Annotated in this window: 218 protein-coding genes, 1 tRNA gene and 2 pseudogenes (2 of these 221 running past the window's edge); 79 read left to right on the top strand and 142 right to left on the bottom strand. The window is 63.4% G+C overall.

What is annotated here, in order from left to right:
- On the top strand, positions 1-1,347 hold the 3' portion of the coding sequence (gene xdhB / locus NGR_RS23100; protein WP_012708904.1) for a xanthine dehydrogenase molybdopterin binding subunit. Its footprint begins 990 nt before the window's first position; 1,347 of the gene's 2,337 nt are visible here — the last part of the coding sequence; its start codon lies off the left edge, out of view; its stop codon occupies positions 1,345-1,347.
- Between the two features lie 288 nt (positions 1,348-1,635).
- Here the strand turns inward: xdhB and NGR_RS23105 are convergent, their stop codons facing one another.
- Positions 1,636-1,905, bottom strand: coding sequence for a hypothetical protein (locus NGR_RS23105; RefSeq protein ID WP_012708906.1), 270 nt, complete (start codon positions 1,903-1,905; stop codon positions 1,636-1,638).
- Positions 1,906-1,942: 37 nt separating this feature from the next.
- Here NGR_RS23105 and NGR_RS23110 point away from each other — a divergent pair, with 37 nt between their 5' ends.
- The 4 genes from NGR_RS23110 to NGR_RS23125 all read left to right on the top strand — a co-directional run bounded on the left by NGR_RS23110 (position 1,943) and on the right by NGR_RS23125 (position 6,906).
- The gene (locus NGR_RS23110; RefSeq protein WP_164924432.1) at positions 1,943-2,845 is read left to right on the top strand and encodes a LysR substrate-binding domain-containing protein; all 903 of its coding nucleotides are present in this window, start codon (positions 1,943-1,945) and stop codon (positions 2,843-2,845) included.
- Between the two features lie 163 nt (positions 2,846-3,008).
- Positions 3,009-4,241, top strand: a complete 1,233-nt coding sequence (locus NGR_RS23115) for a urate hydroxylase PuuD (protein WP_012708908.1) — start codon at positions 3,009-3,011, stop codon at positions 4,239-4,241.
- The gene (gene guaD / locus NGR_RS23120) at positions 4,238-5,554 is read left to right on the top strand and encodes a guanine deaminase (protein ID WP_012708909.1); all 1,317 of its coding nucleotides are present in this window, start codon (positions 4,238-4,240) and stop codon (positions 5,552-5,554) included. Before NGR_RS23115 ends, guaD begins: the two co-directional genes overlap by 4 nt.
- A 206-nt stretch (positions 5,555-5,760) precedes the next feature.
- Positions 5,761-6,906 (top strand): alpha-hydroxy acid oxidase, encoded by a 1,146-nt coding sequence (locus tag NGR_RS23125; protein ID WP_012708910.1) that lies wholly within the window; start codon positions 5,761-5,763, stop codon positions 6,904-6,906.
- A 45-nt stretch (positions 6,907-6,951) separates the two neighbouring features.
- On the opposite strand, the gene uraH is transcribed toward NGR_RS23125, so the two are convergent.
- The 6 genes from uraH to NGR_RS23155 form a co-directional block, all read right to left on the bottom strand.
- A complete protein-coding gene (gene uraH, locus NGR_RS23130; RefSeq protein WP_012708911.1) occupies positions 6,952-7,314 on the bottom strand; it encodes a hydroxyisourate hydrolase in 363 nt (120 codons plus the stop codon).
- Entirely contained in the window at positions 7,311-7,826 is a 516-nt protein-coding gene (locus tag NGR_RS23135) for an ureidoglycolate lyase (RefSeq protein WP_012708912.1), read from the bottom strand. Before NGR_RS23135 ends, uraH begins: the two co-directional genes overlap by 4 nt.
- Positions 7,827-7,892: 66 nt before the next feature.
- Entirely contained in the window at positions 7,893-8,393 is a 501-nt protein-coding gene (gene uraD / locus NGR_RS23140) for a 2-oxo-4-hydroxy-4-carboxy-5-ureidoimidazoline decarboxylase (protein WP_012708913.1), read from the bottom strand.
- Positions 8,393-9,322 carry an allantoinase PuuE gene (gene puuE, locus NGR_RS23145; protein ID WP_012708914.1) on the bottom strand — a complete coding sequence of 310 codons (930 nt, stop codon included), beginning with the start codon at positions 9,320-9,322 and terminating at the stop codon, positions 8,393-8,395. Before puuE ends, uraD begins: the two co-directional genes overlap by 1 nt.
- A 78-nt stretch (positions 9,323-9,400) precedes the next feature.
- A complete protein-coding gene (locus NGR_RS23150; protein WP_164924433.1) occupies positions 9,401-10,201 on the bottom strand; it encodes a DUF1045 domain-containing protein in 801 nt (266 codons plus the stop codon).
- A gap of 76 nt (positions 10,202-10,277) precedes the next feature.
- Positions 10,278-11,408: an NAD(P)/FAD-dependent oxidoreductase gene (locus NGR_RS23155; RefSeq protein WP_012708916.1), complete on the bottom strand. Its 1,131-nt coding sequence runs from the start codon at positions 11,406-11,408 to the stop codon at positions 10,278-10,280.
- 89 nt (positions 11,409-11,497) lie between these two features.
- On the opposite strand from NGR_RS23155, the gene mnmD reads away from it, so the two are divergent.
- A complete protein-coding gene (gene mnmD, locus NGR_RS23160) occupies positions 11,498-12,214 on the top strand; it encodes a tRNA (5-methylaminomethyl-2-thiouridine)(34)-methyltransferase MnmD (protein ID WP_164924434.1) in 717 nt (238 codons plus the stop codon).
- Positions 12,215-12,218: 4 nt separating this feature from the next.
- On the opposite strand, the gene NGR_RS23165 is transcribed toward mnmD, so the two are convergent.
- Positions 12,219-12,671 (bottom strand): host attachment protein, encoded by a 453-nt coding sequence (locus NGR_RS23165; RefSeq protein WP_012708918.1) that lies wholly within the window; start codon positions 12,669-12,671, stop codon positions 12,219-12,221.
- A 674-nt stretch (positions 12,672-13,345) separates the two neighbouring features.
- On the opposite strand from NGR_RS23165, the gene NGR_RS23170 reads away from it, so the two are divergent.
- Positions 13,346-14,878 (top strand): DEAD/DEAH box helicase, encoded by a 1,533-nt coding sequence (locus NGR_RS23170; protein ID WP_164924435.1) that lies wholly within the window; start codon positions 13,346-13,348, stop codon positions 14,876-14,878.
- Positions 14,879-15,020: 142 nt separating this feature from the next.
- Here the strand turns inward: NGR_RS23170 and NGR_RS23175 are convergent, their stop codons facing one another.
- Both NGR_RS23175 and NGR_RS23180 read right to left on the bottom strand, forming a co-directional pair.
- Positions 15,021-15,578 (bottom strand): cysteine hydrolase family protein, encoded by a 558-nt coding sequence (locus NGR_RS23175; protein ID WP_012708920.1) that lies wholly within the window; start codon positions 15,576-15,578, stop codon positions 15,021-15,023.
- 15 nt (positions 15,579-15,593) lie between these two features.
- On the bottom strand, positions 15,594-16,514 hold the full coding sequence (locus tag NGR_RS23180) for a DMT family transporter (protein WP_164924660.1): 921 nt from the start codon (positions 16,512-16,514) through the stop codon (positions 15,594-15,596).
- Between the two features lie 544 nt (positions 16,515-17,058).
- Between NGR_RS23180 and NGR_RS23185 the strand changes: the two genes are divergently transcribed.
- The 3 genes from NGR_RS23185 to NGR_RS23195 are packed head-to-tail and all read left to right on the top strand — an operon-like array spanning position 17,059 to position 20,270.
- On the top strand, positions 17,059-18,453 hold the full coding sequence (locus NGR_RS23185) for a circularly permuted type 2 ATP-grasp protein (protein WP_164924661.1): 1,395 nt from the start codon (positions 17,059-17,061) through the stop codon (positions 18,451-18,453).
- A 4-nt stretch (positions 18,454-18,457) separates the two neighbouring features.
- Entirely contained in the window at positions 18,458-19,399 is a 942-nt protein-coding gene (locus NGR_RS23190) for an alpha-E domain-containing protein (RefSeq protein WP_012708924.1), read from the top strand.
- A gap of 16 nt (positions 19,400-19,415) precedes the next feature.
- On the top strand, positions 19,416-20,270 hold the full coding sequence (locus tag NGR_RS23195) for a transglutaminase family protein (RefSeq protein ID WP_012708925.1): 855 nt from the start codon (positions 19,416-19,418) through the stop codon (positions 20,268-20,270).
- Between the two features lie 231 nt (positions 20,271-20,501).
- On the opposite strand, the gene araD is transcribed toward NGR_RS23195, so the two are convergent.
- The 6 genes from araD to chvE form a co-directional block, all read right to left on the bottom strand.
- Positions 20,502-22,247 (bottom strand): L-arabinonate dehydratase, encoded by a 1,746-nt coding sequence (araD, locus tag NGR_RS23200; protein WP_164924436.1) that lies wholly within the window; start codon positions 22,245-22,247, stop codon positions 20,502-20,504.
- A 95-nt stretch (positions 22,248-22,342) separates the two neighbouring features.
- Positions 22,343-23,776: an aldehyde dehydrogenase family protein gene (locus NGR_RS23205; RefSeq protein WP_012708927.1), complete on the bottom strand. Its 1,434-nt coding sequence runs from the start codon at positions 23,774-23,776 to the stop codon at positions 22,343-22,345.
- A gap of 74 nt (positions 23,777-23,850) precedes the next feature.
- Positions 23,851-24,846: an AraD1 family protein gene (gene araD1 / locus NGR_RS23210; protein WP_164924437.1), complete on the bottom strand. Its 996-nt coding sequence runs from the start codon at positions 24,844-24,846 to the stop codon at positions 23,851-23,853.
- 154 nt (positions 24,847-25,000) lie between these two features.
- On the bottom strand, positions 25,001-26,215 hold the full coding sequence (gene mmsB / locus NGR_RS23215) for a multiple monosaccharide ABC transporter permease (RefSeq protein WP_012708929.1): 1,215 nt from the start codon (positions 26,213-26,215) through the stop codon (positions 25,001-25,003).
- Positions 26,215-27,750, bottom strand: a complete 1,536-nt coding sequence (gene mmsA / locus NGR_RS23220; protein ID WP_012708930.1) for a multiple monosaccharide ABC transporter ATP-binding protein — start codon at positions 27,748-27,750, stop codon at positions 26,215-26,217. The genes mmsB and mmsA overlap by 1 nt, the downstream gene beginning before the upstream one ends.
- Positions 27,751-27,937: 187 nt before the next feature.
- Complete coding sequence (chvE, locus tag NGR_RS23225) at positions 27,938-29,005, bottom strand: multiple monosaccharide ABC transporter substrate-binding protein (protein ID WP_012708931.1); 1,068 nt, start codon at positions 29,003-29,005, stop codon at positions 27,938-27,940.
- A 275-nt stretch (positions 29,006-29,280) separates the two neighbouring features.
- Here chvE and NGR_RS23230 point away from each other — a divergent pair, with 275 nt between their 5' ends.
- Both NGR_RS23230 and NGR_RS23235 read left to right on the top strand, forming a co-directional pair.
- Entirely contained in the window at positions 29,281-30,264 is a 984-nt protein-coding gene (locus NGR_RS23230) for a LysR family transcriptional regulator (RefSeq protein ID WP_012708932.1), read from the top strand.
- Between the two features lie 99 nt (positions 30,265-30,363).
- Positions 30,364-30,822: a hypothetical protein gene (locus NGR_RS23235; protein WP_012708933.1), complete on the top strand. Its 459-nt coding sequence runs from the start codon at positions 30,364-30,366 to the stop codon at positions 30,820-30,822.
- Here the strand turns inward: NGR_RS23235 and NGR_RS23240 are convergent.
- On the bottom strand, positions 30,819-31,055 hold the full coding sequence (locus NGR_RS23240) for a hypothetical protein (RefSeq protein WP_012708934.1): 237 nt from the start codon (positions 31,053-31,055) through the stop codon (positions 30,819-30,821). The two genes, NGR_RS23235 and NGR_RS23240, sit on opposite strands and share 4 nt — an antisense overlap.
- A 427-nt stretch (positions 31,056-31,482) precedes the next feature.
- On the opposite strand from NGR_RS23240, the gene iolG reads away from it, so the two are divergent.
- Complete coding sequence (gene iolG, locus NGR_RS23245; RefSeq protein ID WP_012708935.1) at positions 31,483-32,475, top strand: inositol 2-dehydrogenase; 993 nt, start codon at positions 31,483-31,485, stop codon at positions 32,473-32,475.
- Between the two features lie 64 nt (positions 32,476-32,539).
- Here the strand turns inward: iolG and NGR_RS23250 are convergent, their stop codons facing one another.
- Entirely contained in the window at positions 32,540-34,894 is a 2,355-nt protein-coding gene (locus NGR_RS23250) for a bifunctional diguanylate cyclase/phosphodiesterase (protein WP_012708936.1), read from the bottom strand.
- A gap of 116 nt (positions 34,895-35,010) precedes the next feature.
- Positions 35,011-36,222, bottom strand: coding sequence for an ROK family transcriptional regulator (locus NGR_RS23255; protein WP_164924438.1), 1,212 nt, complete (start codon positions 36,220-36,222; stop codon positions 35,011-35,013).
- A 241-nt stretch (positions 36,223-36,463) separates the two neighbouring features.
- On the opposite strand from NGR_RS23255, the gene xylF reads away from it, so the two are divergent.
- The 4 genes from xylF to NGR_RS23275 all read left to right on the top strand — a co-directional run bounded on the left by xylF (position 36,464) and on the right by NGR_RS23275 (position 40,237).
- Positions 36,464-37,504: a D-xylose ABC transporter substrate-binding protein gene (xylF, locus tag NGR_RS23260; RefSeq protein ID WP_012708938.1), complete on the top strand. Its 1,041-nt coding sequence runs from the start codon at positions 36,464-36,466 to the stop codon at positions 37,502-37,504.
- 253 nt (positions 37,505-37,757) lie between these two features.
- Positions 37,758-39,074 (top strand): sugar ABC transporter permease, encoded by a 1,317-nt coding sequence (locus NGR_RS23265; RefSeq protein WP_012708939.1) that lies wholly within the window; start codon positions 37,758-37,760, stop codon positions 39,072-39,074.
- A gap of 15 nt (positions 39,075-39,089) precedes the next feature.
- Positions 39,090-39,875, top strand: a complete 786-nt coding sequence (locus tag NGR_RS23270; protein ID WP_012708940.1) for an ATP-binding cassette domain-containing protein — start codon at positions 39,090-39,092, stop codon at positions 39,873-39,875.
- 285 nt (positions 39,876-40,160) lie between these two features.
- Positions 40,161-40,237, top strand: a tRNA-Arg gene (locus tag NGR_RS23275).
- 161 nt (positions 40,238-40,398) lie between these two features.
- On the opposite strand, the gene NGR_RS23280 is transcribed toward NGR_RS23275, so the two are convergent.
- Together NGR_RS23280 and NGR_RS23285 are read right to left on the bottom strand one after the other, a co-directional pair.
- The gene (locus NGR_RS23280; RefSeq protein ID WP_240545212.1) at positions 40,399-41,118 is read right to left on the bottom strand and encodes a hypothetical protein; all 720 of its coding nucleotides are present in this window, start codon (positions 41,116-41,118) and stop codon (positions 40,399-40,401) included.
- 1 nt (position 41,119) lies between these two features.
- Entirely contained in the window at positions 41,120-41,608 is a 489-nt protein-coding gene (locus tag NGR_RS23285) for a hypothetical protein (RefSeq protein ID WP_012708942.1), read from the bottom strand.
- Positions 41,609-41,898: 290 nt separating this feature from the next.
- Here NGR_RS23285 and NGR_RS23290 point away from each other — a divergent pair, with 290 nt between their 5' ends.
- Positions 41,899-42,195 (top strand): antibiotic biosynthesis monooxygenase family protein, encoded by a 297-nt coding sequence (locus NGR_RS23290; RefSeq protein WP_012708943.1) that lies wholly within the window; start codon positions 41,899-41,901, stop codon positions 42,193-42,195.
- A 67-nt stretch (positions 42,196-42,262) separates the two neighbouring features.
- Here the strand turns inward: NGR_RS23290 and NGR_RS23295 are convergent, their stop codons facing one another.
- From NGR_RS23295 to NGR_RS23315, 5 genes are all read right to left on the bottom strand, one after another.
- Positions 42,263-43,006, bottom strand: coding sequence for an adenylate/guanylate cyclase domain-containing protein (locus NGR_RS23295; RefSeq protein WP_012708944.1), 744 nt, complete (start codon positions 43,004-43,006; stop codon positions 42,263-42,265).
- A gap of 179 nt (positions 43,007-43,185) precedes the next feature.
- The gene (locus tag NGR_RS23300; protein WP_012708945.1) at positions 43,186-43,545 is read right to left on the bottom strand and encodes a DUF488 domain-containing protein; all 360 of its coding nucleotides are present in this window, start codon (positions 43,543-43,545) and stop codon (positions 43,186-43,188) included.
- A 68-nt stretch (positions 43,546-43,613) separates the two neighbouring features.
- Positions 43,614-44,027 (bottom strand): EF-hand domain-containing protein, encoded by a 414-nt coding sequence (locus NGR_RS23305; RefSeq protein ID WP_012708946.1) that lies wholly within the window; start codon positions 44,025-44,027, stop codon positions 43,614-43,616.
- A 29-nt stretch (positions 44,028-44,056) separates the two neighbouring features.
- Entirely contained in the window at positions 44,057-45,505 is a 1,449-nt protein-coding gene (locus NGR_RS23310; RefSeq protein ID WP_012708947.1) for a pyridoxal phosphate-dependent decarboxylase family protein, read from the bottom strand.
- 54 nt (positions 45,506-45,559) lie between these two features.
- Positions 45,560-46,999, bottom strand: coding sequence for an FAD-binding oxidoreductase (locus tag NGR_RS23315; RefSeq protein ID WP_012708948.1), 1,440 nt, complete (start codon positions 46,997-46,999; stop codon positions 45,560-45,562).
- 232 nt (positions 47,000-47,231) lie between these two features.
- Between NGR_RS23315 and rfbF the strand changes: the two genes are divergently transcribed.
- From rfbF to NGR_RS23330, 3 genes are read left to right on the top strand one after another with little or no spacing between them, the layout of a single operon-like run.
- Complete coding sequence (gene rfbF, locus NGR_RS23320) at positions 47,232-47,999, top strand: glucose-1-phosphate cytidylyltransferase (RefSeq protein ID WP_012708949.1); 768 nt, start codon at positions 47,232-47,234, stop codon at positions 47,997-47,999.
- Positions 47,996-49,066, top strand: coding sequence for a CDP-glucose 4,6-dehydratase (gene rfbG, locus NGR_RS23325; protein WP_012708950.1), 1,071 nt, complete (start codon positions 47,996-47,998; stop codon positions 49,064-49,066). The genes rfbF and rfbG overlap by 4 nt, the downstream gene beginning before the upstream one ends.
- Complete coding sequence (locus NGR_RS23330) at positions 49,066-50,298, top strand: class I SAM-dependent methyltransferase (RefSeq protein ID WP_012708951.1); 1,233 nt, start codon at positions 49,066-49,068, stop codon at positions 50,296-50,298. The genes rfbG and NGR_RS23330 overlap by 1 nt, the downstream gene beginning before the upstream one ends.
- A 344-nt stretch (positions 50,299-50,642) precedes the next feature.
- On the opposite strand, the gene NGR_RS23335 is transcribed toward NGR_RS23330, so the two are convergent.
- From NGR_RS23335 to NGR_RS23345, 3 genes are read right to left on the bottom strand one after another with little or no spacing between them, the layout of a single operon-like run.
- Positions 50,643-51,419 carry a cephalosporin hydroxylase family protein gene (locus NGR_RS23335; protein WP_012708952.1) on the bottom strand — a complete coding sequence of 259 codons (777 nt, stop codon included), beginning with the start codon at positions 51,417-51,419 and terminating at the stop codon, positions 50,643-50,645.
- Between the two features lie 14 nt (positions 51,420-51,433).
- Complete coding sequence (locus tag NGR_RS23340; protein WP_012708953.1) at positions 51,434-52,264, bottom strand: NAD-dependent epimerase/dehydratase family protein; 831 nt, start codon at positions 52,262-52,264, stop codon at positions 51,434-51,436.
- The gene (locus tag NGR_RS23345) at positions 52,264-52,752 is read right to left on the bottom strand and encodes an acyltransferase (protein ID WP_012708954.1); all 489 of its coding nucleotides are present in this window, start codon (positions 52,750-52,752) and stop codon (positions 52,264-52,266) included. The genes NGR_RS23340 and NGR_RS23345 overlap by 1 nt, the downstream gene beginning before the upstream one ends.
- A 102-nt stretch (positions 52,753-52,854) precedes the next feature.
- On the opposite strand from NGR_RS23345, the gene rfbC reads away from it, so the two are divergent.
- Positions 52,855-53,388, top strand: coding sequence for a dTDP-4-dehydrorhamnose 3,5-epimerase (gene rfbC, locus NGR_RS23350; RefSeq protein ID WP_012708955.1), 534 nt, complete (start codon positions 52,855-52,857; stop codon positions 53,386-53,388).
- Between the two features lie 251 nt (positions 53,389-53,639).
- Here rfbC and NGR_RS23355 read toward each other — a convergent pair whose 3' ends face one another.
- The 6 genes from NGR_RS23355 to NGR_RS23380 are packed head-to-tail and all read right to left on the bottom strand — an operon-like array spanning position 53,640 to position 59,978.
- Complete coding sequence (locus NGR_RS23355) at positions 53,640-54,395, bottom strand: ABC transporter ATP-binding protein (RefSeq protein ID WP_012708956.1); 756 nt, start codon at positions 54,393-54,395, stop codon at positions 53,640-53,642.
- Positions 54,392-55,225: an ABC transporter ATP-binding protein gene (locus NGR_RS23360; RefSeq protein WP_012708957.1), complete on the bottom strand. Its 834-nt coding sequence runs from the start codon at positions 55,223-55,225 to the stop codon at positions 54,392-54,394. Before NGR_RS23360 ends, NGR_RS23355 begins: the two co-directional genes overlap by 4 nt.
- On the bottom strand, positions 55,222-56,154 hold the full coding sequence (locus NGR_RS23365; RefSeq protein WP_012708958.1) for an ABC transporter permease: 933 nt from the start codon (positions 56,152-56,154) through the stop codon (positions 55,222-55,224). Before NGR_RS23365 ends, NGR_RS23360 begins: the two co-directional genes overlap by 4 nt.
- The gene (locus NGR_RS23370) at positions 56,151-57,194 is read right to left on the bottom strand and encodes an ABC transporter permease (RefSeq protein ID WP_164924439.1); all 1,044 of its coding nucleotides are present in this window, start codon (positions 57,192-57,194) and stop codon (positions 56,151-56,153) included. Before NGR_RS23370 ends, NGR_RS23365 begins: the two co-directional genes overlap by 4 nt.
- 41 nt (positions 57,195-57,235) lie before the next feature.
- A complete protein-coding gene (locus NGR_RS23375; RefSeq protein ID WP_012708960.1) occupies positions 57,236-58,876 on the bottom strand; it encodes an ABC transporter substrate-binding protein in 1,641 nt (546 codons plus the stop codon).
- A gap of 46 nt (positions 58,877-58,922) precedes the next feature.
- Positions 58,923-59,978, bottom strand: a complete 1,056-nt coding sequence (locus NGR_RS23380; protein WP_012708961.1) for a dipeptidase — start codon at positions 59,976-59,978, stop codon at positions 58,923-58,925.
- A gap of 358 nt (positions 59,979-60,336) precedes the next feature.
- On the opposite strand from NGR_RS23380, the gene NGR_RS23385 reads away from it, so the two are divergent.
- The gene (locus tag NGR_RS23385) at positions 60,337-61,560 is read left to right on the top strand and encodes an alpha/beta hydrolase (RefSeq protein ID WP_164924662.1); all 1,224 of its coding nucleotides are present in this window, start codon (positions 60,337-60,339) and stop codon (positions 61,558-61,560) included.
- A gap of 27 nt (positions 61,561-61,587) precedes the next feature.
- Here NGR_RS23385 and NGR_RS23390 read toward each other — a convergent pair whose 3' ends face one another.
- Together NGR_RS23390 and NGR_RS23395 are read right to left on the bottom strand one after the other, a co-directional pair.
- Positions 61,588-61,917 (bottom strand): DMT family transporter, encoded by a 330-nt coding sequence (locus NGR_RS23390; protein WP_012708963.1) that lies wholly within the window; start codon positions 61,915-61,917, stop codon positions 61,588-61,590.
- 61 nt (positions 61,918-61,978) lie between these two features.
- A complete protein-coding gene (locus tag NGR_RS23395; protein ID WP_012708964.1) occupies positions 61,979-62,539 on the bottom strand; it encodes a TetR/AcrR family transcriptional regulator in 561 nt (186 codons plus the stop codon).
- 141 nt (positions 62,540-62,680) lie between these two features.
- Here NGR_RS23395 and NGR_RS23400 point away from each other — a divergent pair, with 141 nt between their 5' ends.
- On the top strand, positions 62,681-63,073 hold the full coding sequence (locus NGR_RS23400; protein ID WP_012708965.1) for a globin: 393 nt from the start codon (positions 62,681-62,683) through the stop codon (positions 63,071-63,073).
- Between the two features lie 7 nt (positions 63,074-63,080).
- Entirely contained in the window at positions 63,081-63,473 is a 393-nt protein-coding gene (locus NGR_RS23405) for a DUF423 domain-containing protein (RefSeq protein ID WP_012708966.1), read from the top strand.
- Here the strand turns inward: NGR_RS23405 and NGR_RS23410 are convergent.
- The 5 genes from NGR_RS23410 to NGR_RS23430 form a co-directional block, all read right to left on the bottom strand.
- Positions 63,449-63,763 carry an antibiotic biosynthesis monooxygenase family protein gene (locus tag NGR_RS23410; RefSeq protein WP_012708967.1) on the bottom strand — a complete coding sequence of 105 codons (315 nt, stop codon included), beginning with the start codon at positions 63,761-63,763 and terminating at the stop codon, positions 63,449-63,451. The two genes, NGR_RS23405 and NGR_RS23410, sit on opposite strands and share 25 nt — an antisense overlap.
- Positions 63,764-63,767: 4 nt before the next feature.
- A complete protein-coding gene (locus tag NGR_RS23415) occupies positions 63,768-64,040 on the bottom strand; it encodes a hypothetical protein (protein ID WP_012708968.1) in 273 nt (90 codons plus the stop codon).
- 162 nt (positions 64,041-64,202) lie between these two features.
- The gene (locus NGR_RS23420) at positions 64,203-64,613 is read right to left on the bottom strand and encodes a DUF2325 domain-containing protein (protein WP_012708969.1); all 411 of its coding nucleotides are present in this window, start codon (positions 64,611-64,613) and stop codon (positions 64,203-64,205) included.
- Positions 64,614-64,803: 190 nt separating this feature from the next.
- Complete coding sequence (locus NGR_RS23425; protein ID WP_012708970.1) at positions 64,804-65,724, bottom strand: energy transducer TonB family protein; 921 nt, start codon at positions 65,722-65,724, stop codon at positions 64,804-64,806.
- A gap of 41 nt (positions 65,725-65,765) precedes the next feature.
- Positions 65,766-66,203: a hypothetical protein gene (locus NGR_RS23430; RefSeq protein ID WP_164924663.1), complete on the bottom strand. Its 438-nt coding sequence runs from the start codon at positions 66,201-66,203 to the stop codon at positions 65,766-65,768.
- 162 nt (positions 66,204-66,365) lie between these two features.
- Here NGR_RS23430 and NGR_RS23435 point away from each other — a divergent pair, with 162 nt between their 5' ends.
- The 7 genes from NGR_RS23435 to NGR_RS23465 all read left to right on the top strand — a co-directional run bounded on the left by NGR_RS23435 (position 66,366) and on the right by NGR_RS23465 (position 71,842).
- The gene (locus NGR_RS23435; RefSeq protein ID WP_240545169.1) at positions 66,366-66,581 is read left to right on the top strand and encodes a hemin uptake protein HemP; all 216 of its coding nucleotides are present in this window, start codon (positions 66,366-66,368) and stop codon (positions 66,579-66,581) included.
- Between the two features lie 11 nt (positions 66,582-66,592).
- On the top strand, positions 66,593-67,651 hold the full coding sequence (locus NGR_RS23440; RefSeq protein WP_164924440.1) for a hemin-degrading factor: 1,059 nt from the start codon (positions 66,593-66,595) through the stop codon (positions 67,649-67,651).
- Positions 67,652-67,662: 11 nt separating this feature from the next.
- Entirely contained in the window at positions 67,663-68,610 is a 948-nt protein-coding gene (locus NGR_RS23445) for a heme/hemin ABC transporter substrate-binding protein (protein ID WP_012708973.1), read from the top strand.
- Positions 68,597-69,718, top strand: a complete 1,122-nt coding sequence (locus NGR_RS23450) for a FecCD family ABC transporter permease (protein WP_012708974.1) — start codon at positions 68,597-68,599, stop codon at positions 69,716-69,718. The genes NGR_RS23445 and NGR_RS23450 overlap by 14 nt, the downstream gene beginning before the upstream one ends.
- A gap of 273 nt (positions 69,719-69,991) precedes the next feature.
- Complete coding sequence (locus NGR_RS23455; protein WP_012708975.1) at positions 69,992-70,780, top strand: heme ABC transporter ATP-binding protein; 789 nt, start codon at positions 69,992-69,994, stop codon at positions 70,778-70,780.
- 151 nt (positions 70,781-70,931) lie between these two features.
- Entirely contained in the window at positions 70,932-71,294 is a 363-nt protein-coding gene (locus NGR_RS23460; RefSeq protein ID WP_012708976.1) for a DUF883 family protein, read from the top strand.
- 116 nt (positions 71,295-71,410) lie between these two features.
- On the top strand, positions 71,411-71,842 hold the full coding sequence (locus NGR_RS23465; RefSeq protein ID WP_012708977.1) for a hypothetical protein: 432 nt from the start codon (positions 71,411-71,413) through the stop codon (positions 71,840-71,842).
- Positions 71,843-71,983: 141 nt separating this feature from the next.
- Here NGR_RS23465 and NGR_RS23470 read toward each other — a convergent pair whose 3' ends face one another.
- From NGR_RS23470 to NGR_RS23480, 3 genes are all read right to left on the bottom strand, one after another.
- On the bottom strand, positions 71,984-73,483 hold the full coding sequence (locus NGR_RS23470; protein ID WP_012708978.1) for a sensor histidine kinase: 1,500 nt from the start codon (positions 73,481-73,483) through the stop codon (positions 71,984-71,986).
- Between the two features lie 212 nt (positions 73,484-73,695).
- A complete protein-coding gene (locus NGR_RS23475) occupies positions 73,696-74,247 on the bottom strand; it encodes an RNA polymerase sigma factor (RefSeq protein ID WP_012708979.1) in 552 nt (183 codons plus the stop codon).
- An 8-nt stretch (positions 74,248-74,255) separates the two neighbouring features.
- Positions 74,256-74,450 carry a NepR family anti-sigma factor gene (locus tag NGR_RS23480; RefSeq protein WP_012708980.1) on the bottom strand — a complete coding sequence of 65 codons (195 nt, stop codon included), beginning with the start codon at positions 74,448-74,450 and terminating at the stop codon, positions 74,256-74,258.
- A 138-nt stretch (positions 74,451-74,588) separates the two neighbouring features.
- Here NGR_RS23480 and NGR_RS23485 point away from each other — a divergent pair, with 138 nt between their 5' ends.
- Positions 74,589-75,383 carry a response regulator gene (locus NGR_RS23485; RefSeq protein ID WP_012708981.1) on the top strand — a complete coding sequence of 265 codons (795 nt, stop codon included), beginning with the start codon at positions 74,589-74,591 and terminating at the stop codon, positions 75,381-75,383.
- 269 nt (positions 75,384-75,652) lie between these two features.
- Here NGR_RS23485 and NGR_RS23490 read toward each other — a convergent pair whose 3' ends face one another.
- From NGR_RS23490 to NGR_RS23530, 9 genes are all read right to left on the bottom strand, one after another.
- Positions 75,653-77,236 (bottom strand): FGGY-family carbohydrate kinase, encoded by a 1,584-nt coding sequence (locus NGR_RS23490; protein WP_012708982.1) that lies wholly within the window; start codon positions 77,234-77,236, stop codon positions 75,653-75,655.
- An 87-nt stretch (positions 77,237-77,323) separates the two neighbouring features.
- Positions 77,324-77,992, bottom strand: coding sequence for an HAD family hydrolase (locus NGR_RS23495; RefSeq protein WP_012708983.1), 669 nt, complete (start codon positions 77,990-77,992; stop codon positions 77,324-77,326).
- A 4-nt stretch (positions 77,993-77,996) separates the two neighbouring features.
- On the bottom strand, positions 77,997-79,481 hold the full coding sequence (locus NGR_RS23500; protein WP_012708984.1) for a mannitol dehydrogenase family protein: 1,485 nt from the start codon (positions 79,479-79,481) through the stop codon (positions 77,997-77,999).
- A 37-nt stretch (positions 79,482-79,518) separates the two neighbouring features.
- Complete coding sequence (locus NGR_RS23505) at positions 79,519-80,292, bottom strand: L-iditol 2-dehydrogenase (RefSeq protein WP_012708985.1); 774 nt, start codon at positions 80,290-80,292, stop codon at positions 79,519-79,521.
- A complete protein-coding gene (locus NGR_RS23510) occupies positions 80,289-81,290 on the bottom strand; it encodes an ABC transporter ATP-binding protein (RefSeq protein WP_012708986.1) in 1,002 nt (333 codons plus the stop codon). The genes NGR_RS23505 and NGR_RS23510 overlap by 4 nt, the downstream gene beginning before the upstream one ends.
- Before the next feature lie 11 nt (positions 81,291-81,301).
- Complete coding sequence (locus NGR_RS23515; protein WP_012708987.1) at positions 81,302-82,132, bottom strand: carbohydrate ABC transporter permease; 831 nt, start codon at positions 82,130-82,132, stop codon at positions 81,302-81,304.
- A gap of 3 nt (positions 82,133-82,135) precedes the next feature.
- Positions 82,136-83,008, bottom strand: a complete 873-nt coding sequence (locus NGR_RS23520) for a carbohydrate ABC transporter permease (protein WP_012708988.1) — start codon at positions 83,006-83,008, stop codon at positions 82,136-82,138.
- A gap of 170 nt (positions 83,009-83,178) precedes the next feature.
- On the bottom strand, positions 83,179-84,489 hold the full coding sequence (locus tag NGR_RS23525) for an ABC transporter substrate-binding protein (RefSeq protein ID WP_012708989.1): 1,311 nt from the start codon (positions 84,487-84,489) through the stop codon (positions 83,179-83,181).
- Positions 84,490-84,689: 200 nt separating this feature from the next.
- A complete protein-coding gene (locus tag NGR_RS23530) occupies positions 84,690-85,643 on the bottom strand; it encodes a sugar-binding transcriptional regulator (protein ID WP_012708990.1) in 954 nt (317 codons plus the stop codon).
- 194 nt (positions 85,644-85,837) lie between these two features.
- Between NGR_RS23530 and NGR_RS23535 the strand changes: the two genes are divergently transcribed.
- Positions 85,838-87,199, top strand: coding sequence for an NAD(P)-dependent oxidoreductase (locus NGR_RS23535; RefSeq protein ID WP_012708991.1), 1,362 nt, complete (start codon positions 85,838-85,840; stop codon positions 87,197-87,199).
- 31 nt (positions 87,200-87,230) lie between these two features.
- The gene (gene preA, locus NGR_RS23540; RefSeq protein ID WP_012708992.1) at positions 87,231-88,544 is read left to right on the top strand and encodes an NAD-dependent dihydropyrimidine dehydrogenase subunit PreA; all 1,314 of its coding nucleotides are present in this window, start codon (positions 87,231-87,233) and stop codon (positions 88,542-88,544) included.
- Positions 88,545-88,610: 66 nt separating this feature from the next.
- Here preA and NGR_RS23545 read toward each other — a convergent pair whose 3' ends face one another.
- Complete coding sequence (locus NGR_RS23545) at positions 88,611-89,633, bottom strand: zinc-dependent alcohol dehydrogenase family protein (protein ID WP_164924441.1); 1,023 nt, start codon at positions 89,631-89,633, stop codon at positions 88,611-88,613.
- Between the two features lie 105 nt (positions 89,634-89,738).
- Between NGR_RS23545 and NGR_RS23550 the strand changes: the two genes are divergently transcribed.
- Positions 89,739-90,638 carry a LysR substrate-binding domain-containing protein gene (locus NGR_RS23550; protein ID WP_012708994.1) on the top strand — a complete coding sequence of 300 codons (900 nt, stop codon included), beginning with the start codon at positions 89,739-89,741 and terminating at the stop codon, positions 90,636-90,638.
- 184 nt (positions 90,639-90,822) lie between these two features.
- The gene (locus NGR_RS23555; RefSeq protein WP_012708995.1) at positions 90,823-92,499 is read left to right on the top strand and encodes an adenylate/guanylate cyclase domain-containing protein; all 1,677 of its coding nucleotides are present in this window, start codon (positions 90,823-90,825) and stop codon (positions 92,497-92,499) included.
- Positions 92,500-92,576: 77 nt separating this feature from the next.
- Here the strand turns inward: NGR_RS23555 and NGR_RS23560 are convergent, their stop codons facing one another.
- Positions 92,577-93,869 carry an IS4 family transposase gene (locus NGR_RS23560; RefSeq protein WP_012708996.1) on the bottom strand — a complete coding sequence of 431 codons (1,293 nt, stop codon included), beginning with the start codon at positions 93,867-93,869 and terminating at the stop codon, positions 92,577-92,579.
- 363 nt (positions 93,870-94,232) lie between these two features.
- Entirely contained in the window at positions 94,233-94,874 is a 642-nt protein-coding gene (rutR, locus tag NGR_RS23565; protein ID WP_012708997.1) for an HTH-type transcriptional regulator RutR, read from the bottom strand.
- Between the two features lie 280 nt (positions 94,875-95,154).
- On the opposite strand from rutR, the gene NGR_RS23570 reads away from it, so the two are divergent.
- The gene (locus NGR_RS23570) at positions 95,155-96,405 is read left to right on the top strand and encodes a Zn-dependent hydrolase (protein ID WP_012708998.1); all 1,251 of its coding nucleotides are present in this window, start codon (positions 95,155-95,157) and stop codon (positions 96,403-96,405) included.
- 85 nt (positions 96,406-96,490) lie between these two features.
- Complete coding sequence (hydA, locus tag NGR_RS23575; protein ID WP_012708999.1) at positions 96,491-97,945, top strand: dihydropyrimidinase; 1,455 nt, start codon at positions 96,491-96,493, stop codon at positions 97,943-97,945.
- Between the two features lie 22 nt (positions 97,946-97,967).
- On the opposite strand, the gene NGR_RS23580 is transcribed toward hydA, so the two are convergent.
- Positions 97,968-98,402 carry a cupin domain-containing protein gene (locus NGR_RS23580; protein WP_164924442.1) on the bottom strand — a complete coding sequence of 145 codons (435 nt, stop codon included), beginning with the start codon at positions 98,400-98,402 and terminating at the stop codon, positions 97,968-97,970.
- A 121-nt stretch (positions 98,403-98,523) separates the two neighbouring features.
- On the opposite strand from NGR_RS23580, the gene NGR_RS23585 reads away from it, so the two are divergent.
- From NGR_RS23585 to NGR_RS23615, 7 genes are all read left to right on the top strand, one after another.
- Entirely contained in the window at positions 98,524-99,315 is a 792-nt protein-coding gene (locus NGR_RS23585; protein ID WP_164924443.1) for an ABC transporter ATP-binding protein, read from the top strand.
- Between the two features lie 209 nt (positions 99,316-99,524).
- Entirely contained in the window at positions 99,525-100,409 is an 885-nt protein-coding gene (locus tag NGR_RS23590) for an ABC transporter permease (RefSeq protein WP_012709002.1), read from the top strand.
- Complete coding sequence (locus NGR_RS23595) at positions 100,406-101,275, top strand: ABC transporter permease (protein WP_012709003.1); 870 nt, start codon at positions 100,406-100,408, stop codon at positions 101,273-101,275. Before NGR_RS23590 ends, NGR_RS23595 begins: the two co-directional genes overlap by 4 nt.
- A 30-nt stretch (positions 101,276-101,305) precedes the next feature.
- A complete protein-coding gene (locus NGR_RS23600) occupies positions 101,306-102,298 on the top strand; it encodes an ABC transporter substrate-binding protein (protein ID WP_012709004.1) in 993 nt (330 codons plus the stop codon).
- A gap of 431 nt (positions 102,299-102,729) precedes the next feature.
- Positions 102,730-103,917, top strand: a complete 1,188-nt coding sequence (locus tag NGR_RS23605; protein WP_012709005.1) for an efflux RND transporter periplasmic adaptor subunit — start codon at positions 102,730-102,732, stop codon at positions 103,915-103,917.
- 15 nt (positions 103,918-103,932) lie between these two features.
- Positions 103,933-107,250, top strand: coding sequence for an efflux RND transporter permease subunit (locus NGR_RS23610; RefSeq protein WP_012709006.1), 3,318 nt, complete (start codon positions 103,933-103,935; stop codon positions 107,248-107,250).
- A gap of 143 nt (positions 107,251-107,393) precedes the next feature.
- Entirely contained in the window at positions 107,394-108,074 is a 681-nt protein-coding gene (locus tag NGR_RS23615; RefSeq protein WP_012709007.1) for a Crp/Fnr family transcriptional regulator, read from the top strand.
- A gap of 6 nt (positions 108,075-108,080) precedes the next feature.
- Here the strand turns inward: NGR_RS23615 and ureG are convergent, their stop codons facing one another.
- From ureG to NGR_RS23640, 5 genes are all read right to left on the bottom strand, one after another.
- Positions 108,081-108,692 carry an urease accessory protein UreG gene (ureG, locus tag NGR_RS23620; RefSeq protein WP_012709008.1) on the bottom strand — a complete coding sequence of 204 codons (612 nt, stop codon included), beginning with the start codon at positions 108,690-108,692 and terminating at the stop codon, positions 108,081-108,083.
- A gap of 50 nt (positions 108,693-108,742) precedes the next feature.
- Entirely contained in the window at positions 108,743-109,414 is a 672-nt protein-coding gene (locus tag NGR_RS23625; RefSeq protein WP_164924444.1) for an urease accessory protein UreF, read from the bottom strand.
- Positions 109,407-109,886, bottom strand: a complete 480-nt coding sequence (gene ureE, locus NGR_RS23630) for an urease accessory protein UreE (RefSeq protein WP_012709010.1) — start codon at positions 109,884-109,886, stop codon at positions 109,407-109,409. Before ureE ends, NGR_RS23625 begins: the two co-directional genes overlap by 8 nt.
- 1 nt (position 109,887) lies before the next feature.
- Positions 109,888-110,184, bottom strand: coding sequence for a putative quinol monooxygenase (locus tag NGR_RS23635; RefSeq protein ID WP_012709011.1), 297 nt, complete (start codon positions 110,182-110,184; stop codon positions 109,888-109,890).
- A 232-nt stretch (positions 110,185-110,416) separates the two neighbouring features.
- Positions 110,417-110,956 (bottom strand): peroxiredoxin, encoded by a 540-nt coding sequence (locus NGR_RS23640; protein ID WP_012709012.1) that lies wholly within the window; start codon positions 110,954-110,956, stop codon positions 110,417-110,419.
- Between the two features lie 406 nt (positions 110,957-111,362).
- Between NGR_RS23640 and NGR_RS23645 the strand changes: the two genes are divergently transcribed.
- Positions 111,363-112,442, top strand: coding sequence for an IS630 family transposase (locus NGR_RS23645; protein WP_012709013.1), 1,080 nt, complete (start codon positions 111,363-111,365; stop codon positions 112,440-112,442).
- Positions 112,443-112,946: 504 nt separating this feature from the next.
- On the opposite strand, the gene ureC is transcribed toward NGR_RS23645, so the two are convergent.
- From ureC to NGR_RS23685, 8 genes are all read right to left on the bottom strand, one after another.
- Complete coding sequence (gene ureC / locus NGR_RS23650; RefSeq protein WP_012709015.1) at positions 112,947-114,659, bottom strand: urease subunit alpha; 1,713 nt, start codon at positions 114,657-114,659, stop codon at positions 112,947-112,949.
- A 3-nt stretch (positions 114,660-114,662) separates the two neighbouring features.
- Entirely contained in the window at positions 114,663-115,313 is a 651-nt protein-coding gene (locus NGR_RS23655; protein ID WP_012709016.1) for an urease accessory protein, read from the bottom strand.
- Between the two features lie 3 nt (positions 115,314-115,316).
- Positions 115,317-115,736 (bottom strand): lysozyme inhibitor LprI family protein, encoded by a 420-nt coding sequence (locus tag NGR_RS23660; protein WP_012709017.1) that lies wholly within the window; start codon positions 115,734-115,736, stop codon positions 115,317-115,319.
- Positions 115,733-116,038, bottom strand: coding sequence for an urease subunit beta (locus NGR_RS23665; RefSeq protein ID WP_012709018.1), 306 nt, complete (start codon positions 116,036-116,038; stop codon positions 115,733-115,735). The genes NGR_RS23660 and NGR_RS23665 overlap by 4 nt, the downstream gene beginning before the upstream one ends.
- Positions 116,039-116,050: 12 nt before the next feature.
- Positions 116,051-116,305: a DUF1272 domain-containing protein gene (locus tag NGR_RS23670; RefSeq protein WP_012709019.1), complete on the bottom strand. Its 255-nt coding sequence runs from the start codon at positions 116,303-116,305 to the stop codon at positions 116,051-116,053.
- Positions 116,306-116,314: 9 nt separating this feature from the next.
- Entirely contained in the window at positions 116,315-116,617 is a 303-nt protein-coding gene (locus NGR_RS23675) for an urease subunit gamma (RefSeq protein ID WP_012066611.1), read from the bottom strand.
- Between the two features lie 28 nt (positions 116,618-116,645).
- The gene (locus NGR_RS23680; RefSeq protein WP_164924445.1) at positions 116,646-117,479 is read right to left on the bottom strand and encodes an urease accessory protein UreD; all 834 of its coding nucleotides are present in this window, start codon (positions 117,477-117,479) and stop codon (positions 116,646-116,648) included.
- Positions 117,480-117,698: 219 nt separating this feature from the next.
- Positions 117,699-118,688, bottom strand: a complete 990-nt coding sequence (locus NGR_RS23685; protein WP_164924446.1) for an alpha/beta fold hydrolase — start codon at positions 118,686-118,688, stop codon at positions 117,699-117,701.
- Between the two features lie 202 nt (positions 118,689-118,890).
- On the opposite strand from NGR_RS23685, the gene NGR_RS23690 reads away from it, so the two are divergent.
- A complete protein-coding gene (locus NGR_RS23690) occupies positions 118,891-119,343 on the top strand; it encodes a MarR family winged helix-turn-helix transcriptional regulator (RefSeq protein ID WP_164924665.1) in 453 nt (150 codons plus the stop codon).
- A 109-nt stretch (positions 119,344-119,452) separates the two neighbouring features.
- Here the strand turns inward: NGR_RS23690 and NGR_RS23695 are convergent, their stop codons facing one another.
- From NGR_RS23695 to NGR_RS23745, 11 genes are all read right to left on the bottom strand, one after another.
- Positions 119,453-120,442: a beta-ketoacyl-ACP synthase III gene (locus NGR_RS23695; RefSeq protein WP_012709024.1), complete on the bottom strand. Its 990-nt coding sequence runs from the start codon at positions 120,440-120,442 to the stop codon at positions 119,453-119,455.
- A complete protein-coding gene (locus NGR_RS23700; RefSeq protein WP_012709025.1) occupies positions 120,439-121,707 on the bottom strand; it encodes an adenosylmethionine--8-amino-7-oxononanoate transaminase in 1,269 nt (422 codons plus the stop codon). The genes NGR_RS23695 and NGR_RS23700 overlap by 4 nt, the downstream gene beginning before the upstream one ends.
- Complete coding sequence (gene bioD / locus NGR_RS23705) at positions 121,704-122,342, bottom strand: dethiobiotin synthase (protein WP_164924666.1); 639 nt, start codon at positions 122,340-122,342, stop codon at positions 121,704-121,706. Before bioD ends, NGR_RS23700 begins: the two co-directional genes overlap by 4 nt.
- Complete coding sequence (locus NGR_RS23710; RefSeq protein ID WP_012709027.1) at positions 122,342-123,484, bottom strand: 8-amino-7-oxononanoate synthase; 1,143 nt, start codon at positions 123,482-123,484, stop codon at positions 122,342-122,344. Before NGR_RS23710 ends, bioD begins: the two co-directional genes overlap by 1 nt.
- Positions 123,481-124,500, bottom strand: coding sequence for a biotin synthase BioB (bioB, locus tag NGR_RS23715; protein ID WP_012709028.1), 1,020 nt, complete (start codon positions 124,498-124,500; stop codon positions 123,481-123,483). Before bioB ends, NGR_RS23710 begins: the two co-directional genes overlap by 4 nt.
- A gap of 253 nt (positions 124,501-124,753) precedes the next feature.
- Complete coding sequence (locus tag NGR_RS23720) at positions 124,754-125,872, bottom strand: branched-chain amino acid ABC transporter substrate-binding protein (RefSeq protein WP_012709029.1); 1,119 nt, start codon at positions 125,870-125,872, stop codon at positions 124,754-124,756.
- A 115-nt stretch (positions 125,873-125,987) separates the two neighbouring features.
- On the bottom strand, positions 125,988-126,332 hold the full coding sequence (locus NGR_RS23725) for a DUF6867 family protein (protein ID WP_012709030.1): 345 nt from the start codon (positions 126,330-126,332) through the stop codon (positions 125,988-125,990).
- A gap of 21 nt (positions 126,333-126,353) precedes the next feature.
- A complete protein-coding gene (locus NGR_RS23730; RefSeq protein ID WP_012709031.1) occupies positions 126,354-127,079 on the bottom strand; it encodes an ABC transporter ATP-binding protein in 726 nt (241 codons plus the stop codon).
- On the bottom strand, positions 127,076-127,963 hold the full coding sequence (locus tag NGR_RS23735) for an ABC transporter ATP-binding protein (protein ID WP_012709032.1): 888 nt from the start codon (positions 127,961-127,963) through the stop codon (positions 127,076-127,078). The genes NGR_RS23730 and NGR_RS23735 overlap by 4 nt, the downstream gene beginning before the upstream one ends.
- Positions 127,963-129,348, bottom strand: coding sequence for a high-affinity branched-chain amino acid ABC transporter permease LivM (livM, locus tag NGR_RS23740; protein ID WP_012709033.1), 1,386 nt, complete (start codon positions 129,346-129,348; stop codon positions 127,963-127,965). The genes NGR_RS23735 and livM overlap by 1 nt, the downstream gene beginning before the upstream one ends.
- A 4-nt stretch (positions 129,349-129,352) precedes the next feature.
- Complete coding sequence (locus NGR_RS23745) at positions 129,353-130,255, bottom strand: branched-chain amino acid ABC transporter permease (protein ID WP_012709034.1); 903 nt, start codon at positions 130,253-130,255, stop codon at positions 129,353-129,355.
- Between the two features lie 384 nt (positions 130,256-130,639).
- Here NGR_RS23745 and cysQ point away from each other — a divergent pair, with 384 nt between their 5' ends.
- The gene (cysQ, locus tag NGR_RS23750) at positions 130,640-131,413 is read left to right on the top strand and encodes a 3'(2'),5'-bisphosphate nucleotidase CysQ (RefSeq protein WP_164924447.1); all 774 of its coding nucleotides are present in this window, start codon (positions 130,640-130,642) and stop codon (positions 131,411-131,413) included.
- A 2-nt stretch (positions 131,414-131,415) separates the two neighbouring features.
- On the opposite strand, the gene NGR_RS23755 is transcribed toward cysQ, so the two are convergent.
- Positions 131,416-131,811: a response regulator gene (locus NGR_RS23755; protein ID WP_012709036.1), complete on the bottom strand. Its 396-nt coding sequence runs from the start codon at positions 131,809-131,811 to the stop codon at positions 131,416-131,418.
- A gap of 116 nt (positions 131,812-131,927) precedes the next feature.
- Complete coding sequence (locus NGR_RS23760) at positions 131,928-132,680, bottom strand: Crp/Fnr family transcriptional regulator (protein WP_164924448.1); 753 nt, start codon at positions 132,678-132,680, stop codon at positions 131,928-131,930.
- 149 nt (positions 132,681-132,829) lie between these two features.
- Here NGR_RS23760 and NGR_RS23765 point away from each other — a divergent pair, with 149 nt between their 5' ends.
- Together NGR_RS23765 and NGR_RS23770 are read left to right on the top strand one after the other, a co-directional pair.
- Positions 132,830-133,690: an SDR family NAD(P)-dependent oxidoreductase gene (locus NGR_RS23765; protein ID WP_012709038.1), complete on the top strand. Its 861-nt coding sequence runs from the start codon at positions 132,830-132,832 to the stop codon at positions 133,688-133,690.
- Positions 133,691-133,758: 68 nt separating this feature from the next.
- Positions 133,759-135,315: a VOC family protein gene (locus NGR_RS23770; protein ID WP_012709039.1), complete on the top strand. Its 1,557-nt coding sequence runs from the start codon at positions 133,759-133,761 to the stop codon at positions 135,313-135,315.
- 114 nt (positions 135,316-135,429) lie between these two features.
- Here the strand turns inward: NGR_RS23770 and NGR_RS23775 are convergent, their stop codons facing one another.
- The 12 genes from NGR_RS23775 to speB form a co-directional block, all read right to left on the bottom strand.
- The gene (locus NGR_RS23775; RefSeq protein WP_012709040.1) at positions 135,430-139,200 is read right to left on the bottom strand and encodes a VCBS domain-containing protein; all 3,771 of its coding nucleotides are present in this window, start codon (positions 139,198-139,200) and stop codon (positions 135,430-135,432) included.
- Between the two features lie 221 nt (positions 139,201-139,421).
- Positions 139,422-139,985 (bottom strand): NADPH-dependent FMN reductase, encoded by a 564-nt coding sequence (locus NGR_RS23780; protein ID WP_012709041.1) that lies wholly within the window; start codon positions 139,983-139,985, stop codon positions 139,422-139,424.
- 129 nt (positions 139,986-140,114) lie between these two features.
- Positions 140,115-141,068 carry a ring-cleaving dioxygenase gene (locus tag NGR_RS23785; RefSeq protein WP_012709042.1) on the bottom strand — a complete coding sequence of 318 codons (954 nt, stop codon included), beginning with the start codon at positions 141,066-141,068 and terminating at the stop codon, positions 140,115-140,117.
- A 105-nt stretch (positions 141,069-141,173) separates the two neighbouring features.
- Entirely contained in the window at positions 141,174-141,953 is a 780-nt protein-coding gene (locus tag NGR_RS23790; RefSeq protein WP_012709043.1) for a carbon-nitrogen hydrolase family protein, read from the bottom strand.
- Positions 141,950-142,750, bottom strand: a complete 801-nt coding sequence (locus tag NGR_RS23795) for an ABC transporter permease (protein ID WP_012709044.1) — start codon at positions 142,748-142,750, stop codon at positions 141,950-141,952. The genes NGR_RS23790 and NGR_RS23795 overlap by 4 nt, the downstream gene beginning before the upstream one ends.
- Positions 142,747-143,601, bottom strand: coding sequence for an ABC transporter permease (locus tag NGR_RS23800; RefSeq protein WP_012709045.1), 855 nt, complete (start codon positions 143,599-143,601; stop codon positions 142,747-142,749). Before NGR_RS23800 ends, NGR_RS23795 begins: the two co-directional genes overlap by 4 nt.
- Complete coding sequence (locus tag NGR_RS23805; RefSeq protein WP_012709046.1) at positions 143,598-144,635, bottom strand: ABC transporter ATP-binding protein; 1,038 nt, start codon at positions 144,633-144,635, stop codon at positions 143,598-143,600. Before NGR_RS23805 ends, NGR_RS23800 begins: the two co-directional genes overlap by 4 nt.
- Positions 144,636-144,870: 235 nt before the next feature.
- Positions 144,871-145,950, bottom strand: coding sequence for an ABC transporter substrate-binding protein (locus NGR_RS23810; RefSeq protein WP_012709047.1), 1,080 nt, complete (start codon positions 145,948-145,950; stop codon positions 144,871-144,873).
- 70 nt (positions 145,951-146,020) lie between these two features.
- Complete coding sequence (locus NGR_RS23815; protein WP_012709048.1) at positions 146,021-146,668, bottom strand: amino acid ABC transporter permease; 648 nt, start codon at positions 146,666-146,668, stop codon at positions 146,021-146,023.
- A complete protein-coding gene (locus NGR_RS23820; RefSeq protein ID WP_012709049.1) occupies positions 146,665-147,333 on the bottom strand; it encodes an amino acid ABC transporter permease in 669 nt (222 codons plus the stop codon). Before NGR_RS23820 ends, NGR_RS23815 begins: the two co-directional genes overlap by 4 nt.
- A 70-nt stretch (positions 147,334-147,403) precedes the next feature.
- Positions 147,404-148,198: a transporter substrate-binding domain-containing protein gene (locus NGR_RS23825; RefSeq protein WP_012709050.1), complete on the bottom strand. Its 795-nt coding sequence runs from the start codon at positions 148,196-148,198 to the stop codon at positions 147,404-147,406.
- Positions 148,199-148,282: 84 nt separating this feature from the next.
- Positions 148,283-149,338: an agmatinase gene (gene speB, locus NGR_RS23830; protein ID WP_012709051.1), complete on the bottom strand. Its 1,056-nt coding sequence runs from the start codon at positions 149,336-149,338 to the stop codon at positions 148,283-148,285.
- Between the two features lie 217 nt (positions 149,339-149,555).
- Between speB and NGR_RS23835 the strand changes: the two genes are divergently transcribed.
- Together NGR_RS23835 and NGR_RS23840 are read left to right on the top strand one after the other, a co-directional pair.
- Complete coding sequence (locus NGR_RS23835) at positions 149,556-150,599, top strand: LysR substrate-binding domain-containing protein (protein ID WP_164924449.1); 1,044 nt, start codon at positions 149,556-149,558, stop codon at positions 150,597-150,599.
- 43 nt (positions 150,600-150,642) lie between these two features.
- Positions 150,643-151,821, top strand: coding sequence for an aminotransferase (locus tag NGR_RS23840; protein ID WP_012709053.1), 1,179 nt, complete (start codon positions 150,643-150,645; stop codon positions 151,819-151,821).
- Positions 151,822-151,903: 82 nt separating this feature from the next.
- Here the strand turns inward: NGR_RS23840 and NGR_RS23845 are convergent, their stop codons facing one another.
- The 5 genes from NGR_RS23845 to NGR_RS23860 all read right to left on the bottom strand — a co-directional run bounded on the left by NGR_RS23845 (position 151,904) and on the right by NGR_RS23860 (position 157,472).
- Complete coding sequence (locus NGR_RS23845) at positions 151,904-152,794, bottom strand: DMT family transporter (protein WP_165447159.1); 891 nt, start codon at positions 152,792-152,794, stop codon at positions 151,904-151,906.
- 148 nt (positions 152,795-152,942) lie between these two features.
- Positions 152,943-154,376: an aldehyde dehydrogenase family protein gene (locus tag NGR_RS23850; protein WP_012709055.1), complete on the bottom strand. Its 1,434-nt coding sequence runs from the start codon at positions 154,374-154,376 to the stop codon at positions 152,943-152,945.
- A 301-nt stretch (positions 154,377-154,677) separates the two neighbouring features.
- Positions 154,678-154,827, bottom strand: a complete 150-nt coding sequence (locus NGR_RS32430; protein ID WP_012709056.1) for a hypothetical protein — start codon at positions 154,825-154,827, stop codon at positions 154,678-154,680.
- A 121-nt stretch (positions 154,828-154,948) separates the two neighbouring features.
- Positions 154,949-155,863, bottom strand: coding sequence for a transglutaminase-like domain-containing protein (locus tag NGR_RS23855; RefSeq protein ID WP_012709057.1), 915 nt, complete (start codon positions 155,861-155,863; stop codon positions 154,949-154,951).
- Positions 155,864-156,158: 295 nt separating this feature from the next.
- Complete coding sequence (locus tag NGR_RS23860; protein WP_164924450.1) at positions 156,159-157,472, bottom strand: NAD(P)/FAD-dependent oxidoreductase; 1,314 nt, start codon at positions 157,470-157,472, stop codon at positions 156,159-156,161.
- A 151-nt stretch (positions 157,473-157,623) separates the two neighbouring features.
- Here NGR_RS23860 and NGR_RS23865 point away from each other — a divergent pair, with 151 nt between their 5' ends.
- From NGR_RS23865 to NGR_RS23925, 13 genes are all read left to right on the top strand, one after another.
- Positions 157,624-158,340 (top strand): FadR/GntR family transcriptional regulator, encoded by a 717-nt coding sequence (locus NGR_RS23865; protein WP_012709059.1) that lies wholly within the window; start codon positions 157,624-157,626, stop codon positions 158,338-158,340.
- The gene (locus NGR_RS23870) at positions 158,337-159,509 is read left to right on the top strand and encodes a PLP-dependent transferase (RefSeq protein ID WP_012709060.1); all 1,173 of its coding nucleotides are present in this window, start codon (positions 158,337-158,339) and stop codon (positions 159,507-159,509) included. Before NGR_RS23865 ends, NGR_RS23870 begins: the two co-directional genes overlap by 4 nt.
- 91 nt (positions 159,510-159,600) lie before the next feature.
- Complete coding sequence (locus NGR_RS23875) at positions 159,601-160,863, top strand: ABC transporter substrate-binding protein (RefSeq protein ID WP_012709061.1); 1,263 nt, start codon at positions 159,601-159,603, stop codon at positions 160,861-160,863.
- Between the two features lie 101 nt (positions 160,864-160,964).
- Positions 160,965-161,900 carry a carbohydrate ABC transporter permease gene (locus NGR_RS23880; RefSeq protein WP_012709062.1) on the top strand — a complete coding sequence of 312 codons (936 nt, stop codon included), beginning with the start codon at positions 160,965-160,967 and terminating at the stop codon, positions 161,898-161,900.
- A 4-nt stretch (positions 161,901-161,904) separates the two neighbouring features.
- Positions 161,905-162,738, top strand: a complete 834-nt coding sequence (locus tag NGR_RS23885; protein WP_012709063.1) for a carbohydrate ABC transporter permease — start codon at positions 161,905-161,907, stop codon at positions 162,736-162,738.
- 4 nt (positions 162,739-162,742) lie between these two features.
- Positions 162,743-163,810: an ABC transporter ATP-binding protein gene (locus tag NGR_RS23890; protein WP_012709064.1), complete on the top strand. Its 1,068-nt coding sequence runs from the start codon at positions 162,743-162,745 to the stop codon at positions 163,808-163,810.
- Between the two features lie 289 nt (positions 163,811-164,099).
- Positions 164,100-164,486: a c-type cytochrome gene (locus NGR_RS23895; RefSeq protein WP_012709065.1), complete on the top strand. Its 387-nt coding sequence runs from the start codon at positions 164,100-164,102 to the stop codon at positions 164,484-164,486.
- A 137-nt stretch (positions 164,487-164,623) separates the two neighbouring features.
- Entirely contained in the window at positions 164,624-165,466 is an 843-nt protein-coding gene (locus tag NGR_RS23900; protein ID WP_012709066.1) for a cytochrome c oxidase subunit II, read from the top strand.
- 33 nt (positions 165,467-165,499) lie between these two features.
- Complete coding sequence (gene ctaD / locus NGR_RS23905) at positions 165,500-167,281, top strand: cytochrome c oxidase subunit I (RefSeq protein WP_012709067.1); 1,782 nt, start codon at positions 165,500-165,502, stop codon at positions 167,279-167,281.
- Complete coding sequence (locus tag NGR_RS23910) at positions 167,278-167,976, top strand: cytochrome c oxidase subunit 3 (RefSeq protein WP_012709068.1); 699 nt, start codon at positions 167,278-167,280, stop codon at positions 167,974-167,976. The genes ctaD and NGR_RS23910 overlap by 4 nt, the downstream gene beginning before the upstream one ends.
- An 11-nt stretch (positions 167,977-167,987) precedes the next feature.
- Positions 167,988-168,710 (top strand): heme-copper oxidase subunit III family protein, encoded by a 723-nt coding sequence (locus tag NGR_RS23915; RefSeq protein ID WP_012709069.1) that lies wholly within the window; start codon positions 167,988-167,990, stop codon positions 168,708-168,710.
- Positions 168,711-168,720: 10 nt separating this feature from the next.
- On the top strand, positions 168,721-169,077 hold the full coding sequence (locus NGR_RS23920) for a cytochrome C oxidase subunit IV family protein (protein ID WP_012709070.1): 357 nt from the start codon (positions 168,721-168,723) through the stop codon (positions 169,075-169,077).
- Positions 169,078-169,325: 248 nt separating this feature from the next.
- Positions 169,326-169,781 (top strand): RrF2 family transcriptional regulator, encoded by a 456-nt coding sequence (locus NGR_RS23925; RefSeq protein ID WP_012709071.1) that lies wholly within the window; start codon positions 169,326-169,328, stop codon positions 169,779-169,781.
- A gap of 6 nt (positions 169,782-169,787) precedes the next feature.
- Here NGR_RS23925 and NGR_RS23930 read toward each other — a convergent pair whose 3' ends face one another.
- The 3 genes from NGR_RS23930 to NGR_RS23940 form a co-directional block, all read right to left on the bottom strand.
- Positions 169,788-170,771 (bottom strand): acyl-CoA dehydrogenase family protein, encoded by a 984-nt coding sequence (locus tag NGR_RS23930; RefSeq protein WP_012709072.1) that lies wholly within the window; start codon positions 170,769-170,771, stop codon positions 169,788-169,790.
- A gap of 132 nt (positions 170,772-170,903) precedes the next feature.
- Positions 170,904-171,086: a hypothetical protein gene (locus tag NGR_RS23935; protein ID WP_012709073.1), complete on the bottom strand. Its 183-nt coding sequence runs from the start codon at positions 171,084-171,086 to the stop codon at positions 170,904-170,906.
- A gap of 177 nt (positions 171,087-171,263) precedes the next feature.
- A complete protein-coding gene (locus tag NGR_RS23940; RefSeq protein WP_240545213.1) occupies positions 171,264-171,755 on the bottom strand; it encodes a flavin reductase family protein in 492 nt (163 codons plus the stop codon).
- 220 nt (positions 171,756-171,975) lie between these two features.
- Between NGR_RS23940 and NGR_RS23945 the strand changes: the two genes are divergently transcribed.
- Positions 171,976-173,436, top strand: coding sequence for an FAD/NAD(P)-binding protein (locus NGR_RS23945; RefSeq protein ID WP_012709075.1), 1,461 nt, complete (start codon positions 171,976-171,978; stop codon positions 173,434-173,436).
- On the opposite strand, the gene NGR_RS23950 is transcribed toward NGR_RS23945, so the two are convergent.
- From NGR_RS23950 to NGR_RS23965, 4 genes are read right to left on the bottom strand one after another with little or no spacing between them, the layout of a single operon-like run.
- Complete coding sequence (locus NGR_RS23950; RefSeq protein ID WP_012709076.1) at positions 173,417-174,280, bottom strand: ATP-binding cassette domain-containing protein; 864 nt, start codon at positions 174,278-174,280, stop codon at positions 173,417-173,419. The two genes, NGR_RS23945 and NGR_RS23950, sit on opposite strands and share 20 nt — an antisense overlap.
- A 9-nt stretch (positions 174,281-174,289) precedes the next feature.
- Positions 174,290-175,126, bottom strand: a complete 837-nt coding sequence (locus NGR_RS23955) for an ABC transporter permease subunit (protein ID WP_012709077.1) — start codon at positions 175,124-175,126, stop codon at positions 174,290-174,292.
- Between the two features lie 60 nt (positions 175,127-175,186).
- A complete protein-coding gene (ssuD, locus tag NGR_RS23960) occupies positions 175,187-176,356 on the bottom strand; it encodes an FMNH2-dependent alkanesulfonate monooxygenase (protein ID WP_012709078.1) in 1,170 nt (389 codons plus the stop codon).
- Between the two features lie 27 nt (positions 176,357-176,383).
- Positions 176,384-177,346 carry an aliphatic sulfonate ABC transporter substrate-binding protein gene (locus NGR_RS23965; protein ID WP_012709079.1) on the bottom strand — a complete coding sequence of 321 codons (963 nt, stop codon included), beginning with the start codon at positions 177,344-177,346 and terminating at the stop codon, positions 176,384-176,386.
- Between the two features lie 333 nt (positions 177,347-177,679).
- Between NGR_RS23965 and NGR_RS23970 the strand changes: the two genes are divergently transcribed.
- A complete protein-coding gene (locus NGR_RS23970; RefSeq protein ID WP_012709080.1) occupies positions 177,680-180,241 on the top strand; it encodes a GcvT family protein in 2,562 nt (853 codons plus the stop codon).
- Positions 180,242-180,321: 80 nt separating this feature from the next.
- On the opposite strand, the gene NGR_RS23975 is transcribed toward NGR_RS23970, so the two are convergent.
- The 3 genes from NGR_RS23975 to NGR_RS23985 all read right to left on the bottom strand — a co-directional run bounded on the left by NGR_RS23975 (position 180,322) and on the right by NGR_RS23985 (position 183,680).
- Complete coding sequence (locus NGR_RS23975; RefSeq protein ID WP_240545170.1) at positions 180,322-181,866, bottom strand: bifunctional 3-(3-hydroxy-phenyl)propionate/3-hydroxycinnamic acid hydroxylase; 1,545 nt, start codon at positions 181,864-181,866, stop codon at positions 180,322-180,324.
- A gap of 89 nt (positions 181,867-181,955) precedes the next feature.
- On the bottom strand, positions 181,956-182,495 hold the full coding sequence (locus NGR_RS23980; RefSeq protein ID WP_012709082.1) for a cupin domain-containing protein: 540 nt from the start codon (positions 182,493-182,495) through the stop codon (positions 181,956-181,958).
- Positions 182,496-182,564: 69 nt separating this feature from the next.
- Positions 182,565-183,680, bottom strand: coding sequence for an alcohol dehydrogenase catalytic domain-containing protein (locus NGR_RS23985; protein ID WP_012709083.1), 1,116 nt, complete (start codon positions 183,678-183,680; stop codon positions 182,565-182,567).
- 145 nt (positions 183,681-183,825) lie between these two features.
- Between NGR_RS23985 and NGR_RS33260 the strand changes: the two are divergent.
- The 4 genes and pseudogenes from NGR_RS33260 to NGR_RS24000 form a co-directional block, all read left to right on the top strand.
- Positions 183,826-183,967 (top strand): annotated as a pseudogene (locus NGR_RS33260) (fumarylacetoacetate hydrolase family protein); the annotation flags it as partial.
- 125 nt (positions 183,968-184,092) lie between these two features.
- Positions 184,093-184,998 carry a VOC family protein gene (locus NGR_RS23990; protein WP_012709084.1) on the top strand — a complete coding sequence of 302 codons (906 nt, stop codon included), beginning with the start codon at positions 184,093-184,095 and terminating at the stop codon, positions 184,996-184,998.
- Between the two features lie 21 nt (positions 184,999-185,019).
- Positions 185,020-185,907 carry an alpha/beta hydrolase gene (locus NGR_RS23995; RefSeq protein WP_012709085.1) on the top strand — a complete coding sequence of 296 codons (888 nt, stop codon included), beginning with the start codon at positions 185,020-185,022 and terminating at the stop codon, positions 185,905-185,907.
- On the top strand, positions 185,904-186,959 hold the full coding sequence (locus NGR_RS24000) for an Ldh family oxidoreductase (protein WP_012709086.1): 1,056 nt from the start codon (positions 185,904-185,906) through the stop codon (positions 186,957-186,959). The genes NGR_RS23995 and NGR_RS24000 overlap by 4 nt, the downstream gene beginning before the upstream one ends.
- A 49-nt stretch (positions 186,960-187,008) precedes the next feature.
- Here NGR_RS24000 and NGR_RS24005 read toward each other — a convergent pair whose 3' ends face one another.
- From NGR_RS24005 to ccoN, 9 genes are read right to left on the bottom strand one after another with little or no spacing between them, the layout of a single operon-like run.
- On the bottom strand, positions 187,009-187,341 hold the full coding sequence (locus tag NGR_RS24005; protein ID WP_012709087.1) for a hypothetical protein: 333 nt from the start codon (positions 187,339-187,341) through the stop codon (positions 187,009-187,011).
- A gap of 21 nt (positions 187,342-187,362) precedes the next feature.
- Entirely contained in the window at positions 187,363-187,593 is a 231-nt protein-coding gene (ccoS, locus tag NGR_RS24010; protein WP_012709088.1) for a cbb3-type cytochrome oxidase assembly protein CcoS, read from the bottom strand.
- A complete protein-coding gene (locus tag NGR_RS24015; RefSeq protein ID WP_164924451.1) occupies positions 187,590-189,860 on the bottom strand; it encodes a heavy metal translocating P-type ATPase in 2,271 nt (756 codons plus the stop codon). Before NGR_RS24015 ends, ccoS begins: the two co-directional genes overlap by 4 nt.
- 2 nt (positions 189,861-189,862) lie before the next feature.
- Positions 189,863-190,669: a DUF2189 domain-containing protein gene (locus tag NGR_RS24020; protein ID WP_012709090.1), complete on the bottom strand. Its 807-nt coding sequence runs from the start codon at positions 190,667-190,669 to the stop codon at positions 189,863-189,865.
- A 27-nt stretch (positions 190,670-190,696) separates the two neighbouring features.
- Positions 190,697-190,888, bottom strand: a complete 192-nt coding sequence (locus NGR_RS24025) for a hypothetical protein (RefSeq protein WP_164924452.1) — start codon at positions 190,886-190,888, stop codon at positions 190,697-190,699.
- Positions 190,885-191,766 (bottom strand): cytochrome-c oxidase, cbb3-type subunit III, encoded by an 882-nt coding sequence (gene ccoP, locus NGR_RS24030; RefSeq protein WP_012709092.1) that lies wholly within the window; start codon positions 191,764-191,766, stop codon positions 190,885-190,887. The genes NGR_RS24025 and ccoP overlap by 4 nt, the downstream gene beginning before the upstream one ends.
- Positions 191,757-191,927, bottom strand: coding sequence for a CcoQ/FixQ family Cbb3-type cytochrome c oxidase assembly chaperone (locus tag NGR_RS24035; protein WP_012709093.1), 171 nt, complete (start codon positions 191,925-191,927; stop codon positions 191,757-191,759). Before NGR_RS24035 ends, ccoP begins: the two co-directional genes overlap by 10 nt.
- A gap of 19 nt (positions 191,928-191,946) precedes the next feature.
- Positions 191,947-192,699 carry a cytochrome-c oxidase, cbb3-type subunit II gene (gene ccoO, locus NGR_RS24040; protein WP_164924453.1) on the bottom strand — a complete coding sequence of 251 codons (753 nt, stop codon included), beginning with the start codon at positions 192,697-192,699 and terminating at the stop codon, positions 191,947-191,949.
- Positions 192,700-192,703: 4 nt separating this feature from the next.
- Positions 192,704-194,353, bottom strand: a complete 1,650-nt coding sequence (ccoN, locus tag NGR_RS24045) for a cytochrome-c oxidase, cbb3-type subunit I (protein WP_164924454.1) — start codon at positions 194,351-194,353, stop codon at positions 192,704-192,706.
- 283 nt (positions 194,354-194,636) lie between these two features.
- Between ccoN and NGR_RS24050 the strand changes: the two genes are divergently transcribed.
- Complete coding sequence (locus NGR_RS24050) at positions 194,637-195,437, top strand: DUF1194 domain-containing protein (protein WP_012709096.1); 801 nt, start codon at positions 194,637-194,639, stop codon at positions 195,435-195,437.
- Between the two features lie 27 nt (positions 195,438-195,464).
- On the opposite strand, the gene NGR_RS24055 is transcribed toward NGR_RS24050, so the two are convergent.
- From NGR_RS24055 to NGR_RS24100, 10 genes and pseudogenes are all read right to left on the bottom strand, one after another.
- Entirely contained in the window at positions 195,465-195,764 is a 300-nt protein-coding gene (locus NGR_RS24055) for an antibiotic biosynthesis monooxygenase family protein (RefSeq protein WP_012709097.1), read from the bottom strand.
- Positions 195,761-196,192 carry a cupin domain-containing protein gene (locus tag NGR_RS24060; RefSeq protein ID WP_012709098.1) on the bottom strand — a complete coding sequence of 144 codons (432 nt, stop codon included), beginning with the start codon at positions 196,190-196,192 and terminating at the stop codon, positions 195,761-195,763. Before NGR_RS24060 ends, NGR_RS24055 begins: the two co-directional genes overlap by 4 nt.
- 36 nt (positions 196,193-196,228) lie before the next feature.
- The gene (locus NGR_RS24065; protein ID WP_012709099.1) at positions 196,229-197,170 is read right to left on the bottom strand and encodes an amidohydrolase family protein; all 942 of its coding nucleotides are present in this window, start codon (positions 197,168-197,170) and stop codon (positions 196,229-196,231) included.
- 116 nt (positions 197,171-197,286) lie between these two features.
- Positions 197,287-198,687 carry an NAD-dependent succinate-semialdehyde dehydrogenase gene (locus NGR_RS24070; protein WP_012709100.1) on the bottom strand — a complete coding sequence of 467 codons (1,401 nt, stop codon included), beginning with the start codon at positions 198,685-198,687 and terminating at the stop codon, positions 197,287-197,289.
- Complete coding sequence (locus tag NGR_RS24075) at positions 198,684-199,514, bottom strand: hydroxypyruvate isomerase family protein (RefSeq protein WP_012709101.1); 831 nt, start codon at positions 199,512-199,514, stop codon at positions 198,684-198,686. The genes NGR_RS24070 and NGR_RS24075 overlap by 4 nt, the downstream gene beginning before the upstream one ends.
- Positions 199,514-200,590 carry an Ldh family oxidoreductase gene (locus NGR_RS24080; RefSeq protein WP_012709102.1) on the bottom strand — a complete coding sequence of 359 codons (1,077 nt, stop codon included), beginning with the start codon at positions 200,588-200,590 and terminating at the stop codon, positions 199,514-199,516. Before NGR_RS24080 ends, NGR_RS24075 begins: the two co-directional genes overlap by 1 nt.
- Before the next feature lie 39 nt (positions 200,591-200,629).
- Positions 200,630-202,141: a tripartite tricarboxylate transporter permease gene (locus NGR_RS24085; protein ID WP_012709103.1), complete on the bottom strand. Its 1,512-nt coding sequence runs from the start codon at positions 202,139-202,141 to the stop codon at positions 200,630-200,632.
- Between the two features lie 70 nt (positions 202,142-202,211).
- Positions 202,212-202,709 carry a tripartite tricarboxylate transporter TctB family protein gene (locus tag NGR_RS24090; RefSeq protein WP_012709104.1) on the bottom strand — a complete coding sequence of 166 codons (498 nt, stop codon included), beginning with the start codon at positions 202,707-202,709 and terminating at the stop codon, positions 202,212-202,214.
- Positions 202,710-202,741: 32 nt separating this feature from the next.
- A complete protein-coding gene (locus NGR_RS24095) occupies positions 202,742-203,725 on the bottom strand; it encodes a Bug family tripartite tricarboxylate transporter substrate binding protein (RefSeq protein WP_012709105.1) in 984 nt (327 codons plus the stop codon).
- Positions 203,726-203,845: 120 nt separating this feature from the next.
- Positions 203,846-204,993 (bottom strand): annotated as a pseudogene (locus tag NGR_RS24100) (isocitrate/isopropylmalate dehydrogenase family protein).
- Between the two features lie 183 nt (positions 204,994-205,176).
- Here NGR_RS24100 and NGR_RS24105 point away from each other — a divergent pair.
- Together NGR_RS24105 and NGR_RS24110 are read left to right on the top strand one after the other, a co-directional pair.
- Entirely contained in the window at positions 205,177-206,061 is an 885-nt protein-coding gene (locus NGR_RS24105) for a GntR family transcriptional regulator (protein WP_240545214.1), read from the top strand.
- A 136-nt stretch (positions 206,062-206,197) separates the two neighbouring features.
- Positions 206,198-206,776 carry a cysteine hydrolase family protein gene (locus NGR_RS24110; protein WP_012709109.1) on the top strand — a complete coding sequence of 193 codons (579 nt, stop codon included), beginning with the start codon at positions 206,198-206,200 and terminating at the stop codon, positions 206,774-206,776.
- Here the strand turns inward: NGR_RS24110 and NGR_RS24115 are convergent.
- The 11 genes from NGR_RS24115 to NGR_RS24165 all read right to left on the bottom strand — a co-directional run bounded on the left by NGR_RS24115 (position 206,762) and on the right by NGR_RS24165 (position 219,886).
- The gene (locus NGR_RS24115) at positions 206,762-207,586 is read right to left on the bottom strand and encodes a TIM barrel protein (RefSeq protein ID WP_164924455.1); all 825 of its coding nucleotides are present in this window, start codon (positions 207,584-207,586) and stop codon (positions 206,762-206,764) included. The two genes, NGR_RS24110 and NGR_RS24115, sit on opposite strands and share 15 nt — an antisense overlap.
- Positions 207,587-207,692: 106 nt before the next feature.
- On the bottom strand, positions 207,693-209,534 hold the full coding sequence (iolD, locus tag NGR_RS24120; RefSeq protein WP_012709111.1) for a 3D-(3,5/4)-trihydroxycyclohexane-1,2-dione acylhydrolase (decyclizing): 1,842 nt from the start codon (positions 209,532-209,534) through the stop codon (positions 207,693-207,695).
- Positions 209,531-211,444: a bifunctional 5-dehydro-2-deoxygluconokinase/5-dehydro-2-deoxyphosphogluconate aldolase gene (locus NGR_RS24125; protein ID WP_012709112.1), complete on the bottom strand. Its 1,914-nt coding sequence runs from the start codon at positions 211,442-211,444 to the stop codon at positions 209,531-209,533. Before NGR_RS24125 ends, iolD begins: the two co-directional genes overlap by 4 nt.
- Positions 211,445-211,622: 178 nt before the next feature.
- Positions 211,623-212,564, bottom strand: a complete 942-nt coding sequence (locus NGR_RS24130) for a sugar phosphate isomerase/epimerase family protein (RefSeq protein ID WP_012709113.1) — start codon at positions 212,562-212,564, stop codon at positions 211,623-211,625.
- Between the two features lie 79 nt (positions 212,565-212,643).
- The gene (locus NGR_RS24135; protein WP_012709114.1) at positions 212,644-213,816 is read right to left on the bottom strand and encodes a Gfo/Idh/MocA family protein; all 1,173 of its coding nucleotides are present in this window, start codon (positions 213,814-213,816) and stop codon (positions 212,644-212,646) included.
- Positions 213,817-213,873: 57 nt separating this feature from the next.
- Complete coding sequence (locus tag NGR_RS24140; protein ID WP_012709115.1) at positions 213,874-214,896, bottom strand: Gfo/Idh/MocA family oxidoreductase; 1,023 nt, start codon at positions 214,894-214,896, stop codon at positions 213,874-213,876.
- Positions 214,893-215,798: a sugar phosphate isomerase/epimerase family protein gene (locus NGR_RS24145; RefSeq protein WP_012709116.1), complete on the bottom strand. Its 906-nt coding sequence runs from the start codon at positions 215,796-215,798 to the stop codon at positions 214,893-214,895. Before NGR_RS24145 ends, NGR_RS24140 begins: the two co-directional genes overlap by 4 nt.
- 107 nt (positions 215,799-215,905) lie before the next feature.
- Positions 215,906-216,733 (bottom strand): ATP-binding cassette domain-containing protein, encoded by an 828-nt coding sequence (locus tag NGR_RS24150; RefSeq protein WP_012709117.1) that lies wholly within the window; start codon positions 216,731-216,733, stop codon positions 215,906-215,908.
- Between the two features lie 9 nt (positions 216,734-216,742).
- Positions 216,743-217,741, bottom strand: coding sequence for an ABC transporter permease (locus NGR_RS24155; protein WP_012709118.1), 999 nt, complete (start codon positions 217,739-217,741; stop codon positions 216,743-216,745).
- A 10-nt stretch (positions 217,742-217,751) separates the two neighbouring features.
- On the bottom strand, positions 217,752-218,798 hold the full coding sequence (locus tag NGR_RS24160; protein ID WP_012709119.1) for an ABC transporter permease: 1,047 nt from the start codon (positions 218,796-218,798) through the stop codon (positions 217,752-217,754).
- Positions 218,799-218,905: 107 nt separating this feature from the next.
- Entirely contained in the window at positions 218,906-219,886 is a 981-nt protein-coding gene (locus NGR_RS24165; protein ID WP_164924456.1) for a sugar ABC transporter substrate-binding protein, read from the bottom strand.
- Positions 219,887-220,051: 165 nt separating this feature from the next.
- Here NGR_RS24165 and NGR_RS24170 point away from each other — a divergent pair, with 165 nt between their 5' ends.
- On the top strand, positions 220,052-221,089 hold the full coding sequence (locus tag NGR_RS24170) for a LacI family DNA-binding transcriptional regulator (RefSeq protein WP_012709121.1): 1,038 nt from the start codon (positions 220,052-220,054) through the stop codon (positions 221,087-221,089).
- A gap of 62 nt (positions 221,090-221,151) precedes the next feature.
- Here NGR_RS24170 and NGR_RS24175 read toward each other — a convergent pair whose 3' ends face one another.
- The gene (locus tag NGR_RS24175) at positions 221,152-223,212 is read right to left on the bottom strand and encodes a 3-hydroxyacyl-CoA dehydrogenase NAD-binding domain-containing protein (protein ID WP_164924457.1); all 2,061 of its coding nucleotides are present in this window, start codon (positions 223,210-223,212) and stop codon (positions 221,152-221,154) included.
- A gap of 171 nt (positions 223,213-223,383) precedes the next feature.
- Here NGR_RS24175 and paaG point away from each other — a divergent pair, with 171 nt between their 5' ends.
- The 3 genes in view from paaG to paaK are tightly spaced (at most 24 nt apart) and all read left to right on the top strand, a layout consistent with a single transcriptional unit that may run on beyond the window.
- On the top strand, positions 223,384-224,175 hold the full coding sequence (paaG, locus tag NGR_RS24180; protein ID WP_012709123.1) for a 2-(1,2-epoxy-1,2-dihydrophenyl)acetyl-CoA isomerase PaaG: 792 nt from the start codon (positions 223,384-223,386) through the stop codon (positions 224,173-224,175).
- The gene (gene paaI / locus NGR_RS24185; protein ID WP_164924458.1) at positions 224,172-224,645 is read left to right on the top strand and encodes a hydroxyphenylacetyl-CoA thioesterase PaaI; all 474 of its coding nucleotides are present in this window, start codon (positions 224,172-224,174) and stop codon (positions 224,643-224,645) included. Before paaG ends, paaI begins: the two co-directional genes overlap by 4 nt.
- A 24-nt stretch (positions 224,646-224,669) precedes the next feature.
- On the top strand, positions 224,670-225,752 hold the 5' portion of the coding sequence (gene paaK, locus NGR_RS24190; RefSeq protein ID WP_012709125.1) for a phenylacetate--CoA ligase PaaK. 228 nt of this gene lie beyond the right edge of the window; 1,083 of the gene's 1,311 nt are visible here — the first part of the coding sequence; the start codon lies at positions 224,670-224,672; its stop codon lies off the right edge, out of view.

A 225,752-nucleotide genomic window follows, 5' to 3' on the forward strand; every position in this document is an offset into this window, starting at 1 on the left:
GATAACGCCTACTACTATCCGCATGTGAAGCTGACATCGCAACCGCTGAAGACCAATACGGTTTCCAACACCGCCTTTCGCGGCTTCGGCGGGCCGCAAGGCATGGTCGGCGGCGAGCGGATCATCGAGGAGGTCGCCTTTGCGCTCGGCAAGGACCCGCTCGAAATCCGCAAGCAAAACTTCTACGGCGACAAGGATTCGGATCGCAACGTCACGCCATACCACCAGAAGATCGAAGACAACATCATCCGGCAGATCGTCGAGGAACTGGAGACGAGTGCCGAGTACCAGGCGCGGCGGGCCGCGATCATCGACTTCAATAGATCGAGCCGCGTGATCCGCAAGGGCATCGCGCTGACGCCGGTGAAGTTCGGCATCTCCTTCACGCTCACCCATCTCAATCAGGCGGGCGCCCTCGTCCATGTCTATAATGACGGTTCGGTCCACCTCAACCATGGTGGCACCGAGATGGGCCAGGGCCTCTACACCAAGGTGGCGCAGGTTCTGGCCGACAGCTTCCAGATCGACATCGACCGCGTGAAGATCACCGCGACGACGACCGGCAAGGTGCCGAACACCTCGGCAACTGCCGCCTCATCGGGCTCCGACCTTAACGGCATGGCCGCTTTCGACGCAGCCCGCCAGATCAAGGAACGCCTCGTCGCCTTCGCCGCCGAACGCTGGCAGACGACGCCCGACAATATCAGCTTCGTGCCGAACCATGTGAAGATCGGCGAGGAGCTCGTGCCCTTCGCGGAACTCATCGGCCAAGCCTATGTCGCGCGTGTGCAGCTTTCGGCCGCCGGCTTCTACAAGACGCCGAAAATCCATTGGGACCGCGCCGCCGGGCGCGGCACGCCCTTCTACTATTTCGCCTATGGCGCGGCAGTCTCCGAAGTATCGATCGACACGCTGACCGGCGAATATCTGGTCGACCGCGTCGATGTGCTGCACGACGTCGGCCGCTCGCTCAATCCGGCGATCGACCTCGGCCAGGTCGAGGGCGGCTTCGTGCAAGGCATGGGCTGGCTGACGACGGAGGAACTCTGGTGGGACGAGAAGGGGCGGCTGAGGACGCACGCTCCCTCCACCTACAAGATTCCCCTCGCCTCGGATCGGCCGAAGATCTTCGACGTGCGCCTCGCCGAATGGTCGGAAAACGCCGAAAAGACGGTCGGCCGCTCGAAGGCGGTGGGAGAGCCGCCCCTGATGCTGCCGATCTCGGTGCTCGAGGCGCTGTCGATGGCGGTCGCCAGCGTCGCCGACTATCGCGAATGTCCCCGCCTCGATACGCCGGCAACGCCGGAGCGGGTGTTGATGGCGGTGGAGCGGCTCAGGGGCCTCTAACAGCTGCTTCGTCGAAGATGGCCCCTCACCCTAGCCCTCTTCCCGTTCTGACGGTGGGGAGTCCTGTACCTTTTTCCGGCGGTTCTTGGGTTGCACGCCGTCGTCGCGGGTCATGCTTCATTCCGCTACGCTTCACTTCGCACGACACGCGACGACGGCGTGCAACCCAAGAACCGCCGGAAAAAGGTACAGGGGACTGGAGGGCGCGGCATGCCCCTTCGCCCGCCTGCGGGGAGAAGGTGCCGGCAGGCGGATGCGGGGCAGAACCGAAACGCAACCATGCAACTGCTACCGCAGCATTTCATCGTCGCGCCGGGGCATGCGCCCGTCGAGTAACCCCAAATCCTTTTTCATGTATTCGGATGTGGATTCAAGGTCGAGCTTCAGGCTCCGACCGCCCATGCGACGAAGCGCCGACGCCGCGAACCGCCTTGCGCCGCCGAACGAAAGAAGCGGCTTTCTTTCAGCATATTCCAATACATCGCAAGTCATCCAAACATCCATTCGAAGACATTGAAGTTGACTTGCAGCATGCCGCCGAAGATGCTCGATTTCCAATCGAACATCCGTCTGTATGCATCAAGAGAGCTTATCCATGAAGATGTCGAAGCAGTTTCCGCTGAATGCCCTGAGGGTCTTCGAGGCGGCCGCCCGGCTCGGCAGCTTCACCAGGGCGGGCGAGGAACTCGGCATGACCCAGACGGCGGTCAGCTACCAGATCAAGCTGATCGAGGAGAGCGTCGGCGAGCCGCTGTTTCTGAGGCGTCCCCGGCAGGTGACGCTGACGGAAGTCGGTCAAAGGCTGGCGCCAAAGGTGACCGAAGCCTTCGAACTGCTGCTGGAGGCGGTAACCTCGGCGCGCACCGATGCCGATACGGCCCTCTTCATCCACTCGACGCCGACTTTTGCCTCGCAATGGCTGGCGCGCAATATCGGCACCTTTCAGATCGCCCATCCGCATATCTCGGTACGGCTGGCAACGGCCGACAAGGTCATCGATTTCGGGAAAGAAGCTGCAGACATCGCCATCCGCTACGGTGACGGCAACTGGCCGGGGCTCACCTGCCATCCGTTGATGCGGGTGGAGTTCACGCCGATGCTGAGCCCGGCCCTTGCCGAGACCATCGGCGGCGTGCATGAGCCGCGCGACCTTCTGAAGCTCAGGATCATCGATCCGAACGACCCCTGGTGGGAGCAATGGTTCCGCGCCGCCGGCGTCGAAAATCCGGAGCTTGCCGGCCGCCCCGCCAGCCGATTGGGCGCCCAGGCATTCGAGGCACGCGCCGCCGTCGCCGGCCAGGGCGTCGCCATCCTGACGCCGGACTTCTATAGCGACGACGTCGCGCTCGGCCGGCTCTACCAACCCTTCGACCTCCGCTGCAACGACAGTCACGACTATTGGCTGGTCTATCCGCATGCCCGCCGCAACGCCCCCAAGATTCGTGCCTTTCGCGACTGGATCCTCGGCGAGCTCAATCCATCTTTAAGCCAGTTCTGAAGAGTTTGAATCACATTCCGAAGGACATCCCTCTAACCTTTTGGAAAGGATGGATTTCGCGCTCGTCGACGTAGCGGGTGAAATCGTTCCGACGATCAAATCGGCCCTTCCCCGTTCCCGCTTTTTCTCGCAATCTGCAACGAAGGAGAGAAAGGGGACCTGAATGTACGAATTCGCCATCGGCTGGGAATGGCTGGCCTTTGCCGTTCGCTGGCTGCATGCTGTGACGGCCATCGCCTGGATCGGCTCGTCCTTCTATTTCATCGCGCTCGACCTTGGCCTGGTGAAGCGCGACCACCTGCCGCCGGGCGCCTATGGCGAGGAGTGGCAGGTGCATGGCGGCGGTTTCTACCACATCCAGAAATATCTGGTGGCGCCGACGACAATGCCGGAGCACCTTACCTGGTTCAAATGGGAGTCCTATTCGACGTGGCTTACCGGCTTCGCGATGCTCTGCATCGTCTATTATGGCGGCGCCGATCTCTTCCTGGTCGACCGACACGTGCTCGATATCTCGGCGACGACGGCGGTCCTGATCTCGCTCGCCTCGCTCGGCGTCGGCTGGGTCCTCTACGACCTTCTCTGCAAGTCGCCGATCGGCAAGAATACCTGGGGGCTGATGGCCCTCCTCTACGTCGTGCTCGTCGCCATGGCCTGGGGTTATACGCAGGTCTTCACCGGCCGCGCCGCCTTCCTGCATCTCGGCGCCTTCACGGCGACGATCATGTCGGCCAATGTGTTCTTCATCATCATCCCCAACCAGAAGATCGTCGTTGCCGACCTGATCGCCGGGCGCACGCCCGATCCGCGGCTCGGGGCGCAGGCCAAGCAGCGATCGCTGCACAACAACTACCTGACCCTACCGGTCATCTTCTTCATGCTGTCGAACCACTACCCGCTCGCCTTCGCGACGGCCTTCAACTGGATCATTGCAGCGCTCGTTTTCCTGATGGGCGTGACGATCCGCCACTGGTTCAACACCACGCATGCGCGCAAGGGCAAGCCAACCTGGACCTGGCTCGCGACGGTCATCCTTTTCATCCTGATCATATGGCTCTCGACAGTGCCGAAGGTGCTGACCGGAGAAGAGCGGGCCGAGGCCGCCCCCACCTTCAGGCGCTTTGCCGAAAATGCACATTTCCCCGCCGTCAAGGACACGATCGCGACCCGCTGCAGCATGTGCCATGCCGCCGAGCCCGTTTACGAGGGCATTGCCCGCGCACCGAAGGGCGTCGTATTCGAGAGCGACGCCGAGATTGCCGCCCTGGCGCGCGAAATCTATATCCAGGCCGGACGCAGTCACGCCATGCCGCCCGGCAACATAACCGATATGACGGCTGACGAACGCAGTCTGCTGACGGCCTGGTTCGAGAGCGCCGTCGGGGAGGCACAATGACATCGACCCTCATCCGCGGCCGCACGCTGAGTTTCCGCCGCGCGCCGGAGAGCATCGACGACAGCGGCGCCTATACCTATGAAAGCGACGGCGCGCTCCTCGTCGAAGCTGGCGTGATCACGGCCGCCGGCACTTACGCGACGGTCAGGGCCGCAGCGCCGGAAGAGGTGATGGAGATCGACCATCGGCCGCACCTCATCGTCCCGGGCTTCATCGACACGCATCTGCACTTTCCGCAAATGCAGGTCATGGCCTCCTATGCCGCCAACCTGCTCGAATGGCTGAACACCTATACCTTCCCGGAGGAATGCCGCTTCGTCGAGACGGCACATGCGGAGCGGATCGCCACCCGCTTCTTCGACGAGATGGTGCGCCACGGCACGACGACGGCGACGGCCTATTGCTCGGTGCACAAGGCGTCCGCCGACGCCTTCTTCGCCGAGAGCCTAAGGCGCGGCATGTGCATGGTCGCCGGCAAGGTGATGATGGATCGCAACGCCCCGCAGGGCCTGCTCGATACACCTCAGATGAGCTATGACGAGACGCGGGCGGTGATTGCCGACTGGCACGGCAAGGGCCGCAACCACGTCGCTATCACGCCGCGTTTCGCCATTACCTCGACGCCGGAGCAGATGGCGGTGGCGAAATCGCTCTTGTGCGAATTTCCGGACCTGCATGTGCAGACGCATCTCTCCGAAAACCGCGACGAAATCGCCTATACCTCAGAGCTCTACCCGGAGGCGAAGGACTATACGGACGTCTACGCCCGCTACGGGCTGCTTGGACCTAAAAGCCTCTTCGGCCATTGCATCCATCTGTCGGAGCGCGAAGCCGATGCGATGAGCGAGACCGGCTCGGTCGCCGTCTTCTGCCCGACATCCAATCTCTTCCTCGGCTCCGGCCTGTTCCCGCTCCGCGCGCTGACGCGGCGCGAGAAACCGGTGCGCGTCTCGATCGCCTCCGATATCGGCGGCGGCACCAGCTATTCGATGCTGAAGACGCTCGACGAGGCCTACAAGATTTTGCAATTGCAGGGCGAGCGCCTGAACCCCTTCGACAGCTTCTACATGATGACTCGCGGCAATGCCGAAGCGCTGTCGCTTGCAGATCGCATCGGCACGCTGGAGCCCGGCACCGATGCCGACCTCGCGGTCCTCGACATGGCAGCGACACCGGCCATGGCGCTCAGGGCCGAAGTGGTCAATTCGCTCGCCGACGAGCTCTTCCTGTTGCAGACGATGGGCGACGACCGGTCGATCTTCGAGACCTATGTGGCGGGCAAGCCGGCCAAATCGACGCTCGGGACGACGTGAGCACAAGAGGTCAATTTTTTTGACCTCTTGTGCGTTGCGACTATTACGCCACTTTTGAAAAGATGCTATGGCGTCCTAAAGCGCGCCGCGTTCAAACGTACTCACGCGGCGCGCTTTAGGTCTTTGTTTCTGTGCATGTCGTCACCCCAAAACCGCTGCACACTCTTGGGCGACATGCACTAATCTCCATTCGATGAGGGCGATCCATGACGCAAATCCTCGACATCAGCGATCTCAAGGCCCTCGCCAAGCGGCGGGTTCCAAAGCTTTTCTTCGACTACGCCGACAGCGGCGCCTGGACGGAGGGGACCTATCGGGCGAACGAGGAGGATTTCGCGAAGATCAAGCTGCGCCAGCGGGTGCTGGTCGACATGACAAACCGGTCGCTCGAAACGTCGATGATCGGCCAGAAAGTGTCGATGCCGGTGGCGCTTGCCCCCACCGGCCTGACCGGCATGCAGCATGCCGACGGGGAAATGCTCGCGGCCCAGGCAGCCGAGGCCCATGGCGTTCCCTTCACGCTCTCGACGATGAGCATCTGCTCGATCGAGGACGTCGCGTCGGTCACGACGAAACCCTTCTGGTTTCAGCTCTATGTCATGCGCGAGCGCGAATTCGTGCTCAACCTCATCGACCGCGCCAAGGCGGCCAAATGCTCGGCCCTCGTCCTGACACTCGACCTGCAGATTCTCGGCCAGCGCCACAAGGATCTTCGCAACGGGCTTTCGGCGCCGCCGCGCATGACGCCCAAACATCTCTGGATGATGGCGACACGGCCGCGCTGGTGCATGAAGATGCTCGGCACCAACCGCCGCACCTTCCGCAACATCGTCGGCCACGCCAAGAGCGTCACCGACCTCTCCTCGCTGCATGCCTGGACGGCGGAGCAGTTCGACCCGCAGCTTTCCTGGAAGGACGTCGAGTGGATCAAGGAGCGCTGGGGCGGCCCGCTCATCCTGAAGGGCATCCTCGATCCGGAAGACGCGAAAATGGCAGCGAAGACCGGCGCCGACGCAATCATCGTCTCGAATCACGGCGGGCGCCAGCTCGATGGAGCGCCGTCTTCGATCAGCATGTTGCCGAAGATCATCGACGCCGTCGGCGATCAGATCGAGGTCCATGTCGACGGCGGCATCCGCTCCGGCCAGGACGTGCTGAAGGCCGTCGCCCTCGGAGCCAAGGGCACCTTCATCGGCCGGCCCTTCCTCTACGGCCTCGGCGCTATGGGCAAGGATGGCGTGACCCTCGCCCTCGACATCATCCGCAAGGAGATGGACATCACCATGGCGCTCTGCGGCAAGCGCAGCATCACCGATGTGGGCCGCGACGTCATCGCCGAATACGCGATGTAACGTGGCAAGCGGCGGGCGTTGCCCGCCCGCTTCCCGTCGTCCGGCTCAACTGCCGCGATAGGTGGAATAGCCGTAGGGCGAGAGCAGCAGCGGCACGTGATAGTGGCTGGCAACGTCGGCGATGCCGAACCGCAGCGGGATAAGGTCTAGGAAGGCCGGATCCGGGAGCGCCATCCCGGCCGCGCGCAGATAGTCGCCGGCGTGAAAGACCAGCTCGTACTGGCCCGCCTTGAAACTTTCGCCCTCCGCAAGCGGCGCGTCGACCCGGCCGTCGTTGTTGGTGCGGACCGTGCGGATCAACTGCCGCTCCTCACCGTCCAGCCGAAAGAGATCGATCCTGAGCCCCTCGGCCGGCTTGCCGAGTGCGGTGTCGAGGACGTGGGTCGTCAGGCGGCCGCTCTTGCTCATCGGACTGTTTCCTTTGACGGCAGATCTGGGATGACGAAAGGCTCTTCGTAGAAGAATTCCTCGAGATTGTTGCCCGGCCCGTCGCGATCGACGACGAGGAAATCGCTGGCGGTGTCGATCGTCATCAACGGATGGTGCCAGACATTGCGGCCATAATTGACCCCCTGCCGGCCGCTTGCCAAAAAGGCCCGCGGCCTGCCCGGGCGTCCGCCCTCGTCCTCGGCGACAACCGCGAGCCAGGGCCGATCGTGAAGCGGCGAGAAACTCTGGGTGCCGAGCGGGTGGCGCTCCATCATGGTGAGCCTGTAGGGGAACGTCCGCGGCTGACCGCGAAAGATGTTGATGATCACCCGCGCGCCCTCCCCGGCGACGTCGACTTCGCCACGGGCATGAAACCGCTCGGTATTGCCACCATTGATGAACCGCGCCGAAGCCGGGTCGGCCTCGATGACGCTGCCGAACGGGGCGAAAGCCTCCTTGGTCAGAGGCTCGATCGAAATGAAATGTGACATCAGGTCCGGGTCCCAGCGACGCCGGGGTGCCAAGCGGCGCCGGCGGGCAGTTCGGGGACGGTCTTGTCAGGCATTGTCTTCTCCCGGAAGCATGGAACCAAGCCGCAGCCGGGCGATCCGCTCCACCTGCGCGCAGGCGGCTTCAAATTCTTCTGCGGAATTGTCAATCCGTTGCTCGAAGGCGGCGAGGATCTCCTCCTTCGTCAGTCCCTTTACGGCGATGATGAAAGGAAAGTCGAACTTCTTCGTGTAGGCCGCGTTGAGCTCCGTGAAACGGGCATGCTCTTCCGACGAAAGCCGGTCAAGGCCCGCCGATGCCTGTTCGGACTTCGAGTCGACCGTGAGCTGGCCGGCGACGGCCAGCTTGCCGGCAAGATCGGGATGGGCGCGCAAGACGGCGAGTCGTTCTGCGGGCGATGCCGCGCGAAAGGCGTTGCAGAGCGCCGAATGGACGTTGCCAGCGGTCAAACCCGACGAGGCGGCATGATCGAACGCACGCTCCGCCACCCAGGGCGAATGCTCGAAGATGTCGCCGAAGCGGCGAACAAAATGCTCGCGTTCCGACATCAGCGCAGTCCTTCCGGGCTATGGTGCTCGTGCCAGTGGCGGGCAATGTCGATGCGCTGCGGCACCCATACCTTGTCGTGCGACAGGACGTAGTCGATGAAGCGGGCGAGCGCCGCAGCCCGTCCCGGCCGGCCGACGAGACGGCAATGCAGGCCGACATTCATCATCTTCGGGCTGCCGTCCCTGCCCTCCTCATAGAGCACGTCGAAAGTGTCCTTGAGATAGGTGAAGAACTGGTCGCCGGAATTGAACCCCTGGTTGGTGGCAAAACGCATGTCGTTGGCGTCGAGCGTATAGGGAATGATGAGATGCGGTTTGTCGGGTGTCAGCCCCGGCACCCAATAGGGAAGCTCGTCCGCATAGGAATCGCAGGAATAGAGGAAGCCGCCCTCCTCCAGGACGAGCTTCAGCGTGTTTGCCGAAGGCTTGCCCTGGTAGATGCCGAGCGGCCGCTCGCCCGTCAGCTCCGTGTGCAGTCGCACGACCTCGCGAATGTGCTCGCGCTCGACCTCCTCCGGAAAGTCCCTGTATTCGAGCCAGCGCAGCCCGTGGCTGGCGATCTCCCACCCGGCCTCCTTCATAGCGGCGACCGCCTCCGGGTTGCGCGCCATGGCCAGCGTCACGCCGTAGACCGTCAGCGTCACGCCGCGGCTCGTGAAGATGCGCCACAGCCGCCAGAAGCCGGCTCGTGCCCCATATTCGTAGATCGATTCCATATTGAGGTTGCGCTGTCCCGGCCAGGGCTGTGCACCGACGATTTCCGACAGCAGGCATTCGGATGCCGGATCGCCATCCAGAATGCAGCTTTCGCCGCCCTCCTCATAGTTCAGGACGAATTGCACCGCGATGCGCGCATCGCCCGGCCATCGGGGATGGGGCGGCGTTCGCCCGTAGCCAACCAGGTCGCGCGGATAGGAAGTCTCTGCCATGAGGTCACCTTCGATTTTTCCGAAACGGTAACACCGCACACCGGATTGTCGAGATGAAAATGACGGCCGGAGAGGAGCTTAGCGTATCGCTGAAAGAGTATTGGCAAAGAGCGACAAGGGGCCTCCGGCGTCACCAGGTGCCTGGGGCTGCGCCTCGGGCCGAACCGCCCTTTCGCCCCTTGGGCGGACGGAGATTTTGCCGAGCGGATGCTGGGAATGGACGCGCATCGGCGCCCCCGTCTCCGGTTCGACGAACAAGGCGAGGCTGTCGATCGCGAGCGGCTTCGTCAGATGCGGTTCGAAGACCTCTCGCAACGGCGCCTCCAGTCGTCGCCCGCCATCGGCACCCAGTGGACCGGTGAGTTTCATATGGAATCGGTATTCTTCCATCACGAAGGGATCGCCCCACCGATAGAGGTTGGTGAATTGCGGCGCGGTCAGCCGATCGGGATCGGAGCGTTCGATCTCTTCCTCGCTGAGCGGCGCCCGGTAGCGGTCGAACGCCTGCAGAACCCGCGCGGCGAGCATATGCATTGCATGGCTCGGCACCTGCGGCAGCAAGCCCAGGCACTGGCTGAGGCGCGCCACCTCCAGCCGCTCGATCGCGAACGGCGTCTCGGCGCTGGTGAAGTGCATCAACGTTCTCAGCAATTGCGCTTCATCTACGCCTTCGGCAAGGCGGAAGGGAGCCATGATCATCGCATGAAAGCCGAATCGGCGCGGAACGGCCGTGTGGAAAGCGATCTCCGAAACGCGGAGGCCGGCGATCGGCGGCGGCTCCACGGGCTCGCCGGAATAAACGCTGCGGGCGAGCCAGCTCGCCGCCGCCGCCGACAACGGGTCTCCCATCGGCGGCGTAAAACAAATGGCGTACCGCATTGCGACGCTCCGAAATTCTGTTCGATAGCCGCCTCTTAGGTGATTTGCGTGACAGATTGACGAAGTGGAATGGGGGCTATCGCAGGCCCGCGATATGGGTTTCGCATCGGAAGGATGGCGGCAGTTCGACGCTCGTCCGCCCGGCAAGTTCGTCGATGACGAAGCTGGCCAGAACATGCGCCATCCCGAAACTGACCTTGAAGCCGCCGGTCAGCACCGACAGCCTTTGATGATCCGGATGTCGGCCGACCATCGGCTCGCGGCCCGTGGCCTTTGGGCGCAGTCCGGCCCAGCGCTCGATCACCGGTGCGTCGCGCAGGACCGGAGCGACAGCTGCGGCGCGATCGATCAGCCCGTCCAGTTGTGCATCCGTCGAAAACGGCTCGGCGAATTGGTTCTCGCTGGTGCTGCCGATGGCCACGTAGCCGTTTTCATGCGGAACGATATAGAGGCCGTCGGTGAAAATGATCGGCGCAGCCGGATCGATGTCGGCGCGAAGCAGCGCCGCCTGCCCCTTGACCGCGCCGCCGCTCGGCACCTGCTGCCCCTGCGCCAATCGGTCGATCAAGGGGAAACTCCCGACCCCTGCGGATAGGATACACTGCCCGAACGTCAGCTCGCGCCCGTCGGCGAGCGCCAGCCGGCCGCGTCGCGGTTCGATCGAGGCGACCTCGGCCCCCTCTTCGAACCGGACATGGGGAAACTGAACAAGTGCCGCCCGCAGCGTCGCCAGCAGGTTTCGCGGCGCCACGCATGCCGCCAGCGTCTCGTGGACGATCCCGAAGGGTGCCGAATCCGCTGCTGGCCACCCGTCAGATCCGGCATCACCGAGGTGCCAGTGGAAACGCCGGCCGCCCGCAATCCAGTGTCGCTCGGCGTCCTGCTCGTGACCGAGCGCAATTTCACGGAGGTGCCGCCTGCCGAGCGGCATGATCCGGCCCGAGCGGCGATAGCCGGCCGAAAGTCCGGTCTCCGCTTCAAGCCGGGCAATCTCATTCTCGAGGGAAACCAGGGCATCGAATTGGAACTGCTTCTTGGCGTTCCAGCGGTCCGGCATATGCGGCATCAACGCGCCGAGCAGACCGCCGCTCGCGCCTGCGCCGATGCTCTTTCGCTCGAGGAGGCGCGTCTCGATGCCGGCACGGCCGGCCAGGAGCGCTGCCCAGAGCCCCATGATACCGCCGCCAACGATCAAAACTTCGCTCATCGATTGACCTTCTCCTGCATAATTCCGTAGATCGAACTCGATTCAAGGAACACGCGGCGATGCACAGCCGCAAGACCAACGACATTGCGATGACAGAACCTGATATCCGCCAAGGCCCGCCGCCGGCACAGCAGGGCCTTGAATGGCACGCCGGCGATATGCCCTATTCGGTGGAATTTGGCGATCACTTTTACTGCCGCACCGATGGCCGGCTGGAATGCGGCCATGTTTTCCTCAGCGGCAACCGGCTGCCGGCGCGGTGGAGCACAGGCGGCGCCTTTACGATCGGCGAGCTCGGCTTCGGCACCGGCCTGAATTTCTGTGAGACCTGGCGGCAATGGAAACAGGCACGGGTCTCCGACGGTCGGTTACACTTCGTCTCCTTCGAGCGCTTTCCGATGCGCGCCGGCGATATCGACCGGGCACTGTCTCATTGGCCGGAGATCGACGCAGAGCGACGGGCGCTGGTCGCCCATTGGCCGCATGCTCCCGCCGGCCGCATCGGCATCGACTTCAACGAGGTGCGGCTCACGGTGGTCTGCGGCACGGCGCTCGATCGTCTTCCGGCGTCGCCGGAAGTCTTCGACGCCTGGTATCTCGACGGTTTCGCGCCGTCCCGCAACCCCGACATGTGGTCGCAGGACCTCATGCAGGCGGTGTTCGACAAGACTGTCGAAGGCGGTACCTTCGCCACTTATGCGGCCGCGGGATTCGTCCGCCGCAATCTCGCCGCCGCCGGCTTCGCCGTCGAGCGTCTTCCGGGCTTTGCCGGCAAGCGCGAGATGCTGCGGGGCGATAAGGCTTGAACGTCTACCCGGGAAAAACCACCGACTTGACCGTTGCAATCAACTGATCGGTCGGCACGGCCACGCAGTTGCGGTCGATCTCGGCGACTGTCTTTTCCTTGACGTGAGCGGAAAGCAGCTTCCTGAGATCGCCCAAGGTCTTCGGCGCGGCGCAGATCACCAGGTTCTCGAAAGCGTTTTCCAGAGCATAGTGGTCGAGCTTCCCGGCGATCTCGACTGCGAAGCGGTGCTGCTCCTCGCGGACCGGATCACTGCTGTATTCCATCGCCGAGCGGCCATGTCCCACCGACGAATGGCTGCGGCCCGGTTTATCGGCCATGATGTCTTGAGCGCGTCTCCCCTCGATCTCGTAGGATTCCACTTCCGGCTGCTGACGACCATCCTTCAGCAGGTTGACGTCCTTGACGATGCGCGCCGCATTGCCATCGGCTGCCAGTATCCAAATCCGGTTCCGCACTGGTTCCTCTCCTGTGTCTCGATTGGAAGATAGGTCGGCGAAGACTACAGGGACGGAACGGTTGAATCCGCGTCAGGTTCCCGATCGCCAAAAGTCCATTTCTGTCCGGCGTCCCGCGGCTTGACTGCAAGCGCGCAAGATAGGCATCAAATCTGGGTTTCGGCGCCGGCCCGTATCGCTCCCGCTCCTGCCGACCTGGACCACGCAATTCCTGGCACTGTTCGCACCTGGCCTTCAGCTGCAACGTGCCGAAAATGCCGAGGCCGAGCCGCAGAATTGTACGCTCCGGCGTTTGTTCTGCAAGGCTTTCATGCAGGGTGCCTGGCCACGCGCTTCTTCCGATTCTCTCCGGCGACGCAGCTTCGGACGAAGCGGCTGCAGGACCCTAATTCTTGCACGCGCGAAAGATGCAGCTTGACTTTTCGGCCCAAAACAACGACATGGACAGCGCGTCACCTTCCGGCCGCCGCGTGAGCGCGCCCTCGGCAGACACTTCAAGCCGGGAAGAAGGAATAGCGCGAGACACGCCGCAACTCAGCGGCAGCACAGGCGCTTGACGATTTTCTCTTAACCCACAAGTTCCCAATTCACGCGGGGTTCTTGACGCCAGACGACACCGGAATTGCAAGAGGCGATTCCGGCGAATGTGTTTGGCGCCCCGAAAGGTATATGCATTGTCCACTTTCAAAGAGCTCGGTCTCTCGCAGCAGATCCTGGCGACCCTCTCCGCCAATGGCTTCGAGAAGCCGACGCCCATCCAGGCCCAGGCCATTCCGCTTGTCCTCAAAGGTCATGACCTCATCGGTCTCGCCCAGACGGGCACCGGCAAGACGGCGGCGTTCGGCCTGCCCATGATCGAGAAACTTGTCGCCGACGGCAAGCGCCCCGACCCGCGCAACATCCGCGCGCTCGTGCTTGCACCGACCCGCGAACTCGTCAACCAGATCGCCACCAACCTCAAGCTCTTCGTGAAGAAGAGCCCGTTGAAGGTCGGTGTCGTGGTCGGCGGCGTCTCGATCAACAAGCAGACCGAACAGCTCGCCCGCGGCGTCGACATTCTCGTCGCAACGCCCGGCCGCCTGCTCGATCTCGTCGCCCGCAAGGCCGTGACGCTGACGCAGGGCCGCTATCTCGTTCTCGACGAGGCCGACCAGATGCTCGACCTCGGCTTCATCCATGATCTGCGCAAGATTTCGAAACTCGTGCCGAAGAACCGCCAGACGCTGCTCTTCTCGGCAACCATGCCGAAGCAGATCGCCGAGCTTGCCGGCGAGTACCTGACCGATCCGGTCAAGGTCGAAGTCACGCCGCCGGGCAAGGCAGCCGACAAGGTCGAGCAATATGTTCATTTCGTGCCGGGCAAGGACCTGAAGACCACGATCCTCAAGCAGTCGCTGACCAACAACCCGGATGGCCTGTCGCTGGTTTTCAGCCGCACCAAGCACGGCGCCGAGAAGCTGATGAAGCACCTCGACCATGTCGGCTTCAAGGCCGCTTCGATCCATGGCAACAAGAGCCAGGGCCAGCGCGAAAGGGCCCTGAAAGGTTTCCGTGATGGCGAAATCCGCGTGCTCGTCGCCACCGACGTCGCCGCCCGCGGCATCGACATCCCGGGAGTCACTCACGTCTACAACTATGATCTGCCGGAAGTGCCGGATGCCTATGTGCACCGCATCGGCCGCACGGCCCGCAACGGCCGTGACGGCATAGCGATCGCTTTCTGCGCGCCGGATGAGATCCGCCTTCTTCGCGACATCGAAAAGCTGATGGGCATCCAGATCGCCGTCGCCAGCGGCGAGGCGCCGTCCGACCAGGCCCGCCCCACCAAGGGTCGCGGCGGCCGCGGCAACGGCCAGCATCGCGGCAATGGCGGTGGTCAGCATCGCGGCAATGGCGGTGGCCAGCGTCGTGACGGAGGACGCCCGCCCCGGCGGTCGGCGCAGGAGACGCCGACGAGTGGGTTTGCCGGCGACGATCTGCTGCGCGACGACCGCCCGCAAAAACACGAGCGCCGTGATCACCGCGCCGCAGGCACCGGCCATCACGACGGCCGGACCGAAGGCAACCGCAATCACGAAAACCGCAAGCACCATGGCCGCCCAGGCCCGAAGCAAGACGGCCGGCGCCACGGCGACGGCCAGCCCGGCAATCGGGGTGGGCGCGGTCAAGGCATGCGCCGCGCCGACAACGGCGGCCGCCAGGGCTGAATACTGCGATGACATTGCGGCCGGTCGTCGAAGGCCGGCCTCGATAGGATGCTGATACGAACTCGACCGTGGACCCTTTCTCCGCGGTCGAGTTTTGCAATGAAGATCACCGCCAAGCTAGTGGGCGCTCAATCCTATTTCCCTAGAAGATTATTTCGGCAGCGGGCCGGAGCCTGACGCTCGCTTTGCCTGCATCGAACCCATCAAGCGTTTCGTTGTGATGCGCAACGATCTCGGGAAACAAGAGAGAGCCCGAGTCCGCGGTCGTGTGGCCGTCGGCCACCAGCGTCACGTCATATCCGAGCGAAACTGCCCGCCTCACGGTGGTGTCGACGCAGAACTCGGACATGCATCCGCCAACCACCAGATGCGTTATCGAACGCTCCCTGAGAAGATCGGCCAGGTCGGTTTCGAAAAAGGAGTCGCAACTCGTCTTGTGAACGACGACGTCGCCTGCGGCCGGCGCGATTTCGGCGCGAATGGCCCAGCCCTCTGTCCCGACAGCTAGCCGATGCTCCACATGGCCGTCGTGCTGGACCAGCACCACGGGAACGCCGGCAGTTCTGGCTCTTTGCTTGAGGTCGCGGAGCCGCGCGACCGTATCGTTCAACGCCTGATCGATATGCGGCTGTCGCTCTACGGCGCCCTTTCCCGCAAGGATGGCGTTTTGCACGTCGATTATCACCAATGCCTTGCTCATCGAAGCGCCCCTATTTCACCGAGCCGCCGCATTGCTCGGACGCTCGCCTGCCGCGGCCTCGCTCTCGGTCTTGCGATTGGTGAGGTAAACCCCGGTCACGGCGATCACGGTGCCGACGATCATTGGCCAGGTCAGGGTCTCGCCGAAGAACAGCGCCGCCTGAAGCGCCGCGAGAGGCGGCACCAGATAGATAAGCGATGCGGCGCGCGAAACCTGGCCGCGGCGGATAAGATAAAGCAGGAGCGCGATCGCGCCCATCGACAGTCCCAACACGGACCAGGCAAGGGCAGCGACGAGCTGGAGGTTCCAAGTGACGCGCAGATCTTCGAGCATCAAGGCAAGCGGCACGGTGACGATCAGGGCGCCGACATATTGCAGGGCGGCGATCGACCGGATGTCGCCGTTTTGCAGATAGCGCTTCTGGTAGAGCGTGCCACAGGTCACCGCCGCCATGCCGAGGACGTTGACGGCCACCGGCAAAAAATGGATGGGCGTCGAAGCGGCGTCGATCGCCAGCGTCTTCGGCAAGACGGCGAGCGCGATGCCGCAAAAGCCGAGCATCAGCCCGAGCCGCTGCTGCCGGCTGAGAGTCTCGCCGATCAGCAATGGCGCGATCGCCGCGGTCATCAAAGGCTGCAATCCGGCGATGATGCCGGAGATGGCCGCCGGCACCCCCTGCCCGATCGCCCACCAAACGGCGCCGAGATAGAGACCGTGAAGAAAGACCCCGGAGACGACCGCGTGGCCGACGACGCTCCAGGAGCGCGGCCAGCGCGCACCGGTCGCAGCGCAGAAACCGATGAACAGCAGGATCGCCATGCTGTATCGCAGCACCAGGAAGGTCAGCGGGTCGGCAAAGAAGGCGGCGTATTTCGCAACCACCCAGCCCGTCGACCAGAGCAGCACGAAAATGGCCGGGGCCAGGCGGGCTAGCATCATCGCAGTTTCCCAAGCGGCGGATCCATAAGATCCGAACAAGTCCGTTGCCGCGGCGCTGCTGCATGTTTCCTCAAATCAGAGCCGATTTAAGGATAAAACATGCAGCCATTCAAAGTGCTACAGCGACCTTTGTGCGCCTGAAAGACGCACGGCGCTGTAGACCGCGTGCCGCGCTCGGTCAAAGCAATTTTTCTGATGTTGCGATCAGCCAATCGGAACCAGCAGACGGAGAGAGGAAGCAGACGGGGAAGCGAGGCCGGGCTCGTATTCCTCGCGACAGTGGAGATGCGTCTGATCGACGGCATATCGACGACAACCCTGTGGAGCGCCGAATATTCAGGCATCTGCCCATTTCCGGGCCACGGGAAGAAATCCGTTGGGACCGAATGAGTGTGTTCCGAGAGCGAAAGCGGTTTTCAAATTGCGGACCGGGGCGAGTCCAAAATTCTTCGTCGGCGAACGTGCACGCTTCTTGCATTGCGGCAAACGTTGTACTCAAATGGGCAAAAATAAGGGGACTACGCCTTTGGCATTTGACGAAATGATCAATGCGGACAGCAGCCCGCGCCAGCCATATTCAACCTATCATCAATGGTACGCCAGCCAGGACAGAAACCGGCTCATAGCGAAATCGAAAGAAGCCGAAACCATCTTCCGCAAGACGGGCATCACTTTCGCAGTCTACGGACACGCCGATTCCTCCGAAAAGCTCATCCCCTTCGATCTCATTCCCCGCATCATATCCGGCCGCGAATGGCGCCGCCTCGCCCAGGGCATCGAACAGCGGGTCATTGCTCTCAACGCCTTCCTCGACGACATTTATCACAAGCAGGAAATCATCCGGGCTGGGCGCATCCCGCGTGAGTTGATCGAGAAGAACGACGCCTTCCTGCCGCAGATGATCGGCTTCCGGCCGCCTGGCGGCGTCTATACCCACATCGTCGGCACCGATATCGTGCGCACCGGCGAAGACCAGTTCTACGTGCTCGAAGACAATGCCCGCACGCCCTCCGGTGTCAGCTACATGCTGGAAAATCGGGAAACGATGATGCAGATGTTCCCGGAACTCTTCCATGAGAACCGGGTCCGGCCGGTGGAGAACTACCCCTATCTGCTCCGCCAGAGCCTGTCGTCGCTGGCGCCTCCCGGCTGCGCCGGCAAACCGCGCGTCGCCGTGCTGACACCGGGCATCTACAATTCCGCCTTCTACGAGCACGCCTTCCTCGCCGACATGATGGGCGTCGAACTGGTGGAGGGATCGGATCTCAGGGTCATCGACGGCAAGGTGAAGATGCGCACGACGCGCGGCTACGAGGCGATCGACGTGCTTTACCGCCGCGTCGACGACGACTTCCTCGACCCCTTGACCTTCCGGCCGGATTCGGCGCTCGGCATTCCCGGCATCATGGACGTCTATCGCGCCGGCAACATCACCATCGCCAATGCGCCCGGCACCGGTATATCCGACGACAAGGCCATCTATTCCTACATGCCGGAGATCGTCGAGTTCTACACCGGCCGCAAGCCGCTGCTCGAAAACGTTCCAACCTGGCGCTGCTCCGAGCCGCAGAGCCTGAAATACGTGCTCGAGCATCTCGAGGAACTCGTCGTCAAGGAAGTGCATGGCTCCGGCGGCTACGGCATGCTGGTCGGCCCGACGGCGACCAAGAGGGAGCGTGCTGCCTTCGCCGAGAAACTCAAAGAGCGCCCAAACAACTATATCGCCCAGCCGACATTGTCGCTGTCGACCGTACCGATCCTCGTCAACAAGGGGATCGCGCCTCGGCACGTCGACTTGCGTCCCTACGTCCTCGTCTCCGACAAGGTCCAGATCATTCCCGGCGGCCTGACGCGCGTCGCGCTGAAGGAGGGCTCGCTGGTGGTGAATTCCAGCCAGGGTGGCGGCACCAAAGATACCTGGGTACTGGAGGACTGAGGCCATGTTGGGAAGAACTGCAAACGGCCTCTACTGGATGTTCCGCTATATCGAGCGCGCCGAGAACGGCGCCCGGCTGATCGACGCCGGCCTGCGCATGTCGCTGACCCGCAGCGAGTCGAGCGAGGGTGACTGGGACGGCGTGCTGCAGAGCGCCGGCGTCCGCGAACTCTATGACGAAGTGCACGACACGCTGACGAGCGGCGACGCCATCGATTTCCTGCTGCGCGACCGCGCCAATCCGTCGAGCGTCATGTCCTGCATCGAGGCGGGCCGCCACAACGCCCGCATGGTCCGCACGGCGCTGACCCGGGAGACCTGGGAAGCCACCAACGAATGCTGGATCGAGATGAAGGCGTTGCTTGCAAAGAAGGCGCGCCCGGCCGACATGCCGGAGATCATCGACGCCATCAAGCGGCGGGCCGGTCTCATCCGCGGCGCCTTCCACGGCACGATGCTCCGCAACGAAATCTTCAACTTCTCGCGCATCGGCACCTTCATCGAGCGGGCCGACAATACCTCCCGCATCCTCGACGTGAAATATTACGTGCTGCTGCCGGCCGTCTCCGCCGTCGGATCGTCGATGGACAATGTGCAGTGGGAATCGATCCTGCGATCCGTCTCGGCGCACCGCGCCTATGGCTGGGTCTACGATGCGGAGCTCAGGCCAGCCAATATCGCCGACTTCCTGATCTCGAACGGCCGCATGCCGCGTTCGCTCGCCTATTGTTACGAAAAGATCGTCAGCAATCTCGGCTATCTGGCGCGCGAATACGGCGACAGGCATGCTGCCCACGAGACGGCAGAAGAGACGCTCGCTTCGCTCCGCAGCCAGTCGATCAGCGACATCATGGACCGCGGCCTGCACGAATATCTGGAAGAATTCATCAGCCACAACAACCGTCTCGGCCAGGAAATCACCGACGGCTACCGGTTCTACCAATGAGGTCCGGGAGAGTGGAATGCACCTGAAGATCAGCCACACGACCGAGTACCATTACGACGAGCCGGTGCCCTATGCGCTGCAGCGGCTGCGACTGACGCCAACGACGCAGCCCGGCCAGACGGTCCTGAACTGGCGGACGCTTGTCGAAGGCGCCGCGGTCGAAGTCAGCTACGACGACCACTTCGGCAACCGCACGCAGCTCGTCAGCGTCGACGCGGATCGGACGACCTTCCGCATCGAGGCGAGCGGCGAAGTGGAGACAGAGGACCGGGCCGGCGTCTTCGGCGCCCACCAGTCCTACGTGCCGCTCTGGCTGTATGCCCGCGAAACCCCGCTCAGCAAGGCGGGCAAGCTGATCCGCGAGCTTGCGAAATCCGCCGAGGGCGCAACGGATCTCGAGCGCATGCACGCGCTGATGGGGGTCATTCACGAAACCGTCGTCTATGAGCCGGGTGAGACCCATGCCGGCACCGCCGCCGAAGAGGCGCTCGAACGCGGCAAGGGCGTCTGCCAGGACCACGCCCACATCCTCATCTCGGCGGCACGCACCCTCGGCCTGCCGGCCCGTTACGTCTCAGGCTATCTGATGGTCGAGGGCAAGCCTGAAGAGACCGCAAGCCATGCCTGGACCGAAGTGCACATCGCAGGCCTCGGCTGGGTCGGCTTCGATCCTGCCAACAAGATCTGCCCCGACGACCGCTACGTCCGCGTCGCCACCGGCCTCTGCTACCGCGATGCCGCGCCGGTCTCCGGCTTGATCCACGGCGTCGCCAGCGAGACTCTGAAGGTGGCTGTGACGGTGGAGCGCCAGGGGCAGCAGCAGTCACAAAGCCAGAGCCAAGGCGAACAGAGCCAGACGCAGAGCCAGTAGCCTCGGCGCGGGGCGAACCGAAGCAAGCGTTTGCCCCTCATCTGGCCTGCCGGCCACCTTCTCCCCGCAGGCGGGGCGAAGGAGAACCGCGGCACTCGCACCTCTCCTCAGCCGCGGAAGAAAGGGCGAGCGACAAACTCCAAATCCCCTCTCCCCGCAAGCGGGGAGAGGGTTAGGGTGAGGGGCAAATCGTCGGCTGAGAACGCGGTGGCCGCCGCCCCCTTCAGCCTGTCAATGGCTGTCGCGGTCCATCGGGATGCGGTCGCCGCGAGGCCCGATCAGGAAGTCGAGGTCGGCGCCGGTATCGGCCTGCATGACCGTCTTGATATAGAGGCCGCCATAACCGCCGGTGAGCGGCTTCACCGGCGATACCCAGGCGGCACGGCGACGGGCAAGCTCCTCGTCGGAGACATGCAGATGCAGCGTGCGGTTCGGGATGTCGACTTCGATCAGGTCGCCGTTCTCGACGACCGCCAGCGGCCCGCCTTCGGCGGCTTCCGGTGCCGTGTGGAGGATGACGGTGCCGTAGGCGGTGCCCGACATGCGCGCATCCGAAAGGCGGATCATGTCGGTGATGCCCTTCTTCAAGACCTTTGGCGGCAGGCCCATATTGCCGACCTCGGCCATGCCCGGATACCCCTTCGGGCCGCAATATTTCAGCACCATGACGCAGGTCTCGTCGATGTCGAGATCCTCGCGGTTGATGCGGGCGTGATAGTCCTCGATGCTCTCGAAGACGACGGCGCGGCCCTTGTGCTGCATCAGATGCGGCGAGGCGGAGGAAGGCTTCAGGACGGCACCCCGCGGCGCCAGATTGCCACGCAGCACCGCGATGCCGCCGGACTTCGTCAGCGCCTTTTCCTTGGGCAGGATCACGTCCTCGTTGTAGTTGGTAACGCCCCTGACGTCGTTCCAGATCGTATCGCCGCTAACGGTGATGGCGTCGTTGTGGAGGAGTCCCATCTCGGCGACGGCCTTGATGACGACCGGCAGGCCGCCGGCGTAGTAGAACTCCTCCATCAGATACTTGCCCGACGGCTGCAGGTTGACGATGGTCGGCACGTCGCGGCCGAGCCTGTCCCAATCGTCGAGCGAAAGGTCGACGCCGATGCGACCGGCAAGTGCGAGCAGATGCAGCACGGCATTGGTCGAGCCGCCGACAGCGCCGTTGACGCGAATGGCGTTTTCGAAGGCCTGCTTGGTCAGGATGTCCGAGGGCCTCAGGTCTTCCTTGACCATCTCGACGATGCGGCGGCCGGTAAGCTGCGACATCACCCGGCGGCGGGCGTCGACCGCCGGAATGGCGGCGTTGCCGGAGAGCGTCATGCCGAGCGCCTCGGCCATCGACGCCATCGTCGAGGCCGTACCCATGGTCATACAGCTTCCTGCCGAACGGGCCATGCCCTGCTCGGCATCCATGAACTCTTCCAGGCTCATTTCGCCGGACTTGACCATTTCCGAGAATTGCCAGATCGCGGTGCCGGAACCGACGTCCTTGCCGCGCCACTTGCCGTTGAGCATCGGGCCGCCGGAAACGACGATCGCCGGAATGTCGACGCTGGCCGCGCCCATCAGCAGGCTGGGGGTCGTCTTGTCGCAGCCGCCGAGCAGCACGACGCCATCGACCGGATTGCCGCGGATCGACTCCTCGACGTCCATGGCCGCGAGGTTGCGGAACATCATCGCCGTCGGGCGAAGTGTGCTTTCGCCGGTCGAAAATACCGGGAATTCAACAGGAAAGCCGCCCGCCTCGTAGACGCCGCGCTTCACCCGTTCAGCCAAGTCGCGCAGGTGCGCGTTGCAGGGGGTGAGCTCCGACCAGGTGTTGCAGATGCCGATGATCGGCCGGCCGTCGAACGTATCGGCGGGCAGCCCCTGGTTCTTCATCCAGGAGCGGTGCATGATGGCATTCTTGCCCGTACCGCCGAACCAGTCCTGCGAACGCAGCTTGCGCGGCCACTCAGCTTTCTTCTTCATTTCTTCCTTCCTTCGAGCCCGTGGGGCGGGCGGGAACACGTCGGCTTGGAGCGGGAAGTGGAAGGTATCTGCCCTCCGCATCCCGCTCCTGGGTCTTAAGCCAGCGTGTAGGCTGTCTTGACGGTTGTGTAGAATTCGGCGGCGTATTTGCCCTGTTCGCGCGGGCCGTGGGAGGAGCCCTTGCGGCCGCCGAACGGCACGTGGAAATCGACGCCGGCGGTCGGCAGGTTGACCATCACCATGCCGGCTTCCGAGTTGCGCTTGAAATGCGTCGCATGCTTGAGGCTGGTCGTGGCGATGCCGGCGGACAGCCCGAACGGCGTGTCGTTGGCAACGTTGAGCGCCTCCTCATAGTCCTTCACCCGGATGACGGCGGCGACCGGTCCGAAGATCTCCTCGCGGGAAATCCGCATTGCATTCGTCGCCTCGGTGAACAGCGCCGGCTGCAGATAGAAACCGGGCGTGTCGCGCGAAATGAGCTCGCCGCCGAAGGCGAGTTTCGCGCCTTCCTGTTTGCCGATGGCGATATAGTCGGTGTCCTGGTTCAACTGGCTCTGGTCGACGACCGGGCCGATATGGGTGCCGGCCTTCAAGGCGTCGTCGACGACGAGCCCCTTCATCCGTTCCCCCATGGCCGCGACGAACTTGTCGTGGATGCCCTCGGTGACGATGACCCGGGACGAGGCGGTGCAGCGCTGGCCGGTCGAGAAGAAGGCCGAGTTGACCGCCGCCTCGACGGCAACCGAAAGATCGGCGTCGTCGAGCACGACGAATGGGTTCTTGCCGCCCATCTCCAGCTGGAACTTGCGGTTATGCTCGACCGAGGCGAGCGCGACACGTTTGCCGGTGCCGGTTGAGCCGGTGAAGGTGATCGCCTGGACGTCCGGGCTGTCGAGCATCGCCTGGCCGACTACCGAGCCTTTGCCCATGACGAGGTTCAGCACGCCCTTCGGCAGGCCGGCGCGGTGAAGGATATCGACGATCGCCCAGGAGCAGCCCGGCACCAGTTCGGCCGGCTTGAAGACGACGGTATTGCCGTAGGCCAAGGCCGGGGCGATCTTCCAGGCCGGGATGGCGATCGGGAAGTTCCAAGGCGTGATGATGCCGACGACACCGACCGGCTCGCGGCTGATCTCGACACCGATATTCGGACGCACCGACGGCAGCGTCTCGCCGGCAAGACGCAGGCATTCGCCGGCGAAGAAATCGAAGATCTGGCTGGCGCGGATCGTCTCGCCGATGCCTTCGGCGAGCGTCTTGCCCTCTTCGCGGGACAAGAGCCGGCCGAGTTCGTCCTTGCGGGCGAGGATTTCGTCGGCGGTTTTCCTGAGGATGGCGTGGCGCTCGAGGATGCCGGAGCGCGACCAGGCCGGAAAGGCGGCCTTCGCCGCGGCGATCGCGGCAGAAGCATCTTCGGCGCTGGCGCGGGCATATTCGCCAACGACGTCGTTGGTGTTCGAGGGATTGACGTTGGCAATACCATCGCCGCCGACCCATTCGCCGGCGATCAGGTTCTGGTGGAGTGTCATGGGCTTCAGCCTTCCTTGTCTTCTTGTCGCAGGGCGGCCGCCCGTCGCGGCCCGCCGTTGCTATAACAGATATATCAGAGCTGATGTATGGCGATCTCTTCTTCGGCGGCGATTGCCAGCGGATTGCGCAGCGCAAGGCCGAAATCCTTGGCCTCGATCTCGAAGACATCTCCCGCTTCGGTGCGGATGCCGTCGCCGAAGGACAGCGTCGCAGTTCCGAACATGTGCACATGCACGTCGCCCGGCGTGCGGAACAGACCGTATTTGAAGTGGTGATATTCCAGGTTGGCGAAGCTGTGCGACATGTTGGCTTCGCCCGAGAGGAACGGCTTTTCCCAGAGGACCTTTCCGCCGCGCAGGATTCGGGAGGTGCCGCGGATGTCGTCCGGTGCCGCACCGATGCGGATTTCAGGGCCGAAGCTTGCCTGCCTGAGCTTCGAATGGGCCAGCCACAGATAGTTGACCCGTTCGGTCTTGTGGTCGGAGAATTCGTTGGCGACCGCAAAGCCCAGACGATAGGGCGCGCCCGTGTCGGAGATGACGTAGATGCCGGCCATTTCCGGCTCCTCGCCGCCGTCCTCGGCAAAGGAAGGCGACGTCAGCGACTCACCCGGGGCGACCGCGGCCGTGCCGTTGCCCTTGTAGAACCACTCCGGCTGCACGCCCTTTTCGCCCGTCTTCGGCTTGCCGCCCTCGAGCCCCATTCGGAACATCTTCATCGAGTCGGTCAGCGTTTCCTCGGCAGCCTCGGCCGTCTTCTTGTGCATCGCATCACGCGTTGCGGCGGAACCGAGATGCGTCAGGCCGGTGCCGGTCAGATGCAGGTGCGCCGGATCGGGATGAGTGATCGGCGGCAGCATCCGCCCCTCGACATAGGCTTGATCGAGATCGATCGTCTCTCCAAGGCCCTTGGCGTCGATGACTTCCTTCAGGCTCTTGCCGCCATTCGCCGCTTCCATTGCCAATGCGTAGACGCTTGCCGCGCCCTTGACGACGTGCGCCGTTTCGCCCGGCGCCCGCACTGCGACTGCAATCGATCCGTCTTGCTTCCTGACTTGGGAAATCAGCACGTTTCTATCCTTCCTGATCGAGTTGGCTTCGGGCATGTGTTTCCATGAGGAAAGGCAATGCTCCGCCTCGAGAGTGGCTCGCGCCACCCAGCTATGGCAGCCTCGCCGGCTGCCCGTTCATGATGTGGTCAATGGGAGCTGACCGGAAATCCGATCAGCCCTTGCCTTTGTTCTTGTTGTAGACGTCGAAGAACACGGCTGCGAGCAGCACGAGACCCTTGATGAGCTGCTGGTAGTCGATGCCGATGCCCATGATCGACATGCCGTTGTTCATCACGCCCATGATGAAGGCGCCAATCACCGCACCGGTGATCTTGCCGACACCGCCCGAGGCCGACGCGCCGCCAATGAAGCAGGCAGCGATGACGTCGAGCTCGAAGCCGACGCCTGCCTTCGGGGTTGCCGAGTTCAGCCGCGCCGTGATGATCATGCCGGCAAGCGCCGCGAGAACGCCCATGTTGACGAAGGCATAGAAGGTCAGCCGCTCGGTATTGATGCCGGAGAGCTTGGTGGCCTTCTCGTTGCCGCCCATGGCGTAGACCCGGCGACCGATCGTCGAGCGCGTCGTGACGAAGGTATAGGCGGCGATCAGCACGCCCATGACGATGAGCACGTTCGGCAGGCCGCGATAGGTCGAAAGCTGGAAGCCGATGAACAGGGCGACGACACCGATGACCGCCATCTGGACCGCGAAGAACACGAAAGGCTCGTTCTCGGTGCCGTGCTGGTCGTTGATGCGGCGATTGCGCAAGCCGGCATAGATCGCATAGCCGACCAGCGCCAGGACCGCCACGAGCGCCACCATGTTCTTGATGACCTCCGGGCTCGGGTTGAGGAAGTAGAGGAAATCAGGAACGAAGCCGGTCGAGAGAATCTGGAAATCCTTCGGGAACGGCCCGATCGGACGCCCGCCCAGGACGACGTAGGTCAAGCCGCGGAACACCAGCATGCCGGCGAGCGTGACGATGAAGGACGGGATCTTCTGATAGGCCACCCAGTAACCCTGCGCCGCCCCCATGATGCCGCCGACGACAAGACAGGCGGGAACGACGACGACGGCCGGCAGTCCCCATTTGACCAGCATGATCGCCGAAATTGCCCCGACAAAGGCAACGATCGAGCCGACCGACAGGTCGATGTGACCGGCCACGATGATCAGCAGCATGCCGAGCGCCATGATGACGATGAAGGAGTTCTGCAGCACCAGGTTGGTGAGGTTGACCGGCCTGAAGAGAACGCCGCTGGTGACGAACTGGAAGAACAGCATGATGATGACGAGCGCGACCAGAAGGCCGTATTCGCGGATGTTGTTCCTGAGGTAGTCCCCGATCGACGGTTTGGTGGTTTGGGTGCTCGTATCGGCGACCATTAGTGTTTCTCCCCTGAACGCATGATGGCCCGCATGATCGATTCCTGACTCGCTTCCTCCTTGGAAAGCTCTGCCACGATGCGGCCCTCGTTCATGACATAGATGCGATCGCAGGTTCCGAGCAGTTCCGGCATCTCCGACGAGATCATCAGGATGCCTTTGCCCTCGGCTGCGAGCTGGTTGATGATGGTGTAGATCTCATACTTCGCGCCGATGTCGATACCGCGGGTCGGCTCGTCGAGGATGAGAACTTCGGGATTGGTGAACAGCCACTTGGACAACACGACTTTCTGCTGGTTGCCGCCCGAAAGATTCACCGCCTCCTGATAGATCGAATGCGAACGGATGCGGAGCTTGTTGCGGTAGTCGCCCGCGACCTTCCTCTCCTGGCGTTCGTCGATGACGCCATTCGCCGCCACGGCGCTCAGATTGGCGAGCGTCGTGTTCTCCTTGATATTGTTGATCAGCACGAGGCCCAGCTGCTTGCGGTCCTCCGTAACATAGGCGAGGCCCGCCTTGATCGCCTTCGGGATCGTGCTGACGTCTACCGGTTGACCACGCATCGTCACATCGCCGGTGATCTTGTGCCCCCACGACTTGCCGAAGATGCTCATAGCCGTCTCGGTGCGGCCGGCGCCCATCAGCCCGGCAATGCCGACGACCTCGCCGGCCCGAACCTTGAAGCCGACATCGTGCAGGAACTGCCGGTCGCGGTGATGCTGGTGGAAGACGTTCCAGTTCTTCACCTCGAGCAGCGTATCGCCGATATCAGGCTCGCGCGGCGGGTAGCGGTCTTCCATCGCCCGGCCGACCATGCCCTTGATGATCCGGTCCTCGCTGATATCTTCCTTGTGACAGTCGAGCGTCTCGACCGTGCCGCCGTCGCGCAGAATGGTGATCTGGTCGGCGACTTTCTTAATCTCGTTCAGCTTGTGCGAGATGATGATCGAGGTCATGCCCTGGGTGCGGAACTCCATGAGCAGCTTCAAAAGCGCGTCGGAGTCCGTTTCGTTGAGCGAAGCGGTCGGCTCGTCGAGGATCAGCAACCGGACCTTCTTGGAAAGCGCCTTGGCGATTTCCACCAATTGCTGCTTGCCGACGCCGATGTCGGTGATCAGCGTCGCCGGGGATTCGGTGAGGCCCACCTTCTTGAGCAGCCCCTGCGTCCGGGAGAAGGTCTGCGGCCAATGAATGACGCCCTTGTCGGCGATCTCGTTGCCGAGAAAGATGTTCTCCGCAATCGACAGCAGCGGAACGAGCGCCAGTTCCTGGTGGATGATGATGATGCCGAGCTCTTCGCTGTCGGCGATCGTGCCGAAGCGACGCTCCTCGTTGTCGTAATGGATCTCGCCCTCGTAGGTGCCGGCCGGATAGACGCCGCTCAGCACCTTCATCAAGGTCGACTTGCCGGCGCCGTTTTCGCCGACCAGGGCATGGATCTCGCCTTCGCGGACCTTGAACGAGACGTTATCCAGCGCCTTGACGCCCGGGAACGTCTTCGTGATGCCCCGCATTTCAAGAATGATGTTGTCCATATTCAGCCATTCCAGCGGCAATCTGCGAGAGACTGCAGGCTTCCTCCCGCTGCATGGCCCCCGGATCGGTCGAGATCCGGGGAACCGATGAGCAGTTCAAATTATCACAGCGACAATGGTGCGTCTGCAAGATGCACCTCGCATCAGGCGATAGGGTCCGCGGTCAGCCGCGGACCCTCGAACCGGATCAGTTGTTGAGCTGGTCTTCCGTGTAGTAGCCGGAGCCGACGAGAACGTCCTTGGCATTGGTCTTGTCGACCGAGACGGGCTTCAGCAGGTAGGACGGAACGACCTTGACGCCGTTCTCATAGGTCTTGGTGTCGTTCACTTCCGGCTCCTTGCCGTCCATGATCGCGTTGACCATGCCAACGGTTACCTTGGCGAGTTCACGCGTGTCCTTGAAGACCGTCGAATACTGTTCGTCGGCAAGGATCGACTTGACCGACGGCAGTTCCGCGTCCTGACCGGTGACGACCGGCATCGGCATGTCGCCGGAGCCGTAGCCGACGCCCTTCAGAGCCGAGATGATGCCGATCGACAGGCCGTCATAGGGCGACAGAACGCCATCGACCTTGGCATCGGTGTAGGTGGACGACAGCAGGTTTTCCATGCGGGCCTGGGCAACCGCACCGTCCCAGCGCAGCGTGCCGACCTGATCCATGCCCTGCTGGCCGGACTTCACGACGATCTTGCCGCTGTCGATCAGGGGCTGCAGGACCGACATCGCACCGTCATAGAAGAAGAAGGCGTTGTTGTCGTCCGGCGAACCGCCGAACAGTTCGACGTTCTTCGGCCCGCTGGCGCTGTCGAGCTTCAGGCCCTGGACCAGCGAGGTCGCCTGCAGCACGCCGACCTGGAAGTTGTCGAAGGTCGCGTAGTAGTTGACATTGCCGGAATCGCGAATCAGGCGGTCATAGGCGATGACCTTGACGCCGGCGTCTGCGGCCTTCTGCAGGATGTCGGAGAGCGTCGTGCCGTCGATGGCGGCGATGACCAGAACCTTCGCGCCCTTCGTCACCATGTTCTCGATCTGCGCGAGCTGGTTCGGAATGTCGTCGTCGGCGAACTGCAGGTCCGGCGTGTAGCCGGCTTCCTTGAACAGCTTCTCCATGGTTTCGCCGTCGGAAATCCAGCGGGTCGACGTCTTCGTCGGCATGGAGATGCCGACCGTGCCCTTGTCCTGGGCGAATACCGGCGCAGCGAAGGCTGCGACGGACATAGCCGCGGCTGCGAGAAGCGAAGTAATCAATTTCATCAGATCTCTCCCTGAGTGTTGAAGCCGGCGGCCGGGGCCCCCGTCATATGCGCAGCGATTCACCGGCCCGGAGAGGTCGTCCCCGGCGGCGTTTCAAGATAAAGGAAGGTCCTCCCTGTCTTAGCATACTCCCGCATGCGCTGGCGCACATCGGTGGAAACTGGAATCAATTGCCATAACTGTCAAATACAATATCGCTTTGCATACATACCAGAATTGGTATACGACTGTTAAAGAGTGTGATTTATGAATCTCTTGAATAATAGGGCCCGAAAATGACCCTCGACAGCAAGCCGAGCGTCGCAACCCAGGCAGGCGACTCTTTCGATACGGGTCTCTTCCGGTCGGGATTGAAGATCAACCACCTGCGGCTCATCCTGGCGATCGACGACCATCGCCGCATCAGCGCCGCGGCCGAATCGCTCGGCGTCTCCCAGCCGGCCGCCTCGCGCATGCTCGCCGAAATCGAGGCGATCGTGAAGGCCCCGATCTGCGCGCGGGTGGCCCGCGGTGTCGAATTGACGCGGTACGGCGAAGCTCTCGCCCGACGGGCACGGACGATCTTTCTCGAACTGCGCGAGGCCGCGCGCGAACTCAGCGAGCTGAAGACGGGAAGTGGCGGCTCGGTGTCGCTCGGCTCCGTCACCGGCCCGGCCCTCAATCTCGCCGTGCCCGCCATCCGCCAGGTTTCGACGGCCTATCCCGGTATCGAGATCAACGTGCAGATCGACAACAGCAACGTCTTGACGCGCGAGCTGCTCGCCGCCCGCCACGACTTCGTGGTCGGCCGCATCCCGGACGACCTCAATCCCCGGCTGTTCAATCTGGTCGAGATCGGCTTCGAGGAGGTCTGCCTGATCGTCCGCGAGGGTCACCCGCTGCTCGATCACGCTTCGGCGAGCGCCGACGACCTGCCGGGCTTTGACTGGGTGTTTCAGCCGCCGGGCACGCTGCTGCGCCGCGCCGTCGAAGACAGCTTCATCTCTGCCGGCGTCCGGCTGCCCTCGACCGTCATCAACACGTCGTCGATCATCCTGACCCTGTCGATCGTCCGCAACACGAATGCCATCGCCCCGGTCGCCCTGGATGTCGCCCGGCTCGTCGCCGGCAATGGCACCCAGGCCGGCGAAATCCGCATCCTGCCGACTGAGTTCCCGGTCCGCATCAAGCCCTATGGGCTGATCACTGCCGAAGGCCGGGCACTCCCGCCGAGCGCAAAACTGCTCTACGACCTGATCCTCAAGCAAAGCCGGACGTGATCAGCCCCGCATAATCCTCGATGGGCAAGATCGGCCTCGGCTCGCGCGGACCTTCGGTTGCCGCACGAATCGTTGCGCGCCGCAGGTCAGGGGGACGCCGTGTTCGGCATGTCGGTGTTTCAATCGGTGCTCGAGCGCCTGAAGGCCGAGCAGATTATCGATGAAGACACGCAGCCCCGGGGGGCAGAGGCGGCGTGCGACGGCCTGCAACCGCCGATCGGCCGTTCGCAGCCTTTCGTGGTCGAGACGCCGGCACGGGCGACCGCTACCTTCGGCGCCGTCGACAGAGCCTATCGGGATTTCGCCGCCGCCGAAGCGACCCAGGAACCGCGCCTCATGCCCGACCACCTGCAACGCACGAGCCTGGCCGATGTCGCTGACGAGCTCGACCTTGGTGAAGGGGAAACCGGGCTGACGCTCGCCGCCAAGCGCCGCCGTTTTGCGGCCGCCAACCACCCCGACCGTCAGCCGCCGGAGTTCCGCGCGAACGCCACCATCCGAATGAAACTTGCCAACATGCTGATCGACGAAGCGTCGCGAAGGCTCTCGAAGAGCTAGCCGCTTTTCGTCTCGTCGCCGGCGCCAGTTCCCTTTTCGTCGACGGGCTTCGGCTTGTAGAAGATCAGCAAAGCCGCACCGGCATAGGCCGTCACGACGAGAAAGATCGTCGCCCACATCGTCTGGCCGCCATAGAACTCGACAGCCGTCCACACCGCACATAGGGCAACGATAAGCAGTCGGATCCAGAGGGGCCGATAAAAAGGGTGATCCGGATCGATGAATTTCATCATGACATTGCCTCTGCCGAAACTGCGTGCCTTCACCTCTCGTCTATCGCAAAATTCTCCGGATCGATACCGATGAATGGACATAATTGTCCGGCAATTCTCGGCACGGGAGGCGCGCCTGTAGCGGCGAGCAGCACCGCCGACACGGATCGTCGCCGGCTTGACGCCGGAACAGTAAATGGAATAAACATTCTGAAAATATAAATGCTGGCCGTTTCGTTCCGATTTCACCGACAGCTGCCACGAGGCAGGATCCAGGGGTTCGGACATGACGGCGTGAGAGCGAGGCATGGGACGCTGAAGGAACGCCCATTGCCCTCCCTTATTGATCGGTTTCGCGGACGCATCCGCCCGCAACGCCTCTGCGCGATGAGCGTCAATATCATCGCGCACCCACCCGGTCTGGAACCGGAATTCGAGAGAGACGAAGATGACAGTGAGATTTGGTCTTCTGGGCGCCGGACGCATCGGCAAGGTTCACGCGAAAGCCGTCAGCGGCAATCCGGACGCCGTCCTTGTCGCGGTCGCCGACGCCTTTCCGGCAGCCGCCGATGCGATCGCCAAAGCCTATGGCTGTGAGGTTCGCAGCATCGAGGCGATCGAGGCGGCCTCCGACATCGACGCCGTCGTCATCTGCACGCCGACCGACACGCATGCCGATCTGATCGAGCGTTTTGCCCGGGCCGGCAAGGCGATCTTCTGCGAAAAGCCGATTGATCTCGACGTCGATCGCGTCAAGGCATGCATGAAGGTCGTCTCCGAAACCGGGGCGAAGCTGATGGTCGGCTTCAACCGCCGCTTCGACCCGCATTTCATGGCGGTGCGCAAGGCGATCGCTGCCGGCACGATCGGTGACGTCGAAATGGTGACGATCACCTCGCGCGACCCGGGCGCCCCGCCGGTCGACTATATCAAGCGGTCGGGCGGCATCTTCCGTGACATGACCATCCACGATTTCGACATGGCGCGCTTCCTGCTCGGCGAAGAGCCGGTTTCGGTGACGGCGACCGCGGCCGTGCTCGTCGACAAGGCGATCGGCGAGGCCGGCGACTATGACAGCGTCTCCGTTATCCTGCAGACCGCATCCGGCAAGCAGGCGGTCATTTCCAACTCGCGTCGCACCACCTACGGCTACGATCAGCGCATCGAGGTGCACGGCTCGAAGGGCGCAGTTTCGGCCGAGAACCAGCGCCCCGTCTCGATCGAAATCGCCACCGGCGAGGGCTACACGCGCCCGCCGCTGCACGATTTCTTCATGACGCGCTACACGGAAGCCTACGCCAATGAGATCGAGAGCTTCATCGCTGCGATCGAGAAGGGCGCGGCAATCACCCCGTCCGGCAAGGATGGCCTGGCGGCGCTCGCCCTTGCCGACGCGGCCGTCCGCTCGGTCGCCGAAAAGCGCCAGATCAGCGTCGCCTGAGGTTGCAGCGATCTTGAATCACCAAGGCCGGGGCTTCCCCGGCCTTTGTCGTTTCCAAGACGGACTACGCCTCGGCGTGTTGGAGTGCCGGGGCGTCCGACAACGAGTTCGCTCCGGCACTCGGCGCAACGCCCGGCCGGCCGGTGAGGAAGCCCTGAATCTGCCGGCACCCCTCCTCGACGATGATCTGTTTCTGCCGCTCGGTTTCGACGCCCTCGGTCACGACCGGCAGGTCGAGACTGTGGCCGAGCGCGATGATCGCCCGGATGATGGCATGGGCGGCGGGATCCTTGTCGAGCGCCGCCGTGAAGCTGCAGTCGATCTTCAGCTTGTCGAACGGGAACGTCTGCAGGTTGGCAAGCGACGAATGTCCGGTGCCGAAATCGTCCATGACGATCCTCACGCCGAGCAGCCGCAGCCGGACGAGCGCCGCCAGAACGTCTTGCCTGTTGTGCATCAGCGCCGCTTCGGTGAGTTCCAGTTCCAGCCGTCGAGGCTCGAGGCCGGTGCGGCGCAGGATGCCGGCAATCTGGTCGAAAAGGCTGGGCACGAGAAACTGGACCGGCGATATGTTGACGGAAACCGGGAGCGGCTCCGTCCAGCGGACCGCTTCGGCGCAGGCCTCTTCCAGCACCCATTCGCCGATCTGGATGATCGAACCGCTTTCCTCGGCGATCGGAATGAAGATGTTCGGCCCGACGAGCCCACGCTCCGGATGTCTCCAGCGCAGCAGTGCCTCATATCCGACCACCCGATCGTCACCTACATCGACGAGCGGCTGATATTCGAGGAACAGCTGGCGCCGCAGGATCGCATGCCTGAGGTCGCTCTCCATCTGCCGGCGCGAGCGCACCGCGTCGTCCATTTCGGCGTCGAAAAAGCAGGCGATGCCCTTACCGGATTGCTTGGCCCGATAGAGCGCCGTATCGGCATTGCTGCAAAGCCGCTCGGCCGTCGTTCCGTCGCCGGGGTAGACGGCCACGCCCATGCTGACGCCGACAGCCATCGGATCGCGGTGGGTATCCATCTCCTCGGCAAAGAGCCGGAGGATGCGGTCCGACAATTGCCGCGCCGCCTCCGGCTGGGCGGCGCCGGTCTGCAGGATGGCGAATTCGTCGCCGCCCAACCGCGCGATCGTGTCGGCCTCGCCCGCGGCGGCACGGAGAATATCGGCAACCTTGCGCAGGATCCGGTCTCCTTCGCCATGACCGAAGATGTCGTTGACGGCCTTGAAGCGGTCGAGGTCGAGGCAGAAGATTGCCAGTTGTTCGTTCCGCGCGGCGGCGACCGTCAGCGCCTGGCTCATCCGCCTCTCGAAGGAACTGCGGTTGGAAAGGTCCGTCAGTGCATCGTGGTGGGCGAGATGCTCGATGGTCCTCTCGGCCTCCTTGCGGGCGCTGAGGTCGCGCACGAAGATCACGTCGGATTGCCGGCCGCGATACTCGATCGTCCGGCAAACGTGTTCGACCGGCACGAGCCGCCCGTCGGCACAGATCAGCTCGACCTCGGCGGAACCGCTCTCGATCTGGCGTTCGCGTCCCTGCGGTGACACGAAGAGTTCTTCCGGCCTCCTGCCGATGAGATCGGCGGCCTTGGCGCCGCAGAGGCCAACGAAACGTTCGTTCGCATCGATGATCCGGCCGTTGCAGACGATCACCATTCCCTCGAGCGAGGCATTGGCGAGCCCCCGGAGGTCGGTCAGGTGCCGATCGATGAAGAGCGCACCCAGGGCCGTGAGGATCAGCGTCGTCGAAGCGACGACCACGCCGCCGGCCAGCCAGACGGGATCGAAGGCATTCGTCGCCGCGACACTCGGATCCGGTACCAGCGTGATTCCGCTCATCGAGGTGAAATGCAGGACGCATATCGAAAGAACAAGCAGCAGCGTCGGGACGATCAGCTTGCGCGCGCCCCTGAGGACCTGAAAGGAATGGAGGGCGAAGGCGGCGACCAGCGGGCCGACAAGGACCGCGGCGAAGTCCATCTGCGGATCGAAATCGATTCGCCCCTGCGCCTCGACGGCGCGCATACCCGTTACATGCATGGCGGCGATGCCAAGGCCGAGGAAGATTCCGGCACCGGGGAAGGCGTAGCGAGAGGTGCCGGCAAGCGCCGTGGAAAAGGCGAGACCGGATGCAACCACCGCAACCAGCGCGGAAAACACTGTGCCCCAGACATCATAGGCGATCGGCACCCCGCCGTCATAGGCGAGCATCGCGATGAAATGCGTCGACCAGACGCCGACGCCGCAGGCAAAGGCGCAGGCCGCGGTCCAGACGTGCCGCTGCCAGCCTTGGCTGCGCTCGGCGCGCTGCAAGAGGAGCATCGTCGCCGCACTGCCTGCCAGACAGACAATCGCCGCCACGGCAACCAGGCGCCAGTCGTGGCGATCGCTTATGCACGAAATTACTGAGAACATGGCTGTCTCCCGCCTCGGGAAGCAGCTTGGCAAGCAGTCGCTAAATAACTGTAAATTGAGTTGGTACGAAAATTCGCCTCTGGAATGTTTGATGCGTGGCTCTGCGGGGTGCTCGCTCAAGCATGCCCGGCCGCAGTGATGTCGCCGTCGACGGCACTGAGAGCCCGGTCGAGATGGCCGTCGAAGACAAGCCCCTGCTCGTCGCCGACGACGGTGATCTCCGGCAGGCCTTCGACCCGCACCTGCAAGGATTGCGCAAGCCCCTCCTCCACCCCCTTGTGGAGCAGATCGAAATAGCGCGTCCCCTGGCCCGTGACGAAGATCGGCATCGGCTCATAAAGGCTGAGCAGGCGCGAAATGCCGTTGCCGAGCGCGATGCCGGCCTGGCGGAAGGCGTAGCCGGGCATGCGCTGGCCCTGCCGCGCGCCGGCGGCGATCTTGTCCATTTCGGCAAGCGGCACGAACTTCGCCGGGATCGTGTCGGACGGCACCTCGAAGGCGGCGCGCAGGATGCCGTAGAAACCGGCCGCGGCCTCGATGCAGCCATAGGAGCCGCAGCGACAGAGCCCCGCCGACGGGGCGTGCAGCATGTGGCCGAAATTCGGCGCCGAAACGTCAAGCTCGCCCGTCCGCCCCGTTCGGGCAAGACCGAGGCCGATGCTGTGGCCGAGCGAAATGGCCGCCAGCCCCTTGAAGGCGTCGCCCTTCCTTTCCGCCTTGGCGGCCAGCGCCTGGGCGACGAGCAATGTCTCGTTGCTGAGCATGATCCGGGCCCGCCAGTCCTCATCGAGCAGTTTCGCGAAATCGAGCTCTTCGCTGCCGAAGACCGGCGACCAGAGGAGCCTCGCACCGTCGCCGGCCACCAGCCCCTTGCTGCTGATCGAGACGGCCAGCACCCGTTGCTTGTCGATACGGGAGCGCTGCAGCAGGCGCTCGAGCGCCGCGACGAAGACCTGGCCGAAAGCCGCGGTGCCGCCGGTGTCGTGGCTGCGGGCCTCCTCGAAGCGGTCGAGCAGGACGCCGCCATAATCGGCCAGCGAATATTGAACGAGGTCCGAGGAGATGCGAACGACGATGACATAGCCGCAGTCCCGCCGCGGCGCGAAGAGGACGCGCGGCCGTCCCCTGCCGCCTTGAACATGCTGCTCCGTCTTGGCGATCGTCCCCGACCGCTCCAGTTCCGCCGTGATGACGGAAATGGTCGCCGAGGCGAGGCCGGTCTGCTCGGCGATTTCCGTGTGCGAGAGCGCGCCCTTTCGCCGAAGCGCCGAAAGCACCAGCGCACTGTTTTGCTGACGCACGACTTCGGTGCTGGTCTTGGTCAGCATCGCACGTTCCCGGCCTTGGCGGATTGTTCGCTCACGTACTCTCTCAAAGCATTTGCCGCATGGCGAAACAAGACGGGACAGGCCTTGTTGACAGCCTTCTAAAACTCTGACATTTATTTTCTCGACTGTCGAGAAAAAAGCCCTGCAGGTGCGGCGGCGATGTTTGCGGCAGCAATTCACGGGCTCGTTGGGGATGCGTGCGGGAGGTTCGTACGCGCGGTGAGCCACTTGGGAGGATAAAATGAAATCCGTTTTGAAGCTGATGGCAGGGGCTGCCATCATCGCGTCCATGCATTCCGCAGCGGTCGCCAAGGACCTCGTCATCGGCGTTTCCTGGTCGAACTTCCAGGAAGAGCGCTGGAAGACCGACGAGGCGGCCATCAAGGCAGCGCTCGAGGCCTCCGGCGACAAATATATTTCCGCTGACGCGCAGTCCTCTGCCGCCAAGCAGCTCACCGACATCGAATCGCTGATCGCCCAGGGCGCCAATGCGCTGATCGTGCTTGCGCAGGACTCCGACGCGATTGCCCCGGCGATCGAAAAGGCCACCGCCGAGGGCATCCCGGTCGTCGGCTACGACCGCCTGATCGAGAACCCGGCCGCCTTCTACATCACCTTCGACAACAAGGAAGTGGGCCGCCTGCAGGCCCGTGAAGTGTTCAAGGCGAAGCCGGAAGGCAATTTCGTCTTCATCAAGGGCTCCTCCTCCGACCCGAACGCCGACTTCCTGTTCGCCGGCCAGATGGAAGTGCTGAAGGAAGCGGTCGACGCCGGCAAGGTCAAGAATGTCGGTGAGGCCTATACGGACGGCTGGAAGCCGGAAAACGCCCAGAAGAACATGGAGCAGTTCCTGACCGCCAACGACAACAAGGTCGATGCGGTCGTCGCCTCGAACGACGGTACCGCCGGCGGCGCGATCGCGGCGCTTTCGGCCCAGGGCCTTGCCGGCTCGGTTCCGGTCTCCGGCCAGGATGGCGACCATGCGGCGTTGAACCGCGTGGCGCTCGGCACGCAGACCGTCTCCGTCTGGAAGGACGCCCGCGACCTCGGCAAGAATGCGGCCGAAATCGCCGCGCTGCTCGCCGGCGGCAAGACCATGGATCAGATCGAAGGCGTCGAGACCTTCAACGGCGGCCCGAAGGGCGTCGCCATGAAGTCGGTCTTCCTGACGCCGGTGGCGATCACCAGGGACAATCTGAATGTCGTCATCGACGCCGGCTGGATCTCCAAGGACGCCGCCTGCCAGGGCGTGGCTGCCGGCTCCGTCGCCGCCTGCAAGTGACGGACGGGCTTTTGCATTGACCTCGAACGCCGCAACGTCACCCGTTGCGGCGTTTGCATGAGGTCGGAACGGTTCCGCGCGCGGGTGGTATGATTGCGGCGACGCCTCGTGAGCGACCGGTAACACCTACAGCGCCGTGCGTCTTTTCAGACGCACAAAAGGTCGCTGTAGCACTTTGAATTGCGGCATGTTTTTGTCCTTGATCGCGTACGATTCAAGGAAACATGCAGAAAATCAGTGGGGGACGGCGGCTATGGCCGATACGACAACACATACCGCACCTTTCAATCGCGCCCGCAGCGCGGAGGAAAGCCCGGTGAAGCGCTTCTTCCGCGCCACCGAAATCGACACGCGCCTGCTCGGCATGGTCGGGGCGATGCTGATCATCTGGATCGGCTTCCATCTCCTGTCCGGCGGCCTGTTCCTGACGGCGCGCAACCTCTGGAACCTGTCGGTGCAGACCGCCTCGATCGCCGTCATGGCGACCGGGATGGTGCTGGTCATCGTCACCCGCAACATCGACCTCTCGGTCGGTTCGATTCTCGGCTTCGTCGGCATGATCATGGGCGTGCTGCAGGCGGAGCTGCTGCCGCAGTTGCTCGGCTTCAACCACCCGGCCACCTGGATCATCACGCTGCTGGCGGGCCTGTTGCTCGGCGCCGGCATCGGCGCGCTCCACGGGGTGATCATCGCCTTCCTGAACGTGCCGTCCTTCATCGTCACGCTCGGCGGACTGCTCGTCTGGCGCGGCGCCACCTGGTTCGTGACGAGCGGCCGCACCGTCGCACCGATGGACTCGACCTTCCGCCTGATGGGCGGCGGCACCGAGGGATCGATCGGCGCGACGGCGAGCTGGATCGTCGGGCTCATCGCCTGCGTCGCGATCGTCGCCAGCATCATCCATTCGCGCAAGCAGCGCAAACGCTTCGGCTTTCCGCGCCGCCCGATCTGGGCCGAGTATTTCCTGTCGTCGGTCGGTTGCGCCCTCGTGCTCGGCGCCGTGGCGATCGCCAACTATTATCCCTGGCCGACCAACATCGCCCGCAAATACGCCGAGGCCAACGGCATCGCCTGGCCGGAGGGCGGCCTGTTCATCGCCCACGGCATCGCCATTCCGGTGCTGATCGCCATCCTGATCGGCATCATCATGACCTTCATCGCCACGCGCCTCCGCTTCGGCCGCTACGTCTTCGCGCTCGGCGGCAACCCGGAAGCGGCCGAGCTTGCCGGCATCAAGACGCGCTGGGTCACCGTGCGGATATTCGCGCTGATGGGCATGCTCTGCGCCGTCGCCGCGGCGATCTCGACGGCCCGCCTCAATGCGGCAACCAACGCCCAGGGCGAGCTCGACGAGCTCTACACGATCGCCGCGGCCGTCATCGGCGGCACCTCGCTTGCCGGCGGCATGGGAACCATCGCCGGCGCCATGCTCGGCGCGCTCGTCATGCAATCGCTGCAGTCGGGCATGGTGCTGCTCGGCATCGATAGCCCGCTGCAGCGCATCGTCGTCGGCATGGTGCTCGTCACCGCCGTCTGGCTCGACACCGTCTACCGCGCCCGCGCCAAGTAATCAGGAGTTCGAACGATGACTGAACAACGCACTCCGCTGGTGGAAATGAAGAACATTTCCATCTCCTTCGGCGGCATCCACGCGGTCGACAATGCCTCCGTCGATCTCTACCCCGGCGAGGTCGTGGCTCTTCTCGGCCACAACGGCGCCGGCAAGTCGACGCTGATCAAGATCCTCTCCGGCGCTTACCGGCGCGATGCCGGCGAGATCCTGATCAATGGCGAGGCGGCCGACATCAACAATCCGCGCGACGCCAAGAAATACGGCATCGAGACGATCTACCAGACGCTCGCCGTCGCCGACAACGTCGACGCCGCCGCCAACCTCTATCTCGGCCGGGAACTCCGCACCCCCTGGGGCACGCTCGACGACGTGGCGATGGAGGCGAAGGCCCGCGAGGTGATGGGCCGGCTCAATCCCAACTTCCAGCGCTTCAAGGAGCCGGTGAAGGCGCTCTCCGGCGGCCAGCGCCAATCGGTGGCGATCGCCCGCGCCATCCTCTTCAACGCCCGCATCCTGATCATGGACGAGCCGACGGCCGCGCTCGGGCCGCAGGAGACCGCCCAGGTCGGCGAGCTCATCAAGCAGTTGAAGCGCGAGGGCATCGGCATCTTCCTGATCAGCCACGACATCCACGACGTCTTCGACCTCGCCGACCGCGTCTCGGTGATGAAGAACGGCCAGGTCGTCGGCCACGCCCGCACCGACGACGTCACCAAGGACGAGGTGCTCGGCATGATCATCATGGGCAAGGTGCCGGCCAAGGCCATCCCCGGCCCCGGCGCGATGCAGATGGCTTGAGGCCCAAATGGCTTGAGGCAGGCCGGTCGACCAAGGCCTGAAGCGCCCCCGAACACCGCTGCAGCGCCGGTCGACCAATCCGCTCAAGCCTGAATGCCGCATCCCCCGGGGTGCGGCATTTTTCTTGGGCCGGCTGCGCAGCGAAAACGATGCGCCGCGACCACAGCCCGCCAGCGGAAAGCGCGTTTCCCCCACAATCTCTTGCAATTGACCATTGAAGCGGCACGCAAGCTAGGCTAAGAACCGCTCACAGCCTGCTTCGGCGGCCTTGGCCGCCCAACGGATGCACCCGTAGCTCAGCTGGATAGAGTGTTGGATTCCGATTCCAAAGGTCACAGGTTCGAATCCTGTCGGGTGCGCCATTTCGCATTTTTCTGCGTCACCGCATAAAGCGGACTGAGTGAGTGGATACCGCTATACGCGGACTCTGAACCAATAAGTGTGGACTCGTAAAATCTCGCGAGGGCAAGTGGACAGCCTTCTCGTCGAGCGGAGCTCGCCGACCATTCGCATCCACTGTCCGCTACGAAGAAAATGTCTCGAAGACGTTCAGGAGTAACATCTCGATGTGGCTTGCCACCATGTTTGGGCCGGTCTTCAGACTGTTGGGATGCCCGCATCCGTTTCGGAGTTTGAGGGCCTTCTGTAGTTCTTCCTTGACGTTCTTGCCGATGACGCCGATCGGAACGAGCCGCTCGAGAAAGTCGGACTCTCCCATGCGTGAAAGACCGTCTGCATTCACAGCGTCCTTCCATTTCACGTTGACAGCTTTCGCTTCCTTGTTGAACGCCAGCAGGTGGTGGGTTGCGATCTCATGATAAAGGACATCCACGGCCGCGATCCAGGACATCACGATAGCTGACCGATGCAGACCCGCTTCGTAGCAGTTGATGGCCTCTTCGACGAAGGCCCTTGTGGTCGCGTTTTTGATCTTGTCGAGATGCCCTCTAAGATCAACCGCGATCCGGACGGCCGCAGAATTGGCGAGCCCCACGCCCATCGCCTGAAGGTGGGCCTTGCCTGACTGGGAGAGCTCCCATCCGGCTGGCAATCGCAGCGCCATGCCTCCGCTCTTTCCGAGAATGTCCGACAGGTTCCATTTCTTAGGGATGCGAAATCCGGCTTGGATGGCGCGGTCTCGGATGTCATCCAGCTTCGCCGGCTCGTCGAATGCTCCGAGTATGAGGAGCAGCTTCTCCCGACTGCTCAGGTCGCGATGAAGCCATTCCTTCAGTACCGTCACATCAAGCAAGCTGAGCTTCCAACTCTGTAAACGCGTCGATATTCAACGAATAGACGCCGTCACTGATCTGGTTAAATTTCGATCCGATCAACGTGCCGAGCGCCTTGGTCAGATTGCCGGACATGGATTCCTTGTAATGCATGGTGGCCTTCTTCATCGTGTCGAGAAGTTCACCGCGGGTGAAGGTTTCCTTACCCTCGAAGATTTGCAATGTTGCGGCTGCCGCCAGAGCTACCTCGCTTCCACTTTTTGCTTTGAGCTTGGATGCGACGCTATTGATGTGAAGCTTCTGCGAATAACCGTTCGATCTGGGTACCGGTTGCTCATGATGAGGCGTATGGCTCCCCTCTCCACCCTCGGCGAGTACCGGAACCTTGAAGAGCGTCTCTATGTGTGAAAAGAGCTCCTTAATGTCTGCGACGCCGAGTTCAGTCTCTCCTTCGTACTCGAACTCCACCGGCCCAGCCTTGATCCGAATCTTTGCGGTCATCCCAACCTCCCAAACTGTTAAAGTGGAATGACGTGACGAGTCCTTAATCGCTGTCAAGTTGTGGCCGTCATACTGGGCGACTGTCGAGGCAGTTGTGCAGATCTTTTACTGGGTCGTTGTGGAATGATGCAAACATTTCGACCCTGTGCCTTTACCACCTTCTCCTGCACCTCGGGTCGCGTTATTCTGAAGCAATAAAACCCGGGCCAGTTTGGGAAAGTTGGTCTCCCTCGTACCAGCACTTTTCCTGCCCCCCATTGCAGTCATCCTCTTACTCACCCGAGGCAATCATGACCGCGTTCAATGTCGTTCGATTCAAGGTAAAGGCCGGCATGGAGGACATCTTCCTCGATGCGCACCGCAACATCGCGGCGGCCTGGCCCGGCATGCGTCACGCCAATATCGTCAAGACCGGCGAAGGCCGCTACTGCATCATCGTCGAGTGGGAGAGCATGGAGGCGCTGGCCGCGGCGCGGCCCCAGATGATTGCCACGCTCGACAGCTTCCGCGAGGCGCTCGAGGACCTGGGTGGCGGGTTGGGCGTGACCGATCCGGTGGCGGGATCGGTTGTCCTCTCGTTGAAATAGAAATCGCGCAAGCTCGTTCAGCGCCGCCCGTGTCCAGCGCCTTCGCAGGATAGGCGATCGGAACGCATCAACTCTTGAACAAGACGTGCGCCGGCACGGGATGGTCGATGCCCTTGAGCGTGAAGCTTCGCGTTTGCGTGCCGGCCATCAGGTCCGGCGCCTGCACCGCTGCCTCGACCGAGACCAATATCTCGCCTGCGGCCGCCTGGGATTCAAGCCTTGCGGCCAGATTGACCGCACTGCCGATCGCCGTGAAGTCGCTGCGGAAGGTCGAGAACTCGCCGATCTCCACCTGACCGGTATGAACCCCGACGCCGACGCCGAGCGCCTCGAGCGAAGGCCCATCAAGGCGCAAATCCAGGCTCGCAAGGGCCGAAGTGCAGGATCGCTGGATGTCGAGTGCAGCCGCGAGCGCCGCGTCGACATGATGCTTGATCTTTATCGGGAAGTTGAAGATCGCCATCAGGCCGTCGCCCATCTGCTTGTTGACGATCCCGTCGTGAGCCCAGACCGCCTGGGCGCATCGGTCCTGGAAGGCGCTGACGATTTCACTCAGGAGGACCGGGTCCATCCTCTCCGAGAGGAGCGTGAAACCGCGAATGTCGGCAAACAGGATCGTTGCGGTGTCAGAGATATGGCGCTGCTTCTTGACGTATCGAAAGGAGCGCTCGCAGATCGTGCAGATGTTCGGGTTCATCTTGCTCCGGGTGATGCCGAAGGCGCGAAACGGAAGCGCCAGCGGACCCCGGATCGGGATAGGCACGTGCATCTGGTCCCAGCAGCCACGGCAGATGCGAGCGGTCGAATCCATCTGAACGGTCCTCCTGGTTTTCGGTCGTTCCGGCTACAGCGCCGTGCCGTCTTTTCAAGCACCACTGTACACGAGAGAAACGTATTGCGCTTCGTCGGTTGCGGTACGGCAGGTCTTCTCCTCCATTCCTGCGCTCGTCACAGTTGCCAGCCAGCCCAAATCCTTGGCTGAAAAGACTCTTACCGATGCTCCTCCAGCCACCGCTTCAGCGCCATCGCATTGTTGTGACTCTCGTCGCGCGCCGCATAGAGCAGCGTCACCGGCCCTTTCTTGAGAAATCCGCGCAGTTCTTTCACTGCCGCCTGCGGCCCCTCGCCTTCCAGTTCCGCCGCATAGGCCTCGCAGAACGCCTGCCAATCCTCCGGCTTGCCATGGAAGCGCTTGCGCAACGCGTCGCTCGGCGCGATGTCCTTCAGCCAGAGGTCGATCCGCGCCTTGTCCTTGGCGATGCCGCGCGGCCACAGGCGGTCGACGAGAATGCGCGTTCCGTCCGAGGCTTCCGGGGCCTCATAGACGCGTTTCAGCTTGAGTGATGCCATCCGATCCCCGCAAGGAAGTCCCGTCCGGTCGTCACCGCCCGGCAACAGGCGAACGTAGCGAAGCTTCGCTAATTGTGGAAGTACGCCTGGATCTCCTCGGGCGTCGCCTTGCCGTCGCGGTTGACGTCCACCTTGTCGAAGATCCGCTTATGGATGGTGCTGATCTCCTCGAAGGACAGCGCGCCGTCGTTGTCCGCATCGGTGATGGCGAACATGATCTTCATCATCTGCCGGTGCATCATCCCTCCCCGCATCCTGTGGCCGTACCGCATCCGGTCGCGCATGCGCTCGCCGCGCCGGCCATCGCGCATTTCGTCGTTGCCCTGCATATCCGGCTGATCCGCCTGCGCGTCCTGGTCCTGATCGGGCATTTGCCCGGCCGGCGGCATCGGTGCGGGCGTCTGCGCGGCAGCAAAGCCCGACGGGCTGACGATCATCAGCACCGCAAGGGCGGCCACGGTTGGCAATCTCATCGGTGACATGGGATTTCCTCCTTCCGTTCGATCCAGATCTAACTGGGCGGGCGTGCCGATTCGGGGCCGGTGGCGGCGGTCTCTCTGACAGCCCGCCAGGCGGCGACGATGGCGTCTGCCGCCATCTTCCCGGCCTCGTCATCGATCAACCACGAGATGACCGAAACACGCATCACTTTTCGCCCGTGCCAGGTCGCGCCGCCGGCGAAGCAGACGCCGTCGGCCTGCAGCCTTTCGATCGTCTGTTGCGTCAGCCGGTCGGCTTGCTCGCCCGGCCGGCCCTCACCGAAGCGGACCATGAACTGGTTGAGCACGACGTCGTTCAGAACGGCGATGCCGTCTTCGCCGCTCAGCCGCTCGGCCATCTGGCCGGCAACCCGGCAATGCCGCTCGACCATGGTGGCGATGCCCTGGCGGCCGAGATGCTTGATCATCGCCCAGGTGGCAAAGCCGCGGGCGCGGCGCGACAGCTCCGGCACGAAATGGCTGGGGTCCCGCTCGCCCTCAAAGCTCGGTGGCAGATAGCTCGCGGCGATCGTCATCGCCCGGCGATGGGCCTCCTCGTCGCGGACGATGGCGTAGCCGCAATCATAGGGCGTCTGCAGCCATTTGTGGCCATCGGTCGCCCAGGAATCGGCCCCATCGACCGCTTCGGCCAGCGCCCGCTTCTCCGGGGTGGCACGCGCCCAGAGGCCGAAGGCGCCGTCGACATGGACCCAGGCGCCGATCCGCCGGGCGACCGGAATGAGCGCGGCGAAATCGTCGAACGCGCCGGTATTGATCTGCCCGGCCTGCAGGATGACGATCGACGGGCCGGAAATCTTGGCCGCCTCTTCGGCGAAGGCCGGTGCGCTGATCCGGCCGATGGCGTCGGTCCTGATCCGAACGAGGCGGTCATGCCCGAGGCCGAGAAATTGCAGCGCCGAAAAGACTGTCGCATGCGCGTCGTCGCCGATCAGCACGGTGACCGGCGGCGCGCCGAAAAGACCCTGCGCCTCGACATCCCAGCCGACACGCCTCAGCACCGCGCCGCGCGCCGCGGCGAGACAAACGAAGTTCGCCACCGTCGCCCCGGTGACGAAACCGACGGAACTTGCCCGCGGCAGATCGAGTAGATCGAGCAGCCAGTCGGCTGCAACTGCTTCCGCCGCAGCGGCCGCCGGCGTCGCGTGGTGGTTGCCGGCATTCTGCCCCCAGGCGCTGGTCATCCAGTCTGCCGCAACGCCGACCGGGTGCGAACCGCCGATCACCCAGCCGAAAAACCGCGATCCGGTCATGGCGTGAAGCCCGGGCTCCGCCTTGACGGCAAGATCGTCGATCACCTCGCCACCGGATGTCCCCTCCTCCGGAACCGGCTCGCGGAACACCGCCAGCGAGCCGAGATAGGAGACATCGGGCCTTTGGTGGCGATCGGAAATAGTGTCGCGGAACCGTGCGGCATGTTCTGCCGCGCGGCGAAAAAGGCCACCGACCGATCCGTTATCCATGCGGCGCCTCTCCTCCCGTTCGGGTCACGCCCGCCGATGGAGCGTCGACCCCGCTCATGCCGCGCCGCGCAGCCCGGCCGGGCGGACGTTCTGGTTCATCCGGAACAGGTTCTGCGGATCGTAGCGGCCCTTGACTTCGAGAAGACGCCCGTAGTTGCCGCCATAGGCGGCCTCGACCCGGTCGCCCTCGTCCTCGGGCATGAAGTTGATATAGGCGGTGCCGGCGGCATGGGGCTTGGCCGCCTCGAAGAGCCGCCGTGCCCATTCGATGCAGGCCCGGTCCATCTGCGGTTCGCGCCAGCGGGCGTGGACATTCATGACGAAATGCGAACTGCGCTGTGGGAAGGCGGTCTCCTCCGCGGCGACCCGGCCGGCGGCACCGCCGACATGGCCGACGAAGATCTCGCATTCCGGCCCGGGCAATTGCCGGATGGCGTCGGTGAGGATGCCGATCGTCAGATCCGAAAGCTCCATGAAGTCATGGCTCTTCCAGTAGTTGCGGGCGCCCGGCGCCAGCAGCGGGTCGAAGGCCTGCTGCCAGGCGACAAAGGGCGCGGGGCCGACGACATCGGCGATCGGCTTGCCGATCCCGCGCAAGCCCGCCGTGGCCTTCTGACCGGCCTCGACATCGCCGCAGTAGCACATCGCCAGCGCAAGGATTTCCTTGCCGTGCCATTCCTCCGGCAGGAACGGCAGTGGCGGCGCCTGCCGCATGACCGTCCAGCAGGTGAGCTCGTCCGGCGCATTTTCGAGGGCCTGCCGGTACTGCCGGAGGACGTTTTCCGCATCGGCAAAGGGATGCACCACAAGGCCTGCGAGCACCTCGGGACCTAGCTCGTGGAGCTGGAACTCGAAGGCCGTGACGACGCCGAAGTTGCCGCCGCCGCCCCGGAGCGCCCAGAACAGGTCGCGATGCTCCGTCGGGCTGGCGCGCACCAGCTCGCCATTTGCCGTCACCACGTCGGCCGAGAGCAGGTTGTCGATCGTCAGTCCGAATTTGCGCGTGGTCCAGCCGAAGCCGCCGCCGAGCGTCAGGCCGGCAATGCCGGTGGTCGAGTTGATACCGGTCGGCAGCACGAGCCGGAAGGCCTGGGTTTCCTTGTCGACATCGGCAAGCGTGGCACCCGGCTCAGCCCAGGCCCGCTTTGTCGTCTGGTCGACCCGTACCGATTTCATCGGCGAGAGATCGATCATCAGCCCGCCGTCGCAGACCGCATTGCCGGCGATATTGTGCCCGCCGCCGCGCACCGCAACGAGCAACTGGTTCTCCGCCGCGAACCGTACCGCGTTGATGACGTCGGAGGCGCCGGCTGCCCTGACGATCAGGCCGGGCCGGCGGTCGACCATCGCGTTCCAGATGGTGCGCGCCTCGTCATAGGCCGGGTCGCGCGCGTCCAGCACCCGGCCGCGCAGCCGCCCCGCAAGGGCCTCGATGGCCGCGGCGCTGATCGTTGTCTTTCCTGCTTGCAGATTGGTGAGGCTCATATCGTTCATGATTCGATCCTCCCTCGGTGAACCATGCCCCAGCGCGCGGCATTCTGCGCCTTTGCCGGCCCCCCGGCAAGCGACGCCGCCCACCGCGGCCGGTACTCATTTCGGGTTAGCCGGCAGACCTTGCGAAGCCGGCATCGGCACCGCGATTGTTGCAATCGCGCCGAAAATGCTCCAATGAACCGCCGGAGCGCCGGCCATACGGGCGGCAGATTTGCTAGAGGCAGGTTTGGGCATGAAGGTCGTCATTCTCGCCGGCGGATACGGCACCCGCATCTCCGAGGAAAGCCACCTGAGGCCGAAGCCGATGATCGAGATCGGCGGGCGACCGATCCTCTGGCACATCATGAAGATCTACAGCCACTACGGCTTTTCCGACTTCGTGATCTGCCTCGGCTACCGCGGTTACATGATCAAGGAGTATTTCTCCAACTACATACTGCATCTGTCCGATGTCACCTTCGACATGGCGACGGGCGAGACGATCTACCACTCGAGCAAGGCGGAGCCCTGGCGCGTGACGCTGGTGGATACGGGGCCTGAGTCCATGACCGGCGGGCGGCTGAAGCGCGTCGGCGAATATCTCGGCGACACGTTCTGCCTCACCTATGGTGACGGCGTGGCCGACATCGACATCCGCGCGCTCACCGATTTCCACCTTCGCCACGGCCACGAGGCGACGGTCACCAGCGTCGTGCCGCCGGGACGATACGGGGCGCTCGCGATCGAGGCCGGACAGGTGAAGAGCTTCACCGAAAAGCCGGCCGGCGACAACGGCCGCATCAATGGCGGCTTCTTCGTGCTGAACCGCTCCGTCCTCGACCGGATCGAAGGCGACCACGTGGCCTTCGAAAGCGCGCCGCTCGAAGGGCTGGCGCGAGACGGAGAGCTGATGGCCTTCCCGCACGACGGCTTCTGGCGCCCGATGGACACGCTGCGCGACAAGAATCAGCTGGAAGAGCTCTGGCAGCAGAACCGCGCGCCGTGGAAGCTCTGGTCATGAGCCGCCTGCCCGATCCCGATTTCTGGAGAGGCAAGCGCGTCCTGCTGACCGGCCACACCGGCTTCAAGGGCAGCTGGGCCGGCCTGTGGCTGACGAAGATGGGCGCCGAGGTCACCGGCTATGCCTTGCCGCCTGCGTCCGACCCGTCGCTCCATGCGCTGCTGCACGCGAACGGCCTGCCGAACGGGCAGTTCGGCGACATCCGCGACGGCGAGGCGCTCGCCACTGTCACACGGAAGTGCGACCCGGAAATCATCCTGCATATGGCCGCCCAGCCGCTGGTGCGCGAAAGCTACGCGACGCCCGCCGAGACCTTCGACGTCAACGTCATGGGGACGGTCCGCCTGCTGGAAGCGGCGCGCGCGGTGCCCTCGGTCAAGGCGATCCTCGTCGTGACCACCGACAAGGTCTATCGCAACGACGAGAGCGGCCGGCATTTCCAGGAAAGCGACACGCTCGGCGGCCACGACCCCTATTCCGGCTCCAAGGCCGCCTGCGAGGTCGCGGTGGCGACCTGGCGCAGCGCCTACTTCCATGAGAGCGGCATCCGTGTCGCCACGGCCCGCGGCGGCAACGTCATCGGCGGCGGCGACTTTTCCGCCGACCGGCTCGTGCCCGATATCGTCCGCGCCGCTCTCTCCGGCACCAGGCTCAACATCCGCAGCCCGCTCGCGACGCGCCCCTGGCAGCACGTCCTCGACTGCCTGAACGGTTATTTCCTCTTCGCCGAAGCGCTCTATGACGGCGCCGGCGACGTCGATGCCCTGAACTTCGGCCCCTCGCCCGCCGAGCCGCAGGTCCCCGTGCGGGATGTGGCAAACGCCATCCAGGCGGCAATGGGGCTCGAACCCGAATGGGACGACGTCTCGTCGCTCAAGCAACCGCGCGAGATGCAGACGCTCGGCCTCGACCCGGCGCTCGCGGCCGAGAGCCTCGTCTGGCGCGCCCGGTTCACCCAGCAGCAGGCGATCGACTGGACCGCCCGCTGGTACGACGGCTGGCGCCGGGGCAAGGCGCCGCTGGAACTTACGCTCGATCAGATCGACGCATTCACGAAAGGCCGCTGATGTCTCACTCCTGCCGCTTCTGTGCGACCCCGCTTGAAACCGTCGTCGCCGATCTCGGCGCGACGCCCTGGTCGAACTCTTTTCTCGAGCCGACCGAGGCAGCGATCGCCCGCGAAAAGGCCTTTCCGCTGAAAGTGATGGTCTGTTCGGAATGCCTGCTCGTCCAGACCACCGAGACGGTGCCTGCCGACGAGATCTTCAACGCCGACTATCACTATCTCTCGTCCTTCTCGACGAGCTGGTTGGAGCACGCCCGGCGCTATGCCGAGACGATGACCGAACGCTTCGGTCTCGACGGCACCTCGCAGGTCGTCGAGGTCGCCTCGAACGACGGCTATCTGCTGCAATATTTCGCCGCCAACGGGATCCCTGTGCTCGGCGTCGAGCCGGCCGGCAACGCCGCGAAGATCGCCGAAAGCCGCAACGTGCCGACCCATGTCGCCTTCTTCGGCCGCGATACGGCGAACGAGCTGGTCGGCCGCGGCATCCGCGCCGACCTGACGGCCGCCAACAATGTTCTCGCCCACGTGCCTGACATAGCCGACTTCGTCGGCGGCTTTGCGATCCTTCTCAAAGCCGATGGCGTCGCGACCTTCGAATTCCCGCACCTGTTGCGGCTGATCGAGGGCATCCAGTTCGACACGATCTATCACGAGCACTATTCCTACCTGTCGCTCGTCGCCGTCGAGCGGATCTTCGCCGCCTGCGGGCTGAAGGTCTTCGATGTCGAAGAACTGCCGACCCATGGCGGATCGCTGCGCGTCTACGCCCAGCCAGCGACCGGCACCCGGGTCGCAACCGAAGGGCTCGCCAAGGTCCGGGCCGACGAGGCGAAGGCCGGGCTCACCGAAATGGCGACCTATATCGCCTTCGGCGAACGGATCGCCGCCGTTTGCGAGGGTTTCCGTACCTTTCTGCGAGAAGCCAGGAGCGAAGGCAAGCGGGTGGCCGCCTATGGCGCGGCGGCCAAGGGCAACACGTTCCTCAATGTCTGCGGCGTGACGGCGGCCGATATCGACTTCATCGTCGACCGCAACGACCTGAAACAGGGCAAGCTCTCGCCGGGCAGCCATGTCCCGATCCACGAGCCGGCCAAGCTCGAAGCGGCGAAGCCCGATTACGTGGTCATCCTGCCCTGGAACCTCACCGACGAGATCGTCAGCGCCCATGCCTATATCCGCAGCTGGGGCGGCCGCTTCGTCGTCGCCATCCCGGAAGTGCGGGTGATCTGAGCGCGGCTATCCGACTTGGATTGGCTGGAGTGTCGAGGGACGGAAGCATCGTTGCTGCGACCGGCAATTCGGGGCGGAGTAACGCCTTCGAGCTGCGGAGTGTAACACCCCCCTCTGCCCTGCCGGGCATCTCCCCCACAAGGGGGGAGATTGGGGAGGCGCCGCCTCGCTCCATTGCGACGCCTTACAGCGAAGCCCGTGTCGTCGGAGAGTGGAAATGGGAAGCTCGCATCTTGCCGATCTCCCTCCTTGTGGGGGAGATGCCCGGCAGGGCAGAGGGGGGTGTCAACACCCGTTCACCGGTTTTCCCTTTTAAGTTCTAGACACGCGGCTGTAGGCGCAGGTCACAGCCTCTTCAGGAACCCGTCCGGGGCAACCGTGACCATCAGCTTGTTGTGAACCGACGTGTCGATCTCGAATTCCGGATGGGATTGCAGATAGCTGTGCACCGCAGTCTTCGGATTGTCGCCGACGTCCCAGGGGCGATCCTCGAAGAAGCCGGCCGGCAAATCCTCGACCAACGTATCGAACACGACGCAGTAGCAGCCGGGCGTCACCAAGGGCGCATAGGCCTTGAGCTCGGCAAGCACATGCGCGTGGGTATGCATGGAATCGAGGCAGACCATGACGCGCTTGTAGCCTGCCGACGCCTCGCGGACCTGCGCGACGATCTCGGGATCGATGGCCGAGCCCTGGAACATCTGGATCCGGCTTGCCATCGGGTGGCTTTCGATCGCTGCGCGATTGTGGGCGCGAATGTCGATGTCGATGCCGATCACCTTGCGCTTCGATTGGCTCGGATCGAGCGAAACGCCAGCCTCGATCGCGTCGCACATGTCGAGCATGGCGAGCAGCGAGGCGCTGAGGATCAGCGAGCCGCCATGGGCGATACCGGTCTCGATGACCAGATCCGGTCGGGTCGACCAGATCAATTCCTGCATCGCCACGATATCCTGCGGATACTGGATGATCGGGCGGCCGAGCCAGTCGAAATTATAGACGTAGCGCTTCGCCATCGAGGCCTCGCGCCACTGATCGGAAAGTGCCTGGAATTCACCGTCGCGGCCGTAACCGTCGACCGTGGCTGCCCGTTCGGAGCGGAATTGTTCGATAGGGTCCATGTCGGGTCCTGTCTTCAAGTGGAAGGCCGCGGATCGAGATCAGACCCCGATCCGCTCACGCCCAGAATTTCAGAGATGCGCTCTAGCACAGGTGCGGCTGAAAAAGCGAACTCGTCTTGCACCCGGTCGATGGAAATCGGCGCCAGGGAAACGGTCGGCGCCCTGTCGTTCACGGCGACAGTGCATCCCGTCCGGGATTGGATGGCCCTGCACCAGTTCGCGTGGCTCGTCTGCCTGCCGCTTGCTACGTTGTAGACCGAGTGTCGCCCCTGCTCAGCGATCCTCAGCAAGAGATCGGTGGCATCGTCGATCCAGATATAGTCCTTGGCCGACGTAAGCGTCGTCTGAAGCTGGATGTGCCCCGCCTTCGCTTCCCGGCACAACGCCCCGACGAACGTATCCGCCTGTGCTTCATCCGGGCCCACGACATTCGACAACCGGGCCACCCGTACGTTTTCGCGCCCGGAGGCGAGGCAGATCGCCTCCCCCGTCAGCTTGGAAAGATTGTAGAGGTCGGAGGGGTTGAGGGGCGACGCCGACAGCTGGGCTGTCTCGCGCGTGTCCGTGCCGTTTGCATAGACCCGCGTCGAGGAAAGATAGAGTAAGGAAGAAAACGCGTTCCGTCTCAGAATGTCCGCCGCGAGAGTGACGTGGGCCTCGACCGTGTCGATGGGCCGAGTGCGGAAATCGGCGGTCAGGCCGATGGCGTAGATCACATGGCCGAGGTCTCGGCCGGCAAGCGGCAGGTCGGCACGGGCGGGAACATTGACGACATGGCCGGTTTCGCGCAACCGGCGGACTAGATTGCGCCCGATGAAGCCGGAGCCGCCGAGAACCGTGAACATCACGACCTCTCGCCGAGCCGCCGCAGCGGATTGCCGCCGCAGATCGTGTAGGCCTCGACCTCGCCGCGCACGATCGAGCCGGCGGCAATGACGCAGCCTTTTCGGAGGATGGCACCGTCGAGGATCACCGAATTCGCCCCGACCCAGACATCCTCCTCGACGACGATACCGCCGCGGCTCGGCTCGAAGCCCTGCTCGCGGATCAGACGACCCTTGTCCTTGAAGGCGTGGTTGACCGGCGCAAAGGTGCAATTGGCGGCGATCAGCACGTCGTCGGCGATGCGAATGCCGTTGCCCGTGTAGAAGACGCAGCCACTGTTGACATAACAGAATCGGCCGATCGTCAGGTCACCCGAGCCGCCGGCCGGCTTGATCTTGACGAAGCTGTCGATGACCGAGGCTTCGCCGACGACGATCCGGGTCCCGCGCACGGAATCCTCGATGTCTGCGAGCGGGCTGATCCTCGCCGTCGGATGCACGTCGATCATGGTGGCTCCAAAGTCGTTCGGCACTCTTTTCCAGTTACCGCTTGCCGCGTCAACGCTTGATCGTGCAAGAAGCGCAGGGACCTACCATTGTCGAGGAATGTCATGCCGCGCTTCAATCGCCTCCCCACGCCTCTTGCCGGTCTGGTCGTCATCGAGCGCAAGCGGGCGGGCGACGAGCGCGGCTTCTTCTCGCGCTTCTTCTGCCGCGACGAGTTGCGCGATTTCGGCGGCGATGGCTCGATTGCGCAGATCAACCACACCTTGACCCGCATCAAGGGCGCGATCCGCGGCATGCATTTCCAGCGACCGCCGCATGATGAAACAAAGTTCGTCTCGTGCCTTTCGGGCGCCGTTTTCGACGTAGCCGTGGACATCAGGCCGGACTCGCCCACCTATCTCCAGTGGCACGGCGAAATCCTCAGCGCCGAAAACGCCCGCTCTATGATGATCCCCGGCGGCTTCGCGCACGGCTTCCAGACGCTGGCGGAGGAATGCGAACTTATCTACCTACACGACAAACCTTACGCGCCGGGCGCGGAAGGCGGGCTCAACCCGCTCGATCCCCGCCTCGGCATCAAATGGCCGCTCGAGGTGACCCAGATGTCCGAGCGCGACCGGGCCTTTGGCCTGCTCTAATCGGGAAGGCGGGTGTCGATACCCCCCTCTGCCCTGCCGGGCATCTCCCCCACAAGGGGGGAGATCGGCAAGCTGCGGCCTCCTCTCCTCGACGCAAAGCCAACCTTCTGCGCCACGGGGCAGTAGAGTGTAGCGGCGCCTCCGTAATCTCCCCCTGGTGGGGGAGATGCCCGGCAGGGCAGAGGGGGGTGCCGGCCTCGGCGGCTCGGCGCGCAGCTCTGCGCGATATCTGAGGATCGCGGCGAAGATCCTTACGCCGTCTTTCGCCGAAACCCCTTGCTCGCCACCATCAGGTTGCGCGTATAGTCCTCGCCGATACGGCCCGCGACGAGGTCGGCCGACGACAACCGCTCGACCACGCGTCCCGCCTGCATCACCGCCAGGCGGTCGCACATATGGGTAACGACGCCGAGGTCATGGCTGACCATGAGGAAGGTCAGCTTGCGGTCGCGGCGGACCTGTTCGAGGAGGTTCAGCACTTCCGCCTGCACCGAGGCATCGAGAGCCGAGGTCGGCTCGTCGAGCAGCAGGATCGACGGTTCGAGGATCAGCGCCCGGGCAATCGCGACACGCTGGCGCTGGCCGCCGGAAAGCTGGTGCGGATACCGGAAGCGGAAACCGGAGCCGAGTCCCACCTCGTCGAGCGCCTTCAGGATGCGGCGTTCGCCGTCGCCGATGCCGTGGATCGCCAGCGGCTCCATCAGCTGCCGGTCGATGGTCTGGCGCGGATGCAGCGAGCCATAAGGGTCCTGAAACACCATCTGGACGGCGCGATAGAACGCCTTGTCGCGGCGCGTGCCGTGGAGCTCCCGCCCTTCGACCCGGATCGCGCCATCGCTGACCGGGGCAAGCCCGGCGATCGCCCGGAGCAGCGTCGACTTTCCAGATCCGGATTCACCGACGAGACCGAAGGATTCGCCGGCCTCGACTTCTACGCTGGCGGTATCGAGCGCCCGGAAATCATCAAAGACGACGCTGAGGTTTTCAACGGAAACGGCCACCGTCATAGCGCCCACTCCGGCTTGCGGTCGAGGACCGGCAAGGGATGGCGGTCGGCGCCGATCACCGGCATGCAGTTCAAAAGCCCCTGGGTATAAGGATGCCTGGCATTGGCGAGGTCCGAAGCGGCGATTTCCTCGACGATCCTGCCGGCATACATGACGAGCACCCGATCGCAGAAGGACGAGACGAGCCGCAGATCGTGCGAGACGAAGATCAGCCCCATGCCGCGCTCTGCAACCAGCCTGTCGAGGATCGACAGCACCTCGAGCTGCACGGTCACGTCGAGGGCCGAGGTCGGCTCGTCGGCGATCAAGAGCTCCGGGCCGGCGACCAGCATCATGGCGATCATCGCCCGCTGGCCCATGCCGCCAGAGACCTCGTGCGGGTAGAGATCGAAGACGCGGGCCGGATCGCGGATCTGCACGGCCGCCAGCATGTCGAGCGCCCGCTTGCGGGCCTCCGAACGGCCGACCTTCTCATGGCGCCACAAGGTCTCGACGATCTGCTTGCCGATGCTCATCACCGGGTTCAGCGAGTATTTCGGATCCTGCAGGATCATGGCTATGCGGTTGCCGCGAAGATCGCGTCGAAGCTTCGGCGGCGCCGAGAGGAGGTCGATCCCGTCGAAGGCGAGCCGCTTCGCGGTCACTTGCGCATGGGGCGGCGTCAGACCCATGATCGCCCTGCCCGTCTGCGATTTGCCGGAGCCGCTCTCGCCGACGATGCCGAGGCGTTCGCGCCCGAGGGTGAAGGAGACGCCGCGCACCGCCTCGACGACACCGGTTCGGGTCGGGAAGCTGACGCGCAGATCTTCGACCGTCAACAGAGCGCTCATTGGCCGCTCTCCCGCGGATCGAGCGCATCGCGCAGGCCGTCGCCGAGCAGGTTGAAGCCGAGGCTGACGATCAGGATGGCGATGCCGGGCATGGTCGCGACCCACCATTGATCGAGGATGAAGCGGCGGCCGGAGGCGATCATCGCACCCCATTCGGGAAGCGGCGGCTGCGCCCCGAGGCCGAGGAAGCCGAGGCCCGCCGCCGTCAGGATGATGCCGGCCATGTCGAGGGTCACGCGCACGATCAGCGACGACATGCACATCGGCACGACGTGGCGGAAGACGATGCGCGCCGGCGACGCGCCCATCAGGCGCACGGCGGCGATATAGTCGGAATTGCGCACCGTCAGCGTCTCGGCGCGGGCAATCCGCGCATAGGGCGGCCAAGAGGTGATCGCAATGGCGATGACGGCGTTTTCTATACCGGGACCAAGCGCCGCGACGAAGGCAAGCGCCAGCACGAGCTTCGGGAAGGCGAGGAAGATATCGGTGATGCGCATCAGGACCGCATCGAGCCAGCCGCCCGCATAGCCGGCGACCGCGCCGACGATCAGCCCCACCGGCGCCGCGATGATGGCGACGAGGACGACGACGGCGAGCGTCAGCCGCGAGCCGTGGATGAGCCGCGACAGGATGTCCCTGCCCTGGTCGTCCGTGCCGAGCAGGTATCCCTCGCTGCCCGGCGGCAGGAGCCGCGCCCCGGCGAGATTGCCGATGACAGGCGAATGCGGCGCGAGCAGATCGGCAAATGCGGCGACGAAGCATAGGCCCAGGAGAATAAGCAGGCCGACCACCGCGAGGCGGTTCGCCGAAAAGCGGCGCCAGGTCATGTAGGCGCGGCCGAGGCGCGCCTGCAGCCGCGATTGCGGCCGGTCGGAGAGCAGCCATTCGCGACGCGTCATCGAGCGAGTTTCCGTGGCAAGGCTCATCGGGCGCGCGTCCTCGGGTCAAGCGTCCGGTAGAGCAGATCGGACAGGAGATTGATGCCGATGAAGACCGAACCGATGATGATCGTGCCACCGAGCACGGCGTTCATGTCGGCATTCTGCAGCGAATTGGTGATGTAGAGGCCAAGCCCCGGCCAGGCGAAGACGGTCTCGGTCAGTACCGAGCCTTCGAGCAGCCCGGCATAGGAAAGTGCGATCACCGTGACGAGCGGCACGGCCGCATTGCGCAGCGCATGGCCCCAGATGATCCGCGCCTCGGAAAGCCCCTTCGCCCGGGCGGCGACGATATATTCCTGCTGCAGCTCGTTCAGCATGAAGCTGCGGGTCATCCGGCTGATATAGGCGAGCGAGAAATAGCCGAGCAGCGAGGCCGGCAGGATGATGTGACGGAAGACGTCCCGGAACACGTCCCATTGCCGCTGCCAGAGCGCGTCGACGAGGTAGAAGCCGGTGATCGGCGAGAAGGTGTATTCGTAGACGACGTCGATGCGGCCGGGATAGGCGACCCACTTTAGTCGCGCGTAGAAGACCAGGAGTGCCAGAAGCGCCAGCCAGAAGATCGGCACGGAATAGCCGACGAGGCCGATGACGCGGACGATCTGGTCGGCGATGCTGCCGCGCTTGACCGCAGCAAGAACGCCAAGAGGAACGCCGATCAGTGCGCCGATCAACGTCCCCAGCGTCGCAAGCTCGATCGTCGCCGGAAAAACGCGGCGGATGTCGGTCATCACCGGATTGGTCGTCAGGACGGAGGTCCCGAAATCGCCGGAAAGCGCCTGTTGGCAATAGATGAAAAATTGCTGGTAGAGGGGCAGGTTGAGCCCCATTGCCTCGCGCGTCCGCTCGACGACGTGCTGCGGCGCCCGGTCGCCGAGCACGGCAAGCACCGGATCGATCGGGATCACGCGGCCGATGAAGAAGGTGACGGCAAGAAGACCGAGATAGGTGGTCGCCACGACGACGAGAAACTGCAGCACCGCGGCAACGGCCTTGCGGGAACGGGCGCGTCGGCGCCCGCTCATTCGCACTGTATCGCTCATGCTCAAGGGAACGGCCCTTTCGACTATTCCTTGGAGACGTTCCAGACGTAGTTGGTGTCGAAGCTCGGACCCAGCTTGAAGCCCTTCAGGCTGCCTCGCAGGCCCGCGACCTCCGTCTGCTGGAAGATGATGACGAAGGGGCTGTCGTCAAGAACGCTCTTCTGCAGTTCCTTGTAGATCTCCGCACGCTTGGCGCCGTCGCGCTCGAGAAGCGCTTCCTTGGTCTTTTTGCTGAGTTCCGGAACGTCCCAGGCATTGCGCCAGGCGAGCGTCTTGTTCGTACCCGCGTCGGAATTATCCGGATTGTTGGTGAAGGTGTCGGCATTGGAGTGAGGATCGAAATAATCCATGCCCCACTGGCCGATATACATGTCGTGGTTGCGGGCACGGTATTTGGTCAGCGTCTGCTTACCGTCGCCCGGAATGATCTCGAGCTTCACGCCGGCCTGTCCCAGCGTCTGCTGGAAGGATTCGGCTACACCCGTGACCGGCTGCGTGTTGCGCACATCCATGGTGACGGTGAAGCCGTCCGGATAGCCGGCTTTGGCCAGCAGTTCCTTCGCCTTGGCAACGTCGAAGGTGTAGGGGTTCTCGTTCAAAGCTCCGAGAACGCCCTTCGGCAGGAAGCTCTGGTGGATCTCGCCGATGCCCTTGATCAGCGTGGCGCCGATCGCGTCGTAGTCGACCAGATATTTGAATGCCTTCTGCACCTCGGGCTTTGCCAGCTTCTCGTTCTTCTCATTGAGGCTGATATAGTAAACCGTGCCCTTCGGCGCGCTGGTCGTCGCGAGATCGGCATTCTTCCCGACCGCCTCGTAGTCGCCCGGCTCGAGATTGCGGGCAACATCGATATCCCCCGCCTCGAGCGCCAGCCGCTGGCCGGAGCTTTCCTTCATGTGGCGATAGATGACCCGGGCGAGTTTCGCCGGCTCACCGTAATAAGCCTCGTTGCGCTCCAGAACCACGACTTCGTTGGCGCGCCACTCGCGCAGCTTGAACGCCCCCGAACCCGCATAGCCGGTCTTCAGCCATTCATTGCCGAAGTCGTTGTCGTATTTGTATTCCGCCGTCGGCGTCATCGGCTTGACGTGCTCGAGCACCAGCTTCTTGTCGACCACGGAAGCGACGGTGGCAGTTAGGCAGTTCAACACGAAGCTCGGTGCGTAGGGCTGGTCGACGGTGAAGACGAAGGTTTGCTCGTCCGTCGCCTTGGCCTTCTCGGTGACGTTGTCGCCGTTGAGCCCGAACTGGGTGAGGATGAAGGCCGGGCTCTTGTCGAGCTTGACGGCCCGCTCGAAGGAATAGGCGACGTCCTCGGCGGTGATCGGATTGCCGGAGGCGAATTTCATGCCCTGCTTCAGCTTGAACGTATAGGTCAGGCCGTCATCGGAAACCGTCCAGCTGTCGGCGAGATCACCGACCACCCTTGACGTGTCGTTGAGGTCGAGACGGACGAGCAGGCTGTAGGTGTTGCTGGTCACTTCCGCCGTCGAAAGCTCGAAGGCTTCGCCCGGATCCATGGTGATGATGTCGTCGAAGGCGAAGCCCTCGACCAGCGTGTCCGCCGGCGTTTCGGCGAAGGCCGGCTGCGCGGCGCCCATCGCGAGCGCGAGCGCCGCGGAAGCAGTCAGAAGTCGAAAACGTCCATTGAGCTTATGCATCATTTGCGCTTCCCTCTTTTTAGCCCTTTTCGGGCTCTTCTTCATGGGTTCAGGTAGCCTCGTGCCAAGCCTGCCCCAGAACTCTCAGCCAGTTCTCGCGGCATATTCTTGTCAGCTCGCGGTCACCATATCCGGCGCCCTTGAGCGCCGCAACGAGCTTCTGATTGCCCGCGGCATCGGCAATTTCCTCGGGAATCGTCGCCCCATCGAAGTCCGAGCCGAGCGCTACGCAGTCGATGCCGACCCGCTCGACCATGTAGTCGACGTGGCGCACCATGTCGGAGAGCGGCGTCGCCGCATTTTCCTGGCCATCGGCGCGCAGCATGGTCGTCGCATAGTTGAGCCCGACCAGGCCGCGGCTCTCACGGATGGCATCGAGCTGCCTGTCCGTGAGGTTGCGGGCGACCGGTGTCAGGACATGGGCATTGGAATGGCTGGCGACGAGCGGCTGGTCGGTGGTCTTTGCCACGTCCCAGAATCCCTTTTCGGTGATGTGGGCGAGATCGATCAGGATGCCGAGCCGATTGCAGGCTCGCACCAGTTCGAAGCCGGCCTCGGTGAGGCCCGGCCCCGTGTCCGGCGACGACGGATAGGCGAAGGGCACGCCGTGGCCGAAGACATTGTGGCGGCTCCAGACCGGTCCGAGCGAGCGCAAGCCGGCCGCATGAAAGGTCTCGAGCGCGGCGAGGTCCGGCCCGATCGCCTCGCAGCCTTCCATATGCAGGACGGCCGCAAAGATGCCGTCGGCGATCGCCCGGTGGATTTCGCCGGTCGAGCGGCAGAGCCGCCAGGCCCCGGCCCGGTCAAGCCTCATGGCGATGTCGGCAAGCTCGATCGCCGTAACCAGCGACGGCAAGCGGTCGAGCGGCTCGGACAAAGGCGTCGCGTAGTGGCCGTTCCTGTCCGGCGTTCGCAAGACCAGATCGCCCGATGGAATATAGATGGCGCACAGGCCGCCGGCGAGGCCGCCCGCTTTGGCGCGCGGCGCATCGATATGGCCCTTGTCCGTCCCTTCGACGAATTCGGCGATCGGGTCGGTTCCACCGCGCGCATGCTGCCAAAGGCGCAAAAGCACGTCGTTATGGCCGTCGAAAACCGCCTGCATTCCCAAGTTTCCTTTGTTATTTCAGGGAGATCGGATGGATCATTCGCCGTTGCCGCATCCGGTCAGGGATGTGGCGATGCTATTGAAAGACATCAGCCATTTCAATGAATTTCCGGGGGATTTCCGGGTCAGGCCCTGTAGCGAAAAGTTGCCTGCCCAGGGAGATCGACCGGGGCTCGGCAGTCCGGGAGAATCAGAAAAAACGTCAGGCAGGGTGTCCTGACCGACAAAAATCTGCCATTCCTTCCGGGAAGAGCGAACGCTGTCCGATAGTCGCCGGTCATGACGACCGGTGCGAGTTGTGCTCAAGAGGGGGCTCGGGGTGCCGTCGATCGCTGATGCAAGCCTGACCGCGCGGATGGGCCGCGCCTTACTTTGCGTGGGGCTGATGCTTTCCCTCTCCGGCTGCGGCGGACGTCCGGTCGGTGTCCTTGTTCCCTCCGGCACGGCCGCGGGCGCCTCGGAAGTGGACCTCCTGGTGGCGACCACCCGCGCCCAGTCCGAAGAGCCGGGCGTCCTCTTCAGCGGCGAGCGCGCCCCGGAGCTTTCGCTGACCGAAATCGTCGTCTCGATCCCTCCCGAAAAGAACCGCAAGGTCGGCCAGGTGCAGTGGCCGAAGAAGCTGCCGGCCGATCCGAGCCGCGATTTTTCCACCGTCAGCGTCAAACCGCTGGAGCCCGGGCCGGAGACGCAGGCCTGGCTGAATGGCCATCTGCCGAAGAACCGGCGTGTGCTGATCTTCGTCCACGGCTTCAACAACCGCTTCGAGGACGCCGTCTACCGCTACGCCCAGATCGTCCACGATTCCGGCGCCGACGTCGCCCCGGTCATCTTCACCTGGCCGTCGCGCGCCAGCATCTTCGACTACAACTACGACAAGGAGAGCACCAACTATTCGCGCGATGCGCTCGAAGAGCTGCTGCAGCGGGCCTCGAAGAACCCTTCGGTCGGCGAGATCACCCTGATGGCGCATTCCATGGGCTCGTGGGTCACCGTCGAAGCGCTCCGGCAGATGGCGATCCGCGATGGCCGCGTCGCCCCCAAGATCACCGACGTCATTCTCGCCTCGCCCGATCTCGACGTCGATGTCTTCACAAAGCAGATGCAGGCCATGGGCAAGTCGCGGCCGAAGTTCACGCTCTTCGTCTCTCGCGACGACCGAGCCTTGACCCTCTCGCGGCGGATCTCCGGCAATATCGACCGGCTGGGGCAGATCGACCCCTCGGTCGAGCCCTATCGGAGCCAGCTCGAGAGGGCAGGCATCACGGTGCTCGACCTGACGGCGCTCAAGGGCGGCGACAGGCTCAACCACGGCAAGTTCGCCGAAAGCCCGGAAGTCGTGCAGTTGCTCGGCAACCGGCTGATCGCCGGACAGACCGTGACCGATTCGGATGTCGGCCTTGGCGAACGGGTGGGAGCGGTCGCGCTCGGCACGGCGCAGACCGTCGGCAGCGCCGCGAGCGTCGCCGTTTCGACGCCGATCATGATCTTCGATCCGCGCACACGGCGAAATTACGACGCTCAACTGCGTCGTTTCGGTCAATCGGTGGGGAATACCGTCGGTTCGACCGTCACGCCGTAAGCGCAGAGCCGGCGTCGAAACGCCGGCTCAATGGAAGGTGGACTTCGAGAAGAGATTGAGAACCAGGACGCCGGCGATGATCAGCGCCAGGCCGAGAATCGCCGCGAGGTCGAGCTTCTGGCCGAACGTGATGTAGCCCACCCCTGAAATCAGCACGATGCCGAGGCCGCTCCACAGCGCATAGGCGATGCCTACGGGAATGTAGCGCAGCGTATAGGACAGGAAGAAGAAGGCGACGGCATAGCAGACCACCATCAGCACGGTCGGCGCGAGCCGCGTAAAATGCTGCGCCGCCTGCATGGCCGAGGTGCCGAGCACTTCGAAGACGATGGCGATCACCAGAACGGTGTAGAGCATGGCGGGGTTCACGGCACGTCTCCGATAGGTTGGAGTAGATGGATGGCTGTCGCCGGCGGCTTCACTGCAGGGAAAGCGCCTTGAGCTTCCGGAGCAGGACGGTCCGAGCCGACGCATCGATGTCATGGCTCTGCATGAGGTCGGCCAGCCAGATGCCATCGGCGGCGAACCGGGCGAGAAGGCAATTCGGCGAACCGTCGGTCGCGGCGAACTCGCCCGACCGTCGCTCCACCCATTCCCGCCAGCGCGCCTTCAGATGCGGCTCCGCAAGCAGCGCGATCGTCAGCACGCGCCAGCCCTGCCCTTCCGCTTCCGCGTCGAGCGCAAAGCAGACGGTGAGATAGGCGCGGGTGAACCGCCCCTGATCCACCTCGTCGTCCGCCATTGCCGCTTCGATCGCCCGGTCGAAGCGGCCGATCAGTTCGTCGAATAGGCCGTCCAGCAAAGCGAGCTTGTTGGGGAAATGGTGCAGCAGGCCGCCCTTGCTGACCCCAGCCGCCTGCGACACCTTTTCAAGTGTGACCGCGGCAATCCCCTGCTCGAGCGATAGCCGTGCGGCGACGTCCAGCAATTGCTGGCGGACCCGCTCCGGCTGCTTCTTTCTCTGATAGGCGTTCGTCATGCGCTACAAAGATACCGTCTGGACGGTTTTGTCAAGCCCTTTCAGATGAGGCGACGTACGACGCGATGAAACGCCGCAAGCCAAGGGCAGCCATTGTGCCCGGCGCCGAGCCGCTATACGAAATCGGCAAAGGACAGGATCATGACGGAAACGAAAACCACGACGCTTTACGAGGCGATCGGCGGCGATGGCGCTGTCCGCGCCCTGACAAGGCGATTCTACGAGCTCATGGACAGCTTGCCGGAGGCGGCCCGCTGCCGGGCCGTGCATCCGCCGGATCTCTCCGGCAGTGAGGAGAAGTTCTACGAATATCTGACCGGCTGGCTCGGCGGACCGCCGATCTATGTGGAAAAGCGCGGCCATCCGATGCTGCGCCGGCGCCACTTCATTGCCGGTATCGGCCCGGCTGAGCGGGATGAATGGCTGCTCTGCTTCACCCGCGCGCTCGAGGAAACCGTTATCCACCCGCAGCTCCGGCAAGTCATCCTCGAACCGATCACACGGCTCGCCCATCACATGCAGAACAAGGAATGATCGTCAAATGCCGAACCGCGGAATGCGTGGGAGCGTGCTTTTCATTGCCGGCCTGATTGGCGTTTTCGGGGTCGCCGCCGCGGCAGCCGCCTCGCATGGCCCGGATCCGCGGCTGCTCGGCGGGGCGTCCGCCATGTGCCTCGCCCATGCGCCGGCACTCGTCGCGCTGCATGCCGGCTGGGCGCATTTCCGTACCGCGGCCGCCTCCGCCCTGTTGCTCGCCGCCGGAACCGCCATCTTCGCGGCAGACCTCACCCTGCGCCATTTCGCAGGCCACGGCCTCTTTCCGATGTCGGCGCCGCTCGGCGGCCTGATGATGATGGGCGGGTGGCTCGCGGTCGCCATGGGAGCGTTCCTGCCGACCAAAGAGACGGCTCAGGCGCCCTCGACGACGGTATAGCCTTCGAATTTCGGCGGCCCCAGATACATGGACCGGTTGTCGGCGGCGTTGCGGTGCGCGGCCCGGAAGTTTTCCGATTTCGTCCAGGCGACGAAGGCGTCCTTGCTTTCCCAGTTCGACTTCGAGATGAATGGCGTGTAGCCCGCGTCCGGCACGCTGTCGCCGCGCAGCAGATGGAAGTCGATGAAGCCGGGCATGTCCGCAAGGCTCGAATCGCGCCCCTTCCAAACGGCCTCGAACGCCTCTTCCTGACCGACGGCAACGTGGAAACGGTTCATGGCGACAAACATACGGCTACCTTTCACGCGCCTTCTTTTCCGAGGTGGGGGCATCGCTGCGCGGGAACGGCAGGATAACGGCGTTCGACGATGGTGCAAGCCCGAACGGCTCGCGGACCGGGGAGCGGGCCTGCCATGCCGGAAACTCCGTCACGTTGGGATTGTCCTCCAGCAGGCGTGTGCGGCGCGTCAACACCTCGTAGAGCTCCGGCACGAACCCATCGCCGAGTTGAGATGCCAGCTTGTGAAGGCCGATCATCATCATTTGATCGGGACGTTCGTCGTTCATATCGATACTCCGTGCGACGAAGACGGGGAAGGATCGCCGCCGTCGCTTGCGTCAAAGGCTCAGTTTTCGCCGCCGTTACTGCATGTCTCCTTAAATCGACCTCGATTTGAGGACAAAGACATGCAGCAAATCAAAGTGCTACAGCGGCCTTTGCGCGTCTCATTAGACGCGCGGCGCTGTAGTGGACAGGTCCTGAAGGGCCCGCTCCAGGCTCGATTTCGAGCCATTGCGCAGCGGCACGAAGGCCTTGCCCCACTTTTTGCAGCCCGTCTTCACGCGCAGACACGCATCGTGACTGATGCAGTCGATGGGGCAGAAGACGCAGTCGACCGAGGGAAGAACCCGGTCGATGCGCGATACGGCCTCTCGTAAACCGCCGTCATGGTGAATGAGTTCCGCCCCATAGGAGCTGGCGATCTGGCGCAAGTGGGCAACCTGGCAATCGCGGCCGCCGACATAGAGGAAGCTGCGCCCCTCGAGCGTCGCCTTGCCGCCATTGGGCTGAACGGCGATTTCGTCGCTCGCCTTGCCCTTGCCGCCCTTGCCTGCATTCTGGTGCCGTTTGCCGCGCATCCGTCTCTCCGTCTTGTCGGCGATTCGCGGGCTTGCTGCCGCTGATCGCCATCAGAATTCGTTGGCACACACCGAACGGTTGTGCGACGGCGGCAACTTATTAAACTTGATAATCATAGTAAAGTATAAACATGAGTTTTTTAATCATATTAATTTCGGGCAAATCGGATCGCTCCGCCCCCGCAGGAAATTACCGCTTGAATGTAACCGGAACGGTAAACGGCCAGCTGTCGCGCCGGGCCTCGGCCGGGATCGCCGGGAAAGGCGCGGCGCGACGGACGGTATCGAGCGCTGCCTGGTCGAGAATTGGCGAGCCCGAGCTTTTCGCAAGGCTGACGCCGGCGAGCCCGCCATTGGATGTGACGGTGAAGCTTACGTGGGCAACGCCGCGCAGCCCTTGGCGTTTGGCCTCGGCGGGATAGCGTGTCGCCCGACTCAGCTTGCGATAAACCTTGCCCTTGTAGTTGTCGGCAGCGGCATTGCCCGCCTCACGCGCCACGGAGCTCAGTCTTGCGCCCGTGGCGGCGCTGGCCGTTGCATTTTCCGCACCGTCCGCCTGGCCCTTGGTCTGCGTATTCGCCTGCTCGCCACGCTCGCCGGCCTTCTTGCGTGTAATTTTCTTCTTCTTTATCGGCTCTTTCTTGGGCTCCGGTTTCTCGACCTTCTTCTCGATCTTCTCCGGCTCCGGCTTCTCTTCCGGAACGACCGTTTCGACAGGCGCGACGCTGGCAGTGACCGGCGCCTCGGCGACCTCGGTCACCGGCATTTCATCCGCCGGCAAGATGACATCCGCTTCCATCGGCGCAATGTCGGACGGCTGCTCGGAGACACGCTCCGGCGTCGTTGGCGGAATCTCTTTCGCCGCCTCTTCCGTTGGCGGAACCTCGCTTGGCTTCACCTCTTCCGGCGTGTCTTCGGTGGGTTCGACGATGTCCGAGGGATCGCCTGCCTGCAGCGTCTCGTCGAAGGCGTTCCCGAGCAGCGTGACCTCGGTCGCCGCGCCGCCGGCCATCTGAAAATCGTCCTTGCTGGGCTCCAGCAACATTGCTCCGCCGGCATGCGCCAGCAGCGAGAGACCGACCGCACCGGTCCATTTGACGATGTGCTTCATCCGAGCCTGCCTTCCATCGGCACTTCAGCGATCAGGCAATGTCAGCCCTTGAGGTCAACCGCCGATTTGGAGCCGGTCTTGAGCCCAGTCATGCAGGCACCCTTGTCAACGCCCTCGCCAACACAGGCGGGCGCATCGTTGATCAGCAGACTCTTGACTGCCTCGCATTTCGTTCCCGAGAGGTCGAACTGCCGAACCTTGGTCTTGCCGGCGGGCAGATCGCGAAAATCAAGGACGGCCATGCGCTCGACCAGCCCCTTCTGGTCGAAGAGCACGAATTCGAAGGAAACCTTGGAGAGCGACTGCTGCAGGCCGTTGCCGGCGACGAAGGTGAGCTTGCACCCCTTCTCGGACGGCGCGATCTCGTTGAGCTCGACCGTCAGCCCGCTGGCGCCTGTTGCCTCCTGTGCCACGGCGATCCCTGTTAGCGACAGGACCAGCGCCGCAGTCGAGAAAGCGAAACGGGAAAGACAGGCCATCATCACACCACCATGCTCCGCATCCGAGCCGCCCACATCCCAGGCGGCGGAAGCGATCAATTAACTTGACTGCAACTATCCGGTATTGCGTCCTTAAAGAAATATGAGTAATGCAGTCAAGATACTAATTGGAATGCGCGAGAGGAATGAGAGGATATCGCCTTGCTTCCGCCCCTCGTGAACCTGGCCGAAACCGTGACACCGAACGACCCCGATACCCCCCAATCTTCGCCGGCGCCGAGCGCGACCAACCGCTCGCAACCGCTCGTGGACAGCCACGAACTATTCCGCGGCGCCAGCGAGATCCTGATTTCCCACGACGGCGCGATCTACCGGATGCGGATCACCCGACAGGGCAAGTTGATTCTGAACAAGTAGCGAGACGATCGATGACCGACAGTACGCGCCCTACCCCGACCGAGATCCGCGCCTACCGCGCGGCGCACCAGACGCTGCGCGAGCGCGACATCGCCGCCCAGCTCGGTATTTCCGAAGCGGCCCTCGTCGCCGCCGAATGCGGGCTGACGGCAATCCGCATCGATGCCGACGCCAATCGTTTCCTGGTGCGTGCCGAGGAGCTGGGCGAGGTCATGGCGCTCACCCGCAATGAATCCGCCGTCCACGAGAAGATCGGCGTCTACGAGAACGTCAAGCCGGGCCCGGGTGCAAGCCTGGTGCTCGGGTCCGAAATCGATCTGCGCGTCTTCCCCTCCGCCTGGGCACATGGTTTTGCCGTGTCGAAGCGCGATGCCAATGGCGATGTCCGCCGCAGCCTGCAGTTCTTCGACAAATGGGGGAATGCCGTTCACAAGGTGCATCTGCGTGCGACGTCGGATCTCGAAGCCTATGACAGGATCGTCGCGGACCTCCGCCTCGACGACCAGTCGCAGGAATTTGCTGCCGCGACCATCGCACCGGCGTCCGACGACGCAATCGGCACCGTCGATACGGAAGCGCTGCGCGACCACTGGACGAAGCTGACCGACACCCATCAGTTCCACGGCATGCTGCGCAGCCTGAAGATCGGCCGGCGCCAGGCCTTGCATGCCGTCGGCGACGACCTTGCCTGGCAGCTCGACGCGGGCGGCATCGAGGCGATGATGCGGGGCAGCGCCGAAGTCGAGCTGCCCATCATGTGCTTCGTCGGCAGTGCCGGGGTGATCCAGATCCACTCCGGCCCGGTCGCGAATATCGCCACCATGGGGCCGTGGCTGAATGTCATGGACCCGACCTTCCACCTGCATTTGCGCACGGATCACATCGCCGAGCTTTGGGCGGTGCGCAAGCCGACGTCGGACGGCCATGTGACTTCGCTCGAAGCGCTCGATGCCAAGGGCGAAATGGTCATTCAATTCTTCGGCAAGCGGAAGGAAGGCTTCGCCGAAAGACCGGAGTGGCGCAGCCTGGTCGAGAGCCTGCCACGCCACCGCAGCATCGCTGCAGCCTGAGGAGACACGGGATGAACGGCTTCGACTTCCGCCGCCTGCGCCGCTGGGAATGGGCGCTCGCCGTCTTCGCACTCTCGACGCCCTTCCTGCTGCCGGCGCTCGCGCCTGGCCCGGCGTCTCTTATAAGCCCGGCGATGGCCGAGACCGTCGAGAAGCCGGACACGTCCCGAGTCGTATCGATCGGCGGCGCGGTGACCGAGATCATCTATGCGCTCGGCGAGGAAAACCGGCTCGTTGGCCGCGATTCGACAAGCACCTACCCCGAGGCCGCGGCGAAGCTCCCCAATGTCGGCTATATGCGGCAATTGGCGCCGGAGGGTATTATCGCCGTCAACCCAGCGGCGATCGTGGCGATCGAAGGCAGCGGCCCACCCGAAGCGCTTGCCGTGCTGAAGCAGGCGAACATCCCCTTCACGACGGTCGCCGAGGCCTACGACAAGGCGGGCATCCTTGCCAAGATTCGCGCCGTCGGCGCTTTCCTCGGTGTTTCCGAGAGGGCCGAAGCGCTTGCCAAGTCCGTCGAGCACGATCTGGACGCCGCCCTTTCAGACAGCGCCGCGCGCCCCGACAGCGAGCGCAAGCGCGTCCTCTTCATTCTCAGCGCCCAGGGCGACAAGATCATGGCCTCGGGCACCGGCACGGCGGCCAGCGGCATTATCGAGCTTGCCGGCGCGATCAATGCGACCGGCGATTTTCCCGGCTACAAGCCGCTGACCGACGAGGCGATCATCAAGGCAAGGCCGGACGTCATCCTGATGATGGATCGGAGCGGAAGCCATGCGGCAAGTCCGGATGAACTCTTCGCTCTTCCGGCGCTCAGCCTGACGCCGGCGGCGAAAAGCAAGGCGCTTGTCCGCATGGACGGGTTGCACCTGCTCGGTTTCGGCCCACGCACCGCAAGCGCGATCCGCGAACTGAACACGGCAATCTACGGAAAAAAGACCAATGCCTCCCAGTGAGGCGATAGACGGCGCGCGCGGACCTGCCTTCGCTGCCAGAATCACCCACGCGCGGCAGAAAGGCGACCGCTCCGGTCTGGCGCGCATGCTCATTGCGGCGCTTGCAGTGCTTGCCGCCGTGACTTTCGCAGCCTCGATCATGACAGGCGCCGCCGACGCTTCGCTCGGCAATGTTCTCGGTTGGCTTGCCGGCCAGACGCCGGCCGACCAGGCCCTGAGCATGCGCGACCGCATCATTATCCTCGATATCCGCCTGCCGCGCGCGGTGCTCGGCATGCTGGTCGGCGCCGCGCTCGCCGTTTCCGGAGTCGTCATGCAGGGGCTGTTCCGCAATCCGCTCGCCGATCCCGGCCTTGTCGGCGTGTCCTCCGGCGCGAGCCTCGGCGCCGTACTGCTCATCGTCCTCGGCAGTACCACCTTCGGTCCGGTTTTTGCGCTCTTCGGCTTCTACGCGCTGCCGCTCGGCGCCTTCTGCGGCGGCTTCGCCACCACCATGCTTCTCTACCGCATCTCCACACGCAGCGGTCGGACCTCGGTGGCGACGATGCTGCTGGCAGGGATAGCGCTCGGCGCACTCGCCAATGCGGTGACGGGCGTGCTCGTCTTCGTCGCCGACGACAAGCAGTTGCGCGATCTGACCTTCTGGGGATTGGGTTCCCTGGCCGGTGCCAATTGGACGAAAATTTTCGCCGCCGGCCCGATCATTCTCCTGTCGCTTGGCGTCGTCCCCTTCCTGGCGCGCGGCCTCAACGCGGTCACGCTCGGCGAGGCGGCCGCCTTCCACATGGGCGTGCCGGTACAGCGCCTCAAGAACATCGCCATTTTCAGCGTCGCTGCGGCAACCGGCGCCTCGGTCGCGGTCAGCGGCGGCATCGGCTTCGTCGGCATCGTCGTGCCGCATCTTCTGCGCCTCGTCATCGGCCCGGATCACCGCTACCTTTTGCCGGCTTCGGCGCTGCTCGGCGGCACCATGCTGATCTTCGCCGACATGCTGGCCCGCACGATCGTTTCTCCGGCCGAACTGCCGATCGGCATTATCACCGCCTTCGTCGGTGCGCCGTTCTTCCTGTGGGTTCTGCTCCGCGGTCGCTCGAATATGGGGCTTTGACCTAGGGTCAGGACCTATTAAATTCATCCATTCTGTTCCGGTCCATGGGATTGGATGGAAGAAAACAAGCGTAAGGCAAGACCCTGAGGTCTTGTCGAGCATTGTTTTCGATCAGACGGCCCATGGACCGGAACCCGAAGGGCGCGGTGGATTTCGCGCCTGGACTGCGTCGGAAAGATTTGAAAATGTTCGGCATTTCCAGCATCTTCCCTCCTAGCCAGACACGAAATCCACCGCGCAGAATGGATGAATTTAATAGGTCCTGACCCTAAGATGATCCACGCTTCCGACATCTCCGTCAGCCTCGCTGGCCGGCCCGTGCTCCACGGCGTCTCGTTTGAAGCGGTGCCCGGAAGAATGACGGCGATCGTCGGTCCGAACGGCTCCGGCAAGACGACGACCTTGAAGGCGATCTCGGGCGAGCTTCACCTCACCAAGGGCAAGGTGACCATCAACGGTCATGACATCGCCCGACTGAGACCATGGGAACTCGCCTTGAAAAGGGGCGTCCTGCCGCAATCGACGGTGATCTCCTTCCCGTTCACGGTCCGGGAGATCGTTGGCCTCGGTCTTTCGACAGGCGGTGCCGAAGTCGCGGGCAAGGGTCGCACCGTCGATGATGCGCTCGAAGCCGTCGATCTCGCCGGCTTTTCCGGCCGCTTTTACCAGGAACTGTCGGGCGGCGAGCAACAGCGTGTCCAGCTTGCCCGCGTGCTTTGCCAGATCGCCGCGCCGGTCCGCGACGGCGAGCCGCGCTATCTCCTGCTCGACGAGCCGGTGTCGAGCCTCGATATCCGCCACCAGCTGACCATCATGCAGCTGGCGCGGCATTTCTGCGAACAAGGCGGCGGTGTCGTAGCGGTGATGCACGACCTCAACCTAACGGCGATGTTCGCCGACCAGATGGTGATGATGAAAGCCGGCCGCATCCGCGCCCTCGGCGCGCCGAAGGATGTGCTTACCGACGAGACCATGGAAGCGGTGTTCGGATGCCGGATGCAGGTCGGCATCGCGCCGGCCCGCGATGTCCCTTTCGTGCTGCCGCAAACGGCGTCGCTCTGATCCGACCTGCGCATCGCGCGGCAACGTCAAGATTTGCCGAAACAAATTTCTCCCTCATGCGTTGATCTCGGCGTGCCAACTGCGGTGGGTGCGCCGGCAAGGATGCGTCGGCTTTCGGCGGACATGACAGCGAAGCGAAGGGAGCGACAGGATGGCGACGGGTCTCTTTTCTAGTTCAAGCACCAGGAAACGCAACGGCAGCGCGGCCGACACCCCGATCGAAGACCAGCTTCACGAAATCCGGGAAGACATCGCGCAACTCGTCGCCTTGATCGCCGATCGGGGCGTGGCGGCGTCGCGGGAGGCCAAGGGCAAGGCACGCAGCACCCGCAAGCAAGCCGAATCGGACCTGCAGGACCTGCTGGAGAGCGGCGAGGAACTGCTTTCGGATCTGCGCAGCCGGTATGCGGACACGGAAAGGCAGGTGCGGCGCGCGGTGCGCGAACATCCGGTCGCCACGCTCGGCGCCGCAGCGGCCATCGGCCTCATCGCGGCAGCCCTTCTGCGGCGTTGACGAACCTCCTCCATGGATCGCCTCGCCAACGAAGGCCGTTACCGCAGCGAACGCGACCGATTGCAAGCAGGGGGAGCCCAGCCGCCCTTGGCGTGTTGTGAAGGGGAGAAAATGGCATGCAATCCCTAGGGGCCGTCCTAACCGCTCTGCTTGCAGTCGACTTCGGCGCCGCGGCCTCGCGCATCAAGCGCAATGCGCTGTTGTGGGGGATCGTCGCCGTACTTCTCGTCACCGCCTATGTTTTCGCCCTCGTGGCGATTGCCCTCGTCCTCGCCGAGCACTATTCACCCATCATTGCCGCTGTGGCGATTGCCGTCGCGCTGTTCGCAGTCGCCCTGGTCCTGATCGCCGTTATGGCGGCACGAAACGCACGCGATCGGCGTCTCGTCGACGAACGGCGCCGTCGCTCGTTGCTGCAGACAAACCTTGCCTTGGCCGCCGCAACGAGCATCCTGCGAAAACAACCGCTCATCGGCGTCGGTACGGCGATAGCCGTCGGCCTTCTGCTTGGACTGGGTAAAGGGCGGCGGCGCAGCGACCGGCGCTGATGGCCTGCTGCGGTGTAGCTCGAGAGCTCGGAGCGGGATGAGGAAAAGTGTGTGCGGTTTTCCGCCCGCATCCCGCTCTAAACCTATTAAAATCGATCACGTTCATGATCTTAGGTCGATCCGACCTAAGATCATCGTGATCTAGAGCGGCAGCCGGATCAGCGCGGTGACGCCGGCAGGCAGATATTCGACCTTGACGGAACTGCCGATGATCTTGTCGAGGCTCCGCTCGATCAGCAGCGAACCGAAGCCGCGCCGGCGCGGTTCGCGAACCGGCGGCCCGCCGACTTCGGTCCATGTCAGGTGCAGCACGGCGTCGCCTTCCTCGACGACGCTGCGCGCCGTCAGGACGATCTTGCCCTTCGGTACCGATAGGGCACCATACTTCACCGCATTTGTCGCCAACTCGTGCAGCACAAGGCCGAGACCCACCGCCTGGTCCGGCCCGAGCAGGACTTCGTCCTTGTGGATTTCCACCTGCTCCGCATAGTCGCTGACATAGGGCTTCAGCTGCTTGGAAATCAGTTCCGCAAGGCGGATCGTTCCCCATTCGTAGTCCGAAAGCAGCCCATGCGCCTCGGAGATCGCCTGCAGCCTGCCGGCAAAGGCGGTCATGAACTCGGCCGGATCGCTGGTCTGGCGCAGGGTCTGGCGTGCGAGCGATTGCAGCATGGCAAGCGTGTTCTTGACCCGGTGGTTCAACTCCTTCAGCAGCAGTCTTGTCCGTTGCACGGACGCCTGTTGTTCGGAGACATCGATCGTCATACCGAGAAAGGTCAGCGCCGCACCCTTGCTGTCGCGATCATGCACCCGGCCGCGACCGAGCAGCCAGCGGCCGTTCGCACGAATCCGGAACATGCCGTCATATTCCTCGTTGGCCGCCATCGCCTGTCTGAGCTTGGAGAAGGTCGAGCCGCGATCGTCCGGATGGATCGCGCCAAAGACAGCCTTGGCGCTCAATAGCCGTTCCGCCGGCAGCTCGAACATGCGCATCATCGCCCCATTGCCGGCCACGGTTCCGGCGCGAATATCCCAGAGCCAGCTACCGACATTGGCGGCATCAAGCGCCATGGCGAGCCGTTGTTCTTCGCGCGAAAGCGCGGCCTCCTTCAGCGCGCGCCGGCGTGCCTCGTCCTTGATCTTGAGCAGCGAGGCGGCAGCGTCGGCGATCCGCTGCAGCGACTCAAGCTGTTTCGCCGCCACTTCGGCGCGTGGTGCCGGATCGAGGACGCATACGGTGCCGACGGCCTGTCCGTCCAGGATTATCGGTGCCCCTGCGTAGAAACGCAGGAACGGCGCTTGCGCGACCTTTCGGTTGTGGCGCAGGAGCGGGTGCAGGGAGGCGTCCAGCACAAGAAACGCGCCGTGATCGCCTATTGCGTGGGCCGAGAAGGATTCGTCGGCGCGGCTACGTGTTTCCGTCGTCCCGACGACCGCTTTGAACCATTCCCATTCATGATCGACGAGCGTGACGAGAGCGATCGGCGCCTCGAAGAGGCTGGCGGCCAGTTTCGCCAGCGGTTCGAAGTCGCTGTCGGCGACAGCCATGTCCGGCACGGCCGCATGCAGAACGCCGAGCCGCTCTCGCGAACCGAGCGTCTCAGTCATTGCCGGGAGCATTGCTCTTGCCTTCTCTTGCATTCGGACCCGAACTCCAAAGCCGCAGTCGCCAGCAGGATCGAATGTCCGGAACGCCCGGAGTCATCCTTCGAGGGCAGTGACCCCCCTTCCCCCTTTGGGGCTGGCTGGCGGGACTATGCGGCAACTCAAGACGCTGCCGCAATCGTTGCTTCGAGTAAAGGCGCATTGCAAAGCAGAAATAAGGAAGGACGTGCCGTGGGAACGAGGATTGGTCAGGACACGAATGCACGCGACGTAATGGGCGCCGAGGTCTCATCCGGCCCATAGTCGTTCTCGCCCTGGACTTGGAGAATTTCCTGGAGGCGCTGGCGCGCACGGTTGACGCGGCTCTTGATTGTGCCCAGCGCGCAGCCGCAGATCGTTGCAGCCTCTTCATAAGAGAAGCCCGAGGCGCCGACGAGAATGATCGCCTCGCGCTGGTCGGGCGGCAGCTGGTCGAGAGCCCGACGAAAATCCTGAAGGTCGAGCGAGCCGTATTGCTCCGGATGATGCGCCAGCGTCTCCGTGAAATGACCATCGCTGTCCTGGATCTCGCGGCCGCGCTTGCGCATCTGGCTATAGAGTTCGTTGCGCAGGATCGTGAAAAGCCAGGCTTTCATATTCGTGCCCATCTCGAAATGGTCCTGCTTTGCCCAGGCTTTCATGATGGTGTCTTGGACGAGGTCGTCGGCTCGGTCGTGGCGCCCGATCAGCGACATGGCGAAAGCGCGGAGACTCGGCAGGGCCGCAAGCATCTCACGCTTGAACTCTTCGTTTTCCGACATCCCGGCGCTCACTCCTTGCCATCCAGCACGGATCGTTTTTCCACTGCCTCAAGCTTTTCCAGGAGATCGAGAAAGCGAGCCGGAATTCCCTCTTCCTGTACCGACAGGTAAAGTGCTTTCAGCTTCGCCGCGATCTGTGCGTTCGGATCGTCAGACTTCGGACGCATGCCGACCGTCCGCCCTGCCCCTGAAGTATATCTCATTATAACTGCCGCCCTTGAAACTTCGCCTGCACCATAACGCAGCGGAAAAATGAAATGTTCCGCGCCGGAACCTTTTTTTCGCCGGGACGTTTCCGCAGCGGAACAAAGATCAAAAGACACGGATCGAGGGAGTCCTGCATGACACTGTCCACCCGCATCGCTCCATTTCTTCCCTATCTGCGCCGCTACGCGCGCGCCCTGACCGGGTCTCAGACATCCGGTGACGCCTATGTCGCGGCGGTGCTCGAGGCGCTGATCGCCGATACCTCCATTTTACCCGAGGCCAGCAGTGACAGGGTGGCTCTGTTTCGTCTCTTCACTTCACTCTTCGGCTCTTCGTCGGTGCTCGTCCCCGAACCCGTGTCGCCGTTCGCCTGGGAGCAGCGTGCCTCCGTCAACCTTGCGGCTGTGTCTCCGGTCGCGCGCCAAGCTTTCCTGCTGGTATCCGTCGAAGGCTTCACCCCGCAGGAGGCGGCCGAAGTGCTCGACGTCGATACCGCCAAGCTCACCTCCCTGCTCGACCGCGCGTCGCAGGAAATCTCCCGTCAGGTTGCAACCGACGTGATGATCATCGAGGACGAGCCGCTGATTGCCATCGATATCGAGCAGATGGTCGAAAGCCTCGGCCATCGGGTGACGGGCATCGCGCGGACCAAGGATGAGGCCATTGCGCTTTTCAAGACGTCGGAGCCGGGAATGGTGCTCGCCGATATTCAACTCGCCGACGGCAGTTCCGGTATTGATGCGGTCAACGAAATCCTCAAGACAAGTGCCGTGCCGGTGATATTCATCACTGCTTTCCCCGAGCGGCTGCTGACCGGCGAAAGGCCCGAACCGACATTTCTGGTGACGAAGCCCTTCAACCCCGAAATGGTCAAGGCGCTGATCAGCCAGGCGCTGTTCTTCAATGAATCGACGAAGGCTGCGGCATAATTTAGATTATTCGCTCAGGCAGGAAGAATACGCCCTGCCGGACCAAGGTTCGGCAGGGCGGTTTTTGGCGACGTTTTGATCTTGCAAATAAAACAGCCAGTGCCGAGGGAAGGGCACTGGCTGAGGTTATGCAACTCACTGAGGGGGATGTGAGTTGGCAACCGGCGGTATGCCTCCGACGTCACATTGGGGGCGATGTGCGTCACCGCTCGGCTATCACCAATAATGCGCGATGCAAAAAAAGGTTCCGCGCTAACCTCAACTTTCCGCTATTCGATCGACTCCAACTCGGCCCGGTGGCGATAGAGCGCCAGAAAGCGCCGGTAGTCGCGGTCGTAGAGATCGCGCCGCGCCGGATTCGGTCGGCGCTCCTGGCCGGTCGAGGCCATGGCGCCGCCCGCATGCGCGAGGTCGGGATAGAGCTTGCCGGCGACCGCAGCCGCCATGGCCGTCCCGAGCAGAACGGCGTCCGGCGCCTGTGGCACCACCACCCGGCAGCCCGTGGCGTCGGAGTAAAGCTCCATCAGCAGAGGATTGCGGACGTGGCCGCCTGTCACGTGCAGCGTATCGAGGTCGTAGCCCGACTTCTTCATCATTTCGAGAATGTGGCGGATGCCGAGCGCGATGGCGACGCAGGTCCGCCAATAGAGGCGGCAGAGCGCGTCGAAGGACGAATCGAGCGCCAGGCCGCTGATGACGCCAAGCGCATGCGGATCGGCAAGGGGCGAACGGTTGCCATGAAAATCGGGCAGCACATGCAGGCGGTCGGCAAAGCCGTCACCGTGCTCGCTGCGCAATGCCCGCACGCGTTCGATGATCTCCCGGTGGGTTTCGGCGGTTGGCTGCAGCCCCCCTCCATGCAGGCGCACGACATGATCGAGCAATGCGCCGGTCGCGGATTGGCCGCCCTCGATCAGCCAGAAGCCGGGCAGAACCGCCTCGAAATAGGGGCCCCACATGCCAAAGCCCGGTTTCATTCCCTTCGAAAAGGCGACGATACAGCTCGATGTGCCGGCGATGAGCGCCAACTGGCGTTCGAGCTTTGCCGGATCGCCGGCGAAACCTCCGAGCACCCCGAGCGCTCCCGCATAGGCGTCGATCAGCCCCGGTGCGACCCGGCATTCGGTGTCGAGGCCCAGCTGCGATGCCGCGCTCGCCGTCAGGTTCCCGGCGGCTTGCTCGACCGGCAGCGACTCCTCGGGCAATCCGCCGCGCTCGAGAAGATCCGCGAGACCGATCCGTTCGAGATAGTCCTGCTGCCAACCGCGCTCCTTGTGGGCGAGATAGTTCCATTTCGCCGTCAGCGTGCAGCGCGACCGGGCAACGCTTCCCGTCGCCCGCCAGGACATATAGTCCGCGAGATCGAAGAAATAGCCTGCCCTCTCCCATTGATGCGGCAGGTTTCGCTTCAGCCACATCAGCTTCGGCATCTCCATCTCCGGCGACATCACCCGGCCGGAATGATCGAGGACCGGATGCTTGGTCGCCGTACAGAAATCCGCCTCCGAAAGTGCCCGGTGGTCGAGCCAGACGATCGTGTCCCAACGCGGCTCGCCCCGGCGATTGACCGAGAGCGGCGCGCCGTCACGGTCGCGCACGACCAGCGAACAGGTCGCATCGAAGCCGATTGCCGCGATGCTCTGAGCGCCTATTCCCGCCTTTTCCCGCGCCGCCCGCACGGCTTCGCAGACGGCCGTCCAGATGTCCTCGGAATCGTGCTCGGCGTGATTCTCCTCCGGCCGGTTCATGGCAATGGCCCGATCGACACGGGCCAGCAGCATGCCTTTCCGATCGAAAATTCCGGCACGGGCGCTGCCGGTTCCGATATCGACCGCCACGACATGTTCGCGCATCAATGGATGACCCCGTCCCGAGATGATGATTGGGTTTTCAGCTTGCGAGGACCGTGCGGCCCGGGAGCAGCGCCTCCCCTGCTTTCCCTATTGCCGGACAAACTGTATCAATTCGCCCATGTCGTCAAACAGCACGTCGGGATCAAGATTGGCGAGCGCCTGCCGATGCCGGTCGTTTCGGGCGTGGCTGGCGCCCGCGAAGGCAAAGACCCGCATGCCCGCCGCCTTGGCCGCCCCGATGCCGGCCGGACTGTCCTCGATGACGATACAGTTGGCCGGGGCGTAGCCCATTTGCGCACTCGCATGCAGGAACAGATCGGGCGCCGGCTTGCCGTGCGTCACCATGGTGGCGCTGAAGATATGCGGTTCGAAGAGATCGATGAGACCGGTCACGGTCAGCGACAGGCGGATGCGCTCCGGCTGGCTTGAAGAAGCGACGCAGCAGGCTGCATCAAGCTGCTCGACTGCCTGGCGTATGCCGGAAACGGCCTTCAGTTCCTGTCGGAAGCGCGCATAGAGCCGCATCCGCATCGCTTCGAGAAATGCGGTGTCGGTGGCGAGTCCGTATTCATCATGCAGGATTGCCGACATGCTCTGGAGGCTGCGGCCGAGGAAGCGCTCGCTCGCCTCCTCCGTCGTCATCGAAACGCCGGCCGCATCCAGCACCTCGACCAGCACGCCGAGCGAGATCGGTTCGCTGTCCACAAGCACGCCGTCGCAGTCGAAAATGACCAGTCTGGTGGCGTGCTCCGCCATCGCGCTATTCCCCGAGTTTATCGTCCAGATAAAGTTGCAGCGTGGCGCGCGTACCCTTTTCCCAAAGGGTTTTCAAGGCGTGAGCGAAGCGGCGGCGGAAAAGACCGGATTGCGCCACCTCGCCGAAAATGTCGGAAAGCGCAAGGAAGGCCATCGGATCGCCCTTGGCCGCCAGCGCCGCCGCCTGCAGACGATCGGCGCTCGCATCGTTGAAGACGATCGCCTTGCCGCTGTCGGAGGTGCCGGCGAAGTAGCGGCACCAGAGAGCGGAAACCAGGGACAGCCCGATCACGTCCTCGCCGCGGCCCAGGCGATCGGCCGTCGACGGCAGGATGAACTTCGGCTGCCGGTTCGAGCCGTCCTGCGCCAGCCGGGGGATCGTGTCGGCGATCTTCGGGTTGGAGAAGCGCGTCTCGATCAGCTTGTAATAGTCCTTCAGGTCCGTATCCGGCACCGGCGGGATGACCGGGATGATCTCTTCCTGTTCCAGCTTGGCCAGGAACGCGCGAATCAACGGCTCCTCCATCGCCTCGTGGACGAAATGAATGTCGAGAAGTGCCGCCGGATAGGCGATCGCCGCGTGTCCGCCATTGAGGACGCGGATCTTCATGTGCTCATAGGGCGCCACGTCGGGGACGAACTGAACGCCGACTTCCTCGAGCGCCGGGCGGCCCTGCGGGAAATGGTCCTCCAGCACCCATTGCTTGAACTCTTCGCAGAACACCGGCCAGGCGTCGTCGATGCCGTAATCCGAAGCGACGATACCGATTTCGCGCGCCCCCGTCGCCGGCGTGATGCGATCGACCATGCCGTTTGGAAAGGCGACATTCGCATCGATCCAGTCGGCGAAAGCCGGGTCCGACAGGCGCGCGAGGCCGGAAACGGCCGCGTGGGTCACTTCGCCATTGCCGGGAATATTGTCGCAGGACATTACGGTGAATGACGGAATGCCCTTCGCCCGCCGCGCGGCAAGGCCAGCCAGAATGAGACCGAAAACCGTCTTCGGCGATGTCGGGTTGCGAGCATCCTCGGCAATCGCCGGGTGGGCCGGATTGAACTCGCCCGAAGCCGGATCGATGAAATAGCCGCCCTCGGTAATGGTCAGCGAAACGATGCGGATATGCGGGCTCGCCAATTGCGCCACGATGGCCGCAACATCGCCAGGCTTGAGATAGGCGATCATCGCGCCGGTGACATGCGCGCCGGTGCGGTTGTTGTCCTGCTCGACCACCGTGGTCAGAAAGTCCTGCGCCTCGAGCTTGCCGCGCATCACTTCGTCGGATGGCAGGACGCCGGCACCGATGATCGCCCAATCATGATCGCGCCCAAGGTTGAAGAGATCGTCGAGATAGACGGCCTGATGAGCGCGATGAAAGTTGCCGACGCCAAAGTGGACGATGCCGGCTCGAAGAGCGTGTCGATCATAGTTCGGAACGCCAGCCTTGGACTTGATCGCGTCGAGCGTCGCAAGCGAGAGTTTCGTCGTCATCCTAACAGTCCTTTCGAACCCATCCTTCGGACCGGTCTCAGCTCATCCATTGGCCGCCATCGACGTTGTAGGTCTGAGCCACGACATAGTCGGCTTCCGACGAAGCGAGGAAAATCGCCATGCCGGCCAAATCTTCGGCAGTGCCCATGCGGCCGTAAGGGACCGCCTCCCCGACCAGCCGCTTTTTCTCGCCAAGGGGGCGATTCTCATATTTGGCGAAGAGTGCATCAACGCCGTCCCAGTGCTCGCCATCGACGACGCCCGGTGCGATGGCATTCACATTGATGCGGTGCTTGACGAGATCGAGCCCGGCGGATTGGGTGAGGCTGATGACCGCCGCCTTGGTGGCGCAATAGATTGCGACCAGAGCTTCGCCGCGCCGACCCGCCTGGCTTGCCATATTGATGATCTTGCCGCCCCGCCCCTGCGCAATCATCTGCTTCGCCGCCGCCTGCAGCGTGAAGAGCGTGCCGGCGACGTTGATCGAGAACAGCCTCTCATAGCTTTCGCGCGTGATCTCGACGATCGGCGCGAGGTCGAACAGCGCGGCATTGTTGACAAGGATGTCGAGCCCCCCTGCCCGTCCGACGGTCGCGGCGATCGCCGCATCGATCGACTCCTGGCGGGTCACATCCATCTCGACCGCATAGGCCGCCGACCCGATCTCCGAGGCCGCCTGGCGTGCCCGCTCGAGATTGATATCGGCAATCGCCACGGTGGCGCCTTCGCGCACATAGGCCTCCGCGAAGGCGCGGCCGATCCCCCGCGCCGATCCGGTGATCAGCGCGCTCTTTCCTTCAAGACGTTTCATCGAATTGCCAGTCCCTTTTCGTCGAACTTGTGCAGGCGCTGCGATTCCGGAGTCAGGAAGACCCGGTCGCCGTGCGTGACGGCGAAATCGCCACTGACGCGCGCCGTCAGCGTACCGATGCCGTCGGCGTTCACATGAAGGAAGGTGTCGGAGCCGAGATGCTCTGCCACGCCTACGGTGCCCTGCCACGTGCCGTGGTCTTTCGAAAGCACCAGGTGCTCCGGCCGGATGCCGATCGTGTGAGCGTGATGGCTGGCCGCCTGACCTCCGGAAATGAAGTTCATCTTCGGCGAGCCGATGAAGCCGGCAACGAAGAGATTGTCGGGCCGGTGATAAAGATCGAGCGGCGAGCCGACCTGCTCGATGCGGCCGCGGTTGAGGACGACGATCTTGTCGGCCATGGTCATGGCCTCCACCTGGTCGTGGGTGACGTAGATCATCGTCGTCTTCAGCTGCTGGTGAAGCTGGCTGATCTCGAGGCGCATGTTGACGCGCAGCGCCGCGTCGAGGTTCGAAAGCGGCTCGTCGAACAGGAAGGCCTCCGGCTGGCGGACGATCGCCCGGCCGATCGCGACGCGCTGGCGCTGGCCGCCGGAGAGCTGGCGCGGCTTGCGGTCGAGATAGTCGGTGAGGTTCAGGACGCGCGCCGCGTCCGCCACCTTCTTGTCGATTATCGCCTTGTCCTCACCCGCCATCTTCAGCGGGAAGGCGATGTTGGCGCGCACGCTCATATGCGGATAGAGCGCGTAGGACTGGAACACCATCGAAAGGCCGCGTTTTGCCGGCGGCAGCTCCGTGGCGTTCTTGCCGTCGATGACGATCGCGCCGTCGCTGACGTCCTCGAGACCGGCAATCAGCCTCAGAAGCGTTGACTTGCCGCAGCCGGAAGGGCCGACGAAGACGACGAACTCGCCGTCGTTGATATCGAGGTCGATCGACGGGATCACCGCGTGGGCACCGAAGACCTTCGAGACGTTCTTGAGTGTAATGCTTCCCATGAGTCTGACCCTTATTTGACCGCGCCGAAGGTGAGGCCGCGCACCAGCTGCTTCTGCGAAAACCAGCCGAGAATGAGGATGGGGGCGATCGCCATCGTCGAGGCCGCCGACAGCTTCGCGTAGAACAGGCCTTCCGGGCTCGAATAGGAGGCGATGAAGGCCGTTAGCGGCGCTGCCTTTGCCGCGCTCAGATTCAAGGTCCAGAACGCCTCGTTCCAGGCAAGGATGATGTTGAGTAGCAGCGTCGAGGCGATGCCGGGGATCGCCATCGGCGTCAGCACGTAGATGATCTCCTTGGCAAGCGAGGCCCCATCCATGCGGGCTGCCTCGAGGATCTCGCCGGGGATCTCCTTGAAATAGGTGTAGAGCATCCAGATGATGATCGGCAGGTTGATCAGAGTCAGCACCATCACCAGGCCGGCGCGCGTGTCGAGCAGCCCCGTATTGCGGAATATCAGGTACATCGGCACCAGCACGCCGACCGGCGGCATCATCTTGGTGGAGAGCATCCACATCAGGACGTCCTTGGTGCGCTTCGTCGGTGAGAAGGCCATTGCCCAGGCCGAAGGAATGGCGATGACCAGTCCGAGCAGTGTCGAACCGAAGGAGACGACCACCGAGTTCATGAAGTGCTTGAAGTAGTCCGAGCGGCTCTGCACTTCGAAATAGTTCTCGGTGGTCCAGTCGAAGAACAGGAAGGCGGGTGGCGATGCGATCGCCTGCGCCTCCGTCTTGAAGCTCGTCAGGAAGGTCCAGAGGATCGGGAAGAAGATCAGGATGCCGATCGTCCAGGCGACGACCGTGGTGACCAGTTTGCGCTGGGTCGAGACGTTGCGTGCCATTGTTCAAGCCTCCAGCGTCTTGCCGATCATGCGCATCAGGAAGAATGCGACGATATTGGCGAGGATGACCGCGATGATGCCGCCGGCGGACGCACCGCCCACGTCGAACTGCAGCAGCGCCTGCGCATAGACCAGGAAGGTCAGGGTGGTGCTCTGCGTGCCGGGGCCGCCATTGGTCGTGACGAGGATTTCCGCGAAAACCGACAGCAGGAAGATCGTCTGGATCAGGATCACGACGGTGATGGCGCGCGACAGATGCGGCAGGACGAGATAGATGAACCGGCTCCAGACGCCGGCGCCGTCCATCTGCGCCGCCTCCTTCTGCTCTTCGTCGAGCGACTGCAGCGCCGTCAGCAGGATGAGTGTCGCGAAGGGCAGCCATTGCCAGGCGACGATGAGGATGATCGAGAAGAGCGGCGCGTTAGCGAGGAAGTCGAAGGGCTGCAGGCCGACGAGCTTGGCGAGCCAGGCGAAGAGCCCGTTGACCGGGTTCATGAACATGTTCTTCCAGACGAGCGCCGCGACCGTCGGCATGATCAGGAACGGGGCAATCACCAGGATCCGCACGATCCCCTGTCCGAACATCGGCTGATCGAGCAGCAGCGCAAGCGCGATGCCGCCGAAAACCGTGATGAACAGCACGCCAAGCACGATCGCCAGCGTATTGAAGACGGCCTGGAAGAAGGCGGGATCGGTCAAGAAATAGGTGTAGTTGGTAAGGCCCGCGAACTCCTCCATTCCCGGCATCAGCAGGTTGTAGCGCAGGAGCGAGAAGTAGATCGTCAGCGCCAGCGGCACGATCATCCAGGCCAGAAGCAGAAGAACCGACGGTGCGATCATCAGCCGCGCGGCGGAGCGGGTATGCAAGGTCGCCATGGCGTCCCCCATGTGGTGTCAACGCTGTTCCAAAAAGGCATGCGCATCCCAAAGCCAAAAAAGTCAGAGCGGGACTCGGGCCGAAGGCGGGGTACGCCCCCTTTCCTCGTCCCGCTCTGGAGGTGGCCGGAGCCGCCGTTTCCGGACGACACCCCGGCCCCTTGGGAGCCTCACTTGATGTAGCCGGCCTTGGTCATCTCGCGCGTCGTCAGCTGCTGCGCACTGGCGAGCGCCTGGTCGACACTCATCTGACCGGCGAGCGCGGCCGAGAACACCTGGCCGACCGCCGTGCCCAATCCCTGGAATTCAGGGATCGCCACGAACTGCACGCCGACATAGGGCACCGGCTTCACAGCCGGGTTCTTCGGGTCGGCCGCGTTGATCGAGTCGAGCGTCATCTTCGCGAACGGCGCCGCCTTCTGGTATTCAGGGTTCTCGTAGAGAGAGGTGCGGGTGCCGGGGGGCACGTTCGCCCAGCCCTCCTTCTCGGCAACGAGCTTCAGATAGTCCTTGCCTGTCGCCCAGGCGATGAACTTCTGAGCCGCATCCGCCTTCTGCGAGCCCGCCGGGATGGCGAGGTTCCAGGCCCAGAGCCAGTTGCCGCGCTTGCCGAGGCCGGTGTCAGGGGCGAGCGCAAAGCCGACCTTGTCGGCGACCGTCGATTCATGCGGATTGGTGACGAAAGAGGCTGCCACCGTCGCATCGATCCACATGCCGCACTTGCCGGTCTGGAACAGCGACAGGTTTTCGTTGAAGCCGTTGGACGAGGCGCCGGGCGGGCCGGCATCGTTCATCAGCTTGACGTAGAAGTCGAGCGCATTCTTCCACTCCGGCTGGTCGAACTGCGGCTTCCAGTTCTCGTCGAACCAGCGCGCCCCGAAGGCGTTGGCGGTCGCCGTGAGGAAGGCCATGTTCTCGCCCCAGCCGGCCTTGCCGCGCAGGCAGATGCCGTAGATCTCACTGTTCTTGTCGGTGATCTTGCGGGCTGCATCCGCAATGAACTCCCAGGTCGGCGCCTCGGGCATGGTGAGGCCGGCCTTCTCGAACAGGTCCTTGCGGTACATCACCATCGAGCTTTCGCCGTAGAACGGCGCCGCATAGAGCTTGTCGTCGATGGTCAGGCCGCTGCGGATCGCCGGCAAGAGGTCGTCGACGTCATAGTCGGGGCCGAGCTTGTCGAGCGGCAGCAGCCAGCCCTGCTTGGCCCAGATCGGCACTTCATAGGTGCCGATCGTCATGATGTCGTACTGGCCGCCCTTGGTGGCGATGTCGGTCGTCACGCGCTGGCGCAGCACGTTTTCCTCGAGCGTTACCCACTCGAGCTGAATGTCCGGATTCTTGGACGTGAATGCCTCCGTCAGCTTCTGCATCCGGATCATGTCGCCGTTGTTCACGGTCGCAATGGTCAGGGTCTCTGCTTGGGCCAGGCCTGCCAGAGCGACTGCCGAGCACGTGCCCAGCAGGAAAGTTCTCAAATTCATCGACTTCCTCCCAGAAGAAATTGAGCATTTGCCTTGCTCGTGGGCAATTACTCACCTTTCCGCGAAGAATGTCAATGTGCTTTCGCCGCTGCGACGCAGCGCGCGCGCTAACCAGCTGTTTCAGTTTGGATTTTTTTGTGGAGAAGATTTTTCCAGGGAACAGGCCGCCTGGCGAACTGTCATCATTCCGGAGGTTGGTCCTAGACGCTGAGCAGGTACTCGGCCGTGGTCTCGTCGGTGATCAGGCCGTTGATGATCTGCCCTTTGAGGGCCGCACTCAGCGCCTCGTATTTGCGCTTGCCCTTGGCGATGCCGATCACCGAGGCCCGGTCGCGCGGCGGCAGCGGCACGGAGGCGACGCGCTCGTTGATGCTGCCGGTGAGCAAAGCGCCGTCGTGGTCGAACATCCAGCCGCAAATCTCGCCGGCAGCGCCCGCCGCCATCAGCCGCGCCATCTCCTCCCGTGCCAGGAACCCGTCCTCGCAGAGCGGCGCGTCCGGTCCCAGTTCGCCGACGCCGACAAAGGCGGCATCGGCCTCGGCGCCGAGCTCCAGGGCCATTCTGACGAGGCTCTGCTTGTGCAGCACTTCGCGCTCCTCGGCCGACGAGACGAGCACCGGCAAGGGCATCGGGAAATGCCGCGCATTGATGGTGTCGGCCATACTGAAGATGACATTGTAATAGGCGGCCGAACCGTCGAGCCGGATGTTACCGGTGAGAGAGACGACGCGGTGCTGCGGGCATTCCATGGAGGGCAACTGGTCGATCGTCGCCTTCAGCGTCCGCCCCGTACCGATGGCGAGCACGACCGGATCGGTGGATTTCAGCCAGCGCTCGATCTCTGCCGCCCCGGCTTCCGCGATGCCGACGGTCGTCGAGCTCGATCCGGGATCGCTCGGCACGACGTCGACATGCCGAAGCGCGTACTTCTCCCTGAGCCGCGCCGCCGCTTCGAGGCAGGCGGCGATCGGATGATCGAGGCGTACCTTGATCAGCCGCTCGGCCATGGCAAGTGAGACGAGGCGCTGCGCCGATTGGCGCGAAATTCCCATGATCGACGCAATCTCGTCCTGCGTCCGGCCGGCTACATAGTAAAGCCAGCCCGCTCGAGCCGCATCGTCCAGCCTGTTGTTGCTTTCCGCCTTGCGCGCCATCGCCACCAACTCCCCTTCCGGCGATTTGCTGCCACTATTTGCCGTGCAGGTCAAACAAAGCGCAAATCTTTGCCGCAGGGAAAAACACCCGCAGGGCCTGGAATTCGCGGAAAGCGCGACCAAAATTTTACCGTTTGATAAAAAAATAAAGCGTGTTACCGTTCCCTATCCTGAGAATACATTGGGAGCCAAAAATGGGAACGACGCAATCCGGGATTCTCTACGGGCGGCTGCCGCTCGCGGAGTACGAAGCCAATTTCTCCGACCTCCATCCGCCACTCGACAAGCACGAAGCGCTGGTCGCGGCGGACCGCTGTTATTTCTGTCATGACGCACCCTGCATGACGGCCTGTCCCACCTCCATCGATATCCCGTTGTTCATTCGCCAGATTGCGACGGGCAATCCGATCGGCTCGGCCAAGACGATCTTCGACCAGAACATCCTTGGCGGCATGTGCGCCCGTGTCTGTCCCACCGAAACGCTCTGCGAGCAGGCCTGCGTGCGCAACACGGCGGAGGAGCGACCGGTCGAGATCGGCCGCCTGCAGCGCTATTCGACCGACATCGCGATGCGGGAGAACAAGCAGTTCTATGCGCGCGCCGCCGCTACGGGTCGCCGGATCGCCGTCGTCGGCGCCGGGCCGGCAGGACTTGCCTGCGCCCACCGCCTGGCGGTCGAAGGCCATGACGTGGTGATCTACGACGCGCGCGAAAAATCCGGCGGCCTCAACGAATACGGTATCGCCGCCTACAAGACGGTGGACGACTTTGCCCAGCGGGAGGTCGACTACGTCCTGTCGATCGGCGGCATCGAAGTGCGCCACGGCGAGGCGCTCGGCCGCGACTTCTCGCTCGCCGACCTCACCGAGGAATATGATGCCGTCTTTCTTGGTCTCGGCCTTGCCGGCGTCAATGCACTCAGGGTCGAAGGCGAAAATGCCGAAGGCGTCGAGGACGCCGTCGACTTCATCGCGGCCCTGCGCCAATCGAAGACCAAGGCGGACATCCCGGTCGGCCGGCGGGTCGTGGTGCTCGGCGGCGGCATGACCGCAATCGACGCCGCCGTCCAGGCGAAGCTGCTCGGTGCCGAGGAAGTGACGATCTGCTATCGCCGCGGCAAGGAGCACATGAACGCCTCCGAATTCGAGCAAGACCTGGCATCATCGAAGGGCGTCACCATCCGCCACTGGCTGCAGCCGAAACGCATTGCCGTGAAGGACGGCAAAGTCGCCGGCATCGAACTCGAATACACTACCCTTGAGGACGGCAAGCTGACGACGACGGGGGAAACGGGTATCATTGCCGCCGAGCAGATCTTCAAGGCGATCGGCCAGACCTTCCAGGCCTCCGGCCTCGGTGCCTTGCAGATGGAGAGCGGGCGCATCGTCGTCGATGCAGCAGGCCGCACCTCGCTCGCCAAGGTTTGGGCGGGCGGCGACTGCGTGCTCGGCGGAGAGGACCTGACGGTTTCCGCCGTCGCCATGGGACGCGATTGCGCCGAATCGATCAACCGGGCCTTCGCCGCCGACGCCCCGCTGGCGAGCGCCGTTGCTTGATAAGCAGAGCTGGATCGAGAGGACGAGAACAATGGCTGATCTTCGCAACAATTTTGTCGGCATCAAATCCCCGAACCCGTTCTGGCTCGCCTCGGCGCCGCCGACGGACAAGGCCTATAACGTCGAGCGCGCCTTCAAGGCGGGCTGGGGCGGCGTCGTCTGGAAGACGCTTGGCGAGGAAGGACCGCCGGTCGTCAACGTCAACGGCCCGCGCTATGGCGCGATCTGGGGCGCCGACCGCCGCCTGCTTGGCTTGAACAACATCGAGCTCATCACCGACCGCGACCTTTATGTGAACCTGCGCGAGATGAAGCAGGTGAAGATGAACTGGCCGGACCGGGCACTGATCGCCTCGATCATGGTGCCCTGCGTCGAGGACGCGTGGAAAGCGATCCTGCCGCTCGTCGAGGAAACCGGGGCCGACGGCATCGAGCTCAACTTCGGCTGTCCGCACGGCATGTCCGAGCGCGGCATGGGTTCCGCGGTCGGTCAGGTGCCCGAGTATATCGAGATGGTGGTGCGCTGGTGCAAACAGTACACGCGCATGCCTGTCATCACCAAGCTGACGCCGAACATCACCGACGTCCGCAAGCCGGCGCGTGCCGCCAAGGCCGGCGGAACCGACGCAGTGTCGCTGATCAACACGATCAACTCGATCACCTCGGTCAATCTCGATACCTTCTCGCCGGAGCCCTCGATCGACGGCCGGGGCAGCCATGGCGGCTATTGCGGCCCGGCGGTCAAGCCGATCGCGCTCAACATGGTCGCCGAGATCGCACGCGATCCGGAAACCTACGGCCTGCCGATCTCCGGCATCGGCGGCATCACCACCTGGCGCGATGCGGCCGAATTCCTGACGCTCGGCGCCGGCAACGTGCAGGTCTGCACGGCGGCGATGACCTACGGCTTCAAGATCGTCCAGGAAATGATCTCGGGGCTATCGGACTGGATGGACGCCAAGGGCCACAGGACGCTCGACGACATCTGCGGCCGTGCCGTGCCGAACGTCACCGATTGGCAGTATCTGAACCTCAACTACGTCAGCAAGGCGAAGATCGACCAGGACGCCTGCATCAAGTGCGGCCGCTGTCACATCGCCTGCGAGGACACCTCGCACCAGGCGATCACCCAGTTCGTCAACGGAATGCGCCATTTCGAGGTGATCGAGGAGGAATGCGTCGGCTGCAATCTCTGCGTCAACGTCTGCCCCGTCGAGAACTGCATCACCATGGAGCCGCTCGCCGCCGGCACGCTCGACAAGCGTACCGGCAAGCCGGTCGATCCGAACTACGCCAACTGGACGACGCATCCCAACAACCCGATGGCCCGCCAGGCCGCCGAGTAAGGGAAGGTCGACGCACGAGAGAAGGCCGCCGGTAACCACCGGCGGCCTTCTGCGTTTGCCGTGACCTCAGAACTCGATAACCACCTTGCCGAAGGGGCCGCGATCGAGATGCGCTAACGCCTCGCGGGCCTCGGTGAACTTGTAGCGCCTGTCGATCACCGGCTTCAGGTGCAAGCGATCGACGGCATCGACCAGGTCCTCGAGGGCGCGGCGATGTCCGACGCTGATGCCCTGCAGCACCGGCGATTTCAGCAGCAATGGCGCAACCGGGCCGGAAACCTCGAAGCCTTCGAGCACGCCGATCACCGAGATGCGTCCGTCCGGGGCGACCGCCTTCAAAGACTGGCCGAGCGCGGCGCCGCCAGCGATCTCCAGGATATGGTCGGCGCCATGGTCATCGGTGAGTGCGTAGACGCGTTCCACCCAGTCTTCGCTCAACCGGTTGATGCCGTGGTCGGCGCCAAGCGCAAGCGCCTTCTCGAGCTTTTCCCGGCTGCTTGACGTGACGATCACCTCGGCGCCGGCGGCCTTGGCAATCTGCAGCCCGAACAGTGCGACGCCGCCCGTGCCCTGAACGACGACACGGTCGCCGGGCTTCAGTTGCCCCTTCTCAATCAGCGCGAACCAGGCGGTCAGGCCGGCGCAGGGAAGTGTGCTTGCCTCAGCGGCGTCAAGGCTCTTGGGCGCGGGGACGAACCAGTCTTCCGGAAAGGCGACATATTCCGACAGGAGGCCCGGGTGCACTCCACCAAGCGTGTCATATGCAGGCGTCCTGCCGTTTCCGGGCCGTAGGCCATCGAGCCAACCGGGCGCAAAAGTCGAGATCACCCGGTCGCCGGGCTTGAAGCCGGTCACACCCTTGCCGACCGCGTCGACGACGCCGCTCATGTCCGAGGCCGGCACGAAGGGAAAGGTGAGTTCCAGGCCCATGCCGGACTCCAGTATCAGCTTGTCGCGATAGTTGAGCGACACCGCCGTCGTGCGAACAAGGACATCACGCTCGCCGATTTCCGGCACTTTGCGCTCCGCGATTTTCAGCTTGTGCGGGCCAACAGCCTCGGTGCTCCATTCCTGCATCCATTTCGACATGTTCGTTCCTTTCCTGTTGTTGCGCTGGAACGAACATAATGTTGAAGATCGATCGCCAGTTGCGATAAGAATTCCCATCATTGGTTCTTGAGCGGATACAATCGAATGGAACATCTCAACGGTATCCCGGTGTTTGTCGAGGCGGCGGAGGCGGGCGGCTTTTCTGCCGCGGCGGAGCGGCTGAACCTTTCGCGCTCCGCCGTGGGCAAGACGATCGCCCGGCTCGAGCAGAGGCTCGGCGTGCGCCTCTTCCATCGCACCACACGAGCACAGAGCCTGACCGAGGAAGGCCAGCTCTTTTACGACAGCTGCCAGAAGGCGCTCGGTGAGATCCGAACGGCCGAAGCCCTTCTCGAATCCGGGAGACAGGAAATCCGTGGCCGGTTGCGGATCTCCATGCCGGTTCTCTTCGGCAGGCAATGCGTGGCGCCACTGTTTCGCGACCTGCTGCGCAGACACCCGCATCTCGATCTCGATTTGTCCTTCAACGACCGTGTCGTCGATCTCCTCGACGAAGGCTTCGATCTCGCCGTCCGCAATGGTTCATCGGGCAACGATTCCGGGCTCATGACGCGCGCTGTCGCCGAACAGCGCATGACGGTCTGCGCCTCTCCAACCTATCTTGCGGCGCGCGGCGCGCCGCAAACCGTGGGCGAGCTCGCGGCACACACGGGGGTGGTCTATTACCGCGGCGGCCAACAGCGACCATGGTCCTTTCCTGTCGAAGGCAGGACCAGCGAGGCAATCTTACCGAATACCCGGCTGCGGCTCGACGATCTTGCGGCAATCGCGGACGCGGCTGCCGAGGGTCTCGGCCTTGCCTGGCTGCCCTGCTGGCTGGTGCGCGAGCGGGTGCAACGCGGCGAACTCGTCCGCGTGCTGACCGATCGGCCGGGTCTGGTTTTCAAGGTCCACGCCGTATGGCCCCGAACGCGGCTGCCGCTGCCAAAACTGCGCCTGGCGATCGATGCGCTTGCCGCGGGACTGCCGCGCATCATGGAATAGTTCCGCCGACTGCGCTAACGCGTTCGGCCACCTGAATATTCCTCAATTTTGAGGGAGTCCGGCTGCGGATCACAAAATTGAAACAGTTTGTGTAGAAAACGTAAGTTGTCCGTCCCAGCGATCTGGTCGATAAGGGGGAAAACCAGGAGCGGCCGGGGGCCGCCGGCAGACCCGGGCAGACTGTTTGACGATCCTTTCCGCCAATGCACGCAAGAAGATGCACCTGATCTCCGGGGGCGCGCTCGGCTCCTTCGTGCTCCTGCGTTTTTTCAACCACTCCCTTGGCCTGATCTCGATCGGAGCGATGGAAGCCGGCCGGCGAGTCTTCACGCTCATCTGGCAGAGCGTGCCCGGAACAGTTCTGCTATACGGCGCCCTGCTCCTGCATTTCCTGATGGCCCTCGACAGTCTCTATCGTCGCCAGACGCTGAGGATGCCGGTCGGCGAAGCGCTGAAGATCATCTTCGGGCTGAGCCTGCCCTTTCTGCTGATACCCCATGTGGTCGCCGCGCGCGTGGAGCCGCTGCTGACCGGAGTCGCTGCCGACTATCCCCAAATTCTGCGCGCCCTCTGGTCGACCTCGGCCGGCACGACCCGCCAGACGATCGCGCTGCTGTTCGTCTGGAGCCACGCTTGCCTCGGCGCCTGGTTCTGGATGCGCGGCCGAGACTGGTTTCCACGCTACGAATTCCTGCTCTACACCGTTGCCCTGCTCGTGCCCATCTTCGCGCTGCTCGGCTTCGTCAACGGCGCCCGCTCTCTTGGTCGCGACTATGCCGAACATGGCGGTTATGGCGACAGGGCCTATGTGAGTGAGATGCGGCCGCGGGTCGATCCTGCCCTGGCCGAGAACATCCGGCTCGCCTTCTATGCGGGCTTTGCCGGCCTCATCGGCGGGACCTTGGCGGTGCGGGCCCTACCTGCGCGCGGCCGCATCCGCGTGCGCTATCCGGACGGGCGAGTGGCCGCGGTGAGCCGCGGCTTCAGCGTGCTCGAGGCAAGCCGCGCCGCCGGCATCCCCCACGTCTCCATCTGCGGCGGCCGCGGCCGCTGCTCAACCTGCCGGGTGCGCGTCATCGAGGGTCTCGACGGCCAGCCGGCGCCGGAGACAGCGGAACGTGCCACCCTCACCCGGATCGGCGCGCCCGACAATGTGCGGCTCGCCTGCCAGTTCCGACCCACCCAGAATGTCACCGTCGTCCCGATTCTCGATACGGACAGTCTCGGCATAAAAACGCAGCTTGCCCGGCAGAACGGCGGCGGGCGCGAACGGCGCGTGGCCGTGCTCTTCTGTGACCTGCGCGATTTCACCCGGATTGCCGAGCACAAGCTGCCTTATGACACTGTGTTCCTGCTGAACCGCTACTTCGCAGTGATCGGCGAGGCGGTGGAGAGCTCCGGCGGCGTCATCGACAAATTCATCGGCGACGGGGCACTGGCGATCTTCGGGCTGAAGACACCGCTTCCGGACGCATGTCGCCAGGCGCTCGCCGCGACCGTGCGGCTATCGGCGGGCATTCGTACGCTCAACCAGACATTCGAGGGCGAACTCGAGCAGCCGCTGCGGCTCGCGATCGGCCTGCACGCCGGACCCGCCATCGTCGGCGAGATGGGCTACGGCCAGGCGACCTCCCTGACGGCGGTCGGCGACACGATCAATACGGCAAGCCGGCTGGAGGGCCTGGCCAAGGAACACGATGCCGAGCTTGCCGTTTCGGTCGAACTCGTCGAACGCGCCGGCCTCAGCCTCGAGGGCTACAGGCGCATGGACATAGGCCTGCGCGGCCGGAAAGCGACACTTGAAACGTGGATCGTCGAGGATGCCGCACGGCTTTCCGAGGTCATGCCGGCGCAGGATTAGGACTGGCCTATCCTGCTGATCCTTTTGCAGATTCCTGCCCCTCATCCCGCTGCCGCGACCTTCTCCCCGTTCCAACGCTAAGGCATATACACATCGCGCAGCGCCCATCCGTCGGCGCAGGCTCTGAAGTAGGCCAAGCCATTGAAGAAGGTGATCGGTCCGGGCGGTTTTGAGGATGCGTAGCCGTTCCAGCCGCCGAGCTTGGCGATGATCCAGGCGGCCCAGGCGAGCGAGCCCATTGGATGGGGATTGGCTTGAAGGCGGGTCTTGCCCTTGAAGCGCTGCTGCAGGGCGGTGAGCGTGTCGATCTCGCTTGGCGTGAAGACCAGGCTGGCCGACTGCCGGTCCTGACCGCTGCGGGCCTGGACGAGCTGCATGACGATGACGGCGGCCTTGGCGGCGATGGCGACGAGCTTTTCCAGCCGTGCCGCCGACTGCAGCTGGCTATCCTCGACCTTCAGGCCCTGTTGCTTCATCACCCGGAAGAACTGCTCGATCACCCAGCGTTGCTTGTACCAGGCGACGATCTGCCAGGCATCGGCGAACGTCGCCACCGCATGCGTCGTCAGGATCAGCCAGCTGAGCGGCTCGACGCCGGCGGGCGGGGAGGGCTCGACGACCTCGACCCAGCGCAGCGTCACGCCGTCCGGCAGGGCAGCCGCTTCGAGGTTTTGCGGCCGCCGGATCGTCGCCTCGCCGAAGCGCAAGGATAAGTCCGCCTGGCGCGCCGGGCGGTCGGCCCGCTCGCGCAGCTCCACCGTCCGGCTGTCGCAAAACGCCACCTCGGCGGCGGCCCGGCGCAGCGTGCCGCCGCCGCTGAGGGCATGATCGTGCATCACCCGCGACAGCAGATGGAAGCGCTCCTCGGGCAGCCGTGCCCACATCACGAAGAAGTCCCCTTCCCGATCGGTGATGGCGGTGACCCGCGTGGCGCTCGCCAGAACCGCCTTGGCGGCCTCGGCCGTCTCGACCCAGCGACGCGATTCCTTGGCGCTCAACGGCCGGCTGGCATGCGGCGGCAGCGCCTCCGTCCCGCGCGTCCACACCCGGCCGCCCACCAGCCCCAGGCAGCTGCCGGTCTCGGCATCGAGCGCCAGCATCGGATGCAGCAGCAGCCCCCAGCAATTGCCCTTCTTGATCTTGCCCAGATCGCGCCGGTTGTCCGGCGTCGTCTGAAACCGGATCTCGCTGGTGTCCTGCAGCGCCAGCACGTGTCGGCCGGCCACCGCCGCCCCGGTCGGCTCCCCCCAGCCGGCGATGATCCGCTCCACCGTCACCGCATCGTTGCCGAGAAAACGGCCGAAGCGGATTTCCTGCGAATGGCTGCCCGCCGCAAGCCGGCGCAGGCAGACCGTTTCGCGCAGCACCATGCCCTGGAGCAGCGCCGCCCCCCTTTATCGAGACGACGATCTCCAAATCCGCCCAGCGACCAGTCCTGGCCTATCTCCATCGGTGACGCTCCCGCAAATCAAAACGTCACCAAAGGAATCATACACGCCGCTCCCGCGAAATCCGATCATCACAACCGAGTCAATCCGTCGCACCACTTGTGTATATGCCCTAGCGTTCCAACGGGGAGAAGGGACTCGCCGCAAGCTCTTAGTTCCCTCGCCTATCTGCGGCGAGAGGGGACGCGCCGGCGCCGCGAGTCCCCTTCGCCCCGCGTGCGGGGAGAAGGTGGCCGGCAGGCCGGATGAGGGGCATTCCAGACACGGATAAAGCTCAGATAATCGCTACTCGCGCACCTGCAAACCGTCGACGAAGAGCCGCTCGAGAAAACGCGCCGCGTCCTCGAAGCGCCCCTCGCCGGCGTGCTCCTGGCCCAGCACCGCACGGACCTGCACGTCGAAATCGGCATAATGCTGCGTCGTCGACCAGATGGCGAAGATCAGGTGATAGGGATCGCAATTGGCGATCTTGCCGGCCTTCGCCCAGGCGCGGATGACCTCTGCCTTCTCGTCGACCAATTGCTTCAGCGGGCCTTTCAGCTCGTCCTCGATATGCGGGGCGCCCTGCAGCACCTCATTGGCGAACAACCGGCTTTCGCGCGGGAAGTCGCGCGCCATTTCGAGCTTGCGGCGGATGTAGCTGCGGATCTCGGCGACCGGATTGCCTTCGGCATTGAATTCGCGCAACGGATCGAGCCAGGTATCGAGGACGCGGTCGATCAGCGCGCGGTGCATGGCTTCCTTGGTGCGGAAGTAATAGAGCAGGTTCGGCTTCGACATGCCCGCCACTTCGGCGATCTGGTCGATGGTCGAGCCGCGGAAGCCGCTTGCCGAAAAGACCTCGAGCGCCGCTTCGAGAATCCTCTCTTCCTTCTCCTCCTGGATACGAGTGCGCCTCTGGGTTTTCGCCGCTCTTGGAAGTACCATCTCGCCCCCTGCCAATGCCCGCACGCTCGGGTGTCGTGGAGCACCTATGCCCAAAAATCGGACCCGCCATTTATTTGGGCAACAAACTGGTTTTTTTCTTTTTCCCGCTTGAGTGCCGCTACGGAAGTTGTAATGTTTACCAACCGGTCAAATTATCAGTCAGATTGTCGGCAAAGGCAACGGCTGATCGAAGGGCACCAAGACAAAGCCCCGATTTGGCCGACGGGAACATGAGGGCTATCCCCCGGGGAGGGTCTAGCCGGAAAAAGAGGAGAACGCCATGGCTGCACCTGGCGAGAATAGGCGCGTCAATGCCGACCGCCTGTGGGATTCGTTGATGGAAATGGCGAAGATCGGCCCCGGCGTTGCCGGCGGCAACAACCGCCAGACCTTGACGGACGCCGATGGCGAAGGCCGCCGGCTTTTCCAGTCCTGGTGCGACAAGGCCGGCCTTGCCATGGGCGTCGACAAGATGGGCACCATGTTCATGACCCGCCCCGGCACCGATCCGGATGCGCTGCCCGTCCATATCGGCTCCCATCTCGACACGCAGCCGACCGGCGGCAAGTATGACGGCGTGCTCGGCGTCTTGAGCGGCCTCGAAGTGGTGCGCACGCTGAACGACTTGGGCATCAAGACCAGGCACCCGATCGTCGTCACCAACTGGACCAATGAGGAAGGCGCACGCTTCGCGCCGGCCATGCTCGCCTCCGGTGTCTTTGCCGGCGTCCACACGCTCGACTACGCCTATGCCCGCAAGGACCCGGAGGGAAAGGCATTCGGCGACGAGTTGAAACGCATCGGCTGGGTCGGCGACGAGGAAGTCGGCGCCCGCAAGATGCACGCCTATTTCGAATATCACATCGAGCAGGGACCGATCCTCGAGGCTGAAAACAAGCAGATCGGCGTCGTCACCCACTGTCAGGGCCTGTGGTGGCTGGAGTTCACGCTGACCGGCAAGGAGGCCCATACCGGCTCGACGCCGATGAACATGCGCGTCAATGCCGGCCTCGCCATGGCCCGCATCGTCGAAATGGTCCAGACCGTCGCGATGGAGAGCCAGCCGGGCGCCGTCGGCGGCGTCGGCCAGATGTTCTTCTCGCCGAATTCGCGGAACGTGCTGCCGGGCAAGGTCGTTTTCACCGTCGACATCCGCTCCCCCGACCAGGCCAAGCTCGACGGCATGCGCGCCCGGATCGAGGCCGAGGCGCCGAAGATCGCCGAGGCACTCGGCGTCGGCTGTTCGATCGAGGCGGTCGGCCATTTCGATCCCGTCACCTTCGATCCGAAGCTGGTCGCCACCGTGCGCGGCGCGGCCGAGAAGCTCGGCTACAGCCACATGAACCTCATCTCCGGCGCCGGGCACGACGCCTGCTGGGCAGCTAAGGTCGCACCGACCACGATGATCATGTGCCCCTGCGTCGATGGACTCAGCCACAACGAGGCGGAGGACATTTCCAAGGAATGGGCCGCCGCAGGCGCCGACGTCCTCTTCCACGCCGTTCTCGAAACGGCAGAGGTTGTCGAGTGACATTTCACGGGGCGGGACGAAAGTTCCGCCCTTTTTCCTGGCGGCTCCGCATCCGCCGAATGGACCATTGCGAGGGAACCAACCAATGAGCACCGTTATCAAGGGTGGAACGATCGTTACTGCCGACCTGACCTACAAGGCGGACGTGAAGGTCGAAGGCGGCAAGATCGTCGAGATCGGCCCCAACCTTTCCGGCGACCAGACGCTCGATGCGACCGGCTGCTACATCATGCCGGGCGGCATCGATCCGCACACCCATCTCGAAATGCCCTTCATGGGCACCTATTCCTCGGACGATTTCGAGAGCGGCACGCGCGCCGCCCTTGCCGGCGGCACGACCATGGTCGTCGATTTCGCGCTCCCCTCGCCCGGCCAGTCGCTGCTCGAAGCGCTGACCATGTGGGACAACAAGTCGACCCGCGCCAATTGCGACTACTCCTTCCACATGGCGATCACCTGGTGGAGCGAGCAGGTCTTCAACGAGATGGAGACGATCGTCAAGGACAAGGGCATCAACACCTTCAAGCACTTCATGGCCTATAAGGGCGCGCTGATGGTGGACGACGACGAGATGTTCTCGTCCTTCCAGCGCTGCGCGGCGCTCGGCGCCCTGCCGCTGGTCCACGCCGAAAACGGCGACGTCGTCGCCCAGCTTCAGGCGAAGCTGCTGGCCGAAGGCAATAGCGGCCCGGAGGCGCACGCCTATTCGCGGCCGGCCGAGGTCGAGGGCGAAGCCACCAATCGCGCCATCATGATCGCCGACATGGCGGGCTGTCCCGTCTATGTCGTCCACACCTCCTGCGAGCAGGCGCATGAAGCGATCCGGCGCGCCCGCGCCAAGGGCATGCGCGTCTTCGGCGAGCCGCTGATCCAGCACCTGACGCTCGACGAGACGGAATATTTCAACAAGGACTGGGACCATGCGGCGCGCCGGGTGATGTCGCCGCCCTTCCGCAACAAGCTGCATCAGGACAGCCTCTGGGCGGGGCTTGCCTCCGGTTCGCTGCAGGTGGTGGCGACCGACCACTGTGCCTTCACGACGGCGCAAAAGCGCTCGGGCGTCGGCGACTTCACCAAGATTCCGAACGGCACCGGCGGGCTTGAGGACCGCATGCCGATGCTCTGGACCTACGGCGTCAATACCGGCCGCATCACGATGAACGAATTCGTCGCGGTGACGTCGACCAACATCGCCAAGATCCTCAACATCTATCCGAAGAAGGGCGCGATCCTCGTCGGCGCCGATGCGGATCTCGTCGTCTGGGATCCGAAGCGCTCGAAGACGATCGCGGCGAACACCCAGCAATCGGCGATTGACTACAACGTCTTCGAGGGCAAGACGGTCACCGGCCTGCCGCGCTTCACCCTGACGCGCGGCGTCGTCGCGATCGAAGAAGGGGCCGTGAAGACGCAGGAAGGCCATGGCGAATTCGTCCGGCGCGACCCCTTCCCGGCAGTCAGTTCAGCACTTACGACCTGGAAGGAAGTCACTGCGCCGCGCGCCGTGCAGCGCACCGGCATTCCGGCAACCGGCGTCTGACGGAATTCAGATGCTGCATTCGTCATCCGCCATCTGTGAGAGGATCGGCCGACACCAGCCCGTCCAGGTCCGGCAGCAGCACGACGCTTTCCTGCTCCTTTGGATCCGTCCGGGCGATGACTGCCGTACACGGACTGTCGGAAAGGTTGGCGGGCATGTGCGGAACGCCGGCCGGGATGTAGAGCATTTCCCCGGCCTTGACGATCACATGCTCTCCGAGCCGGTCGCCGAACCAGGTGTGGGCCTCGCCGGAAAGCACGTAGATCGCCGTCTCGTGGCTCTCGTGGAGATGCGCCTTGGCGCGCGCCCCGGGCGGCATGGTGAGCAGATGCATGCAGATGCCGGTCGAGCCCACCGTCTCCGCGGCAATGCCTTCGAAATAGTCGAGCCCTTGCTTGCCGGCATAGCTGCTGCCCGGTCGCACGACGCGACAGCCAGGATTGGATGATCGAGACATGAGCGTTCTCCAGAATTCGCTGAAAAACCTTGACAAAGAGCCTTCTGCGGCAAATCCGCGATTGCATGTTGCCGGCCCGGATAGCAGTCTGGCACAGACAAATGACAATGAGAATCCATCCATGACATCCAATCCCGCCTCCGTGGTCTCGGCCCGAAATCTCGGCCTGACGTTTCAGACCAGCGACGGGCCGGTCAATGCGCTGACGGGCGTCAATCTCGATGTGGCCAAAGGCGATTTCGTTTCCTTCATCGGCCCTTCCGGCTGCGGCAAGACGACCTTTCTGCGCATCATCGCCGACCTCGAGAAGCCGACCGCCGGCACGATCGCCGTCAACGGCATGACGCCGGAGGAAGCCCGCCACAATCGCGCCTACGGCTACGTCTTCCAGGCGGCAGCGCTCTATCCCTGGCGAACGATCGAGAAGAACATCGCGCTGCCGCTCGAGATCATGGGCTACGCCCGGGACGAGCAGAAGACGCGCATCGAAAGGACCCTGGAACTCGTCAACCTGACGGGCTTTGGCAAGAAATACCCCTGGCAGCTCTCCGGCGGCATGCAGCAGCGGGCCTCGATCGCCCGCGCGCTCGCCTTCGACGCCGATCTGCTGCTGATGGACGAACCCTTCGGCGCCCTCGACGAGATCGTCCGCGACCACCTGAACGAGCAGCTCCTGAAGCTTTGGGCGCAGACAAACAAGACGATCTGTTTCGTCACTCACTCGATCCCGGAAGCCGTCTATCTCTCGACCAAGATCGTCGTGATGAGTCCGCGCCCCGGCCGCGTCACCGACATCATCGAGTCGACGCTACCGAGGGAACGGCCGCTCGGCATCCGCGAGACGCCGGAATTTTTGGAGATCGCCCACCGGGTGCGCGAGGGGCTGAGGGCGGGACATAGCTATGATGAATAGCTGTTTGTCTGATTTGGCCGCTCCGCGATCGCGGCGGGGAAGAACCCCTCCCCAACCCCTCCCCACAAGGGGGACGGGCTTGGCCGTGTATGCCGCTCGGTTGAGTTCCAAAGACGCCTACATGTTCCTAACGATCCGCGAACACGTCGCCTCGTTACTCAGGGACCCCTCCCCTTCGAACCAGGCGCCACTCGGGACCGGAGGCGCCGATGCATAAGCCAAGCTTCGTCCGCGACAAGCTGCTGCCGATCAGCACCGTCGTCACGCTTCTGATCGTCGTCTGGTATGTCGCCGCCATCTTCCTGAACGCGCCCTTCGAGCGCGACACGGCGGCGCGCGCCGGTACCGAGATCGCCTTCTCCGACATCGTCAAGAACACGATGGCACAGGAAAGGCCGGTGCTGCCGGCACCGCACCAGGTGGTTGCCGAGATCTGGGACACGACCGTCAACAGGGCGATCACCTCGAAGCGCAGCCTCGTCTATCACGCCTGGATCACGCTTTCCGCCACCCTGCTCGGCTTCGGCATCGGTGCGGCACTCGGCGTGCTTCTCGCCGTCGGCATCGTTCACAACCGCGCCATGGACCGCTCGCTGATGCCCTGGGTGATCGCCAGCCAGACGATACCGATCCTGGCGATCGCGCCGATGATCATCGTCGTCTTGAATGCCATCGGCATTGCCGGCCTGCTGCCGAAGGCGCTGATCTCCACCTATCTGTCGTTCTTCCCGGTGGTGGTCGGCATGGTCAAGGGCCTGCGCAGTCCCGAAACAATCCAGCTCGACCTGATGCACACCTATAATGCCTCGCCGGTCCAGACCTTCTGGAAGCTGCGCTGGCCCTCCTCCATGCCCTATCTCTTCACCTCGCTGAAGGTCGCCGTCGCCATTTCCCTCGTCGGTGCCATTGTCGGCGAACTGCCGACCGGTGCCGTGGCCGGGCTCGGCGCACGGCTGCTCGCCGGCTCCTATTACGGCCAGACCGTGCAGATCTGGGCAGCGCTGTTCATGGCCGCGGCACTCGCCGCCGTCCTCGTCATGATCGTCGGCTTCGCGCACTCCGCCGTCCTGAAGCGCATGGGAGCCAAGCCATGAACCTTGCCGCTCTCGCCGGCGCCATCCTGTTCTGGCTCGTCGCCTGGGCCTTCAACGAATGGCTGGTCCGTCAGCATTTTACAAACCGCACGCTGGGCAACGCCGCGCGCTTCGCGGTGCCGCTCCTCTTCGGCGTGACGATCCTCGTCCTGTGGGAAGGCATCGTCCGCGGCTTCGGCATTCCTTCGGTGCTGCTGCCGGCACCGTCGATGATCTGGGCACGGCTCATCAATTCGGTACCGACACTCGCCGCAGATTTCCGCCAGACCTTCCTGAAATCCGTGCTGACCGGCTATGCGCTCGGCTGCGGGCTCGGTTTCGTCGTGGCGATCCTCATCGACCGCTCTCCTTTCCTGCAGAAAGGACTGCTGCCGCTCGGCAATTTCGTCTCCGCCCTCCCCGTCATCGGTGTCGCGCCGATCATGGTCATGTGGTTCGGCTTCGACTGGCAATCGAAGGTTGCCGTCGTCGTCATCATGACCTTCTTCCCGATGCTGGTGAACACAGTGTCGGGCCTTGCCACTGCCAGCCACATGGAGCGCGACCTGATGCGCACCTATGCCGCCAGTTGGTGGCAGACGCTCGTCAAGCTGCGGCTGCCCGCCGCCTGGCCTTTCATCTTCAATGCACTGAAGATCAACTCCACGCTGGCGCTGATCGGCGCGATCGTGGCCGAGTTTTTCGGAACCCCCATTGTCGGCATGGGTTTCCGGATCTCCACGGAAGTGGGGCGCATGAACGTCGACATGGTCTGGGCCGAAATCGCCGTCGCGGCGGTGGCTGGCTCCGCCTTCTACGGGATGGTTGCGCTCGTCGAGCGGGCCGTCACCTTCTGGCATCCGTCCATCCGCAGTGGCCGGGGCTGAAAAATGAAGCAATGATAAGAGGGAACTGACATGAACAAGAAACTTGCATCTCTGCTGGCAGCGGGCGTCTTTTCGCTTGCCGCCTTTCATGCCAATGCCGCCGACAAGGTCACGCTGCAGCTGAAATGGGTCACGCAGGCCCAGTTCGCCGGCTACTACGTCGCCAAGGACAAGGGCTTCTACGAGGAAGAGGGCCTCGACGTCGAGATCAAGCCGGGCGGCCCGGACATTGCCCCGGCCCAGGTGATCGCCGGCGGCGGCGCCGACGTCATCGTTGACTGGATGCCGTCCGCACTCGCCACGCGCGAAAAGGGCGTGGCGCTCGTCAACATCGCCCAGCCCTTCAAGAAATCCGGCATGATGCTCACCTGTCTGAAGGAGTCCGGCGTGAAGTCCCCCGAGGACTTCAAGGGCAAGACGCTCGGCGTCTGGTTCTTCGGCAACGAGTATCCGTTCCTCTCCTGGATGTCGCATCTGAAGATCCCGACCGATGGCGGGCCGAATGGCGTGACCGTCCTGAAGCAGGGCTTCAACGTCGATCCGCTGATCCAGAAACAGGCCGCCTGCATCTCGACGATGACCTACAACGAGTACTGGCAGGTCATCGATGCCGGCATCAAGCCGGAGGATCTCGTCACCTTCAAATACGAGGACCAGGGCGTCGCCACGCTCGAGGACGGTCTCTACGTGCTTGAGGACAAGCTCAAGGATCCGGCCTTCAAGGAAAGGATGGTCAAGTTCGTCCGCGCCTCGATGAAGGGCTGGAAATATGCCGAGGAGAACCCGGACGAGGCAGCCGATCTCGTGCTCGAGAACGACTCGACCGGCGCCCAGACCGAGAAGCACCAGAAGCGCATGATGGGCGAGATCGCCAAGCTGACGGCGGGTTCGAACGGCGCACTCGATGAGGCCGACTTCAAGCGCACCGTCCAGTCACTGCTCGCCGGCGGTTCCGATCCGGTCATCTCCAAGGAGCCGGAAGGCGCCTGGACTCATGACGTCACGGACGCTGCGCTGAAATAACTCGTCGCATGTGACGAAACGAGGAGCGCGCGGCAGTATGCCGCGCGCTTTTTGGCAACTCGTTCCGGTTGTTAAGCTTGCATTTAGCTCGCGCCACTATAGCCTCACGAAAGACCGCAGACAAAATATTGAGGCACCATCGCTTCCCGGCTCTTGTAAGCATTTGCTACCGCGCTTACATAGCCCGGAACGTTTGACTGGAGAGAGGGCGGAGGGAGGAACCGGTTTTCGTTGAAATCGTTTCCTTGAGCAAATTTCTCCCGTGCCGACGCCTTCGGTTTGAGACCTGGGGCCGTAGTTACGATTGCGTGGATCGCGAACGGCCCGACGATACCGGGTCGAACACGCGGGAACAGCAGGATTGCAGCCGGATCTCCGCCCTTGATGGATGGTGATGCGGCATGATTAATTTGTGTCAGGACGATAGGCCGATGGCTCAGAAACTCCTTCCTCTTCTCGGTGTATGTGCAGCGATGACGCTTGGCGCATTTTCAGGCGTCTCGGCCGAGGACGCCGCAAAACCGCAGCCATCTCAGACACTGCCCTCGATCGTCGTTACGGAAGCGGTCGAACGCAAGATCAGCGACCGCATCCTTGCCACCGGCTCGATCGAGGCGGTCGAGGAAACCTATGTCGCACCGCTCGTCGACGGCCTCTCCATCCGCTCGTTGAATGTCGATGTCGGTGACCGGGTCCAAGAAGGCAGCACGCTTGCCGTCCTCAACGACGACGCGCTGCTCCTGCAGAAGAGCCAGTTCGAGGCCAATCTCGCCAAGGCAGAGGCCTCGCTCGCGCAGCTCAACGCCCAGCTTGCCGAAGCGACGGCGAATTCCGAAGAGGCGACGCGCGTCGCCGATCGCGCCGTGCGGCTTTCGGAAAACGGCACTGTCTCGACCGCCGAGGCGGACCGCCTGAAAGCACTCGCCGCTGCCACGCGCGCCCGCCTCCGCTCGGCCGAACAATCGGTTGGCGTTGCGAAAGCCGACATCAAGGTTGTCCAGACGCAGATCGACGATATCGACCTCAGGCTTGCCCGCACCGAGGTCAAGGCGCCGGTCAGCGGCGTGATCTCCGCCAAGAACGCCAAAGTCGGCGCGATTGCCAGCGGCAATGGCGAGCCGCTCTTCGCGATGATCCGCGACGGGGCGATCGAGATGAAGGCCGATGTCGCCGAGGCGGACATCATCAAGCTTGCCGTCGGCCAAACGGCGACGGTCAATCTTGCCGGCAGCAATGCGACGGTCGATGGCAAGATCCGGCTGATCGCGCCGACCGTCGATCCTGACACGCGTCTCGGCAAGGTCCACATCACGCTTGCCGATACGACCGAGGCGCGCGCCGGCATGTACGCGAGCGCGGTGGTCACCGTCGAAGAGAAGCAGACGGTCGTTTTGCCGCAAACCGCTGTTACATCGGAAGATGGCAAGACCATAGTCCGCAAGGTCGAAAACGGCATCGTGCACTTGGTCCCGGTCGAGACAGGCATCCAGGACGGACAGTTCGTCGAAATCCTTTCCGGCCTCAAGCCGGGCGAGCAGGCCGTGGCAAAGGCCGGCGCCTATGTGCGTGACGGCGACCGGATCAATCCGGTCAAGTCCGACCAGCCGATAACCAATTGACGGGAACAAGAGGCCATGAACTTCTCCGCCTGGTCCATCCGCAATCCGGTCGCGCCGATCCTGGCGTTTTTCGTGCTGGTCGTGCTCGGCTGGCAGTCATTCAATTCGCTGCCGATCACCCGCTTCCCGAACATCGACGTGCCGATCGTCTCGATCGTGGTCACCCAGAGCGGCGCTGCGCCTGCCGAACTCGAGACCCAGGTCACCAAGGAAATCGAGGACGCGGTCGCCGGCATTTCCGGCGTCGACCATATCGAGTCGACGATAACCGACGGCACGTCCACCACCGCCGTCATCTTCCGCATGGAAGTGCCCACCCAACAGGCGGTCCAGGATGTCAAGGACGCGATCGACCGCATTCGCGGCGATCTGCCGACCTCGATCGATGAACCGATCGTCTCCAAGGTCGATGTCGAGGGTCAGGCGATCCAGACTTTCTCGATCTCCTCGCCCGGCATGACACTGGAGGAGCTCTCCTGGTTCGTCGACGACACGGTCAAGCGCGCCATCCAGGGCCAGAGCGGTATCGGCCGCGTCGACCGCTACGGCGGGTCCGATCGCGAAGTCCGCATCGAGCTCGATGAAGATCGCCTGAACTCCTTCGGAATCACCGCCGCCGACGTCAACGGCCAGCTCCGCCGCATGAACATGGATCTCGGCTCGGGCCGCGGTCAGGTCGGCGGCAGCGAACAGGCGATCCGTACGCTCGGCGACGCACGCGATGTTTCCCATCTCGCCAATACGATGATTTCGCTTCCGAACGGACGCTTCGTTCGTCTGTCGGAGCTCGGCAAGGTCACCGATACCTACGAGGAGCCGAAGTCCTTCTCGCGCTTCAACGGCCATCCCGGCGTCACCTTCGCGGTATTCCGCGCCAAGGGCGCGAGCGAAGTCAGCGTCGCCGAAACGGTTGCCAAGACGCTCGACGAAATCCGCGCCAAGCACCCGGAAGTCACCATCGAGATGGTCGACGATTCGGTCTACTACACCTACGGCAACTACGAAGCGGCAATTCACACGCTGATCGAGGGTGCGCTGCTCGCCGTCGTCGTCGTGATGCTGTTCCTGCGCAACTGGCGCGCCACGCTGATCTCGGCCGTTGCCCTGCCGCTCTCGGCCATCCCGACCTTCTGGGTCATGGAACTCCTCGGCTTCTCGCTGAACCTCGTCAGCTTCCTGGCGATGACGCTCGCGACCGGTATCCTCGTCGACGACGCGATCGTCGAGATCGAGAACATCGAACGGCATATCCGCATGGGCAAGTCGCCCTACAAGGCGGCGATCGAGGCGGCGGACGAGATCGGCCTAGCCGTCATCGCAACCACCTTCACGATCATCGCCGTTTTCGTGCCCGTCTCCTTCATGCCGGGCATCCCGGGACAGTACTTCATCCAGTTCGGTCTGACGGTCGCCGTCTCGGTGTTCTTCTCGCTCCTCGTCGCCCGCCTGATCACGCCTGTCATGGCCGCCTATCTGATGAAGCCGACGGACGTCGGCGGCGGACATCATGGCGACGACGACAGCGCCATCATGCAGTTCTATACGCGCCTCGTGCGCTTCACCACGAAGCGCTGGTACACGCGCTATTCGACGCTGCTTGCGGCAATCGTGCTCTCGGTCGGCTCAGTGATCGCGCTCATGGTCTTCGTGCCGGGCAGCTTCCTGCCGCCGGAGGACAATTCGCGCGTCAGCCTGTCGATCGAATTGCCGCCGGATGCGATGCTCGAGGACACCGACCGGACGACGACGGAGATCTATAACCGCATCAAGGATATCGATGGCGTCGAGAACGTCTTCGTGCTTGGCGGCGCCTCCCCGAAGGGCGATCTGGAACTGCGCCGCGCCGCCGTCACCGTGCTTCTCGAGAAGCTCGATCATTCGCTCGTCAACAAGGTTGTCAACGACGTGATCGGCCGGACGCCGCTGATCGGTGAATATCTGCCGAAGCTGCCGCCGGCGGGCCGCATCAAGCCGCAGTCGCAGATCGAAAAGGAAATCCTCGCCAAGCTTCGATCGATCCCGGACGTCCGCGTCACCAAGCTCAACGATCGCGGTGAGCGCGACCTGTCGTTCAACCTGCTTTCCAGCAACGAAGCAGATCTTGACCAGGCGGTGGCCATTCTTGAAGCAAGCCTGCGCAAGGACCCGCTGCTCGCCAATGTCAGCCCCGACGGTGCCCTGCCCCGGCCGGAACTGCAGATCCGCCCGCGGGACGAGCAGATGTCCCGTCTCGGCATCACGACCGCGCAGATATCCGAAGTCATTCGGGTAGCCACGATCGGCGATATCGACGCGCTGCTCACCAAGATTGCGCTGGACGGGCGCCTGATCCCGATCCGGGTCCAGCTCGATCGCGATTTCCGCACCGATCTGGCAGCTATCCGCAACCTGAAGGTCCAGACAGCCTCCGGTGCCACGGTCCCGCTGTCGAGCGTCGCGGACATCAACTATGCGGAAGGACCGAGCTCCATCAAGCGCTACGACCGCTACCGTGTTGTGAAGCTCGGCGCCGATCTGCCCGCTGGTGTAGCCCTCGACACGGCTTCCGCCCGCTTCAAGGAGATCGCCGCGCAAGCCGAGCTGCCGGCTACGGTTCAGTTCATCGAGAGCGGCGATGCCGAGGTTCAGGCGGAGATGCAGCAGAGCTTCGGCAACGCCATGCTGCTCGGTCTGATGATGGTGCTGGTGGTGCTCATTCTGCTGTTCAAGGATGTCATCCAGCCCTTCACCATCCTGTTCTCGCTGCCGCTGGCGATCGGCGGCGTGGCTGCAGCACTCATCCTCACGCAGAACGCGCTCTCGATGCCCGTGCTGATCGGCATCCTGATGCTGATGGGCATCGTTACCAAGAACGCCATCCTGCTCGTCGACTTCGGCATCGAGATGATGCACCATGGCATGGACCGGACGCTGGCGATGGTCGAAGCGGGCCGCAAACGCGCCCGTCCGATCGTCATGACCTCGATCGCCATGTCGGCGGGCATGTTGCCTTCCGCGCTCGGCGTCGGCGAAGGCGGCTCGTTCCGCGCCCCGATGGCGATCGCCGTCATCGGCGGCATCATCGTCTCGACGGTGCTCAGCCTCGTCGTCGTGCCTTCATTCTTCCTGATCATGGACGACCTGTCGCGTCTTCTCGCCTGGATCTTCGGCCGCATGGTCGGTAAGAAGGAGGAGGAAGATCTGCCGCTCGACCGCGAGGCGCTCAGCAAGCTCGCCGCCGAACAGGGCACCACGATCGAGAGCCTCGAGGAACGCATCAAGACGCTGGAGGCGGAGCGGCGCGGCAAGTCCGACCGCAAGGTCATCAGCCATCCGGCGCTCGCCGCCGAATAAGCGTCTCCTTGAGAAACAGCGCTGCTGCAGGGTTCGAATGAAGGACGGGCAGCAGCGCCTTTTTCGCGAAGTTGTTTGATGCGGGTCAATTCATGACCCGCGAGAAACCGCTAGCTTGATCACGATTTTTCGGGACGAGCGGTATGAAGACTTTGCGATTGACCTCCAGCGACCGGGCCATCCTCCTCAATTTGCGCTTCTTTTCGCGGCTCCCACGGCCCGCACAAGAGGCAATTCTAGAGGGCGCCACCGTCTCGACGCACGAAGCGCACGACACCCTGTTCCGCCAGGACGATCCTATCGACAACGTCCTCGTCGTCCTCTCGGGACTCGTCCGCCTCTATCGCCTCGGCAAGGACGGGCGCGAAGCCGATGTCGCCGTTTTCCAGAAAGGCGAGTTGATCGGGGTGAACGCCATGTTCCTGGATCGCCGCGCCACTGCCAATGTACAAGCCGCAGAACCGTCGATCGTCGCGCGGCTGGAAAGCGCTAAGCTACGCCAGCTTGCCGCCGAAGACACCGGCGTCGCCCAAGCGCTTCTCGAGCTCCTCTGCCATCACGGCAAGATGGCCGAGGACTGCCTTGCCGAAGACCGCTTGCTCACCGCGCCTCAGCGCGTCGCGAACTATATTTTGAGCCATTGCCCTATCGGGACGGAGAGCTTCTCCTTCCGCCTGCCATTCCAGAAAAGCGTGCTCGCCGGCAAGCTTGGCCTCGCCCCGGAGGCACTGTCGCGGGCCTTCTCGACGCTGCGTCGGTCTGGCGTGGTGGTGAAGGGCCGGGTCATCGAGATTCGCGACCGTCAGGCGCTGGAACAGTTCTGACGGATATCAGAGCCCGCCCTGCACGGTCAGGAACTCGACGATCCTCTCAATGCCCTCACCGCGCTTCATGTCGGAGAAGACAAAGGGTTTTTCGGCGCGCATCCGCGTCGCGTCGTGCTCCATCACCTCGAGGTCGGCGCCGACATACGGGGCGAGATCCTTCTTGTTGATCACCAGCAGGTCGGACTTGGTGATCCCGGGGCCGCCCTTGCGCGGGATTTCCTCTCCCTGGCAGACGGAAATCACGTAGATCGTCAGGTCCGCAAGATCGGGCGAGAAGGTCGCCGCCAGATTGTCGCCGCCCGATTCGATGAAGACCACGTCGAGATCGGGAATACGGCGGTTGAGGTCGGCGATCGCCTGAAGATTGATCGAGGCGTCCTCGCGGATCGCCGTGTGCGGGCAGCCGCCGGTCTCGACGCCGACGATCCGCTCCGAAGGCAGCGCCTGCATGCGCACCAGCGCCTCGGCATCCTCCTTGGTGTAGATGTCATTGGTGACGACGGCGACCGAATATTTCTCCCGCATCGCCTTGCACAGCTTGTCGGTCAGCGCCGTCTTGCCGGACCCGACCGGGCCGCCGATGCCGACGCGAAGCGGACCGTTTTTCGATGGCATTTCCTATGTCCTTTCTACTGCGAAGATGCACGGCGTTCCTGGCGCGTCCACTAGGAGCGGAACAGGCGCGAATGCAGGGTTTCATGTCTGAGCGATGCAATATCGGCGATGATCGCGGCCGAGCCAAGCTCGTCGAGCGACCGGCACGCGGCGCGGCCGGCAACCGCGGCAATCTCTGCCTCGAGGCTGGCAAGCACGCCGATGCCGTCGCGCTGGCCGATCACCCCACAGCGGATGGCCACCGATACGGCAGTCGATGCCGCAGCGTTGAGATAGGCCGCAAGCGTCGGCTCGAGTCCGGTCCGATGCGCACCGGCGACGGCGCCGACCGCCACAGGATAGGCGGCGGTCGGCCCGAGCGTCTCCAGCACCGGATGCGGCCAATGGCCGGCGGCGGCAAGAAATGCTTCGCCAAGTAGCATGGTCTCCATGTGCCGTTCACGGGAACCGGCGAGCGCTTCTGCCAGTTCGCCGACCGCCCTCAGTCCGGTCGTATCGGCGTGGCTGCGGTAGCTTTCGGCGAGAAGCAGCGCGTCGTTCCAGAGCGGGCCGTGATTGAGGAGTGTTTCCAGCCAGAGCCGCAGATCGTCGGCATTGGTCACGAGGCCGTCGTGAACCGCCTGCTCCAAGCCGCCGGAATAGGAAAAGGCACCGACAGGAAAGGCGGGCGACAGCCAGGTGACGAGGCGCAGCAGAGCTTGCGTGGCGCCTTCTTCAGCCATGGTGGGGGTCGTGACCATGCCCATGGTGATGATGGCCGGTGCCGTGATAGGCACCGCGCAGGGGGTGGAATGGCTCGACCGCTTCGTTCACCGTCGCTCCGAGGCCCTCGAGCATGGCGCGGATGACCGGATCGCGGACGATCAAGATCCGCCCCTCATCGATTGCCGCCGCCAGATGCCGGTTGCCGAGGTGCCAGGCGAGTTCGATCAGATGCAGCCTGTCGCGCGGACGGATCTCGTAGAGCGCCTCCTCAGCCGCCTTCACTTCGATATAGCCGCCACCCTCCAGCGCCAGCAGATCGCCGTCGGCGAGCATTACCGCTTCCTTGAGGTCGAGCATCACCACGTCGTCGTTTTCGAGATGCAGGAGCTTGCGGCGCAGATGCCGCTGGTCGTGGGTGAGCGTCACCCGGTGAAGCGGCGCCTTGTCGGCAGGGCCGGGAGAAAGAATTTCCGTCGAACGGTAGGGCATGTCAGATGACCTCGACCTTGTCCGGATGGACGACCTCGACGCGAGCCTCGACAAGGAGGTCGGCCATGGCTACCTGAAAGGCCTTCAGATGCGGCTCGGCAAAGTGAACCTCGAGGGCCGCCCGGCTCTTCCAGGTTTCGACGAAAACCAGCGAGTCCGGTTCGGCGGGCTTGCGGTAGAGATCGTAGCTGGTGCAGCCTTCTTCCTTGCGGGTGGCGTCGATCAGCGGCACGGCATGCGCCACGACGTCGTCGCCCTTGCCCGGGTGCGCTTTCAGATATGCGATGACGTAAACCATTGAATTCCATGCCTCCGACGCGCTTTACTCTACAGCGCCGCGCGTCCAATCGGACGCGCTAAGGTCGCTGCAGCACTTTGAAATGCTGCATGATTTTTATCCTTAAATCGATTCCGATTTAAGGAATCATGCAGTAGCAAGAAAAAGCCCCGGCGCCAGCAAGAAGGCGAAAATCCAAGAGACTTTCAAACCTCATTGCGGCAGCCGGGGCCTTCATGATCACATTGCCTGATCAGGCAGCGATCTTCTGCGACTTCAGCGCGTCGAGAATGTTCTGCGGCGAGGAAACGCCATAGGGATCGCTATCGCAATTGTCGGAATAGCCCTCTTCCTCGAACCACTGCTCGACCGTGCCGTTGTTGACGACGGCGGCGTAGCGCCAGGAGCGCATGCCGAAGCCGAGATTGTCCTTGGCGACCAGCATGCCCATCTTGCGGGTGAACTCGCCCGAGCCGTCCGGAATGAGCTTGACGTTTTCGAGCCCCTGCGACTTGCCCCACGCGTTCATGACGAAGGCGTCGTTAACCGAGATGCAATAGATCTCGTCAATGCCGAGCGCGCGGAACTCGGGCGTCAGTTTCTCGAAATCCGGCAGCTGATAGGTCGAGCAGGTCGGCGTGAAGGCGCCCGGCAACGAGAACAGCACGACGCGCTTGCCGGCAAAATAGTCCTCCGACGAAACATCCTGCCAGCGGAACGGATTGGGTCCGCCGACGGCTTCGTCGCGGACGCGGGTGCGGAAGGTTACAACGGGTACTTTTCTGCCGAACATAGGGTCATCTCCTTCGAGTGGGCAGCCGGCCGTCATGTCTCGGGAGGAACGACAGCCAGCGAAAGGGAAGGCCTCTTCTAGCGAAGATTCCGCTGCGGTGCAGCATCAAAGCGCCGATTCAGCGGGCACCGCATGGCAGCCATGCGGCTGATGCATGGCAGTGCGAAGAAAGGCGTGCTTAACCATCACCTGCCCTTGATCTTGCCGCGCTGCAACGCGCCAGCTACAACCTGCGCGGTAAATAGCTGGGGAACTTTGAATGCTAAAATACCTTTATCTTGGTTTCGCCGCTGCCTTACTCTCGGGCTGCCAACCGCCTGCTCCGGATTCCGTCCTAGTGGATTGATCGAGACAGAAGATTCCGGATTGGGATTCCCAAGGAGGGTTCGGTGTGCAAGATTGAGGCATGCGCACCGGTATTGAATTTCACGTCAGAGCCTCCGACAGAACCCGCCTCGAAGCCATCGTTGCGAACCGCAGTTCGCCGCAGAAACATGTGTGGCGCGCGCGGATCATCCTGTTAAGCGCCGACGGCCTGGGAACGGTGGCGATTATGGCGGCGACCGGCAAATCGAAGACCTGCGTCTGGCGATGGCAGGAGCGTTTCATGGCCGAAGGCGTCGATGGTCTTCTGCGTGACAAGAGCCGGCCACCGGGCACCGCGCCCCTGGAGCGTGAGTTGGTCGAGCAGGTGGTCGCGCTGACGCTGGAGCCACCCCAACAGGAAGCCACCCACTGGACCGTTCGTGCAATGGCAAAGGCGGTCGGGATTGCGGCGTCTTCGGTCGTCAAGATCTGGCACGAGCATGGCCTTGCGCCGCACCGCTGGCGCCGCTTCAAACTGTCGAATGACAAGGCTTTTGCCGAGAAACTGCATGACGTTGTCGGGCTCTACGTCGCACCGCCGGCCCATGCCATTGTCCTTTCCGTCGACGAAAAGAGCCAGATCCAGGCGCTCGACCGCACCCAGCCGGGGCTTCCTTTGAAGAAGGGTCGGGGTGGCACGATGACCCATGATTACAAACGCCATGGCACCACCACCCTGTTTGCCGCCCTCAATGTGCTCGACGGCTCGGTGATCGGCCGCAACATGCAGCGCCACCGGCATCAGGAGTTCATCCGTTTCCTCAACGCCATTGAGGCCGAACTCCCGAAGGATAAGGCGGTCCATGTGATCCTCGATAACTACGCGGCACACAAACAACCCAAAGTCCGCGCCTGGCTGGCCAGACATCCACGATGGACCTTCCACTTCGTTCCGACATCCTGTTCATGGCTGAATGCCGTCGAGGGATTCTTCGCAAAGCTGACACGCCGGCGCCTCAAGCACGGCGTTTTTCACTCCGTCGTCGACCTGCAGGCGGCCATCAATCGCTTCATCAAAGAGCACAACCAAGAACCGCGACCGTTCATCTGGAAAGCTGACCCAGACGACATCATCGCGGCCGTCAAACGTGGGCACCAAGTGTTGGAATCAATGCACTAGCATCCCAAACTCCACCATCGTCAGCCGCGCGCAAAGAGTTTCTAAGATTAGCTCGGACAGCCGGAATCAAGCCCGGCGAGGTCAAAACCGCGCAGATATCGAGTGTAGTGCTGCTCGACCCAGAAGCCAGAATCTATGCGTTCTGTGTACTCGTCACGGAAACCAAGCGCCCGGGTCGATTAAACATAAACGGCATCGCCTTGCGAAATGGGAAAGTGGTCGACTCAAGCCCGGGCGATTCCCGCTGCCGCGATAAGAGGCTCCGCTACTACGACTTCCCGGAGCTCATCTCTATGAAAGGCTGATCAGATCAGATCGGCCCTTAAGCAACGGCATGGCGCTCTCGACGCTCGCTTGTTGTAGGCTTGGCGTCATCAGCTGATGCATAGCTGGGCACAAGCATTTGCGGAACCAGCATTCCGCTCACTGTCGCGGGCAACGGGGTAATGAGGATGACCGGGACAGCTGCAAGCGCTTCAATTGCGCAGCGGCGGAAATAAGCGTCTAGAACAGGAAGTACCGCTGCGCCATCGGCAGCACGGTCGCCGGTTCGCAGGTCAGCAGCACGCCGTCGGCGCGCACCTCATAGGTCTCCGGATCGACCTCGATATGCGGCGTCAGGCTGTTGTGGATCATCGACGCCTTGCCGATGCCGCCACGGGTGTTCTGGACGGCGACGAGTTCCTTGGCGACGCCGAGTCTTCCCGCCAGTCCGGCATCGAGCGAGGCCTGCGAGACGAAGGTGACCGAGGAATTCGTCCGGCTCCGGCCATAGGCGCCGAACATCGGCCGGTAGTGGACCGGCTGCGGCGTCGGGATGGAGGCGTTCGGATCGCCCATCGGCGCCGCCGCGATCGTGCCGCCGAGCAGCACCATGTCCGGCTTGACGCCGAAAAAGGCCGGATTCCAGATGACCAGATCGGCGCGCTTGCCGACTTCGAGCGAGCCGATCTCGTGGCTGAGGCCATGGGCGATCGCCGGGTTGATCGTATATTTGGCGACGTAACGCCTGACGCGGAAATTGTCGTTGTCGCCGGTCTCCTCCTTCAGCCGGCCGCGCTGGCGCTTCATCTTGTCGGCCGTCTGCCAGGTGCGGATCGCCACCTCGCCGACGCGGCCCATCGCCTGGCTGTCGGAGGAGATGATCGAGAAGGCGCCGATGTCGTGAAGGATGTCTTCCGCCGCGATCGTCTCCTTGCGGATACGGCTCTCGGCAAAGGCGATATCCTCCGGGATCGACGGCGACAGGTGATGGCAGACCATCAACATGTCGAGATGCTCGGCAAGCGTGTTCTGCGTATAGGGCCGCGTCGGGTTGGTCGAGGACGGGATGACGTTCGGCTGACCGCAGATTTTGATGATGTCCGGCGCGTGGCCGCCGCCGGCCCCTTCGGTGTGGAAGGCGTGAATTGTCCGCCCCTTGATCGCCGCGATCGTATCCTCGACGAAGCCGCTCTCGTTCAGCGTATCGGTGTGGATCATCACCTGCACGTCGTATTCGTCGGCAACCGAGAGGCAGCAATCGATCGCCCCGGGCGTCGTACCCCAATCCTCGTGCAGCTTCAGCGAGGTGGCGCCGCCGAGCACCATTTCGACGAGCGCGCCGGGCAGCGAGGCGTTGCCCTTACCGGCAAAGGCGAGATTCATCGGGAAGGCATCGGCCGCCTCGATCATCCGGGCGATGTGCCACGGCCCCGGCGTGCAGGTCGTCGCCAGCGTGCCGTGCGCCGGGCCCGTGCCGCCGCCCAGCATGCAGGTCAACCCGCTCATCAGCGCCTCTTCGATCTGCTGCGGGCAGATGAAATGGATGTGGCTGTCCATGCCGCCGGCGGTGACGATCTTGCCCTCGCCGGCGATCGCCTCGGTGCCCGGGCCGACGATGATGTTCACGCCCGGCTGCGTATCCGGATTGCCGGCCTTGCCGATTGCGGCGATCCGGCCGTCCTTGAGCCCGATATCCGCCTTGACGATCCCCCAGTGGTCGACGATCAGCGCATTGGTGATGACCGTGTCGACCGCGCCGCCCTCGCGCGACACCTGGCTCTGGCCCATACCGTCACGGATGACCTTGCCGCCGCCGAACTTCACCTCCTCGCCATAGGTGGTGAAGTCCTTCTCGACCTCGATGAAGAGTTCCGTATCGGCAAGCCGCACCTTGTCGCCGACGGTCGGACCGAACATGTTGGCATAGGCCGCACGCGACATTTTGTAGGACATGGGTCAGGCTCCTTGGGACAAGTCTGAGGTAGGCAATGGATTGAGGCGACGCAGCCGCCCCGCGGCAGCGAGCGCATCGACATAGCGGCGCTCGGCGGCGAAGGGATGCCACTCCCAGCCAGAATGGCCGAAACCGGCCAACACGATCTCGTCGTCTGCGGAGGCGATGCCGGACAGGATGTCGGCGATCACCACCAGGCCGCTCGACGGGGCGACGTAGGGCGCCGGCCCGAACCGGGCGAGGTCTTGCTCCAGCCGCTCGTGCGTCGCGGCAGGCACGATCCGGTGCGGCCGCCCCGTCGCCCGTGCGAAGCTCTCGAAGCCGGTGGTGTAGTCATCACAGAAATCGTCGAGATCCGGATGGGTGTTGGCCAGCGCTGCGCGCATCGCCGCGAACTTTGCAGCGGAACGCACGCTCCAGATTTCGCGCGCCTGCCGCACCGGCGCGCTCGTCTTCCAGCGCCCGCCGCCGAGCATCGACAAGGCGGGGCGGCCGGTGTTGCAGACGGCGACCACGTCGGTTCTGGTTCCGCCGCGGCCGACCGAACGGCAGTCGTTGAAGCGGATCACCAGATCGGCGGCATCGATCGTCGCGGCAGCGCCTTCCGGCACCTCGCCATTGCCAACGATCATGATGACGCGCCGGCTTCGCAACGGTCAGTTCCCTTGAGCCTCGAGGAGTTCTTTTAATTCGGCAGTGCGCTTTCGGGTCAGTTCCGCGAGGCAGCCGGAAACCAGCATGGGCTCCATCGAGCCGCCCCGCGCCTCGAAGCCAGCGAGCTCGCACTGACCGTCGCGGTAGCCGATCCAGGCCCGCTGCGCCTTTTTCAAGGCTTCGACGGCACCGACATAGGCGGCGTCGATGTCACCGAGTTCCTTGTCGGTTTCGCGCATCGCGGCGATCGCCTTGCCGTAGGTCTTGTTGAGATCCGCGTCCGCCGCCTGATACTCCCGATCGGCGCAAATGTTCAGATCCATCTGCGTCTCCGCCTTTTGGCAGTCCACCTCGGGCTCCTGAGCAAAGGCAGAGGTCGCAAGAACGAGCAGCAGGCCGATGGCGGGTGCGGCCGCTCTCATAGTTTGCCCATGACCTGCTGGCGGAAGCCGAAGACCTCGCGCTTGCCGGAAAGCGGGATCAGCGTGACCTGCCGTGTCTGTCCAGGTTCGAAGCGCACGGCCGTGCCGGCCGGGATATCGAGCCGCCTGCCGCGCGCCGCGTCACGGTCGAAGATCAGGCCGGGATTAGTTTCTGCAAAGTGATAGTGACTACCGACCTGCACTGGCCTGTCGCCGGAGTTGGAAACCTCGATGGTGATGGTCGGAAGACCGCCATTGAGTTCGATGTCGCCAGCGGCCGCGATGATCTCGCCCGGTATCATGTTCGTGTCCCCTTACGCAGCCTTCTCTGACGCGCAGCCTTGCGGTTTCAGCACGCGCTCCGTCGAAGCCGGATACTTCTTCAGCATCGCCGCCGGGCGCACCGGCCGGCGGACCAGCTCGCCGCTGCAGTTCGGGCAGATCCCGGAGAGCTTCGCCTCGGCGCAATCGACGCAGAAGGTGCATTCGAAGGTGCAGATCATCGCCTGCCTGCTTTCGGGCGGCAGGTCGCGATCGCAGCATTCGCAGTTCGGGCGCAGGCTGAGCATGATTTCCTCCTAGCGGATGGGTTCGTGAACGGTGACGAGCTTCGTCCCATCCGGGAAAGTCGCCTCGATCTGGATGTCGTGGATCATTTCCGCAATGCCCTCCATCACCTGGTCGCGGGTCAGCACATGCGCGCCGGCCTCCATCAGTTCGGCAACGGAACGGCCGTCGCGGGCCCCCTCGACGACGAAATCGGTGATCAAGGCGATCGCCTCGGGATGGTTGAGCTTGACGCCACGCTCCAGCCGCCGGCGCGCCACCATTGCCGCCATTGAAATCAACAGTTTGTCTTTTTCGCGCGGAGTGAGATTCATGCGTCGCTATCCGGGATTGATTGCGGGATCAGAGAGTCCAGACTTTCGGCACAGACGCGTCCTTACGCAAGTGCGAAATAAGCGGGACGAGGATTTTTCTAAGCTCGAATCCATCGGCAGCGGCGACACGGGCGACGAGCTTGTCGCGACCGCCGACCTTGTAGTGGCTGACGCCCGCCTGCACGACCGGCGCGAGCATGCCGCGCAGCTTCGAAAGCATGGCTTCGCAGTCCGGCGCGACATAAAGGAGCGTGACGAAGGCCGCAGCGCCACCGAGCGTTGCGGGCCTCGCGGCAAGCTTCGCCATGTCGTCGGCAAGCGTCAGGTTCTCCGCATGAACAAGCCTGCCGCCGCTCCGCACCCGCCAGCGGTCGCGAAACAGGCCGGCATGCACCGCCTCGCCCATCGCCTTGCGACCCAGAAGCACCGCCTCAACCGCGAGGAAGCTCGCGTCGGGCGCCAGGTCCACCTCGAGCGAGCGCGACAGCGAAGCGCGGTCGAAGAGGATGGTTTCCTGCGGCAGCCAGTCGACGCGCCCCCCGGCAGCGACCGATATGCGCGTCGAGATTTCCGCCGTACCGGCGCTTGCCTTGTAGATCTTCTCGCAGGCCTGCGTGGTCAGCGTCAGGCTCGTCCCCGCGCCGGCCACGAACTCCCAGTCGAGCCGGTCGCCACCGGTGACGCCGCCCGAAGAATTGATGAGCACCGCTTCCATCGAGGCGTCGAAGGTCTTCGGCAGACGGATCTTGGCGCAACCTTCCTGATAGAGTTCGGCGATGCGCGTGCGCCCCCTTTCGGACTTGGTGACAAGCCGTCCCTTACCCCACGCCCTTTGCGGGGCGATGATCGCCGCGTCACTCAAGGTCTTCAGATGTTCCCTGCCGGCACGCCCCTGCGACGTGCATCGTAATGCGGCATCGTCTGAAATGGCATGCCGAAAGTCAAGCCTCTGTTTCGCAAGCACAATCTTGCTTTCGGAAGGCCTGGCAGGCGGCAGCTACAAATAGAAGCGGGACCGCTAGCTTTACCAACAAAAGGGAGAGCGCCGGCATGCGGCGCCCTCCCGGCTGTCACCCTGACACTAGGACCGGGCGAACTCAAGCAGGTCCTTGTTCAGCTGCTCCTTGTGAGTATCCGTGATGCCGTGCGGGCCGCCCGGATAGACCTTCAGCTCCGCATGCGGAATGAGCTTCTTCGAGGCCCGGGCGGCGGCGTCGATCGGCACGATCTGGTCGTCATCGCCATGGACGATGAGCGTCGGCACGTCGAATTTCTTCAGGTCCTCGGTGAAGTCGGTCTGCGAGAAGGCGACGATCGAATCATAGGTGTTCTTGTGGCCGGCCGTCATGCCCTGCACCCAGAAGCTGTCGATCATGCCCTGCGAAGGCTTGGCGCCCGGCCGGTTGAAGCCGAAGAAGGGTCCCGAAGCGATGTCCTTATAGAGCTGCGAGCGATCGGCGAGGCTTGCGGCCTGCAAGCCATCGAAAACGTCCTTGGGCAGGCCGCCCGGGTTCGTGTCGGTCTTGACCATCAGCGGCGGAACCGCAGAGATCAGGCCGGCCTTGGCAACGCGGCTGGTCCCGTGGCGGCCGATATAGCGAGCGACTTCGCCACCGCCGGTGGAGAAGCCGGCGAGGAATATATCCTTCAGGTCCAGGTGCTCGATCAGGTCGGCGAGGTCGTCCGCATAGTGGTCCATGTCGTTGCCGTCCCACGGCTGGCTGGACCGGCCGTGGCCGCGACGGTCGTGGGTGACGACGCGGAAACCGTTGTTGGCCAGATGGAAGGCCTGAGCTTCCCAGCTATCGGACGACAGCGGCCAGCCGTGGCTGAGGATGACGACCGGACCGTCCTTCGGGCCCCAGTCCTTGTAATAGATTTCAACGCCGTCGCGAGTGGTGATCCTGCTTCCCATGGTCCTTGCTCCTTCCGTTGTTGATGGCTGCACTTTATCCGCTGCCGCGGCCGGCTGGGAGACGGAGAGTGCGGCGGCCGCGCTGGCGGCGCCGAGTGCGCCCGCCAACATTTCTCTCCTGGATACCGTAGCCGTACCATTCTGGACCTTCGTCATCGAATTGCTCCTTTCGCGAGACCGCTATTAAATCGTGCACGATATAATAGCCACGATGGACGCTCTGTTCTTGACAGAACCACTTTGCATCGATGGCGATTAAATCGTGCACAATGCTTATCGCGGCAAACCGCTCATGTCAATATCTTGCGATTATATCGCCAACGATTTATTCTATTTCATCGGAACGTTGGAAAAGACCATGGCGAAGGCAGATACCCCCTCCCCCGAAGACCTGATGAAGCTGGATAATTTCCTGTGCTTTGCGATCTATTCCGCAAATCACGCATTCACGCGCGTCTACAAGCCGCTGCTCGACGAACTGGGCCTCACCTACCCACAATATCTCGTGATGGTTGTACTGTGGGAGAAAGATGACCAGACTGTCGGCGGTCTCGGCGAGAAACTCTTCCTCGAGTCGAGCACGCTCACGCCGATGCTGAAGCGACTCGAGGCCATAGGATACATTTCGAGGGTCCGTGACCGGACTGATGAGCGGCAGGTGCGCGTGCGCCTGACGGAGACCGGCCGGGCGCTGAAGGCAAGGGCTGGCACCGTTCCGTGCGGCATCATAGATGCGACCGGAATGCAGCCCACCGAGATCGGTCGGCTCAAGCAGGAGATTGCAGCACTCCGCGCCTCGCTGCTGCGCTAGGCGGACTAGAGCATTTTGCAGTCAGGTGGAATCACCTGACGTCGCACAAATGCTGCAAAAACAAAGGTTTAGAGCGGCGGCGCGAACGTATGTGAGCGCATCCAGCTCTCTAAAGTCCGACGACCACCGCCCCGCCGCTCAGCCCCGCGCCGGCCGCGGTCAGCAAGAGCTTTTCACCAGCAGCGAACGGCTTTGCCCTGTGCGCGAGCGAGAGCGACAGCGGGATCGTCGCCGCCGACGAGTTGCCATATTCCTCTATGGTGCGCACGGTCTTCGACGGATCGATGTCCAGATTGCCGCAGACAGCGTCGAAGATCCGGACATTCGCCTGGTGAGGCACGAAGCGGCTGACCTCCGTTGGGCCAAGACCCGCGGCGGCGAGCGCTCGGGTAGCGCAAGTCGACATCATCTCGACGGCGCGGACGAACACCTCCCGCCCGTCGCGCATCGTCATCAGCACATCCTCCGCCGCCATGCCCGGCGCAAATGGCCGGCTGCTGCCGCCGGCCGGAATCGTGATCAGATCGTAGCCGCTCCCGTCCGACGCCAGATCGACGCCGACGAGCCCCCTGTCCGAATCGTTCGAGGGCGCGACGACGACGGCGCCGGCGGCATCGGCGAAGAGCACGGCGCTTGCCCTCTCTGCCGGGTTGATGCGGCGGCTCAGAATGTTGGCGGCAACGACGAGGACCGGTTTTCCCTGCGCGCGGACGAAACCGTCGGCAAGCGTCAGCGCGTATAGGAAACCCGAACAGGCGCCGGCCAGGTCGATCGCACCGGAATTGGCAAGCCCGAGGCGATGGGCGAGCAGCGGCGCCGAGGGCGGCAGCAGGTGATCGGGGGTCGAGGTGGCAAGCAGCGTCAAGGCGATGTCGCCCCGCGAAATCCCCGCTTCGTTGAGCGCGGCTTCGCCGGCCTTGGCCGCAAGACGGCTCAGCGTATCGCCCGCCTCGACCCAGCGCCGCGCCCGGATGCCGGTGCGCCGCTCGATCCAGCCCGGCTCGAGGCCGAGTTGCGTTTCGATCTCGGCATTGTCGACACGCCGCGCCGGCACCGAATGGCCGAAGCCGGCAAGGCGGGAGGAGCGAATGGTACTCACAGCCGCCCCCCGCTGAAGGCTGCCGCAGCCGCGTCGATCGCCTCATAGGCCCGGTCGAGATCGGCATCGGCGACGCAATAGGGCGGCATCAGGTAGATGACATTGCCGAGCGGGCGGATGAGCAGCCTGCGTTCGCGGAAGAACGCCCTGAGCCGCGGTCCGACTTCCGACAGATAGCCCTCAGCCGGCACGCAAAGGTCGAGCGCGGCGATCGTACCGGTCTGGCGAACGTTGGCGAAGCGCGGATCGGCGCCGAACCGCTGCAGATGGTGCCGATGCTTCGCGGCGAGCGATTCGATGCGTCCACCGACCGGCTCCGCCTTCCAGACGGCGAGATTGGCGACGGCCGCCGCGCAGGCGATCGGATTGGCCGTATAGGAACTGGAATGAAAGAACGTCCGGCAACGGTCGGTCGACAGGTGCGCGTCGAATATCTCGGCCGTGCAAAGCGTTGCGGCGAGCGGCAGCGCGCCGCCGGTCAAGCCCTTCGACGTGCACAGGATGTCGGGCGCGATCCCCGCCTGCTCGCAGGCGAACAGAGTGCCGGTACGGCCCCAGCCGGTCATCACTTCGTCGGCAATCAGCAGAGTGCCATGCCGTTCGGCAATCCGCTTCAGTTCTGCAAGGACGACGGCCGGATAGATCTTCATTCCGCCGGCGCCGAGAATCAGCGGCTCGACAATGAGCGCCGCCACCTGGCCGGAAGCGCAAAATGCCTCGAAGGCGTCGAGCGTCTGCTGTTCGCGACCGGCTTCGGGAAACGGCAAGCGGTCGACGGCAAAGAGGAACGGCTCATAAGCCGCATTGAAGACACCGCGCTCGCCGACCGACATCGTGCCGATCGTATCGCCGTGGTAACTGTGCTCCATCACTGAGACGCGGCTGCGCGGCGCGCCGATATTGTGGAAATAGCCAAGCGCCATCTTCAGCGCCACTTCGACGGCCGTCGAGCCGCTGTCGGAATAGAAGACGTGCTCCAGTCCCGCAGGTGCGATCTCGATCAGCCCCCTGGCCAGTTCCTCCGCCGGCGCGTGGGTGTATTCGGCAAAAATCACCTGATCGTAGCTTTCGGCGGCGCGCCGGATCGCCTCCATGATCGCCGGGTGCCGGTGGCCATGGGTAATCACCCACCAGGACGAGATCGCATCGAGAATGCGTGTTCCATCCTCGTCAATGAGATAGGCGTCTTCGGTGCGGACGATACGCTTCATCGCCGGTTCCAGGGCGTGCTGGGTGAAGGGGTGCCAGACCGGGGAGCCGCTCATGCCAGCGCCTCGCGGAATTGGCTGATCTCAAATTGCTCGCGGAAGGCCTGCCTGAGAGTGTCCGGGTTCAGCGAATCGAGTCGCGGCAGCCGCCCGAGCACACGGACATGCCCCAGTTTTCCGATGATATCCTCCGTGTCCGGCCGTTCGTCGCCGATGAAGGCGACGCCAACGATCGGTATCGACCGGACCCGCAGCGCCTCGAGCGACAGCAGCGTGTGGTTGATCGTGCCGAGTTCCGTACGGGCGCAGAGGACAACCGGAATTTGCCAGCGCTGGAAGACATCGGCAAAGAGGGTCCGCTCCGTCAACGGCACCAGCAGCCCGCCCGCCCCTTCGATGACAAGCGGCGCATCGACCAGAGGGGGTGTAAGGCTATCGGGCAGGATCGTCACGCCGTCGAGCCTGGCGGAGAGATGCGGCGAAGCCGGTGTGCCGAGCCTGTAGGCTTCCGGCAGGATGCGGCGAGGCTCTATGCGGCCGAGCCGCCGGACCGTTTCGCTGTCCGTTTCGCCGTCGAGCCCGGCCTGCACCGGTTTCCAGTAGCAGCCCGAAAGCGCATCGGTGAGCGCAGCGGCAAAGACGGTCTTGCCGATGCCGGTATCCGTGCCGGTAATGACGACGCGGGATGCCATCATCGTTCCTCCGCCATCGCCACCTTCAGGCTTTCCAGCATCTCAGCGACCGCCGGCCTGTCGACATTCAGCGTGATGGCGATCCGGAGCCGCGCCGTGCCTTCGGGGACCGTCGGCGGGCGGATCGCCCGGATGTCGAAGCCTTCGTTGCGCAGGCGATCCGCAATCCTCACGGCGCGGCCATTGTCGCCGATCATGACCGGCAGGATCTGCGATCCGCTGCCTTCGACGCCGAGCGTTGCGGCAAGTGCCGCATTGGCAAAGGTGCTGAGCGCATCGAATTCCGCCCGCCGCTGCGGCTCGTCGGCAGTGATCCGCAAGGCCTCGCGAACTGCCGCCGCGGTCAGCGGCGACGGCGCGGTCGAATAGATGAAGCCGCGGGCGCGGTTGACGAGATAGTCGCACAGGATTGCGCTGGCACCGAGCAACGCGCCGGAGACACCGAGCGCCTTGCCGCAGGTATGCAGCACGACCACATTTTCCCGGCCATCGAGCGCCGCCGAAAACCCGCGGCCGCCGGGACCGAAAATGCCCGTGGCATGCGCCTCGTCGATGACCAGAAAGCCGTCGTGCTGTTCGGCGAGCATGGCAAGCTCCACGAGCGGCGCCCGGTCGCCGTCCATCGAATAGAGGCTTTCGACGGCAATCCATGGGTGCCCCGTTCCGCCGGCGCTACGCCACCTGCGAATCGCGTCGGCGAAGGCCTCGACGTCATTGTGCCTGGCAGCTACCGCTGTTGCCTTGCTTGCCGCGATCCCCTCATGGGCGCTCGCATGGATCAGTGCGTCGTGGACGATGATGTCGTCGCGCTGCGGCAGGGTCGAAAACAGAGCAACATTGGCGGCATAGCCGCTGCCGAAGAACAGTACCCGATCCGAACCGAAGAATTCAGCCGCCTCCGCCTCGAGTGCTTCGTGCTCGGGGTGATTGCCGCGCAGCAGTCGCGATCCGCCGGCCCCGACCGGCACGCCGCGCTCGAGCGCCGATACGATCGCCGCCTTCAGGCGCGGCGAGTTGGCAAGGCCCAGATAGTCGTTCGAGGTGAAATCAAGCCCCCCTTGGCCGACAAGCGCTCGCCGTCGCCCCTTGCGCCCGAGTCCCGCCAGGGTCTTCTCGTAGCGGCCGAGACCGTGCGAGATCATTCGGCGGGCTCCATCTCGGCCTGTTCCAGTGCCATCGGCTTGAGCCCGAGGCGGCGGAACAGCGCCGCATCGTGGTCTTCACCGGGATTGTCGGCAGTCAACAGCGTTTCGCCGACGAAGATCGAATTCGCTCCGGCAAAGAAACAGAGCGCCTGCATCTCGTCGGACATCTCCGTGCGGCCGGCCGAAAGGCGGACATGGGACAGCGGCATCAGGATGCGGGCGAGCGCGATCGTCCGGACGAAATCGATCGGATCGACGGGCGCCGCGTCGGCAAGCTTCGACCCGGGTATCGGGATCAGCATGTTGATCGGCACGCTTTCCGGCGCGGCTGGCAGATTGGCGAGCGTCACCAGCATCGAGATGCGATCCTCGACCGTTTCGCCCATCCCCAGTATGCCGCCGGCGCAGACCTTGATGCCCGCCTCGCGGACATTGGCGAGCGTGTCCAGCCGGTCGGCGAAAGTGCGAGTGGTGATGATCTCGCTGTAGAAGCGCTCCGAGGTATCGACATTATGGTTGTAGTAGTCGAGCCCCGCATCGGCGAGCCGCTCCGATTGTTGCGGCGACAGCATGCCGAGCGTCATACAGGCTTCCATGCCGAGCGACCTGACGCCGCGGACCATGGCGACGATCACCTCCATGTCGCGTTCCTTAGGGCTGCGCCAGGCGGCCCCCATGCAATAGCGCGTCGCGCCGCCTTCCTTGGCCCTGCGCGCCTCGGCAATCACCCGCTCGACCTCCATCAGCTTCGATGCCTTGAGGCCGGTCGGATAATGCGCCGACTGGCTGCAATAGCCGCAATCCTCCGCGCAGCCGCCGGTCTTGATCGATAGCAGCCGGCTCATCTGCACGGCGTTCGGATCGAAATGGGCGCGGTGGACGGACTGGGCACGGAACAGCAGGTCGTTAAAGGGCAAATTATAGATTTTTCTTGCCTCGACGAGATTCCAATGCGCCCCACCGGCCGTGGAATTCTCGGAATTGGCTCCGCTCGTTGCGATCTCGTTCCGCATTCGTGGCTATCCCCTCCGCTGTAGAACATCGATATAGATAGAATCTGATTTTATCTATAGTTTTATAAGTGAGAGGGGCGCAACCGCCTATCGGAGAGATTCAGCACTTCATGTCACCAGCGCCAGGCCCGCGCTCGCGCCGGAAACGCCCGCAGCATGCACTCACCGACAACGGTTCCGGCAACGCGAAAAGCAAAAGGCCCGGCGCTTGCGCACCGGGCCCTTGCATCCGCTGTTAAAGCGCGGAACGATACTATTCGTTCTGGAAGTAGCTGAACTTGCCGTCCTCACCCTTCTTCCAGGTGTACATGACGTAGTCCGGGCGAGTGATGTCGCCCTTTTCGTCATAGCCGAGTTCGCCGATCGCGGTCTTGAACGGACCCTTGGCTTTGATCGCTTCGGCAACGGCCTGCGGATCGTTGCCGCCGGCAGCCTTGGCGGCATCGGCGATCACCTGCAGGGCGGCGTAGGAATAGAGCGTGTAGGCTTCCGGCTCGAAGCCGGCGGCGCGGAACTTCTCGACGAGTTCCTTGGAAGCCGGGTTCTTACGCGGATCCGGAGCGAAGGTCATCAGCGTGCCGTCGACAGCGTCGCCGGCGATCGAGGCCAGCTCGTTCGAAACGATGCCGTCGCCCGACATGAAGGTAGCCTTCAGGCCCTGGTCCTTCATCTGGCGCATGATGAGGCCGGCTTCGGTGTGCAGGCCGCCGTAGTAGACGACCGAGACGCCGGCTTCCTTCATCTTGGCGATCAGCGCCGAGAAATCCTTGTCGCCGATATTGATACCTTCGTAGAGAGCCTCGGTGAGGCCCGCTTCGTTGGTCGCCTTCTTCGTTTCATCGGCAAGACCCTGGCCGTAAGGCGTCTTGTCGTGAATGATGGCGATCTTCGCGTCCTTGAAGTTGGCGGCGAGGTAAGCGCCGGCAACCGCACCCTGCTGGTCGTCACGGCCGCAGGTGCGGAAGGTGTTCCACATGCCGCGCTCGGTGAACTGCGGGTTGGTTGCAGACGGCGTGATTTCCAGGATGCCGTTCTCGGCATAGACTTCCGATGCCGGGATCGACACGCCAGAGTTGAAGTGGCCGACCACGAACTTCACACCGTCGGCAACGAACTTGTTGGCGACCGAGATGCCCTGCTTCGGGTCGGAGACGTCGTCGCCGAGGACCAGCTTGATCTGTTCGCCGTTGATGCCACCTGCTGCGTTGATGTCCGCAGCCGCCTGCTCAGCACCTTTCTGGAGCTGGGCGCCGAACGCCGCGTTCGGGCCGGTCAGCGGACCAGCGACGCCGACCAGCAGATCAGCCCATGCGGTGCCGCTGAAGGCGACCATTGCTGTCAGCGCCACGGCCGACAGGAGAGACTTTTTCATTTTGTTACTCCCAATTATTCGAGCGGGTCTCGTTTCATAAGCCTGCGCAATGCCCACCATAATTGCGCCGGTGTTCCTTCGCACCGGCCGCACCCGACCGGCACGCGCTGTTCCCTTATTTGGCCTTCCAGGAGAAAGGTGAGGTCTTCTCGTAGAGCCAGTAGTACATGTTCGACATCTGCTTGGTCCGGTAGTACCGGTAACCGGCGGTAGCAAACAACAAAAGTACGAGCGTGTCTACGACATAGTACTGCGGGCTGAACATCGTGCCTTCGAAAAGTGCGTGATGCACGAAGCGGATAGCAAGTCCCAGCAGCGCAACGTAGACAACGAGCCGCGGAACTTCACCCCAGCTTTCCGCAACGCTCTTGCCCGTCCGCCACGCGGTCCAGCCGCCGAGGACGCAGGTGATGAACAGAAACTGCCAGATGGAGGCTTCTTCGTAGAGAATTCCCTGCATGTCACTTAACTCCAGCGCGCATCAATGGCGGCCGCCTTCGAGATAGGCGGCGCGGACCTCCGGATTGGCGAGCAGGTCCTTGCCCGTTCCGCTCATCGTCACCCGGCCGTTGACGAGGACGTAGGCCCGGTCAGAAAGCTTGAGCGCCCCAAAAGCGTTCTGCTCGACGAGGAACACGGTCAGGCCTTCTTGCTTGTTGAGCTTCTTGATCGCCTCGAAAATGCCCTTGACGATGAGTGGCGCAAGGCCGAGCGACGGCTCGTCGAGCAGCAGCAGCTTCGGGCGAGCCATCAGCGCGCGGCCGATCGACAGCATCTGCTGTTCACCGCCCGACAGCGTCCCGCCGCGCTGCGCCTGCCGCTCCTTGAGCCGCGGGAACAGCGTGAAGACTTTTTCCACGTCTTCCTTGAAGTGCTTCAGGTCGTCGAGGCTGGCGCCCATCTGGAGGTTTTCGAGAACCGTCATGCGCGGGAAGATGCGGCGCCCTTCAGGGGATTGGGCGATCCGGAGCCGGGCGATCTCGTGCGTCGGCAGGCGCGTGATGTCTTTCCCTTCGAAGTAAATCGAACCGGTGCGTGCCTGCGGTTTGCCGAAGATCGTCATCATCAGCGTCGACTTGCCGGCACCGTTGGCACCGATCAGCGAAACGATTTCGCCCCGGTGAACCTCGACATCGACGCCGTTCAGCGCCCGGATATTGCCGTAATAGGTCTCGACGCCTCTTACATTCAGCAGCGGAGCGGTCATTGCTTGGTGCCTCCCTGCCCGCCTTCGATTTCTTCTATCTGCTCGATCACCTCTTCGACCTCTTCGTCCTCGACGCCCAGATAGGCCGCAATGACCCTTGGATCGTTCTTCACGAAGTCCGGGTTGCCGTCGGAAATCTTCTGACCATATTCGAGCACCACGACGTGATCGGAAATCTCCATCACCACGGACATATCGTGCTCGATCAACAGGATGGATGTACCGGTTTCCGCACGAATGCTCTGCAACAAGTCATTCAGCGCATGCGATTCACGCGGGTTGAGACCGGCCGCAGGCTCATCGAGGCAGAGCAACTCCGGACCGGTGCACATCGCCCGGGCGATTTCCAGCCGCCGCTGTGCACCATAGGGGAGGTCCCCGGCCGGGTCGTCGGCCCGATCGATCAGCGACGCCTTTTCGAGCCAATGCCTGGCAAGTTCCGTCGAATCCTTGGAAGCCTGCCGATAGGCGGGAAATCCAAGCAGTCCGAGCACGGTATAGCCCGACGCCTGCATCAGCTTGTTGTGCTGCGCGACCAGCAGGTTCTCGAGAACCGTCATGCCCGAGAACATCCGGATGTTCTGGAAGGTTCGGGCCACCTTCGCGCGCTTGGTGATCTCGAAATCCGGTAGACGTTCCAGCAGGAACTCATCGCCGGATTTCTGCTTCATGGTGATCATGCCCATCGTCGGCTTGTAGAAGCCGGTGATGCAGTTGAACACGGTCGTCTTGCCCGCTCCGTTCGGGCCGATCAGCGCGGTGATCTCGCCGCGCGCGGCTTCGAAGGAGAAGTCGTTGATGGCCATCAGACCGCCGAAGCGCATCGACAGGTGCTCAACCTTGAGAATAGGGTCTTTTGTCATTGTCGTTGTCTCGATGGCCATCAGCCGTGCCCTTCCTTGGTAAAGCTGCCGGAGACGGCCTTACGCTCGCGGAGGAATGCGGTCGGTTCGCGCGATCCGACGAAGCCGCGCGGCTTCCAGACCATGACGACCACCATGGCAAGCCCGAAGATCAGCATGCGATAAAGTTCAGGCGTGAAGTTCGGTCCGAAGATCATCTTGAGGAAGGTGAGTTCGCGCAGGATCTCCGTACCGCCGATCATAACTACCGCAGCGACGAAGATGCCGGTCAGCGAGCCCATGCCGCCGAGCACGACGATGGCGAGAATGACGGCCGACTCGAGGAAGACGAAGGATTCCGGCGAGACGAACCCCTGGCGCACCGCGAAGAACGATCCGGCAAAACCGCCGAACATGGCACCGGTGGCAAAAGCCGTAAGCTTCGTGGTCGTCGTGTTGATGCCGAGCGAACGGCAGGCGATCTCGTCCTCGCGAAGCGCCTCCCAGGCCCGACCGACCGGCATGCGGCGCAGCCGGATGGTGACGAAAGCCGTCAACAGTGCAAGGCCAAGGATCAGGTAGAAGAGGAAGATCTTGTAGTAGGCAGACGAGAGCGGTAGCCCCATCAGCGCTGCGAAACCGTCCTTCGAGGCATCGAACTTGATGCCGAACAGGGTCGCCTTGGCAATGCCCGACACGCCGAACGTGCCCTTGGTGACCTCGGTCCAGTTGATCAGCACGAGGCGGATGATTTCACCGAAGGCGAGCGTCACGATCGCCAGGTAGTCACCGCGCAATCTGAGCACCGGGAAGCCAAGGACGACACCCCAGCAGGCGGCAAGAATGCCGGCGACCGGCAGCAGCACCCAGAAGGACAGGCCGAAATAGCTGGAGAGCAGCGCATAAGAATAGGCACCGACCGCGTAAAAGGCGACGTAGCCAAGGTCGAGCAGACCGGCGAGGCCGACGACGATGTTGAGACCCCAGGCGAGCATCACATAGATCAGGATCTGGACGCCGAAATTGTCCACCCATTTGAGCGAACCCTGGACGCCGACGAGCGCGATGATGACCGGCGGGTACAGCACCAGCGCGAGGATCGCGATCTTCGAGAAGTTGCGACTGAAGAAGGTCTCCTCCTTCGCCACGTCCGGAGCAGCAGCCTTCGCCGCCTTGCGCTGGGCGAGCCAGGGCTGCGCATAGGCAACCATCAGGAAGCGACCGACCATGGCGACGATCACGAAGATCGCCAGCAGGCCCCAGCGCTGGGTAAGGATCAGCTCATTGCGGATGTTCTGATCGCTCTTGAGACCGACGAAGAGCACGAACAGCCCGAGCGTGATGAGCCCCGAGAAGACAGCCTCGCGCAGGGCCCGCGCCGTCAGCTCACTGCCGGCGCTTGCGGTAGTAGATGCAACATTTGCCATGGAACTATACCTTCTCGACTTCCGGTCGTCCGAGAATACCCGACGGCTTGAAGATCAGGACGATCGCGAGAATGGAGAAGGTCGCGACATCCTTGTAGTCGATTGTGAAATAGGCCGACCAAAGCGACTCGATGAGGCCGATCAGCAGTCCGCCGAGAACGGCGCCCGGCAGCGAGCCGATGCCTCCGAGAACGGCGGCGGTGAACGCCTTGACCCCCGGAGCGAAACCGTCGGTGAAGACGACGACGCCGTAATACATGAGATACATGGTACCGGCGACGGCCGCCAGCGCTGCGCCCATGATGAAGGTCACCGAGATGGTGCGGTCGACGTCGACGCCGAGCAGGGCCGCCATCTTGCTATCCTGTTCGGTAGCACGCTGGGCACGACCGAGCGGCGTCCGGTTGACGATATACCAGAAGACCGACAGCAGAACGGCGGTGATGACGACGATGATAATCTGCTTCAGGGAAACCGTGATCCCGAACAGGTCGTAGACCGAGGAGACGAGCGGCGGGATCGGCTTGTTGCGCGGCCCCTGCGTCACCTGGATGAAGTTCGACAGGACGATCGACATGCCGATCGCGGTGATCAGCGGCGCCAGCCGGAACGAACCACGCAGCGGACGGTAGGCCACCCGCTCGATCGTCCAGTTCCAAAGCGCCGCCGTCAGCATGCCAACGACCATCATAAGCAGAAGCGCCAGCACAACTGGTACGCCTGCCATGAATGTTGTTAGAATCAAGAAGACAATCAACGCGGCAAAGCCGCCCAGCATGAATATATCGCCATGGGCGAAGTTGATCATGCCGATGATGCCGTAGACCATGGTATAACCGATCGCGATCATACCATAAATAGACCCAAGCGTCAGCCCGTTGACGAGCTGCTGGATGAAATACTCCATCAATCTTCCCCTGGACCGGATCCTTATGGTCCGATCTCTTTTTATTAGTTTTCCTTCACGAGCGTACTCTGAGCGATTTCATACCTCTTTCAAGCGAAAATGAAAGTCAAAAATTGCGCCGCCGACAGATTCTTCCGAGATAAAATCGATTTGACGCTTTTCGTGCCAGAAGAATCGAAAAATTTGCGGCCTTCGCCTGGAAAATGATCAATTTTCAGCCCGGAAATGGGAAAACTGCGGCGTCTGCGTCATCAACCTATGACGAAAAAATATGACTTCCCCGGCAATGGTTTTGCAGTTGATTTGGCCGGAAATCATCGTGATCTAGAAAGCCTGGGCATGATGCTCGAGTCGATGCCGTGTGGACCCAAGAGTACAGGAACGATGCTGGAGATTCTGGAACGATCGGCGATTGCGGCCGGACGGGCGATCATGGAGATCTACAATAAGGGCCCGGCGGTGACCTACAAGCCGGACACCTCGCCGGTGACCGACGCGGATCATCGCGCCGAGCGCATCATCCTTGACGACCTTGCCGCCGCCTTTCCCGATCTTCCCGTCGTCGCCGAGGAAGCCGTTGCCGCCGGGCATGTCCCCGACATTGCCGGCAAGCGCTTCTTTCTCGTCGATCCCCTCGACGGCACCAAGGAGTTCGTCGAGCGCAACAGCCACTTCACGGTCAACATCGCGCTCATCGAAGACGGCGTTCCCGTCGCCGGTGTCGTCCATGCGCCGGCGCTCGGGGTGATCTATGCGGGAACTGCCGGACGGGCTGCCAAGGCAATCGTCGAAGCCGGCCGGATCGCAGGATCGTGGCAGCCGATTGAATGCCGCATGGCAAGCAACCGGCCAGTTGCACTGATCAGCCGCTGGCACAACAGCGCCGAAACGCTCGCCTACCTTGACGAACACGCCATTACCGACTGCGAAGCCATCGGCTCGTCGCTGAAGTTCTGCCTGCTTGCCGAAGGGTATGCCGACATCTATCCGCGCTTCAGCCGCACAATGGAATGGGACACGGCCGCCGGCGACGCGATCCTACGGGCGGCGGGTGGCGAAACGTTGCTGGTCGACGGCAACCCTTTCGCCTATGGGAAGCGCAACCAGCCGAACGACAGCGACTTCGCCAATCCCTGGTTCATCGCGCGCGGCAAGTAGGGTCAGGAGCTTGGTTGGGGATTTCCCGGCCGAAAAGCGGCCGTCATGAGGCTGCTGAGACTGCCCTCGCTGAAGGGTTTCTCGATGCGAGGAATACCGCGCAGATGGCCGGGCAAGGCCAACAAATCCCCATAGCCGCTGGTAAATCCGAAATTGATGCCCCGAGCGATCAGCGACTCGGCAACCGCGAAGCTCGTTTCATCGCCGAGATTGATATCGAGAATGGCGAAGTCGACCGGATGAGCCGCGACGATCTCCATCGCCTTCTCGACGGTCGTGGCGATGTGCACGCTCTTGACCCCGAGAGCATTGAGGATTTCGCCCATATCCATGGCGATGAGGAAATTATCCTCGAGAACGAGAACAGATTCGATGGCGGGCGAAATCTGATTTGTCATCTATGTTTGCATCCCTCGTTAGCCTCGTTCTGCCGAGATCCGACCGTGCACGCTAGGCCAGACGGAGAATCGTGGCATTTAAAAAAGACATGTTGCGCTCTTTTGGGCCGACCGGGTCAAATCAGCGGCCTCTTCGGTTCCCTGAACCCCTCCCACCCGGCCAGTTCCAACAGGCCGTCGATGTTCAGGACATGGCATCCCTTTTCGGCCCAGCGAATGAGGTTGAGCGCGGCCAGTTTTCTCAGCGTCTTGTTGGTGTGGACGATCGACAGGCCGAGCGTGTCGGCAAGATGTTGCTGGGTGATTGGAATGGCGATGCGGCCGCCACGGAACACGTCTAGTATTTCCGCCCTTTGATAGAGAAAGGCGAGGAGATAGGCCGCCCGTTCGAGCGCGGAGCGCCGACCGATGCTCAAAAGGTTTTCGTCCAATATGCGCTCCTCGCGGGCGGCAATCCAGGTCAGGTCATAGGCGAGATCGGGATAGCGCCGGTACAGTTGGCCGAGCCTGCTTCGCTTGAACACGCACAGGGTGACCGGCGAGAGTGCCTCGATCGAGTGCTGCATCTCGCCCATGAGGCTCCCCTGCAGCCCGACCATGTCCCCGGGCATCACGTAGTTCAAGATCTGCCGGCGCCCGTCGTCCAGCATCTTGTAGCGGAACCCCCAGCCGGAAAGCACGGTAAAAAGATGCGCGCTCGTCTCGCCTTCGGCAAGGATGGTCCCGCCGCTTTCAACCGTCTGCTCGCCAATCTTGAAGTCCGATACGAAGGCGAGTTCCTCGGGCGTGAACGGGCGGAACACGGCGAGCGGCCGCAGGGGACAGGCCTGACAGGGGGTGCCTTTGCCGAACTTGCCTTCAACGGCCATGGAATGTCTCGCGGCGGGATGAACGCACTCACTCAGCGACCGACAACGAGATGATGCTTCGAAGAAATGTCGGCGCCCATCCCTCATGGACTTGTGCGCCGCCGGGCCCTATCTCTCCTCGATCGTCCGTCGCAGCAGGATTGTGAACCATGTTGTCCTATTCCGCCATCGCCAAAAACAATGTCGCCGTCGTCACCGGCGCGGCCTCCGGCATCGGGCTTGCCGCAGCAAAGCGCTTCGCCGATCGCGGCATGAAGGTCGTGCTTGCCGATCTCGCCGGCGAACGGCTGCAGGCGGCCGCGGCGGAGGTGGCGAAGCTTGCCCCGGGCGGAGCGGGCGATATCGCCGCGATCGCGACCGACGTCTCCCGGGCCGATGAGCTCGTCGCGCTGGCGCGCGGCACGCGCGAACGATTCGGCCATGTGCATGTGCTGATGAACAATGCCGGCATCCAGCCCGGCAGCTCGATGTTCGGCCCGCTGGAGAACTGGGACGCGGTGATCGACGTCAATCTGTGGGGCGTCATCAACGGGGCGCGCATTTTCGCACCGGCCATGATCGCCCATGGCGAGCCGGCGCTGATCATCAATACCGGCTCCAAGCAGGGCATCACCACGCCGCCCGGCGATCCCGCCTACAATGTCTCGAAGGCAGGCGTGAAGGTCTTTACCGAGGCGCTGCAGCATGAATTGCGCAATACCGAGAACTGCCAGGTGAATGCGCATCTCCTGATACCCGGATTCGTCTACACGGCGCTCACCGCCCATGGCCGCACCGAAAAGCCGGCCGGCGCGTGGACGCCGGAGCAGACGGTCGACTTCATGCTGGAGAGCCTCGCCGGCGGCGATTTCTACATTCTCTGCCCCGACAATGAAGTCGAAAGGTCCACCGACGAAATGCGCATCCTGTGGGCCGCCGGCGACATCGTCGAGAACCGCCCACCCCTTTCGCGCTGGCACCCGAACCACGGCGACTCGTTCCGCTCCTTCCTCGCCGCAAAACGGGATTGAACGGCGTTCCGAGTTGATCGAATCTTCAATTGTAAGCCGCCGACAACGGCGGCAGGAGGGATAAGACCGTGACCAGCGGCATTCACCACATCACGCTGATCAGCCGCAAGGTCCAGGCAAATGTCGACTTCTATGTCGGCTTCCTCGGCCTGCACCTCGTCAAGCGAACCGGCGGTTTCGAGGATCCCAATCAGTTGCATCTCTTTTACGGGGATGCCTCGGGATCGCCCGGCTCGCTCGTCTCCTTCCTGATCTGGGAGGATGGCTCGCCGGGACGTGTCGGCGCCGGCCAGCCGAGCGAGATCGCCTTCGCCATCCCTTCGGAAAGCATCGGCTTCTGGCTGACACGGGCTCTGCAGTTCAACATTCAGGCGACCGGCCCGGCGCAGGAGTTCGGCGAACCGGTGCTGCGGTTCAAGGACCCGGACGGGGTGATCGTCAAGCTGGTCGGCACCGAGGCGCTTGCCGAGCCGGCGCCCTGGGCGAGCCGGGACATTCCGGAGGGGGACTCGATCAGGCGCCTGCGCGGCGCGACCGTGCTCACCGAAAAGCCCAAGGAAACGGCGCATTTTCTTCGCAGCCATTTCGGCTATCGCGAGGCTGCCGCGACGGAAACGATCCATCGCCTCGTCTCGTCATCCGGCGACGTCGTCGACGTGCGCGACGCGACCGGCTTCTGGACGGCCGCACCCGGCACCGGCACCATCGACCATATCGCTTTCCGCGCTTCGGATGAGGCTATCGTCCTTGCCGTGCGCGCCGACCTTGAGCAGGAACACGCCGGCGCCACCAACGCCCATGACCGGAAGTATTTCTTCTCGCTCTACGTGCGCGAACCTGGCGGATCGCTCTACGAGCTGGCTACGGACGGCCCCGGCTTTGCCGTCGATGAACTTCCGGATGCGCTCGGATCGAAGCTCTTCCTGCCGCCCCATCTCAGCAGCGATCCCGCCGCGACGGTAGTCCGGTTGCCGCAATTCGCGCTGCCGGGCGAGCCCCGGCTGACCCTCCGCGACCTTCCCTTCGTCCACCGCTTCTACCACCCGGAGCGACTGAACGACCGGACCTTCGTGCTGCTGCACGGCAGCGGCGGCAACGAGACCGACATGCTGCCCTTCGGCCACCAGCTCGATCCGCGCGCGACACTCATCGGCGTGCGCGGCCGCAGCACCGAGGAGGGCTTTCCCCGCTGGTTTCGCCGCCTGTCGATGACCACCTTCGACCAGCGCGACATCCGCTCGGAAGCGGAGGCTTTCGCCGCCTTCGTCGAAGAGGCGCGCGACGCCTACGGGCTCGATCTCGCGAAGACGGTGTTCATCGGCTATTCGAACGGCGCCAATCTGCTGGCGGCTGTCATGCTGCTTCACCCGGGCGTCATCAGGAACGCGGTGCTGATGCGGGCGATGGCAGCTCTCGAGGATGCGCCGAAGGTGGATCTCGCAGGCACGAATGTCCTGATGCTGACCGGCAAGGACGACCTCTATGGCAAACACGCGCCGCAGTTGAAGGCGGAGTTGCGCGAAAGCGGCGCGAATTTCGAGGCGGTCGATATCGACACCGGACACGGCATCGGCCCGGAAGACGTCGCCGTCATTCGCCCCTGGTTCGCAGAGCGTGGCCTTTAATTCCGGAAAGTGTCATCCCCGCCGCACGCCAGCTCCACGTCTCCCTCAGTCGAAAAAGAGGAAGCCAGGCGAATGCTGGCTTCGATGATCGACTCGTCCGCCCGCCAACTGCGACTATACAAACAGGAAGTCGCCGGAGTTGAAATTTAGGAGAGCGGTGCGCGTCGCGATGCTGTCCAGCTCCGCGACGAGCACCGCGCCGCCGGCCGCACTTGCATTCGCATCATAGTAGACGGCTGCATGGCCGAGGTCGGTGTTGTAGAACACGAACAATGCGCCGGTCGTGATATTGCCGTAGCCGTCGATCGTACTCTGGACCGTTGCATTGGAGACGTCCGCATCCGTCTTCACCGCGACTTCCGTGCCGAGTGCATTGATCGTCCCGTCGTTCCCCGATTTGAAACCGTCGACTCCTGTGTTGTTGTTGCCGACGGCGAATTCAAAGGTCCCGCTGCCGACGTCGAACTGGAGCTTGTCGACGCTCGTGCTGTTCGTCCCGGCACTGAAGTCGGTGACATGGTTGCTGGTGCCGGAGAGCTTCTGGAAGATGAAAGTATCGTTCCCTCCATCCCCGTTCAGCACATTGTTGCCAGCACCTCCGTTTAACGTGTCGTTTCCACCCTGGCCGAACAAGGTGTCGTCTCCGCCAAGGCCGAACACCATGTCGCTGCCGCTTCCGCCATAGAGCACGTCGTCACCCGATCCTCCGCTTGGGTTGTCCGCGGTATTGCCGTTGCTGCCCGTGACGATCGTGAAAGTCTCGGTTTTTTCGTATGCCGCCCCGGCCGGGTCGCCGGTCTGTATTGCCTTCACGGTCACCGTAAATGTGCCGTTTGGTGCCAGATCGTCGGAACGCAGCGTGTCGCCGCTGATCGAGAACAAGCCGGCATGCGACTGCGAAGCGATGCTGAAGACGAATGCGCCTGCATCGGGATCAGCCGCGCTCAGAGAGCCGATGAACTCGAAATTATTGATATTGGGGGCGTCCGTCGGGACGACGGGGGTCAATTTGATGTCCGTCGGCGCCTGTCTGGGCGGCGCATCATCAGCGCCGGTGATGTCGACGACAATCGCATGGCTGACGGTGCCATCGAGCGACGTGACCGTCAGCGTGTCGCTCACGGCCTGACCTGCGCTCAACGCCTGTGTCGCTGCGCGCTCGTTGTCGAGTATGTAATTCCACTCGCCCGTCGCTGCATCGAAACTGAAACTACCGTAGATGCCCGCGAGCGACGCCGGGGCTTGGAACGCCGCTTCGCCGGCGTCGACATCCGAGACGCTGAGCTTGCCGGAGGCATGTGGATCGCCGGAACCTGCGGTCCCCGCCTCGTTGACCGAACGGTCATCGGCAACGGTCGCATCGACGACGATCGCCGCGGCATCGTTGCTGCCGGTGATGTCGACGACGATCGCATGGCTGGCGGTACCGTCGAGCGACGTCACGGTCAGCGTGTCACTGACCGGCTGGCCCGCCTTGAGGGCCTGCGTCGTCGCCCGATTGTTGTCGAGACTGTAGCTCCACACGCCGGTCGCCGGATCGAACGAGAAGGTGCCGTAGGTGCCCTCGAGCGAGGCCGGCGCGGCAAAGACTGCTTCGCCCGAGTCGGCATCCGAAACGCTGAGTTTGCCGGAGGCATCCGGATCACCGCTGCCGGCGGCCCCGGCTTCGGCGGCGGCCCGGTCATCGGCAACATCGACGACGATCGCCGCGGCATCGTTGCTGCCGGTGATGTCGACGACGATCGCATGGCTGGCGGTACCGTCGAGCGACGTCACGGTCAGCGTGTCACTGACCGGCTGGCCCGCCTTGAGGGCCTGCGTCGTCGCCCGATTGTTGTCGAGACTGTAGCTCCACACGCCGGTCGCCGGATCGAACGAGAAGGTGCCGTAGGTGCCCTCGAGCGAGGCCGGCGCGGCAAAGACTGCTTCGCCCGAGTCGACATCGGAAACGCTGAGCTTGCCGGCGGCATCCGGATCACCGCTGCCCGTCGCCCCGGCTTCGGCGGCGGCCCGGTCATCGGCAACATCGACGACGATCGCCGCGGCATCGTTGCGGCCGGTGATGTCGACGACGATCGCATGGCTGGCGGTACCGTCGAGCGACGTCACGGTCAGCGTGTCACTGACCGGCTGGCCCGCCTTGAGGGCCTGCGTCGTCGCCCGATCATTGTCGAGCGTGTACGTCCACGCCCCGGTCGCGGGATCGAACGAGAAGGTGCCGTAGGTGCCCTCGAGCGAGGCCGGCGCGGCAAAGACTGCTTCGCCCGAGTCGACATCGGAAACGCTGAGCTTGCCGGCGGCATCCGGATCACCGCTGCCCGTCGCCCCGGCTTCGGCGGCGGCCCGGTCATCGGCAACGGTCGCATCGACGACGATCGCCGCGGCATCGTTTGCGCCGGTGATGTTGACGACGATCGCATGGCTGGCGGTGCCGTCCAGCGACGACACAGTCAGCGTGTCGCTGACCGGCTGGCCCGCAGTCAGCGCTTGCGTCGTTGCCCGTCCGTTATCGAGCGTGTAGCTCCAGGCACCGGTCGTTGGGTCGAAGCTGAAACTGCCATAGACGCCGTCGAGCGATCCAGGTGCCTGGAACACTGCCTCGCCGGCATCGACATCCGCGACGCTGAGCTTACCGGAGGCATCCGGGTCGCCGCTGTCGGCCATCCCGGCTTCGCTCACCGACCGGTCGTCGGCAACAGTCGCATCGACGACGATCGCCGCCGCGTCGTTGCTGCCGGTGATGCTGACGACGATCGCATGGCTGGCGGTCCCGTCCACCGACGTCACATTCAGCATGTCGCTGACCGGCTGACCCTCCTTGAGGGCCTGCGTTGTCGCACGATCGTTGTCGAGACTGTAGCTCCACACGCCGGTCGTCGGGTCGAAGCTGAAGCTGCCATAGACGCCGTCGAGCGAGGCCGGCGTCTGGAACGCTGCTTCGCCGGCATCGACATCCGCGACGCTGAGCGTGCCGGAGGCATGCGGATCGCCACTGCCGGCCGCCCCGGCTTCGCTCACAACTCGGTCGTCCGCTACGGTCGCATCGACGACGATCGCTGCCGCGTCGTTGCTGCCGGTGATGTTGACGACGATCGCATGGCTGGCCGTACCGTCGAGCGAGGTCACCGTCAGCATCTCGCTGACCGGCTGACCTTGCTTGAGGGCCTGCGTCGCGATGCGGCTGTTGTCGAGCGTGTAAGTCCAGCAGCCGGTCGCCGGATCGAACGTGAAGGTACCGTAGGCGCCGTCGAGCGAGGCCGGTGTTTGGAACGCCGCCTCGCCGGCATCGGCATCCGAAATGCTGAGCTTGCCGGAGGCATCCGGATCGCCAACGCCGCCCGCCCCTGCTTCGACCACGGCCAGATTACCGGTCGCCGACGTATCGATTCCGATTGCCGCCGCATCGTTGGCACCAGTCAGCGTGAGCGACACATTCGCCTCGCTCAACGTACCATTGCCAAGCCTTATGGCGTAGACAAAACTGTCCTTGATGGTTTCACCGGCCGATAGGGAATTGACATCGACGCCGGCCCCGGGAATTCCACTTCCGTCGCTAAGGCGATATTCGATCTTCCCGTTGTTGATCCTGACCCAGTTGCCGAGCAGCGTCGTTTCCCAGGCCGACGCGCCGGTCGATCCGACGTCTTTCGCGAGAAGCTCATAATCCGCGGTGATCGGATTGCCGTCGCCGTCCTCTAGCGCGAAAAGCGACTTGGCCTTTCCGCCAAGATCATTCGCCATCACGTCGAGAATGATGGTGTTGCTGACAGGATTGTAGTTCTGCAGATTGAGGATCTGGTCTTCTGACCAGAGGTAGGTATCGTCTTGTGCCTGTGGAGTATTGGTAAATGAAGTCGCACTGCCGCCGCTGCTCTGCGTAGCCATTAAAGTACCTCTTAATCAAAAAGAGCTATATAAAAATGATTATAGAAAAATTCAGAGAGACTTAAACTCTATACCCTTATTCGAGAATAAATCTCCATAGTCTCTTAAATAAAGACGGATCGACTTGTCTCTTTGCAAATTGTTACCACATCGCCTGTGAAAGGGAAGTAGTTTTTATAGATCGCTTGATTTATCGCAGCGGAAACTCGCTGCGCCCGGCTCTAATGCGCTTTCACGGCTGCAACATAATCCGCAAAGGCCTGGACGAAGGCTCGCAATCGCTCCCGGGTCTCTTCGTCAGTCAGTTGTCCCTGGCCGTCGAAGAGCGGCGCGGCCCTCAGCACCATCAGCCGCTTGCCCGACCAAAGCTCGGCGCCGAGCGTTCGCATCACGGAAAGCCAGGCGTTCTGGCTGAGAATGGTGCCGAAATTGCCCGGCGAGGCTCCGGCGAGCGCGAATGGCCGACCGCCGAACACCTTGCGGATATCGGCAGGCGGGCGGCTCAGCCAGTCGATGGCATTCTTGAAAACGCCGGGCACGGAATTGTTGTATTCCGGGGTGAAGAGAACGACGCCATCCGCCGCGATGATCTGCTGCTTCAGTGCCTCTACCGGAGCCGGCACGCCGCTTTCGGCCTCCACATCCCCGTCATAGAGCGGGATGCCGTGCAGGGTCGCGGTGTCGAACTCGACCCCCCCGGGCGCGACCGCTTTCGCCGCGGTGAGCAGGCCGGTGTTGAAGGAAGCCCTGCGCAGGCTCCCCGATATGCCGAGAAGTTTCGTCATGGAAGGACCATCCCTTTTGTTCGCGCGAAGGCGAAAATTCCTGGTTGGCAAGAAAACTAGGAGTAGGGAAACAAAAGGAAAGCCGGAGGGCTTTCCTTTCTCGCGTGGCGCCCATGAGCGCCCGCCACTCTATTCCAGCGGCTTCAGCCGTGCTTCAATCTGCGCCCGCTTCGGCTCCAGGAAGGGTGGCAGCGACAGGCTTTCCCCGAGCGATTCCAACGGCTCGTCGACCGCAAAACCGGGTCCGTCCGTGGCGATCTCGAACAGGATGCCGTTCGGCTCGCGGAAATAGAGCGAACGGAAGTAATAGCGCTCCACCTCGCCGCTCGACGGCAGATGAAAGCCCTTCAGCCTCTCCGTCCACTGGTGCAGATGCTCGACATCCGGCGCCCGGAAAGCGACGTGGTGGACGGCGCCCGCGCCCTGCCGGGCGATCGGCAGCCCCGGCTGGACCGCGACGTGCAGTTCGGCCGCCGCGCCGCCCTCACCCATCGAGAAGACATGGACCTTGCCGTTCCCGTCCGGCGACGCATAGTGCCGCACCTCGCGCATATTCATGACATGGCTGAGCACCAGCGCCGTATTGGTGATGTCCGGCACGCTGATGGTGATCGGCCCGAGGCCCCTGATCTGGTGCTCGGCCGGGACCGGGCTCCTTTCCCACGGATGCGACGGCGCCAGTCCAACATCGTCCACCAGTCGGAACCGCTGGCCTTCGCCGTCCTCGAAATCGAGAGAAGTCCGGCCGTCGATTTCGCTGACCCCGCCCGACGCCACGTTCAGGTCCTCAAAGCGCCTCTTCCACCATTGCACGCTCTCGGCACTGCCGACGCGAAGTCCGGTGCGGGAGATGCTGTGCGTTCCGCGCCCCTCCGGCCCGACCGGCCAGTCGAAGAAGGTCAGGTCCGTGCCGGGCGTCGCCTTCCCGTCGGCGTAGAAGAGATGATAGGCGGTCGTGTCGTCCTGGTTGACGGTCTTCTTGACGAGCCGCAGCCCCAGCGTCTTCGTGTAGAAGCGCAGGTTCTCCGGCGCATTCGCGGTAATCGCCGTCAGATGGTGGATTCCGGTCAGTTGCAAGCTCATGATTGCCTCCTGGGGCTTTCGGTTGAGCTGAATATTCGGTCCGGCCCAGCGTAACACAAGGGAGATGGCGCGAACGGATTGTTCCCTGACGGCGAACGATCGAAATCAGACTCGTCCGAGGTCCTTGAGGTACGTATTCTCGCCGCGCGAAATGGCAAAGGCCGCAGGATCGATTTCAGCGAAAATCAGCGTTTCATCGGAGGCATTGGCTTTTGCCATGACCTGTCCGTCCGGAGACGCGACACAGGAAAGACCGGCGAACGAGAACATGGCGTCCGAGCCACAATGATTGACATAGGCGACGAACACCTGGTTCTCGAAGGCTCGGGTCTGGATCATGTGATCGGTGATGAACGTACCGGACCAGCCGGCCGGAAGCGCCGTCGGCACCAGCACGGCATCGGCGCCGGCGGATGCGAGGCGGCGGACATTTTCCGGGAATTCGACGTCGTAGCAGATCAGCATGCCGCAGGTGACGCCCTGATGCTTGAAGAGGCGCGTTTCGGGCTGCGCCGGCGTGAAAAGCGACCGTTCGTAGTCACCATAGAGATGCGATTTCCGATAGATCGTCGGCTCGCCATCGCCATGCACATAGACCGCGCTGTTATAGACGGCGGCACCTTCCCGTTCGGCAAAGCCGGCGATAATGGCGATGCCGGCGTCGCGCGAGATCCGTTGCAATGCTTGCACGGTCCCCCCCTTGGCCGGCTCGGCCAGTGCCGGGATATCTTCGCCCGCGCCGTAGCCGGTGATCCCGAGTTCGGGCGTCACCAGCAATGTCGCCCCCTTGGCCGCAGCCTCGGCGGCCGCGCCTTCGATACGGGCGAGATTGGCGGCGATGTCGCCGCCGACGCTTTTCATCTGCAGAGCCGCAAGCTTCATCATTTGTGATCGGAGGCCATGGCGCCGAGCAGCTTCGGCAGGTCGCCGAAGCGGGCGACGAGACCGAAGATGACGGCCGCAGTCGAAACGAAGAGAACCGTCACCGAGGCCATGGTGGGCGTATAACCATAGCGCAGTGCGTTGAAGATCTTGATCGGCAACGTCTCCATGGTGAAACCGACGGTCATGTAGGCAACGATATATTCGTTGAGCGACAGCACGAAGGCAAAGGCGTAGCCCGAGACGATATAGGGCAGGATCAGCGGCAGCACCACGGTGCGGAAGATGGTGCGCTCGTCGGCGCCCATCGTCGCGGCGGCCTCGACCAGCGACCGATCGATCGAGGTGAAACCGAGCGACAGCGTCACCAGCGGCAGGGTGACGAAGAAGATCGCGTGGCTGACCACCGCCGTCCAGGGCTGGCCGTAAAAGCCGGCGGTTGCCCAGAAGGTCAAAAGGCCGAGCGCCGTAATCACCGGCGGCAGCGTAAAGGGTGCGACGCCCAGAAGTTGGAAGATATTCGCCCAGGGCGCCACCCGCCGCCACAGGAACCAGGCGAGCGGCAGCGCGATCGCCACGGCGAGTGCCGCCGAGAGCACCGCAAGCGTCACGGAGGCGAAAAGCGCGTTTCTCCATTCGGGATTCAGGAAGATTTCGCCGTACCAGGAGGTCGAAAAACCTTCCGGCGGAAAGGCGAGCGTCTGCTTCTGATTGACCGAGACGCCGGCGACCACGATCAGCGGCAGCGCCAGGAAAAGGCCGATCAGGAAGAAGTAGAATTTCTGGTAAACGGAGGTCATGCGGCCTCTCCCTTGCGTCCGGCGATCACGGTGAGCGCCACCAGTCCGAGCGTCACCAGCACCAGGAACACGGCCATCGCGGCGGCAAAGGGCATGTTGGACTGGTAGATCGCCTGATCGGTAATCAGCACCGAGAGCGTCCAGTGCTGCGGCCGGCCGAGAAGCTGCGGCAGCAGGTAGGAGCCGAGCGCGAAGATGAACACCATGATCAGCGTCGCGACGATGGTGTTCCTGAGCGCCGGCACGACGACGGTGAAAAACGCCTTGAGCGGCGAAGCGCCCAGCGTCCGGGCCGCCTCCGTCAGCGTCGGATCCAGCCGGACGAGCGCCGGGAACAGGACCAGCACCGTATAGGGGAAGGCCTGATAGACCATGCCGGTCAGCACCGCCGCAAAGCTCGGCGTCAGCGCCTTCGCTTCGCCCATCAGTCCGAGCGCGACGAGGATATTGGTGATGCCGGCCGTGCGCGAGAACAGCGTCGACCAGGCAAAGCCGATGATGACTTCGGAGAGCGACAGGATCGAGAGCAGCGCCACCAGCCAGAGGATCTGCACGCGGCGCGCCATGCGCGTCAGCAGATAGGTGAACGGCAGCGCCAGCACCACGCAGCAGATGGCGACGGCGATCGCCATCATCAGCGAGAATCCGAGCACCCCGCCGAAGAAGGCCGAAAGGAAGCGTGCGTAGTTGTCGAAGACGAAGGCCGGCGTATAGAAGCCGCCCTGCTGCCGCTGGAAGAAACTGACGGCGATCATCGTGCCGAAGGGCACGACGAAGAAAATCGTCAGCATCGCGGCGGGGAAGAGGAGCGGCGAATAGTCGGCGAGGGTTTGGGGCGGTTCGCGTCTCATTTCCTGAGCACCACGCAGACATCCGGGGTGAGCGCCACGCCGACCTGTTGGCCGACAGAGACGTCCGGCCGCTCTCGCGGTGTCGAGACCGCGACGATCTGGCGGTCCGCAACCTCGACGAAGGTCTCGATCGTGCCACCGAGGTCGCGTACGAAAGTGACGGTACCGGTCAGCGCGCCGGCGCCCGGCGCTGTCAGATGCACGTCTTCCGGCCGGATCGAGATCGTCGCCTTGGCCGCCTCTGACGGTAATTGCAGGCCCGGCACCGGCTGGCCAAGCACGGTTACGTGGCCGCGGGTGTCCGACTCCGCTTCGAGCAGATTCGTCTGGCCGATGAAATCGGCGACGAAGCTGTCGGCCGGCCGGCGGTAGATTTCGATCGGCGAGGCCGCCTGGCGGATTTCGCCGCCGCTCATGACGACCACCGTATCAGCCATGGTCATCGCCTCGCGCTGGTCGTGGGTCACGACGATCGTCGTGATGCCGAGCTTCTGCTGCAATTGCCGGAGTTCCACCTGCATGGCCTCGCGCAGCTTGGCGTCGAGTGCCGAAAGCGGCTCGTCGAGCAGGAAGAGCTTCGGCGAGATCGCCAGCGCCCGGGCGATCGCAACGCGCTGACGCTGGCCGCCGGAAAGCTTGGAGACCGGCCGGTCCGCGTAGCCGGAAAGATGGATCATCGACAGCAGTTCCTCGACCCGCTTCTTCTGGTCCTCCTTCGGCGCGCCGCGAATGCGCAGGGAATAGGCGATGTTCTCGCCAACCGTCAGATGCGGAAAGAGCGCCAGCGACTGGAACACCATGCCGAGATTGCGCTTGTGCGTCGGCACCCGCGTAATGTCCTCTCCGTCGAGCCGAATGGCCCCGGAAGTCGGCAGGTCGAGGCCGGCGATCATCCGCAGGAGGGTTGTCTTGCCGCAGCCCGACGGACCGAGCATGCAGACGAAGGTGCCGTGCGGCACCGTGAGGTCGACGTCGTTGACGGCCTTGAAGGCTCCGAATTCCTTGACGACGTTCTGAAGGGCAAGTCCCGACATATGTTCCCCGCTTTGGCGCTTCATGCGCAGATGCCGCGGTGCCAGCACCTATCGAGGCGCGACGGTGGCGGCAGCATTCGAGTTTGGACATAGGTTATCCCTAAACCGTCCACGGTTTAAGGGATTATGCACTGAGCCATGCAGCCGTTCAGAGTGCGACAGCGGCTTTGACCCAGTTGTAGGCGCACGGCGCTGCAGTCCGCACCCGTTGACCGGGGCGGACTGCACGCGACCGTCAACCGACGATAAGCTCCGTCCACTTCTGGTTCAACCAGTCCGACTTCGTCTGGTAGAGGTCGTAGCGCGGGACGATCGGCTCGATATCGGACGATACCGCGGCAAACTCCTTGTCCGTCAGATCGGTCGACTCGCGCTTGACCGTCGGCGAGGTGCCGACCTTGCGCGACAGCGTCGCCTGGATCGCCGGCTGGCACATGTAGTCGATGAAGATATGCGCCTCCTCGGACTTCTGCGAGGCGCGCGACAGCGCCCAGCAACCGGAATCCTGGATGCCGCCCTCCTTCGGGAAGGTCGAGCGAACCGGATGACCGTCGGCGGCGGCAAGCCCGGTGACGTCGTGGTAGTACTGGCCCATCGGAATTTCGCCCGACTTCAGCGCCTGCTCGAACTGCGCCTCGTCGCGGTACCAGAGGCGAACATTCGGTTTCACTTCGGCGAGCTTCTCGAAGGCCTTCAGGATGCCCTCCTCCGTGTCGAGCGCATTGGTGCCGCCCATGTGGGTCTTGGCGGTCACTTCGAGCAGGAAGGAGTTGGAGACCAGCGCCAGCAGACCGAGCTTGTCGGCGTTCGCCGGATCCCAGAGGGCCGTCCAGGAGGTCGGGGCTTCCTTGTAGACATTGGTGTTGGTGACGAGCGTGATGTACCAGGATACGGCACCGACACCGGCGACGCGGCCGTCCGGATATTTGTTGACGAAGCGGTCGAGAAGATCCGACGCATGCTTGATCTTCGCCATGTCGATCGGCGTCCAGAGCTCGGTCGCCTGACCCTTGAGCATCGCAACCTGCGACATCATCGAAACGTCAGCCGGTGCCTGTCCGGCACGGGCCGCCTGCTCGAGCTGAACCAGCCAGGCCTCGCCGGTCGGTTCGGCGATCGACTCGACCGCAATCCCCGTCGCTTTGGTGAATTCCGGGAAGATGTTCTTGTCGAAGGAGTCCTTGAAGTAGCCGCCATAGACGCCGACCTTCAGCGACTTGTCCTGGGCTCGCAGCACCGCGGGCATTGCCAGCATCGATGCACCGGCAAGCCCCGCTCCCAGCAGCGTGCGGCGCTTGATGGAATTGATGTTCATTGCATGTCTCCTTTGTTTTGGCGGCTACCGCCGCGTTCCCTGTTGTCGTTGATTGCCTGGATTCCAAGTCTCAATGTGCTGGCGCTCGTCGCTCGAGCAGCCGCGCGTATTGCGTCAGGGGATAGCAGAGCACGAAGAAAATCGCGGCGACCAGCCCATAGACGGTGAACGGTTCGAAAGTAGCATTATTGATCGCATTGGCTGTCCTGAGAAGCTCCTCGAAGCCGATGATAGAGGTCAGCGCCGTGCTCTTGATCAGCTGGACGAGGAAGCCGACAGCCGGCGGGCGCGTGATCGCAAAGGCCTGCGGCAGGATGACGAGACGCAACTCCTGGAGATAGTGCAGGCCAAGGCTGGCGCCGGCATCCCACTGGCCCCGCGGCAGCGCTTCCACGCCGCCCCGCCAGATCTCCGCCAGGTAGGCGCTGGCATAGAATGTGAGCCCGAGTGCTGCCGCCGTCCACGGTTCGATGCGGAATCCGAGCATAGGCAGGCCGAAGAACATCAGGAAGAGCTGCATCAGCAGCGGCGTCCCCTGGAAAAGCGCGATATAGCCGGCACCGAAGCGGCGCAACCACGGGCGCTTCGCTATTCGCGCAAAGAGGATCAGCAGGCCGACCGCAGCGCCGCCGGCGAAGGCGACGATTGAAAGCAGAAGCGTCCAGCGCGTCGCGAAAAGCAGATTGCGCAAGATATCCCAGAAGGTGAATTCGATCACGACACGCCCGCCCCCAACACACGCCGGCCGCCGGCGACGAAGAATCGCCTGATCGCCATCGACAGGCCGAGATAGATCATGGTGACGACGAGATAGGTTTCGAAGGACCGGAACGTCCGTGCCTGCAGCAGGTCGGCCTCATGGGCGAGCTCGCGCACCGCGATCTGCGAAACGACTGCCGATTCCAGCATCATGATGACGACCTGGCTGGTCAGTGCCGGAAAGATTACCTTGAGCGCCTGCGGCAGGACGACCTTGATGAAAACCTGCGGCGCCCTCAAGCCGAGTGCGAGAGCCGCCTCGCTCTGTCCCTTCGGCACGGCATCGAGACCCGCGCCGACGATTTCGGTCGTGTAGGCGGCCATGTTCAGGGTCATTGCAAGGATCGCCGCGACGATCGGGTCGAGGCGGATGCCTATCGTGGGCAGGCCGAAGAAAATGAAGAAGAGCTGTACCAGAAACGGGGTGTTGCGGATCACCTCTACATAAACCGCAACTGCCTTGCTCAGCAGGTCATAGCGGCTGCGGCGCGCGGCCGCCAAGAGAATGCTGATCAGAATGCCGAGCACCGTCGTGCAGGCAATCAGCAGCAAGGTCATGGCCGCACCGTGAGCGATCGCGCCCGCGGCGTCGTGAAGCCATCTAAAGTCGAGGCTGTAGCCCATCGTCGCAACCCTTCCAGGACAGCCTGCGGAAAAGGCTTCCGCAGGCCGCACGTGCCTTAACGTGAGCCGCTTAGTCCTTGAGGTTGTCGGGGTTGAGCGGCGTCTTCAACCATGCCTGCGAGCTTTCGTTCAGCTTGCCGTCCGCCAGCATCTTGGCGACGGTGTCGTTGACCGATTGCTTCAGGCGTTCCTCGTTCTTGTTGAGACCGATATGCGACGGTGACGTCAGCAGCTGGAACTTCTGTTCCGGCTTCAGCGCCTCCTGGCGTGCCAGCACCTGTGCGCCGACGTCGTTGCCGACCACCATCAGCTGCGTCTGGCCGGAGATGAAAGCCTGGATCACGGCATTGTAGTTGTCGAAGCGTTGAATGCTGGCAGAGGCCGGCGCAGCTTCGGTGAGCGACGTATCCTCGAGCGTGCCGCGATTGACTGCGATCGTCTTGTCGGCGAGATCCTCCTTGCCGGCAACCTTGAGCTCGGCCGGGCCGATGACGGCGATGTAATAGGGTGCGTAGGCTGCGGCGAAATCGATGACTTCGGCGCGCTCCTTCGAATAGCCTACGCTCATCAGGATATCGACGCGCTTGTCGTTGAGATAGGGGATGCGATTCTGGCCGGTGACGCTGACCAGATTGAGCCTCACGCCGAGCGCATCGGCGATCTGCTGCGCCACATCGACGTCATAGCCCTTGATGCTCATATCGGCACTGGCCGACGAGAAGGGCGGGAAATCGGAGAATATCCCGACATTGATCTGGCCGGCGGCCTTGATGTCGTCGACCGCGTCGGCGCGAGCCATCCCTGTCGCCGCGCCAAGCATCAATGCGGCTGTAAACATTGCTTTCAGCTTTGTCTGGATTGTCATTGTTGTTCCCCTGTTTTTGAATCTTTTTCTGTCGTCAGATTTGCCCGATGGCCGCCAACCGGCGGCCGGTCGATCTTGGAGATGTCATTTGCCGGTGATTGCCGGGCTGAAGACCATCAGGCTCAGGATTTCGAAGAGCACCTGAGCGCCGGCATGGGCGGTGTTGGTCGTCGCATCGTATTGCGGAGCGACCTCCACGACGTCGCCGCCGACGAGGTTGACGCCCTTGAGGCCGCGGATCAGCTCCAGCACCTCGCGGGTCGTCAGGCCGCCGACCTCGGGCGTTCCGGTGCCGGGCGCGAAGCTCGGGTCGAGGCTGTCGATGTCGAAGGAAAGGTAGGTCGGGCCGTCGCCGACGATCTTCTTCGCCTTTTCGATGATGGCGGGAATGCCGAGGCCGCTGACCTCTTCGGCATGGATCACCGTCATGCCGGACTCGTAGGAGAATTCCCACAGATATTCGGCCGAACCGCGAATGCCGATCTGGATGACCCGGGTCGGGTCGAGCACACCGTCGAGAACGGCGTTGCGGAACGGGCCGCCGTGATGGAACTTGGTGAGATCGTAGGCGCCGCCGGTGTCGCAATGGGCATCGATATGGATCATGCCGACCGGCTGCTTCTTGCCGACCGCCTTCAGGATCGGATGGGTCATCGAGTGGTCGCCGCCGACCGAGAGCGGCACGACGCCGGCGTCGACGATCTGGTTGAGACGCTTTTCGATGTCCTCATGGCTGAGTTCCAGCCGGTAGCGACTGCGGAACGGAACGTCGCCGATGTCGGCAACCCTGAGATCATGCACCGGCGCGCAGCCGAGCACGTGGTTGTAGGGGCCGATCCGCTCGATGGCGCGCAGCGCCCGCGGTCCGAAGCGCGAGCCCGGACGGTTGGTGACGCCGAGGTCCATCGGTATGCCGACGATCGCCACCTGCAGATTGCCGAAGTCCGGATTGTCGGCGTCGACCGGCATGTAGGGCGCGGTCAGGAAGGTGGGGATGCCGGAATAGGGCGCGAGCCGCGTACCGCTTTTCGTGAAGATCTTGTCCGCCACCTTGCGGAAGGTCGGATCGAACAGTTCGCCGCCGTGGCTTTCGCCATATTTTGCCTTCAATTCGCCGAGCTTCTTCTCGTCCCAGGCCATGCGCCGGAGCCTCCATGTCTGTCGCCGGGGAACGAAGGGTCGCGAAGCGGATCGCAACCGAAGGTATCGCCGGCAAGACCGGCCCGATCAATGTTCCCCAGGCATTTTGCCCTTGTTGAACCTATTAGGTGACAAAACTTCTGGAAAATCAATTGACATTGTTATAGCGTTTCGTGTGAGAAAAACTCACACTAGTGAAGTCCTTCCGGAGCCCCGCGTGTCGAGCCGCCTGCCCCCGTTGAATCCGTTGCGCGCCTTTGAGGCGACTGCCCGGCGCGGCTCTGTTTCCGCCGCAGCCCGCGAGCTCAACGTCACCCATGGGGCGATCAGCCACCAGATCCGCGCCCTCGAACTTTCCTTCAACGCGCCGCTTTTCGAGCGCGGCGGCAAGCGGCTGAGGCTGACTCCGCAAGGGGCGTTGCTGTTGCCGGCCGTCACCCATGCCTTCGCCGAGATCGCCGCTGCGACCGCCGCGATGACGCGGCCGGCGACGAGCGGCGAGCTCCGGATCACCTGCGTGCCGGCGCTGCTCTCCTTCTGGATGATCCCGCGCCTGCATCAGTTCACCGAGCAATTTCCCGATGTGCAGCTGACCCTGGTCGCCTCCAACGACGAGGTGCATCTCCACTCCCCCGACGTCGATGTCTGTCTCCTCTATGGCGATGGCAATTGGGGAGACTGCTGGGCGAGGCTGTGGAGCCGGCTGGAGCTGTTCCCCGTCGCCAGCCCGACGCTCCTCAACATGCGGCCGCTGCGTTCGATCCGGGATTTGCGCGATCATGTGATGCTGCATGGCGACGACGGCCGCGAATGGAACACCTGGCTCGCCGCCGCCGACGCAGCGGACCTTCAGCGCGGCCGCCAGCACTTCATGAGCGACGCACGGCTCTCGACGGAGGGCGCCCTTCACAACCAGGGCGTGGCGCTCGGCGATACGATCACCGCCGGCAGCCTGATCGCCCGCGGCGAGTTGATCGCGCCTTTCGACCTGACAGTGCCGGCCAACGACGCCTTCTTCGTCGCCTGCCGCAACGAGGTGCGCGCCGCACCGATCGTCCGCGTCTTCATCGACTGGCTGTTTGCGGCACTCGAGAGCGATCCGATGCCTGAGCTCCAGACCTCCGCCCGCACGATCATCCGCTCCCGCATGCCGAGACCGGAAGGTCCCGATCAGAAATCGACGGCGAATGGCTTCCAGCCCGTTTCTTCCCCGAAGAACCGGCGCCTCGAAGGCCCGCAAAAACGCAAGATCAAGTCATAATGCAGGCGCTTCCCAGCGCCTTTCTCAACAACAGGAATGCTCGATGCCCCACTTCAATCCCCTCGTCGCAAAACTCTCGCCGCCGCCGGTCCCCTCGGTGCTCGCCTGGGCGAAGGCCTATGATGGGGCAAAGGGTCCGCTGATCGATCTATCGCAAGCGGTACCCGGCTACCCGGCCCATCCGGACATGCTCCGATGGCTCGGCGAGGCGGCAGCGTCGCCTGCTTATACCGGCTACGGCGCGATCGAGGGCGAGCCCGAACTGTGCGGCGCCTATGCCGACCAGGTGGCAACGCTCTACGGCGCCCAGATTGCCGCCGAGAACATTCACATCACCTCCGGCTGCAACCAGGCCTTCATCTGCGCCGCCATGGCGATTGCCGGCGCAGGCGATACCGTCCTGATGACGAACCCCTATTATTTCAACCAGGAGACAACGCTGGCGATGCTTGGCATCAATGTCGAACTCGCCCCATGCGATGCCGGCGCCGGCTTCCTGCCCGAGGTCGATACCATCGCCTCGGCGCTTCGGCCTGGCGTCCACGCGCTTGCCCTCGTCTCGCCGAACAATCCGACCGGCGCCGTCTATCCGGCGGACCTGCTCCAGCGCATCTATGAAATCTGCCGGGCGAACGGTACCTGGCTCATCCTCGACGAGACCTATCGCGACTTTCTGCCCGATGCCGCGGTCGCACCGCATCGCCTGCTCCAGACCAAGGGATGGCAGGACGGTTTCATCGGCCTCTACAGCTTTTCGAAGTCGTTCTGCATCCCCGGCCACCGCCTCGGCGCGATCACCGCCGGACCAGCGGTTATCCAGCAGGTGACCAAGATCATGGACAACCTGCAGATCTGCGCGCCACGCTCGGCGCAGGCGGCCGTCGCCAAGGCGATCCCGGCGCTCGCCGACTGGCGGCTCGCCAACCGCGCCGAGATCACCAACCGCGCCGACGCGCTGAAGGAGGTCATGGGCCGCCTGCCGCAATGGAAGCTGCAGGCCATTGGCGCCTATTTCGCCTATGTCCGCCACCCCTTCCGCGACATCGACTCGCAATTCGTCGCCGAGAAGTTGGCAAAGATCGCCGGCATCGTCTGTCTGCCGGGCGACTACTTCGGTGAGGGACAGGAAAGCTATCTGCGCTTCGCCTTCGCCAATGCCGATGTACCGACGATCCAGAAACTGGAGGAGCGGCTCTCTGGATTTGAACTGCCGGGCATTTAACGCATGTCGCCCAAAAGTGTGCAGCGGTTTTGGGACGACGACATGCATAGAAACAAGACCCAAAGCGCCACGCGCTTCAGGTTCAACCTCGGCGGGCGATCAGGATGCCGATGAGCACGATCGCGCCGCCGGTCGCCTGCATGATACCCACTGGCTCACTCAGCAAAATCCAGGCGAGCACCGCGGCTACGACGGGCTGCACGAGCAGCGTCAGCGAGGAAAAGGCCGGCGGCAGATAGGCGAGCGCATAGGTGATCGCCACCTGGCCACCGGCGTGGCTGACGAAGGCAAGACCAAAGAGCATCGCCCAGCCGAAGCCGGTGCTCGGCAGCAGCGTGGCCTCGGCGAAGATCGCCATCGGCAGGACGCAAACGGCAGCCGAAGCGGTGCTCCAGATCATGATGCGGTTGGTGCTGAAGCGGCTGCGCAATTGCCCGATCGCGAGGATATAGCCGGCATAGAACATCGCGGCGACAACTGCGATGCCGTCGCCGGCGAGGTCGCCGTCGCCAAGCGCGCCGGGGCCGCCTTTCAGCACAACGACGCCGACGATAGCCATAACGAGGCCGGCCATGAAGATGCGGCTCACCGGCGAGCGGAACAGCGCCCAACTGGCGAGCGTCACGAAAACCGGGGCCAGATTGGCGAGCAAGGTCGCGTTCGCCACCGACGTCATGGTGAGCGAAAGATGCCAAGCCCCGAGGTCGATGGCGAGGAAGACGCCCGGCAGGACGAGCAGAGCATAATCGGACACTCGCTCCGGGCGCCGGTCGGCGCTCGCATCCTTGCCGAGCCACGACCAGGCAAAGAGCGGGATCAGCGCCAGTGCGACACGCCAGAAGGCGGTGGCCATCGGCCCCACTTCCGAGAGCCTGACGAAAATCGGCGATCCGGCGATGGCGACGCCGCCGACGAGCAGCGCGGTCATGGCCAGGGAATTTTGGGAGGAAGCGGAACTGGCGGCGTGATTCACGATGATTTCCGAAGACTGGGAGGCGTCTCGAAGGCGCCCCCGCCAGCTATCAGAACCGCGAGCCGCGCGACAGCCTGATTTCGCCGAAAGGGCGATTTCTCACAGGCGGCCGCACGAAAAGTTGCAGCCGCCCCTTCCAGACCGCCGCTCAGGCTGCGTCCGGCAGATGCACCGTCTTCACCTCGAGGAAGTCCTCGAGACCGAAGGTGCCGCCCTCACGGCCATTGCCCGACTGCTTGTAGCCGCCAAACGGGCTTCCATAGCGATGCGGCCCGCCATTGATGTGCACCATGCCGGCACGCAGCCGGGCCGCGACCCGTTCGGCTCGCTCGGGATTGCCCGTCTGTACATAGGCGGCAAGGCCATAGCTCGTGTCGTTGGCGATCGCGATCGCCTCCTCCTCCGTGTCGAAGGGCATGATTGCAAGCACCGGCCCGAACACCTCCTCGCGCGCAATGCGCATCGCGTTGTCGACATCGGCGAAGATCGTCGGCTTGACGAAGTATCCGGTCTCGAAGCCTTCCGGCTTGCCGGGGCCGCCGACGAGGAGGCGCGCGCCTTCGCCGACGCCCGCCTCGATCAGCGCCTGCACCCGTTCGTACTGGATATGGCTGACCAGCGGACCGATATGCGCGCCTTCCCTGGTCGGGTCGCCGACCGTCGCCTCCCTTCCGGCCCGCCTTGCGATCGCCACCACGTCCTCATAGGCGCTGCGCTCGACCAGCATCCGTGTCGGCGCATCGCAGGACTGGCCGGAATTGTTGAAGCATTCGAGGACGCTGGCCTTCACCCGCTCCTCGAGATCGGCGTCCGCGAAGACGATGTTCGGCGACTTGCCGCCGAGCTCCAGCGTGACGCGCTTCACCGTATCGGCGGCGTCCTTGCTGACGGCGATGCCGGCCCGCGTCGACCCGGTGAAGGACATCATGTCGATGTCCTTGTGCTTCGAAAGAGCAGCACCGGCATGAAGGCCGTCGCCATTGACGAGGTTGAAGACGCCGCGCGGGAAACCCGCCTCGTCGATCATTTCCGCATAGAGCATGGCATTGAGCGGCGTGAACTCGCTCGGCTTCAACACGCAGGTACAGCCGGTCGCCAGCGCCGGCACCACCTTCAGCGCAATCTGGTTGGCCGGCCAGTTCCATGGCGTGATCAAGCCGCACACTCCGATCGGCTCGCGCATCAGCGTGTCGCCGTTCGGAAGTTTTTCGCGCAATTTCAGGCGCTTCAGAGCATCGATATAGCCCTGCAGATGGCCGACGCCGACATCGGCCTGCTGCTCGCGGCTCATGGTTTTCGGCGCGCCGAGCTCGGCGGTAATCGTGTCGGCCATCTCGTCGTAGCGGCGCTTGTAGATCGCGAGCAGCTTTTCGAGCAACGCCAGCCGTTCCTCCAGGCTGGTCCGGCCATAGGTCTCGAAGGCCCTCTTCGCGGCCGCGACGGCCCGGTCGACATCGACCGCCGTGCCGAGGGAGATGACGGCGATCGGCTTTTCGGTCGCAGGATTGAGCACGTAGAGGTCGTTCTGTGCTGCCGGTTCGACCCATTCGCCGTTGATATAGAACTTGCGCTTGTCGAGCATGCGTTCTCTCCTCCCGTCAAAGTCTCTTTTCCCGGCAGACCGGCCATCGGATCGTCACCCGGCGCGGTCAGCGGGCGATGAGCGCGGAGCGACTTCCAATGCCTTGGCGACGACGTTTACCGGACAGGATCCCGGAGTCGTTCGCGGCATCGATTTGCGTAGCGAGGCACGCTACGACGCAAACGATGCACCTCGCAAGGTCTACGATGTCGCGGGCTTGCCCCGAACGATGAGCGGGAAGACGACGGCCGGCTCACGCACTGCCGACGACAAGAAGTTCCGGAAAGTGCGTCGATGGAGCTCAGATGGCGCCGATGACGAGGGCCGAGATGAAGCTGAAAGCCGCTACGATCGCGATCAAGTGGGGAATGAGGTTGACCGGCAGGCGGCTCGTCGGCTGCGCCACATGGAGTGCGTAGCGGGAGTGGATCATCGCCTTTGTCGCGTTCATTCTTCTCTCCGCTGTTGGTGTTCACCTGTATTCCCGTTCTCCTATATTCTCGATTAAGTTTGTAGATATTATTTTCTACGGATCGCCCGGGGTGTGAAAAATCCGTTTCCCGTCTTGGCGATCAGTGCCGTTCGCGGTCGCGTTCCTGCAGGTGGCGCGACCAGGTCTCGCTGAACCACGGGTTCAGCAGCGACACGTCGGCGGTGCGATGCGAGCGGCTGAGACGGCTGTCGACCTCGACCGACGTCCAGACGGTGAAGTGGGTCAGTTGATGCTTGCCGAAGGTCTGGATCAACGGGATGTCTGCTGCATCCCGGCCGCGGGCCACGGGGATGCGCCCGGCCCGCCGGGCATTGTTCTTGGCGTCGAACGTGTACCACCGGTCGCCGAGATACACTTCGAACCAGGCGTTGAAATCCATCGGCGCCGGGCTGTCGGGAACCCCGATATCGGCCATGTAGCCGTGGACATAGCGGGCCGGCATGTTCATGCAGCGGCAGAGAGCGACGGCAAGATGGGCGTAGTCGCGACTGACCCCCAGCCGGTCTTCGTGCGCTTCGAGCGCCGTGCGCATCGCCTGGGCGTAACCGTAGCTGAAGACCAGCCGGTCATGCACATAGTCTGAAATGGCCTGCACCCGTTGCCAGCCTGCCGGAACATTGCCGAACAGCCGCCAGGCAAGGGCGCTCAGCCGATCGGTCTCGCAATAGCGGCTGGCGCACAGATAGGGCAGCAAGGAGGGCGGCAGCTTCTCCACCGGCACCGCCTCGGCCAGGGGATCCGAGGCGTCGAGCCGCCCCTCGTCGCTGATGACCGCGTCATAGCAGAGCCTGGTTTCACCATCGGGCAGGACCATGCGCAGGCAAATGTTGTGATGGGGATCGGTGATCTCCTCCATAGGCACCAGCGGCGAAGCAACCGGTCCCCGCTCCGTGACGATCGTCTCCCGCCGTTCCTTCGCGATCGAAAGAAACGTCATCATCGGCGTGGAATGCGGGCAATCGATGCCAATCTCGTAACCGAAGCGGATGAACATGTTCGACCTCCCCACTGCGATTTTCTTGACACTTGCGCTGCGCGCCTAGGCAGTCGCATCGAACGATCGGCGACATGAATTCGAGCGCTGGCGGCAGCCGGGTTGCAACCCGTTCGAAGCTCGATGTTTGGTGTTCTCGTTGATGTCCGCGCGAATGAGAAACCCTGTGCGCCCTGCCGGCGCACCTGTCAGCAGGCGTCCTGCCCGCGGCCGGAATACTAACGCATCATCGGAGCGAGCGGTATCGATTTGAAGGAGAACCCGGCACCCACCGCAACCGGCAGCGATCGCGGAACTACCAGCCGACCGCGTCCTTGAAGGAATACCACCAGGAGCCGATCGTCGAATACTGTGCACGGAAGATCCGCCCGCCGGGGAACGGATACCAGGGCAGCTTCTCGAACATGTCGAAGCGCGACTGATCGCCGTCGATCGCCTCGGCGAGCGTTCGGCCGAAGAGATGCGAGCCGGTCACCCCGTGGCCGCTATAGCCGTGAGCGAAATAGGTGTTGGCACCGATGCGGCCCATCTGCGGCACGCGCGTGAACGACAGCGCGAAATTGCCGCTCCAGGCATAGTCGATCTTCACGCCCTTGAGGCGCGGGAAAACCTTTTCGAGATTGGGCCGCAGCTTCGCCACCACATCGGCCGGATCGGTGCCGCCATAGACGGTGCCGCCGCCGAAGACCATCCGCTTGTCGGCCGAAAGCCGGAAATAGTCGAGGATGTAGCGCACGTCCTCGACGCACATGTCGCTCGGGATCAGCATATCGGCGAGTTCCTCGCCGAGCGGGGCCGTGGTGATCATCTGCGTCGAGACCGGCATGACGCGTGAGACGAGCTCAGGCACCGCGTCGCCGAGATAGGCATTGCCGCAGAGCACGACGATGCGGGCGGAGACTTCGCCCTCCCGGGTGTAGACGGTCGGCCGCGCCGCTCTGTGGTCGACGCGGGTCACCGGCGACATCTCGTGGATGATACCGCCGAGGCTTTCGAAGGCGCGCGCCTCGCCGAGCACCAGATTTAGCGGATGCATATGGCCGCCGGTGATGTCGAGCATGCCGCCGCAATAGGCTTCGGAATTGACGAGCTTGCGCAACGCATCCCGGTCGAGCATCAGGTGGTCGTCCATGCCGTATTTGCGCCAGAGCGCCTGCTTGGCCTCCAGATCCTTCATATGCGCACCGGTATAGGCGGCATAGATGTTGCCGGATTTCAGGTCACAGTCGATCCGATAGTGGCTGACGATCCGGCGGAGGATCCGCCCGCCCTCCTGGACAAGGCCGCCGATGAAGCGGGCCGCATCCTCTCCGAAACGCCGCTGGATCGTCGAGAGACTGGCGTTGAGGCCGTTGACGACCTGGCCGCCGTTCCGCCCCGAGGCACCCCACCCCACCTGGGCGCCCTCGATCACGGCAACCTTGTAACCCTTCTCAGCGAGATGAATGGCCGTCGCAAGCCCGGTATAGCCGGCGCCGACGACGCAGATGTCGGTTTCGACGCGCCCCTTAAGCTTGACCGGCGTGCGAATGACGTTGCGGGAGGCCGCGTAGTAGCTCTCCGGATAGCTCCCGTCGCCGGCATAGGATTTCTTCGCGCTTGCCATCATAGGGACTTCCAGAAAGCCGCTGAGCCGCCACGGCCAATCGCAATCGGCCGAGCCTTCGACAGCAGAAGGCATAACGCAAATCTTGCCCCTTGACCATGCGGCCCACCCCCTGCATATTGCTCAGATGTCAGACCAATTTTGAGTCTCGCGGATGTCCCAACCGGAGAAAGCGCTGCTTCTGCCCCTGCCCCCGGTTGACCGGGTGCAGCAGGTGATCTCCGCTCTCGCCGACTACATCCAGGGATCCGGTCTGAAGCCCGGTGACCGGCTACCGGCAGAACGCGAATTGATGGCGGCGCTCGCCGTCGGGCGGTCCACCATCCGCGAGGTCATCAGCCATTTCCAGGCGCTCGGCGTCGTCGAGGCGCGCAAGGGCAGCGGCACCTATCTGCTGCGCGCCATTTCCGGCGCGACGATCCACATGCCGCTGACGCTCGACACCCGGCATCTCCGCGACGCCCTGCTGCAGACGCTCGAGGTCCGGCGCGGCATCGAGGTCGAAGCCGGCATGGTCGCCGCCCGCCGCCGCACGGCCGCCGACGTCGTCAATATCGAAACGAAGCTCAACGAAATGGAGCGCGTTCATCTGTCCAAGGGGACCTCCGGACCGGAGGACCTCGCCTTCCACCTGGCGATCTACGACGCGACCCACAATCCGCTCTTCCGGCAGTTGCTCGAGCAGATGCGCGAGGCCTTCGAGCGTTTCTGGGAAAAGCCTTTCGACCGGCCGGATTTCGCCCGGCGGTCGTTTCCCTTTCACCGAACGCTTTTCGACGCGATCGCGTCGCAAAATCCGGATTCCGCCCGGGAAGAGACACTGAAAATCCTCGCGATCGTCGAGGAAGACATCAAGGAAATGTCCAAATGAATGACGGCCTCGATCCGTTCGATAGAGCCTCGCTGATCGCCGTCCATGACGAGGGCCACGCCTTCGATGCCGTCGTTCCGCCGATCGTCCAGACCTCGCTCTTCACCTTCAAGGACTATGACGAGATGATCGCCTCCTACCGGGGCGAGCGCGTCCGGCCGATCTACACCCGGGGTCTCAATCCGACGGTCAGGCTGTTCGAGGAGATGCTGGCGAAACTGGAAGGCGCCGGGGACGCCATCGGCTTTGCCAGCGGCATGTCGGCGATCTCCTCCACCGTACTGTCCTTCGTCGAGCCGGGCGATCGCATCGTCGCGGTGAAGCATCTCTATCCCGATGCCTTCCGGCTGTTCGGCACGCATCTCAAACGCATGCGCATCGAGGTCACCTATGTCGACGGACGCGACGAGGAGGAGGTCGCGAAGGCGCTGCCCGGCGCCAAGCTGTTCTACATGGAGAGCCCGACGAGCTGGGTCATGGATACCCATGACGTGGCGGCGCTTGCGGCGCTCGCCAAGGCGCAAGGCATCGTCACCGTCATCGACAACAGCTGGGCGAGCCCGGTGTTCCAGCAGCCGATTTCGCTCGGCGTCGACCTCGTCATCCACTCGGCCTCGAAATATCTCGGCGGCCATAGCGACGTCGTCGCCGGTGTCGTCGCCGGCTCCACGGAACTGATCGGCCGCATCCGCTCCGAAGCCTATCCCTATCTCGGCGGCAAGCTGTCGCCCTTCGACGCCTGGCTGCTGATCCGCGGACTGCGCACCCTGCCGATCCGCATGAAGGCGCATGAGCGTTCGGCACTAGCCCTTGCGCGCCGCCTCCAGGACCATCCTCTGGTCGAAACGGTCTGCCACCCCGGCCTCGGCAACCACCTGCCGCCGGGTCTCCTGGGCACCTCCGGGCTCTTCTCCTTCATCGTTCGCGACGGCGTCGACGTCCGCCGCTTCGCCGATCACCTGCAATTCTTCAAGCTCGGTGTTTCCTGGGGCGGCCACGAAAGCCTCATCGTACCGGGCGAAGTCGTTCTGGCGCAGAAAGCCCAACCCAATTCCGCGGCCGCCTTCGGCATTTCTCCGCGGTCGGTACGTCTCCATGTCGGCCTGGAGGGGACGGAGGCCCTCTGGAGCGATCTCGAAGCGGCGATCGACGCCGCTTCCTCAGGCTGACAAGGGCGGAATGAGGAAAGTGCAAGCGGGTACTGCCCGCGCATCCCGCTCTCCAAGGAATGGATCAACATCAAGAACAAAGGGAACAAAAATGAGGAAACTGATCACAGCCGCCCTGCTCGCCACGCTGATGGCCGGCAGCGCTCTTGCCGACACCAAGCTGAAGCTCGTCGAGGTCATCACCAGCCCCGAGCGTACCGAAACCCTGAAGTCGATCGTCGCCAAGTTCGAGGCGGCGAATTCCGGCACCACCGTCGAGATCATCTCGCTGCCCTGGGGCGAAGCCTTCCAGAAATTCGCCACCATGGTCTCGGCCGGTGAAATCCCGGATGTCATGGAAATGCCGGACACCTGGCTGTCGCTCTACGCCAATAACGGCATGCTCGAGAGCCTCGAGCCCTATCTTGCCAAGTGGGAGCACACGCCGGGCCTCACCGAGCGCGCGCTGGAGCTCGGCCGCGATGTCAACGACACCGCCTATATGTTGCCCTACGGCTTCTATCTCCGGGCGATGTTCTACAACAAGAAACTGCTCTCGGAGGCCGGCGTCGCCGAGCCGCCGAAGACCATGGACGATTTCGTCAAAGCGTCCGAAGCGGTCTCGAAGCTGCCGGGCAAATCCGGCTACTGCCTGCGCGGCGGGCCGGGCGGCCTCAACGGCTGGGTGATGTTCGGCGCCACCATGGCCGGCGACAATACGTTCTTCAAGGAAGACGGCACCTCGACGATGAACAGCGAGGGCTGGATCAAGGGTCTCACCTGGGTCATCGATCTCTACAAGAAGGGCCTCGCGCCGAAGGATAGCGTCAACTGGGGCTTCAACGAGATCGTCGCCGGCTTCTATAGCGGCACATGCGCCTTCCTCGACCAGGATCCGGACGCGCTGATCGCCATCGCCCAGCGCATGAAGCCGGATGATTTCGGCGTCACCACAATGCCGAAGGGACCGAGCGGCAAGGCCTTCACGACGATCGGCTTTGCCGGCTGGTCGATGCTGTCAGCAAGCCAGAACAAGGATCTCTCCTGGAAGCTCATCGAAACGCTTGAAGGTCCGGAAGGCAACATCGAGTGGAACAAGCGCACAGGCGCGCTGCCGGTCCACAAGTCGGCCGAAAAAGACCCCTTCTATGCGAGCCCGCAATTCAAAGGCTGGTTCGATGAACTTGCCGACAAGGACGTCGTGCTGACCGTAATGCCGACCTACCTCGAGGAGTTCGCCTTCTTCAAGGATTCGCTGGCGATCAAGACGACCCAGGAAGCGCTCCTCGGCGACATCACGCCGGAAGAGCTCGCCAATCAGTGGGCCGATTACTTGACCAAGGCACAGCAGAAATACCTGGCGAACAAGAAGTAGCACCGGCACCGGCGGTGGTTCGCGCCACCGCCGGTCCAGCCAAGACGATAAGAAGGCACGCCGATCGATAACGGCGGTCAAAAAAGGGGAAACTTCGACCGATGGCCTATGCCGCACGCCATGACGGCTTGCCTGCAATTCGTCCGCCGCTGATGAAGCGCATCGCGAACGCCTCGGCACCTTATCTTTACAGCGCACCGGCGCTGATCCTGATCGTCGCGGTCATGCTCGTGCCGCTCGTGCTCGGCGTCTCCTATGCCTTCCGCGACATCCAGTTGCTCAATCCCTTCTCCGGCGCCTTCGTCGGGCTCGATCATTTCCGGGCGCTGTCACAGGATCAGGCCTTCTTCCGCTCACTGCGCAACACGCTCTGGTGGACAGGCGCGTCGGTTCTTCTTCAGTTCGCCTTCGGCCTGATCCTGGCGCTTTTGCTCGACAAGCCGTTTCGCGGCCGCGCCCTTGCCCAGGCGCTCGTTTTCCTGCCCTGGGCGGTGCCGAGTTTCCTTGCCGGCCTCAATTGGGCCTGGCTCTTCAATCCGGTCGTAGGTCCCCTGCCGCACTGGCTCTACGGGCTTGGGATCATGAGCCAGCCGGCCAACATCCTCTCCGATCCGCAGCTTGCCATGTGGGGGCCGATCGTCGCCAACATCTGGTGGGGCATTCCGTTCTTCGCGATCACCCTGCTGGCCGCGCTGCAGGCGATCCCGCGCGATCTCTACGAGGCGGCGAGCATCGACGGCGCCGGTGCCTTCCAGCGCTTTCTGTCGATCACGTTGCCCTTCCTCGCGCCGACGATCGCCATCACCATCCTGCTGCGCACCGTCTGGATCTCCAATTTCGCCGATCTCATCATCGTTATGACCAATGGCGGGCCGGCCGATCGCACCCAGATCGTTGCAAGCTACATCTTCACCCAGGCCTTCAAGCGGCTCGATTTCGGCTATGCCTCGGCAATCGCGCTGGTGCTCCTGGCGCTGCTGCTGGCCTATTCGCTGCTGATCGTCATCCTGCGGCAGTGGCTCTTGAGCAAGGACTAGAACGATGCGCGCCAAATCCGCTCTCCTCACCGTCGCGCACCGGCTGGCGATCCTCGCCTATATCGCCTTCGCGCTCTTTCCGCTGTTCTGGCTGCTGAAGGTCGCGGTGACGCCCAACGACCTGCTCTATTCCGAAGGCATCCGCCTCTGGCCGTCGCGGGCCAGTCTCGAGCATTTCGACTTCGTGCTGCGGCACAGCGCCTTCCCGGTGTTCTTTCGCAACAGCCTGATCGTCTCGGGATCGACGGCGGTCGTAGTAACCATCCTCGCCTCGCTCTCCGGCTATGCGCTATCGCGCTTCCGCTTCCGCGGCAAATACTGGCTGGTGACGCTGATGCTGCTGACGCAGATGTTCCCGCTCGTCATGCTTGTCGCGCCGATCTTCAAGATCCTCTCGCCGCTCGGGCTGACCAACAGCCTGACCGGCCTCGTGATCGTCTACACCGCCTTCAACGTGCCCTTCGCCACCTTCCTGATGCAGTCCTTCTTCGACGGCATTCCGAAGGATCTGGAAGAGGCGGCGATGATCGACGGCGCCACGCAATTCGTCGCCTTCCGCCAGATCATCCTGCCGCTGACGCTGCCAGGCATCGCCGCGACACTCGGCTTCGTCTTCACCGCCGCCTGGAGCGAACTGCTCTTCTCGCTGATGCTGATCTCCGGCAACGAGCAGGCGACGTTCCCGGTCGGGCTTCTGTCCTTCGTCTCGAAGTTCTCGGTCGACTTCGGCCAGATGATGGCCGCCGGCGTGCTGGCGCTGATCCCGGCCTGCCTCTTCTTCCTGCTCATTCAACGCTATCTCGTCCAGGGCCTCACGGCCGGCGCGGTCAAAGGCTGAACCCATGGCTTCCATCGACATCGCCAATATCCAGAAGTCCTACGGCGTCCACCCGGTCCTGCACGGTGTCGACCTGAAGATCCGCGACGGCGAATTCGTCGTGCTCGTCGGCCCCTCCGGCTGCGGCAAGTCGACCCTGCTCCGGATGATCGCCGGGCTCGAAAGCGTCACCGCCGGCGAGATCCGCATCGCCGGCAAGCGGGTGAACGAGCTGGCGCCCAAGGACCGCGACATCGCCATGGTGTTCCAGTCCTATGCGCTCTATCCGCACATGTCGGTCGCGAAGAACATGAGCTACAGCCTGAGGCTCCGCAAGACTCCGAAGGAGCGGATCGCCACCGTCGTTTCGGGCGCCGCCGCCAAGCTCGGCCTCGATCCCCTCCTGGAGCGCCGGCCGCGGGCGCTTTCCGGCGGTCAGCGCCAGCGCGTCGCCATGGGCCGCGCCATCGTCCGCCAGCCGAAGGCGTTCCTTTTCGACGAGCCGCTCTCCAACCTCGACGCCCGCCTGCGCGAGCAGATGCGCGCCGAGATCAAGAAGCTGCACAAGGATCTCGGCGCCACCTCCATCTATGTCACGCACGACCAGATCGAGGCGATGACGCTTGCCGACCGGATCGTCGCCATGAATGCCGGCGTGGTCCAGCAGGTGGGCAGCCCCCTCGACCTCTATGATCGCCCCGCCAACCTCTTCGTCGCCGGTTTCATCGGCTCGCCCGGCATGAACTTTTTCGAGGGCACCTATCACGCTGGCGACAGGTCGCGGTTCGAGATCGCCGGCGGGATCGGCATCCCCCTTGACGCGCCCGCCCCGCTTGCGAACAACGCCAAGGCGACGCTCGGCATCCGCCCGGAGCATATCGTGCTTGCCGGCCATGGGCCGGAGACCCTGCTGGCGACCGTCGATCTCGTCGAGCCGACCGGCTTCGGCATCATCCTGCATCTCTCGCTCGGACGGGCGGGCTTCAAGGCCTTCACCAACGATCGCTCGTTCCTGACGGCCTCCGGCACCATCCCCGTTCACTTCCCGGCACACAGCCTGCATTTCTTCGATGGCGAGGGTAACCGCGTCTGACAGCAGGTCCTCCTCCCGCCGGCTACAGCCCGCGCGTCCGGTCGGATGCACTAGGGTCGCTGTAGCACATTGAAATGCTGCATGATTTGTCCTTAGATCGATTCCGATTTACGGAATCATGCAGTACCCGGAAGGAGCAATTGACTTCTCCTCTGCGAGGACTAGCTTTTCTTCTGTCACACCTATCAACCGCGCCGGCGCGCATTCCTGAAGAGAGCAAGCACCGCCAAAGCCATGATTTGACGACACTCTGCTTTGCCCCCGCGCCGGGCGAAATTGGGGAAGTATCATGCGAATTGCTGTTGTTGCCCTGTCTTTTTCGGCACTCTTTCTCTGTCCGGTGGCCGGCCATGCCCAGGAGGGCGATGCCGACGCGGGAGCCACGGTCTTCAAGAAATGCGCCACCTGCCACGTCGTGGACAAGGACCAGAACAAGGTCGGTCCGTCGCTGCAGGGTATCATTGGCCGGACCGCCGGCACTCATGCGGATTTCAAATATTCGCAAGCCATGATCGATGCCGGCAAGGGCGGGCTCGTCTGGGACGAGCCGACGCTGCACGAGTATCTGCGCAATCCCAAAGCCAAGATCAAAGGCACCAAGATGGTCTTCCCCGGCCTCAAGAAGGACGATGAGATCGTCAATGTGATTGCCTATCTCAAGCAACACCCCAAATAGGAGCAACCAGCGGAAAGGCAGAAATCTGCGCCTTTCCGGGGATTTGCCAGTATTATCCGTTCGTGCAATAATTCTGATCGGAACGCCGCGAATTGCGTATTCGTCTCACGGCCAATCGCGGCGGGGAGGGACAGAAAATGGCGGTGGTAGTCATTCTGGTTGTGTTGGCCGCCGGATCAGTGTTGTTCCACTTGTTGAGTCCTTGGTGGTGGACCCCAATCGCCTCCAACTGGAATTACATAGACAATACCATCATCATAACCTTCTGGATCACCGGAATTGCCTTTACCGCCGTGGTCCTGTTCATGGCCTATTGCGTTCTGCGCTTCCGCCATCGTCCCGGCAACACCGCCGCCTATGAGCCCGAGAACAAGAAACTCGAAGGCTGGCTGGCGACGAGCACGACTGTTGGGGTGGCGGCGATGCTGGCGCCCGGCCTGTTCGTCTGGAACCAGTTTATCACCGTGCCGCCGAGTGCCACGGAGGTGGAAGTGGTCGGCCAGCAATGGCTGTGGAGCTTCCGGCTTCCCGGCGCCGACGGGCGGCTTGGCACGAGCGAAACGCGCGACATCACCCCCGAAAACACGCTTGGCCTGAACCGAAACGACGCCGCCAGCCTCGACGATCTGATCATCGAGGGCGGCGAGCTTCACCTTCCCATCGGCAAGCCGGTCAAGGTGCTGCTCCGCTCCGTCGATGTCCTGCACGACTTCTACGTGCCGGAATTCCGCGCCAAAATGGACATGGTTCCGGGGATGGTGACCTATTTCTGGCTCACTCCGACGCGCACCGGAACCTTCGAAATCCTCTGTGCGGAGTTGTGCGGCGTCGGCCACCCGCAGATGCGCGGCACCGTCGTGGTCGATACCGAGGAAGACTATCAGGCCTGGCTCGCCGAGCAGCAGAGTTTTTCGCAGCTATCCGCATCGTCCGAAACTAGCCCGGCGGCAACCTCGATTGCCGCGGCAGCGGCGCAGTAGGAGGCGCCGTAGAGTAGCAACCTGGGAGGACATATGATGGTCGACGTCCGGTCCGGTATTGGCGAGGCGCTTCCGCCTCCCGAAGTCGAGGATGTTGAACTTTATCATCCGCATAGCTGGTGGACGAAATACGTCTTCAGCCAGGATGCGAAAATCATCGCCATCCAATATGCGACGACGGCGATCGCCATCGGCATGGTGGCGCTGGTGCTGTCCTGGCTGATGCGCCTGCAGCTCGGCTTTCCCGGCACGTTCGACTTTATCGATGCCCATGCCTATTACCAGTTCATCACCATGCACGGCATGATCATGGTGATCTACCTTCTCACGGCGCTCTTCCTCGGCGGCTTCGGCAACTATCTCATCCCGCTGATGGTCGGCGCCCGCGACATGGTGTTCCCCTACGCCAACATGCTGAGCTACTGGATCTATCTGCTCGCCGTGCTGGTCCTGGTGGCGAGCTTCTTCGCTCCCGGCGGACCGACCGGCGCCGGCTGGACCCTATATCCACCGCAAGCGGTTCTCTCGGGTACGCCCGGCGGCAAGGACTGGGGCATTATCCTGATGCTCTCGTCGCTGATCATTTTCATCATCGGCTTCACCATGGGCGGCCTCAACTACGTCGTCACCGTGCTCCAGGGCCGCGCCCGCGGTATGACGCTGATGCGCCTGCCGCTAACCGTCTGGGGCATTTTCACGGCAACCGTCATGGCGCTGCTCGCCTTCCCGGCGCTGTTCGTCGCCTGCGTCATGATGCTCTTCGACCGGCTGCTCGGCACCAGCTTCTTCATGCCGGCGATCGTCGAAATGGGCGAGCAGCTGCAGCATGGCGGCGGCAGTCCGATCCTGTTCCAGCATCTCTTCTGGTTCTTCGGCCACCCGGAGGTCTACATCGTCGCCCTGCCCGCCTTCGGCATCGTTTCCGATCTGATCAGCACCCATGCGCGAAAGAACATCTTCGGCTATCGCATGATGGTCTGGGCCATCGTCATCATCGGCGGCCTCTCCTTCATCGTCTGGGCTCACCACATGTATGTCAGCGGAATGAACCCCTATTTCGGGTTCTTCTTCGCCACCACGACGCTGATCATCGCGGTACCCACGGCGATCAAGGTCTACAACTGGGTGCTGACGCTCTGGCGCGGCGATATCCACCTGACCCTGCCGATGCTCTTCGCGCTCGGCTTCATCGTCACCTTCGTCAACGGCGGCCTGACGGGGCTGTTCCTCGGCAACGTCGTCGTCGACGTGCCGCTCTCCGACACCATGTTCGTCGTCGCGCATTTCCACATGGTCATGGGCGTGGCGCCGATCATGGTGATCTTCGGCGCGATCTACCATTGGTACCCGAAGATCACCGGACGCATGCTCAACGAAGCGCTCGGCCAGGTGCATTTCTGGGTCACCTTCATCGGCGCTTATTTGATCTTCTTCCCAATGCACTATGTCGGCCTCGTCGGCGTGCCGCGCCGCTACTACGAACTCGGCGAGATGGCGTTCGTGCAGGAGTCAGTCCATAGCCTCAACGCCTTCATCAGCGTCATGGCACTGATCGTCGGCGCCGCCCAGATCGTCTTCCTCTTCAATCTCGCCTGGAGCGTGCGCCACGGGCGGGACGCCGGCGGCAATCCGTGGCGGGCGACGACGCTCGAGTGGCAGACGCCCGAGACGCCGCCGCCGCACGGCAACTGGGGCAAGGAACTGCCGGTCGTCTATCGCTGGGCCTATGATTACAGCGTTCCGGGAGCGCCCGAGGACTTCATCCCGCAGAACCAGCCGTCGCCGGGCCGTGTCAGCCATGAGGCGATCTCATGAGTGTGGCTGCGATTTTCCTCGCGGCGGTCGCCGCCATCATCGTCTGGTGGCTCGCCCAGCAGCGGCTCGCTTCGCGCCCCTGGCTCGAAATCGGCCACGCCCACGACCGCAGGACCGGCACACCGCCGCCGGCAGCGAAAATCGGTCTCGGCGTCTTTCTCGCCGTCGTCGGCGCACTCTTCTCGCTCGCCATCAGCGCCTATTTCATGCGCATGGCCTCGTCCGACTGGGGCACCTTGCCACTGCCCGGTCTCCTCTGGGTCAATACGGGCATTCTTGCGATGGGCAGCATCGCTCTGCACTGGGCGAAGGTGGAGACGGAGCGGCGGCATGACGAGACGACCCGGACCGCGCTGCTCGCGGCCCTTGCGACGGGCCTCGCCTTTCTCGTCGGGCAGCTTTTCGCCTGGCGAGAATTGACGGCGGCCGGCTATCTCCTGGCCGGCAATCCCGCCAACAGCTTCTTCTATCTGCTGACCGGCATGCACGGCCTGCACATCGTCGGCGGGCTTGTCGCGCTCGGCCGGCTCACCTTCCGCGCCTGGGAAGGGCCACTCGACCGCAGAACGCGCCTGACGGTCGAGCTCTGCGCCATCTACTGGCATTTCATGCTGTTCGTCTGGCTGGTGCTGTTCGCCCTGTTTTCCGGCTGGGCCAGCGACGTCGTCGATTTCTGCCGCCAACTGCTGACATAGGAACGCTGACAATGTCTGCCCCGATCAAGACCCCCGCTGCAGAAACGCTTCCCCGGCCCGCCGGTTTGGCTGGGCTGGCGTCGGACTGGGCCTCGGACCAGCGGACGTTCAAGAACGTCTCCTGGGGCAAGGCCATGATGTGGATCTTTCTCCTGAGCGACACCTTCGTCTTTGGCTGCTTCCTGCTCGCCTACATGTCGGCGCGGATGTCCACCACCGTTCCCTGGCCGAACCCGAGCGAGGTCTTTGCGCTTGAGATCGCCGGAGCACACGTGCCGCTGATCCTCATCGCGATCATGACTTTCGTGCTGATCTCCTCGAGCGGCACCATGGCGATGGCGGTCAACTGCGGCTATCGCCGCGACCGCAGGAAGACCGCAATTCTCATGCTGGTGACCGCGCTGTTTGGCGCCACCTTCGTCGGGATGCAGGCCTTCGAGTGGTCGAAACTGATCTCCGAAGGCGTGCGGCCCTGGGGCAATCCCTGGGGCGCGGCGCAATTCGGCTCCTCCTTCTTCATGATCACCGGTTTCCACGGCACCCATGTCACGATCGGCGTGATCTTCCTGCTGATCGTCGCGCGCAAGGTCTGGCGCGGCGACTACGACACGGAGCGGCGCGGCTTCTTCACGAGTCGCAAGGGTCGCTACGAGATCGTCGAGATCACCGGCCTTTATTGGCACTTCGTCGATCTGGTCTGGGTTTTCATCTTCGCATTCTTCTATCTCTGGTGAGGAGGGCATCATGGCCCATGCCGAGGCACATGCCGCACATCCTGCAGCACATGCGGAACAGCAACAGCACCCGATCAAGCTCTACCTCCTGGTCTGGGGCCTGCTCTTCGTGCTCAGCGCCTTTTCCTACCTGGTCGATTACTTCGGACTGCAGGGATACCTTCGCTGGTCGCTGATCCTGATCTTCATGATGCTGAAGGCCGGGCTGATCGTCGCGGTGTTCATGCACATGGCCTGGGAGCGCCTCGCTTTGATCTATGCGATCCTGCTGCCGCCGCTGCTGGTTCTCGTCTTCGTGGCGCTGATGGTCTCGGAGTCGAACTACGTTCTTTTCACCCGCCTTGCCTTCTTCGGCACCGAGCCCTGACCCGGGCGAGAAAGGAAATCAGAGCGTCTTCTGGCCGCCGCTGCGATTTCGACTGTTCGAAGGCGGATCAAATCACTGTTTCTTACGTGCGTGAGCCAAAATTCATCGTCATGGAGTAGCAGATTCATTGAAACTAACTTGCAGATTAATTCGCCAAAAACTATTTACTTAGTAAGAAATGATAGACGTCTGAATCCTCTGTGCGCGCCAACCGGCACGCGCATGACCGACACCATTCGAGTCCCAAAATGCTTACGAAAAAAGGCAAGTACGGATTGAAGGCGCTTGTTGATCTGGCGAGCCTTGGTCCTGGTGAAACCGCGTTCGTGACAGAGATCGCGACGCGCAACAACATTCCGAAGAAGTTCCTCGACACGATCCTCCTGGAACTGCGCAACACCGGTATTCTGCGCTCGAAGAAAGGCCCGAACGGCGGTTACTCGCTGTCGAAGCCGGCCTCCGAGATCATGATCGGCCAGGTGATCCGGGCGCTCGACGGGCCGCTCGCTCCGATCCGCTGTGCGAGCCGGACGGCTTTCGAGGCCTGCGACGATTGCAACGACCCGGTCGGCTGTCAGGTTCGCCTGTCGATGACGGAGGTCCGCGACGCAATCGCCACCATCCTCGACAACATGACGCTTGCGCAATTCGTCGCCAAGGACCGGGCGAAGACGGTCGAGGACGCGCTCATCGCCGGCGAATAGGCTGCCTCAGGCTTCGAACAGGGTGCGCCCGAGTTCTGCGAGCAGGTGCCCGGTGCCGCGCGTCCGTTCCAACGGAAAGGCGATCTCGATCGTGGTGGCCAGTCTGCCCACGTCGGCGATGCCGGCCGGCGTGGCGTTGACCTGTGCGAGGTCGAGGGCGGTCGAAGCCCGGTCGATCAGCGCCGCCAATGTCTCGATCTCGACCTGGAACCGGCCGATCCGCTCGTCCCAGGGCCGCTCACCCGAAGGCCGGCCGTTGCGCCACAAGTTCAAATTGCCGGCCAGTTGCCGGCGCTTCTCGCCCAGGGCAACCGCGGCCTGCAGGATCGTCCCGAGCGATCGGGAGAGGAGAAGCGCATCGCGATTGAGGGCAAGCACCGAGTCGGCCGCCACATGCGCCTCTGCGAGACGATAGGTTGCAGGCTCGCCGGCATGCACCACTTCGGCCTCCGCGCTGCCGCGCTGGACGAGCAACAGGCTCGTCGCCTCCGCCTCGTTTAGCGCCAGAATGGCGAACCAATCCGGTTCGCCGAGGCACGCAGCCTCTACCGCATCGGTCAGTTTGAAGCCGATGCCGTCGGGGAGGTAGCGTTGCATTTCGCCGTGATCGCCCGGGTCGGCTGCCGACAGCCTCTCCCCCGTGGCCACATGCGAATAGATGCTGCGCCGCTGTTCCTCGCTGCCCGCATTGCGGACCAACTCAAGGGCGCGAAAATGGTCGACGAGCGCACCGGCCGCAGCCGGCTGCACCTCGGCGATCTGTGACACGGCCTGGGCGATCAATCCGTTCGATACGTCGGCCCCATCGAAATCGGAAGGGATCGAGATGGCCAAGAGGCCGGACCGCACCAGCGCATCCGTCAGGAGAACGGCGGGGACATCGGCACCGAGCGCCACGATCTCACCGGCGGCCGTCAACACTTCCTCGTCGGAAGCTATCCGAAGCGGTACCGGTCGAAGACGCTCATGCAGATGTGTAATCGATCCCATCTCATGCATCCTCATGTGGCACAGCCAGAGCTGCAGTTCGATTTTGAAGATAGCTTTGGAGGTCCCGCAGCGAGGCTCCACTCCCTTGCGCAGACCCTGGCAGAGGCCGCAGACACTGCTTGCCGTCCCGCGTTAAAGCACCGGGAACAATCCCCAGAACAGCGCCTGTTGGCGTGCCTGTTCCTCATCGCTTTGGTCGACCGTATCGGTCTCTACGTCATGGGCTGCTTTTTTGGGTGCGCTCTCGGAGCGTGTCCGAAACTCGCGCCAAGGCGCGAAAAGATCGAAGGAAAAGTTCACAATACCGAGCGGCATTCGGCATTCCTCCCGTTGGACTCCTCATGAGACGGCGCACAGTGTCGCCGCATTCTGCCCATTCGTCAACAATTTCGATATAAACTGTGCAGTACGATCGTCGGGCGTGTCGTCTCGACGACCCGGCCGTCGGGACAAACAGCGGCGCCAAGTGCGGCCGTTCTGCTCTTCCCCGGTCTAGCCGGAATGCGCGAAGTAGCGGCCTTCACGGTAGAGCAGCGATCCGCCCCGGCCGATGCGAACGCCCACCACACGGCCAATTACGATGGCATGGCTATGCCTTTCGATCGCTTCCTCGACCTCGCAGTCGATGGCCGCCGCCGCATCCTGAAGCACCGGCGCCCCGCTGGCAAGGCGGGTCCATTCGGCCCCAAGGTAGCGATCCGCCCCCTTCAGCCCGCCGCGGCCGGCGAATTGGCTGGCAAGCACTTCATGCTGTCCGCCGACGATGTTGACACAGAAATGGCCGAACCGCTCGACGACGGGCCACGTCGAGGACGTCCGATTGAGGGACACAAGCATGCGTGGCGGCTCGACGGAAAGAGCCGTGGCCGATGTGACGGTGGCCCCGGTCCGCGCCTCTCCCTCTCCCGCGGTTATGACGCTCACGCCGCCACCCAAGCAGCGCAGCGCCGCCTTCAAACTGTCGGCATCGGCCGGCCGGTCCATGGGCCGGCCGGCGACCCCCTCGACATCGAAAGCCTGTAGTGAAGGTTGAACCGACATCCGTCGCTCCTCTGTTCGGCAATCCACGATCTTCTCGATTGGTAACAGCGACGGCGCGGCCGCCGTAGACATTCTATTTCTTAGTATATATATTTTATAGAAAATATGACTAGCAGGCGTCATAGGCACTTCGAAGCCGCCGCCCGACCGAAGGGAGAACGGAATGCTGCGAATAACGCTGCCATTGCCAAGGCAAGTCACGCCGGCCCCGACCATCAGCAGGGTGGCCATTATCGGCGGCGGCTTCACCGGAGCCACGCTTGCCCGCCTGCTTGCCCTGCATGGGCAATACTGGCCCCACGAAATCGTCGTCTTCGAGCCCCGCGCCCATCTCGGCGGCGGCCTCGCCTATGATACCGACGATCCGTCGCTTCGCCTCAACGTCGCGGCGCACCGGATGCGCGCCGTTCCAGGTGACCCGCAAGCCTTTCTCCGATGGCTGTCCGACTCGGGCCGTCTCGGGCAGGATCCCGGCGCCGTCGCGAAAGGCGCGATCTATGCGCGTAGAGGCGATTTCGCCGCCTTCATGGCCGGGCAGGTCCAGCCGTTTATCGACAACGGGACAGTCAGGCATCTGCGCGAGCGTGCCGAGCGCATCCACCGCCGGCACGGCCGCTGGCAGATCGAAGGGGATGTCGGCGCGATGGTGCAGGCGGATGCGGTCGTCGTCGCGACCGGCCATCCGCCGCCGACGCCTCCGGCAGAGCTTGCCTCACACCTGAACGGTGATCCTCGCTTCTTACTGAACCCTTCGCAGCCTGATGCTCTCCAAGCAATACGAGCGAACGACAAGGTCGTCGTCGTCGGTGCCGGCCTGACGGCTCTCGATGTTGTGGCGGCATTGCGCAATGGTGGTCATCGCGCCGAGATCACCCTGTTATCGCGAACAGGACAGCTGCCCCAGCCCCAGGCCGCCGGCGATTTCGCTCCCCATGGCGACTTCCTTATCGGCGTTCCGAACACCGCCCTTTCGCTTCTGAAACAGGTGCGCTTCGCCCTGGAGGAGGTGACGGAAGCCGGCCTGCCCTGGCAGAGCGTTTTCGACGCATTGCGTCACCAGGGGCAAGCCATCTGGCGGGCATTGCCGTTCCTTGAACAGCAGCGTGTCCTCCGGCATCTTCGCCGGCGCTTCGAGGCTCACCGGTTTCGCATGCCGCCGCAGATTGCCGAGCTGGTCGAGCGCGAAAGAGCAGCCGGCCGCCTTCGAAGCTGTGCGGGACGGGTCGCTGCGGTTCGGTCCGGACGCGCGGAAATCGCCATCGACATTGCGACGAAGCCGTACGGGACGGTTGAGCGTCACGCCGGACAATGGGTCATCGTGGTGACCGGACCCGACCATGGGAACGTCATCGACAGCCAGGGCTGTTTTGCCGAGCTGGAGGGCCTCGGCTTTCTGACGAAGGACCCGCACGGTCTCGGCATCGCCTGCGATCCCGACAGCCGGGCGCTGGCGCGCGATGGCCATCCGGTGGAGCATCTGTTCGTCGCCGGTCCGCTGGCGCGCGGCGCGTTCGGCGAACTCACAGGCGTGCCGGAAATCGCTGCCCAGGCAGAGAGGATTGTTCAGCAGATCCTGGGAATGAGTTCCGCCACGACGCGGACGATCACGATCCGATCGATGTGATCGGACCGACCGTCAGTTCGCAGCAATTCCCGCCGAGAATCGCGTCCAGCAGGCGGCGCTCGAAGACAGCGAGATCCGGATCGCCGTGCTGGCGCGGATGGTGCGCCGGAATTGCAAGATCGAGCGCCACCTTGCCGCCGTCCAGCACGATCACCCGGTCGGCCAGATGAACGGCCTCGCTGACGTCATGCGTCACCAGGACCGCCGTGAAGCCGAGCTCCCGCCAGACGCGGCTGACGAGCTGCTGCATGGTGATGCGGGTCAGTGCGTCAAGCGCTCCAAGCGGTTCGTCGAAGACCAGCAGACCGGGTCGGCTGACGAGTGCGCGAGCGAGCGCCACCCGTTGTCGCTGGCCGCCGGAGAGACGCGCCGGCCATTGATCCGCCTTGTCGGACAATTGTACGTCGTCCAGCGCCATCAGCGCTTTCACGCGCGCCGTGTTCTCGTCGACGTCCTGGCCGAGGCCGACCACCACATTGTCGACCACCCTCGCCCAGGGAAGCAGCCGAGGCTCCTGGAAGACGGTGCGCGCATTCGCCTCGACGGTATCTCCCGATCGGTCGGCGAAGCGGAGAGAGCCGGAGGTCGGACGGTCCAGCCCGACAAGCAGGCGCAACAGCGTGCTCTTGCCGCAGCCGCTCTTGCCGACAATCGCCAGGAACTGGCCGGCGGGAACGTCGAGGTCGATGCCGCGAAGCACACGGTTCTGGCCGAAGGACTGCTCAATCCGCCTGAGCTCGATCGACACCGCCTCGGTGGCTGCAGCTGAGACCGTTCGGCCGTGTTCTCCCAAGGGCTCGATAGTGCCTGGCCGTGGGGCGTACCTGCTGACATATCCGCTCATTGTGGCCTCCTACCTCTGATAGACCGGGTTCCAGGACAAGGCATGGCGCTCCATGCTCCGCGCGATCACATCGGCGAGCTTGCCGAGCGCCGCGTAGATGAGCAGCGACAGGACGACCACGTCCGTCATCATGAATTCGCGCGCCTGGTTCGCCATATGGCCGATCCCGGAAGATGCTGCGATCGATTCCGAGACGATGAGCGTCAGCCACATGATGCCGAGCGCATAGCGCAGCCCAACGAATATCGACGGCAGGGCGCCGGGCAAGATGACTTTCCTGAACAGCGTCCAGCCGTTCATCCCGTAGATCCGGCCCATCTCGATGAGTTCGCGGTCGACGTTCCGCACGCCGTGAAAGGTGTTGAGATAGATCGGAAAGAGCACGCCCAACGACGTGAGGAACAGCTTCGATTCCTCGCCGATCCCGAACCAGAGGATCACCAGCGGGATCATCGCCAGGTGCGGAATGGTCCGGAGCATCTGCAGCGACGTGTCCGTCAGTTGCTCGGAAAGCTTGGAGATGCCGTTCGCGATGCCGAGCGCGAGACCGATCGTTCCGCCGACGACAAGGCCGGCCAGGGCGCGCGCCCCGGAAACCGCCACGTTGTGCACGAGGGCGCCGGACAGCAATTGGTCCACGAGGGCGCCCGCCACATCCGTCGGCGCCGGCATGATCCGGGTCGAAATCCAGCCGGCCGACGAGAACATCTGCCAGATCAGAACCAACAGGATCGGAACGACAAATGGCAGGATGCCCTTCAGGCGGATGTGTCGAGCCGAAAGGGCCGGCCAAACCCAGCTCCGCCTCGGTGACGGGCGATCGGTTACGACGTCGTATGCGGTCATATGCGTCTCCTTGTCGATCGGCGGGCGCTCAGAGCGCCACGCACAGATTTCACCGTTGGATCAGGAGCCCGCCACGACCCGCAGATTGCCGGCATGCCCGCCGCCGCCGAAAACCTGCCGTTCGCCGAAGGAAGAGCGGATCTGGTTGCGCGGGCCACCGAGGCCTATTTCCGGGAAGAGCAGTTCGGAAACCCGATAGGCCTCCTCGAGATGCGGATAGCCGGAGGCGATCACCGTATCGATGCCGAGATCCTGGTATTCCCTGAGGCGTGCCGCCACCGTTTTCGGCGAGCCGACGAGCGCGGTCCCCGCGCCCGAGCGAACGAGCCCGATGCCGGCCCAGAGACTGGGCGATACTTCGAGCCTGTCGCGGCGGCCGCCGTGCAGCGCTGCCATGCGGGCCTGCCCGACGGAGTCGGAATTCTTCGCAAATCCCTGCTGGGCAGCAGCAACCGTCTCGTCGGAGAGCTTGGAGATCAGCCGGTCGGCAGCCGCCCAAGCCTCCTCTTCGGTTTCGCGCACGATGAAGTGCAGGCGAATGCCGAAGGTCACTTGTCGGCCCTTGTCGGCGGCTGCCTTGCGGACCGTGGCGATCTTTTCGGCGACCTGGGCCGGCGTCTCGCCCCAGGTCAGATATTTATCGACGACGCCCGTCGAAAATTCGATCGCGGCATCCGATGATCCGCCGAAATAGAGCGGCGGGCGCGGCTCCTGCACCGGCGGGAAGCCGAGCTGCGCGTCGTGCGCCTTTATGTATTTGCCGTCGAGATGCGCCTTGCCCGTCTCGAGGAGCCGGTTGAAGACATGAAAGAACTCCTCCGCGTGGGCGTAACGCTCGTCATGCGGCAGGAAGACGCCGTCGCCGGCAAGCTCCTTGGCACTTCCGCCGACGACGATATTGAGGAGAAGGCGCCCCTTCGAGACGCGGTCGAGGGTCGCGGCGAGACGGGCGTAATAGGCGGGCGACGCGATGCCGGGGCGAATGGCGACGAGGAGCTTCAGGTTCTCCGTTGAGGCCGCCAGATGAGCGGCAAGGATGAAGGATTCCTCGCAGGCCACCCCAGTCGGGAGGAGCACGCCGGAATAGCCCAGACGATCCGCTGCCGTGGCGATCTCGCGAAAATAGCCGGTGTCTGCCGGGCGGCTCAGGTCGTCGGAGCCGAGATAGGCCCCATCGCCGGAGGTCGGAATGAACCAGAGGAAATCGAGCGGTTGGTCTGTCTTTGTCATGGTCTGATCCTTTCAGTGCGCTGCGTTTCAGCTTGCCTTCGGCCGCCAGGCGACATCGGCGATCGTCAGCGCTTTCGGCAGGATGCCGAGACCATGGAATTCGTCCGCCAACGCCTGCTGGTAGACGAGTGCGTCATCCGACAGGGTCGCCACCTTGCTGAGGTCGGCCCCCTTGCGTGTCAGGATCGTTCGGGTGACCTCGACGGGAATGCCGGTGATCTCCGACAGCGCCGGAACGGTCTCTTCGAGATTGGCCTGCGCCCAGGCTCCGACCTTGGCGAGCTCGTCGAGCACATCGGTGATCACCTCCGGCTGGGCGGCGGTGAAGTCTCCGTTGCCGAAGAAGAAGCTCCAGCTGTCGACGATGCCTTCGGCGGTTGTCAGGACCCGGGTCTGCGGATCCGCCTCGGCAACGGCAAAATAGGGGTCCCATATGGCCCAGGCGTCGATGCCTCCGGTCTTGAAGGCGGCCGCCGCATCCGGCGGCGCGAGATCGGCAGCCTCGATGTCGTCGGTCGTCAAGCCAGCCTTGCGCAGGGCCTTGACGGTGAAGTTATGCGCGCTGGAACCGCGCTTGAAGGCGATCCTTTTCCCCTTCAGGTCCTCGAGCGCGGCGATCGGCGAGTCCTTCGGCACGAGAATGGCGGAACCCGATGCCGTGCCCTTGTAGCTGCCGACGTAAAGGAGATTGGCCTTGGCGGTCTGCGCGAAGAGCGGCGGAACGTCACCGGTCGGCCCGAAATCCAGAGAGCCGGCGCCGAGTGCCTCGAGAAGCGGCGGGCCCGACGTGAACTCGGCCCAGCTCACGGTCAAGCCGCGCTCCCCTAGCCGCTTCTCAAGTGCGCCGGTGCGCTTCGCCAACGCCAGCACGCCGTTCTTCTGCCAGCCGATGCGGAATTCGTTTGCCGCCCTTGCCGGCCGGATGCTCGGCGCGCTCAAGGCCGCTGCAGTAGCGCCGATGAGCGCGAGGGTCTGTCTGCGAGTGATCATTTTTCACCCCTGTCTGATCGCTGAGGATAATGCAGTTCGAGAGAATGATAAGATAGTCTATAAATTTACTAAGGAATATTTTTCCAAAGAGTTTCCCGTCGGCGAAGATTATCGTTACGCTCCGACAGAGATGCGATGGCTTCCTGCCACGAAGAAGCGAACGGCCACCTGCCCGCGCCCCATGCGGTGGCATCAGCCATCTAGTCAGCGATGCTGCCATCCGCTACGGCATGGCTCTGGTCGTGCAGCACGATGATTATGTCGTAGACAGGCTCAAGTCGCGTCGCTGCAAAATCTAATATCCGGCTTCCATACCAACTAGGGTCGCAAGCAATGGCAGAGTTTCCGCAAAGGGCGAAGGTCGTAATCGTCGGTCTCGGTGGCATCGTTGGCGCGTCGATCGCGCACCACCTGATCGAGCGTGGCTGGGACGATATCGTCGGTATCGACAAGTCCGGCATTCCGACCGACATCGGTTCGACGGCGCATGCCTCGGACTTCTGCTACACGACCAGCCACGACTTCCTATCGGTGTGGACGACGCAATATTCGATCGACTTCTTCGAGAAGATGGGCCACTACGCCCGCATCGGCGGCCTGGAAGTCGCGCGCACCGGCGACGAGACCTGGATGGAAGAGATCAAGCGCAAGCTTTCCTCCGCCAAGGCCTTCGGCACCCGCGCCCACTATGTTTCGCCGGCCGAAATCAAGAAGATGTTCCCGCTGATCGAGGAAGATCAGGTCATGGGCGGCATGTTCGATCCGGATGCCGGCCTCGTCGTCCCGCGCTCGCAGACGGTTGCCGGCAAGCTGGTCGATGCGGCGGAAAAATCCGGCAAGCTGCAGGTCTTCGGCAATACGCCGGCAACGTCGCTCCTTGTCGAGAACGGCCGCGTCAAGGGCGTCGTCACCCATCGCGGCACGATCATGGCCGACCATGTCATCGTCTGCGCGGGCATCTGGGGCCGCCTGATCGCCGAAATGGTCGGCGAAGACCTGCCGGTCATGCCGGTCGACCACCCGCTCACCTTCTTCGGCCCCTACAATGAATTCGAAGGCACCGGCAAGGAAATCGGCTTCCCGCTGCTGCGCGACCAGGGCAACTCGGCCTATATGCGCGACACCGGCGACCCGAAGACCACCGAAGGCGGCCAGATCGAGTGGGGCTACTACGAGGCCACCAATCCGCGCCTCTGCCATCCGCGCGACATTCTCGAAAAGCACGAGGCACGCCTGTCGCCCTCGCAGCGCGACCTCGAGATGGAGCAGATCATCGAGCCGCTCGAGCGCGCCATGGAACTGACGCCGATCCTCGGCGAGCTTGGCTATAACGAGGGCCACTCCTTCAACGGCCTGCTGCAGGTCTCGGCCGCCGGCGGCCCCTCCTGCGGCGAGAGCCAGAAGGTGCGCGGCCTCTGGTATTGCGTCGCCATCTGGGTGAAGGACGGCCCGGGCTACGGCAAGCTGATCGCCGATTGGATGACGGACGGCCGCACCGAGATCGACCATGCCTCGATCGACTATGCCCGCTTCTACCCGCACCAGCTCGAAGAGAAGTTCATCGAGAACCGCTGCTTCGAGGCGGCGCAGAAGATCTACTTCCCGGCCGTGCATACGCGTGAGCCCTATGCGAGCAGCCGCAACGTCAAGCGCTCGCCCTTCTACGAGCGCGAGAAGGAACTCGGCGGCTACTTCATGGAACTCGGCGGCTGGGAGCGCGCCCACGGCTATGCCGCCAACGAGCACCTGCTCGAAAAATACGGCGATCGCGTTCCGGTGCGCGAGAACGAGTGGGACAACCGCCATTTCTGGCGCGTTTCCAACGCCGAGCACCTGGCGATGAGCGAGGATTGCGGCATCGTCAACCTCTCGCACTTCCACATGGTCGACATCGAAGGTCCTGATCATGTCGAGCTTCTCGAGTGGCTTTGCGCCGCCAAGATCGGCGGAGACGGCAATATCGGCAAGGGCATCTACACCCACTTCCTCGACGACGAGGGCATGGTGCGGGCCGACTTCACCGTCTTCCGCATGGCCGACCGCTGCCGTCTGGTGAACGGCGCCGATGCCGGCCCGCGCGACTTCCACTACATGCGCCGTGTCGCGGAAGACCGCGGCCTCGATGTCACCATCACGGACGTTTCGGAGAAGTTCATCACCGTCGGCATCTGGGGCCCCAATGCCCGCGAAAAGCTGAAGAAGGTGGTCGCCGATCCGGCCGGCCTCGATCCTGAGAACTTCCCCTTCGCCGCGATCAAGCAGATCGAGATCGCCGGCAAGCCGGTCTCCGCCTTCCGCATCTCCTATGTCGGCGAGCAGGGCTGGGAACTGCACATGAAATACGAGGACGGCCTGGCCGTCTGGGATGCGCTGCGCGCAACCGGCGTCATGGCCTTCGGCGTCGAGACCTATGCGAACTCGCGCCGCATGGAAAAGAGCCTGCGCCTGCAGAACGCGGATCTTCTCACGCAGTACAACCTCATCGAGGCCGACCTTGCCCGTCCGAAGGTCAAGGACGTGGACTTCCGCGGCAAGGCGAAGCATCTGGAGTACAAGGCGCGCGAGCACCAGCCCGCCATGCTCTGCACGCTCGTCATGACGGAGAACACCGACAGGAACGGCGTGATGCGCTATCCGGTCGGCAACCTGCCGGTCATGGACCCGGAGACCGGCGAGGTTCTGGTCGACGAGCTCGGCCGCCGCTCCTACACCACCTCGATCGCTTACGGCCCGACGATCGGCAAGAACATCGCGCTCGCCTATCTGCCCTGGTCGCATTGCCAGGTCGGCCGCAAGCTGAAGGTCGAGTATTTCGCCGAGACCTATCCGGTCGAGGTCGCAGGCGTCGGCTACAAGCCGCTCTACGACCCGGAAAACCTCAAGCCGCGCAGCTAAGGCGAGCAGCGCCTCCAATGAATGCGTTAACCCCTCCGCCCTGCTTGGCAGGGCGGAGGGGTTTCAAACGGCCGCCCCCACTAAGTCTTGATCCAGGCTTCCAACTGATCGAGCAGCGCTCCGACGCCATTGTCGTCCGCCGCGACACCAAACACGACGTGATCCGGTCGGGCGAGTACCGCCCGTCCGCCGAGCGACGCGAGCCACTCCTGCAAGACGCCCTCGTCTTCTTGCAGTCGGTGCTCGCCGAATTCGCATAGCACGACATTCAGGCTCTTTGCGCGATCCCGGTTGTCCTGGCTGATTGCCAGATCGCATGTCAGCAAGGCAAAATTCCACCCGGTAACGTCGTCCAAGCGAACCCGGTTGCCCGCCACCAGAACCCACGGCTGCGGGCTGGCCTCGCCTGCGCCCGGCGCGGGTGCGCCGGCCGCATCCAATGCGATCACACCGGCGGATATGGGCGGGAAAAGCTCCTGCCGGACGACCGTTCCCCTTCCCGCAGCAGCCAGGACCTTCAGCTCGTCGTCCCGGCATTTCACCTTCTCCGCGTCGAGCTCGCAGATGACATGCCCCAGGTCCTTAGTGATCGAAATGACCTTGTGGACGAGCGGTCGCCTCTCCTGCTGGTACGTCGCCAGCACTCGGTCCGAGCCGCCTTTGAGCACATAGGCCAGCTTCCATCCGAGATTGGCCGCATCCTTGATGCCTTGAACCATGCCCTGGGCGAGGAATGGCGGCGTCATATGGCAGGCATCGCCTGCAAGGAACACCTGCCCGACCCGCCAGGACTCGGCAACAAGCGCGTGGAACCTGTAGGTCGCAGACCGCCAGATTTCGGCCTGTCCCTGCTCCAGCCAAGGTGACAGCAGTTGCCAGATCCGTTCCGGCTGGTCGAGTTCGTCCGCCGTTTCGCCCGGCAGCATCATGAATTCCCAGCGCCGCAATCGGCCCGGACAAATGACGAATGTATGCGGCCGCGCCGGATTGCAGAACTGCACATTGGTTTCCGGCAGGTCGAAATCGCCATCACCGAGAAGGACATCGACGACCAGCCATGGCTGGTCGAAGATCAGATCCTCGAATTTGATGCCGAGACTGCGGCGGATGAAGCTCGCTCCCCCGTCGCAACCCACAACGAAGCGGGCGCTCAGCTCCGTGATGGCGCCCGTCTTGCAATTGCGCAGCGTGAGTCGCGGGCTCTCGGGGTTTTCAAGGGCGATTACTTCGCTCCCCGTCAGCAGCCGGATCGTATCGGACGACGTCGCCCGTGCCCGCAACTTCCTTTCCAGCTCAGGTTGAACGAATGTCAGGTAGGCCGGCCAGCCGAGTCTGTAGGGTGGCGGGGGCGATGTGAACCGACGCAGTACGGCGCCATCGGCAGCACGATAGATCGAGTCCCTGTATTCGCTGACCACCGAAGCCAGATTCTCGGCAATCCCGATGTTCTGAAACACCCGCATCACTTCGTGATCCATGCCGACGGCGCGCGGCATCGAATAGACATCGTCCCGCGCATCGATGCCGACAACATCGATGCCCGAATTGCCGAGAATATTGGCAAGCGTGATCCCGACGGGTCCCAGGCCAACGATCGCGACCTCGGTGGAGATGTTCTGCAACATGGACCTCATATCAGCCCGCCCTGTCCCGTCCCCCGCGTCAGGCGGAGCCGGTTCGAAATGCGCGTTTCAGGTAGACGATGGTTCTGCGCCTAGCGGCTCCCAGCGCCGATCAGCACGAAGGCGACAGTCGCCGGTTCATCGTTCGGGTTGCGCCAGGCGTGGCGCGCGCCGTGCTGAACCACGCTGTCGCCGGCGCCGAGATTCACCGTCACGCCATCATCGAGCTCGAGCGTGACCTTGCCGCTGAGCACGACGCCATAGTCCATGGTCGGCGTGGTATGCATGCCGGGATTGTCCATCTCGAAGGTTTCGGCAATGCCTGGCGCGGCGGCAGCGTGCTCCGGACCGGCGAGATCGGGCCGGAACTCCGGCGCCATCATCACGGCGTCCGGTGGAAAGGTGACGATCAGAAAGGTCGACCCGCCGGCGGGCTGCAGCAACGTTCCGTCGCTCGCCATCGGGTCCCTGCCATCATAGGGCAGGGTCGGGACACTCGCAGAGGTCCAGATCGGAGCGGAAACAAAACCCGGCGTGTGCTCGAGCGCCATTTCGCGGGGCGATGCCCCGTCGCTGACGACCACCGATTTGCCGGCCGCATTTTTCGCGGTTACCACGCGTCTGAAAGTCATGACTTCCTCCCAAGTCAATGGTCAACGAAATTGCCCGTTGCAACGAGTCGCGGGCACTTTCAAAGAATATCAGGGGCAGATTACGAAGTTCGAGAAACCGCCGTGACGCTGCGCGATGCCGGAGATCGCCGAATTGACCTCCGAAAGCGGATAGCTCTGGGTTTCCAGCAGCGAGAAGTCCGCCACCCCGGCCGCGACCATATCGGCCATTTCCTGTCCTTCAAGCGTGGTAAACCATGCCGATCCGTAAAGCCGCTGATTGTGGTCCATGAGCCAGTGCACATCGATCGGCAGTTCGCCAGCGACCGCGCCGATGTCGACTGCAATGCCACCGCGTCGCAAGCCCCGAAGACCTTGAAGGAAGGTCTCCTGTTTGGCGCCCGGGCCGAGGCAGTCGATGAAGGCGTCCACGCCTTCCCCGCCCGTCTGCGCCAAGGCGAAATCTGTGACGCTTCCATCATCTATCGAGAAGACCTCGATGCGGTTCGGCGCCAGTGCCTTGATCTCCTCCAGCAGTTTCCTGTCGCGCCCCGTGCCGAGTATCTTGCTGACGCCGAGGGCGAGGCCAAAGACGGCGCCGCCAATGCCCAGCGTTCCGCTGATGCCGTTGATCAGCACCGTGTCGCCGGGTCCGACATTCGTCTTCTTGAGGGCCGAATAGGCCGTGCCCATGTAGCCGAGGCGTGCGGCCTGGTCGAAGGTCATGCTATCCGGAATCCTGACGATTGCCGAAGCCGGGGCGACCATGTACTCGCTCAAGCCGCCGATCGGATAGTCGGCGAAAGTCTGCATGGCATGTTCGGAGAAGCCGAAATAGCCCTGGAACGCATAATGCTTGCAGGAGATGGTGTCGCCGCGACGGCAGTGGCGGCATGAGCCGCAGCTGCGGCCGGGATTGACGTAGACCCGGTCGCCGGGCTTCAGGCCGCGCACCTGCCGCCCAACCGCGGCGACTTCGCCCGCCGGATCCAGACCAAAGACGGCCGGGAGCGGCGGCAGCGGCATATGCGGGAACCAGGTCGTCCAATTGGCCAGGATGTTGCCGAGATTCGGCACGATGCCGCATGCCCTGACCCGGACCAGCACGTCCATGTCGCCCGGCCTCGGCGTTTCCAGCGTCTCGAGCCGGAGCTCACCGCCCACGGTATGCATGCGCGCAGCAGTCATTGTTTGCGGAATGGTCATGAAGTCCTCCTCGAATACGAAACCCGAACGGGCCTGGCGCTCCTCCGCCTGACCATTTCGTAGCGGACTATTTTCGAAAATTCAACTGATTTCGTAAAATTGCACTATAGAGCTGGCATTGGCTTGTCAGAATTCCGCGCTGGGTTTTTACATTCTCGAGCCCGGCGACGTGATCGTAACGGGCACGCCATCCGGCTTCGGCTCGAGCCGCAAATCCGCCCGCGTCCCTCAATGTCGGCGATGTCGTCGAGGTCGAAATCGACAAAATCGGCACACTCCGCAACACCGGTGGGTCCGAGACGTGGGTCCTCGATAATTTCGACAATAAACATTATTTCGAAATTAACTTGATGCCGGTCGATGGATGCAGTATGAGACAGCAATGCCGGTTTCAGAAATTGAGGAGGAAGCCATGACGCATATCGTGCATGCCGTCGGGCACATGAAGGTCAATGTCGTCGACCCGCAGGCCGTTACCCGGGATGCAACGGAGATCCTCGGCTTGCACATCACGCATCAGAACGATCGCCAGACCTGGCTGAGCTCGAACGGCCGGGCTGCGGAGCTCGTGCTGATCCACGCCGACGAAAATTCTGCCCACACGATCGGGCTGGAGGCTCTGACGCCTGAGCTGGTGGCCGAGGCCGCCTCCCGCATCGAGGCCGCCGGATGCCGGATCCTCTCCCGCGAGCCGAGCCTCGACTGCATTGCCGAAAGCGTCACCTTCGCGACACCGGAGGGCTTGCGCTTTGAAGTCCACACGCCGATCCGCAACAGGACCTATGGCCGGCGCTATCCGACCACGGGCGTCGGCCCGAACCGGATCGACCACATCAACCTGATCACGCCGGACCCCGCCGCGACCCGCGCCCAGCTCGAAGCGATCGGCGGCTTGCGATTATCCGAGCGCATGGTCAACGACAGCCTGAGCTGGATGTATGGCGGCAACCGCCAGCATCATGTCCTCGGGCTCGTTAGGGGTCGGGCGGCCGGCCTGCACCACGTCTCCTTCGAGTTCCTCGAATTCAACCAGTATCTGCGCCTCGGCGACATTCTCGACCAGTTCGGCCGGCAGCTCCTGTGGGGACCCGGCCGCCACCGCCCCGGCGACAACACCTATGCCTATTACACCGATGCCAGCGGCATGATGATCGAATGCTCGGGCGTGATGGCGCAGATCGCCGACGATGCCGATTTCACCGCCAATGTCATCACCAACCTCGAGCGGCCGGGCAATGTCCGCGACATGAATGTCTGGGGCACGCCGGCGCCGCTCGAGTGGCGCGAGTATTTCCATCCCTTCGCCCAGATCGCCTGATCCAGACCGAGGTGAAAGCCAATGCAGGAAAAGCTCACATTCATATCCGACGGCCTGAAGCTCTCGGCCGTTCTTCATGTTCCGGATCAACGCAAGCCCGGGCAGAAGCTGCCGGCCTTCATCGTCTGCCACGGCTTCGTCGGTTCGAAGGATGAAAGCCACGCCCAGATCCAGGCCGAGATGATGGAAGCCTTCGGCTATGTCGCGCTGCGCTTCGATTTCCGCTGCTGCGGCGAAAGCGAAGGCGAGCGGGCACAAGTCCGCTGCTTCGATCAGGTGGCCGATGCCAAGAACGCGCTGACCTTCCTTGCCGAGCGCGACGAAGTCGACCCAAAGCGCATCGGCATCACCGGCCACAGCTTCGGCGCCGCCGTGTCGGTCTATGCCGCCGGCGTCGATGACCGCTTCGCCTGCTGCCTTTCCTCCTGCGGCTGGGGCAACGGCGAACGCAAATTCCGTGGCCAGCACCCCACGGAAGAATCCTGGGAGAAGTTCATCGGCATTCTCGAAAATGGCCGCAAGCACAAGCAGGAAACCGGCGAAAGCCTGTGGATGTCGCGCTTCGACGCCGTGCCGATCCCGGAACACCTGCGTAAGAACCTCTCGCCCAAGGCGATCATGGAGATCCCCGTCGAAACCGCCTGGTCGATGTACAATTTCCGCGCCGACGACGTGGTGGCCAATATCGCACCGCGCCCGCTTCTCTTGTTCCACACCGCAAACGACATCATCACGCCGACCCTTGAATCTGTGCGGATGTTCGAAAGGGCCGGACAGCCGACCGAGCTGATGCTCATCGACACGACGGCGCATTTCCCACTGGCGCCCGACGACGCGCCGCGGACGAAAATGATGGTCAAAGGCTGGCTCGACAAGTTCTTCCCCTCGCCGCTCGGAGCCAGCGCATGAGCACCGAACCGGCCAGGAGGGTGATTGCCAAGGATATCCTGGAAGCGTTCTCCGCAGCGCTGCTGGAGGCCGGCGGTTTCAGGGCGGACTACGCCCGCCAGTCCGCCGAACTTCTGGTCTGGGCCAATCTGCGCGGCGCCGATTCTCACGGCGTCCTGCGCATTCCCCGCTATATCGAGATGGCGGAACTGGGCATCGTCAAGGGCGACGCGAAGCCGGAACTGGCGCGGGAATTCGGAGCCGTCGCAGTCATCGACGGCGACCGTGTGCCGGGCGCGACCGGCATGGCGATGGCCGCCGACAGGGCCGTGGAGCTTGCGGCAAAATTCGGCATCGGCCTATGCTCGATCCTGCGGACGAGCCATGCCGGGGCGGTCGGCTTTTTTACCGAGAGAGTTGCAAGGGCCGGCATGGTCGGCGTCGCCATGACCGCTTCGAAGCCGCTGATGATCTATCATGGCTCCAAGGCCGAAGGCGTCTCCACCAATCCGATCTCAATCGCCGCGCCCAGCCGCAACGCAGCCCGCCCGATCGTGCTCGACATGTCGACGGCAGCAGTCGCGCTGGGCAAGATCATGGCGGCGAAAGACGCCGGAAAATCCATCCCGCCGGATTGGGGGGTGGATGCAAACGGCGTCGCGACCACCGACCCGGCAATCGTCAAGGCGGTCTTGCCGATGGCGGGACCGAAAGGCTCCGGACTTTCGCTGATGATCGAGATCCTGGTGAGCGTCCTCGGCGGCAATCCTCTCATCTCGGCCGCCCTGACCGACAAGCGGGACGCCGGATTCAACGGATTGGTCCTAGCCCTCAGCCCAACGGCCTTCGGCCCCCGCGATCAGCTTGAAGGTGAGATCGACCGGCTTTCCCACGCCATCAAGGGCTTGCCGCCGGCTTTGGCGACCGATGACGTGTTGCTGCCCGGAGAGCGCGGCTTCCTTCTCGCCGAGAAGAGGCTACAAGAGGGCATCCCCCTCGCCCTTGGCACGATCGGTCGCCTTGCCGAAGAAGCCGGCAAGCGCGGCATAGCGGTTCCGCCCGAAATCCGGTGAAGCCGGAGGCTCAGCCCTAAGGTCTAGCCTGAAAGACACACGGCGTGGCTTAGCGATTGGTCTCTCTCAGCACCCTGCCGCGGAACACCGCGATGGCGGCTCCGATCGTACCGCCGGTGACCACGCCTGCGGAACCGCCGGCAAGGATCGCGATGAGGCAATTGAGGATAGCGACCGCTAGCCCCTGGTCTGAAAGGAAGACGAGCCCGGCGACGAGGCCGACAAGGGCGCCGATGAGACCGAGAGCCATCGCGAACAGCGTGACCGATTCCGAAGGGTCTATCTGCCGGACCGGCGGCTCGTGCCGAACCGAACTCGCTCTTGTGGCCAAGCCTTGCTCCGAGGGGCGGTCGCCCGAGTGCTCGTCTACTTCGTCTTGCATTCGACCCTCCGAAGGGGAATTTCAGGACACCATCGACTTGTCACCGGAAACGCCGCTGCCTGCAGGCCGTTCCGTTCGCTGTTGCCGACCCCTGCCCGCCAGCGGCATCTCGTCCTCGTCGTCCAACAAGATCCTTTCGGCCGCCCCGTCCAGGTCGTCATATTGTCCGGAGCGCAGCGACCAGAAAAAGGCCAGCAAGCCGACGGCCCCCATCGCCAAGGCAGTCGGTATGAGGACGACAAGATAGTTCATCCGCTCGCCCTCGCCGGTTCTCTGACGCGGATGTCAGCACGGACGCCTCTCGTGCCCGCGCCGAGCCGCAGGGCGTTCGCCACGACCGCAATCGAAGACAGGGACATGGCAATGGCTGCGGCCAGCGGCGTGACCTGTCCGGCAATGGCAAAGGGAACGCTGACGATGTTGTAGGCGATCGCCAGCCCGAAACTCTGCCGGATCAGCGCATCGGCGCGGGAGCCGGTCCGCACGATCTCTTTGACGGCGAGGAGGTTGTGCCCCAGGAAAACGAAGTCGGAGGCGCTTCGTCCGATGTCCGTTGCCGACGCGGGAGCGATCGATACATGAGCGGCAGCCAGCGCCGGCCCGTCGTTGAGTCCGTCCCCGATCATCAGCACCTTGCGGCCGGCGCCCGAAAGCGTCCTGATGGCGTCCACTTTCTCACTCGGAAGCAGCTGGGCCGAGAATTCCTGGACCGCCAACTGCCGGGCGACCGACGAAACCGCCGCATGATTGTCTCCCGAAACTATGCGCACCGACAATCCGGCCGCCTGCAGGAAATCAACCAGTTCCCGCGCTCCGGGGCGAAGGGCATCCTCGAAGGAGAACACGGCAATCGCTTTGCCGTTCTGCGAAAGCACCGATGTCGACCGGCTCTCCCTGGCTGTCGGCGGCGGCGTGGCCGACGCCCATGAGGGACGCCCGAGCCGGTAGACCGAATCTCCGGCTCGGGCCTCGATTCCACGCCCTTGAAACTCTTCCACTTTGTCGAACGTCCCGGAATACCGCTCTACGTCGGCGCCGGCCGCGGCAATGGCGGCAGACGCGGGGTGCTTTGAGTATTTCGCCATGGCGGCAGCCACGGACAGGATGTCCGGCCGAAGGGCCCCGGCATCGACCAGGCGGACCTCGCCAAGGGTCAGCGTTCCCGTCTTGTCGAACAGAACAGTGTCGACTTCGTTCAGTCTTTCGAATGCGGACCCGTCGCGAACCATGATCCCCCGTTCGAAAAGGCGACGCACGGCCACGACCTGCACCATCGGGACGGCGAGGCCGAGCGCGCAGGGGCAGGTTATGATCAGCACGGCGACGGCGATCGTGACTGCCTGATGAAAGTCTCCTGTTGCATGGAGCCAGGCGAGCAACGAAATCAGCGCGACGCCGTGAACGACGGGAGCGTAGAGCGCGGCGGCACGGTCGGCGATCCGGCGGTAGGTCGAACGGCCGCTTTCGGCCGCCTCCATCATGCGGGTCATCTCGGCGAGGAACGAACCTTCGGCAGAGGCGGTCGCCGCCAGGGTCAGCGGATTTGCGAGGTTCAGCACGCCGGACTGTATCGCGGTTCCGACCTCCGCGTGTTTCCACCGGCTTTCGCCGGTGACGAGCGAACAGTCGATTTTTGAGGTTCCGTTGATGACGACGCCGTCGACGGGCACCCGTTCACCCGCCGCGACGATGAGATGCATGCCCGGCGTGATGTCCGGCAGCGGGACATAGTCGATCGCCCCGCCGGGAAGGGTGACATTGGCCCCCTGCGGCGCCAGCTTCGCAAGCGCTCCCGCGGCTGAACGCGCTCTGCCCCGCATGAGATGGTCGAGCGTCCGACCCGCCAGTAGAACGAACAGCAAGGAGGTGCTCGCGTCGAAGTAGACATATGGCGCGTTCTGAACCGTGTCGTAGACGCTCAACGCGAAGGCAAGCAGGACGCCGACGCTGATCGGCACGTCCATGTTGGCCCGGCCGCGGCTCAGCGCCTTCCAGGCGGAGCGGTAGAAGATCCTGCCGGAATAGGCGACCGCCGGCAGCGCCAGCGCCGCCGAGACCAGATGAAAGGCATGGCGCGTTGCGGGGTCCGCTCCTGACCAGACGGAAACGGACAGGATCATGATGTTCATCGCCGAGAACCCGGCCACCGCGAGCGCCTTCAACAGGCTGGCAAGCAACGGATCCCGGCTATCCTCCTCGAACGAGGTCGGATGCGCCGCATATCCGATTTCCGCGAGCGCGCCAGCGAAATCCGGACAGCCACGGTCCGTTGCCCGCCAGGTGATGGTGACGCGCTTCGTCGACAGGTTGACGCGAGCGAGCTCGACGCCGGGGATTTTCCTGAGGGCGGTTTCCACGGCGGCAATGCAGGCGGCGCAATGCACATCCGGCAGCGACAACAGGACTTGGCGGAGGCCGTCCCCATGGTCGCGGCTGGCAAGCCAGATCTCCTTGGCACTCGCAGTTTTCGAGGAACTGGCGTCTGCAAGTGGAACAGCGATGCCGGAGCAGCACGACATGGCTAACGCACCGCCTTGTAGGCATGCCAGGTGGCATGCCCGAGCCATGGGAAGATCACGATCAGCCCGACGAATGCCGTGGCGATGCTGAGGAGGAACAGCGCCGACACGATCGCGCCCCAGACGAGCATCGGGCGAAGGTTGTTCCAGACGAGGGCCACGCTGACGCCCATCGCCGTGAACGCATCGATGCGTTGGTCGAGCAGCATCGGAATCGAGAACACGCTGATGGCGAAGGAAAATCCGGCGAAAAGCGCCCCGATCGCAATTCCGACCGCGAGCATCGCCCATCCGGTGGGCGTCGTCAGCAGCAGTTGCGTGACGTGATCGAGTCCCGGAAAGGGGCGCACGCCGAAGAACAGTGCATAGATGATAACGGCTGCCCGCATCCAGAGGAGCATCAGCATGCAGAGAACAAGGCCGGTAAAGAACACCTGCGCCCCCGCCAACGGCCTGACGCGCAGCATGCTGCCGAGGCTGACAGGCTGGGATTGCTCAAGGCGCGCGCTCTTCAGGTAGAGTCCGATGGCCAGGAGCGGCGCGATGATCATGAAGCCCGCCACGGCCGGAAACAGGAAATAGTCCCGTCCGGTGGCGAACAGGGCCCATATGATCAAGAAGGAAACGACGAAGACGGCGACCCCGTAGCTGAGGCTGAGCATCGGAAAGGTGATCAGGTCGCGCCACCCTTTGCCGAGCCACTCGAACGGCGCCCGGGCCGGCAGATTGCGCTGCCATTTCGGGTTCCAGGTCTCCTCTATCCCCGAGACCTCGCCGATCAGCCTCCGTGTCTTTCCATTCGCAGCCATAGGACCCTCCTTGGATCCGCCTCATGGTCAACAGGATGATTTCGCCGCCCTGTATTGGCCCGGCGCGGCCTCGAAGCCCTTCAGATGGGCGATGCAGCCCGGATCGCTGTCGATCGCCACGTAGAGCAGATGCGCATTGGCGCCGAGAAAAACGGCCGCCGCGGCCAGGATCCACCAGGTCAGCGCCCATCTGCTTCGTTGGGTGGCGGCTTTCATCACGGCTTCTCCACCCCCAGCGCGTTGACATAGAGCGCCAGGATCTTGATTTCCTCGGGCGTCAGCCTCTCGTCCCAAGTCGGCATGTGGCCCTGGCGCCCGCCATGGACGGATTCGATGATGTTCTGCAGGGTGCCGCCGTAGACCCAATAGGCGTCGGTGAGGTTCGGAGCTCCGACCTCCCGGTTGCCTTTCGCGTTTTCGCCGTGGCAGGCGGCACAGGTGGTGAGGAAGACCTCTCTGCCCGCCTCGATGCGGCCGATGTTGTCCGGCGTGGAATATGCCGGATTGGTCAGCGAATAGACGTAGGCAGCGACGTCCCGCACCTGATTGCGGTCGAGCATCTCGTCGCGCCCGAACGACGGCATCTGCCCGACACGGCTCTCGGGGTGCCGGGTGTTGATGCCGACCTTCAAGGTCTGGGCGATGTTCTCCGGACCGCCGCCCCAGAGCCAGTCGTCATCGGTCAGGTCCGGATAGTTGCTCCCTCCCTTGCCGTCGATGCCATGGCAGACGGCGCAGTTGTCTCCGAAGAGTTGATGTCCGGTGGAACGGACGGTTGCCATCAACTGCTCGTCCGCCCTTATCTGGTCGTAGGTGAGCGTGTCGATCTTCTTCTCCCAGACCGCTCTCGCCGCCGCAGCAGCAGCGAGCTTTTCTTCGACGACATTCCGCTCGTCGATTCCGAGCAACCCCCTCGTATAGGTGGTGCCGAGCGGCCATGTCGGAAGAAGGACCCACCAGAGCAGCGCGAACAGATGGGTCAAGACCAGAAAGAGCAGCACGCCTCTCGGAACGGGCGTATCGAGCTCCTTGATACCGTTCCACTCATGTCCCGTTGTTTTTCGGCCGCTGATCGGGTCGACTTCCTCTACGTCCATGGCCGGTCATCCTCGTCGAGAATGTTTTTCTTGGCCCGATCGAAGCGCTCCCGGTTCGCCGGCCAGAACGTGTAGACGAGCACGCAGATCGAGAATCCGATCAGGTAGAAGAGCCCCCAGGTCTTCGCTGCCTCCACCAATGTTGCGTGCGTCATATCCATGATCGCCGTCCCCTTCGGCTCAATCGTTCGGATTGGGGGGTTGTTCGGGAGCGGCGGTGTTCCGATATGCCGCCTTCGTCAGCTGCCCGAGAACCTGCAGGTAGGCGACGATCGCATCCATCTCCGTGACCCGCGTGGTCACGCCGTCGAAAGCGCTGACCTGCGTCTCCTCTCCGTAGCGTTCCGTCACACCGGTTGCCTGTTCGCTGTCCGGTACCGCCTGGCCGAAGGCGTCACGAGCAGCATTCGCGATCATGTCGTCCGTATAGGGAACGCCGACGCTTCGCTGTGCCCGCAAATGGGAGCCGAGGTCGTCGAGGCGCAGCGGCGTGCGTGCCAGCCACGAATAGGCCGGCATATTCGACTCCGGCACGACATCGCGCGGATTGGTGAGATGGGCGACGTGCCAGAAATCGGAATACTTGCCGCCCACCCGCGCCAGATCGGGCCCGGTGCGCTTCGAACCCCACAGCATCGGGTGGTCATATTGGGACTCCACCGCCAGGGAGAAAGGCCCGTAGCGCTCCACGTCGTCGCGCAGCGTGCGGATCATCTGGCTGTGGCACGCATAGCAGCCCTCGCGGATGTAGATGTTGCGGCCGGCCAATTCCAGCGGCGTGTAGAGACGCATGTCCTCGACGTTCTCGACAGTCTCGTCGATCGTAAACAGCGGAGCGATCTCCACGATGCCGCCGACACTGGCCGCGACGATGATCGCGAGCATGAAGCCGGTCGCCGTTCGCTCGAGCTTGCGATGAAGGAGTTCGGGCATGTCGCTACTCCGCCGGTCCGGTTGCCGCGCCTTCCGGCACAAGCGGAAGATCGTCATGCCGCTCCGTGCCGGCCACCGGAACACCCCTGACCGTCATCCAGATATTGTAGGTGGCGACAATAGCCCCGATCAGGAACAAGAGGCCGCCGAAGGTGCGCGCGATGTAATACGGGTACATCGCCAGAAGGGAATCCACGAAGGAATAGGTGAGCGTCCCCTCCTCCGAATAGGTCCGCCACATCAGGCCCTGGATGATGCCGGAGTTCCACATGGCGAAGACGTAGATGACGGTGCCGGCGACGGCGAGCCAGAAGTGGACTTCGACAAGCGCCGCGGAATACATCCTCTCGCGCTTCCAGATCGCCGGCACGAGCGTGTAGAGCGAGCCATAGGTGATCAACGCGACCCAGCCGAGCGCGCCCGCATGGACATGGCCGACGGTCCAATCGGTGTAGTGCGAGAGAGAATTGACGGGACGGACTGCGAGGAACGATCCTTCAAAGGTCGAAAGGCCATAGAAGAAGGCCGCCATCATGATGAAGCGCAGCGTCGCGTCGTCGCGAACCTTGTGCCAGGCCCCATTCAGCGTCAGCAGGGCGTTTCCTGCCGACGCCCAGGAAGGGACGAGCAGCATTACCGAGAACGTCATGCCGAGGTTCTGCACCCAGTGCGGCAGGGCGGTATAGTGAAGATGATGCGAGCCCGCCCACATGTAGAAGAAGGTGATTCCCCAGAAACTGAGGATCGACAGCCGGTAGGAAAAGATCGGGCGTTCCGCCCGCTTGGGCAGATAATAGTAGAGCATGGCGAGGAAGCCTGCCGTCAGGAAGAAGGCGACGGCATTGTGCCCGTACCACCATTGCACCATGGAGTCCTGCACGCCTGCCCAGATCGTGTAGCTCTTGGAGTGACCGAGGGAGACCGGAATGGTCAAATTGTTGATGATGTGCAGGATCGCCACGACCAGGATGAAGGCCATGTAGTACCAGTTGGCGACGTAGATATGCGGTTCCCGGCGCCGCGCCAGCGTGCGGATATAGAGGACGAAATAGGTGACCCAGACGATCACCAGCCAGAGGTCGGCATACCATTCGGCCTCCGCGTACTCCTTGGACTGCGTCACGCCGAGGAAGTAGCCGCTCACCGCCAGGATGCAGAACAGGTTATAGCCAAACAGCACGAACCAGGGGCTCAACTGGTCCGGAAGGCGTGCCCGCGAGGTCCTTTGAACCACATGGAACGAAGTCGAGATCAGCGCGTTGCCGCCGAAACCGAAAATCACGCCGGTTGTATGCGCCGGTCTGATCCGCCCGAAACTTGCCCACGCCGTGTCGAAGTTCAGGCTCGGCCAGGCGAGCTGAGCCGCTGCCCAGACGCCGAAGAACATGCCGAAAATCGCCCAGAAAAGCGTGAAGGCGACGCCGACCTTGATGGGATCGTCGTAGTAGCGTGAGACGCGCGCCGGGTCGGGAGCCGGGCCGAAGGATGTCGACATGATCAGATACAGCAGCGCCAGGCTGTAGAGCAGGACGATCGCCCCATGGACTCCAAGCGGATCCGCCCGCCCGGCCGCAGCCATCGCTATGCCGACAACCGCCAAGACCACCAAGATGGACGCCGCCAGGTCCCGTTCCCTGGTCGTCAACTGTCCCATGAAAGCTCCCCCGTCATGTGCACAGTACTGCTCAGCAAGCATCTATTTCCCGGCAAGCACAAATCAAGGCTCGCCGCGAAAATGCTTGAACTCTTCGGGAGGCCGGCGAAATCCGCCAAGTCGTCATTGATGACGGCAGAACAGAAAACAGGGGTTGTGTGGGGCCGAAGCGGCCATCGCCAGATGGCCTCCGTTGGTTTAACGTCGAGCAAGCGGAGTCTCCGCAAGACCCGGTCGCTGACCGGACCTCGCGGTTTCCGTCACCGGACCGCGGATCGGCTCGATGAAATCACGCTGGACGCTCTTGGCTGCTTCCTATCTTATCGGCGCCGGCACCGCCGTGACACAGGATGCTGTCGCCGTGGACCTTCAACTGGTCCTGGCCGTCGACGTTTCCTATTCGATCGGATTGGACGAACTGCGGCTACAAAGGGCGGGCTATGTCGAGGCGTTTCTGAGGCCCGAAATCATCAGTGCGGTCAGGACGGGGCCGCTCGGCCGGATTGCCGTGACCTATGTCGAATGGGGCGGCAAGGCCGTTCAGGTGCTGCCCTGGACCGTGATCGAGGACTCGGAGAGCGCGGCGCATTTTGCCGAGGCGCTACGCCGACAGCCGGTACGACGGATCTCGTTCACCTCGATCTCGAATGTGCTCGCCTTCGCGCGAAGGCTCATTCGCACGAGCCCCTACCGGGCAGGCCGACGCGTGATCGACGTCTCGGGCGACGGACCCAACAATGCCGGGGTACCGGCGCCGGTTGCCCGGAACAATACCGTCGCCCAGGGCATCGTCATCGACGGGCTGGCGATCATGCTGAAAAGCGCGCCGGACTCGGCCTCGATTCCGGATCTCGACGCCTACTACAAGGAATGCGTCATCGGCGGAGAAGGCGCATTCGTCATGAAGGTATCGGAGGCCAGCCAATTCTCCGCGGCGATCCTTGCCAAGCTCACGGCCGAGATTTCCGGACTGAAGGTCAGCGATATGAGGCAGCACCGGCCGGGGCTCAGGCCCGCCGCCTATGCGCAGTCCTATAATTGCTTCATCGGCGAAGAACTCCAGGAGCGTTCCATCGGCAGGTAGGTCCTGGCACGCCGTTCCTAAACACCATTACACGTAGGACGCCACCACCTCGGAATGGGTCACTCTTGGAGCGCCGTCGAAGAAGGCGGCGACAAACCGTCGCCACTCTTGGAAATCCTCCGATTTGCGGAAGTCGACGATGTGATTGTCGACCGTCTCCCACTTCACCACCAGCCGGTAGACGGTCGGTATCTCGACCACTCGATGCAGCGACAGGCCGTGGCAGCCCTTGGCTCTGAGGAAGAGCGGCGCGGCCTTGCCGACGCCCGCCTCGAAGGCTTTCTCGGATCCCGGTTTGACGGTGATCTCGGCGATCTCGACGATCACTTGCCGCCCCCCGCGCCTTGATGGCCATGCTCGGCATCGATCGCCCGTTCCTCGCCCGTCGCGATCATCGTCCGGGTCGCATCGATCGAGGCATAGATCCAGAAGATCCGCATCGGCTCGGTCGACGAAGCGTTGATGAAGCGGTGCGGCACGTTTGCCGGGATCCAGGTCGTGTCGTTCGGCCCGAGTTCGTGCCGGACCCCGTCGATCTCGGCGATCGCCCTGCCGTCGAGCACCATCACGCTCTCCTCGCAATTGTGCTTGTGCAGGCCGATCGCCGCTCCCGGATCGAAGGCGGTGATGCCGTTGATCATGCTGGTCGAGCCGCATTTGCGGGTGACGAGCGGCGTGGTGCGGGCACCGCCCCCGCGATCGTTCGTCTTCAACTCCTTGGGCCGAAGAATTGCCGGTTGTCCTATGGCTTTCATCTTCTTCCTTCCTTCTTATGATCGCTGCTATCGGAATCAGAAGCCGTAGAGCTTGGCGGGGTTCTCGACGAAGATTTTTTGTCGGTTTACCTCGTTTCCGGCCCAAGCCGCGGCAAGATCCATCAGCAGCGCGTCGTCAGGCTTGCCATGTTTGCCGGGAGATGGATGCGGCCAGTCGCTTCCCCAGAGGACGCGGTCCGGCGCTGCCTCGATGTAGGCTGTGGCAACTGCACCCACGTCTCGATAGTTCGGAGGTCCGTCTTTGCTGTCCTGGTAGAGGCTGGACACTTTCGTGAACGCCTTTCCCTTCTGCAGAAGATCGGCAACGATTTTGAAGGCGGGATGGTCCCTGCCGTGGGGGTGCGGTATGCGGCCGAGGTGATCGAAAACCACCGGCACGGGCAGTCGCGAAAAGAGAGCTGCCTGGCTGGCGAGATCATCGCCTTTGATGTGCACTTGTATGTGCCAGCCCATGTCGGCGATACGAGCAGCGAGTGGCTCGACCATGTCTAGGGTCGTCGCGCCTGCTCGACCGAAGTTGAAGCGAATTCCTTTCACCCCTAGCGAGGCAAGTCGCTTCAGTTCATCGGTAGTGACGGAGGTGTCGACGACTGCGATTCCACGTGCATTTGGACCGAGCTGGTTCAGGGCGTTCAGCAGGCACGAATTGTCGGTGCCGTAAGTCGAGGGCTGTACGATGACGCTTCGTTCGAAGCCCAACCTGTCGCGCAGCCGGAGGTAGTCTGCGACACTCGCGTCGGGAGGTATCAGACTTGCGTTCGCAGCAGCAGGGAATTTGCTGTCGTATACGTGGAAATGAGTATCGCAGGCCTGGGGCGGAGTCCGAAAACTCGGCCTATTGGTGCCCTGCGTAAACGGAATTTCTTCAGCTCCGTACGCACGTGCTGATATGATCGATGCAGCAGCCAGTGCGCTTGTGCCCACCACCACGTCGCGTCGGGTCATTTTCCTCATCATCACAGATCTCCTCCGATAGCGCGCCGTAACAGCGCAAGATGGCACGTTCTCCGCATTCCTCTGATCATGCGCTCCTGCCCGCGGCCCTAATGGGCTGCGGTTTGAAGGCAGAGGGCTTACTCCGGGGCTTTGGGCGTGGGTGCGACTGCCTTCGCCGGACCGATCCAGACGGTCTTGATGTTGACGAATTCACGAATGCCGTAGACGCCGAGCTCACGACCATAGCCGGAGCGCTTGATGCCGCCGAAGGGATAGCGCGGATCGGAGGCGACCATGCCGTTGATGAACACCGCTCCGGCTTCGACATCGCGGGCAAGCTTTCGGGCCCGCTCGACATCGCGGCTCCAGATCGCCGAACCGAGACCGAACTCGGTCTCGTTGGCGAGCCGGATCGCCTCGCTCGCGTCCTTCACGCGGATGATCGCCGCGACGGGTCCAAACGTCTCCTCGCGGAACGCCGTCATCTCCGGCGTCACATGGTCGAGCACCGTCGGCAGATAGTAGAAGCCCTCCCCGTCGATCGGCTTGCCGCCCATCCTCAACGTTGCGCCGGCGGCGATAGTCTTTTCCACCTGTGCATGAAGGCCGTCCATCAGGTTGGCACGCGCCATCGGACCGATATTGGTGTCGCGCTGCATCGGATCGCCGATCTTCAGCCGTGCAACTTCTGTGCAGAACAGTTCGACAAAGCGATCGGCGATGCTCTCCTCGACGATGAACCGCTTGGCGTTGACGCAGGACTGGCCGACATTGACATAGCGCGCCTTGACGGCGACCGCTGCTGCTTGCTCGAGATCGGCATCGGCGAACACGATGAACGTATCCGACCCGCCGAGTTCGAGCACCTGCTTCTTCAGCGCCTCGCCAGCCTGCGATGCGACGATCGCGCCGACCTCGGTCGACCCGGTCAGGGTCACCGCGGCGATACGGTCATCGGCGATGATGCCCGCCACTTTCGCAGGCTCGATCAGCAGGGTGGCGAACAGCCCGTCGGGGCAGCCGGCCTCTTTCATGATTTCCTCGATCGCCAGCGCGCATTGCGGCACGTTGTTGGCGTGCTTGAGGATTGCGCCGTTCCCCGCTGCAAAGGCCGGGGCGGCAAAGCGGAAGAACTGCCAGAACGGATAGTTCCACGGCATGATGGCAAGAACGACGCCCAGCGGGTCGAAGGCGACAACGCTCTCGGAGGCATTCGAGGCGACTGGCTCGTCGGCAAGATATTGCGGCGCGTGCTCGGCGTAGAAATCGCAGTTGTAGGCGCACTTCTCGATCTCGGCCTCGGACTCGACGATCGGCTTACCCATCTCGAGCGTAATCATCTCGGCGTATCTCGCCTTGCCGGCCCGCAGCACCCTTGCCATGCTGCGCAGCAGCCCGACCCGCTCTTCCGCCGGCACCTTCCGCCATGCCTTCTGGGCATTCGCGGCCGCGGTCAACGTGGCGTCTACGTAGACGTCGTCATGGGCTTTGAAGCGCGCCAGTTCCCTGCCGTTCGCCGGATTGATTGCTGTGATCATGCAGGCCTCCTGTCTTGCTTCTTTTGTTTGATCTTTGCCGCCATGAGTTGCTTCCAGCGAGGCAGGAAGGCGGCGCTGTCGACTGTGGTCGCGGAAGGGATGTATTCGAAGCCGATCGCGCCCTCGTAAGCCTGCTCCGCAAGCGTGCCGAGCAGCGCTTCGAAGTCGATCGATCCGGTCCCCGGCTCGTGCCTGCCCGGATGATCGGCGATATGGACATGACCGATCCGGTGGGCATTGGCCGGAATCCAGCTCTGGAGCGCTATGCCGTTGGCGCGGGCGTGGAAGGTGTCGACCAGCAGCGCAAGATTGCCGGGTCCGAAGATGTCCTGGATGCGGCTGGCATGGTCGAGCGTCGACATGAAAAAGCCGGGCACCGCCGCCTCGCTGATCGCCTCGACCAGGATCTTGACGCTCGTTCCTGCCGTCCGCTCGATGGCATGGGTCAGATTGCCGTGATAGGTTTCCGCCACGGCGGAGACATCGGCTTTGGTGGGAACGCCTGCCATCGGATGCACGAAAGGGCAATCGACGGCGATGGCATAGTCGAGCGCCCGGTTGAAGCCTTCGCGGAAGTCCGCCTCCCGGCCGGGAAGCGCCGCCAGCCCCTTCTCGCCTTTGCTGGCATCACCCATGCCGGCGGCGATTTGCGACAGGACCATCTGATGACGGGCAAGTTCGCGCCGCATATCGGTTGTGGGAATGGCGAAAGGCTGCGGATGTTCGATCGCCGTGAAGCCCGAGCCTGCGGCAGCCGCTATCCTCTCCCGCAAGGGCAGCTCTGTATACAGATAGCCGATATGAGCGGAGAACAGGTTGACAGCCATCAGGCAGCCTCGCCCGACGACCGGCCCGTGGGGAACATCACGCCGATGCGATCACCCTCCTTGGTCAGGTCCGCAATCACATTCGCGGTGATCGGGATTCCGGTTCTGAGCCGTTCTGCTTCGCGGCGTTGCTCCGGCTCGCCGGGCATCATGATTTCCTCGACGCCGGCTGCCTTGGGCAGGGCCTTGATCCGTTCGTAGAACGCGTCCATGCGCGCGTCGAAATTCTCGGGCGACATGAATAGGTCGGGCTTGATGGCGAAGAACAGGTGGCCGACATTCTGCGGCTCGCTGTGATCGAAATAGAGGCTCTTCACGTCACCGCCGAAATTCGCTCCGGTAAGCACACCGGACATCAGGTCCATCAGCGTAGCGAGCACCGAGCCCTTGACCCCGCCGAACGGCAGGCAAACGCCTTCGAAGGCCTTGGCCGCGTCCGTTGTCGGATTGCCGTCGACATCGAGGGCCAGTCCTTCCGCGATGGTCTCGCCCTTCATGGCCGCCAGCCGGATCTTGCCGCGGGCGATCACCGTCATCGCCATGTCCATGACGTAAGGCGCGTATTTCCCGCCCGGAATGCCGGCCGCGATGGGGCTCGCCCCGAGGAAAGTGGTGCGGCCGCCCCACATCGGGATCGCCGGCGACGAATTCGTGAAGATCATCGAGATGTAGCCAGCTTCGATCGCCTGCAGCGCATAGAGCGCCCCCATGCCGAAATGCGTGCTGCGATGGACGCCGACCAGGCCGATGCCGTTGGCCCTGGCGAGTTCGATGGCTTCTTCTGTCGCCCGGTGCGAGGCGATGAAGCCCATGCCGTTGTCTCCATCGACGAGGGAGACGGCGCCGGCGACCTTCTTCACGGTGACAGCAGGCTTCGGATTGACGAGCCCGCGCTGCAATCGCTCGACATACATCGGGATCCGCGACACGCCATGCGAGTCGATGCCGCGCAAATTGGCCTTGACCAGATCGCCGGCAATCGTCGCCGCGTCGGCGTCGGCCATTCCGGTCGCCGCGAATATCTTTGTCGCGAAGGCGATCAGTTCGTCCGAGGAGAAATATTTGACATTCGACATGGCGATGTTCCTGGTTGATCGATGAGCGACCGCGTGGCTTCAGACGTGGTTCGCGGCTTCCCTCGCCTGGCGTGCGGCACGCCAGCGCAAGACGGTGGGGACGAGGACGAGCGTCAGGGCGATAACGATGAGCGCCAGCGAAATCGGATGGGTGAAGAAGACGCTCGCATCGCCCTGGCTGATCGTCAGCGCACGGCGGAATTGCTGTTCGGCGAGCGGCCCAAGGATCAGACCGACGATGCAGGGCGCGACCGGGACGTTCAGGACCCGCATGCCGAAGCCGATGAGACCGATGATCCACAGCAGCGCCACATCGACGATGTTGTTGTTGAGCGTATAGGCACCCATCGTCGCGAACAGCAGGATTCCCGAGTAGAGCCAGGGGCGCGGGATGGCCAGCAGCTTCACCCAGACGCCGGCTAGCGGCAGGTTGAGCAGCAGCAGCATGACATTGCCGATATAGAGGCTGGCGATGAGCCCCCAGACGAGTTCGGGGTTGCTGTCGAAGAGCAGCGGTCCAGGCTGGATGCCGTATTGCTGGAAGGCCGCCAGCATGATCGCCGCCGTCGCCGAGGTCGGCAGGCCGAGAGCCAGCAGCGGAGCAAGCACGCCGGCCGCCGAGGCGTTGTTGGCTGCTTCCGGCCCCGCCACCGCCTCGATCGCACCATGACCGAATTCTTCCGGGTTCTTCGAAAGACGCTTCTCCGTCAGGTAGGAGAGAAAGGTCGGGATCTCGCTGCCGCCCGCCGGCAGCGCGCCGATCGGGAAGCCGAGCGCAGTTCCACGCAGCCACGGCTTCCAGGAGCGGCGCCAGTCCTCGCGGCTCAGCCACTTGGAGCCCTTGAGCTGGTAGATTTCCTCGGTCTCAAAGCAGTGGCGCGCCACGGTGAACAGCGTTTCGCCGACGGCAAAGAGGCCGACGGCGACGACCACCACGTCGATACCGTCCAGAAGCTCTGCAATCCCGAGCGTGAAGCGTGCCTGACCGGTCTGCAGGTCGAGACCGACAAGGCCGAGCGCGAGACCGAACAGCAGGCTTGCGAGGCCGCGCGAGAGCGAGTCGCCCAACACCGCAGTGACGGTGGTGAGCGCGAGCACCATCAGCGCGAAATATTCGGCGGGACCGAAGAGCAGCGCGATCTTCACCATCAAGGGTGCAATGAAAGTGAGCGCCACTGTCGCAATCGTGCCGGCGACGAAGGAGCCGATCGCTGCCGTCGCCAGCGCCTGCGCGCCGCGGCCCTTCCGGGCCATGGCGTGCCCATCGAGCGCCGTAACGATCGATGCGGATTCGCCGGGCGTGTTGAGCAGGATCGAGGTTGTCGAGCCCCCATACATGGCGCCGTAGTAGATACCGGCAAACATGATGAACGCGCTGGTCGGCTCGAGTCCGTAGGTGACCGGCAGAAGCAGGGCGACCGTGAGCGCCGGACCGATGCCGGGAAGGACGCCGATTGCGGTGCCGAGCGTCACGCCGACCAGCGACCAGAACAGGTTGTAGGGCGTGACGGCGACGGCAAAGCCGTGAAAGAGTGCTGCAATCGTATCCATGATCAATCCGCCCCTTGGAATACTGGGCTCGGTGTCGGCGTCATTGTTTGTGCTGGGGTCCGCGCGCGCATCACACCGATCCTCCGAACATGATGATAAGGTCCTCGACATAGCTGCCGGTCGGCAGATCGAGATCGAGTCCATAGTCGAACACGAGATAGGTGATCGCCGTCAGCGCCAGTCCGATCAGGACGTTCCGGACATGAGCGCGGCTGCCGAAGGCCATCGCCGAGACGACGAAGAGAAACGTACCGGAGGCGATCCAGCCGAGCCGCTCCAACAGCACGAACTGCGAGGCGAAAGCGGCGGCGACGATGATCACTGCCTTCCAGTCGAGTTCCGGGAACTCCTCCACCTCAAAGCGGTGGAAGAATGCCTCGTAGAGCAATTGCAGGCCGACGAGGATCAGGCCGGTGGCGATCAGCGCCGGGAACAAGCCCGGTCCGATGACCGCCTGCGCCGCGATGGGAGGCGTCATCCAGGTTTCGATCGCGATGAACGATCCAAGGTTGAGCGTGGCAAGTCCGAGGATTGTCTCACCGATACGGAGACTGGCCGACTTCGACATTGATGATGCCTCCCGATTGGGCGGGCCGCTCGTCAGAGCAGCCCGACTTCCTTCAGCGCGCTCTCGACGCGCTTCTGCTCGTCCGCCAGGAATGCGCCGAATTCCTCAGCCGGAAGGTAGGTGTCGATCCAGCCGCGCTTCTCGAGCGCCGCCTTCCATTCGGGCGTCTTGACGAGTGTGGCGATCGCGTTGCCGAGCGCTTCGCGGTCTTCGTCAGCGAGCTTCGGATGCGCCATGATGCCGCGCCAGTTCATGACGGCGAGGTCGACGCCCGCTTCCTTGAGAGTCGGCACATCGACGCCCGCAATGCGCGCGTCACCGGTGACGGCAAGGGCACGAAGTTGCCCTGCTTCGACCTGGGCGCGGAACTCCTCGTAGCCGCTGATGCCGACGGTCGCGTGGCCGCCGAGCGTCGAGGCAAGCACCTCGCCGCCGCCGGCATGCACGACATAGTTGATCTTCTTCGGATCGACGCCGACGGTCTTGGCGATCAGCCCTGCAGCAACGTGATCGATGCCGCCGATCGAACCGCCGGCCCAGGCAACCTTCGAGGGATCGGCCTTCAGGCGAGCGACGAGATCAGCCATCGTCTTGATGTCGGAATTCGCCGGAACCACGATGGCGTCGGCCTCGCCCATAAGGCGGGCGACCGGAACGGTCTGGTCGAGCGTTACCGGAGACTTGGTCGTCAGGACGCCGCCGACGAGGGCAAAGCCGATGACTATGGCGCTCGGATGGCGCGGCTTGGTCGTCACAAACTGCGACAGCCCGACCGTTCCGCCGCCGCCGGCGATATTCTGCACCTCGACGGGACCGGTGATCTTGTCCTCCTGGAGGATGGTCTGTACGGCGCGCGCCAACTGGTCGTAACCGCTGCCCGGACTGCTCGGTGCCGTGATGTGCAGGGATTCGAGCTGCTCTCCCGCCAAAGCGGGAACGGCCGTCTGATGCACCAGCATCGCTGTCGCTGCGGCGGCAAGAAGCGTTGAGAACGCGCGGCGTGTTATGTTTCTCATGGAAAATTCCTCCATCCATGCGCTGTGTTGTTCGATCCCCGGGACCGCCACTCGGTCACCTCCTCCAGGATCGCCGGAACACATTCCCGGCTTGCCCTTGCGGGATTTCCCGACGCCGCTTCAGGCGGCCGTGGTCGATGCGCCCGCGGCGCGGACGGCGTCCACTACCTTGGCAGTGAAGGCGTCGGTATCGAGCTTTCCGCCGAGGTCGCGGGTGCGCGACTGCGGCTCACGCAAGACGGACTCGATCGCCTCCTCGACGAGCGCGGCGGCGCGCGTCAGACGCGGGTCGTTCCGCCTGCGGCCGAGCCAGTCGAGCAGCATGGCGGCGGAAAGAATGAGAGAGGTCGGGTTCGCGACGTTCTTGCCGGCGATATCGGGTGCCGAGCCGTGCTGGGCCTGGGCGACGCAGATGTCGTCACCGGCATTGATGGAGCCGCCGAGACCGAGGCTGCCCGAGAGTTCCGAAGCCTCGTCGGAAAGGATGTCGCCGAACATGTTGGTGGTGACGATGACGTCGAAGCGATCCGGCGACCGGATGAGATGCGCCGCAGCCGCATCGACGATCAGCTCTTCGAGAACGACGTCCGGATAGGTTTCGGCCACCTTGCGCACTTCCCGCAGGAACAGGCCGTCCGAGAGCTTCACGACATTGGCCTTGTGAACCGCGGTTACCTTCTTGCGACGGTGACGCGCCAGCTCGAAGGCTGCCTTGGCTACACGCGACGAGGCTTTGGCGGTGACCTTGCGGATGGAAAACGCCATGTCCGGATCGGGCATGAACTCCCCTGCCCCGGCGAACATGTTGCGGTCGGAATAGAACCCTTCGGTGTTCTCGCGCACCAGGACGAGGTCCATGGCTTGCGCAGGATGGTCAGCCCTTCGCGCGAGCGGCAGGGGCGGATATTGGCGTAGAGCTCGAATTTGGTCCTGAGTTCACCCGAGGGATTGATGCCGCCCTTGTCCCGCGACGGATATTCGTTGTGCGAAACCGGACCGAGGATCACGCCGTCCGCCTGCGGCACGCTCTTCATCACGGCGTCCGGGAGCGTGGTGCCCCGTTCGGCAAGGGACTTGAGGCCGATGTCCTGCAGTTCGAAGTCGAGGCCCAGTCCGATTTCGGCATCGGCGGCCTTCAGAACCTCCAAGGTCGCGGCAGTGATTTCAGGTCCGATCCCGTCACCCGGCAGCACGAGAAGCTTCAACGTCATGTTTTTCCTCACCTCTTGCGGAGAGACCAGAGGACGCACGAGATCGTTCGCCGACATTGTGCCGGCGCCGCGAAAACAACGATCAGGATGGAGTCCTCCAGACCAATCTTGGTCTTTTTCTCATCTAAAATACCAAATACCGGAGGAATTGGTATTTTGCAGGCGGAAAAAACCAAAATCGCTTGGTGACGACGCGACGTTGTGGCATAGATGAGCAAAATCGGGAGCTTAGCCGTGCAGATGACACCCTTGATCGCCAGTCTTGCCGACCAGATCGTCGCGCATATCCGCACCGACAAGCTTGCCGAGGGCGATCGCCTCGTCGAGCGCAAGCTCGCAGAACAGTTTCGCGTCTCGCGCTCGCCGGTCAGAAATGCCATGAAGCTCCTGCACGAGGTCGGCGTGTTGAAGCAGGGCGAAGGCGGCGGCTATCTGATCGCCGACGTCGAAGCCGCCGAGAAACTGTCGCTGGAGTCGGCCTCGACGGAGGATGACGAGCAGATCTACCTGACGATCGCGGACGACCGGCTGCATGGCCGGTTGCCGGAAAGGATCACCGAAAGCGAATTCCTGCGGCGCTATGACCTCACCAAGGGCCGGCTGTCGAAGATCCTGCTGCGTATGGCCAATGAGGGCTGGATCGAACGCCTGCCCGGTCACGGCTGGGCCTTCCTCCCGGTGCTGACGTCGCTCCAGGCCTATGAGGACAGCTTCCGGTTTCGCTTGTTGATCGAGCCTGCCGCTCTGCTGGAACCGAGTTTCAAGCTCAATCGCCCGGCGCTGCTACGCTGCCGGGAGGAGCAGGAGTGGCTGGTAAACGGCGGCATCTGGACGGTTCCGGACGCCAAGCTCTTCGAACTCAACAGCGGCATGCACGAGGCAATCATCGAATGCTGCCAGAACAGCTTCTTCATCGATTCCCTGAAACGCCTCGATCGCCTGCGCCGACTCATCGACTACCGGCAGATGCTCGACCGCAACAGCGCCCGCGAGCGCTGCCGCGAGCATATCGAGCTGCTAGACCTCATCCTCGCTGGCAAGAACGAAGACGCTTCGCGCTACATGGCGCGGCATCTCAAGGATCTTAGTCGCTTGAAGATCGTGGCGCGGGAAATGCGCGGCTAGTTGTCCCTGCTGGTAAGGAAAACGCGAACCGCTAGACCGGAAGCCGTGGGCTTCTTGGCGTCGCATGGTGCATGGAACTCCGTTCGCTGCTTCGAGTTCTACGGACCGTGTGGGCTTTGGGGCCGCGGAGTGCGAAATGAACCCGGAAAAATGGATCCACCTGTGTATCGACATGCAGCGCATGTTTGCCGAGGGCACCCCTTGGCAAGTCGCCTGGATGCCCAAGGTTTTCGACCAGGTCGCCGAGGTCGCCGCCCGTTTTCCGGATCGGACGATATTCACGCGGTTCGTGCCGCCGGCTTCTCCGGAGGAACTGCCGGGCATGTGGCGCGCCTATTACGAAAAGTGGCCGATGATGACGACCGCTGAACTTGAACCCGATCTGGTGGATCTCGTTCCGGAGCTGAAGAAGCTGGTTCCGCCGGCACATATCCTCGACAAGACCACCTATTCGCCCTGGACAGGCGGTCGGCTGCATGGCGCCTTGACTCGCCAGGACATCGGGACGCTGGTCGTAACAGGAGGCGAGACGGACATCTGCGTGCTGGCCGCAACACTTGGAGCCATCGATCTCGGTTACAAGGTCATTCTGCTGAAGGACGCAGTTTGCAGTACGACCGATCAGACGCACGATGCGTCGCTGGAACTTCTGGGCAATCGCTTCTCGGTTCAAGTGGAGGTCATCAGCACCGAAAGATGGTTATCGTTGGTTTAGACGACTGTATGACCGAGCCTCGATATACTCGAATGAGCGGGCGATATCCTCAGCCAGGGTGGAACTCTCTTGAACGGTCGGTGCGGTGCATTCGAACGAGAATGCACCTCGGTATCCGGCGTCGAGAAAGGAATTGATCTGGCCGGACGTGTCGCAGCGATCCCGTTCATCGACGAGAATGCGGTGCGCATCGAGCCGCTCGTCCAGCGGCGGAAGCGGGTCGGAGATTCCCGAGATATGCACGAGCGCCGTGTAGTCGGCGAAGATCGGGCCACCGCCGGCGATCGCATGCTGGAACGTGTCGTGCACCAGCTTGAATTTCGCTGGTCCGCCCACCGCCTCGATTGCCTCGACAAGCTCGGCCTTGTCCTTGAGCGACGAGGTTGAAAATCCGATCGGCTCTATCAGGGCCAGGACATTGCGGCCTTGCAACATGGGCAGGATCTCCCGCATGACGTCGCGCAGCGCCCTCTGGCGCAGTCCGTCCTCGGTTCCTCTCCCGTCCACGCGGGGAATGAGACTGATCGTCTCGGCACCACAGGCCTCGGCCGTATCGATCAAACCCTGAACGGCCGCCGCACGTGCGTCGAACCAGTCGTTGAACGGATAGACCTCGCTCAAACCCAGAAGCCTGAGGCCCCTGGCGCGCGCCATGTCGCCGGCCGCACGCGGTGCAATTCCGTCAAAAAATGGCCGCCCCAAATCATTATGGGCCTTCACGCCCACGCATCCGAGCTCCTTTGCCAGATCGAGGAAACCCTCGTAGGAAAGCCGGCAGGCGGTCTTCTGGTTGAGCCCGCGGCGGATCATTTCCTGTCTCGCTCGATGATCCGCCCAGCCTCTGATGCCGGAAGCTTGTGGACCTTGTCGCGTTTGCCGAAGGGCCGGCGTAGCAGATCGACCATATCGCTCTCCCTCAATCGAACGTCCGCTGGTGGGCAGCATTCTGATTGTAGTGCGCGCGGGCGCGTTCAAGGCGCTCCGGTCCGCCGGCCTGCGGGACGGCAACGTCCCACCAATGGCCGCCCGCACCGGTGCCGGGCACGGCATCCGTGTCGATGACGATCACGCTCGGGATTTTCCGCCCGCGCGCCGCGACGATCCGCGCTTCGAGCTCCCCGATCGAGCCCACCTTCTCGGCATGCGCCCCCATTGCCGCAGCATGGGCGACGAAGTCGATCTCGGGCTGCACTTCGACATTGGAGTCCTTGTACATGTTGTTGAACTCGGCCCCGCCGCATTCGATCTGGAGCCGGTTGATGCAACCGTAGCCGCGGTTGTCGGTGAGGACGACGGTGAACGGCACGCGGCGCATCACGGCGGTGGCAAGCTCCGAATTCGCCATCATGTAGGAGCCGTCGCCGACAAAGCAGATCACCTCCTTGTCGGGGCGGGCGAGCTTGATGCCCATGGCGCCGGCCACCTCATAGCCCATGCAGGAATAGCCGTATTCCATGTGATAGCCGCCCGCGGCCGCCTGCCAGAGCACCTGCAGGGCGCCGGGCATGGTGCCGGCAGCGCACATGACCACCGTCCTTTCGGTCGCTACCCGCTGCACCGCGCCGATCACCTGCGCGTCCGACGGCAGGTTACCCGCCGCGTCCGTCTCCGGCGCCGCCGTCACGCGTGTAACGGCTGCATGCCAATCCAGGCGGCTCTCAGCGTCGAAAGCTGGCGCGCGGTGCTGACCGAGAGCCGCGCTCAGCCGCCCGAGCGTGATCTTGGCATCGCCCACGCAGGGAAGAGCCCCGTGCTTCGTCGCATCATGGCCGGCAAGGTTGATCGACACGAGCCGGCGCGCGGCGTTGCGGAAGAGCGCCCAGCTGCCAGTGGTAAAATCCTGGAAGCGGGTCCCGACGCCGATCACCAGGTCCGCCTCTGCGCAGAGTGCATTGGCCGAGGCCGAGCCCGTCACTCCGGGCGAGCCGAAGTTCAGCGGGTGGTCCCAGCTGTTCGCTCCCTTTCCCGCCTGCGTCTCGACGAAAGGGATGTTGTGCGCCTCGGCAAAGGCGATGAGATCCGCCTCGGCCTCAGAATAGATCACCCCGCCTCCGGAGATGATCACTGGGCGCTTCGACGCCCGGATCGAGTCGGCGAGATCGGCGACCTCGCGCGCATCGGGCTCGGGGCGGCGAATTCGCCAGACCCTCGGCTCGAAGAATGTCTCCGGATAGTCATAGGCCTCAGCCTGTACGTCCTGGCAGAAGGCGAGCGTGACCGGGCCGCAGATGGCGGGATCGGTCATGGTCGCGAGCGCCCGCGGCAAACAGGTCAAGAGATGCTCGGGCCGCGCGATCCGGTCGAAATAGGCCGAGACCGGGCGGAAGCAGTCGTTGGCGCTGACCGTCGCGTCGCCGAAGTCCTCCACCTGCTGCAGCACCGGATCGGGGCGGCGGTTGGCGAACACGTCCCCGGGGATGAACAGCACCGGCAGCCGGTTGACATGGGCCAGCGTACAGGCGGTCACCATGTTCGTGGCGCCGGGGCCGATGGAGGAGGTTACCGCCTGGGCGCGGGTGCGTTTGAGTGTCTTCGCATAGGCTATCGCGGCATGGGCCATCGTCTGCTCGTTCTGGCCGCGCCAGGTCGGCAGCGCATCGCCGATGCCGTGCAGCGCTTCGCCAATCCCGGCCACGTTGCCGTGGCCGAAGATCGCCCAGACGCCGTCGATGAAGCGCTCGCCCTCCTCGGTCTTCTGCACCGAGAGCCATTTGACCATGGCCTGCGCCGCCGTCAGCCGAATCGTCTTCATGGTCATGCTGCTTCCTCCTGCGCGGATGTCTGCGCCTCGTCCCAGTTGGCGCAAAGACGTGCGTATCTGGCAACCATCTCTTCTACTGCGCCTTCGTCGCTCTGCCGCCCCTCGAACCAGTCACGCGCGACCGAGCCGAAGATCGTGCGGCCGACTGCGAAACCCTTGACCAGCGGGAAGCGCGCCGCGACCTCGAAGCTCGCCTTGAGCACCGCTTCCGGCGCGTCGAGACCCAGAACGACGATGCCGCGCGTGTAGGGGTCGTGTTCCTCGATGGCCGCGCAGACGCTCGCCCATGCGCTTGCCTCCTCCATCGGCTCCAGCTTCCACCAGTCGGGATAGATCCCTTCGGCATAAAAACGCCGGATCAGCGTGGCGACGGTGCCGGAAGCGACGGGCCCCACCTTGGAGGGAATGATTTCCAGAAGGAATTCCAGCTTGTTGCGGCGCGCGGCGGTAAAGAGCCGCCTCACCTCTTCGAGCTGCGTCGCCCACATTGCGGCATCGTCGTCGGGATGGCAGAAGCAAAGCACCTTGACGACGTTCCCGCGCGCCCATTCGGAAAGCCCGCCGCAATCCGCACCAAGCGCGGGCTCGAGCGTGAGCGGCCGCGAGCCCGGCCATTCGCAGGGTCGGCCGATCCAGAGCCCGGTGCCGGAGGCCGCATGCAGCGCACGCCGCCCGATCCGGTCGTCGCAGAGGATGCCGTAACCGGGGCGCCCGTTCTGCACGCGGAGCGCCGCTTGCAGGCAGAGCTCCTTGAACGCTCCGCCCTTGGAAGGCGTGTAACCCGCCAGCGACTCGAGTTGCATCCGGTGGTCGAAGGCGAAGACCCGCATCTGCGGCCAGTCGCCATGCCTGTTGGTCGACCAGTGGATCTGCTCCAGTTCGGCGTCGTTCCTGAGGTCCGCCCGCGCCATGCCGCGCTTCAGGAAGAAAGTCAGCTCTTCAAGCGAGGGGTAGGCCGGCGCGCAGCCGTGACGCGACACCGCGAAGGCCCCGCAGGCGTTGGCGAATTTGAGCGCCGTGGGCCAGTCTTCCCCGTCGAGCCAGCCTTTCAGCAGTCCCGAAAAGAAGCCGTCGCCCGCCCCGAGGACGTTGAAAACCTCGACGGGGAAGCCTTCGCCGGAGAGGCCGTCGTCGAGACTGTCCGGGATCGGCCCCTCGAAGGCCGCGGCGCCCTTCGCACCGCGCTTGCAGACGAGCGTGGCGGCTGAGACGGAACGTACGGCGCGCAGGGCGGCCACCGTATCGGTCGTGCCGCCGGCAATGTGAAACTCTTCCTCGGTGCCGACGATCAGGTCGAAGAGGTGCAGCGTGGACTGGAGCTTCGCCGTTACCGCGCCGCTCTCGACGAACCGGCTCTCGCCATCATTATGCCCCGCCACGCCCCAGAGGTTCGGGCGGTAGTCGATGTCGAGCGCGGTCTTTGCTCCGTGCTTGCGGGCAAGGTTCAGCGCCTTGAGAACGGCGGCCGCGGTACGCGAATGCGACAAATGCGTGCCGGTCACGAGCACGGAGCGCGCCGACGCGATCAGCTCCTCGTCAATGTCCTCTTCGGAGAGCGCCATGTCGGCGCAATTCTCGCGATAGAAAATGAGCGGAAAGCGATCCTCGTCGCGGATGCCAAGGATGACGAGTGCCGTGAGCCGCTCGGGATCGGTTGCGACACCGCGAGTCTCGACCCCCTGCCGCTGCAGCTCCTCGCGGATGAACCGGCCCATATGCTCGTCGCCCACCCGGGTGATGAGCGCCGACCTCAAGCCCAGGCGCGCCGTGCCGCAGGCAATGTTGGTGGGGCTGCCGCCGATATACTTCTCGAAGGATCCCATATCCTCGAGGCGTCCTCCAACCTGCGCCCCATAGAGGTCAACCCCCGCGCGCCCGATCGTGATTACGTCCAACGATTTGGTCATATCCCTGTCCTCAGAATGCGTTTTTGTGGAACGCCCAGCCGAGCCCGCGAACTGGTCGAGAACCAGAGCCGCTGTTCAGCAATGCCGTTCCTGTTCGATGGCCGTGTCGCGGCCTACTCGCGCTCGATGCGCGGCCGGAGCGGCGGCACGGACAGACGCCTGCCCGTGCCGCAGGCTCTCAGCGGCTGATCGTTGCCTGGAGCGCGTCGATGGAGGACTGGATGCCGGCCTCGGTCGACATGGTGAAATCCTCCATCTCGAGGCTGACCCAGCCGTTGTAGCCGCACATGCGGACGACCGAGAAGAATTCCTTCCACCACTGCAGGTCACGGCCCGCGCCGACAGCAACGTAGTTCCAGCTGCGGTTGGCGACGTCGGTGACCTCCTTCAATTCGAGAAGACCGTTCACGTCGGCAAGCCCGCGCTCGATGCGGGTGTCCTTGCCGTGGCAATGGTGAATCGCGCTGCCGAGCGCGCGGGCAGATGCGATCGGATCGGCGCCCATCCACATCAAGTGCGAGGGATCGAGGTTCATGCCGACCATCTGGCCAACCTCGTTGCGCAGGCGGAACAGCGTCTCGGGATTCCAGACGAGCATGGCCGAGAAATTTTCGAGCGCGTATTTCTCGACGCCCGCCTCCTTGGCGAGCTTCACCAGATCGTGCCACAGCGGGAAAGCGCGCTCTTCCCACTGGTAGCGGTCGCGCTCCGGCATCTCGTCGGGCCAGCTCTTCGTGTAGACGAGCCAGTTGGGCACCATGTCACCGGGTGCTGCTTCCGGCAGACCGGACATCGTCACGATGGTCTTGACGCCGATTTCGCCGGCGAGACGGATCGTTTGCTCCATTACCTTGCGGTGACGCTTGCCCATATCACCTGGATCGAGCGGGTTTGCCGAGCAATTGAGCGCCGCGATCTTCAGACCGCGCGCTTCGATTTCCTTGAGCTTGGTCCTCAAGAGCGCCTTGTCGGCCAGCAACTCATCGGCCCGGAAATGCGGCGCGCGCGACCAGCCGCCGCCGGTCATTTCGATGCCTTCGACGCCGAGCTTGACGCATTTGTCGAGCATGTCCGTGAAAGACAGGTCGCCCATCACATCAGTGCAGATAGAAAGTTTCATTGGTTCATCTTTCGTTGAGAAGAGAATGCGGGGCGCGCCGCGGGAGGAGTCGGGAGGAAGACAGCGCGCCCCTGCCGGGTCACTTGAAGGCGACCCAGGCGGAACCTGCGTCAGCCGAGCGGACGCAGTTTTCCAACCAGCGGACCCCTTCAGTGCCGGCCTTTATGCCCGGATAGTGGTGCGTCTTCAGGAAGGCTTCATCGCCACGGTTCTTCGCGTCGATCGCCTGGGCGATCCACAGGTAGATGTTCGACCAGCTGTCGCCGAGGCCTTCGGTATGCAGCGCGCCCATGCGGTCGGCCGCGAGGCTTTCCTCCTCCAGATAGGGCATGCCGTGATGCAGCGTGCGGTTCGGCTCGCCCTGAACTTCGTAGATCAGCTGATCGGGATGGCTGTCGCTCCATTCGACGGAGGCCTTGGAGCCGACGAAGCGGTAGCGCTGGCTGCCCATGTTCCCGGCGTTCACCGACGAAACCCACAGACGGCCCCGCGCCCCGTTGTCGTAGTGCATGAGCACCGTGGCATGGTCTTCGAGCGGCGCGCGGGTCGGGATGAACGCCTTGCGGTCGCAGAGCAGCTTGTCGATCTTCATATGCGGCAGGACGATCTCGGACAGATAGTAGAGATGCGTGCCGATATCGCCGAGAACGAAGGTCGGTCCGGCAGTCTTCGGATTGGTGCGCCATTTCACCGCCTCGCCGGCGCCGACATCGTCACCGGAGTTGAAGCCGTGGGTGTATTGCATGTCGACGATGCGGATATCGCCGAGCATGCCCTTCTTGACCATGGCGGCCATCTGGTGAACCAGCGGATGACCGGTAAAGCCGTAGGTGACGCCGACGATCAGGCCCTTTTCCGCGGCAAGCTTTTCGATCTCTTCGCATTCGGCGACGGTGAAGAACAGCGGCTTTTCGCAGATGACGTGCAGGCCGGCTTCCAGGCAGGCCTTGGTGATCTCGTAATGGGTGAAGTTCGGCGTCGCGATCGAGACGACTTCGACGCCATCCTCGCGCCGCGCTTCGCCCGCGATCAGTTCCTGATAAGTGGCGTAGCAGCGGTTCGCCTCGACGCCGAGCTTCACGCCGAAATCACGGCCTCGCTCGGCGTCGAGGTCGAAGGCGCCGCACACCAGCCGATAGGTCCCGTCACGCAGTGCCCCGCTGCGATGCTTGTAACCCACCTGACCGGTGCGGCCGCCGCCGACCATGCCCCAACGCAGGGGGCGTTCGATAAGTCTTTCTCCATTCAGCATTTTTGAACCTTTCAGGCATGTTGTCTTCTTGACTGTCGGGAGTGCCCAGAGCGTCCGCTACCGGGCAGCCTCCAATGTCGGGCCGTAGAGCGAAGGACGCTGGCACATGCGGACCGGCTCGAGTGCACCGCTTTCGGCCGCGCGCAGCGCCGCATCGGCGACCAGCGTGGCGGCATAGCCGTCCCAGGTGGAGGGGCCGGTCGCCGTCCCCTGCGCCGCCGCGACGATCCACTCGCGGAACTCCTGGTCATAGGCTTCGATGAAGCGTTCGCGCCAATCCGCCGGTACCGGCTGGCGCACCCCATGGATGTCGCGGATGACGGTTGCCGGACGAAGCGGCAGGCTCGCCGTGCCCTCCTCGCAGCTCACCTCGCCGCGGATGTCGTAGCCGTAGGCGATGTTTACCGAGATCTCGACATCGACCAGCGCCCCGGAGCCCATATGCAGAAGCACCACCACCGGATCGCGCAGTTCGCCGCCACGGCGCGAGCGGCGAGGCACGCGAACCTCGACCCCCGTCACCTCGTCGTTCAGCAGCCAGCGCGAAATGTAGGCGTCATGGACGAGCGTGTCGTTGAGCGGCATGTCCGAGGTGTAGAGCCCCTCGGGAACGGATGCATTGCGATGCGTCGAATGGAACATCAGCGGCGCACCGAGCACGCCGGCGTCCAATGTCGCCTTGAGACGCCGATAGTCGGCGTCGAAGCGGCGCATGAAGCCCACCTGCACCAGGCGTCGGCCGAATGCCACTTCGGCCTCCATCACCCTCAGCGCGGCGGCCGCGGTGGTGACCAACGGCTTTTCGCAGAAGACCGGCTTACCGGCGGCGATGCAGTCGAGAAGCTGCTCCTCGTGGGCGGGACCCCAGGAGCAGATCACTACAGCCTCGACCGTTTCGGACCGGATCAGATCGCCCGCCGCAGCGTAGACGTCCGCTCCCTGCGGCGCGACTGCGGCAGCGCGAGCACCGTCGATGTCGCTCACCGCGACGACTTCGACGGCCGAGAGCACTTGGGTCAGGCGGCGGATGTGGTCCTGGCCGATCATGCCCGTGCCGATGACACCGACTCTAAGGGTCATTTCGCGCCCCAATACTTGTCGATGTAGCGCTGCATTTCGGTGCGCATGAACGTGCCGGAATGATCCGCCTTGTCTTCCCAGGCAAAGACGCAGGCGGTCATGATGCCGTCGAAGCCAACTTCGGCCAGGGTGGCGAAGAAGTCGTCCCAGGGAACCTCGCCCTGGCCGATGTTGAGATGCTGGTGGACCCGCGCCTGCGTACCCGGCGGGTTGAGGATATACCTCAGGCCAGAAGAGGCTTTGTGGTTGAACGTGTCGCCCACATGAACGTGGGCGAGCACATCCTTGGCCTCGCGCAACATCGCCTTGGTGTCGTCACCGAAGTAGAAGGTATGCGGCGCGCAGTATAGGAACTTGACGTTCTTAGAATTCACCGTGCGGATGATGTCGAGCGCCGGCTGCAGCGTCTCGCACCAATCTTCGGGATGGGGCTCGACATGCAGGTTGATGCCTTCCTTCTCGAAGACCGGCACCAGTTCCTCCATCGAGCGCCACCAGGCGTCCTCGCAGGCCTCGATCATCGAGCCGGTGTGGCAGCAGTAGCATGACCCCTTGTCGGGGTGCGGACCGCGACCGAACTCCGAGTTCATCGTGTCGACTTCCAGTTCGACGGCGATCTCGATGGCGCGCTTCCAGTGTTTCACCGCGGCCTGCCGCTCGGCCTCGTCATTGGAGGCCCAGCGATACATGGGCAGCAGCGAGGCGATGCCGACATTGGCGTCGGAAAGCGCCTTCTTGAACGACTTCACCCGATTGGGGAAAACGCGCGGCGCCTTGAACCATTCGAGGAAGTCGCCGCGAGGCGAAAGCTCGATCCAATCGTAGCCGAGTTCCTTGACCTTGCTGGGCAACGCTTCGAGCGAGAGATGCCGATGCATGAACGGGTCGAGTGCAATCTTCATTTTGACCTCCAGATTTCGGGCGCAATTCTCCCTCCTTCGACGGCGGTCTTTTCAGGCGCTGTCGAAACCGGCGGATTGCGCAATTTCGTTCGTGGTGCCGTCAGCGGTTACTGGGCTGGCGGCGGCGGCGGCTGCCCTTCGTGGCTTTGCATATAGGTTTCGATCTGAGCCTCCAGATCCGCCATGGTTTCGCCGCCCGCCATCAGGTCGGTAATCTCCTCGCGGGTCTTTTCGCCCCTGCGGAAATCAGCGGCGATCGCCCCACGGATGAGCACGGCGAAGTGATCGCCCACCGCCATCGCATGCATCACCTGATGGGTGATGAAAATCACCGCCAGGCCGCGCCGCTTCGCCTCGTTGACGATCCTGAGCACGTGAGCCGCCTGTTTGACGCCGAGAGCGGCAGTCGGCTCGTCAAGGATCAGTACACGGGCGCCGAAATGCACGGCACGGGCGATCGCAAGCGACTGACGTTCGCCGCCGGAAAGCCCTCCGACCAGACGATCGCCGTCGCCGATCCGGGTGATGCCGAAGTTCTGCACCGCCCTGACGGCAATCTCGTTTGCCGTCTTGCGGTCATAGACCTTGAACGGGCCCCAGCCCTTGGTTGGCTCGACGCCGACGAAGAAGGAACGGCCGATCGACATCAGCGGAAAGGTGCCGCCGAATTGATGCACCGTCGAGATGCCCTTTTCCTGCGCCTCGCGAGGCCCGCTGAATTCGACCGGCTGGCCGTCCATGAGAATGGTGCCGCGGGTCGGCTTGTGAACACCGGCAAGCGTCTTGATGAGCGTCGACTTGCCGGCGCCGTTGTCGCCCAGCAGGCAGAGCACCTCGCCGGCACGGACCTTCAGCGAGATGCCGTGCAGCACGTCGATCGGACCGAAGCTTTTGTCGACATTTTGCAGTTCGAGGATCGGAGTATTGTCAGACATGGTGAACACTCACTTCTTTCTCTTCGGCACGAAGCTCAGCGCCATCTGCCGGAAGGTATTGTTCATCAGGACGGCGGCCATCAGCATCACGCCGATAATGAGGTTGGACCAGTTGCGGTCGATGTCGGTGAAATAGATGCCCTGGCTGACGACAGCGAAGGTCAGCGCGCCGAGGAATATCCCGGCAACCGAACCGAAGCCGCCGGTGAGCAGCACGCCGCCCACGACAATCGAGACGATCGTGTTGAAGATATAGTTCATGCCGCCGGAGACCTGCGCGGAGTTGAACAGGATCGCCCCGCACATTCCGACGAAGGAGGCGGCCGTGCTCGATAGAACAAAGAGGCCGATCTTGAGCCGCTTGGTCGGGATCCCGGCATTGCGGGCGCTGACCTCGTCTCCTCCCATCGCGAAGATCCAGTTGCCGTAGCGCGTCGCGTGAAGCACGAAGCCGAAGATCAAGGTCAGCGCAAACCACCACAGGATGATCACCTGGAATTTGCCGTTGATGAGCTGGCCGAAGATCGTCTTTGCCCAGGCTGGTGCTTCAAGCGGAACCGAGGCTCCCCCGGTCAGGATGACGGATCCTGCGAGGACGAGACCCTGCACCGCCACCAGCGTGCCTAGTGTGATGATCAGCGAGGGCACGCTGGTGCGCACCGCCAGGAAACCGTTCATCAGCCCCACCAGAACGCCGAAGGTGAGCGCCCCGAGCATGCCGATCACGATCGGCATGTCGTAATAGCCCGACAGAATGGCGATCGACATCGAGCCCGCCGGGATCATCGCGCCGATCGAGATATCAAGCTCGCCAGCGATCATCAGCAGGCCGACGGGCAAGGCGACGATACCGAGATTGGCCGCGAAATTGACCCAGCTTGCCGCGCCGAAGAGCGCACCCAGGCTCACGCCGCCGAAGGCTACATAGAAGGCGATTACCGCGACGAAGCTCAGCACGGCCCCGAATTCCGGGCGACGTACGAATTGTCCAATGGAAAAACTATTCATTTCTCCGCCCTCACTTCTTCTTCGCTGCGTAGGACATCGCCATCAGCCGGAACTTGTCGTTCATCATCACGGCGAGCAGCAGGAGTGCACCGATAATGATGCTGCCAAGGTTCGGGTCGATGCCGGTGAAATAGATGCCCTGGTTGACGATTGCGAAGGTGAGCGTACCGAGGACAATGCCCACCACCGACCCGGCGCCGCCGGTCAGAAGCACGCCGCCGATGACCACGCACATGATCGAATTGAAGATGAACGATTGCCCCGCGAGCACCTGCGCGCTTTGGTAGACGAGCACCTGGCTGACGCCGACGAAGGCGGCGGAAAAGCCCGACAGCATATAGAGCGCGACGGTCAGTCTGGCCGTCGGAATACCGGCGTTGCGGGCCGAGACTTTGTCGCCGCCCAGCGCGAAGATCCAGTTGCCCACGGGCAAAACGTGCAGCAGGTAGAAGAACGCCGCCACGAACAGGAGCCACCAGAAGATCGTCACCTGAAACATGCCGCCGACGAAATCGCCGAGGATCGCCTTGACGGTCGGGCTCGGCACTAGCGAGACGCCGGTGCTGCCGGCGATGAGCACGGTGAAGCCCAGCGTCAGGCCCATGACGGCGAACATCGAACCGATGGTGACGATCAAGGAGGGCACCCCGGTCCGGTTGACCATGTAGCCATTGAGAAATCCGACGATGAGCCCGACGCCCAGACCGGCGGAAATCCCGACGATCTCGGGAAGGCCGTAGTGGCCGGAGATGATGGCGACCGTCAGGGACGACGCCGGAATCACCGCGCCGATCGACAGGTCCATTTCCCCCGCGATCATCAGGAGCCCGATTGGAAGTGCGACGATGCCGATCTCGGCGGCGACGTTGAGCCAGCTCGCAGAGCCGGCGGAAGACAGGAAGGCCTGTCCGCCCACCAGGGCGAAGAAGACGAACACCGCAATCAAGCCGAGGAGCGACCCGGCTTCGGGCCGACGGGAAAGCTGACCGATGGTCGCTTTGATATTCTGGCCACCCGAAGGAACCGACGAGGCATGGACACTATTTGTCGTGTTCATTTGAATACCACCAATGAAGCTGAACGACCGGTGACGGCCGACGCTATTGGAAGACTGGAAGCTGCCTGCCTGAACGGCAGGCAGCTTCCGCGAGGTTCAGCCGAGGCTCAGCGGGCGCCCGCCTTCACGCCCTCCAGGGTGGCATCGACGTTCGATTTGTCGATGACGCCGGGACCGGTCAGGATTTCCCGGGTCGGTACGGTAAGGCCGTAGTTGACTTTGCCGTTCAGGATCGAGACCGCCAGATAGCCCTGCAGGTAACCCTGCTGGTCGACCGCGCAGAGCTGGGTGCCGCTCTTGATGTTGTTCAGGATCGTTTCATCCATGTTCATGCCGCAAACCTGGACCTGACCCTGCTTGCCGGCCTGCGTCACCCCGTTGACCGCCGAGTTCGTATCGACGTTGCCAATCGCGAACACGGCCTTGATGTCCGGGTTCTGCAGCAGGTGCGCCTTCAGGGCCTGGGCCACGGCCGTCGCGGAGCCGAAGGAGGTTGCCGGCAGCGGCAGCGCCGAATCGACGCCGCCACCTTCTGTGACCCCGTCGATCATCCCCTTGCAGAAGGCTTCGATGTTCGCCGCGCCAGGCAGCGTGTTGAGGCAGACGGCGTTTTTCAGGTCCTTCTTGGCGAAGTAGGTGCCCGCCGCCTTGCCGGACAGGTAGTCGTTGGAACCGACATAGTTCATCGCGCCGAGGCGGTCGGCAGCTTCAATGCCGCCGGCATTGAAGATGACCAGCGGAATTCCGGCATCGACGACCTGCTTGAATGCAGGATCCATGGCCTCCGGCACCCAGTCCGGGCCAACGATCGCATCGGCCCCCTGGTCGATGGCCTGACGGATCAGTTCCGCCGCGTCGACACCGAGGTTGTCGTAGTTCTGCGGCCCGAGCCAGGTTACCGATCCGCCCTGCGCCTCGACGACCTTGCCCGCATCCTCGGCACCGCGCTTGACGATGGACCAGAATGGATCGTCCGGCTTGCCGCCTACAACGAAGATGTTGGCTCCGTCAGCCATGGCCGAAGAAACGCCCATGCACAGAGCAACACCCGTCAACAGCCCGTACAGGGCACGTTTCGTAAAACTCATCTGTATTCCTCCCTAGAGTTGCGGTCGAGATAGCATCTCCTCAAGAAGGCTCTCGGCCCGCTGGAATGTTTGTACCAAACGGCTCACTGGGTTGGAATACTTGTTGCACTAAATGGAAATTATTGTATCATTTAATTCCATTCGTTTTTTGACGTGAAATGTATCATGAAGAAGCGACCAACCATTGCCGATCTCGCCGAGGCGTCGGGCGTCAGCATTTCGACGGTCAACCGGATCCTCGGCGGTTCGGGCTCAGTGCGCGCGGACACGATCGAGAGGGTGCAGAACGCGGCGGAAGAGATCGGATTTTACGGGCTCGGCGTGATCGAGGACCGTAAGAGGCGCGCGCTGCCGAGCTATCGCTTCGGTTTCCTCCTTCAGCAGTCGACTCGCGAACTGTACCGGCTGTTCGGCGCGAAGATCATCGAGGCGGCCGCGAGACGGCAGCATGAGAAGATCGAGCCCCTGGTGGATTTCGTCGATCTCCTCGAGCCCCAGAATATCGCCGATCGCCTGGAAGTGCTCGGCAGGCGGAGCGACGCGGTTGCCATCATCGCCGGCGATCATCCTCTGATAAGCCAGACGATCCATTCCCTCAGCCTCCGCGGCAAACCCGTCGTTGCCTATGTCACGGATCAATCCGCACCGGATAGAGCGGGCTATGTCGGAACAGACAACTGGAAGCTTGGCCGGACCGCAGCATGGTTTCTCGCCCAGACGACCTGTACTCCCGGCCGCGTGGCGGTCTTCATCGGAAATCACCGCTATCAGTGTCAGGACATTTCAGATGCAAGCTTCCGGTCCTACATGCGGGAGCACGCGCCGCATCTGAAGGTGGACGACAGCCGTCCGACGCACGAGGAGCCGCAGGAAGCCTACCGGATCGTGACCGAACTGCTCTCGGGACTGGATGATCTCAGAGGCATCTATATCGCGGGAGGGGGCATCTCGGGCGTTCTGCGCGCGCTGCGCGAGGCTCCGGAGGAAAAGCGAAAAAAGGTCAGGATCGTCTGTCGTGACATTGGTCCGGAGACCCGTAAGGGATTGACCGAGGGGCTGATCACGGCGGCTCTCTGTCATCCCCTTGACCAAACCTCGGACGAATTGATTGCAACGATGGTCGCCTCGTTGGAACACCGCAATAGCACCACGATCCTGCAACGCGTCGTTCCCTTCGAGATCATCACTCCGGAGAGCGTATAGCCGACACTCCCGCTTCCGGGTCATGGCGGCTTTCTCCCAGACACCCGCACAGTTTTGGTGCCTCAGCGGGAAGGATCGGCGAAGCCGCCGTGCCGTGCGGCCGCAATCAGGAGGTCGCAAGGTGGATCGGCCAGCCCCTCGCTCGCAAGCGCGTCCAGCGCGTCGACGACCTTGTCCAGGCCGTATGCCTGCGCATAATGCATCGGACCGCCGCGCCAGCGCGGAAAGCCGTAGCCGTGGATTTTGACGAGGTCGATATCGGACACCCGCAGCGCCGTGCCGTCCGCGAGGATTCTTGCCCCCTCGTTGACCATCGGCCAAAGGATGCAGTCGACGATGGAGTCGTCGTGCCAGTCCCGCCGCAGCCAGCTCTTCGCCTCTTCGGCAATGATCGCCGCGACCACATCCGAAGGCCGCGGCGTCCGGTCGCCGGGCTCGTAGTCATACCAGCCACCGCCGCTCTTCTGCCCGAAGCGCCGGGCAGCGCAGAGCCGGTCGGCGATCGGCGCGAAGGACTTCTCGCCGCGCGCGCGCGCCGCCTTTCGCTGGAACGCCGCGATGTCGAGGCCGCCGAGGTCCTGCGCCTCGAATGGTCCCATCGGCAGGCCGAAGGCGCGCATGGCGGCATCGACCGCCGCAGGCGTGGCGCCCGAGAGCAGCAGCCGCTCGGCCTGAACCCGCGTCACCTTGAGGATCCGGTTGCCGATGAAACCGTCGCAAATCCCGGCACGCACCGGAATCTTGTTCAGGATGCGCGCCAGCGCGAAGCCGGCCGCGATCACGTCAGGCGAGGTCGCCTTCGTCGGCACGATTTCCAACAGCTTCATCACCTGCGCCGGGCTGAAGAAATGCAGGCCGAGGAAGCGGTCCGGCCGGCTGATGCCCTCCGCGATCCGCTCCGGATCAAGGTAAGAGGTGTTCGTCGCCAGCACGGCCTCAGCACGGCAAGCGGCGGCGAGGCGTCGAAAGACCTCCCGCTTCACATCCAGGTCCTCGAACACGGCCTCGACGACCAGATCGATGTCGGCGAGCGCCGCGTAGTCCGTCGTGCCGATGACGCCCGCCATTCGCTCGGCGGCCGCATCAGCGGACATGCGGCCCCGCTTTGCCGCACCGTCGAAGATCGCACGCAGATTGGCCAGTCCGCGTTCGACCGCGCCATCATCGCGCTCGACCAGGACGACCGGCAGGCCGGCATCCCTGAGCGCCGCGGCAATGCCGGCGCCCATGGTGCCGCCGCCGATCACCGCCGCCGAACCGATCGTCCGCGGTATGACACCGGCCAGTTCCGGCGGACGCGTCGCCGCCCGCTCGGCGAAGAACACATGGCGAAGGGCGGCGGCTTGCGCCGAGCCGCGCAGCGCCAGGAAGGTTTCGCGCTCGAAGGCGATCGCCGTTTCGAAATCCGCCTCGGCAGCGCGGCGTACGCAGGCAAGTGCCCTGAGCGGCGCCTCTTCCCGCTTCGCACGGGCAGCGACGGAACCTGCCGCCGCATCCCAGAAGCCTGCGGATGATGCCGCGACGGAGCGATCGCGGAGCGCGTCCGGCAGTGGCCGATCGAGAACGGTGCGTGCGAAGGTGACGGCGCCGGCGACGAGATCGTCCTCGATCACTGTGTCGACCAATCCAGCCTCACAAGCCGTGCGCGCGCCGATCGGCGCTCCGGCCGTGACCATGTCGACCGCCGTCTCGACACCGGCGAGCCGCGGCAGCCGGACCGTTCCGCCGGCGCCCGGCACGAGGCCGAGGCGGACCTCCGGCAGCCCGACGCTTGCCGAGGCAGTGGCGACGCGAAAGCGGCAGCCGAGCGCCACTTCGAAACCGCCACCGAGCGCGCTGCCATGGATCGCCGCCACCCAGGGCTTTTTCGCCCGTTCGATCCGCGCGACGAGATCGGGCAGATGCGGCGGCGTCGGCGGCTTGCCGAATTCGCCTACATCGGCCCCGGCGATGAAGGTGCGCCCGGCGCATGTCAGCACCACCGCCTTCACGAAGGGATCAGCGTCGAGCGCCTCGACCGCGTCGAGAAGCCCCTGGCGCACGGCCTGCGACAGCGCATTGACGGGCGGATTGTCGACGGTGACGACGGCGACCTCGCCAATCTGTTCGATGCTGACGGTCATGTTCGGATTCTCCGATCGACTTCTCGGATCTGACGACTGCGCCGCGCCCTGCCGATCTGGTCGCCGGCTCATGGGAGTCCTTCCTCGCAGCCGCATTTATCATTGACTGACCGGTCGGTTTATGCAAGGCTTTTTTCCGGCCGCGGCGCGATCCGGCGGCAAGGAGGGAACATGTCCGAATCCGAGACCGTTCTGTCGGCGCTTGAAGACGGCGTACTGCGCCTGACGCTCAACCGCCCCGACAAGCTGAACGCCTTCAACGAGGCCATGCATGTCGCGCTGCGCGCCGGCTTCGAACGCGCCCATTCGGACGATCACGTGCGTGCCGTTCTCCTGACGGGGGCGGGGCGCGGTTTCTCTGCCGGCCAGGACCTCGGCGATCGCGATCCGCGCAAGGGTGGCACGCCAGACCTCGGCCAGACGATCGAGACCTTCTACAATCCGCTTCTACGGCTGATCCGCAACCTGGAAAAGCCGGTCGTCTGCGCCGTCAACGGCGTTGCCGCCGGCGCCGGCGCCAACATCGCCTTCGCCTGCGACATCACGCTTGCGGCCCGTTCGGCCCGTTTCATCCAGGCCTTCGCGAAGATCGGCCTGGTGCCCGATTCCGGCGGAACCTGGAGCCTGTCGCGGCTCATCGGCGAAGCCCGTGCCAAGGCATTGGCGCTGACGGCGGAACCGCTCGACGCGGAGACGGCGGCAAGCTGGGGCCTGATCTGGCGCGCCATCGACGATGCTGCGCTGTTGGACGAGGCAACCGCGCTTGCTGCGCGCCTCGCCGCCGGGCCGACCAAGGGGATCGGGCTGACCAAGCGCGCGATCCAGGCGGCCGCTAACAACGCTTTCGACGAACAGCTCGACCTCGAGCGCGACCTGCAGCGCGAAGCCGGCCGCAGCGCCGACTATGCCGAGGGCGTGGCGGCCTTCCTGGAGAAGCGCAAACCGGAGTTCAAGGGCCGATGATGGACTCGGCAAGATTGACCGCCGATGAACTGGCCGATGCCTGCGCCCGAGTCATGTGGGACGACGACCAGGCCTCCCAGCGGCTTGGCATGACGCTTGATCGGATCGCCCCGGGCGAGGCGACGCTGTCGATGGCGATCGCACCGGAGATGACCAACGGCCACGGCACCTGCCATGGCGGCTACATCTTTACGCTTGCCGATTCCGCCTTTGCCTTCGCCTGCAACAGCTACAACCAACGCGCCGTCGCCCAGCATTGCTCGATCACCTACATCGCCCCGGCCTTCGAGGGTGACCGGCTGACGGCGGCCGCCCGCGAGATCTCGCGGCGCGGCCGGGGCGGCATCTACGATATCCGCATCACCAATCAGCGCGGCGAACCTATCGCCGAGTTCCGCGGCCATTCGCGCACCGTCAAGGGCAACCACGTGCCGCAGGCGGAGGAGGCCCCGCAGTCAGACATCGATTGACCGAAAACCCGGAGGAGACATTGGATGGAAGACCTTTCGCCCCGCCCCGGCGATCTCGAGCCAATCGAAACCGCGTCGCGCGACGAGATCGCCTCGCTCCAGCTGGAGCGCATGAAGTGGTCGCTCAACCATGCCTATGAGAACTCGCCCTTCTACCGCGCCCGGCTCGATGACGCCGGCGTGCATCCGTCCGACCTGAAGACGCTCGCCGACCTTTCGAAATTTCCGTTCACCACCAAGCAGGATCTGCGCGACACCTATCCCTTCGGCATGTTTGCCGTGCCGCGCGCGAAGATCTGCCGCATTCACGCCTCGTCGGGGACGACCGGCAAGCCGACCGTCGTCGGCTATACGCTGAAGGATGTCGATACCTGGGCGACGGTCGTCGCCCGCTCCATTCGCGCCTCCGGCGCCAGGCCGGGCGACATCGTCCACGTTTCCTATGGCTACGGACTCTTCACCGGCGGGCTTGGCGCCCATTACGGCGCCGAAAGGCTCGGCTGCACCGTCGTGCCGATCTCCGGCGGCATGACCGAGCGGCAGGTGACGCTGATCGCCGACTTCAAGCCGCGCATCATCATGGTGACGCCCTCCTACATGCTCTCCATCCTCGACGAGTTCCGTCGCCAGGGGAAGGACCCGCGCGACAGCTCGCTGGCCGTCGGCATCTTCGGCGCCGAGCCCTGGACCAACGCCATGCGCGACGAGATCCAGGACGCCTTCGACATGCATGCCGTCGACATCTACGGTCTTTCGGAGGTGATCGGGCCGGGCGTCGCCAATGAATGCGTCGAAACGAAGGACGGGCTGCATGTCTGGGAGGATCACTTCTATCCGGAAATCATCGATCCGGAGACCGGCTCCGTTCTGCCCGACGGCGAGATGGGCGAACTGGTCTTTACCACCCTCACCAAGGAGGGCCTGCCGATGATCCGCTACCGCACCCGCGACCTGACGCGGCTTCTGCCCGGTACGGCGCGGTCGATGCGCCGCGTCGAGAAGATAACCGGCCGCTCGGACGACATGATGATCCTGCGCGGCGTCAACGTCTTCCCCACCCAGATCGAGGAGCAGATCCTCAAATGCGGCGGCCTGGCGCCGCATTTC

This window comes from Sinorhizobium fredii NGR234, from assembly GCF_000018545.1.
Lineage (GTDB): Bacteria > Pseudomonadota > Alphaproteobacteria > Rhizobiales > Rhizobiaceae > Sinorhizobium > Sinorhizobium fredii_A.

Coding starts and splice junctions, on each gene's coding strand:
- NGR_RS23185 (WP_164924661.1), top strand. CDS start 17,059: ATGATCAATGCGGACAGCAGCCCGCGCCAGCCATATTCAACCTATCAT.
- ctaD (WP_012709067.1), top strand. CDS start 165,500: ATGATGGTCGACGTCCGGTCCGGTATTGGCGAGGCGCTTCCGCCTCCC.
- NGR_RS24140 (WP_012709115.1), bottom strand. CDS start 214,896: ATGACCCTTAGAGTCGGTGTCATCGGCACGGGCATGATCGGCCAGGAC.
- NGR_RS23190 (WP_012708924.1), top strand. CDS start 18,458: ATGTTGGGAAGAACTGCAAACGGCCTCTACTGGATGTTCCGCTATATC.
- NGR_RS23640 (WP_012709012.1), bottom strand. CDS start 110,956: ATGTTCGGCAGAAAAGTACCCGTTGTAACCTTCCGCACCCGCGTCCGC.
- NGR_RS23535 (WP_012708991.1), top strand. CDS start 85,838: ATGGGAACGACGCAATCCGGGATTCTCTACGGGCGGCTGCCGCTCGCG.
- NGR_RS23915 (WP_012709069.1), top strand. CDS start 167,988: ATGTCTGCCCCGATCAAGACCCCCGCTGCAGAAACGCTTCCCCGGCCC.
- NGR_RS23270 (WP_012708940.1), top strand. CDS start 39,090: ATGACTGAACAACGCACTCCGCTGGTGGAAATGAAGAACATTTCCATC.
- NGR_RS23665 (WP_012709018.1), bottom strand. CDS start 116,038: ATGATACCGGGCGAGATCATCGCGGCCGCTGGCGACATCGAACTCAAT.
- NGR_RS23670 (WP_012709019.1), bottom strand. CDS start 116,305: ATGCTCAGCCTGCGCCCGAACTGCGAATGCTGCGATCGCGACCTGCCG.
- NGR_RS24105 (WP_240545214.1), top strand. CDS start 205,177: ATGACACCCTTGATCGCCAGTCTTGCCGACCAGATCGTCGCGCATATC.
- livM (WP_012709033.1), bottom strand. CDS start 129,348: ATGGCAAATGTTGCATCTACTACCGCAAGCGCCGGCAGTGAGCTGACG.
- NGR_RS23720 (WP_012709029.1), bottom strand. CDS start 125,872: ATGAAAAAGTCTCTCCTGTCGGCCGTGGCGCTGACAGCAATGGTCGCC.
- NGR_RS23920 (WP_012709070.1), top strand. CDS start 168,721: ATGGCCCATGCCGAGGCACATGCCGCACATCCTGCAGCACATGCGGAA.
- NGR_RS24070 (WP_012709100.1), bottom strand. CDS start 198,687: ATGATCACAGCAATCAATCCGGCGAACGGCAGGGAACTGGCGCGCTTC.
- NGR_RS23195 (WP_012708925.1), top strand. CDS start 19,416: ATGCACCTGAAGATCAGCCACACGACCGAGTACCATTACGACGAGCCG.
- NGR_RS23980 (WP_012709082.1), bottom strand. CDS start 182,495: ATGACTTTCAGACGCGTGGTAACCGCGAAAAATGCGGCCGGCAAATCG.
- NGR_RS24145 (WP_012709116.1), bottom strand. CDS start 215,798: ATGAAGATTGCACTCGACCCGTTCATGCATCGGCATCTCTCGCTCGAA.
- NGR_RS23355 (WP_012708956.1), bottom strand. CDS start 54,395: ATGACGGTGGCCGTTTCCGTTGAAAACCTCAGCGTCGTCTTTGATGAT.
- NGR_RS23595 (WP_012709003.1), top strand. CDS start 100,406: ATGAACCTTGCCGCTCTCGCCGGCGCCATCCTGTTCTGGCTCGTCGCC.
- NGR_RS23675 (WP_012066611.1), bottom strand. CDS start 116,617: ATGAATCTCACTCCGCGCGAAAAAGACAAACTGTTGATTTCAATGGCG.
- NGR_RS24060 (WP_012709098.1), bottom strand. CDS start 196,192: ATGAAAGCCATAGGACAACCGGCAATTCTTCGGCCCAAGGAGTTGAAG.
- NGR_RS24005 (WP_012709087.1), bottom strand. CDS start 187,341: ATGCAAGACGAAGTAGACGAGCACTCGGGCGACCGCCCCTCGGAGCAA.
- NGR_RS24085 (WP_012709103.1), bottom strand. CDS start 202,141: ATGGATACGATTGCAGCACTCTTTCACGGCTTTGCCGTCGCCGTCACG.
- NGR_RS23415 (WP_012708968.1), bottom strand. CDS start 64,040: ATGAACGACGAACGTCCCGATCAAATGATGATGATCGGCCTTCACAAG.
- NGR_RS23305 (WP_012708946.1), bottom strand. CDS start 44,027: ATGTCACCGATGAGATTGCCAACCGTGGCCGCCCTTGCGGTGCTGATG.
- paaI (WP_164924458.1), top strand. CDS start 224,172: ATGATGGACTCGGCAAGATTGACCGCCGATGAACTGGCCGATGCCTGC.
- NGR_RS23385 (WP_164924662.1), top strand. CDS start 60,337: ATGGGCCGCGCCTTACTTTGCGTGGGGCTGATGCTTTCCCTCTCCGGC.
- ccoO (WP_164924453.1), bottom strand. CDS start 192,699: ATGCCCGAACTCCTTCATCGCAAGCTCGAGCGAACGGCGACCGGCTTC.
- NGR_RS23800 (WP_012709045.1), bottom strand. CDS start 143,601: ATGAGACGCGAACCGCCCCAAACCCTCGCCGACTATTCGCCGCTCCTC.
- NGR_RS23250 (WP_012708936.1), bottom strand. CDS start 34,894: ATGTTCTCAGTAATTTCGTGCATAAGCGATCGCCACGACTGGCGCCTG.
- NGR_RS23530 (WP_012708990.1), bottom strand. CDS start 85,643: ATGGCGCGCAAGGCGGAAAGCAACAACAGGCTGGACGATGCGGCTCGA.
- NGR_RS24035 (WP_012709093.1), bottom strand. CDS start 191,927: ATGGATATGACGCACGCAACATTGGTGGAGGCAGCGAAGACCTGGGGG.
- NGR_RS24150 (WP_012709117.1), bottom strand. CDS start 216,733: ATGTCTGACAATACTCCGATCCTCGAACTGCAAAATGTCGACAAAAGC.
- uraD (WP_012708913.1), bottom strand. CDS start 8,393: ATGTCGGAACGCGAGCATTTTGTTCGCCGCTTCGGCGACATCTTCGAG.
- NGR_RS23460 (WP_012708976.1), top strand. CDS start 70,932: ATGGCGACGGGTCTCTTTTCTAGTTCAAGCACCAGGAAACGCAACGGC.
- NGR_RS23175 (WP_012708920.1), bottom strand. CDS start 15,578: ATGAGCAAGGCATTGGTGATAATCGACGTGCAAAACGCCATCCTTGCG.
- NGR_RS23240 (WP_012708934.1), bottom strand. CDS start 31,055: ATGATGAAATTCATCGATCCGGATCACCCTTTTTATCGGCCCCTCTGG.
- NGR_RS23335 (WP_012708952.1), bottom strand. CDS start 51,419: ATGGACCCTATCGAACAATTCCGCTCCGAACGGGCAGCCACGGTCGAC.
- NGR_RS23685 (WP_164924446.1), bottom strand. CDS start 118,688: ATGACGAAGGTCCAGAATGGTACGGCTACGGTATCCAGGAGAGAAATG.
- NGR_RS23645 (WP_012709013.1), top strand. CDS start 111,363: ATGCGCACCGGTATTGAATTTCACGTCAGAGCCTCCGACAGAACCCGC.
- NGR_RS24125 (WP_012709112.1), bottom strand. CDS start 211,444: ATGACCAAATCGTTGGACGTAATCACGATCGGGCGCGCGGGGGTTGAC.
- NGR_RS23660 (WP_012709017.1), bottom strand. CDS start 115,736: ATGAGAGCGGCCGCACCCGCCATCGGCCTGCTGCTCGTTCTTGCGACC.
- NGR_RS23180 (WP_164924660.1), bottom strand. CDS start 16,514: ATGCTAGCCCGCCTGGCCCCGGCCATTTTCGTGCTGCTCTGGTCGACG.
- NGR_RS23955 (WP_012709077.1), bottom strand. CDS start 175,126: ATGACCGCATACGACGTCGTAACCGATCGCCCGTCACCGAGGCGGAGC.
- NGR_RS23875 (WP_012709061.1), top strand. CDS start 159,601: ATGAGGAAACTGATCACAGCCGCCCTGCTCGCCACGCTGATGGCCGGC.
- bioD (WP_164924666.1), bottom strand. CDS start 122,342: ATGGCATCCCGCGTCGTCATTACCGGCACGGATACCGGCATCGGCAAG.
- NGR_RS24110 (WP_012709109.1), top strand. CDS start 206,198: ATGAACCCGGAAAAATGGATCCACCTGTGTATCGACATGCAGCGCATG.
- NGR_RS23600 (WP_012709004.1), top strand. CDS start 101,306: ATGAACAAGAAACTTGCATCTCTGCTGGCAGCGGGCGTCTTTTCGCTT.
- NGR_RS23995 (WP_012709085.1), top strand. CDS start 185,020: ATGCAGGAAAAGCTCACATTCATATCCGACGGCCTGAAGCTCTCGGCC.
- NGR_RS23795 (WP_012709044.1), bottom strand. CDS start 142,750: ATGACCTCCGTTTACCAGAAATTCTACTTCTTCCTGATCGGCCTTTTC.
- NGR_RS24050 (WP_012709096.1), top strand. CDS start 194,637: ATGAAATCACGCTGGACGCTCTTGGCTGCTTCCTATCTTATCGGCGCC.
- NGR_RS23560 (WP_012708996.1), bottom strand. CDS start 93,869: ATGGTGCTGCGCGAAACGGTCTGCCTGCGCCGGCTTGCGGCGGGCAGC.
- NGR_RS23400 (WP_012708965.1), top strand. CDS start 62,681: ATGACGGAAACGAAAACCACGACGCTTTACGAGGCGATCGGCGGCGAT.
- NGR_RS23990 (WP_012709084.1), top strand. CDS start 184,093: ATGACGCATATCGTGCATGCCGTCGGGCACATGAAGGTCAATGTCGTC.
- NGR_RS24065 (WP_012709099.1), bottom strand. CDS start 197,170: ATGATGAGGAAAATGACCCGACGCGACGTGGTGGTGGGCACAAGCGCA.
- NGR_RS23465 (WP_012708977.1), top strand. CDS start 71,411: ATGCAATCCCTAGGGGCCGTCCTAACCGCTCTGCTTGCAGTCGACTTC.
- NGR_RS23945 (WP_012709075.1), top strand. CDS start 171,976: ATGCTGCGAATAACGCTGCCATTGCCAAGGCAAGTCACGCCGGCCCCG.
- araD (WP_164924436.1), bottom strand. CDS start 22,247: ATGAAGAAGAAAGCTGAGTGGCCGCGCAAGCTGCGTTCGCAGGACTGG.
- NGR_RS23360 (WP_012708957.1), bottom strand. CDS start 55,225: ATGAGCGCTCTGTTGACGGTCGAAGATCTGCGCGTCAGCTTCCCGACC.
- NGR_RS23635 (WP_012709011.1), bottom strand. CDS start 110,184: ATGGTTTACGTCATCGCATATCTGAAAGCGCACCCGGGCAAGGGCGAC.
- NGR_RS23610 (WP_012709006.1), top strand. CDS start 103,933: ATGAACTTCTCCGCCTGGTCCATCCGCAATCCGGTCGCGCCGATCCTG.
- NGR_RS23500 (WP_012708984.1), bottom strand. CDS start 79,481: ATGACGACGAAACTCTCGCTTGCGACGCTCGACGCGATCAAGTCCAAG.
- NGR_RS23580 (WP_164924442.1), bottom strand. CDS start 98,402: ATGTCTCGATCATCCAATCCTGGCTGTCGCGTCGTGCGACCGGGCAGC.
- NGR_RS24175 (WP_164924457.1), bottom strand. CDS start 223,212: ATGACCGTCAGCATCGAACAGATTGGCGAGGTCGCCGTCGTCACCGTC.
- NGR_RS23865 (WP_012709059.1), top strand. CDS start 157,624: ATGTCCCAACCGGAGAAAGCGCTGCTTCTGCCCCTGCCCCCGGTTGAC.
- NGR_RS23125 (WP_012708910.1), top strand. CDS start 5,761: ATGACGCAAATCCTCGACATCAGCGATCTCAAGGCCCTCGCCAAGCGG.
- NGR_RS23330 (WP_012708951.1), top strand. CDS start 49,066: ATGTCTCACTCCTGCCGCTTCTGTGCGACCCCGCTTGAAACCGTCGTC.
- NGR_RS24135 (WP_012709114.1), bottom strand. CDS start 213,816: ATGCTGAATGGAGAAAGACTTATCGAACGCCCCCTGCGTTGGGGCATG.
- NGR_RS23345 (WP_012708954.1), bottom strand. CDS start 52,752: ATGATCGACGTGCATCCGACGGCGAGGATCAGCCCGCTCGCAGACATC.
- NGR_RS23295 (WP_012708944.1), bottom strand. CDS start 43,006: ATGGATTCGACCGCTCGCATCTGCCGTGGCTGCTGGGACCAGATGCAC.
- NGR_RS23710 (WP_012709027.1), bottom strand. CDS start 123,484: ATGATCTCGCACGGTCTCGGCCGCTACGAGAAGACCCTGGCGGGACTC.
- speB (WP_012709051.1), bottom strand. CDS start 149,338: ATGGCCTGGGACGAGAAGAAGCTCGGCGAATTGAAGGCAAAATATGGC.
- ssuD (WP_012709078.1), bottom strand. CDS start 176,356: ATGACAAAGACAGACCAACCGCTCGATTTCCTCTGGTTCATTCCGACC.
- NGR_RS24155 (WP_012709118.1), bottom strand. CDS start 217,741: ATGAATAGTTTTTCCATTGGACAATTCGTACGTCGCCCGGAATTCGGG.
- NGR_RS23410 (WP_012708967.1), bottom strand. CDS start 63,763: ATGTTTGTCGCCATGAACCGTTTCCACGTTGCCGTCGGTCAGGAAGAG.
- ureE (WP_012709010.1), bottom strand. CDS start 109,886: ATGCCCTACCGTTCGACGGAAATTCTTTCTCCCGGCCCTGCCGACAAG.
- ureG (WP_012709008.1), bottom strand. CDS start 108,692: ATGCCATCGAAAAACGGTCCGCTTCGCGTCGGCATCGGCGGCCCGGTC.
- NGR_RS23940 (WP_240545213.1), bottom strand. CDS start 171,755: ATGGACCGGCCGGCCGATGCCGACAGTTTGAAGGCGGCGCTGCGCTGC.
- NGR_RS23445 (WP_012708973.1), top strand. CDS start 67,663: ATGAACGGCTTCGACTTCCGCCGCCTGCGCCGCTGGGAATGGGCGCTC.
- NGR_RS23425 (WP_012708970.1), bottom strand. CDS start 65,724: ATGAAGCACATCGTCAAATGGACCGGTGCGGTCGGTCTCTCGCTGCTG.
- NGR_RS23570 (WP_012708998.1), top strand. CDS start 95,155: ATGGCTGCACCTGGCGAGAATAGGCGCGTCAATGCCGACCGCCTGTGG.
- ccoP (WP_012709092.1), bottom strand. CDS start 191,766: ATGGACGTAGAGGAAGTCGACCCGATCAGCGGCCGAAAAACAACGGGA.
- NGR_RS23775 (WP_012709040.1), bottom strand. CDS start 139,200: ATGGCTACGCAGAGCAGCGGCGGCAGTGCGACTTCATTTACCAATACT.
- NGR_RS23110 (WP_164924432.1), top strand. CDS start 1,943: ATGAAGATGTCGAAGCAGTTTCCGCTGAATGCCCTGAGGGTCTTCGAG.
- NGR_RS23420 (WP_012708969.1), bottom strand. CDS start 64,613: ATGCGCGGCAAACGGCACCAGAATGCAGGCAAGGGCGGCAAGGGCAAG.
- NGR_RS23390 (WP_012708963.1), bottom strand. CDS start 61,917: ATGCTCTACACCGTTCTGGTGATCGCCATCGTCTTCGAAGTGCTCGGC.
- NGR_RS23255 (WP_164924438.1), bottom strand. CDS start 36,222: ATGCTGACCAAGACCAGCACCGAAGTCGTGCGTCAGCAAAACAGTGCG.
- mmsA (WP_012708930.1), bottom strand. CDS start 27,750: ATGGACAACATCATTCTTGAAATGCGGGGCATCACGAAGACGTTCCCG.
- NGR_RS23615 (WP_012709007.1), top strand. CDS start 107,394: ATGAAGACTTTGCGATTGACCTCCAGCGACCGGGCCATCCTCCTCAAT.
- NGR_RS23790 (WP_012709043.1), bottom strand. CDS start 141,953: ATGATGAAGCTTGCGGCTCTGCAGATGAAAAGCGTCGGCGGCGACATC.
- NGR_RS23230 (WP_012708932.1), top strand. CDS start 29,281: ATGACCCTCGACAGCAAGCCGAGCGTCGCAACCCAGGCAGGCGACTCT.
- NGR_RS23440 (WP_164924440.1), top strand. CDS start 66,593: ATGACCGACAGTACGCGCCCTACCCCGACCGAGATCCGCGCCTACCGC.
- NGR_RS24170 (WP_012709121.1), top strand. CDS start 220,052: ATGAAGAAGCGACCAACCATTGCCGATCTCGCCGAGGCGTCGGGCGTC.
- NGR_RS23890 (WP_012709064.1), top strand. CDS start 162,743: ATGGCTTCCATCGACATCGCCAATATCCAGAAGTCCTACGGCGTCCAC.
- NGR_RS23895 (WP_012709065.1), top strand. CDS start 164,100: ATGCGAATTGCTGTTGTTGCCCTGTCTTTTTCGGCACTCTTTCTCTGT.
- NGR_RS23810 (WP_012709047.1), bottom strand. CDS start 145,950: ATGAACATCAATTCCATCAAGCGCCGCACGCTGCTGGGAGCGGGGCTT.
- NGR_RS24020 (WP_012709090.1), bottom strand. CDS start 190,669: ATGGCTGCGAATGGAAAGACACGGAGGCTGATCGGCGAGGTCTCGGGG.
- NGR_RS23820 (WP_012709049.1), bottom strand. CDS start 147,333: ATGGGCTACAGCCTCGACTTTAGATGGCTTCACGACGCCGCGGGCGCG.
- NGR_RS23495 (WP_012708983.1), bottom strand. CDS start 77,992: ATGGCGGAGCACGCCACCAGACTGGTCATTTTCGACTGCGACGGCGTG.
- NGR_RS23545 (WP_164924441.1), bottom strand. CDS start 89,633: ATGTCGAAATGGATGCAGGAATGGAGCACCGAGGCTGTTGGCCCGCAC.
- NGR_RS24160 (WP_012709119.1), bottom strand. CDS start 218,798: ATGAACACGACAAATAGTGTCCATGCCTCGTCGGTTCCTTCGGGTGGC.
- uraH (WP_012708911.1), bottom strand. CDS start 7,314: ATGAGCAAGAGCGGCCGCCTGACGACCCACGTCCTCGACACCGCACTC.
- NGR_RS24095 (WP_012709105.1), bottom strand. CDS start 203,725: ATGAGAAACATAACACGCCGCGCGTTCTCAACGCTTCTTGCCGCCGCA.
- NGR_RS23395 (WP_012708964.1), bottom strand. CDS start 62,539: ATGACGAACGCCTATCAGAGAAAGAAGCAGCCGGAGCGGGTCCGCCAG.
- NGR_RS23805 (WP_012709046.1), bottom strand. CDS start 144,635: ATGTCGGGACTTGCCCTTCAGAACGTCGTCAAGGAATTCGGAGCCTTC.
- NGR_RS24165 (WP_164924456.1), bottom strand. CDS start 219,886: ATGAGTTTTACGAAACGTGCCCTGTACGGGCTGTTGACGGGTGTTGCT.
- NGR_RS23115 (WP_012708908.1), top strand. CDS start 3,009: ATGTACGAATTCGCCATCGGCTGGGAATGGCTGGCCTTTGCCGTTCGC.
- NGR_RS24115 (WP_164924455.1), bottom strand. CDS start 207,586: ATGATCCGCCGCGGGCTCAACCAGAAGACCGCCTGCCGGCTTTCCTAC.
- NGR_RS23885 (WP_012709063.1), top strand. CDS start 161,905: ATGCGCGCCAAATCCGCTCTCCTCACCGTCGCGCACCGGCTGGCGATC.
- NGR_RS23520 (WP_012708988.1), bottom strand. CDS start 83,008: ATGGCGACCTTGCATACCCGCTCCGCCGCGCGGCTGATGATCGCACCG.
- NGR_RS23515 (WP_012708987.1), bottom strand. CDS start 82,132: ATGGCACGCAACGTCTCGACCCAGCGCAAACTGGTCACCACGGTCGTC.
- NGR_RS23780 (WP_012709041.1), bottom strand. CDS start 139,985: ATGACGAAACTTCTCGGCATATCGGGGAGCCTGCGCAGGGCTTCCTTC.
- NGR_RS23970 (WP_012709080.1), top strand. CDS start 177,680: ATGGCAGAGTTTCCGCAAAGGGCGAAGGTCGTAATCGTCGGTCTCGGT.
- NGR_RS23755 (WP_012709036.1), bottom strand. CDS start 131,811: ATGACAAATCAGATTTCGCCCGCCATCGAATCTGTTCTCGTTCTCGAG.
- NGR_RS23300 (WP_012708945.1), bottom strand. CDS start 43,545: ATGGCATCACTCAAGCTGAAACGCGTCTATGAGGCCCCGGAAGCCTCG.
- guaD (WP_012708909.1), top strand. CDS start 4,238: ATGACATCGACCCTCATCCGCGGCCGCACGCTGAGTTTCCGCCGCGCG.
- NGR_RS23370 (WP_164924439.1), bottom strand. CDS start 57,194: ATGAGCGGGCGCCGACGCGCCCGTTCCCGCAAGGCCGTTGCCGCGGTG.
- NGR_RS23985 (WP_012709083.1), bottom strand. CDS start 183,680: ATGACCATTCCGCAAACAATGACTGCTGCGCGCATGCATACCGTGGGC.
- NGR_RS32430 (WP_012709056.1), bottom strand. CDS start 154,827: ATGAACGCGACAAAGGCGATGATCCACTCCCGCTACGCACTCCATGTG.
- NGR_RS23745 (WP_012709034.1), bottom strand. CDS start 130,255: ATGGAGTATTTCATCCAGCAGCTCGTCAACGGGCTGACGCTTGGGTCT.
- NGR_RS23935 (WP_012709073.1), bottom strand. CDS start 171,086: ATGCCGCTCGGTATTGTGAACTTTTCCTTCGATCTTTTCGCGCCTTGG.
- NGR_RS24130 (WP_012709113.1), bottom strand. CDS start 212,564: ATGAAACTTTCTATCTGCACTGATGTGATGGGCGACCTGTCTTTCACG.
- NGR_RS23690 (WP_164924665.1), top strand. CDS start 118,891: ATGGCGAAGGCAGATACCCCCTCCCCCGAAGACCTGATGAAGCTGGAT.
- ccoN (WP_164924454.1), bottom strand. CDS start 194,353: ATGGGACAGTTGACGACCAGGGAACGGGACCTGGCGGCGTCCATCTTG.
- NGR_RS23510 (WP_012708986.1), bottom strand. CDS start 81,290: ATGGGAAGCATTACACTCAAGAACGTCTCGAAGGTCTTCGGTGCCCAC.
- NGR_RS23860 (WP_164924450.1), bottom strand. CDS start 157,472: ATGATGGCAAGCGCGAAGAAATCCTATGCCGGCGACGGGAGCTATCCG.
- NGR_RS24075 (WP_012709101.1), bottom strand. CDS start 199,514: ATGGCTGTCAACCTGTTCTCCGCTCATATCGGCTATCTGTATACAGAG.
- NGR_RS23285 (WP_012708942.1), bottom strand. CDS start 41,608: ATGACCGCAAAGATTCGGATCAAGGCTGGGCCGGTGGAGTTCGAGTAC.
- NGR_RS23525 (WP_012708989.1), bottom strand. CDS start 84,489: ATGAATTTGAGAACTTTCCTGCTGGGCACGTGCTCGGCAGTCGCTCTG.
- NGR_RS23375 (WP_012708960.1), bottom strand. CDS start 58,876: ATGATGCATAAGCTCAATGGACGTTTTCGACTTCTGACTGCTTCCGCG.
- NGR_RS23405 (WP_012708966.1), top strand. CDS start 63,081: ATGCCGAACCGCGGAATGCGTGGGAGCGTGCTTTTCATTGCCGGCCTG.
- rfbF (WP_012708949.1), top strand. CDS start 47,232: ATGAAGGTCGTCATTCTCGCCGGCGGATACGGCACCCGCATCTCCGAG.
- NGR_RS23735 (WP_012709032.1), bottom strand. CDS start 127,963: ATGGCCATCGAGACAACGACAATGACAAAAGACCCTATTCTCAAGGTT.
- NGR_RS23625 (WP_164924444.1), bottom strand. CDS start 109,414: ATGGCTGAAGAAGGCGCCACGCAAGCTCTGCTGCGCCTCGTCACCTGG.
- NGR_RS23730 (WP_012709031.1), bottom strand. CDS start 127,079: ATGACCGCTCCGCTGCTGAATGTAAGAGGCGTCGAGACCTATTACGGC.
- preA (WP_012708992.1), top strand. CDS start 87,231: ATGGCTGATCTTCGCAACAATTTTGTCGGCATCAAATCCCCGAACCCG.
- NGR_RS23925 (WP_012709071.1), top strand. CDS start 169,326: ATGCTTACGAAAAAAGGCAAGTACGGATTGAAGGCGCTTGTTGATCTG.
- NGR_RS23310 (WP_012708947.1), bottom strand. CDS start 45,505: ATGGATAACGGATCGGTCGGTGGCCTTTTTCGCCGCGCGGCAGAACAT.
- NGR_RS23475 (WP_012708979.1), bottom strand. CDS start 74,247: ATGTCGGAAAACGAAGAGTTCAAGCGTGAGATGCTTGCGGCCCTGCCG.
- NGR_RS23870 (WP_012709060.1), top strand. CDS start 158,337: ATGAATGACGGCCTCGATCCGTTCGATAGAGCCTCGCTGATCGCCGTC.
- iolG (WP_012708935.1), top strand. CDS start 31,483: ATGACAGTGAGATTTGGTCTTCTGGGCGCCGGACGCATCGGCAAGGTT.
- NGR_RS23760 (WP_164924448.1), bottom strand. CDS start 132,680: ATGGCCGTTGAAGGCAAGTTCGGCAAAGGCACCCCCTGTCAGGCCTGT.
- NGR_RS23450 (WP_012708974.1), top strand. CDS start 68,597: ATGCCTCCCAGTGAGGCGATAGACGGCGCGCGCGGACCTGCCTTCGCT.
- NGR_RS23315 (WP_012708948.1), bottom strand. CDS start 46,999: ATGAACGATATGAGCCTCACCAATCTGCAAGCAGGAAAGACAACGATC.
- NGR_RS23965 (WP_012709079.1), bottom strand. CDS start 177,346: ATGATCACTCGCAGACAGACCCTCGCGCTCATCGGCGCTACTGCAGCG.
- NGR_RS23135 (WP_012708912.1), bottom strand. CDS start 7,826: ATGTCACATTTCATTTCGATCGAGCCTCTGACCAAGGAGGCTTTCGCC.
- cysQ (WP_164924447.1), top strand. CDS start 130,640: ATGCTGGAGATTCTGGAACGATCGGCGATTGCGGCCGGACGGGCGATC.
- iolD (WP_012709111.1), bottom strand. CDS start 209,534: ATGACCATGAAGACGATTCGGCTGACGGCGGCGCAGGCCATGGTCAAA.
- NGR_RS23700 (WP_012709025.1), bottom strand. CDS start 121,707: ATGAGCGGCTCCCCGGTCTGGCACCCCTTCACCCAGCACGCCCTGGAA.
- NGR_RS23505 (WP_012708985.1), bottom strand. CDS start 80,292: ATGAAACGTCTTGAAGGAAAGAGCGCGCTGATCACCGGATCGGCGCGG.
- puuE (WP_012708914.1), bottom strand. CDS start 9,322: ATGGCAGAGACTTCCTATCCGCGCGACCTGGTTGGCTACGGGCGAACG.
- rutR (WP_012708997.1), bottom strand. CDS start 94,874: ATGGTACTTCCAAGAGCGGCGAAAACCCAGAGGCGCACTCGTATCCAG.
- xylF (WP_012708938.1), top strand. CDS start 36,464: ATGAAATCCGTTTTGAAGCTGATGGCAGGGGCTGCCATCATCGCGTCC.
- bioB (WP_012709028.1), bottom strand. CDS start 124,500: ATGCGGAACGAGATCGCAACGAGCGGAGCCAATTCCGAGAATTCCACG.
- NGR_RS23155 (WP_012708916.1), bottom strand. CDS start 11,408: ATGAGCGAAGTTTTGATCGTTGGCGGCGGTATCATGGGGCTCTGGGCA.
- NGR_RS23470 (WP_012708978.1), bottom strand. CDS start 73,483: ATGCAAGAGAAGGCAAGAGCAATGCTCCCGGCAATGACTGAGACGCTC.
- NGR_RS23725 (WP_012709030.1), bottom strand. CDS start 126,332: ATGCAGGGAATTCTCTACGAAGAAGCCTCCATCTGGCAGTTTCTGTTC.
- NGR_RS23365 (WP_012708958.1), bottom strand. CDS start 56,154: ATGAGCCTTGCCACGGAAACTCGCTCGATGACGCGTCGCGAATGGCTG.
- NGR_RS23910 (WP_012709068.1), top strand. CDS start 167,278: ATGAGTGTGGCTGCGATTTTCCTCGCGGCGGTCGCCGCCATCATCGTC.
- NGR_RS23950 (WP_012709076.1), bottom strand. CDS start 174,280: ATGAGCGGATATGTCAGCAGGTACGCCCCACGGCCAGGCACTATCGAG.
- NGR_RS23590 (WP_012709002.1), top strand. CDS start 99,525: ATGCATAAGCCAAGCTTCGTCCGCGACAAGCTGCTGCCGATCAGCACC.
- NGR_RS23430 (WP_164924663.1), bottom strand. CDS start 66,203: ATGGCCTGTCTTTCCCGTTTCGCTTTCTCGACTGCGGCGCTGGTCCTG.
- NGR_RS23975 (WP_240545170.1), bottom strand. CDS start 181,866: ATGTTGCAGAACATCTCCACCGAGGTCGCGATCGTTGGCCTGGGACCC.
- NGR_RS23585 (WP_164924443.1), top strand. CDS start 98,524: ATGACATCCAATCCCGCCTCCGTGGTCTCGGCCCGAAATCTCGGCCTG.
- NGR_RS23265 (WP_012708939.1), top strand. CDS start 37,758: ATGGCCGATACGACAACACATACCGCACCTTTCAATCGCGCCCGCAGC.
- NGR_RS23485 (WP_012708981.1), top strand. CDS start 74,589: ATGACACTGTCCACCCGCATCGCTCCATTTCTTCCCTATCTGCGCCGC.
- NGR_RS23785 (WP_012709042.1), bottom strand. CDS start 141,068: ATGAGCTTGCAACTGACCGGAATCCACCATCTGACGGCGATTACCGCG.
- chvE (WP_012708931.1), bottom strand. CDS start 29,005: ATGAAATTGATTACTTCGCTTCTCGCAGCCGCGGCTATGTCCGTCGCA.
- NGR_RS23840 (WP_012709053.1), top strand. CDS start 150,643: ATGCCCCACTTCAATCCCCTCGTCGCAAAACTCTCGCCGCCGCCGGTC.
- rfbG (WP_012708950.1), top strand. CDS start 47,996: ATGAGCCGCCTGCCCGATCCCGATTTCTGGAGAGGCAAGCGCGTCCTG.
- NGR_RS23825 (WP_012709050.1), bottom strand. CDS start 148,198: ATGACAATCCAGACAAAGCTGAAAGCAATGTTTACAGCCGCATTGATG.
- NGR_RS23850 (WP_012709055.1), bottom strand. CDS start 154,376: ATGCTCGACAAGCGCAAGTTCTATATCAACGGCGAATGGGTCGAACCG.
- NGR_RS24000 (WP_012709086.1), top strand. CDS start 185,904: ATGAGCACCGAACCGGCCAGGAGGGTGATTGCCAAGGATATCCTGGAA.
- NGR_RS23455 (WP_012708975.1), top strand. CDS start 69,992: ATGATCCACGCTTCCGACATCTCCGTCAGCCTCGCTGGCCGGCCCGTG.
- NGR_RS24015 (WP_164924451.1), bottom strand. CDS start 189,860: ATGTCGTGCTGCTCCGGCATCGCTGTTCCACTTGCAGACGCCAGTTCC.
- NGR_RS23205 (WP_012708927.1), bottom strand. CDS start 23,776: ATGACACTCCACCAGAACCTGATCGCCGGCGAATGGGTCGGCGGCGAT.
- NGR_RS23380 (WP_012708961.1), bottom strand. CDS start 59,978: ATGCAGGCGGTTTTCGACGGCCATAACGACGTGCTTTTGCGCCTTTGG.
- NGR_RS23605 (WP_012709005.1), top strand. CDS start 102,730: ATGGCTCAGAAACTCCTTCCTCTTCTCGGTGTATGTGCAGCGATGACG.
- rfbC (WP_012708955.1), top strand. CDS start 52,855: ATGCCGCGCTTCAATCGCCTCCCCACGCCTCTTGCCGGTCTGGTCGTC.
- NGR_RS23855 (WP_012709057.1), bottom strand. CDS start 155,863: ATGTTCATCCGCTTCGGTTACGAGATTGGCATCGATTGCCCGCATTCC.
- NGR_RS23290 (WP_012708943.1), top strand. CDS start 41,899: ATGACCGCGTTCAATGTCGTTCGATTCAAGGTAAAGGCCGGCATGGAG.
- NGR_RS23490 (WP_012708982.1), bottom strand. CDS start 77,236: ATGCGCGAACATGTCGTGGCGGTCGATATCGGAACCGGCAGCGCCCGT.
- NGR_RS23150 (WP_164924433.1), bottom strand. CDS start 10,201: ATGCGGTACGCCATTTGTTTTACGCCGCCGATGGGAGACCCGTTGTCG.
- mmsB (WP_012708929.1), bottom strand. CDS start 26,215: ATGGTCGCCGATACGAGCACCCAAACCACCAAACCGTCGATCGGGGAC.
- NGR_RS23930 (WP_012709072.1), bottom strand. CDS start 170,771: ATGGGATCGATTACACATCTGCATGAGCGTCTTCGACCGGTACCGCTT.
- NGR_RS23480 (WP_012708980.1), bottom strand. CDS start 74,450: ATGAGATATACTTCAGGGGCAGGGCGGACGGTCGGCATGCGTCCGAAG.
- NGR_RS23880 (WP_012709062.1), top strand. CDS start 160,965: ATGGCCTATGCCGCACGCCATGACGGCTTGCCTGCAATTCGTCCGCCG.
- NGR_RS23765 (WP_012709038.1), top strand. CDS start 132,830: ATGTTGTCCTATTCCGCCATCGCCAAAAACAATGTCGCCGTCGTCACC.
- ccoS (WP_012709088.1), bottom strand. CDS start 187,593: ATGAACTATCTTGTCGTCCTCATACCGACTGCCTTGGCGATGGGGGCC.
- hydA (WP_012708999.1), top strand. CDS start 96,491: ATGAGCACCGTTATCAAGGGTGGAACGATCGTTACTGCCGACCTGACC.
- ureC (WP_012709015.1), bottom strand. CDS start 114,659: ATGTCCTACAAAATGTCGCGTGCGGCCTATGCCAACATGTTCGGTCCG.
- NGR_RS23550 (WP_012708994.1), top strand. CDS start 89,739: ATGGAACATCTCAACGGTATCCCGGTGTTTGTCGAGGCGGCGGAGGCG.
- mnmD (WP_164924434.1), top strand. CDS start 11,498: ATGACAGAACCTGATATCCGCCAAGGCCCGCCGCCGGCACAGCAGGGC.
- NGR_RS24090 (WP_012709104.1), bottom strand. CDS start 202,709: ATGTCGAAGTCGGCCAGTCTCCGTATCGGTGAGACAATCCTCGGACTT.
- NGR_RS23340 (WP_012708953.1), bottom strand. CDS start 52,264: ATGTTCACGGTTCTCGGCGGCTCCGGCTTCATCGGGCGCAATCTAGTC.
- NGR_RS23900 (WP_012709066.1), top strand. CDS start 164,624: ATGGCGGTGGTAGTCATTCTGGTTGTGTTGGCCGCCGGATCAGTGTTG.
- paaG (WP_012709123.1), top strand. CDS start 223,384: ATGTCCGAATCCGAGACCGTTCTGTCGGCGCTTGAAGACGGCGTACTG.
- NGR_RS24080 (WP_012709102.1), bottom strand. CDS start 200,590: ATGTCGAATGTCAAATATTTCTCCTCGGACGAACTGATCGCCTTCGCG.